218 protein-coding genes, 5 pseudogenes, 1 riboswitch and 1 other annotated feature (1 of these 225 cut by a window edge) are annotated in these 230686 nt (G+C 31.5%); of the genes and pseudogenes, 165 read left to right on the plus strand and 58 right to left on the minus strand.

Going from position 1 to position 230686, the window contains the following annotated elements; translation table 11 throughout:
- The 3 genes from RCG18_RS14360 to RCG18_RS14370 all read left to right on the plus strand — a co-directional run.
- Positions 1 to 677, plus strand: the 3' portion of a protein-coding gene (locus tag RCG18_RS14360) for a response regulator transcription factor (protein ID WP_308036734.1). Its footprint begins 4 nt before the window's first position; the window shows 677 of its 681 coding nt (coding positions 5–681); the start codon falls outside the window, past its left edge; the stop codon is at positions 675 to 677.
- A 227-nt stretch (positions 678 to 904) separates the two neighbouring features.
- A complete protein-coding gene (locus RCG18_RS14365; protein ID WP_308036735.1) occupies positions 905 to 1885 on the plus strand; it encodes an alpha/beta hydrolase in 981 nt (326 codons plus the stop codon).
- A gap of 165 nt (positions 1886 to 2050) precedes the next feature.
- Positions 2051 to 3178 carry a HAMP domain-containing sensor histidine kinase gene (locus RCG18_RS14370; protein WP_308036736.1) on the plus strand — a complete coding sequence of 376 codons (1128 nt, stop codon included), beginning with the start codon at positions 2051 to 2053 and terminating at the stop codon, positions 3176 to 3178.
- 202 nt (positions 3179 to 3380) lie between these two features.
- Here RCG18_RS14370 and cooS read toward each other — a convergent pair.
- Positions 3381 to 5272, minus strand: a pseudogene (gene cooS, locus RCG18_RS14375) (anaerobic carbon-monoxide dehydrogenase catalytic subunit).
- 519 nt (positions 5273 to 5791) lie between these two features.
- On the opposite strand from cooS, the gene RCG18_RS14380 reads away from it, so the two are divergent.
- From RCG18_RS14380 to RCG18_RS14415, 8 genes are all read left to right on the plus strand, one after another.
- The gene (locus tag RCG18_RS14380; RefSeq protein WP_308036737.1) at positions 5792 to 7186 is read left to right on the plus strand and encodes a peptidoglycan binding domain-containing protein; all 1395 of its coding nucleotides are present in this window, start codon (positions 5792 to 5794) and stop codon (positions 7184 to 7186) included.
- A gap of 187 nt (positions 7187 to 7373) precedes the next feature.
- Entirely contained in the window at positions 7374 to 8297 is a 924-nt protein-coding gene (locus RCG18_RS14385; protein ID WP_308036738.1) for a GyrI-like domain-containing protein, read from the plus strand.
- Between the two features lie 213 nt (positions 8298 to 8510).
- A complete protein-coding gene (locus RCG18_RS14390; protein ID WP_308036739.1) occupies positions 8511 to 10796 on the plus strand; it encodes an excinuclease ABC subunit UvrA in 2286 nt (761 codons plus the stop codon).
- A 60-nt stretch (positions 10797 to 10856) separates the two neighbouring features.
- Positions 10857 to 11819 (plus strand): serine hydrolase, encoded by a 963-nt coding sequence (locus RCG18_RS14395; protein WP_308036740.1) that lies wholly within the window; start codon positions 10857 to 10859, stop codon positions 11817 to 11819.
- A gap of 212 nt (positions 11820 to 12031) precedes the next feature.
- Complete coding sequence (locus RCG18_RS14400; RefSeq protein ID WP_308036741.1) at positions 12032 to 12922, plus strand: LysR family transcriptional regulator; 891 nt, start codon at positions 12032 to 12034, stop codon at positions 12920 to 12922.
- A gap of 2 nt (positions 12923 to 12924) precedes the next feature.
- The gene (locus RCG18_RS14405; RefSeq protein ID WP_308036742.1) at positions 12925 to 13092 is read left to right on the plus strand and encodes a hypothetical protein; all 168 of its coding nucleotides are present in this window, start codon (positions 12925 to 12927) and stop codon (positions 13090 to 13092) included.
- Positions 13073 to 13315: a cupin domain-containing protein gene (locus tag RCG18_RS14410; protein ID WP_308036743.1), complete on the plus strand. Its 243-nt coding sequence runs from the start codon at positions 13073 to 13075 to the stop codon at positions 13313 to 13315. The genes RCG18_RS14405 and RCG18_RS14410 overlap by 20 nt, the downstream gene beginning before the upstream one ends.
- A 112-nt stretch (positions 13316 to 13427) precedes the next feature.
- On the plus strand, positions 13428 to 14063 hold the full coding sequence (locus RCG18_RS14415; RefSeq protein WP_308036744.1) for an MBL fold metallo-hydrolase: 636 nt from the start codon (positions 13428 to 13430) through the stop codon (positions 14061 to 14063).
- Between the two features lie 55 nt (positions 14064 to 14118).
- Here RCG18_RS14415 and RCG18_RS14420 read toward each other — a convergent pair whose 3' ends face one another.
- Positions 14119 to 15522, minus strand: coding sequence for a PLP-dependent aminotransferase family protein (locus RCG18_RS14420; RefSeq protein WP_308036745.1), 1404 nt, complete (start codon positions 15520 to 15522; stop codon positions 14119 to 14121).
- A gap of 337 nt (positions 15523 to 15859) precedes the next feature.
- Here RCG18_RS14420 and RCG18_RS14425 point away from each other — a divergent pair, with 337 nt between their 5' ends.
- The 4 genes from RCG18_RS14425 to RCG18_RS14440 all read left to right on the plus strand — a co-directional run bounded on the left by RCG18_RS14425 (position 15860) and on the right by RCG18_RS14440 (position 19705).
- Complete coding sequence (locus tag RCG18_RS14425) at positions 15860 to 16363, plus strand: LysR family transcriptional regulator (RefSeq protein ID WP_308036746.1); 504 nt, start codon at positions 15860 to 15862, stop codon at positions 16361 to 16363.
- 17 nt (positions 16364 to 16380) lie between these two features.
- Positions 16381 to 16734, plus strand: coding sequence for a LysR substrate-binding domain-containing protein (locus tag RCG18_RS14430; protein ID WP_308036747.1), 354 nt, complete (start codon positions 16381 to 16383; stop codon positions 16732 to 16734).
- Positions 16735 to 17005: 271 nt separating this feature from the next.
- Entirely contained in the window at positions 17006 to 19456 is a 2451-nt protein-coding gene (locus tag RCG18_RS14435; RefSeq protein WP_308036748.1) for a heavy metal translocating P-type ATPase, read from the plus strand.
- 33 nt (positions 19457 to 19489) lie between these two features.
- On the plus strand, positions 19490 to 19705 hold the full coding sequence (locus tag RCG18_RS14440; protein ID WP_308036749.1) for a heavy metal-associated domain-containing protein: 216 nt from the start codon (positions 19490 to 19492) through the stop codon (positions 19703 to 19705).
- A 123-nt stretch (positions 19706 to 19828) separates the two neighbouring features.
- Here RCG18_RS14440 and RCG18_RS14445 read toward each other — a convergent pair whose 3' ends face one another.
- Positions 19829 to 21523, minus strand: coding sequence for a methyl-accepting chemotaxis protein (locus RCG18_RS14445; RefSeq protein ID WP_308036750.1), 1695 nt, complete (start codon positions 21521 to 21523; stop codon positions 19829 to 19831).
- A gap of 395 nt (positions 21524 to 21918) precedes the next feature.
- On the opposite strand from RCG18_RS14445, the gene RCG18_RS14450 reads away from it, so the two are divergent.
- On the plus strand, positions 21919 to 22524 hold the full coding sequence (locus RCG18_RS14450; RefSeq protein ID WP_308036751.1) for a DsbA family oxidoreductase: 606 nt from the start codon (positions 21919 to 21921) through the stop codon (positions 22522 to 22524).
- 18 nt (positions 22525 to 22542) lie between these two features.
- On the opposite strand, the gene RCG18_RS14455 is transcribed toward RCG18_RS14450, so the two are convergent.
- Positions 22543 to 23016, minus strand: coding sequence for a hypothetical protein (locus RCG18_RS14455; protein ID WP_308036752.1), 474 nt, complete (start codon positions 23014 to 23016; stop codon positions 22543 to 22545).
- Positions 23017 to 23036: 20 nt separating this feature from the next.
- A complete protein-coding gene (locus RCG18_RS14460) occupies positions 23037 to 23879 on the minus strand; it encodes a PLP-dependent aminotransferase family protein (protein WP_308036753.1) in 843 nt (280 codons plus the stop codon).
- 202 nt (positions 23880 to 24081) lie between these two features.
- Between RCG18_RS14460 and RCG18_RS14465 the strand changes: the two genes are divergently transcribed.
- From RCG18_RS14465 to RCG18_RS14480, 4 genes are all read left to right on the plus strand, one after another.
- Entirely contained in the window at positions 24082 to 25308 is a 1227-nt protein-coding gene (locus RCG18_RS14465) for a U32 family peptidase (RefSeq protein ID WP_308036754.1), read from the plus strand.
- Positions 25309 to 25623: 315 nt separating this feature from the next.
- Positions 25624 to 26526, plus strand: coding sequence for a carbon-nitrogen hydrolase family protein (locus tag RCG18_RS14470; protein ID WP_374118900.1), 903 nt, complete (start codon positions 25624 to 25626; stop codon positions 26524 to 26526).
- Between the two features lie 451 nt (positions 26527 to 26977).
- On the plus strand, positions 26978 to 27469 hold the full coding sequence (locus RCG18_RS14475; protein WP_308036755.1) for a C-GCAxxG-C-C family protein: 492 nt from the start codon (positions 26978 to 26980) through the stop codon (positions 27467 to 27469).
- Positions 27470 to 27522: 53 nt separating this feature from the next.
- On the plus strand, positions 27523 to 28977 hold the full coding sequence (locus RCG18_RS14480; protein ID WP_308036756.1) for a hypothetical protein: 1455 nt from the start codon (positions 27523 to 27525) through the stop codon (positions 28975 to 28977).
- A 496-nt stretch (positions 28978 to 29473) separates the two neighbouring features.
- On the opposite strand, the gene RCG18_RS14485 is transcribed toward RCG18_RS14480, so the two are convergent.
- The gene (locus RCG18_RS14485; RefSeq protein WP_308036757.1) at positions 29474 to 30397 is read right to left on the minus strand and encodes an alpha/beta hydrolase; all 924 of its coding nucleotides are present in this window, start codon (positions 30395 to 30397) and stop codon (positions 29474 to 29476) included.
- Between the two features lie 53 nt (positions 30398 to 30450).
- A complete protein-coding gene (locus RCG18_RS14490; RefSeq protein ID WP_308036758.1) occupies positions 30451 to 30657 on the minus strand; it encodes a hypothetical protein in 207 nt (68 codons plus the stop codon).
- Between the two features lie 150 nt (positions 30658 to 30807).
- Here RCG18_RS14490 and RCG18_RS14495 point away from each other — a divergent pair, with 150 nt between their 5' ends.
- On the plus strand, positions 30808 to 31401 hold the full coding sequence (locus RCG18_RS14495) for a TetR/AcrR family transcriptional regulator (RefSeq protein ID WP_308036759.1): 594 nt from the start codon (positions 30808 to 30810) through the stop codon (positions 31399 to 31401).
- 113 nt (positions 31402 to 31514) lie between these two features.
- Here the strand turns inward: RCG18_RS14495 and mscL are convergent, their stop codons facing one another.
- Complete coding sequence (gene mscL / locus RCG18_RS14500) at positions 31515 to 31913, minus strand: large-conductance mechanosensitive channel protein MscL (protein WP_308036760.1); 399 nt, start codon at positions 31911 to 31913, stop codon at positions 31515 to 31517.
- Between the two features lie 363 nt (positions 31914 to 32276).
- Between mscL and RCG18_RS14505 the strand changes: the two genes are divergently transcribed.
- The 5 genes from RCG18_RS14505 (at position 32277) to RCG18_RS14525 (ending at position 36711) form a co-directional block, all read left to right on the plus strand.
- Positions 32277 to 33128, plus strand: a complete 852-nt coding sequence (locus RCG18_RS14505; RefSeq protein WP_308036761.1) for a polysaccharide deacetylase family protein — start codon at positions 32277 to 32279, stop codon at positions 33126 to 33128.
- A 107-nt stretch (positions 33129 to 33235) separates the two neighbouring features.
- The gene (locus RCG18_RS14510; RefSeq protein ID WP_374118902.1) at positions 33236 to 33682 is read left to right on the plus strand and encodes a MarR family winged helix-turn-helix transcriptional regulator; all 447 of its coding nucleotides are present in this window, start codon (positions 33236 to 33238) and stop codon (positions 33680 to 33682) included.
- A gap of 145 nt (positions 33683 to 33827) precedes the next feature.
- Entirely contained in the window at positions 33828 to 34040 is a 213-nt protein-coding gene (locus RCG18_RS14515) for a zinc ribbon domain-containing protein (protein WP_308036763.1), read from the plus strand.
- A 154-nt stretch (positions 34041 to 34194) separates the two neighbouring features.
- Positions 34195 to 34427 (plus strand) — a binding site (T-box leader).
- Positions 34428 to 34615: 188 nt separating this feature from the next.
- Complete coding sequence (thrS, locus tag RCG18_RS14520) at positions 34616 to 36382, plus strand: threonine--tRNA ligase (protein WP_308036764.1); 1767 nt, start codon at positions 34616 to 34618, stop codon at positions 36380 to 36382.
- A gap of 65 nt (positions 36383 to 36447) precedes the next feature.
- Positions 36448 to 36711 (plus strand): hypothetical protein, encoded by a 264-nt coding sequence (locus RCG18_RS14525; RefSeq protein WP_308036765.1) that lies wholly within the window; start codon positions 36448 to 36450, stop codon positions 36709 to 36711.
- Positions 36712 to 36723: 12 nt separating this feature from the next.
- On the opposite strand, the gene RCG18_RS14530 is transcribed toward RCG18_RS14525, so the two are convergent.
- Positions 36724 to 37347, minus strand: a complete 624-nt coding sequence (locus RCG18_RS14530; protein WP_308036766.1) for a GyrI-like domain-containing protein — start codon at positions 37345 to 37347, stop codon at positions 36724 to 36726.
- 78 nt (positions 37348 to 37425) lie between these two features.
- On the opposite strand from RCG18_RS14530, the pseudogene RCG18_RS29075 reads away from it, so the two are divergent.
- A pseudogene (locus RCG18_RS29075) lies at positions 37426 to 37620 on the plus strand (ferritin-like domain-containing protein); the annotation flags it as partial.
- Here RCG18_RS29075 and RCG18_RS14535 read toward each other — a convergent pair.
- Positions 37620 to 38306 (minus strand): winged helix-turn-helix domain-containing protein, encoded by a 687-nt coding sequence (locus tag RCG18_RS14535; RefSeq protein ID WP_308036767.1) that lies wholly within the window; start codon positions 38304 to 38306, stop codon positions 37620 to 37622. The pseudogene RCG18_RS29075 and the gene RCG18_RS14535 overlap by 1 nt on opposite strands.
- Positions 38307 to 38434: 128 nt before the next feature.
- Between RCG18_RS14535 and RCG18_RS14540 the strand changes: the two genes are divergently transcribed.
- The 24 genes from RCG18_RS14540 to RCG18_RS14655 all read left to right on the plus strand — a co-directional run bounded on the left by RCG18_RS14540 (position 38435) and on the right by RCG18_RS14655 (position 61785).
- Complete coding sequence (locus RCG18_RS14540) at positions 38435 to 39274, plus strand: isocitrate lyase/phosphoenolpyruvate mutase family protein (RefSeq protein ID WP_308036768.1); 840 nt, start codon at positions 38435 to 38437, stop codon at positions 39272 to 39274.
- Positions 39275 to 39499: 225 nt separating this feature from the next.
- Positions 39500 to 39628, plus strand: coding sequence for a hypothetical protein (locus RCG18_RS14545; protein WP_308036769.1), 129 nt, complete (start codon positions 39500 to 39502; stop codon positions 39626 to 39628).
- 371 nt (positions 39629 to 39999) lie between these two features.
- Entirely contained in the window at positions 40000 to 40629 is a 630-nt protein-coding gene (locus tag RCG18_RS14550; protein WP_308036770.1) for a DUF1847 domain-containing protein, read from the plus strand.
- 375 nt (positions 40630 to 41004) lie between these two features.
- Entirely contained in the window at positions 41005 to 41784 is a 780-nt protein-coding gene (locus RCG18_RS14555; protein ID WP_308036771.1) for an NAD(P)H-dependent oxidoreductase, read from the plus strand.
- Positions 41785 to 42125: 341 nt separating this feature from the next.
- Positions 42126 to 42914 (plus strand): GNAT family N-acetyltransferase, encoded by a 789-nt coding sequence (locus tag RCG18_RS14560; protein WP_308036772.1) that lies wholly within the window; start codon positions 42126 to 42128, stop codon positions 42912 to 42914.
- 109 nt (positions 42915 to 43023) lie between these two features.
- Entirely contained in the window at positions 43024 to 43260 is a 237-nt protein-coding gene (locus tag RCG18_RS14565) for a DUF2164 domain-containing protein (protein ID WP_308036773.1), read from the plus strand.
- 82 nt (positions 43261 to 43342) lie between these two features.
- On the plus strand, positions 43343 to 43807 hold the full coding sequence (locus RCG18_RS14570; protein ID WP_308036774.1) for a GyrI-like domain-containing protein: 465 nt from the start codon (positions 43343 to 43345) through the stop codon (positions 43805 to 43807).
- A gap of 269 nt (positions 43808 to 44076) precedes the next feature.
- Positions 44077 to 44682, plus strand: a complete 606-nt coding sequence (locus RCG18_RS14575; protein ID WP_308036775.1) for a dienelactone hydrolase family protein — start codon at positions 44077 to 44079, stop codon at positions 44680 to 44682.
- A 332-nt stretch (positions 44683 to 45014) separates the two neighbouring features.
- On the plus strand, positions 45015 to 45512 hold the full coding sequence (locus RCG18_RS14580; RefSeq protein WP_308036776.1) for a DUF3796 domain-containing protein: 498 nt from the start codon (positions 45015 to 45017) through the stop codon (positions 45510 to 45512).
- Positions 45513 to 45514: 2 nt separating this feature from the next.
- Positions 45515 to 45715 carry a helix-turn-helix transcriptional regulator gene (locus RCG18_RS14585; RefSeq protein ID WP_308036777.1) on the plus strand — a complete coding sequence of 67 codons (201 nt, stop codon included), beginning with the start codon at positions 45515 to 45517 and terminating at the stop codon, positions 45713 to 45715.
- 519 nt (positions 45716 to 46234) lie between these two features.
- Positions 46235 to 46924: a CAP domain-containing protein gene (locus RCG18_RS14590; RefSeq protein ID WP_308036778.1), complete on the plus strand. Its 690-nt coding sequence runs from the start codon at positions 46235 to 46237 to the stop codon at positions 46922 to 46924.
- Between the two features lie 262 nt (positions 46925 to 47186).
- Positions 47187 to 47555 carry a hypothetical protein gene (locus RCG18_RS14595; protein ID WP_308036779.1) on the plus strand — a complete coding sequence of 123 codons (369 nt, stop codon included), beginning with the start codon at positions 47187 to 47189 and terminating at the stop codon, positions 47553 to 47555.
- A 291-nt stretch (positions 47556 to 47846) separates the two neighbouring features.
- Positions 47847 to 48659, plus strand: coding sequence for an alpha/beta hydrolase (locus tag RCG18_RS14600; RefSeq protein ID WP_308036780.1), 813 nt, complete (start codon positions 47847 to 47849; stop codon positions 48657 to 48659).
- A 404-nt stretch (positions 48660 to 49063) separates the two neighbouring features.
- Positions 49064 to 51349: a cell wall-binding repeat-containing protein gene (locus tag RCG18_RS14605; protein ID WP_308036781.1), complete on the plus strand. Its 2286-nt coding sequence runs from the start codon at positions 49064 to 49066 to the stop codon at positions 51347 to 51349.
- A 374-nt stretch (positions 51350 to 51723) separates the two neighbouring features.
- A complete protein-coding gene (locus RCG18_RS14610; RefSeq protein ID WP_308036782.1) occupies positions 51724 to 51993 on the plus strand; it encodes a 50S ribosomal protein L7/L12 in 270 nt (89 codons plus the stop codon).
- A 134-nt stretch (positions 51994 to 52127) separates the two neighbouring features.
- On the plus strand, positions 52128 to 52481 hold the full coding sequence (locus RCG18_RS14615; protein ID WP_308036783.1) for an acylphosphatase: 354 nt from the start codon (positions 52128 to 52130) through the stop codon (positions 52479 to 52481).
- 81 nt (positions 52482 to 52562) lie between these two features.
- Entirely contained in the window at positions 52563 to 53090 is a 528-nt protein-coding gene (locus RCG18_RS14620) for a GNAT family N-acetyltransferase (RefSeq protein WP_308036784.1), read from the plus strand.
- Positions 53091 to 53493: 403 nt separating this feature from the next.
- Complete coding sequence (locus RCG18_RS14625; RefSeq protein ID WP_308036785.1) at positions 53494 to 55191, plus strand: cell wall-binding repeat-containing protein; 1698 nt, start codon at positions 53494 to 53496, stop codon at positions 55189 to 55191.
- A 357-nt stretch (positions 55192 to 55548) separates the two neighbouring features.
- Positions 55549 to 58311 (plus strand): cell wall-binding repeat-containing protein, encoded by a 2763-nt coding sequence (locus RCG18_RS14630; RefSeq protein ID WP_308036786.1) that lies wholly within the window; start codon positions 55549 to 55551, stop codon positions 58309 to 58311.
- A 285-nt stretch (positions 58312 to 58596) separates the two neighbouring features.
- The gene (locus RCG18_RS14635; RefSeq protein WP_308036787.1) at positions 58597 to 59409 is read left to right on the plus strand and encodes an alpha/beta hydrolase; all 813 of its coding nucleotides are present in this window, start codon (positions 58597 to 58599) and stop codon (positions 59407 to 59409) included.
- A 213-nt stretch (positions 59410 to 59622) separates the two neighbouring features.
- Positions 59623 to 60141: a GNAT family protein gene (locus RCG18_RS14640; protein WP_308036788.1), complete on the plus strand. Its 519-nt coding sequence runs from the start codon at positions 59623 to 59625 to the stop codon at positions 60139 to 60141.
- A 162-nt stretch (positions 60142 to 60303) separates the two neighbouring features.
- Positions 60304 to 60621 carry a MazG nucleotide pyrophosphohydrolase domain-containing protein gene (locus RCG18_RS14645; protein ID WP_308036789.1) on the plus strand — a complete coding sequence of 106 codons (318 nt, stop codon included), beginning with the start codon at positions 60304 to 60306 and terminating at the stop codon, positions 60619 to 60621.
- 24 nt (positions 60622 to 60645) lie between these two features.
- The gene (locus RCG18_RS14650) at positions 60646 to 61347 is read left to right on the plus strand and encodes a DUF6198 family protein (RefSeq protein WP_308036790.1); all 702 of its coding nucleotides are present in this window, start codon (positions 60646 to 60648) and stop codon (positions 61345 to 61347) included.
- Between the two features lie 162 nt (positions 61348 to 61509).
- Positions 61510 to 61785 carry a YciI family protein gene (locus tag RCG18_RS14655; protein WP_308036791.1) on the plus strand — a complete coding sequence of 92 codons (276 nt, stop codon included), beginning with the start codon at positions 61510 to 61512 and terminating at the stop codon, positions 61783 to 61785.
- A 136-nt stretch (positions 61786 to 61921) separates the two neighbouring features.
- Here RCG18_RS14655 and RCG18_RS14660 read toward each other — a convergent pair whose 3' ends face one another.
- Positions 61922 to 63238: an amidase domain-containing protein gene (locus RCG18_RS14660; protein ID WP_308036792.1), complete on the minus strand. Its 1317-nt coding sequence runs from the start codon at positions 63236 to 63238 to the stop codon at positions 61922 to 61924.
- Positions 63239 to 63604: 366 nt separating this feature from the next.
- Here RCG18_RS14660 and RCG18_RS14665 point away from each other — a divergent pair, with 366 nt between their 5' ends.
- The 4 genes from RCG18_RS14665 to RCG18_RS14680 all read left to right on the plus strand — a co-directional run bounded on the left by RCG18_RS14665 (position 63605) and on the right by RCG18_RS14680 (position 70950).
- Positions 63605 to 65578 (plus strand): cell wall-binding repeat-containing protein, encoded by a 1974-nt coding sequence (locus tag RCG18_RS14665; RefSeq protein WP_308036793.1) that lies wholly within the window; start codon positions 63605 to 63607, stop codon positions 65576 to 65578.
- A 402-nt stretch (positions 65579 to 65980) separates the two neighbouring features.
- Positions 65981 to 69382 carry a cell wall-binding repeat-containing protein gene (locus tag RCG18_RS14670; RefSeq protein WP_308036794.1) on the plus strand — a complete coding sequence of 1134 codons (3402 nt, stop codon included), beginning with the start codon at positions 65981 to 65983 and terminating at the stop codon, positions 69380 to 69382.
- Positions 69383 to 69759: 377 nt separating this feature from the next.
- Entirely contained in the window at positions 69760 to 70053 is a 294-nt protein-coding gene (locus tag RCG18_RS14675) for a hypothetical protein (protein ID WP_308036795.1), read from the plus strand.
- A gap of 357 nt (positions 70054 to 70410) precedes the next feature.
- On the plus strand, positions 70411 to 70950 hold the full coding sequence (locus RCG18_RS14680; RefSeq protein ID WP_308036796.1) for a nitroreductase family protein: 540 nt from the start codon (positions 70411 to 70413) through the stop codon (positions 70948 to 70950).
- 188 nt (positions 70951 to 71138) lie between these two features.
- Here the strand turns inward: RCG18_RS14680 and RCG18_RS14685 are convergent, their stop codons facing one another.
- The 5 genes from RCG18_RS14685 to RCG18_RS14705 form a co-directional block, all read right to left on the minus strand.
- Positions 71139 to 71531: a hypothetical protein gene (locus RCG18_RS14685; RefSeq protein WP_308036797.1), complete on the minus strand. Its 393-nt coding sequence runs from the start codon at positions 71529 to 71531 to the stop codon at positions 71139 to 71141.
- Positions 71532 to 71727: 196 nt separating this feature from the next.
- Positions 71728 to 72090 (minus strand): YmaF family protein, encoded by a 363-nt coding sequence (locus tag RCG18_RS14690; RefSeq protein WP_308036798.1) that lies wholly within the window; start codon positions 72088 to 72090, stop codon positions 71728 to 71730.
- A 124-nt stretch (positions 72091 to 72214) separates the two neighbouring features.
- Positions 72215 to 73192: an RNA methyltransferase gene (locus tag RCG18_RS14695; RefSeq protein ID WP_308036799.1), complete on the minus strand. Its 978-nt coding sequence runs from the start codon at positions 73190 to 73192 to the stop codon at positions 72215 to 72217.
- A 155-nt stretch (positions 73193 to 73347) separates the two neighbouring features.
- The gene (locus RCG18_RS14700; RefSeq protein ID WP_308036800.1) at positions 73348 to 73935 is read right to left on the minus strand and encodes a hypothetical protein; all 588 of its coding nucleotides are present in this window, start codon (positions 73933 to 73935) and stop codon (positions 73348 to 73350) included.
- 59 nt (positions 73936 to 73994) lie between these two features.
- Positions 73995 to 75011, minus strand: a complete 1017-nt coding sequence (locus RCG18_RS14705) for a methyl-accepting chemotaxis protein (protein WP_308036801.1) — start codon at positions 75009 to 75011, stop codon at positions 73995 to 73997.
- Between the two features lie 253 nt (positions 75012 to 75264).
- Between RCG18_RS14705 and RCG18_RS14710 the strand changes: the two genes are divergently transcribed.
- Complete coding sequence (locus tag RCG18_RS14710; RefSeq protein ID WP_308036802.1) at positions 75265 to 75618, plus strand: helix-turn-helix transcriptional regulator; 354 nt, start codon at positions 75265 to 75267, stop codon at positions 75616 to 75618.
- A gap of 378 nt (positions 75619 to 75996) precedes the next feature.
- Positions 75997 to 76581 (plus strand): ATP-dependent Clp endopeptidase proteolytic subunit ClpP, encoded by a 585-nt coding sequence (clpP, locus tag RCG18_RS14715; protein WP_308036803.1) that lies wholly within the window; start codon positions 75997 to 75999, stop codon positions 76579 to 76581.
- 312 nt (positions 76582 to 76893) lie between these two features.
- On the opposite strand, the gene RCG18_RS14720 is transcribed toward clpP, so the two are convergent.
- Positions 76894 to 77400, minus strand: coding sequence for a GNAT family N-acetyltransferase (locus RCG18_RS14720; protein WP_308036804.1), 507 nt, complete (start codon positions 77398 to 77400; stop codon positions 76894 to 76896).
- Positions 77401 to 77679: 279 nt separating this feature from the next.
- On the opposite strand from RCG18_RS14720, the gene RCG18_RS14725 reads away from it, so the two are divergent.
- From RCG18_RS14725 to RCG18_RS14740, 4 genes are all read left to right on the plus strand, one after another.
- Positions 77680 to 77904, plus strand: coding sequence for a DUF1659 domain-containing protein (locus tag RCG18_RS14725; protein ID WP_308036805.1), 225 nt, complete (start codon positions 77680 to 77682; stop codon positions 77902 to 77904).
- Between the two features lie 12 nt (positions 77905 to 77916).
- Complete coding sequence (locus RCG18_RS14730; RefSeq protein ID WP_308036806.1) at positions 77917 to 78135, plus strand: DUF2922 domain-containing protein; 219 nt, start codon at positions 77917 to 77919, stop codon at positions 78133 to 78135.
- Between the two features lie 313 nt (positions 78136 to 78448).
- Positions 78449 to 78571, plus strand: coding sequence for a YvrJ family protein (locus tag RCG18_RS14735; RefSeq protein WP_308036807.1), 123 nt, complete (start codon positions 78449 to 78451; stop codon positions 78569 to 78571).
- A gap of 123 nt (positions 78572 to 78694) precedes the next feature.
- Entirely contained in the window at positions 78695 to 79306 is a 612-nt protein-coding gene (locus RCG18_RS14740) for a YitT family protein (RefSeq protein WP_308036808.1), read from the plus strand.
- Between the two features lie 935 nt (positions 79307 to 80241).
- Here the strand turns inward: RCG18_RS14740 and RCG18_RS14745 are convergent.
- Positions 80242 to 81156, minus strand: coding sequence for a LysR family transcriptional regulator (locus RCG18_RS14745; protein ID WP_308036809.1), 915 nt, complete (start codon positions 81154 to 81156; stop codon positions 80242 to 80244).
- A 313-nt stretch (positions 81157 to 81469) separates the two neighbouring features.
- Between RCG18_RS14745 and RCG18_RS14750 the strand changes: the two genes are divergently transcribed.
- The 4 genes from RCG18_RS14750 to pyk all read left to right on the plus strand — a co-directional run bounded on the left by RCG18_RS14750 (position 81470) and on the right by pyk (position 86800).
- The gene (locus RCG18_RS14750; protein WP_308036810.1) at positions 81470 to 82939 is read left to right on the plus strand and encodes a DASS family sodium-coupled anion symporter; all 1470 of its coding nucleotides are present in this window, start codon (positions 81470 to 81472) and stop codon (positions 82937 to 82939) included.
- 13 nt (positions 82940 to 82952) lie between these two features.
- Positions 82953 to 83705 carry a hypothetical protein gene (locus tag RCG18_RS14755; protein WP_308036811.1) on the plus strand — a complete coding sequence of 251 codons (753 nt, stop codon included), beginning with the start codon at positions 82953 to 82955 and terminating at the stop codon, positions 83703 to 83705.
- Between the two features lie 11 nt (positions 83706 to 83716).
- Positions 83717 to 84970 carry a 2,3-bisphosphoglycerate-independent phosphoglycerate mutase gene (gene apgM, locus RCG18_RS14760; protein ID WP_308036812.1) on the plus strand — a complete coding sequence of 418 codons (1254 nt, stop codon included), beginning with the start codon at positions 83717 to 83719 and terminating at the stop codon, positions 84968 to 84970.
- Positions 84971 to 85045: 75 nt separating this feature from the next.
- On the plus strand, positions 85046 to 86800 hold the full coding sequence (gene pyk, locus RCG18_RS14765) for a pyruvate kinase (protein WP_308036813.1): 1755 nt from the start codon (positions 85046 to 85048) through the stop codon (positions 86798 to 86800).
- A 62-nt stretch (positions 86801 to 86862) separates the two neighbouring features.
- On the opposite strand, the gene RCG18_RS14770 is transcribed toward pyk, so the two are convergent.
- The gene (locus tag RCG18_RS14770) at positions 86863 to 87765 is read right to left on the minus strand and encodes a LysR family transcriptional regulator (RefSeq protein WP_308036814.1); all 903 of its coding nucleotides are present in this window, start codon (positions 87763 to 87765) and stop codon (positions 86863 to 86865) included.
- Positions 87766 to 88161: 396 nt separating this feature from the next.
- On the opposite strand from RCG18_RS14770, the pseudogene RCG18_RS14775 reads away from it, so the two are divergent.
- A pseudogene (locus tag RCG18_RS14775) lies at positions 88162 to 89081 on the plus strand (pyridoxal-phosphate dependent enzyme).
- A gap of 29 nt (positions 89082 to 89110) precedes the next feature.
- Positions 89111 to 89647 carry a cysteine hydrolase family protein gene (locus tag RCG18_RS14780; protein ID WP_308036815.1) on the plus strand — a complete coding sequence of 179 codons (537 nt, stop codon included), beginning with the start codon at positions 89111 to 89113 and terminating at the stop codon, positions 89645 to 89647.
- Positions 89648 to 89698: 51 nt separating this feature from the next.
- Here RCG18_RS14780 and RCG18_RS14785 read toward each other — a convergent pair whose 3' ends face one another.
- The gene (locus RCG18_RS14785) at positions 89699 to 90148 is read right to left on the minus strand and encodes a VOC family protein (protein ID WP_308036816.1); all 450 of its coding nucleotides are present in this window, start codon (positions 90146 to 90148) and stop codon (positions 89699 to 89701) included.
- Positions 90149 to 90271: 123 nt separating this feature from the next.
- On the opposite strand from RCG18_RS14785, the gene RCG18_RS14790 reads away from it, so the two are divergent.
- From RCG18_RS14790 to RCG18_RS14855, 15 genes are all read left to right on the plus strand, one after another.
- A complete protein-coding gene (locus RCG18_RS14790; protein WP_308036817.1) occupies positions 90272 to 91210 on the plus strand; it encodes a YafY family protein in 939 nt (312 codons plus the stop codon).
- A 503-nt stretch (positions 91211 to 91713) separates the two neighbouring features.
- Complete coding sequence (locus RCG18_RS14795) at positions 91714 to 92385, plus strand: hypothetical protein (protein ID WP_308036818.1); 672 nt, start codon at positions 91714 to 91716, stop codon at positions 92383 to 92385.
- Between the two features lie 55 nt (positions 92386 to 92440).
- Entirely contained in the window at positions 92441 to 93001 is a 561-nt protein-coding gene (locus RCG18_RS14800) for a sigma-70 family RNA polymerase sigma factor (protein ID WP_308042036.1), read from the plus strand.
- On the plus strand, positions 92988 to 93599 hold the full coding sequence (locus RCG18_RS14805; RefSeq protein WP_308036819.1) for a hypothetical protein: 612 nt from the start codon (positions 92988 to 92990) through the stop codon (positions 93597 to 93599). Before RCG18_RS14800 ends, RCG18_RS14805 begins: the two co-directional genes overlap by 14 nt.
- Positions 93590 to 93865 (plus strand): DnaD domain protein, encoded by a 276-nt coding sequence (locus RCG18_RS29080; protein ID WP_374119143.1) that lies wholly within the window; start codon positions 93590 to 93592, stop codon positions 93863 to 93865. The genes RCG18_RS14805 and RCG18_RS29080 overlap by 10 nt, the downstream gene beginning before the upstream one ends.
- 18 nt (positions 93866 to 93883) lie before the next feature.
- Positions 93884 to 95173, plus strand: coding sequence for a replicative DNA helicase (gene dnaB, locus RCG18_RS14810; protein WP_308036820.1), 1290 nt, complete (start codon positions 93884 to 93886; stop codon positions 95171 to 95173).
- Positions 95174 to 95617: 444 nt separating this feature from the next.
- Positions 95618 to 98701 carry a hypothetical protein gene (locus RCG18_RS14815; RefSeq protein WP_308036821.1) on the plus strand — a complete coding sequence of 1028 codons (3084 nt, stop codon included), beginning with the start codon at positions 95618 to 95620 and terminating at the stop codon, positions 98699 to 98701.
- A 101-nt stretch (positions 98702 to 98802) separates the two neighbouring features.
- Entirely contained in the window at positions 98803 to 98991 is a 189-nt protein-coding gene (locus tag RCG18_RS14820) for a hypothetical protein (RefSeq protein ID WP_308036822.1), read from the plus strand.
- A gap of 468 nt (positions 98992 to 99459) precedes the next feature.
- Positions 99460 to 99591, plus strand: coding sequence for a hypothetical protein (locus RCG18_RS14825; protein ID WP_308036823.1), 132 nt, complete (start codon positions 99460 to 99462; stop codon positions 99589 to 99591).
- Positions 99592 to 100073: 482 nt separating this feature from the next.
- Positions 100074 to 100226 (plus strand): hypothetical protein, encoded by a 153-nt coding sequence (locus RCG18_RS14830; protein ID WP_308036824.1) that lies wholly within the window; start codon positions 100074 to 100076, stop codon positions 100224 to 100226.
- A gap of 626 nt (positions 100227 to 100852) precedes the next feature.
- Positions 100853 to 102310: a class I SAM-dependent DNA methyltransferase gene (locus RCG18_RS14835; protein WP_308036825.1), complete on the plus strand. Its 1458-nt coding sequence runs from the start codon at positions 100853 to 100855 to the stop codon at positions 102308 to 102310.
- Between the two features lie 15 nt (positions 102311 to 102325).
- Complete coding sequence (locus RCG18_RS14840) at positions 102326 to 103489, plus strand: restriction endonuclease subunit S (RefSeq protein ID WP_308036826.1); 1164 nt, start codon at positions 102326 to 102328, stop codon at positions 103487 to 103489.
- An 11-nt stretch (positions 103490 to 103500) separates the two neighbouring features.
- Positions 103501 to 104229 carry a hypothetical protein gene (locus RCG18_RS14845; RefSeq protein ID WP_374118904.1) on the plus strand — a complete coding sequence of 243 codons (729 nt, stop codon included), beginning with the start codon at positions 103501 to 103503 and terminating at the stop codon, positions 104227 to 104229.
- A 145-nt stretch (positions 104230 to 104374) separates the two neighbouring features.
- Entirely contained in the window at positions 104375 to 107722 is a 3348-nt protein-coding gene (locus RCG18_RS14850) for a DEAD/DEAH box helicase family protein (protein ID WP_308042037.1), read from the plus strand.
- Between the two features lie 216 nt (positions 107723 to 107938).
- Positions 107939 to 108412 carry an NERD domain-containing protein gene (locus RCG18_RS14855; RefSeq protein WP_308036827.1) on the plus strand — a complete coding sequence of 158 codons (474 nt, stop codon included), beginning with the start codon at positions 107939 to 107941 and terminating at the stop codon, positions 108410 to 108412.
- A 56-nt stretch (positions 108413 to 108468) separates the two neighbouring features.
- Here the strand turns inward: RCG18_RS14855 and RCG18_RS14860 are convergent, their stop codons facing one another.
- Positions 108469 to 108891: a pyridoxamine 5'-phosphate oxidase family protein gene (locus RCG18_RS14860; protein ID WP_308036828.1), complete on the minus strand. Its 423-nt coding sequence runs from the start codon at positions 108889 to 108891 to the stop codon at positions 108469 to 108471.
- Positions 108892 to 108998: 107 nt separating this feature from the next.
- Between RCG18_RS14860 and RCG18_RS14865 the strand changes: the two genes are divergently transcribed.
- The 9 genes from RCG18_RS14865 to RCG18_RS14905 all read left to right on the plus strand — a co-directional run bounded on the left by RCG18_RS14865 (position 108999) and on the right by RCG18_RS14905 (position 122209).
- On the plus strand, positions 108999 to 109943 hold the full coding sequence (locus RCG18_RS14865; RefSeq protein ID WP_308036829.1) for a YafY family protein: 945 nt from the start codon (positions 108999 to 109001) through the stop codon (positions 109941 to 109943).
- A gap of 385 nt (positions 109944 to 110328) precedes the next feature.
- On the plus strand, positions 110329 to 113046 hold the full coding sequence (locus tag RCG18_RS14870) for a penicillin-binding transpeptidase domain-containing protein (protein WP_308036830.1): 2718 nt from the start codon (positions 110329 to 110331) through the stop codon (positions 113044 to 113046).
- 170 nt (positions 113047 to 113216) lie between these two features.
- The gene (locus RCG18_RS14875; RefSeq protein WP_308036831.1) at positions 113217 to 115241 is read left to right on the plus strand and encodes a penicillin-binding transpeptidase domain-containing protein; all 2025 of its coding nucleotides are present in this window, start codon (positions 113217 to 113219) and stop codon (positions 115239 to 115241) included.
- A 239-nt stretch (positions 115242 to 115480) separates the two neighbouring features.
- Positions 115481 to 115855 carry a BlaI/MecI/CopY family transcriptional regulator gene (locus RCG18_RS14880; protein ID WP_014519946.1) on the plus strand — a complete coding sequence of 125 codons (375 nt, stop codon included), beginning with the start codon at positions 115481 to 115483 and terminating at the stop codon, positions 115853 to 115855.
- 10 nt (positions 115856 to 115865) lie between these two features.
- Positions 115866 to 117677 carry a BlaR1 family beta-lactam sensor/signal transducer gene (locus RCG18_RS14885; RefSeq protein WP_308036832.1) on the plus strand — a complete coding sequence of 604 codons (1812 nt, stop codon included), beginning with the start codon at positions 115866 to 115868 and terminating at the stop codon, positions 117675 to 117677.
- A gap of 551 nt (positions 117678 to 118228) precedes the next feature.
- Positions 118229 to 119197: a GntR family transcriptional regulator gene (locus RCG18_RS14890; RefSeq protein WP_308036833.1), complete on the plus strand. Its 969-nt coding sequence runs from the start codon at positions 118229 to 118231 to the stop codon at positions 119195 to 119197.
- 27 nt (positions 119198 to 119224) lie between these two features.
- Positions 119225 to 119923 carry an epoxyqueuosine reductase gene (locus tag RCG18_RS14895; RefSeq protein ID WP_308036834.1) on the plus strand — a complete coding sequence of 233 codons (699 nt, stop codon included), beginning with the start codon at positions 119225 to 119227 and terminating at the stop codon, positions 119921 to 119923.
- A gap of 72 nt (positions 119924 to 119995) precedes the next feature.
- Positions 119996 to 121054 carry an NlpC/P60 family protein gene (locus tag RCG18_RS14900; RefSeq protein ID WP_308036835.1) on the plus strand — a complete coding sequence of 353 codons (1059 nt, stop codon included), beginning with the start codon at positions 119996 to 119998 and terminating at the stop codon, positions 121052 to 121054.
- A 417-nt stretch (positions 121055 to 121471) separates the two neighbouring features.
- Positions 121472 to 122209: a YwqG family protein gene (locus RCG18_RS14905; protein ID WP_308036836.1), complete on the plus strand. Its 738-nt coding sequence runs from the start codon at positions 121472 to 121474 to the stop codon at positions 122207 to 122209.
- Positions 122210 to 122445: 236 nt separating this feature from the next.
- On the opposite strand, the gene RCG18_RS14910 is transcribed toward RCG18_RS14905, so the two are convergent.
- Entirely contained in the window at positions 122446 to 122790 is a 345-nt protein-coding gene (locus RCG18_RS14910) for a hypothetical protein (protein ID WP_308036837.1), read from the minus strand.
- Positions 122764 to 122851: riboswitch (cyclic di-GMP riboswitch) on the minus strand. It overlaps the preceding gene by 27 nt.
- 70 nt (positions 122852 to 122921) lie before the next feature.
- Complete coding sequence (locus RCG18_RS14915) at positions 122922 to 124361, minus strand: aldehyde dehydrogenase family protein (protein WP_308036838.1); 1440 nt, start codon at positions 124359 to 124361, stop codon at positions 122922 to 122924.
- 246 nt (positions 124362 to 124607) lie between these two features.
- Here RCG18_RS14915 and RCG18_RS14920 point away from each other — a divergent pair, with 246 nt between their 5' ends.
- Positions 124608 to 124997: a MerR family transcriptional regulator gene (locus RCG18_RS14920; RefSeq protein WP_308036839.1), complete on the plus strand. Its 390-nt coding sequence runs from the start codon at positions 124608 to 124610 to the stop codon at positions 124995 to 124997.
- A gap of 253 nt (positions 124998 to 125250) precedes the next feature.
- On the opposite strand, the gene RCG18_RS14925 is transcribed toward RCG18_RS14920, so the two are convergent.
- Entirely contained in the window at positions 125251 to 126015 is a 765-nt protein-coding gene (locus RCG18_RS14925) for a DeoR/GlpR family DNA-binding transcription regulator (protein ID WP_308036840.1), read from the minus strand.
- Positions 126016 to 126284: 269 nt separating this feature from the next.
- Here RCG18_RS14925 and RCG18_RS14930 point away from each other — a divergent pair, with 269 nt between their 5' ends.
- The 9 genes from RCG18_RS14930 to RCG18_RS14970 all read left to right on the plus strand — a co-directional run bounded on the left by RCG18_RS14930 (position 126285) and on the right by RCG18_RS14970 (position 136245).
- The gene (locus RCG18_RS14930; protein WP_308036841.1) at positions 126285 to 127037 is read left to right on the plus strand and encodes an ABC transporter ATP-binding protein; all 753 of its coding nucleotides are present in this window, start codon (positions 126285 to 126287) and stop codon (positions 127035 to 127037) included.
- Complete coding sequence (locus RCG18_RS14935; RefSeq protein ID WP_308036842.1) at positions 127030 to 128655, plus strand: ABC transporter permease subunit; 1626 nt, start codon at positions 127030 to 127032, stop codon at positions 128653 to 128655. Before RCG18_RS14930 ends, RCG18_RS14935 begins: the two co-directional genes overlap by 8 nt.
- A 48-nt stretch (positions 128656 to 128703) precedes the next feature.
- Entirely contained in the window at positions 128704 to 129690 is a 987-nt protein-coding gene (locus RCG18_RS14940; protein ID WP_308036843.1) for an extracellular solute-binding protein, read from the plus strand.
- A gap of 40 nt (positions 129691 to 129730) precedes the next feature.
- Positions 129731 to 130828 carry a 2-aminoethylphosphonate--pyruvate transaminase gene (gene phnW / locus RCG18_RS14945; RefSeq protein ID WP_308036844.1) on the plus strand — a complete coding sequence of 366 codons (1098 nt, stop codon included), beginning with the start codon at positions 129731 to 129733 and terminating at the stop codon, positions 130826 to 130828.
- Complete coding sequence (gene phnX / locus RCG18_RS14950; protein ID WP_308036845.1) at positions 130821 to 131636, plus strand: phosphonoacetaldehyde hydrolase; 816 nt, start codon at positions 130821 to 130823, stop codon at positions 131634 to 131636. Before phnW ends, phnX begins: the two co-directional genes overlap by 8 nt.
- Positions 131637 to 132271: 635 nt before the next feature.
- A complete protein-coding gene (locus RCG18_RS14955; protein WP_308036846.1) occupies positions 132272 to 132901 on the plus strand; it encodes a TetR/AcrR family transcriptional regulator in 630 nt (209 codons plus the stop codon).
- Between the two features lie 71 nt (positions 132902 to 132972).
- Positions 132973 to 134028, plus strand: coding sequence for a ribosome small subunit-dependent GTPase A (rsgA, locus tag RCG18_RS14960; RefSeq protein WP_308036847.1), 1056 nt, complete (start codon positions 132973 to 132975; stop codon positions 134026 to 134028).
- Between the two features lie 12 nt (positions 134029 to 134040).
- On the plus strand, positions 134041 to 134757 hold the full coding sequence (locus tag RCG18_RS14965; protein ID WP_308036848.1) for a methyltransferase domain-containing protein: 717 nt from the start codon (positions 134041 to 134043) through the stop codon (positions 134755 to 134757).
- 585 nt (positions 134758 to 135342) lie between these two features.
- Positions 135343 to 136245, plus strand: coding sequence for a radical SAM protein (locus RCG18_RS14970; protein ID WP_308036849.1), 903 nt, complete (start codon positions 135343 to 135345; stop codon positions 136243 to 136245).
- A 218-nt stretch (positions 136246 to 136463) separates the two neighbouring features.
- Here the strand turns inward: RCG18_RS14970 and RCG18_RS14975 are convergent, their stop codons facing one another.
- A complete protein-coding gene (locus RCG18_RS14975; RefSeq protein ID WP_308036850.1) occupies positions 136464 to 136886 on the minus strand; it encodes a MerR family transcriptional regulator in 423 nt (140 codons plus the stop codon).
- 67 nt (positions 136887 to 136953) lie between these two features.
- Between RCG18_RS14975 and RCG18_RS14980 the strand changes: the two genes are divergently transcribed.
- The 9 genes and pseudogenes from RCG18_RS14980 to RCG18_RS15020 all read left to right on the plus strand — a co-directional run bounded on the left by RCG18_RS14980 (position 136954) and on the right by RCG18_RS15020 (position 143563).
- Entirely contained in the window at positions 136954 to 137085 is a 132-nt protein-coding gene (locus RCG18_RS14980) for a hypothetical protein (protein WP_308036851.1), read from the plus strand.
- The gene (locus RCG18_RS14985) at positions 137082 to 137288 is read left to right on the plus strand and encodes an NAD(P)H-dependent oxidoreductase (RefSeq protein WP_308042038.1); all 207 of its coding nucleotides are present in this window, start codon (positions 137082 to 137084) and stop codon (positions 137286 to 137288) included. The genes RCG18_RS14980 and RCG18_RS14985 overlap by 4 nt, the downstream gene beginning before the upstream one ends.
- 2 nt (positions 137289 to 137290) lie before the next feature.
- A complete protein-coding gene (locus RCG18_RS14990; RefSeq protein WP_308036852.1) occupies positions 137291 to 138136 on the plus strand; it encodes an aldo/keto reductase in 846 nt (281 codons plus the stop codon).
- Between the two features lie 354 nt (positions 138137 to 138490).
- Positions 138491 to 139452: pseudogene (locus tag RCG18_RS14995) on the plus strand (helix-turn-helix transcriptional regulator).
- A 147-nt stretch (positions 139453 to 139599) separates the two neighbouring features.
- The gene (locus tag RCG18_RS15000; RefSeq protein ID WP_308036853.1) at positions 139600 to 140124 is read left to right on the plus strand and encodes a VOC family protein; all 525 of its coding nucleotides are present in this window, start codon (positions 139600 to 139602) and stop codon (positions 140122 to 140124) included.
- 38 nt (positions 140125 to 140162) lie between these two features.
- Positions 140163 to 140579: a RidA family protein gene (locus RCG18_RS15005; RefSeq protein ID WP_308036854.1), complete on the plus strand. Its 417-nt coding sequence runs from the start codon at positions 140163 to 140165 to the stop codon at positions 140577 to 140579.
- 443 nt (positions 140580 to 141022) lie between these two features.
- A complete protein-coding gene (locus RCG18_RS15010; RefSeq protein WP_308036855.1) occupies positions 141023 to 142081 on the plus strand; it encodes a trifunctional transcriptional activator/DNA repair protein Ada/methylated-DNA--[protein]-cysteine S-methyltransferase in 1059 nt (352 codons plus the stop codon).
- A 63-nt stretch (positions 142082 to 142144) separates the two neighbouring features.
- Positions 142145 to 142981: a MerR family transcriptional regulator gene (locus RCG18_RS15015; RefSeq protein WP_308036856.1), complete on the plus strand. Its 837-nt coding sequence runs from the start codon at positions 142145 to 142147 to the stop codon at positions 142979 to 142981.
- A 105-nt stretch (positions 142982 to 143086) separates the two neighbouring features.
- The gene (locus RCG18_RS15020) at positions 143087 to 143563 is read left to right on the plus strand and encodes an SAM-dependent methyltransferase (protein WP_308036857.1); all 477 of its coding nucleotides are present in this window, start codon (positions 143087 to 143089) and stop codon (positions 143561 to 143563) included.
- 115 nt (positions 143564 to 143678) lie between these two features.
- Here the strand turns inward: RCG18_RS15020 and RCG18_RS15025 are convergent, their stop codons facing one another.
- Positions 143679 to 144302, minus strand: coding sequence for a TetR/AcrR family transcriptional regulator (locus RCG18_RS15025; RefSeq protein WP_308036858.1), 624 nt, complete (start codon positions 144300 to 144302; stop codon positions 143679 to 143681).
- Between the two features lie 266 nt (positions 144303 to 144568).
- On the opposite strand from RCG18_RS15025, the gene RCG18_RS15030 reads away from it, so the two are divergent.
- The 3 genes from RCG18_RS15030 to RCG18_RS15040 all read left to right on the plus strand — a co-directional run bounded on the left by RCG18_RS15030 (position 144569) and on the right by RCG18_RS15040 (position 150932).
- Positions 144569 to 148873 carry an acyl-CoA dehydratase activase-related protein gene (locus RCG18_RS15030; protein WP_308036859.1) on the plus strand — a complete coding sequence of 1435 codons (4305 nt, stop codon included), beginning with the start codon at positions 144569 to 144571 and terminating at the stop codon, positions 148871 to 148873.
- 151 nt (positions 148874 to 149024) lie between these two features.
- Positions 149025 to 150146 carry a YibE/F family protein gene (locus RCG18_RS15035; protein WP_308036860.1) on the plus strand — a complete coding sequence of 374 codons (1122 nt, stop codon included), beginning with the start codon at positions 149025 to 149027 and terminating at the stop codon, positions 150144 to 150146.
- Positions 150147 to 150149: 3 nt separating this feature from the next.
- A complete protein-coding gene (locus RCG18_RS15040) occupies positions 150150 to 150932 on the plus strand; it encodes a YibE/F family protein (RefSeq protein WP_308036861.1) in 783 nt (260 codons plus the stop codon).
- Positions 150933 to 151068: 136 nt separating this feature from the next.
- On the opposite strand, the gene RCG18_RS15045 is transcribed toward RCG18_RS15040, so the two are convergent.
- On the minus strand, positions 151069 to 152076 hold the full coding sequence (locus tag RCG18_RS15045) for an alpha/beta hydrolase (protein ID WP_308036862.1): 1008 nt from the start codon (positions 152074 to 152076) through the stop codon (positions 151069 to 151071).
- Between the two features lie 165 nt (positions 152077 to 152241).
- Between RCG18_RS15045 and RCG18_RS15050 the strand changes: the two genes are divergently transcribed.
- Both RCG18_RS15050 and RCG18_RS15055 read left to right on the plus strand, forming a co-directional pair.
- The gene (locus tag RCG18_RS15050; RefSeq protein WP_308036863.1) at positions 152242 to 152952 is read left to right on the plus strand and encodes a response regulator transcription factor; all 711 of its coding nucleotides are present in this window, start codon (positions 152242 to 152244) and stop codon (positions 152950 to 152952) included.
- A 5-nt stretch (positions 152953 to 152957) separates the two neighbouring features.
- On the plus strand, positions 152958 to 154346 hold the full coding sequence (locus RCG18_RS15055) for an ATP-binding protein (protein WP_308036864.1): 1389 nt from the start codon (positions 152958 to 152960) through the stop codon (positions 154344 to 154346).
- A gap of 77 nt (positions 154347 to 154423) precedes the next feature.
- Here RCG18_RS15055 and RCG18_RS15060 read toward each other — a convergent pair whose 3' ends face one another.
- A complete protein-coding gene (locus tag RCG18_RS15060; protein ID WP_308036865.1) occupies positions 154424 to 156199 on the minus strand; it encodes an oleate hydratase in 1776 nt (591 codons plus the stop codon).
- A 420-nt stretch (positions 156200 to 156619) separates the two neighbouring features.
- Here RCG18_RS15060 and RCG18_RS15065 point away from each other — a divergent pair, with 420 nt between their 5' ends.
- Complete coding sequence (locus RCG18_RS15065; RefSeq protein WP_308036866.1) at positions 156620 to 157189, plus strand: Crp/Fnr family transcriptional regulator; 570 nt, start codon at positions 156620 to 156622, stop codon at positions 157187 to 157189.
- Here RCG18_RS15065 and RCG18_RS15070 read toward each other — a convergent pair.
- The gene (locus RCG18_RS15070; protein WP_308036867.1) at positions 157186 to 157908 is read right to left on the minus strand and encodes a DUF4386 domain-containing protein; all 723 of its coding nucleotides are present in this window, start codon (positions 157906 to 157908) and stop codon (positions 157186 to 157188) included. The genes RCG18_RS15065 and RCG18_RS15070 overlap by 4 nt on opposite strands.
- Positions 157909 to 158219: 311 nt before the next feature.
- On the opposite strand from RCG18_RS15070, the gene RCG18_RS15075 reads away from it, so the two are divergent.
- Positions 158220 to 158996 (plus strand): methyltransferase domain-containing protein, encoded by a 777-nt coding sequence (locus RCG18_RS15075; RefSeq protein WP_308036868.1) that lies wholly within the window; start codon positions 158220 to 158222, stop codon positions 158994 to 158996.
- Positions 158997 to 159249: 253 nt separating this feature from the next.
- The gene (locus RCG18_RS15080; protein WP_308036869.1) at positions 159250 to 159684 is read left to right on the plus strand and encodes an Lrp/AsnC family transcriptional regulator; all 435 of its coding nucleotides are present in this window, start codon (positions 159250 to 159252) and stop codon (positions 159682 to 159684) included.
- Positions 159685 to 159730: 46 nt separating this feature from the next.
- On the opposite strand, the gene RCG18_RS15085 is transcribed toward RCG18_RS15080, so the two are convergent.
- Positions 159731 to 160510, minus strand: coding sequence for an MBL fold metallo-hydrolase (locus RCG18_RS15085; protein ID WP_308036870.1), 780 nt, complete (start codon positions 160508 to 160510; stop codon positions 159731 to 159733).
- A gap of 198 nt (positions 160511 to 160708) precedes the next feature.
- Here RCG18_RS15085 and RCG18_RS15090 point away from each other — a divergent pair, with 198 nt between their 5' ends.
- On the plus strand, positions 160709 to 161260 hold the full coding sequence (locus RCG18_RS15090) for a hypothetical protein (protein ID WP_308036871.1): 552 nt from the start codon (positions 160709 to 160711) through the stop codon (positions 161258 to 161260).
- A 423-nt stretch (positions 161261 to 161683) separates the two neighbouring features.
- Here the strand turns inward: RCG18_RS15090 and RCG18_RS15095 are convergent, their stop codons facing one another.
- Complete coding sequence (locus tag RCG18_RS15095; protein ID WP_308036872.1) at positions 161684 to 163090, minus strand: PLP-dependent aminotransferase family protein; 1407 nt, start codon at positions 163088 to 163090, stop codon at positions 161684 to 161686.
- A 104-nt stretch (positions 163091 to 163194) separates the two neighbouring features.
- On the opposite strand from RCG18_RS15095, the gene RCG18_RS15100 reads away from it, so the two are divergent.
- The 7 genes from RCG18_RS15100 (at position 163195) to RCG18_RS15130 (ending at position 168553) form a co-directional block, all read left to right on the plus strand.
- Entirely contained in the window at positions 163195 to 163692 is a 498-nt protein-coding gene (locus tag RCG18_RS15100) for an HD domain-containing protein (protein ID WP_308036873.1), read from the plus strand.
- A gap of 37 nt (positions 163693 to 163729) precedes the next feature.
- A complete protein-coding gene (locus tag RCG18_RS15105; protein ID WP_308036874.1) occupies positions 163730 to 164560 on the plus strand; it encodes a pyridoxamine kinase in 831 nt (276 codons plus the stop codon).
- Positions 164547 to 164825 carry a TIGR04076 family protein gene (locus tag RCG18_RS15110; RefSeq protein ID WP_308036875.1) on the plus strand — a complete coding sequence of 93 codons (279 nt, stop codon included), beginning with the start codon at positions 164547 to 164549 and terminating at the stop codon, positions 164823 to 164825. The genes RCG18_RS15105 and RCG18_RS15110 overlap by 14 nt, the downstream gene beginning before the upstream one ends.
- 277 nt (positions 164826 to 165102) lie before the next feature.
- Positions 165103 to 165630: a PadR family transcriptional regulator gene (locus RCG18_RS15115; RefSeq protein WP_308036876.1), complete on the plus strand. Its 528-nt coding sequence runs from the start codon at positions 165103 to 165105 to the stop codon at positions 165628 to 165630.
- A 118-nt stretch (positions 165631 to 165748) separates the two neighbouring features.
- Positions 165749 to 167431, plus strand: coding sequence for an MFS transporter (locus RCG18_RS15120; protein WP_308036877.1), 1683 nt, complete (start codon positions 165749 to 165751; stop codon positions 167429 to 167431).
- A 353-nt stretch (positions 167432 to 167784) separates the two neighbouring features.
- Positions 167785 to 168234, plus strand: a complete 450-nt coding sequence (locus RCG18_RS15125; RefSeq protein ID WP_308036878.1) for an acyltransferase family protein — start codon at positions 167785 to 167787, stop codon at positions 168232 to 168234.
- 103 nt (positions 168235 to 168337) lie between these two features.
- A complete protein-coding gene (locus RCG18_RS15130) occupies positions 168338 to 168553 on the plus strand; it encodes a hypothetical protein (protein ID WP_308036879.1) in 216 nt (71 codons plus the stop codon).
- A gap of 121 nt (positions 168554 to 168674) precedes the next feature.
- Here RCG18_RS15130 and RCG18_RS15135 read toward each other — a convergent pair whose 3' ends face one another.
- Entirely contained in the window at positions 168675 to 169310 is a 636-nt protein-coding gene (locus RCG18_RS15135) for a hypothetical protein (RefSeq protein ID WP_308036880.1), read from the minus strand.
- A 381-nt stretch (positions 169311 to 169691) separates the two neighbouring features.
- On the opposite strand from RCG18_RS15135, the gene RCG18_RS15140 reads away from it, so the two are divergent.
- Complete coding sequence (locus tag RCG18_RS15140) at positions 169692 to 169892, plus strand: hypothetical protein (RefSeq protein WP_308036881.1); 201 nt, start codon at positions 169692 to 169694, stop codon at positions 169890 to 169892.
- A 795-nt stretch (positions 169893 to 170687) separates the two neighbouring features.
- On the opposite strand, the gene RCG18_RS15145 is transcribed toward RCG18_RS15140, so the two are convergent.
- Entirely contained in the window at positions 170688 to 171587 is a 900-nt protein-coding gene (locus RCG18_RS15145) for an AraC family transcriptional regulator (RefSeq protein ID WP_308036882.1), read from the minus strand.
- A gap of 159 nt (positions 171588 to 171746) precedes the next feature.
- Between RCG18_RS15145 and RCG18_RS29085 the strand changes: the two genes are divergently transcribed.
- The 3 genes from RCG18_RS29085 to RCG18_RS15155 all read left to right on the plus strand — a co-directional run bounded on the left by RCG18_RS29085 (position 171747) and on the right by RCG18_RS15155 (position 174075).
- Positions 171747 to 172061 (plus strand): YitT family protein, encoded by a 315-nt coding sequence (locus RCG18_RS29085; protein ID WP_374118908.1) that lies wholly within the window; start codon positions 171747 to 171749, stop codon positions 172059 to 172061.
- Between the two features lie 38 nt (positions 172062 to 172099).
- Entirely contained in the window at positions 172100 to 172609 is a 510-nt protein-coding gene (locus RCG18_RS29090) for a YitT family protein (protein WP_374119144.1), read from the plus strand.
- Between the two features lie 302 nt (positions 172610 to 172911).
- The gene (locus RCG18_RS15155) at positions 172912 to 174075 is read left to right on the plus strand and encodes a TipAS antibiotic-recognition domain-containing protein (RefSeq protein WP_308036883.1); all 1164 of its coding nucleotides are present in this window, start codon (positions 172912 to 172914) and stop codon (positions 174073 to 174075) included.
- Positions 174076 to 174285: 210 nt separating this feature from the next.
- Here the strand turns inward: RCG18_RS15155 and RCG18_RS15160 are convergent, their stop codons facing one another.
- On the minus strand, positions 174286 to 174825 hold the full coding sequence (locus tag RCG18_RS15160; protein ID WP_308042039.1) for a GGDEF domain-containing protein: 540 nt from the start codon (positions 174823 to 174825) through the stop codon (positions 174286 to 174288).
- Between RCG18_RS15160 and RCG18_RS15165 the strand changes: the two genes are divergently transcribed.
- From RCG18_RS15165 to RCG18_RS15190, 6 genes are all read left to right on the plus strand, one after another.
- Entirely contained in the window at positions 174806 to 174946 is a 141-nt protein-coding gene (locus RCG18_RS15165) for a hypothetical protein (RefSeq protein WP_308042132.1), read from the plus strand. The two genes, RCG18_RS15160 and RCG18_RS15165, sit on opposite strands and share 20 nt — an antisense overlap.
- Positions 174947 to 175793: 847 nt before the next feature.
- A complete protein-coding gene (locus tag RCG18_RS15170; protein ID WP_308036884.1) occupies positions 175794 to 176456 on the plus strand; it encodes a TetR/AcrR family transcriptional regulator in 663 nt (220 codons plus the stop codon).
- Between the two features lie 15 nt (positions 176457 to 176471).
- Complete coding sequence (locus tag RCG18_RS15175) at positions 176472 to 177452, plus strand: EFR1 family ferrodoxin (protein ID WP_308036885.1); 981 nt, start codon at positions 176472 to 176474, stop codon at positions 177450 to 177452.
- A gap of 414 nt (positions 177453 to 177866) precedes the next feature.
- A complete protein-coding gene (locus RCG18_RS15180; protein WP_308036886.1) occupies positions 177867 to 178310 on the plus strand; it encodes a helix-turn-helix domain-containing protein in 444 nt (147 codons plus the stop codon).
- 20 nt (positions 178311 to 178330) lie between these two features.
- Positions 178331 to 178762, plus strand: a complete 432-nt coding sequence (locus tag RCG18_RS15185; RefSeq protein ID WP_308036887.1) for an EamA family transporter — start codon at positions 178331 to 178333, stop codon at positions 178760 to 178762.
- A 183-nt stretch (positions 178763 to 178945) separates the two neighbouring features.
- On the plus strand, positions 178946 to 179293 hold the full coding sequence (locus RCG18_RS15190; RefSeq protein WP_308036889.1) for a DUF6483 family protein: 348 nt from the start codon (positions 178946 to 178948) through the stop codon (positions 179291 to 179293).
- A gap of 190 nt (positions 179294 to 179483) precedes the next feature.
- Here RCG18_RS15190 and RCG18_RS15195 read toward each other — a convergent pair whose 3' ends face one another.
- Entirely contained in the window at positions 179484 to 179906 is a 423-nt protein-coding gene (locus RCG18_RS15195; protein ID WP_308036890.1) for a hypothetical protein, read from the minus strand.
- Between the two features lie 90 nt (positions 179907 to 179996).
- Positions 179997 to 180305 carry a cupin domain-containing protein gene (locus tag RCG18_RS15200; protein ID WP_308036891.1) on the minus strand — a complete coding sequence of 103 codons (309 nt, stop codon included), beginning with the start codon at positions 180303 to 180305 and terminating at the stop codon, positions 179997 to 179999.
- A 224-nt stretch (positions 180306 to 180529) separates the two neighbouring features.
- On the opposite strand from RCG18_RS15200, the gene RCG18_RS15205 reads away from it, so the two are divergent.
- The 8 genes from RCG18_RS15205 to RCG18_RS15240 all read left to right on the plus strand — a co-directional run bounded on the left by RCG18_RS15205 (position 180530) and on the right by RCG18_RS15240 (position 185571).
- On the plus strand, positions 180530 to 180865 hold the full coding sequence (locus tag RCG18_RS15205; RefSeq protein WP_308036892.1) for a helix-turn-helix domain-containing protein: 336 nt from the start codon (positions 180530 to 180532) through the stop codon (positions 180863 to 180865).
- 201 nt (positions 180866 to 181066) lie between these two features.
- Positions 181067 to 181606 carry a histidine phosphatase family protein gene (locus RCG18_RS15210; RefSeq protein ID WP_308036893.1) on the plus strand — a complete coding sequence of 180 codons (540 nt, stop codon included), beginning with the start codon at positions 181067 to 181069 and terminating at the stop codon, positions 181604 to 181606.
- 249 nt (positions 181607 to 181855) lie between these two features.
- Positions 181856 to 182410, plus strand: a complete 555-nt coding sequence (locus RCG18_RS15215; protein WP_308036894.1) for an XRE family transcriptional regulator — start codon at positions 181856 to 181858, stop codon at positions 182408 to 182410.
- 84 nt (positions 182411 to 182494) lie between these two features.
- On the plus strand, positions 182495 to 182905 hold the full coding sequence (locus RCG18_RS15220) for a hypothetical protein (RefSeq protein ID WP_308036895.1): 411 nt from the start codon (positions 182495 to 182497) through the stop codon (positions 182903 to 182905).
- Positions 182889 to 183140, plus strand: a complete 252-nt coding sequence (locus RCG18_RS15225; protein ID WP_308036896.1) for a hypothetical protein — start codon at positions 182889 to 182891, stop codon at positions 183138 to 183140. Before RCG18_RS15220 ends, RCG18_RS15225 begins: the two co-directional genes overlap by 17 nt.
- 247 nt (positions 183141 to 183387) lie before the next feature.
- A complete protein-coding gene (locus tag RCG18_RS15230; protein ID WP_308036897.1) occupies positions 183388 to 184005 on the plus strand; it encodes a cyclic nucleotide-binding domain-containing protein in 618 nt (205 codons plus the stop codon).
- Positions 184006 to 184165: 160 nt separating this feature from the next.
- Positions 184166 to 184801 carry a chloramphenicol acetyltransferase gene (locus RCG18_RS15235; protein ID WP_308036898.1) on the plus strand — a complete coding sequence of 212 codons (636 nt, stop codon included), beginning with the start codon at positions 184166 to 184168 and terminating at the stop codon, positions 184799 to 184801.
- Positions 184802 to 184992: 191 nt separating this feature from the next.
- Positions 184993 to 185571: a GrpB family protein gene (locus RCG18_RS15240; RefSeq protein WP_308036899.1), complete on the plus strand. Its 579-nt coding sequence runs from the start codon at positions 184993 to 184995 to the stop codon at positions 185569 to 185571.
- A 118-nt stretch (positions 185572 to 185689) separates the two neighbouring features.
- On the opposite strand, the gene pssA is transcribed toward RCG18_RS15240, so the two are convergent.
- A complete protein-coding gene (gene pssA / locus RCG18_RS15245; RefSeq protein WP_308036900.1) occupies positions 185690 to 186211 on the minus strand; it encodes a CDP-diacylglycerol--serine O-phosphatidyltransferase in 522 nt (173 codons plus the stop codon).
- 23 nt (positions 186212 to 186234) lie between these two features.
- Complete coding sequence (locus RCG18_RS15250; RefSeq protein WP_308036901.1) at positions 186235 to 186945, minus strand: TVP38/TMEM64 family protein; 711 nt, start codon at positions 186943 to 186945, stop codon at positions 186235 to 186237.
- Positions 186946 to 187108: 163 nt separating this feature from the next.
- On the opposite strand from RCG18_RS15250, the gene RCG18_RS15255 reads away from it, so the two are divergent.
- The 4 genes from RCG18_RS15255 (at position 187109) to RCG18_RS15270 (ending at position 192716) form a co-directional block, all read left to right on the plus strand.
- A complete protein-coding gene (locus tag RCG18_RS15255; RefSeq protein ID WP_308042040.1) occupies positions 187109 to 187798 on the plus strand; it encodes a response regulator transcription factor in 690 nt (229 codons plus the stop codon).
- 13 nt (positions 187799 to 187811) lie between these two features.
- On the plus strand, positions 187812 to 189113 hold the full coding sequence (locus RCG18_RS15260; protein WP_308036902.1) for a HAMP domain-containing sensor histidine kinase: 1302 nt from the start codon (positions 187812 to 187814) through the stop codon (positions 189111 to 189113).
- Positions 189114 to 189411: 298 nt separating this feature from the next.
- On the plus strand, positions 189412 to 190086 hold the full coding sequence (locus RCG18_RS15265; protein ID WP_308036903.1) for a class I SAM-dependent methyltransferase: 675 nt from the start codon (positions 189412 to 189414) through the stop codon (positions 190084 to 190086).
- A gap of 296 nt (positions 190087 to 190382) precedes the next feature.
- A complete protein-coding gene (locus tag RCG18_RS15270) occupies positions 190383 to 192716 on the plus strand; it encodes a cell wall-binding repeat-containing protein (RefSeq protein ID WP_308036904.1) in 2334 nt (777 codons plus the stop codon).
- Positions 192717 to 193181: 465 nt separating this feature from the next.
- Here the strand turns inward: RCG18_RS15270 and RCG18_RS15275 are convergent, their stop codons facing one another.
- From RCG18_RS15275 to RCG18_RS15300, 6 genes are all read right to left on the minus strand, one after another.
- Positions 193182 to 194135, minus strand: a complete 954-nt coding sequence (locus tag RCG18_RS15275) for a hypothetical protein (protein ID WP_308036905.1) — start codon at positions 194133 to 194135, stop codon at positions 193182 to 193184.
- A 109-nt stretch (positions 194136 to 194244) separates the two neighbouring features.
- Entirely contained in the window at positions 194245 to 195429 is a 1185-nt protein-coding gene (locus RCG18_RS15280) for a CapA family protein (protein ID WP_308036906.1), read from the minus strand.
- Positions 195430 to 195542: 113 nt separating this feature from the next.
- Positions 195543 to 196592, minus strand: coding sequence for a hypothetical protein (locus RCG18_RS15285; RefSeq protein ID WP_308036907.1), 1050 nt, complete (start codon positions 196590 to 196592; stop codon positions 195543 to 195545).
- Positions 196593 to 196679: 87 nt separating this feature from the next.
- The gene (locus RCG18_RS15290; RefSeq protein ID WP_308036908.1) at positions 196680 to 198137 is read right to left on the minus strand and encodes a HAMP domain-containing sensor histidine kinase; all 1458 of its coding nucleotides are present in this window, start codon (positions 198135 to 198137) and stop codon (positions 196680 to 196682) included.
- Positions 198127 to 198822 (minus strand): response regulator transcription factor, encoded by a 696-nt coding sequence (locus RCG18_RS15295; RefSeq protein WP_308036909.1) that lies wholly within the window; start codon positions 198820 to 198822, stop codon positions 198127 to 198129. The genes RCG18_RS15290 and RCG18_RS15295 overlap by 11 nt, the downstream gene beginning before the upstream one ends.
- A gap of 343 nt (positions 198823 to 199165) precedes the next feature.
- Positions 199166 to 200584 carry a PLP-dependent aminotransferase family protein gene (locus tag RCG18_RS15300; RefSeq protein WP_308036910.1) on the minus strand — a complete coding sequence of 473 codons (1419 nt, stop codon included), beginning with the start codon at positions 200582 to 200584 and terminating at the stop codon, positions 199166 to 199168.
- 257 nt (positions 200585 to 200841) lie between these two features.
- On the opposite strand from RCG18_RS15300, the gene RCG18_RS15305 reads away from it, so the two are divergent.
- Positions 200842 to 201822 carry an NADPH:quinone reductase gene (locus tag RCG18_RS15305; protein WP_308036911.1) on the plus strand — a complete coding sequence of 327 codons (981 nt, stop codon included), beginning with the start codon at positions 200842 to 200844 and terminating at the stop codon, positions 201820 to 201822.
- Between the two features lie 170 nt (positions 201823 to 201992).
- Here the strand turns inward: RCG18_RS15305 and RCG18_RS15310 are convergent, their stop codons facing one another.
- Entirely contained in the window at positions 201993 to 203018 is a 1026-nt protein-coding gene (locus RCG18_RS15310; protein WP_308036912.1) for a branched-chain amino acid aminotransferase, read from the minus strand.
- A gap of 349 nt (positions 203019 to 203367) precedes the next feature.
- Between RCG18_RS15310 and RCG18_RS15315 the strand changes: the two genes are divergently transcribed.
- Positions 203368 to 204141, plus strand: a complete 774-nt coding sequence (locus RCG18_RS15315; RefSeq protein ID WP_308036913.1) for a PhzF family phenazine biosynthesis protein — start codon at positions 203368 to 203370, stop codon at positions 204139 to 204141.
- 88 nt (positions 204142 to 204229) lie between these two features.
- Here RCG18_RS15315 and RCG18_RS15320 read toward each other — a convergent pair whose 3' ends face one another.
- Complete coding sequence (locus RCG18_RS15320) at positions 204230 to 204361, minus strand: hypothetical protein (RefSeq protein WP_308036914.1); 132 nt, start codon at positions 204359 to 204361, stop codon at positions 204230 to 204232.
- 30 nt (positions 204362 to 204391) lie between these two features.
- A complete protein-coding gene (locus RCG18_RS15325; RefSeq protein WP_308036915.1) occupies positions 204392 to 204814 on the minus strand; it encodes a pyridoxamine 5'-phosphate oxidase family protein in 423 nt (140 codons plus the stop codon).
- A gap of 136 nt (positions 204815 to 204950) precedes the next feature.
- Between RCG18_RS15325 and RCG18_RS15330 the strand changes: the two genes are divergently transcribed.
- Positions 204951 to 205892, plus strand: a complete 942-nt coding sequence (locus RCG18_RS15330; protein ID WP_308036916.1) for a YafY family protein — start codon at positions 204951 to 204953, stop codon at positions 205890 to 205892.
- A 49-nt stretch (positions 205893 to 205941) separates the two neighbouring features.
- Here the strand turns inward: RCG18_RS15330 and RCG18_RS15335 are convergent, their stop codons facing one another.
- A complete protein-coding gene (locus RCG18_RS15335; protein WP_308036917.1) occupies positions 205942 to 206718 on the minus strand; it encodes a DNA/RNA nuclease SfsA in 777 nt (258 codons plus the stop codon).
- Between the two features lie 298 nt (positions 206719 to 207016).
- Here RCG18_RS15335 and msrA point away from each other — a divergent pair, with 298 nt between their 5' ends.
- The 3 genes and pseudogenes from msrA to RCG18_RS15350 all read left to right on the plus strand — a co-directional run bounded on the left by msrA (position 207017) and on the right by RCG18_RS15350 (position 208754).
- Positions 207017 to 207493: a peptide-methionine (S)-S-oxide reductase MsrA gene (gene msrA, locus RCG18_RS15340; protein ID WP_308036918.1), complete on the plus strand. Its 477-nt coding sequence runs from the start codon at positions 207017 to 207019 to the stop codon at positions 207491 to 207493.
- Between the two features lie 65 nt (positions 207494 to 207558).
- Positions 207559 to 207959: pseudogene (locus tag RCG18_RS15345) on the plus strand (Rrf2 family transcriptional regulator).
- Between the two features lie 165 nt (positions 207960 to 208124).
- A complete protein-coding gene (locus RCG18_RS15350; protein ID WP_308036919.1) occupies positions 208125 to 208754 on the plus strand; it encodes a class I SAM-dependent methyltransferase in 630 nt (209 codons plus the stop codon).
- A 148-nt stretch (positions 208755 to 208902) separates the two neighbouring features.
- On the opposite strand, the gene RCG18_RS15355 is transcribed toward RCG18_RS15350, so the two are convergent.
- Together RCG18_RS15355 and RCG18_RS15360 are read right to left on the minus strand one after the other, a co-directional pair.
- On the minus strand, positions 208903 to 209562 hold the full coding sequence (locus RCG18_RS15355; protein ID WP_308036920.1) for a FusB/FusC family EF-G-binding protein: 660 nt from the start codon (positions 209560 to 209562) through the stop codon (positions 208903 to 208905).
- 251 nt (positions 209563 to 209813) lie between these two features.
- The gene (locus RCG18_RS15360; protein ID WP_308036921.1) at positions 209814 to 210119 is read right to left on the minus strand and encodes a CD3324 family protein; all 306 of its coding nucleotides are present in this window, start codon (positions 210117 to 210119) and stop codon (positions 209814 to 209816) included.
- A gap of 409 nt (positions 210120 to 210528) precedes the next feature.
- On the opposite strand from RCG18_RS15360, the gene RCG18_RS15365 reads away from it, so the two are divergent.
- From RCG18_RS15365 to RCG18_RS15390, 6 genes are all read left to right on the plus strand, one after another.
- Complete coding sequence (locus RCG18_RS15365) at positions 210529 to 212427, plus strand: diguanylate cyclase (RefSeq protein ID WP_308036922.1); 1899 nt, start codon at positions 210529 to 210531, stop codon at positions 212425 to 212427.
- 93 nt (positions 212428 to 212520) lie between these two features.
- On the plus strand, positions 212521 to 212985 hold the full coding sequence (gene greA / locus RCG18_RS15370) for a transcription elongation factor GreA (protein WP_308036923.1): 465 nt from the start codon (positions 212521 to 212523) through the stop codon (positions 212983 to 212985).
- 369 nt (positions 212986 to 213354) lie between these two features.
- Complete coding sequence (locus tag RCG18_RS15375; protein WP_308042041.1) at positions 213355 to 214302, plus strand: ABC transporter permease; 948 nt, start codon at positions 213355 to 213357, stop codon at positions 214300 to 214302.
- Complete coding sequence (locus RCG18_RS15380) at positions 214299 to 215249, plus strand: iron chelate uptake ABC transporter family permease subunit (RefSeq protein WP_308036924.1); 951 nt, start codon at positions 214299 to 214301, stop codon at positions 215247 to 215249. The genes RCG18_RS15375 and RCG18_RS15380 overlap by 4 nt, the downstream gene beginning before the upstream one ends.
- The gene (locus RCG18_RS15385; protein ID WP_308036925.1) at positions 215246 to 216004 is read left to right on the plus strand and encodes an ATP-binding cassette domain-containing protein; all 759 of its coding nucleotides are present in this window, start codon (positions 215246 to 215248) and stop codon (positions 216002 to 216004) included. The genes RCG18_RS15380 and RCG18_RS15385 overlap by 4 nt, the downstream gene beginning before the upstream one ends.
- A 21-nt stretch (positions 216005 to 216025) precedes the next feature.
- On the plus strand, positions 216026 to 216982 hold the full coding sequence (locus tag RCG18_RS15390; RefSeq protein WP_308036926.1) for a siderophore ABC transporter substrate-binding protein: 957 nt from the start codon (positions 216026 to 216028) through the stop codon (positions 216980 to 216982).
- 124 nt (positions 216983 to 217106) lie between these two features.
- On the opposite strand, the gene RCG18_RS15395 is transcribed toward RCG18_RS15390, so the two are convergent.
- From RCG18_RS15395 to RCG18_RS15415, 5 genes are read right to left on the minus strand one after another with little or no spacing between them, the layout of a single operon-like run.
- On the minus strand, positions 217107 to 217298 hold the full coding sequence (locus tag RCG18_RS15395) for a hypothetical protein (protein WP_308036927.1): 192 nt from the start codon (positions 217296 to 217298) through the stop codon (positions 217107 to 217109).
- A 44-nt stretch (positions 217299 to 217342) separates the two neighbouring features.
- A complete protein-coding gene (locus tag RCG18_RS15400; RefSeq protein WP_308036928.1) occupies positions 217343 to 218236 on the minus strand; it encodes a glycosyltransferase in 894 nt (297 codons plus the stop codon).
- Between the two features lie 6 nt (positions 218237 to 218242).
- Positions 218243 to 218635, minus strand: coding sequence for a hypothetical protein (locus RCG18_RS15405; protein WP_308036929.1), 393 nt, complete (start codon positions 218633 to 218635; stop codon positions 218243 to 218245).
- Positions 218636 to 218638: 3 nt separating this feature from the next.
- Entirely contained in the window at positions 218639 to 219805 is a 1167-nt protein-coding gene (gene pseC / locus RCG18_RS15410) for a UDP-4-amino-4,6-dideoxy-N-acetyl-beta-L-altrosamine transaminase (protein WP_308036930.1), read from the minus strand.
- A gap of 14 nt (positions 219806 to 219819) precedes the next feature.
- The gene (locus RCG18_RS15415; RefSeq protein ID WP_308036931.1) at positions 219820 to 220788 is read right to left on the minus strand and encodes an ATP-grasp domain-containing protein; all 969 of its coding nucleotides are present in this window, start codon (positions 220786 to 220788) and stop codon (positions 219820 to 219822) included.
- A 222-nt stretch (positions 220789 to 221010) separates the two neighbouring features.
- On the opposite strand from RCG18_RS15415, the gene RCG18_RS15420 reads away from it, so the two are divergent.
- Complete coding sequence (locus RCG18_RS15420; protein ID WP_308036932.1) at positions 221011 to 221283, plus strand: PIG-L family deacetylase; 273 nt, start codon at positions 221011 to 221013, stop codon at positions 221281 to 221283.
- Positions 221280 to 221693, plus strand: coding sequence for a hypothetical protein (locus RCG18_RS15425; RefSeq protein ID WP_308036933.1), 414 nt, complete (start codon positions 221280 to 221282; stop codon positions 221691 to 221693). Before RCG18_RS15420 ends, RCG18_RS15425 begins: the two co-directional genes overlap by 4 nt.
- Before the next feature lie 283 nt (positions 221694 to 221976).
- Here RCG18_RS15425 and RCG18_RS15430 read toward each other — a convergent pair whose 3' ends face one another.
- From RCG18_RS15430 to RCG18_RS15440, 3 genes are read right to left on the minus strand one after another with little or no spacing between them, the layout of a single operon-like run.
- Positions 221977 to 223371 carry a metallophosphoesterase gene (locus RCG18_RS15430; RefSeq protein WP_308036934.1) on the minus strand — a complete coding sequence of 465 codons (1395 nt, stop codon included), beginning with the start codon at positions 223369 to 223371 and terminating at the stop codon, positions 221977 to 221979.
- A 5-nt stretch (positions 223372 to 223376) separates the two neighbouring features.
- Positions 223377 to 224324, minus strand: a complete 948-nt coding sequence (locus tag RCG18_RS15435) for a GDP-mannose 4,6-dehydratase (protein ID WP_308036935.1) — start codon at positions 224322 to 224324, stop codon at positions 223377 to 223379.
- 12 nt (positions 224325 to 224336) lie between these two features.
- The gene (locus RCG18_RS15440) at positions 224337 to 225347 is read right to left on the minus strand and encodes an SDR family NAD(P)-dependent oxidoreductase (RefSeq protein ID WP_308036936.1); all 1011 of its coding nucleotides are present in this window, start codon (positions 225345 to 225347) and stop codon (positions 224337 to 224339) included.
- A gap of 148 nt (positions 225348 to 225495) precedes the next feature.
- On the opposite strand from RCG18_RS15440, the gene RCG18_RS15445 reads away from it, so the two are divergent.
- The 3 genes from RCG18_RS15445 to RCG18_RS15455 all read left to right on the plus strand — a co-directional run bounded on the left by RCG18_RS15445 (position 225496) and on the right by RCG18_RS15455 (position 230597).
- Entirely contained in the window at positions 225496 to 226848 is a 1353-nt protein-coding gene (locus RCG18_RS15445) for a glycosyltransferase (protein WP_308036937.1), read from the plus strand.
- Positions 226849 to 226860: 12 nt separating this feature from the next.
- A complete protein-coding gene (locus tag RCG18_RS15450; protein ID WP_308036938.1) occupies positions 226861 to 228780 on the plus strand; it encodes a glycosyltransferase in 1920 nt (639 codons plus the stop codon).
- A gap of 197 nt (positions 228781 to 228977) precedes the next feature.
- A complete protein-coding gene (locus tag RCG18_RS15455) occupies positions 228978 to 230597 on the plus strand; it encodes a vanadium-dependent haloperoxidase (RefSeq protein ID WP_308036939.1) in 1620 nt (539 codons plus the stop codon).
- The last annotated feature ends 89 nt before the right edge of the window (positions 230598 to 230686 follow it).

The following is a 230686-nucleotide window of genomic DNA, read 5'->3' on the forward strand; positions in this document are numbered from 1 at the left end:
ATAAATTACTGATTGTAGAAGATGAAATTGATATTAGAAATTTAATAGAAGAAACTATGAAGAAAAGGGGATACGTGACTTTTACAGCTGGAGATGGCTATGAGGCATTAAAAATATTAAAGGATAAAGAAGTAGATATTATTGTTTCTGATATTATGATGCCACATTTAGATGGTCTAAATCTAGTCCGAGAAATAAGAAAGACAAGTAGTATTCCTGTTATTTTCTTATCAGCAAGAGATGATGATGTGGACAAGATATGGGGGCTTGGCATAGGTGCAGATGATTATGTAGTGAAACCTGTTAATATAAATGAACTAGCAGCAAGAATTGAGGCACAGCTTAGAAGAAATAAGGTATACGATGCAACATCAAGTAGCTCACCTGCAATACTTTCCATAGGGTGTTTTGAAATGGACGAAGAAAAGTGTCAGTTAAAGATGAATGGCAAAGAAGTAAAACTTTTGGCAAAGGAGTTTAAATTAATGGCTTATTTCTTAAAGAATCCTGATAAAGTGTTTACGAAAAAGCAACTTTACAAAGAAGTTTGGAATGATGAATACTGTTTCGATGATAACACGATTACAGTTACCATTAGTAGGCTTAGGAGTAAAATCGAAAACGGAGACAAAAAATATATCCATACTATAAGAGGACTTGGATATAAATTTGCTTAATTTAAAAATAAATTTAATGTTCATGTAAGGTTTGTTTAATTTGTATGAAAACAACATTTGATAAGATAGCATTATCAAATGTTGTTTTTTTAGTGCAGAATTTTGCATGAATAAAAAGTTAAAAGTAATAATTTAGCTACAATAAAAAGGAGGAAAAGAAAAAATTAAAAGTGTAAAAAATTAAAAAATAGCATGATTTTCAATAGAGGAGTTAAAGGAGAAACAAAATGAAAAAAATTTTATTAAAAATAAGTAAAATAATTATTTGTATTCTAGTGTTGATAGTATTAGCTATTCTTATAGGTTTTATATTGCAAAATACATATTATAAAAAGCAATTTAGTATGATAAAGCCTTATGGTGAAATGGTTCAGGTAGACAATAAGAAAATGCATGTTTACTCAATGGGAAACGGTAAGGAAACAATTGTCATCTTACCTGGTTGGAGTGATCCGTTACCGTCAGCAGATTTTGGCCCTCTCACGAGAAAATTAAGTGGAAAATATAGAGTTGTAACAGTAGATTACTTTGGAGTTGGATTTAGCGATAAAACAGATAAACCACGTACTTGCGAAAATTATATGAACGAAATTAGAACTGCACTTAATGAGGCAGGAATTAAACCACCTTACATATTAATGCCACACTCAATATCCGGAATTTACAGTGAATATTATGCAACAAAACATCCTGAAGAGGTTAAGGGGTTAATTTTACTAGATTCAACTATAACAGAACTTAATGAGCAAACATCTGAAGATGAAAAAGAACCTTACAAGTTTGCACAATTCGTGCAAAATATTGGATTACAGAGCTTAGAGTTTAGCTTTACTTCACAAGAAGCTTTAGAAGAAAAAGAAGGTTTTGAAATAAGTCTGAAAAATGGATATACAAAAAAAGAAATAGACGATTATAAAAAATATAAATCTTACTGTATAAATGATACAATTATTAGACAAGCTGAAGGAGCAACGGATTGTATACGCGAAGTGAAGGATTTACCAGTTCCTAATGATATACCTGTGCTGAAAATAATAGCCAAACAAACTCTTGATGGGAGTGATGACTTATCAAGGCAAAAGAAACATATAAATCGCTTAGGTAAAAATGCAAAATATGTTGTTCTAGATGGTAATCATTATATTTATTATAATCAACGAGAAGAAATTTCAAGACTTACAGATAATTTTGTTGACAACTTAAAATAGACATTGATGTAAGTATAATAACAAAGTGATAGAGTAAACTTCCAAATGTAAGCATTGGTATTTTTGTTTCGGAGTTATTGTATTATAATGGTCATATATCAAAATCTTCATTTAGGATAAGTTGATTATTTTTCATCTTTATGCAGGAGGGATAGGTGATAACATATGAAAACAGTTAAATTATCAAAAGTTTTTGCAAAAAAGTATAGTATATATTTAACTATTATTGTGTCACTACTCATTTGTTGTTTTATGTTTTTTGCTGAAATAACTACAAATATTAATATAGATAATAAAAAAGATGGGGAAAAAGTCATAAAATATAATTGGAATAGCATTGTATTTGAATTTAACAATTTGGACAGTCTTGCATTATTTATTGTGCTTTTAATTATTCTAATTGGCTTAAGTTGCTTGTTTACCTTTATTTATTCCAAGTATACAGCAAGAAAGTTGAATGAATCGCTCTCTTATTTGAAGATGATGACAGAAAAGATACGTAGAGAAGAGTATGATTTTTCTGAGTATCAGGAGAATATATCAGAATTTGCTGAAGTGAAAGAGTCATTTTTTATTATGGCAAAAAAAATTAATGAGGAAATTGAAAAAACACGAAGAAGTGAAGAAATAAGGAAAAAGCTAATATTAGACATCTCACATGACCTGAAAAATCCATTGATGAGCATTGATGGTTACATTGAACTAATGCTTGAAAATACTAAGGCTGATAATCAGGAAAAGTATTTAAAAATAATTAGTGAGAATTCAAAGCGAGCCAATAATCTTGTAATGAATTTATTTGAACTTGCTAAACTAGAATCTGCAGAATATGCAATGGAATTTAAAATAGTCGATTTTGCTGAAATAGTAAAGAATGTATTGATTGAAAGGCTTAATGAATTAGAGTGTAATGGAATAGCTACAGACTTTTTTATACCGGATGAGGAAATTTTGATTATGGGAAGTGAGAAAGAATTAAGAAGGGCAATTTCTAACATTTTGGATAATGTTATTAAATATCATAAGGAAAAATCCGTATTTAAAGTTGCATGCAAACGACAGAAAAATGTTGTATGTCTTATGTTTTCTAATGCCAGCGCAGTAAAATTGGAAAATATAAAGAAACTAATGGAACCTTTTGTTCGTTTGCAGGGGTCTGATGAATTAAATGCAGAGGGGGCAGGGCTTGGTTTATCCATTGTACAAAAGATTATAGAAGCACATAATGGAAAGATTAATTGTTGGAGTGATGAAGAGAGAGAATTTAAGATATCTATTGAACTACCTTTGTAAAGAGTTCCTAAGAGGTTAATGTCCATATGAAATTGTGACGTAATCTTCTTATATGACGAAGCGAAAAGTTATTAACATAGTTACTAATAAGTTATCCACAATAAATATAAACAAGGGATATATATAATATATCCCTCTTCTTATTTTTTCGGTATTTTTACGAAATAGATATTGATAAATTAACTATGCCTGCTTTAAAATCTTAAATATTTATTTTTTTACGTTTTGCTTCTATTCTTTCAAGCATTTGTTCAGCTGCTTTTCGTGGGTCAGTTTCTACATAGAACTTAGCGCCGTAGTCTTCTTCCATTTTATTTAATAGGTAATCTACAACAAATGGGGAACCAGTTACAGGAGGAACAACTCCGAGCCAAGCATCTATACCGCTTCCTACTACGTAAGTTCCTATAGCTACAGCTTTTTCTGACATCCACTCTGGAGCAGCACCAACTACTGGTAAGTCACTGATATCTACGCCTAAATGATTTGCCAGCTCTCCAGCAAGTTGTAAGTTACGGCTGATATCAACACAGGAACCTTGATGAAGAATTGGTGGAATACCTAACAAACTACATACAGTCTTGAGTCCAGGACCAGCTAGTTCCTTTGCTTCTGGTAATAACAAACCAGCTTTAGCTGCTGCATGAGCTGCACAACCAGTAACAATTATTATTACATCGTGAGCAATTAGATATTTCATCATTTCTATATGACATGTATCATGTGGAACTTTTGGATTATTACAACCAACAAAGGCAGCAGCACCTCTGAGGGTACCAGATAGTATAACATCTGCAAGAGGTTTAACTGTTTGCATAGGGTCTATATTTGAATTAACAACTTTGTCAAGGCCGTCTACTATAGCTTCTGTACTAAATCCAACCAGAGCTTCACATTTTTCATTAGGAATTAAAACATTATCTCTATTTCTATTTTTGTAATTTAGAACGGCTTCTCTTACTATTTCTTTTGCGGAATCATATGGCCTGTCTTCTTCAAACTCAATATATGTTGAATCTGTTATATGAGCTTTTGGTGAAGTTGTTATAAATTTAGTATGATAAGATTTTGAAAGTTTTGCAAGGGATGGCATTATGCATTGAACATCAACTATTAAAGCTTCAACTGCACCTGTTATTACGGCAAGCTCTTGTTGCATGAAGTTTCCTGCCATCTTAATACCATGTCTCATTGTTATTTCGTTTCCAGTACAACACATACCGCAAACATTTATTCCATCTGCTCCTTGAGCTTTCGCGAGAGCAATAAGTTCAGGGTCTTCAGACGCTGCAACAATTGATTCTGAAAGTGATGGTTCGTGACCATGTAATATAATATTAATTTGATTAGTTTCTAATACGCCTAAATTAGCTTCAGTTTGTACTGGTGATGGAGTTTTAAATAAAATATCACTAATTTCAGTTGCAATATAAGAACCACCCCATCCATCTGCAAGGGATGCTCTCATTGCTAGGTTAAAAAGATTTTTGCATCTCCTGAACATCCAATGTGAGTTGAGTGCATTACACTAACTATATCTTTGTCAATTGATCTTGGAGTTACACCAAGTTTGTCCCAAACTTCTCTTCTCTTTTTAGGTAAAGCTTTGGAGAAAATTAAGTTTCCATGAGGTTTACCAAACTCATTTAATGTAGCTGCAGCTATATCATGTGCCACATCATAAATATCTCTTCCTTCAGTTTCAATACTATATTTTTTAGCAACAGATTCAAGTTTCTTCTCATCTTTTATATTTATTTGTCCATCTCTTGATGCATTTTCTAGATAAAGACATAGTGATCTACCGTGATCAGAGTGAGCGGCTGAACCAGCTGCACACATTCTTGCGAAATTTCTTGCAACTATAACATCTGCTGTAGCTCCACAAATGCCTCTTTCTACTCCTTTTCCAGGAACTGGGCTTACCCTGCAAGGGCCCATAGCACAGTTTCTACAGCATACGCCTGCTGAACCAAAACCGCATGGTGTCTTCATAGCATCTTTTCTATCCCAGGCAGTTTCTACACCATCTCTTTTTGCTTTTTCAAGAAGTTGATCCTGAGCTGCTTGTATTAATAATCCTCTGTCTTCCATTAATAAAACACCCTCCTTGTTTTATAATCTGCAATGGTTTACAACATTGATTATAATTTTTCTATCTATGCTAGACTTAACCTTAGCTTAAAATTGTTTGCCTACTAAAGTTAAAAAATTAACATAATAGGGGTAAAGACAACAACTCTTTAACCAAGGATAAAATAAATTATAAATTAGGGTTTTAGGTTTTAGGGTCAAATAATGAACTTTTTTCAAAATTCACTTATGTTCTTTCGATATTGTAGTAAGAAGGTCATATCAAAAATTGATTTTATTTTACCTATGATTATAAGAATGCTGGAGTTCCCCCTAATACATTACAATTAAATTATACGATAGATATTTTAATTTGATAAACAACTTAAATTTAGGCTCATACAACTAAAAGTTATTATGAGAATCAAGTATATATAGATATATTCTAATTACAAAAAAAATTTAAAAGAATTGTCTTAAGAATCAACATTACCACATAGAATGAAATGTATGATTTATTTATAGCGATATATGAAGGGGATGGACATCACGGAAAAAGAAAAAAATAAACGCAGTAAAGTTATAATAGGAATTATAATTTCTATTTGTGCTGTACTTATTGTATATTTTAGTATGGCAGCATATTTCATGAATCATTTTTATTTTGGTTCTGAAATTAACTGTGTTAATGTTTCAGGTAAAACTGTAGAGGAAGTAAAAGCACAAATGGCAGCTGAGCTGCAGGACTATACTTTGAACCTAAAAGAGCGGGGTGGCAAAAGCGAACAAATTAGAGGCAATGATATTGGGATAAAGTATAATTCAGGAGGAGAGTACAAGAATTTTAAAGATAGGCAGAATCCTTTTAATTGGGTGTCAGCAGCTTTTAATTCAAAAGATTCTAAGATGACAGATGAACTTTCATATGATACAAAACTATTAAAAGAAAGAGTGGATAAACTTTCTTGTTTTCAGACTAACAATATAGTAGAACCTAAAAATCCTAGTTTTAAATATACAGATAAAGGCTATATAATTGCAAAGGAAGTAAGTGGAAACAAGGTTAATAAAGATATTTTATATGATCATGTGGCCAAGGCAATACTTAAAGAGGAAACTACATTAGAACTGGAATCAATTAATTGCTATGCCAAGCCAAAATATACTTCGGAATCCCCAAAAGTTATCGAGACTAAAAATATTCTTAACAAATATATATCTTCAAAGATTACCTATGCTTTTGCAGATCGCAAAGAAACTATAGATAATTCTATAATAAATAAATGGCTTAAGGTTAATGAAAATCTTGAAATTACCTTCGATGATAAAGAAATGGAAAATTATATGAATGCATTTTTCGATACCTACAATACTGTTGGCAAAAGGAGAAATTTTGTTACATCTTCAAGAGGTACAATAAGTATTGGCAGTGGTGATTATGGATGGTTAATCAATGCTGATAAAGAAATTAAAGATTTAGGTGAATCCATTAAAAAAGGAGAAACAATAACAAAAGAACCGACATACATCCAAAAGGCCGTATCTCGTGGTAATAATGATATTGGAAACACCTATGTGGAAATAGACATGACAAATCAACATTTATGGTTTTATAAAAATGGCTCACTAATAGTACAAGGAGATGTTGTTACAGGTAATGTAAGCAGCAATCATTCAACACCTAAAGGTATTTATAGTTTAAAATATAAACAAAGGAATACGGTATTAAGAGGCCCGGGGTACAATTCTCCGGTTGATTTTTGGATGCCTTTTAATGGAGGAATCGGAATTCATGATGCAAGCTGGAGAGGTGAATTTGGAGGTAATATTTACAGAACAAGTGGGTCTCATGGTTGTATAAATTCACCATACTATTTAGCAAAAGCCATATTTAATAATATTGAAGAGGGAACTCCAGTTGTTTGTTATTATTAGATTCAAATTTAAGGATATGGAAGATTAGATAAGAAAAATTTACAGAGAACATATATGGATTTGTGTAAATCAAACCTGTGTATGTTCTCTACTTTTTTAGAATTATGCAATACAATTTTAGTATATGATACAATGAAATACACAATAAGATTTTATTTTGTAATTTACAAAATAAGGAGGAAATTTCATGACAAATTCTCAAAGTAAAAAGGAGTATTTACGTCGTATTTATAAAGTACAAGATTATATAGAAACTCATTTGTATGATTCACTTACTCTTGAAGAACTTGCAGCTGTTGCAGGTTTTTCAAAGTTTCATTTTCACAGAATTTTTAAGGGAATAGTGCAAGAACCTTTATTACAATACGTAAATCGTTTGAAGCTGGAGAGAGCGATTTTCTTACTTATTCATCGTCCAGATCTGACAGTTACTGATATTGCTTATCACTTTGGTTTTGCTGATTCAGCAGTTTTCTCTCGAACATTTAAAAATCATTATAAAGTAAGTCCAACATATTATAGAAATCAATATAGCAAGAATCGCAAAGACCCTTATAAAATTTCTCAATATAATGGAGATGTATCTAAAATTGAAGGCAAGAGTAAGGGCACGTTGGTTCAAGGAAATGTTGAAATATTAATGGTTGATGACATAAAGGTTGCTTATCTTAGACACATTGGTACGTATAAAGATTTAGCAATTACTTTTACAGAACTTTTGGAGAAGTTGTTTAAATATGCAAAAGATCAAAATTTTACCACATTCGAAAAAACAAAAATATTAACCGTTTATCACGATAATCCTGAATTTGCAAAAGAAGACCAATTACGTACTAGTCTTTGTATGACAATTCCAAATAAGGTTGTTGTGGAGGAAAACAGTGATATTGGTAGTATGATGATACCTTCCGGGAAATATGCTGTAGGTCATTTTGATATTTTTCAAAACGAATATAGTGAAGCTTGGGATTTTATGTACGGCGAATGGTTGTCAAACAGTGGTTATAAGCCGAGTGGTTCCTTTGTTTTTGAAGTCTACAATAATGACCCAAATACTCATCCTCAAAATAAGCATTTGGTTGATATCTACTTACCTATCGAACCTCTGTAATAACCTAATCAAACTTACCTCTACTATTGCTTTCAAAAGATTAAAGTACCCAAATTTTATAGTTCGATACAGATAATAAAATGAGGTGAATTTATGAAAGAAATAAAAATCCAAGGAGCACGAGTTCATAATCTGAAAAATATAGATATATCTATCCCAAAGAATAAGCTTGTAGTTGCAACAGGTGTCAGTGGATCAGGTAAATCCAGTCTTGTGTTCGACATCATATTCGAAGAAGGACGTAAACAATACCTGCAATCCTTAGGTATACTTTCTGGCATTGACAATGAAAATAAATTCGATAACATTCAAGGGTTAGGCCCTGCCATAGCGGTTAAGCAAAATATTATCCGCCAAAGTAATCCTCGTTCAACGGTTGGTTCAAAAACCAGTATTATTAATATGCTTGCATTACTCTATGCAGGCGAAGGGCAAATAATCTGTTCCTCCTGCGGCACACCGGTGGATGATAATCTTACCTGTAAAACTTGCGGAAATGTAGAAGAACGTTTGGAACCAAGTTGTTTTTCATATAACTCTTCAAGTGGAATGTGCATGAAGTGCTCTGGACGTGGAGCATATTTTAAAATTAATATAGAAAAACTGATTCCGGACAATCATACAACTCTAGAACAGGTTTTTAATATGGTGAAAGTTACTCCCGGTTACATGAAACTATTACAGAAAAAATTTAAAGAGTACTTTTCAATGCCATTTTCGCAATTACCGGAAGAAGTGAAAAACGAAGTAGTCTATGGTCATTATGAAAATGGAAAACGAAGCTATTCTTTGACTAGAATCTTTCAAGGCCGTTACGAGAAGGGCGAAGATTTAAATGGTATTTACACTATAACTACTTGCTCTGATTGCCATGGATTCCGGGTTGGAGAAGAAGCACGCAGAGTACTTTTAAATGGTAAGCATATTGGTGAGCTTGGGAAAATGACTATTTCAGAAACCCATGAGTTCCTTGAAGTTTTATTAGAACAAGCTATACTAACGCAATTTGGGAAAAACTTGCTTAAAGATATACTAGTTAAGACGAAGCATTTAATAAGATCCCGCTTAGGTCATCTAACCTTATACAGGGAAATGTCAACTTTGAGCGGCGGAGAAATCCAAAGGCTTTTTCTAAATGCCCATCTAGATTCGAAGATGGACTCGTTAATCTACGTGCTTGATGAACCAACAGCAGGATTACATGAATCTGAAAAGGTTGATATTTTAAAATCTATCAATGAATTAAAAGAATTAGGTAACACAGTTATTGTGGTAGAGCATGACAAAAACACCATCAAGATGGCAGAACACGTTATTGATATTGGACCGAAAGCTGGTACCTGTGGTGGACAGATAATGTATCAGGGGAATTTAGAAGGCCTGCTTCAATCCAATGAATCAATAACCGGTAAGTATCTTTCAGGAAAGCTTACCATGCCTATCAGAACAACTCAGCAAAATATTAGATATGCTGAAGAAAGACCAAGTATTACTATTCGTAATGCAAATACAAATAACCTTAAAGATGTGACTGTAGCATTCCCCTTAGGAGCTATGATAGGAATAGCCGGCAAGTCAGGAAGCGGGAAAAGTTCGCTTATATCAAATACTCTCTTACCTCTTCTTAAAAGCTATTTTCATAATCAATGGGATAATGAAGAAAAGGAAGCAGATTGTGAAAATGAGTTTATAATTGAAGAAGCCGCTGCAGGAAGACTAGAAGGTATGGAGCAAATTTCTGGATACGCAGAAATATCACAAGTTCCTATTGGTAGAAATATGAACTCAAATCCTGCTTCTTATATAGGTATCTGGGATAAAATACGCCTGTTGTTTGCCTGTCAATTAGAAGCAATCGAACAAAAATTCACTGCCGGTCATTTTTCATTTAATTCAAAAGGAGCTTGCTCTAAATGTGGTGGAAGTGGTTATGAAAAAATTTGGTTAGCAAGTAATTTAAGCATAGACAAAACATGCAGTGAGTGTCATGGGAAAAGATTTAATGATGAGGCTCTCTCTATTAAATATAAGAATAAAAATATCCATGATATTCTTGAAATGAGTGTGTCTGAAGCTGTAGGTTTTTTCGAAGATAATATAAGTATAGTGTCAACCTTGAAAGTTCTAGAGCAAATTGGCATGGGTTATATAAAACTAGGTCAGCCTACCCCTACTTTAAGTGGTGGTGAATCTCAAAGGATTAAACTTGCCAAAGAGATTGGCAGAAGACGAAAAGGTAATATTCTTTATGTGCTGGATGAACCGACCACAGGTCTTAGTCCATATGATACTGCCAAACTTATTCAATTATTGGATGAACTTATAGCAAACGGAAATTCTGTCATTGTCGTTGAACATAATACAGAAGTTCTAAAGACCTGTGATTGGATTATTGAACTTGGTCCAGAGGGAGGCTCAGAAGGAGGCTATATCCTTGCGGAAGGTTCTACTCAAACACTAAAAGAAAGCTCAAAATCTATAACAGGGAGGTATCTATAAATGGAAAGAAACTACTGGCCAACTTTAGAATGGCAATATGCAGACTTTTCAGCCGTAGGAATGGACCGGTCAAAGCTTTCAGAGCTTGAACCTATTATAATGTCGCAATATAAAAATATAAATGGGATGGTTGTTGTAAGGAAAGGAAACATCGTCTTTGAAAGATACTATAATGATTATGGCCCTAACGATACCTTCCATGTAGCATCTGTGACAAAAAGTATTATATCTGCTCTGATTGGCATTGCAATAGACAAAGGATATATCAAAAGTGTTGATCAGAAGGCGCTGGATTTCTTCCCTGAATATGTTTCTAATCCCGCAGATATACAGAAACGAGCAATAACCATACGTAATCTTCTCACAATGACTACGCCATATCCCTTTAAGAATTGGCAGGAACCGTTAGACAGACTGTGTAGACAACCAGACTGGGTAAAATATACCCTTGACCAATTAGGACAAAACGGAAAAATCGGCGTTTTTAAATATTCCTCAGCAGGAGCACATCTACTTTCAGCCATCATCACCCGTGCCACAGGGAAATACGCTCGTGAGTTTGCAAACGAGTACTTATTTCAACCCATTGGTATGAAAGAAATTCCGGATTATGATATGAAAGCCTTTGGATTTGAAGAGCTGTTCGGAAAAGATGTGAAAGGTTGGGTCAAAGATCCAAAGGGTAACTCCACAGGTGGATGGGGACTTACCCTAACCCCTAGAGATATGGCACGCTTTGGATTTCTATATTTGAATGATGGCCTTTGGAATGATAATCAGATAGTTTCCAAGTCATGGATTGATGAGTCCACAGCAATGAACTCCTATAAATATGGTTACCTATGGTGGTTACAGGAAGAAGAGGGAGTATTTCCATATTCAGCTATGGGTGATGGCGGTAATATTATTTGCTGCATACCAGAAAAAGATTTGGTAGTAGCAATCGCGTCTAAAATAATCACTAAACCTCGTGATAGATGGCAGCTTATTAAGAAGTATCTCCTTCCTTCTATAATAGATTAAGCATATATTATAAGCGATTCAAAAGACAACGTGCTAGAAAAATTAATTTAGTTACACTAGAATAGCCCTTAGCTGGTTTAACGCTAGGGGCTTCATCAAAAAATTAAGTTCGAGCTAGATATAAGATAGTAACTCATAGCGCTGGAAAAGAAAAATTGATATAATAAATCATAATAATATGAAAAATCTATGAGTGAAGAAGGGATAACAATATGGAATTTCGCCAACTTAACACATTCGTTACTGTAGCGGATCTAAATAGTTTTACTCGAGCGGCAGATATACTTGGATACACTCAACCAACTGTCACATCTCAGATACAGTTGTTAGAGAGTGAACTAGGAGTTCGTTTATTTGAGCGGATTAGGAAGAATATTTCCCTTACTCACGAGGGTGAAAAACTTCTTGTTTATGCAAGACAGATCGTTAATCTGTGTGAAAATGCAAAAAATACAGTGAAAGAGCATCCAGTTCCAAAAGGAATTGTGACTATAGGCGCATTGGAATCTTTATGCACAACACGGATACATAGCCTTCTCAAGGAGTTCTATTATAAGTTTCCTGGCATTGAAATTATATTAAAAACTGTCAAATCTACGGAGTATGAAGAACTTTTACTAGATAACCAGATTGATGTAGCCTTTTGCTTGGATCGTATGATAACAGTTTCCGATTTTATCGTTGACCTGGCTATACCTGAGCCTTTAGCGTTACTGGTAGAACCAAACCATCCTCTTGCAAAGCTCCCTGACGTATATCCTGAAAATATCGCTGACTATCTTCTTATTTTAGCGGAGAAAGACTGCAGCTATCGAAGAGCAATTATGAGCATACTTGGCGATTGTGGCTTGGCTCCCAATTCAATTATGGAAGTTGAAAGTATCCAAGCTATGAAACAGCTTGCAATCAACGGTTTAGGAATCATATTTCTGCCTAAAGTTACAGTTGCAGAAGAACTATCAAAAGGTCAGCTTGTTGAATTGAACTGGAGTGGTCCTTCTTTTGAATTCTTGACCCAAGTAATCTATCATGAGGACAAGTGGATGTCGCCTGCTTTACAGACTCTTTTAAATATGGCGAAGGAACTTCTTCCAATGCAATAATAATGCTAGCAGAATCAGAGATTATGGGAATCGTATTTAAAGGTCTGTCTGAGGAAAGAATAACTTTATGGAAAGAAGTAATAGAAGAAATAGCTGAAAATATAAATGCATATAACAAAGCTGGTGCAAATAATCAAAGGAGGAATATAAATGAATTTAGAAAATATTAAAGAATCAATTGTAACTAATGTATATCACATTCCTGCGGATAAGAAGGTAGCTTTGCACAAACATCCAAAACATGATGAAATTTTCTACTGCATCAAAGGTGAAGGTTTTGGTGTGTTGGAGGATAGAGAAGTGGAATTGACAATAGGTAAGGCTTTTATTGTTCCTGCGGGAGAAATGCATGCTTTACGCTCAGACAGCAATTTGTATGTTAGCTCTTTTTGATTCCTGTTGTTGAAGAATAAAACTATATGCGTTATCAATGCCTATATATTATCTGTATAAAATAATAATAAATTTTAAATTTATATTCTAATTAGCAGGAGGAGGTAAACAAATGTCAAGTATTTATGAAGATTTACATCAATTTAGTTCTTACGTACCACCTATAGATCTTACCTTTCATCAGTACCTTTTATTAGCTGATGAGTCTATATTGGTTCATACAGGCAGTGTACAGCAGGCGGAAGCTTTGGTTTCTCAGCTGAAAGATGTTCTTGCTGGTAGAACACTAAAATATATTTTTATTTCACACTTTGAATCAGATGAATGTGGAGGTCTGTCACTAATATTAAAGCATTTTCCTGAAGCCAAGCCAATCTGTTCGGAAGTTACAGCAAGACAGCTAAGTGGTTTTGGTATTACAAATGATATAATAATTAAAAGACCAGGAGAAAAACTGATTTCTAATGGCTATGAGCTTGAATTCATCAATTACCCATCTGAAATGCATCTTTGGGAAGGATTATTGCTCATGGAAAACAAGCGTAGAATATTCTTCAGCAGTGATTTAGTGTTCCGCTTTGGAAATGCACAGGGTACAGTAATAGAAGGTAATTGGCAAACAGAAATAGAGAATATTACACCGCAGCAAGTACCGGACCCTCAGCAAAGAGCGCAGCTTCAGCAGACTTTAGCGCAATTAAATCCTAAATTCGTGGCTACTGGCCATGGCTCATGTCTTAAATTTTAGCATATAATTTTAAAAACTACTGTGAGTTAGACACAGTAGTTTTTGTATTTACTTGCTATCTATTACTACCAAACCAAGCCTTATTCAAAAGTTTAACGGCTGGTTCAATTTCATCTAATGTTATTCCTCCAAAGCCCAAGACAACAGTGCTGTTCAAACTATTCTCAGGGCATTTCCAATACTTTAATGTAGGATATACTTTTACACCTGACATATAGGCTTTTTCAATTAATTCCTTTTCCGACATAGTTCCTTTTACTTGTACTAAAAGATGAAGGCCAGCATTCATACCATAAATATTAATTTTATCTCCAAATTCTTTTCTTAGATTTTCAACTAATGTATCATGTTTTTTCTTTTGCATTCTATTAGTTTTTCTAAGATAACTTTCCCAATGCCCCTCTTTCATAAAAAGCTCCAGAGTTTTTTGAATGATAAAGGGAACAGAGGATGGATAGCCATCAAACATTCTAGTAAACTTGTCTACCATATCTTCAGGAAGAATCATATATGATAAACGAAGGGTAGGAAATAGAAATTTTGAAAAGCTCCCTATATATACAACCTTATCGCTGCAAAGAGATTGAAGAGATTGCACTGGTTTTGTATTATATCTAAGATGGCAGCTATAATCATCTTCAATAATTATTGAATCATTTTTATGTGCCCACTCTATGAGCTCAAGTCTTCTAGAGATAGGCATTATAATTCCTAAAGGGTACTGGTGTGATGGAGTAACATAAACAGCTTTAGCATTTGTTGAGCTTAAATCCTTCACATTTAAACCAGAGGAATCTAAGGAAATAGGCTTTACATCAAACCCATGGTTCTCTAGCGTAAGACGGGTTATATGATGTCCTGGTTCCTCCATTGCAACTGTGGTAGTAGCACTTCTGATAAGCTGACAGAGCATGCTCAAACAATAGTGTACACCAGAGCCAATAAAAATTTGATTTGGTGTGCACTTTATACCTCGATAATATTGAAGATGTTTTAATATTTCTTCTCGAAGGGAAAGTTCTCCAAAAGTTGGACCATAGCTTGTCATTTCATTAGTAAAGTCTTTCATACATTTATTTATGAGTTTTTTCCATTGATCTATAGGCAGTTCAAATTGATTCAGTTTTCCATATTTAAAATCATATTGAATTAATGTGTCCTGATTATCAGTTACTGCAGGCTTTTCATAAAAAGTTTCTCTTGCAATATGAATAGATGAAAAATCTAAGTTTTCAACATAATACCCATTGCGGGGCTTACTAATTATATATCCTTCTGAGTATAGCTGATTATAAGCCATATCTACAGTATTTCTGCTTATACGTAAATCAGAGCATAGTTTTCGACTTGATGGAAGCTTGCTGCCGGACTTTAAGTCACCACTTAAAATTTTTTCTCTAAACTGCTGATATAACTGAATATATAGTGGAACACCAATTTTATCATTTAAAACAAACATAGACTCACTTCCTTTTGACTTGAAAACTTTCATTAATTTAGAGGATTATCTTTATATACTAATAATTTAACGTACTATTTTGGATTATGTCAAATAAATATTTAAATTTTTAGTAGTTGGCCTCGTTGTTTTTGTAAAATCTGGCACTTTTATATATAAGAGGAGTATTTTACAATAAAATTATGTTAAAATTTTAATTATTTACTAATATTATTATATTTATTATTTCATAGTGTGGAAAAACATATAGGCTTAAGGGCTAAGAATTTAAGACAAGCAAATTCTTTAAGAATTCCACAAGCGTTGTAAAAGGTATATAAAAAGGTGGGTGTAATAATTGGACATCAAACAATTAAAGTATTTTTTACAGGTTTGCAAACATAAAAGTTTTTCAAAGGCTGCTAAAGAAATTTATATTACCCAGCAGGGGTTAAGTAAAGCAATTAGCAATTTGGAAGAGGAGCTTCAGTATCCTTTATTTTATAATACGACTAAGGGAATTAGAATAACAAAATACGGAGAATATTTACAAAGGCAATCGGAGCATATTGTGCAGGAGTTTGATTTAATTTTAGAGGGGCTCAATAAAATGGCTAATATAAATGAGGGAACTTTAAGGGCGTGTTTTTCCTTTGGGGTTCTCAATGCACTGTCACCGGATATTATTCCAGGTTTTTGTGAAGCTTATCCCAATATTGAATTAATTGTAAAAACCTACCCAGATTCAATTTGTGAAGAAGTTGTCATGAATGAAAATGTAGATTTAGCACTTTCAATTGGTCCTATTAACAAAAAAACTTTCATTCTACTATTATCAAAACGCAGTACCCTTGTATTCTAGTAAATGAAGAAAATCCTTTGTCAGAAAAGACATCAGTTGACTTTAATGATTTGAAAGATGAAAAGTTAATTATTCTTAATGAAAAATTTCATTTTTATCATAACTTCCTTAGCAAGTGTAAAGAGTCAGGGTTTGAACCAAACATAGTTTTTACTACCTCAGAAGTTATTACCGTACACAAGCTAAGTCATCTTAATAAAGGCACAGGGGTTAGCGTGGACTTTATAACTAATGATATTAGTTATCCAAATGTCTACTCAATTCCTTTCAAAGATCCTTCTTTTGTGTGGGAGATTTGTTTAATAACTAAAAAGAATAGATTTGTATCTAATCTAGTAAAATTATTTACAAATTATGTTCTAAATCATTAAATTTTAAAATTTTTCATTGAAATAAAATTTAAAAAGAGTTATAATTTAACCACACCCCCAGGGAGGGGGTGTGGAATTGCTTGAAGATTGATATGCAATTAAAAAGTATAGCTATAAACCATTATTGAGTTTTTTATCAAAATAATCCAATAATGATTCATAAAAAAGTACTACCCCTGGGGTGTGGGGTGGAAACTAAATATAAAATTATAAGGAGAGGATAGAGTTATGTTCAAAATTATTAATAAACTAAATAAAGGGGGAAGAGGTAATGACAAGTAAAGTCCTAAAAATAGAAGGAATGACCTGTGCAGCTTGTGCTAAGGCTGTAGAAAGGGCATCTAAAAAACTAGAAGGCGTTGCAGATGCTAACGTAAATTTTGCAACAGAGAAATTGAGTGTAAGCTTTGATGAATCAAAAGTTAATGTTCAGGATATACAAGCGGCAATAGAAAAAGCAGGATATAAGGCTTTAATGGAAGCTGCAAATAGAACCTTAAAAATAGAGGGGATGACCTGTGCATCCTGCACTAAGGCTGTTGAAAGGGCATCAAGAAAACTAGAGGGTGTTTTAGAGGCAGATGTAAATTTTGCTACAGAAAAACTAAATGTAAGCTTTGAGCCTTCTAAAGTGAAGTTGTCAGATATAAAAAAGGCAATCGAAAAGGCAGGATATAAAGCACTAGAAGAAGAGACTACTGTAGATACAGATAAGGAAAAGAAAGAAAAAGAAATAAAAGCATTATGGAATAGATTTTTAGTATCTGCTATATTCGCAGTTCCACTGCTTATAATAGCTATGGGACCAATGATTGGTGAGAAATTAGGATATATGCCGCCTCCAGCTATTGATCCAATGCATCATCCTCAAGTATTTTCTATAATACAATTACTTTTAGTATTACCTATAGTGGTTGCTGGAGGAAAGTATTTTACTGTAGGTTTTAAAGCATTATTTAAAAGAAGTCCAAATATGGATTCTCTTATAGCTATAGGTGCATCTGCTGCATTTCTATATAGTGTTTTTGCAGTATATCAAATACTTATAGGTAATTTAAATTATCACCTATATTTTGAATCAGCAGGTACAATACTTGCCCTTATTACCTTAGGTAAATATTTAGAGTCTGTTGCTAAGGGAAAAACCTCAGAAGCTATAAAGAAACTTATGGGACTTGCACCAAAGACTGCAACAGTAATTAGAAAAGATAAAGAACTAGAAATACCTATAGATGAAGTTGAAGTTGGAGACATAATTGTAGTAAAACCTGGTGAAAAAATACCTGTAGATGGAGAGGTAACAGAAGGAATTACCGCAGTAGATGAATCCATGCTTACAGGTGAAAGTATACCTGTAGAAAAAAGTGCCGGAGACAAAGTTATTGGAGCAAGCATAAATAAAAATGGTTCTATCAGATATAAAGCTACTAGAGTTGGTAAGGATACAGCATTGGCTCAAATTATTAGACTAGTGGAGGATGCTCAAGGATCTAAGGCTCCAATTGCAAAATTAGCAGATGTTATATCAGGATATTTTGTACCGGTAGTAATAAGCTTAGCTACAATTGCTGCTTTAGCTTGGTATCTATACGGCGAAACTGGAGTATTTTCACTTACAATATTTATATCAGTATTAGTTATTGCTTGTCCTTGTGCTTTAGGGTTAGCAACACCAACTGCTATTATGGTAGGTACCGGAAAAGGTGCTGAGTACGGTGTGCTTATAAAAAGTGGTACTGCACTAGAAACAGCACATAGAATTCAAACTATAGTATTTGATAAAACTGGAACTATAACTGAAGGAAAGCCTAAGGTTACAGATATAATTACAACTGAAGACACAGATGAAAGCTACTTACTTCAATTGGCAGCCTCAGCGGAAAAAGGATCAGAACATCCATTAGGAGAAGCAATAGTTAAAGAGGCTGAAAATAGAGAAGTTGAACTGAAAAAACTTGAGTTATTTAAGGCTATACCAGGACATGGAATAGAAGTTACTATAGATGGTAATAGAATTTTACTTGGAAATAAAAAGCTTATGGATGAAAGTAATGTTTCATTAGAAAACTTAGAGAAGAAATCACAGATTCTAGCTGGAGAAGGCAAAACTCCTATGTATATAGCAGTTGAAGGAAAACTCATCGGTATAATTGCCGTAGCAGATACAGTTAAAGAACACAGCAAGAGAGCTATAGAGAAGCTTCATTCTATGGGAATTGAAGTGGCAATGATAACTGGAGACAACAAGAAAACCGTAGAAGCAATAGCAAAGCAGGTTGGAATAGATAGAATACTTGCAGAGGTTTTACCGCAGGATAAGGCAAAGGAAGTTAAGAAGCTTCAGAGTGAAAACAAAAAAGTTGCTATGGTTGGAGACGGTATAAATGATGCACCAGCATTAGCGCAAGCTGATATAGGTATAGCTATAGGATCTGGTACAGATGTAGCAATGGAATCTGCAGATATAGTTTTAATGAGAAGTGACCTAATGGACGTAGTTACAGCTATAGATTTGAGCAAGAAAACTATAAAAAATATAAAACAAAATCTATTCTGGGCTTTTGGTTATAACACCTTAGGAATCCCAGTAGCTATGGGAATATTGCATATATTTGGAGGACCACTTTTGAATCCAATGATAGCAGCTTTAGCCATGAGTTTAAGTTCAGTATCAGTGTTAACAAATGCTCTAAGATTGAAAGGCTTTAAGCCATCAATATAAACAGACATTTGTATAATGAAAGGAGAAATAATTATGAAAAAAAGAATGGTGATTGAAGGAATGAAGTGTGGGAATTGTGTTAAACACGTAAAAACGGATTTAGAAGAACTTAGAGGAGTAACTAGTGTAGTTGTTGATTTAGAGTCTAAAACTGCAGTAATTGAAGCTAATAGTGATATTCAAGACAGCGATATAAAACTTGCTATTAAAGATGCACGTTATGAAATTATTAGCATAGAAGAAGCTTAAAATTCATATTTTTAAAATTTAAAATTACAACCTGATTTTTAATATAGGATTCCTAGCTAGAAAGTTAACTTTCGTCCTAGAAACCCTATATAAAGGTCAGGTTGTAATTTTTATTTGACTTGTCTATATTTTAAAATATCCTACCATGCCATTTAAATTTTCTGTCATAGAAGACAATTCTTCAGAAGTAGAAGAAATTTCATCTAGTACTGCTATTTGAGATTCTACGCTAGCATTTATTTCCTGAGATGCAGAGCTAACATTATGAGCATTTGTAACAATACTGTTCATCGTTTTAGATATTTTTTCAGTTGATACTGCTTGATTAGAAGCTTGATTAGTTATTAAATTTATTCTTTCTACTAACATATTTAAATTTCTTATAACAAGATTAATATGATCAGCAGCTTCTTTAGAAACAGTACTTCCTTCTTTAACTTTAGATTCAGTTATATTTATATTATTTACAGCAATTTCTGTTTTATTTCGTACTTCTAAAATCATACTTTCAATTTTACTAGCAGCAGAAGCGCTTTCTTCAGCTAGTTTTTTAACTTGTTCAGCTACAACAGAGAAGCCTTTCCCCTGTTCACCTGCCCGAGCAGCTTCAATGGCTGCGTTTAAAGCTAGCATATTAGTTTGGCTTGATATATTTGTAATTAATGATGTAATGTCTTCAATTCTTTTAGACAATACATCCAATTCATTAATAGAAAACTTTACTTCCCCGGTCGCTTTTTCAATATCAATCATTGAGTGTACAGCTATGTCTACAGAGTTTTTTCCTTTTTCTGCGTATTGTTTTAAAGTAAATGAGTCGGTTTTTGCTTCATTAGTAAGCAGAGACACTTCATTGGAACTTTCAGATATATTTTGAATGCTTGTATCTATTTCTTCCACAGAAAAAACAATATCTTGTATGTTTTGGGAAATCTCTGAGATTTTTTGCCCTATTTCGTTAATTACTTTATTTGTATCTTCTATAGAAGCAGACAATTGTTCACTGCCAGAGGTAACCTCTGTGGAGGTAGATTTAATTTGTGAGACTATATCTTTTAACTTTTCACCGGTATCATTCAAAGAATTTATTAATATGCCTAATTCGTCTTTCAATTTTAAATTCATATTATTTTTTAAGTTACCTTTAGCTAATTCTCTAGCAAATTCTACACTTTTATTTAATGGATTTATAATTGAAGATGACATTCTAATTGCTGCGGTTAAACTAATAATAGAAGTTATTATTATAAATCCTATGACTAATTCAACAGCCTTATTATAAATCTGTATGCTTTCTTCATAGCTATTTTTGGCTTCAGATAATTTATCTTTTACTATTTCATCTATAATTTTTTCGATGTTTTGAAAATTTGCATCAGCTTCTTTAGATAAAGTAAGGGCCTCTATGTTATTTCCACTAATACTTTTATTTATTATATTTATCTCAAGTTTTTCAACTTCCTTTACTTTAGCTATTAATTCATCAATTTTTTGTGTGTCACTTTTATGGACTATCTTTTTAAATTTATTTAAATTCTCTATGATACCCTTAGAATAAAGTTCTTCTACGTGCATTGAGTGCTCTTTTTTTTCTTCTAAAGTAGAGGCTAATAGCACATTTTTCTCTGCATTTTCAACTCTAACTACATAATATTCAACTTCTTTTATATAATTAATGCCATTTAACTGATCTGAGTATATGTGTTCTACATTACTGTTTATTTCTTTCATTTCATAGAGTCCTGTAATACCAAGTGTTACAAGTAAAATTAAAATAAGGCTAAAGCCTAAAAATAGTCTTTTTCTGATACTGTTCATTAATAATCTCCCCTTCAAAATTTTATATTTATCAACTATACCAAATAGTTATGAAGGAAATATGTTGATTCAATTAATTAGAAAGAGAAGTTTCTTAATCTAAAGGATGTAAAGTTAATTATTTAGAATATAATTTTTACAGCAAATGATATCAAGACAGTTGACAATTAGTAGAATTGTAACTATAATGGTTACAAAGAGATAATACAAAAAATTGAATTCTAACATATTCAATTTTTTTTACCACAGTTGTAACTTATATAGTTACAACTGTAAAAGAGGATAGTACTTGAACAAATACAGATAATATATATGCTCAAGGTTATTACCATATTTAATAAGTAATGTAGTTATTTAAATTTAGATAGTATTTATAGTAAGGAGATGAATTTATAATGTCATTAAAAATTAAAGTATATTCAGATTATGTCTGCCCATTTTGTTTTTTAGCTAAAGTTCCTTTTGAGGAAGCAATAAAGGGAAAGGATGTTGAAGTGGAATGGATGCCTTTTGAATTACGCCCAAGTCCTGCACCTAAGATAGATCCAATAAACGATCCCTCTAAGCTGCAGTCATGGGATAGGTTTATAAATCCAACTAGTAAAAGCTTAGGAGTTAATATGAAGTTACCTAATGTTTCACCACATCCATATACAGATTTAGCTTTTGAAGGACTTCACTTTGCTAAGGAACAGGGTAAGGAAAAAGAATACAATGATAGAGTGTTTAAAGCATTCTTTCAAGAAGAACAGGATATTGGAAATATTGATGTACTAACTAAAATTGCTGCAGAGATTGGATTAGATGAAGGTGAATTTAAAGAATCTCTAGTAACAAGAAAGTACAAGGAAGCTCAGCAAAAAGCTCTTCAGCATGCATACAACGAGGCAGAGATTACCTCTGTTCCAACCTTTATAATAGGTGACAAACGACTAGAGGGTTTTAATAGCAAAGAAATATTTGAGAAGGTTATTAATGATGAATATAATAAAGGGGTATAGTTTACCCCTTTATAAAAATTAGGTTAGATATTTTTGTATAGTATTAAGGACTACAGGAATACCTTTTTTTATTTTATCTTCATTCACTTTACTAATACTTATTCTAAAATAATTATCACTCTTATAGTCGTTCAAAAAACACATATTTGTATTTAATAATTCTATATTTTTATTTTGTAATGAAGTAATTATTTTATCATATTGTACAGGACCATCTACATATATACAAGAGAAGTATCCAGAGTTAGGAATATTCCATTTTATCTTAGGATACTGAAGGGATGATACAGTGTTTTTTAAACAAGTCAATCTATCACAATATAATTTACTCATCTTTTTTCTATGAATATCAAACATGCCGCTTTTTAAATAGATTTCTAGAGCACCTTGAGATAAAATTGGACTATTCATATCTGTCCATTTTTTATAACCTAGGAAAGTATCCATCAGCAGCTTAGGCAATATGAGAGTTGCAACTCTTAAACCAGGCATAAGAATTTTTGAATAACTTTTTAAGTAAATAACATTTCCATAAGTATCATAAGCAAAAGGGGATCATTTTTTTTATCTGTTTCTAAATCTGCAACAATATCATCTTCTACAATATATACATTATATTTTGCAGCCATTTTGACAATTGACTCTTTCTCCTGTTTATTATAAGAGTTCCCAGTGGGATTATGAAATCTAGGAATAGTGTAAAAAAACTTAATGTTTCCATACTTAAACATATGCTCTAGTTCCTCTAGATTTATACCATTAATTCCTCTTTCAATTCCTAATGCAGAAACATTATTTAGCTCTAAAGATTTTATCATTCCATAATAAGTAGGTTGCTCAACAAGAATGTTAGACTTACCATTTGGAAAAGGCATAATTGACAAGATGTTTAATGCTTGTTGAGAACTGGAAGTTATAACAATGTTATCTGGGCTTGTGAATATTTGATATTGCTGCAAATGTTTTGCTAATGCTCTTGTTAATGAATTTAACCCTCGAGGATCTGAATAATTAAAGAGAGTTTCTTTATACAATTCTATTGATTTATTCAGACAATGCTGGAAATCTTTATAAGGAAAAGTTTCAACATCTGGAACTCCTGATGAAAAGTCAATAATGGCATTTTCAAAGGAATTATTATTATTGAAATCTTCTAACAGATAGTACCCACTCTTTGGTGATGAATAAATAATATGATCTTTTTCAAGTTTATCGTAAGCCTTTAAAACTGTACCTACACTGCAATTAAATTGTTGAGATAGTGATCTTACAGAAGGCAATCTTTTTTGATATTTAAAATTTCCAATTAAAGCTTCATTTTTAACATAGTCTACAATTTTCTCATATTTTAACAATTTAAGTTACTCCCTTACTTTTGTGCTAGCACAGAATATGATTTTATTTCTTGATATCTAAATTATACTATAATAATATAAGTTTAAAAGAGAATAGAAAGATAATAATAGAAGAGATAATTTAATCATGAAATAAGACAAGTCAAAGTGATGATTATAATATTAGATATTGTTTTATTTAAAGAAGAGGAGAGAGCAATTTATGAATAAACCAGAACTTTTAGCTCCGGCAGGAAACCTAGAAAAGCTTAAGGCAGCTATAAACTTTGGAGCTGATGCTGTTTACCTTGGAGGTAGCAAATTAAATCTAAGAACATTTGCGGATAATTTTACTTCCGAGGAATTAAAAGAGGGAATTGAATTTGCACATTCTAGAGGTAAAAAGGTTCATATAACAGTAAACATATTTCCTCATAATGAGGATTTAGTAGGATTAGAAGACTATCTTAGGGAGTTATATGATATTGGTGCTGATGCCATACTAGTTGCTGATCCAGGAATTATTATGACCGCAAAAGAAATAGTACCAGAGCTTGAAATACACTTAAGTACTCAAGCAAATACTGTAAATTATAAATCTGCTTTATTCTGGCACAATATTGGCGTTAAGAGAGTAGTTATGGCAAGAGAAATGAGTATGAAAGATTTTAAGAGGCTCAGAGAAAAACTTCCTAAAACTTGCGATATAGAAGCATTTGTTCACGGATCAATGTGTATGGCATACTCAGGCAGATGTATGCTTTCAAATTATCTAACAGGTAGAGATTCAAATAGAGGGGCTTGCGCACAGCCATGTAGATATAAATGTCATCTAGTGGAAGAAAAGAGGCCAGGAGAATATCATGAAATTACTGAAGATAGTAATGGAGCTTATATACTGAATTCAAAGGATTTGTGTATGATAGAACATATTCCTGAGCTTATAGATGCAGGAATCAATTCTCTTAAAATTGAAGGAAGAATGAAAAGTACCTTTTATGTTGCGTCGGTAGTAAAAGCCTATAGAGAAGCTATTGATAAATACATAGAAGATCCAGAGAGTTATAGCTTTGAGTCTAAATGGATGGACTATCTTCTAAAGCCTAGTCACAGACATTATACTACAGGTTTTTATTTTGATGAAGAGATCAAGCAGCATTATGAAAGCTCAGCATATATTCGGGACTATGATATTGTAGGCATTGTAAAGAGCTATGATAAGGAATCTCACATTGCAACTATAGAACAAAGAAATAAAGTTTACAATGGAGATGCCGTTGAAGTTTTAGCTCCAAAGGGAGATAACAAGATTATAAGGCTTCAAGATATGAAAAAAGAAAATGGCCAAGCTATAGATAGCGCACCTTCTGCACAAATGATTTTTACGATTCAGTGTCAGGAAGAATTGAAGGCTGATGATATGCTTATTAAGAGCAAAAAAGATAAATAATGAAAAGATTATTATAGATATCCAACTTAAATGCTTGACTTATCTACCGGGCTATGTTTCCAAGCTTCAGTCTGTTAAAAACTTTTAGTCAGTCTAAAGCTTGTGTTTTAGACGACCTAAGAACCTTCGAGAAACTCGCTATGCTCAGACAACTCGAAGGTGCTAAGGTTGTCTTAAAACCCTTCACTAAGACTGGCACAAAGTTTTTAAATCTACCTTCAGCTTTGGAAACATATCTCTATATATAAGTTGAATGATGAAGTTGGATATCTATATATACCAATCTACTATATTTTTGAAATGGAGATGATAATTGTGAAGATTGCTTTAGCGCAAATGAAAATAAGTGAAAATGTAAATGAAAATTTTGAAAAAACCTTACAGCTAATTGAAGTTGCTGCGAAAAATGGAGCGCAGTTGATTTGCTTTCCAGAGTTACAATTAAGTCCATTTTTCCCGCAGTATGAGGGAGTAGATGTATCAAATTATACACTTTCAATTGATGATGAAAAAATAAAAAAAATTCAAGAAAAATGCAAAGAATTCAATATAGTAGCAGTTCCAAATATATATTTGAAAGAAAATAACAAATATTATGATACCTCATTGCTTATTAATGCAGATGGCAAAATAATGGGAGGGTCAAAAATGGTTCATATTATGAGATGTCATCAATTTTATGAGCAAGATTATTACTCTCCATCTGATACTGGATTTAGGGTATATGATACTCCCCTTGGAAGAATAGGTATAATAGTATGCTTTGATAGACATATAGCGGAAAGTTTCAGGTTATGTGCTTTGCAAGGAGCAGAGCTTATAATAATTCCTACTGCAAATGTTAAAGATGAACCATTAGAAAAGTTTGAGTGGGAGCTCAGGATTCCTGCTATGCAAAATAACATTTTTGTAGCAATGTGTAATAGAGTTGGCAAAGAAGGAGAAATGGATTTTGCAGGGGAATCAATAGTAGTTGATCCAAATGGAGATGTAGTTGTGAAAGCTGATGACAAGGAGCAAATAGTCTATGCTGATATTGATTTAAGTATGGTATATAAATATAGAGAACAAAGGCCTTATATAAGTTTAAGAAGGCCTCAAGTTTACTCTAAAATTTGTGAAAATAATACACATGTTTTTAAATATCCTAAGGAAACAGAAAGAAACAGCAACGATGAATTGTGGAATAACCTAGAAAAATTGTTTGTTAGTGATTAATGTTAACTGGTATTTAAAAATGTCATCTTTCTGATTCATACTTTCGATTTTTCATGTATAGTAGACATATCTTTGTTTATCCTATGTCTACCACCCCTGGAACGGCTTCTAAGCTTCAGATGGCAACTGAAGCTTAGAAGCCTGTTTGTATATAGAAAATAATTATAAATGCAGCTGGTTGTATAACAAAATATTATAGACTTACAATAATCCCTATAAAATCTAAAATCAGATAATCGATGGTATAAGCTTAGAGCTAAGATTTATAAGGGGATATGAAAGGTTTAAAGAAATAGTTGTATTGTCAAAACCTCCTTTTCTAAAGAGCTGGCCTCATCACTGTTAACAAATCTGGCACTGTTTAATATATAGTTTGGTATCTATAATAGGACTGTGTTAACACCGAGAATAGGAATATTTTTAGATTAATTAAGATCTGGAGGTAAGGCAAATGAAGAGAGAAGTTATTATTAAAGAAATTACAAAAGAAGAACTTTTAGATAAAGTTCAAGATAATGCAGAAGAACTTTTTAGAAGTGGTACATTTTTCTGTAGTGAATCGGTGGTACAAACAATTAACGATTTATTAGGCCAACCATTCGATGAAAACGTTGTTAAATTAGCAAGTGGATTTCCTATAGGTATGGGTAAATCCGGTTGTTTATGTGGTGCAGTTTCAGGTGGGCAAATGGCTCTTGGTATGGTGTATGGCAGAGTTAAAGGTGAAGCTATGAATGAAAAAATGTTTGAAAAAGCTAAAAAACTTCATGACTATATCAAAAATGAATACAAATCAACATGCTGTAGAGTAATCACAAAGGAATGGGCTGGAGATAATTTTCAAAGCGAAGGAAGAAAGCAACACTGTATAACAATCACTGGGAAAGTTGCAAGATGGATTGCGAATGAACTTATTGAAGATGGACAAATCCAAGTGAAATAATTAAATGGATTAGGAATAAGGGCATTAATATCAAAGTATGAAGGAGGAGTAAAATGAATTATTCAGATAAGAGTAAACTTGAGTTTTTTGGCGGAGAAAAAATCTCCTTTTTACCTACTGTGATTTATATAGGGATAGCTATGTTTTTAGCATTTAGTTATGATTTTCTATCAATGAAATCTGTTATAGTAGGTGGTACGGCTGGCATTCTTGTAGGATTTTTACTTGCAAAAGACAAAGAAAAATACTGGGAAGTCATTATTTCTGGAATTATGCAACCGGGAAATGCTAAATTGCTATTTACTTTTGTATTTATGGGATGTTTTACAAAACTACTATCTTATGGTCAGATAGGGCAAGGATTTGTGTGGATTAGTCAGACTTTAAATTTGAATGGTGGTGCAGTTGTTTTATTTATATTTCTAGCTTCCATGGTCATTTCTATGGGGTGTGGAACACCTATTACGGCAATTTATGCTATTGTACCTATTCTTTATCCTCCAGGAATTATTTTAGGTGCAAGTCCAGCTGTTCTATTGGGAGCTATTATCAGTGGAATTTTTTTAGGCGATAATTTATCACCTAGTTCTCAAATAACTGCGACAGCAGCAAGTATGCAAACAAATAGCGTTACGGGAATTTCAGCGGATCCTATTGCTGTTTTAGCAGATAGGTTAAAATATGTTGTATTTGCAGGCTTAATTGCAGCAATTTTATTTTATATGAAGATTAATGGTGCAGAAGCAGTACAAAGTAATATTTCGATTGGGAAACTATCTAATCCAAAGGGATTGTTGATGTTAATTCCATTAGGGATTTTGTTGTTAGTATGTGTCAAGACAAAAAATTTACTTAAAGGAATAACATTTGGAATTTTATCAGGCCTTGTGATTGGATATGTAAGCGGATTGTTTGGACTAACTGGTATTATTAATGTTCAAAAAGGAAATGTCAGTGGAATTTTATTTGAAGGTGTATATAGCATGGTAGATGTGGTTATCGGCATGATGATGTTATTTAGCATGATTCAAATTATGGTCAGAGGAGAGGGAATTCAGAAAGTTAGTAATTGGATAACAAAGTTTAAATTTGTACAAAGTCCTATAGGGGCAGAATTGGTTATTGGAGTTAGTTGTATAATATCGAACATTTTGTTATCTAGCATACCATTACCTGCTATTTTATTAATCAGTTCTTTTATCAATAACTTAGGACATAGGGCCAATTTACATCCTTCCAGAAGATCCTATTTCTTAGTGGGAATGATGCATAATTTGAGCGTAGTTATACCGTTTAGTAGTGTTTTTGTGATGAGTGCTATGACTATGGCTCAAGGATTAAACCAACAATATAAATTTACTAACGTAAAAATAAGTGGTTTTGATATTTTTTCTAATAGCTATTATCTTTTAGCCATGACATTAATTGGACTTCTATGGATATTTGTTGGTCTAGGAAGAAAATATCAATCAGACAATAAAGAAACTTCATCCGAACAAGCTGTGTAATAATATTTGAAAACTAAGGACTGTTACATATATTTTTATAAGATACTTTAGATTTCTTTTTATTGAAGATAGTGTTTCTAAGGATTCCAAGACAAATAAAGCTATATAAGAAATTTAACTTATACCAAGGAATATGTTGCCAAACTTCGTCCTGTTAAAAAACTAGTTTTGGCAACATATTACTGCGTATAAAAATATCTACATAGATATAAACAGGATTCTTGGCTTCAGGTGGAGGTTAAATGCCTAAATGGCATTTAACGGGCAGACTTGCCCAGTGGTCGCAGACAAACTCCATCTGAAGCTTAGAAGCCGTTATCCAGGGTCGTACCGCCACTTATCCCCAACTTTAAGAAAAGCAGAGAGCCCAAATCTTAAGTAGATATCCCAAATCTATGATTTGGTGATAGTCACTTACACAGAGTGCTGATTGGGTGCGAATCGCTTTCACAGAGTGCGTTTGGGGGGTAGTGGCGGTAGACATCGGATAAATTGCTTATACGGAAACTTTGTAGTTTGCGCTTGTAGTTTGCTGAATCCAATTTGTAATTACATCTATTGAGAGTTGAATGTTTCCTATATGACAATGATTTTGAGCCATTTCATTTCTTGTAAATAAACGAGTTGTAAGAGAGTTTACATTTGTAAGGGTTTGGTTCTGTTCAAAAAATTGGCACAAAGGTATATAATGGTCTTCCTGGGCAGCCATCAAAAGAACGTCTTGAGTAATAAGCTTTGATATTTCAGCGGTTTTATATGACATCATATTTTTAATAAATTCATAGGGAGTATTACTGCAAGTTATATGCATTCCCTGGAGAATTGCCCATTTTAACATCAAGTTTTTTGTCATAAGATTTTCAAATATTGAATTTATTTCAAAAGAAGATTCGTTTAGCATAAGTGTATTAAATAGTTCTCTGTGAGCTTGGTCAATCTGGCTTAAAATAACTTGATAAAAATCAGCACAAATATCATCGGAAATAACACGCTTTACACGTTTTTCATAAGCAGCTGCACGTAGAGATAGATAGCCACCTAGGGATAATCCAATCAAGGTAACATCATCAAGATGAAAATAATCTAATATGGCTTTTACTGGTCTTTCCCATTGATAAGTTAGTGGTATATTATAATCTTCAAGGGTTGATCCTTGTCCAGGACCATCAAAACAAATAACATCATATCCATAGTTATTAAAAACAAGTGCCATTCTAAATAACTCTTCAATATAGCTATCGAACCCGCCAAAGATAACAAGTGTTCCCAAGGGGTTTTTAACAGATAGATGATAAGAAGATAAATATCCATTCTCATAAGGAACTTTATGGTGACAATCTTCATTTATATTATAATATTCTTTAATTAAAGAAATAAATTTATTTCGAGTGATTGATTTTAAAGGATTATCTTTTAACATATAAAATTCTGCCCCTCTAAAGTAATAGGCTGCTTTTAAATTTTCCTTAGACTCTATAGCTTTTGACCTAATTTAAGAAATTTATCCATATATTCATCGTAATTATTAATATATGGAGAAACTTCTCTCATTTCATAAAGCATAGAAGTGTCATTGCTCCAACTATATAGACGATTCATTTGAAAATTTATACTTGAATCCTTGTGTAAATCATCATAGAAGCCAATTGGAAAGTTGTATTTTGTTTTATTGTTTAACATAGTATCAGCTACCTTTCTCTGTATGATATATTGTAGTATAATGTTTTCTAAACAGGGAAACAATAACTGATTTTTCACATTTTGTTGGTTAAACATCAAATTTTATTATTATGTTGATTATTATTGCAATAATATACGAAGGAGTTAATCATGTCTAAATCCATGGATTTGAGAGTTGTTAAAACTCGTAGACTTATAAAAGATTCATTTATTGAACTAATCGAGGAAAAAGGTTTTGATAATATAACTATAAATAATATATCAGAGAGAGCTCAGATCAATAGGTCAACATTTTATCTTCATTATGTAGATAAATATGAATTACTTAACAAAACTATTGATGATGCTTTGGAGAAGCTATTTTCTTTAGTTGCACCAGAAACTCATATACGGGAAAATAAATTAGAGTATAATAGTTTTAAGGAAAATATTGAGACAATTTTAGAGACGATTGCAGAAGATGGTTGTTTTTATAAAACTATGTTAGGGAAGAATGGAATTATAAATTTTCGTCAAAAGATGGAGAGTATATTGCAACAAAAGCTTGGACAGAGTTTTCAGATTCAAACATTGATTCCGAAGGAACTATTTCTTCAATTAATTTCATCCTTATATATGGGAGCTATAATCTGGTGGTTAAATAATGATATGTCATATTCATCTAACTTTATGGCAGAACAACTGGTAAAAATGATGACATTAGAACCGATAAAAATTGCAGGTTTGATTTCAATAGAAGATTGACATGCAAATTTTTTTGATCTTTTTCAAGGTGTAAAGATAATGTAATCTGATTAACATTATCTTTACACCTAATATGTTCCAATTTTTAGGGTTTATCTTTTAAAATACAGTTTTTATTTTTTTAACAAATCTCTAATTTCTTCAAGTAATAAAACTTCTGGTGATGGCTTTGAGGTCTCTTCTTTAGCAACTTCCTCTTTCTTTTCTCTTTTGAGTTTATTTATTAATTTTACAAATAAGAAAATAGAAAAGGCAATAATTAAGAAATCAATAGTGCTTTGAATAAAATTTCCGTAATTAAGAGTAACTGCTGGTACACTACCATGAGCTTCCTTAATTGTGAATTTTAAATATGTAAAGTTAACTCCACCAGTTAAAGCACCTACGAGCGGCATAATAATGTCACTAACCAAAGAAGTAACTATTTTTCCAAAAGCACCACCTATAACAACACCAACAGCTAAATCTAGTACATTGCCCTTTATGGCAAATTCTTTAAATTCTTTTAACATGTTTTATCTTTAGTGAGAGGATATATAATAAGATTAAGCTCTCACTAAAACTCACTCCCTTTCTTTTTATATTCTTCACTATATATAATACGTTAAGTTAGCAATATTTTTGATGGTTCGCAGAATAAGAAGATTTTGTGTTATTTACTTTTTTATTTTTAGTTTTCCCAACTCTTTTTTACATATTAAATATATACTTTCATAATAACCTAAGCTCCTATGTTTAAGTAAGTACTTATAAAATAAAAATCTTACTAATAGCATTGAATATATTATTTTTATTTTGGAAAAATAAATTTGTGTTTAAATTTCAACTGTTAACTCCACTAAAGCTAACAGTTACTAAGAAATGAGATGTTGATTATGAAACTATTCAAAAAAAACATAGTAATGATAATTATACTTGTTTCTGGTATACTCCTTACTTGGCAAGTGCTAAGTAAAAATAAAAGAATGCATGAAACTGCCCTTAAAGATAAATATCGGGTCAATGAATATAAATTACCACAAAAAGTAAACAAGGACATTCCGGATTTAAAAGGAGGGCCAGAATCTTCAACTAGGAGTACTGAACATAATCCCGCATCTACACGGGTTTTTTATTCTTCATCTAATCGAAGCATAAAACAAGTAGCATTAACATTTGATGATGGACCAGATATATACTATACACCTCAAATTCTTGAAATTTTAAAGAAATATAATGTAAAAGCTACATTTTTCATTGTTGGATTGCGTGCACAAGCTCATCCAGAGATGGTCCGTCGTATAGTTAGTGAAGGACATTCAATTGGAAATCATACTTGGGATCATCCTAATTTACCCAAATTGCCTACGGACAAAGTTAGAGAAGAAGTACAAAAGACTGAACAGTTGCTTTATAGTATTACAGGGTTCAATACTGCAATGTTTCGTCCACCATATGGTTCAGCAAATGCACAGGTAATTGACGAAGTTACATCATTGGGATACAAAATAATAGATTGGTCTGTAGATACAAGAGACTGGGCTAAAACTCCTACACCTCAAATAATGAATTATGTTAGTAAGGAAGTATATCCAGGTGGAATAATACTACAACATTGTGCTGGTGGCAAAAGTGAAGATTTATCTAATACTGTTAAGGCGCTTCCACAGATAATAAGCTCACTTAGAAGCCAAGGTTATAGTTTTGTTATGGTTCAGGACTTACTTGATATATCTGCCTCAAAATAGTAAAAACCAATCTATTCCTTTAGACAAAATAGTTGAACCTTCAACAAAACTAGTATATAATGAGTGAAGTTGAAAATTCAATTAGTTTTCAAGGAGGTAAGATATATTTGAAACTAAATAGTTATATTTTAAGAGAAATAGGAGCTCTTGCTCGATGTGTACAATCAATAAATGATATAAAACTTAAAGAAGTGAAACTGCAAAAAGGACAAATGATTTTTGTAACTAGAATATGTGAAAATCCAGGAATTAATCATATAGATTTATCAAATATTTTAAAAGTTGATAAAACCACTACTACTAAGGCTGTACAAAAACTAATTGAGGCAGGATATATAGATAAAGTAAGAGATGAAGAAGATAAGAGAATGTGGAGACTTCATCCTAGGCAGAAAGCTTTAGATGTATATCCAATGCTTGTAGAAGTAGAAAATAAAAACATTGAAAGCTGCTTTAGTGACTTTAGTGAAGAAGAGAAAGAGATAGTATATAAATTAGTAAAAAGAATGGCTGAGAATATTGAGGATGATTGGAAAGAAATAAAAAGTTTTTAAAATAAAAATTATGCACTTCATTTCAATCTTATACTTAAAACATAACCTCTTAAAAAATAGATATACTTTCTTCTTAATTTTTGTGTTATGTGATATAATTACCATTAATTGCTTAGAATTATCTATAGGTTAGAGGAGGTTCAAAATGGAAAGAAAACAGTATATCTGTCCAAAGTGTGGCAACAGGGAATATGAAGCAGACCAATTTCAGGCAACGGGAGGAAACTTTGCAAAGATATTTGATGTGCAGAATAAGAAATTTACTACTATCAGTTGCAGAAGATGTGGGTATACAGAATTGTACAAAGCAGAGTCTTCAGCTGGATGGAATGTTTTAGATTTTCTTATAGGTAACTAGATTATTAGGATGCATTATATTAATAGATATTATTTTTATTTTATGAGACAATAAAGAATTTTTGTGTATAGACAATAGAAAAGATGAGGAAAAAGCTATTGACTATTAGAAAAGTATAATGTAATATAAAAGCATATTTGTAAATTTTATATATTTTATTGCTGAGATAAGGAAGAGTAAGATAGACCCAGTTAAAAGAGAGGAAGTGTCATCGGCTGAAAGCACTTCTAAATATGGATAGCTGAAAACCACCTTTGAGCTATGTGCTGAACTAGAGTAGGCATTATCGTTGATTACGTTATAATCATTTCGAGTGACATTTTGAAATTTATTATTTCAAGATGTAATTAGGGTGGAACCACAGGTAATTTAACTCTTGTCCCTTTGAGGACAGGAGTTTTTTATATTTTTAGGAGGAATAGAAAATGAGAAGAATGTTGTTTGTAACAAGCTCTTTAACATACAACGACAATTTAATATACTTCTCTAATTGTTCAGGACACGTCACCTGTAATTAGTTATGACGTTTTTGAACAATTAGAGAAGTAAAATGTATTGTTAGGGAGGAATATAATATGTTTAATAACATTGAAAATATGAAAGTATTCTGGCACTCTTCTTCTCATGTTTTAGCCCAAGCGATTAAAAGACTATATCCTGAAGCCAAATTGGCTATAGGCCCTTCTATTGATAATGGCTATTATTATGACATAGATTTAGAATTGCCAATAACTCTTGATATGCTGCAAAATTTAGAGTTAGAGATGAAGAAAATTATAAAAGAGAACTATAAAATAGAAAAATTTATTTTATCTAAAAATGAAGCAATAAAACTAATGGAGGAAAGAGACGAACCATACAAAATTGAGCTTATAAAAGATATTCCTTCACATGAAGATATATCTTTCTATAAACAGGGTGAATTTATAGATTTATGTTCAGGACCTCATTTAAACAGCACTGGGGAAATTAAAGTTATAAAGCTTTTATCGATAGCAGGTGCATATTGGAGAGGAAATGAAAAAAATAAAATGCTTCAAAGAATTTATGGTATTTCTTTTGAAAAGGAAGAGGAGTTACAAGAATATCTTGATAAAGTAAAGGAAGCAAAAAATAGAGATCATAGAAAATTAGGTAAAGAACTTGATTTATTTAGTGTAGATGATTATGTTGGACCTGGGCTAGTATTATGGCATCCTAAACTGTCTGTAGTTAGAGAAGAGATAGAAATGTACTGGAGAAAAGAGCATAGAAAAAGAGGATATCAATATGTATATACACCTCAGGTAGGGCTAAGCAATCTATGGGAAACTTCAGGGCACTTAGATCATTTTGCAGATGGTATGTATCCACCAATGGCAATGAGTCTTAAAGACTCAGAAGAAAATGTTTCTTACTATGTGAAACCAATGAGCTGTCCATTTCACGTTAGAATTTATAAATCAAGAAAGAGAAGTTATCGAGAGCTTCCAATGAGGCTTTGTGAGCTTGGAACTGTCTATCGTTATGAAAAATCTGGTGCACTTCATGGTATGCTTAGAGTAAGAGGATTTACTCAAGATGATGCTCATGTAATCTGTAGAGAAGATCAATTTGTGAATGAAGTAAACCAAATAATTGACTTTGCCTTAGAAATGAATAAAGTTATGGGCTTTGATAAGTTAAATGTTTATTTTTCAGTGAGAGATCCTGAAAATAAAGAAAAGTTTATTGATAATGAAAAAGTATGGGTACTTGCAGAAACTACACTTGAAAATATATTAAAGGAAAGAAATATTGAATATAAAAAGGATATTGGTGGAGCAAAATTTTATGGACCAGCAATTGACATGAAGGCTGTAGATGCTATGGGAAGAGAATGGCAGGGAACAACAATACAGCTTGATATGAATCTACCAAGTAAATTCCAAATGGCTTATATTGGTGAAGATGGACAAGAACACGTTCCAATTATGCTTCATAGGACATTATTAGGCTCAATGGAAAGATTTGTAGGAACATTAATTGAACATTATGCAGGTGCTTTTCCACTTTGGTTATCACCTGTTCAAGTTAAAATACTCACAGTAAATGAGGAATGCATTGAAAGAGCAGAAGAACTTGAAAAAGAACTTCATAGTCAAGGCATAAGAGTAGAATTAGACTCCTCAGCTGAGAGAATAGGTTATAAAATAAGATCTAGTCAGCTAGAAAAAGTGCCTTACATGATTGTAATAGGTAAAAAAGAAGTAGAAAGTGGAATGATATCTGTTCGTTCAAGAAAGAACGGAGATTTAGGTGTAATTAATCCTAAATTATTTATCCATAAAATTCTAGAAGAGATAGAAACAAAAGAAAGATAGAATAATATTATTTATAATCAAAAGAGACAACAAGTAGAAATTCTTGTTGTCTTTTGATTATAAATATGGAGGTGGTTATCATCAACATTGAAGATAGAAAATCATCAAGTTATATTATAGGAATTTTTCTACCAGTATTAATAGTAATGCTAGTTATTTTATATGAAGTTATATTTGACTGTTTTAATAAATACACTACTATAATAACGAACACATTTATCTTTTTCATGTGGATTAATATAGGAGTTAGAGAAATTGCTATTAATAAAAATAAAATAGGATATTATATTCTCTCAACTTTTTTAGCAATTATGATGATTCTATATTAAATAATACACTTACTATTTATGACAAACTATATATCTTAGAACTGTTTTTAATTTAGGCTTCGCAGTCTTTCTTGTATCTGAAATATAAATCTCTCTGTGTCTTAGAGTTGTTATTTGAAGATTATTTTCTTTTATAAATTTTTTCATCTGTTCAAAACTTTTTGGTTCATCATCATATGAGCCTATATGCATCATTTGAACAGATAATCCATCTTCCATTGTTTCAAAAGTTACATCATCTAATAAAGGATGATTTTTTTTCTTCCTAACATTTTCAAAGGCTTTATGAGCTACTTCTTGTGTTACAAAATCAGGTTGTCTAATCATTATAGTATATAGCAATTCGTTTTTATTTAATGTATCAGATTGTTTACCGGTTTCCGTTAAGTCCCATATACCTTCAAGTGGATAGACAGTATACTCATAGTAACCATCTGGAGTATAGCCTTGTTTTGGCATCATTCTAACGGCATAGGCTAAAGAATATAAAACACCTATTTTTTCGGAGAATTCTTCACCATTTGGGTTTCCTTTTCCACTTATCATAAAAAAATTTTGTTTTGGTACTGTTATTAATTCAGGCTTCTCTTTCGGTAAATATAAATTCTTCTCCTGCCTTTTCCATTCGAATTTCAAAATATCCCTTCTCTCTATTAAGTTTATAAACAAAATGTATCATACTAAATATGACATCATATTGTCGTATTATATAATATTTATATAAATAATTCATATGGACAGCCGCAAGGAATTGCGATACTTAATATAAATAAATTAAGGGAGATATTAATAGCTGAAATTGATGCGATAAATGGTTATGCTAACCATATTGCAAATTCAAACATGGAAGACATTAATGCAGCCTGGAAAAGTATCATGGGAGATGAAAAAAAACACTATGGTTGTATTCAAAAATCTATATCCCACTTTTTAGATAGTTGTTCTTTACCTTTAATTGTTAACTTAATAGCTCTACTATTTTCAGTACGCTCTATCCATTGATTATTAAAAAATATATTCATTAGAGCTTTTCCTACACTACCAGCTACGTGATGTTTTCTCTCACTCCAATCTAAACACATTCTGCAGTAGCATCTTTTTTCTTTCTTTAATAACTCAATGCTTACTCCATTGGACTCAAAAAAATTTTCCCCTTCTATACTTAAGTTCCAACCAGCCTCTGATTTTACAATATAATTTTTTTCAAGTAACCAATCAGTAATTTGTACTCCTATTTTTCCAGCTAAATGATCATAGCAAACCCTACCTGAATATAACATCTGATTTTCAATACTTTGATTTAATGACCTTGAAGGTTTTAAAGGAGAAATTTGAAGCCAACTCTCAAGCATTTGAGCCAACTCTTTATTACTTATTTGATAATAATGAAATCGTCCATGTTTTTCCATAAATATCCATTGTAATTCAGTAAGCTTTGCTAAATGATAAGAAGCAGTATGAGATTTAATTCCAGCAATTCTAGCTAACTCATTAACAGTGTGAAATTCACCATCCATCATCACCATAAGAATGGTAGAGCGTGATTTATCAGCTAAAATTTCAGCTAATTGCGATATTTGTGGAGTTCCAGTCATATATATATCCTCCTGATAATTTCATATATCGATGAGCATTGATGTATCTATAGTATATAATAAATTATGCAAATTGTACAAAGAATGAGTTTATAGATAATAAAAATACTTATGGAATGAGGTGAAATATGGATATTACAAAGCAATTATACTTAGCAAAACAATTTCAAGAAATTCACCATCGGAATAAAATGTTTATTCTTCCTAATGCGTGGGATGTTGGTAGTGCAGTTATATATGAAAAATTTAATTTTCCAGCAGTTGGAACAACAAGTGCTGGATTCGCTTATAGTTTAGGTTATTCTGATGGAGAAAAAATTGACTTTGAACATATTGTTCAAATAGTAAAGCAAATAACTCAAAGGATATCTATTCCTGTGAGTGTAGACATTGAATTAGGTTATGCTGACACAATTGATGGAATAGTGGAAAATGTAACTAAGATTATTGAAGCTGGAGCAGTTGGAATCAACATTGAAGATGGCTATTCCAACCAAACTCCTTATCTAGAAGATTTGGATATTCAAATAAAAAAAATCCAGGCTATATCTAAGCTTAAAGAGAAATTGGGAATTCCTTTTGTTATTAATGCCAGAACTTGCGTGTTTTTTATTAAAGCAGGAAAAGAGGAAGAAAGGTTATCTATTGCTATTGAAAGAGGCAATGCTTTTCATAAATCAGGTGCTGATTGTATTTTTATACCTGGTGCAATTGAAGAATATAATATTTCAAAATTAATAGAAAATATTCCTGCACCTATTAATATTCTTGCTACACCTATGACAAATAATTTAGAAAACTTAGAACGATTAGGAGTTAGACGATTAAGCCTTGGCTCTGCTCCGATTAGAGCCGCTTATTCAAATCTAATAGAAACAGTAAAGCAGATACAGGATGAAAACAAAATTTCAAAATTACTGGATCACGATTTTTCTTACGAAATAGCTAATAAGATATTTGCACGTTAATTATATAAATATAACTCAAGTACATAAATACTGTTTATATTAATAAAATTAAAAACATGGAGGGGATGAGAAGATGTTAAAGCAGTGGAAGGTTTGAATACTACTTTTTAATGAAGTTGAGGTATTGGATTTTGTAGGTCCATTTGAGGTTTTTTCACTTACTACATATACAGAATCTAACTTAAAGTTCAGCGCAATGTTAAGTTCGTAGATGAAACCTCAATTATGACATTAGGTGGTATATCTGCTGGAATTAATATGTCATTTCATATTATTAAAAAACTTTTAGAAGAAGAAATAGCTAATGCTACAGCTAAAAGGATGGAGTATGACATTGATATTCAAAGCATCTAATCAATGATAATTATTAGCAATGCTCTTGCCTGTAGTCATAATTAAAAAACGAATAATTTACTGAAGCACCGCATTATTCGATTTTTAATTATGCGGTGTTTTTCTGCCGAAATACAAAAACTATGCGCAATATCAAGAGCAGAAATTCTCCTTTGTTTTATCACTTATTAGATTAATGATTAATATGAAAATAAAGCGACATAACTTTTGAAAATGAAAATATGAAAAATGTTCTTTGAAAATTGAATAATGCGGTGTTAATAAGTAAAAATAACTATGTGAAATTATGTAAATATGATATAGTTATCATTAGTTAACTGAAAATGGTAATTTGTGATGACATATTTTTAACATTAATGGGAGGGTTAAATATGTATACTTGTGCTATGTGTAGTGAAAATTATTGTAAAAAAGGAGAACTTGAAAAATTACCCCGTAATTGTCCATGCAGTGAAAAAGAAGAACAAGAAAAAATAAAGAAATTATATAATGAAGAGCAAAATTATAAATTAGCATATAACTCAGCATTAGTTGAAGCAGAAGGATACTGTAAAAACACAAGACTTGAAGAGATAATGGATTTTGCAAATAAGTGTAATTTTAAAAAGTTAGGAGTAGCTTTCTGTGTAGGTTTAAATAAAGAAGCAAAAATATTATGTTCAATATTAAAAAATAATGGGTTTGAGGTTAATTCAGTTGCATGTAAAAATGGAAGCATACCTAAAGAATTTTTAAATATTAAAGATAGTGAAAAAGTAAGCCCAGGTACTTACGAGCCAATGTGTAATCCTATAGGACAAGCAATATTTTTAAATGAATCTAAAACAGAACTTAATATAATTTTAGGTTTATGCGTAGGGCATGATACTTTATTTATAAAGTATTCCAATGCACCTATAACTGTTTTTGCAGTAAAGGATAGAGTTTTAGGTCATAATCCATTAGCTGTAATTTATCAAGCAGAAGCGTACTATAAAAATAAATTATTTCCACAAAAATAATAAGTCGTATTCACCTCAAAACTTGATACTCAAACAGATGTATATAATAAAAATTTCGAAATATTCTCATTTGAGGTAACAATCGAAAAATGAACAATTTATAAATACACCGCATTATTCAAAATTGAATTCTGTGGTGTTTTTTCTCCTCAATTCAAAAATTAGCTGCATGAGTTGAAAATAAAGCGACATAACTTTTGAAAATAGGAATACGAACAATGTTCTTTGAAAATTGAATAATGCGATGTTAAAAAGAAATATTCATATTTGTTACAAAAGTGGTAATACATGTTGAGATGGCGTGATATAATTAACATTAGTTAAGTCAAAATAGTAAAATTTAATGAAAAGAATTTGTATTTAGAGAGGTCAAAAATGAAAAAGGTTACCATTTTTATCGGGAGTCCGGGAAAGCAGTCAACTTATCAAGCTGTTGAAGAATTTGTCACAAACTTCAAGGCACACGTGGAGATTAATTTTGAGTATGTTTTTTTAAATGACTATAACCTTGGAAATTGCAAAGGTTGTAAGTTATGCTTTAACAAAGGAGAGGAATACTGTCCGTTGAAAGATGATCGAGATTTACTAATTGAGAAAATAAACAATTCAGATGGAATAATTTTTGCCACCCCTAATTACGCATTTAATGTAACGGCGATTATGAAGAACTTTTTAGATCGGTTATCCTTTATTTTCCACCGTCCACGTTTTTTTAGTAAGGCCTTCATGGCTATTGTTTTTCAAGGAATATACGGAGGAGCTGCTATTGTAAAATATCTAGAAACCATAGGAGAGAACTTGGGATTTCACGTGGCAAAAGGATGTTGTTTGACGGCATTAGAGCCTAGAACAGCAATTGAACAGAAAAAAATAACGCAAGAACTCAATAAGGCCTCCGTAAGATTTTACAAGGAACTTATGCGTACCACGCCACTAACTCCTTCTTTTTTCAAGCTGATGATATTTCGAATGAGCCGTACAAATATAAGTATAATTCTGGATGAAAAATTCCGAGATTATCGCTATTTTAAAGAAAAAGGTTGGTTTGAGTCTGATTATTATTATGATGTTTCATTAGGGATCATTAAAAAGCTGACAGGTCGATTCTTTGATTTTTTAGGAAAACAGGTGGCTACGCATAAACTTCGAACTTAGCAAATTGCCATAAGGCTTTAAGAAAGGAAGCATATAAAAGATTTATGTGAGGATCTTTTTTTAGTAAGTAATATAATTTATGTTACGACTTCTCCTTATTTAATGACCAAACTATAAAAAACGAATAATTTGTTTAACATCGTATTATTCAGAAACGAATTTTACAGTGTTTTTACGTCACACTTCAAATACTATGCGTAATATCAAGAGCAGAAATGCTCTTTTGTTTTTATGTTATAATTTTTATAATGGGTAAGTCAAAAAGATAATGTAATATGACATATTGTTGTCACATTCATAATGGTATTATTAAGTCATGATTAATGAAAGGAGTTGCCAACATGAATGACTCAAGAGAAATTATAACTTTAAATAAAGAAAACATTGATACTGAACATATTTGCTGCGCTATATCAGATAAAAAATGTACTGAAGGATATCTGAAGAAAAAGGAATGGCTGAAACAACAGATTTCAAAGGGATATGTGTTCAAGAAATTTAATGTTAAACATAAAGTCTTTATTGAATACTGCCCATCTGATATAGCTTGGTTACCTATTACTGCACCAAACTATATGGTGATAAATTGTTTTTGGGTTGCAGGACAATATGCCGGAAAGGGATATGGAAAAAGGCTTTTAGAGAACTGCATGAAAGACTCTGCAGATAAGGATGGAATTGTAGTTCTTACAAGTAGTAAAAAGAAATCATATATTTCAGATAAGAAGTTCTTCATAAGGCAAGGCTTTGAAGTTTGTGATACAGCTCCTCCATATTTTGAGTTATTAGTTTATAAAAATAATCCTAATGCCATAAGCCCTACCTTTAATCAATCTGCTAAAGAAAATGTCTGCAGCAATAAAAATGGCTTAACAGTATATTATTCAAACTGTTGTCCTTTTACCGAATATTACACTAATACAGTGTTAAGAGAATTGGCAAGCAGAGAAGGCATACCATTAGAGATCATTAAGATTGATAATAAAGAACAGGTGAATGATCTGCCATCAGCTTTTAGTATTTATAGTGTGTTTTATAAGGGTAAATTTATTACTCATGAGATTTTAAATGAAACAAAATTCAATAAAGTCATAGATGGTATAAAGAATGGTGTATACGATAAAAAGTAGAAATATAATTTTCAAATATATGGTATAATTGTTTTAGAGTGTTTAGTTCATACTTGTAATTTATTGTAGCTTAAATATGAAGAAAGATAATTTTAGATGGAGGTACGGTATGATGGATAAAAGTAAAATCAAGTTAACTAAAGAGAAAAAGGAAGAAATGGTTTCTGCAATAAAGAACTATTTTCTAAATGAAAGAGAAGAAGAAATAGGTGATTTGGCCTCAAATTTGATGCTAAACTTTATTATTGAAGAATTAGCACCAGAATTTTATAATCAAGGGGTTTATGATTCTTACAAATATATGAATGACAGAAGCGAGGATTTATTGTCTATTCAAATATATTAACTTGTATAGCCTTTACAATTATAATATAACATTCTTGCTAGGTATAAAAATAAAAATTTAAAAAAGTAAGGAGAAGTGTTTTATGGAACCAAAAATTATAGTTGATAAAGAATTTAAAATTATTGGCTTAAAAAAGTTGATTAAACCAGGAAGTGAAGCAATACCTGATTTGTGGAGTAATTTTTTTTCAAGGAGATGTGAGATAAAAAATGAAGCAAAACCGGATATTGCTCTTGGTTTAAGTGAGTGCCTGAGTATTAAGGCTGATAGTGAGTTTAATTATTGTGCTTGTGTAGAGGTAACTGACTTTAATGGTATTCCAAAAGGAATGATAGCTAAAACAATTTCTCCTTCAAAGTATGCGGTGTTTACTCATAAGGGACCAATGACCGAACGAAATAAGACACTTAACTACATATATGTCACCTGGTTACCAGGCTCAGGGTATGAGTTGGCTGAAACTGATATAATAGAATTGTATGATTCAAGGTCAATTGACATTTCAAGTCCTAATTGTGAGTTTGATATTTATATTCCTCTTAAATAGGATATAATTTCGTTAAATTTTTCGAAAGCCTAGACGTAGACTTATGCGTTTTGGCTTTTTTATTTTTTATATAGAAACTGAAGAAAATAAGCAATTTATAAAAGTATTCTGTTATTGAAAATTGAATTCTATGCTATGATTACCAGTAATCGATATGAAGTAATAAAAAATTAACTATAGATATCTAACTTAAGTATTTGACTTATCTACCGGGATATGTAAGTTAATTATCAAGGTTATTTATCTATAATCACTTTGAGGAGGATTATATGAAAATTATAAATAATTCTGATTCTGTAATAATAGTATTACATGAAATATACGGAATTAATCAACATATACAGAGAGTTTGTGAGAGGTTTTCTATGGACGGATATGATATTATTTGTCCAAACCTAATTAATCTGATCCAACCTTTTAATTACGATTTGCAGGAAGAAGCTTATCAATATTTTATGAATAATATTGGGTTTGAATCAGCAGTTGATCAAGTAAAACAGCTGATTATACAAGTAAAAAAGCAATATAAATACATATATTTATTAGGCTATAGCATAGGTGCAACAATTGCATGGTTATGTAGCGATGAAGAAAATATGTGCAGTGGTATCATGGGATATTATGGTTCACGAATTAGAGACTACATGAATATCACTCCCAAATGTCCAGTTTTACTGATTTTCCCCACTGAAGAAAATTCATTTAATGTACAAGAATTAGTTGATTCCTTAAAAAAACGGAATATTAATGTTCATATATTAGGCGGAAAACATGGATTTAGTGATCCATTTTCTAAGAACTATCGTGGGCAGTCATCCCAAAAATCAGAAAGGTTAATAGATAACTTTTTAAAGAAGATAAATCATAGTTGCTAAATATAGGGGTGCTACTGAGCAATATGAAAAAATTATGAAATAACTTTAAATATAAAAACAAGAACAATGTTCTTTGCTACGAGAATAGATCTAAGGTCTATTTTAATTGACAACTGTGAAGCAACTCATGGAACGTTGAAAACTGAATATTATGGTATCAGAAAATAAAAAAATTTTCATGTTAAATGAAAAGAAATATGAGAGTATACAAATTTACCTTGTAAAAATATCCAGTGATTTCATTTGTTATAATTATTTACAAAACTAACCTAATGTGATATATTTATAACATAAAGTGATAATTATATCACATGTATAGGAGGATTGTTTTAATGGAAAACAAATTGGGATATTTAGGTTTCTTGGGGACTATCGGCATTTTAGGGCTATTGATTCATAATTTTTTCTGTAGTTTATTTTTAGTATTTTTCTTTTTCTTTATCTATGCTAAAGGAATGAAAAACAAATTGGGATATTTAGGACTCTTGGGCACTATCGGCATTTTAGGGATATTGATCCATAGTTTTTTCTGTAGTGTATTTTTGGTGTTTTTCTTTTTCCTTACCTATGCAAAAGTAATTCCAGATGAATTATTTAAGGAAAATGTTAAAAAGTCAGCACTAAATGCTTTCACAGTAAACATGATGATTAATGCTGTTATTATGGTAGTATGTTTTAGCATCACTAACTTTTATCAATTCTCTACACCAAACAGTAGCATGTTGATGTTTAGCGTTGTTGCTTTTGTTTTAAACTTTATAATTAGTATATTAACATTTGTTTTTACTCTAATGATTTATGGTCATAAAGAAAAGGCCGGATTGGAATAGATATGGAACTTAAAACAAAAATAAAAGAATATCGTGCAAAATTTAATATAAAACAAGAAGAGTTGGCAAGCTTTGTAGGAGTAAGGCGTGAAACTATTGGGAAATTAGAAAATGGTAAATATAATCCATCTTTAAAATTGGCAATGGATATAGCAAAGGTATTTCATACAACAGTTGAGGAATTATTTGAATTTCATGATTGATTGCAAGTTATGAGCATTATTATTAAAAGATATGTGTCACCTCAATTTATTTACTAGTCAGCTTAGGTTATTTAACCATTTTTAAAATAACTCTATCAGATAAAAACGCTAATGTTAAATATTTCAGAAATAGATAATAAAAATGAAGCTGTTTCAAAATAGAAAGTAATTTCTATGGCGAGATAGCCTTTTTATTTTTATACACTTTTTTACTAAACTAAATGATTATTAAACTTATATAGTTTTGAAAATTTTACTTTAGATATATTAAAACAAGAATAATTAATTTGATTTATGTGGGAATATGAAACTATGTTACCATAATTTTCTGAAATTTTTTTCAAATGTTTTTAGTTCATTTACAAAATAGAGGCATTATGTTCATATTTATTATTTATACTCTAAAATAAGTTTTTTAAATATAGTAAAAAACTGAACAAGAAATTATACTAAGTTTTTTTCTCAAAGGACTTTAATATAATTTCTTGATAAACAAAAAATTTTAGGAGGTTTTACTTTATGAATAAAAGTGTTAAATCAATAATTGCAACACTAATTATCGCAGGAAGTATAACAACTACTATACCTACTATGGCAAAAGCAGCTGAAACTAATTGTACTGCTTCAGCAACTCAACAAATTTGGTTGAAAGACATTTTAAATAAATATCCTCAATTTAAAAACTGGACAGTTGTTACTTCAGAAAAGCAAACTACAACTACTACTAATTCGTCAACAGCTACCCAACCTACAACTAGCACAAAGCCAAATACTACACCTACGCAATCAACACAAAATAATGGACAAGCTTCAACTATAAGTGAGGAAGCAAGTGAAGTAATCAGGTTAGTTAATGTAGAGAGAAGCAAAAATGGACTAGCTCCACTTAAGGCTAATGCCGAATTATCTAAAGTAGCAACAGTCAAAGCTCAAGATATGATTGATAAAAACTATTTCAGCCATACTTCACCTACTTATGGTTCACCTTTTGATATGATGAAAAAATTTGGTATTAACTATACAGCAGCAGGTGAAAATATTGCATACGGTCAGAAAACTCCTGCTGAAGTAATGAATGGATGGATGAATTCTTCAGGTCATAGAGCAAACATATTAAATTCTAACTATACAGAAATTGGAGTTGGAGTTGCTAAAGATAAAAACGGAACTCCATATTGGGTTCAGATGTTTATAACTCCTGTTAAATAACTACACTTAATACTATTAATGGTTTAAATATAGAATTAGATAATATTTAAAAAGGTGCTGTTTCAAAAGCCAAAATCTATGAAAAATTTATATTAAGACTTGTGATAATTGATGTAAAAATAGGGCTTAACACTGAAATCAATTCTGTTTTCGGTGTTAAATCCCTTATTTTGTAAGTAACTAAAAAATATTTTGTTCACACTTGTAAGATTTTATGAACTAATAACAACTTAAATAGAAATGCAGTAGGAGTGAAAATGTTATGGAATTGAAAGATACAATTAAGCAGGAAATCATAAATATTTATAAATTATTTGTATTTAAAGGCTATGAAACATTAAAAAGAAGATATTTATCTGATGGCAGGGAAATTGAAGATTTTATTAGATCCCTCCATGAATACTGGGAGTTTTGGGAAGAAGAAGGTACAGTAACTATGCCCCCGATAGACGAATTTAATAATATTGAAATTATAGAACTTGATACACCCAGAAGTGCTTTAAGGGAGTTTTGTGTAACTTTTGATTTTTGGATAAATGACGGAAAGAGTGATTTAACTCTTGAATGTGATATAGAGTATTATAATCAAAACGATATGAGAGTCTATTTATATGATTTACATGTAATGTAATTTGGAGTATTTGGAGAATACTTATGTTATTCTAATAAGTTTACACTATTTTTTATTTAACGCAACAACTGGATAAACAATTTGCTAGAACACCGTATTATTCAAACTGAATTTTAGGGTGTTTTTACTTCGTAATATGAAAAAATGCGGTTTAACTATTATGAATGAAAACACGAATAACGTTCTTTGAAAGCCGAATAATGCGGTATTAAAAATCAGATATGCGATTCATTTATTTGTTTCTAAGAGAATAAGTTAATAATGAAGGAATTTTATTAATGGAGGTATTGTGTGGGATACTATATTATGGTAGAAGCAAATGTAAAAATTTATGTAGAGGATCTTAATCCAGAGGGAAAGAAAACTATCTTATTTATACACGGTTGGCCTGCAAATCATAAGTTATTCGAATATCAATTTGATCAGCTTCCACAAATGGGATATCGATGTATTGGAGTAGATATCAGAGGATTCGGCAATTCAGATAAGCCTTGGAGGGGGTACTCCTACGATCGGTTGGCAGACGATATTCGATGTGTAGTTGAAACACTTAGATTGCATGATTTTACACTCGCTGGTCACTCTGTAGGGGGAGCGATTGCCATTCGATACATGGCTCGTCATAAGGGATATGGAGTATCCAAACTTGCTCTTTTTGCCGCTGCCGCTCCTAGTTTTACCAAACGACCTGGTTTCCCTTATGGTCTTACTAAAGAAGAGGTAACTAAAATAATTCAAGATACGTATAACGATCGTCCTAAAATGCTACAGGGATTTGGAGATATGTTTTTCTTTCAGTACTTAACAGGACCTTTCTCAGATTGGTTCTTCCAATTGGGATTACAGGCAGCAGGTTGGTCCACAGCGAAGCTTGCCACTTCGCTTAGAGACGAAAACTTGTTTTCTGATCTTGGGGAAATAGAGGTTCCTACTCTAATCCTTCATGGTATTCATGACAAAGTTTGCCCATTTCCATTAGCTGTTGCTCAAAAAGAAGGAATTAAAAACTCCAAGCTTGTGCCGTTTGAAAGCAGCGGTCACGGATTGTTCTATGAACAGCGAGATAAATTTAACAAAGAATTAATGAACTTTATTGAAGAATAAAGTTTTTGTAACGTAGAACGTCTTAATAAAAATATTCAAAGCTAATAATTTATTTAAGTACCATATTATTCAAAATGAATTCTACGGTATTTTTTGTGTCGCAATACAAAAACTTTGCGTAAGATCAAGAACAGAAATGCTCTTTTTATTTTACATTTTATTAGATTAATACTTAATATGAAAATATTATGACGTAAATATTGAAAATGAAAATATGAATAATGTTTTTTGAAAACTGAGCAATACGGTATTTAAAAGCGAAATGTTTAATGTTTTGTTGTATTATATTAGTACATATATATTAAATGTACATAATTACATTTTAGTGGAAATATAGAAAAATTATAATAAAATTAACATAAATTTATATTTATGGTAAAATGTTTATGGAAAGAGGTGTTACTATGATTAGAAAAAGGTTTAAATTATCATTTATTTTTACAGTATTAGCTTTACTGTTATTTTCATCAGTTACAGTTTTTGCTTCAAGTAGTAATCAAACTATCAAACGATTGTCAGGAGCTGATAGATATGCAACTTCTGCAGCAGTTGCCTTAAGTGGATGGACTCAATCAAACTTTGCAATTCTGGCTAGTGGAGAAAATTTTCCAGATGCTATAAGTGCTGCGCCACTAGCTAAGAAATATGATGCACCAATACTTTTAAGTGAAGCTAATTCTATACCTGCAGAAACATTAAATGCAATTCAGCAGTTAAAAGTAAAGAACATTATTATTATTGGAGGTACAGGAAGTATTTCAGCAGCAGTTGAAAAACAGCTGGCTTCTTCAGGAATAGCAGTAACAAGAATATTTGGACAAGATCGTTACGAAACATGTATAAAGATAGCTGAACAGCTGGACAATGTTACTGAAATTGCAGTTGTTACAGGTGAAAGCTTTCCTGATGCTTTATCAATATCACCTATAGCTGTAAAAAGGAACATGCCTATTATATTAGTTAGTCATAATGAAATTCCTAGTGTGGTAAAAGACTATATTAACAGTCACAAATTGACTACAACCTATGTTATTGGCTCAGGAACATCATTAAATAATGCAGTGCTCAAAGGATTGTCTAATATAGAATTAGTAACAGGAGCTGACAAATATCAAATAAACTTAAATATTATTGATAAATTCAAGAGCGATTTAAATCTAGGTACAGTATATGTAGCTTCAGGTGAAGGTTTTGCAGATGCTTTAAGTGGTTCTATTTTAGCTGGGAAAAACTCTAGCCCATTACTTTTAGTGGAGAATGATCCAAGCTTTGAGAAAAAGTATTTTATTAATAATTCTATTAATGTATCAAACATTAATGTATTAGGTGGTGTAGGAGTGGTTTCGGATAATATTATTACTGAAATTCTTGGGACATCGACAACCACTATACCTTCAACGAGTCCAACTACAACCACCACAATACCTTCATCGAAACCAACTTCAACAATAGATAGAATTGAGTTTGTTTCAACTAAGTTAACTAAAACTGGCACCAACACAGCAACATTCCAATACAGGGTATTAGATAAAAATGGTGTAGACATTACTAAAAAAGTTTCAGCATCAGATATATATGCAACTGCAGCTGCAACTTCATCAATAAAATTAGACCCATCAACAGGAATAGGTACAATAACATTTGATAATCCTTCTGATGCTGATAAGCAAGTTGGTGTTTCATTAATTGATAAGGCAACTGGTAAATTTGTAAATTTGAATTTACAATATTCAGAACCAGATCCAGTTAATGTAATGGGTTTTTTACCAGTAGCTGAAATTGATTTTCCTTCCACAACCTTTACGAAGACTGATGCAAATACAGCTACTTTCAGATACAAAATATTAGATAAAAAAGGTATGGACATTACAAAAACAGTTCCAGCTTCGGATTTATTTGCAACTTCATGGATAGGTTCATCAGGTGGCCAAGTAAGCTTAAATCCTCAAACAGGAACGGGAACTATAACATACAATTTTTCTGATAATGATAAAATAATTACAGTATCGATAACATGCAATAATGGGATAGTAGGAATGGGAGCGTTATCTTCAGCTGATTCAGGAATAGGAAGCAATACAAAAGTTAATAAAATTCAGTTTGTATCAACTAACTTAACTCAGACTGGAAAGAATACAGCAACATTTGAATACAGCTTGTTAGATCAAAATGGTATTGATATTACTAAGTTAGTTCCAGCATCAGAATTAAATGCGGTTGGATCTATAAGTTCATCAATAACATTAAATCAATTCGCAGGAGTAGGTACCATAACGTTCAATACTTCTTCTGACACTAATAAAACAATTATTGTTACATTAAAAGATAACGTAACTGGTATAGCCGGAACAATAGAGTATCCTGTAATTAATCTTGGAAGTGAAAGCCCAAAAGTTAGTAAAATTGTACTTACTACAGAATATGTAATAATATATAAGGACAAAAATCAACAATTTGGAGCAGCAACATATAGAGTAGATGATCAATATGGAATGGATATTACAAATTCACAACTTACTAATAATATAAAATTCACATGTGATGTTGGCACCGTCCGCCCATCAGCTGGTGTGATTACTATAACACCTAATTCTGGCGTTGATTTAACAATGCTTAAGTCAGTGTCAATAACAGCAACTGATCCAATTAGTGGAATTTCAACAAGTAAAACGTTACCTGTTAAGTGGTAGTGACGTATTCAAACAAATTAATTATATTAGTATTACAGTAAAGTTATTAATATTAGCATTAAAGACAAATATTTTACTAAAATACCGTATTATTCAAGATAGCGGATTTTACGGTATTTTTGCGTCGTTATTCAAAAATATAATGTATTTATCGTAAATTTGTAATAGATATACTTTCTAAATGTAATGCGACGTAACTATTGGATTTGAAAATACGAACTAAGCTCCTTGAAAATTGAATAATGCGTTGTTAAATGATGAAATCCTATCTTTTTACTATGAGGAATGTAATGAATTTAATTGAATTATATGGTATAATTACCAACAGTTAATTCATAATCATAGAATTATGCGAAATTGAAAGGAGTTAAATTATGAATTATATAACTATTTGTGGATTTGTAGGAGTATGGTTATTACTATGGATAGTAATTAGCATTAGTCAGATACGAGCTGATATAACACGAATAAATATAAATGTAAATAAAATTGCTGAACAAGTTGGAGTGCCTGATACAATAACTGACGAATTAAAAAGCCTTCTTTTAGAAGGTAAAAAAGTTGAAGCAATAAAAAAATATAGAATTGCTACTGGAGTCGGATTGATAGAAGCCAAAGAATATATTGATTCTTTACAAAAATGATCATTTGAAATTAAGTTAATATGATATAATTACCATAAGTTAAGTCAAAATAATAATAATTAGTAGAGATGAGGATGCAATATAAGGTGTTTTAAACAATAGGATGTCAATCTGCAAAAGGAGTACGCTGAAGAATGAACGTTTTCAAGAAATTAAGAGACTGTTATGTAATTAGCCATGCAAACCATATTAAGTTTCCTAAATTTAATTCAAGCAGTATAACCAGGAAGAGAGTTACTTTTTCTGGAAGAGTACAAAAAGTAGGATTTCGATTGGAGATATATTGTATTGCTGAAAGAATGAAATTAACAGGATGGGTGAAAAACTTAGAAGATGGAAGTGTAGAAGCGGAATTACAAGGAGAAGAATTGCAAATTTATTTTCTAGTCAATTGCATGCAAGCATTGAAACGGGCATCTGTAAAGAAAATGATTATGATTGATGTTCCTATTAGTGAGGGTGAGGAAAGCTTTAAGATAGTAAGATAAAGTTCATATAGTTTAAGCGATTTATTTCAAAAAGTCACGAGTTCCAAGCTGAAATTTTTAATGGATAGGGGAATTTAATGTATGAGTAATATGAAAGATTTATTTTTAATTGAGCCTAATAAAAAATATCAAAAGAGTTTTGAAAATTATGCTCTAACATATAGAAAAATAAATGATGAACATTATTTTAATAAATATAAAAAAGCATTGGAAAATTTCCAAGAGTATTTAAACGACGTGCACAATTATTCCAAGGGAAATGACTTACCTCAAGGAACGGTTATAACTTCAACATTCTGGTTAATTAATAAAAAAGAAGTTGTAGGAGTAGTGAGAATTAGACACCAGGAGGTAGAATGTGCTGGTCATATAGGCTATGATATATCACCAGATTGTAGAAATAGAGGTTATGGTTTTCAGATTTTAAAATTGGCATTGGAAAAGGCTATAAAGATAGGAATAGAAGAAGTAATATTAACTTGTAATATAGACAATATAGCCTCAAAGAAAATTATAGAAAAGAACAACAGTAAATTATTAGGAACTATTTTTGATGAAGAGGAAAATGAATATCTGTACAAATATAGTATCACATTAACAACTAACTAACTTTCTTTCACTGAAAATTCTTATGTTTTCTATAAAACTATTAAAATATATAAATATTATGATATAATTTATTTGAGATTCATACGGAAACATTAGAGAAAAGATTAGCTTCGTATACAGAGATAGATAGTATATAAACTTTATTTATATTAATTCATATCATTCTTAATCTAATGTTGCAACTAAAAAAACAAATAATTTTTCAGAACACTGTATTATTCAAAATGAATTTTACGGTGTTTTTATTTAATGAAGTTAGTAAAATATTTTTTAATCTGTGATGCAGATAATAGTATTATATATATTCACTCTTCTGTTAATACAATTTATCGTAAAACTTGAATAAATTTTACAAGAGGTGTAATATTGTAGTAAATGATAAATTTGCAAAGGAAGGATTAAAATGTCAAAAAAGTTTAAATTAGCACTATGCCTTGCTACGCTTATATTGATGATGCTTCTTTCCACAACTGTATTTGCATCTTCAACTACAAGATTATTTGGACAAGATAGGTATGAAACATCTTCTAAAATTGCATTAAATGGATGGGCTCATTCAGATTATGCTATTTTAGCTTCAGGAGAAGATTATCCAGACGCTTTAAGTGCTACTCCCTTAGCTGGGAAATATAAAGCACCAATATTATTAACACAAAAGAATACAATTCCTGCATCAACCTTAAGTACAATTCAACAGCTAGAAGTGAAAAATATAATTATAATAGGCGGCGTAGCTGTTATTTCTTCTAGTGTGGAAAATCAGTTAACTTCAAGTGGTATTAGGGTTACTAGATTGGCAGGAAAAGATAGATATGATACCAATATAAAGGTAGTAGAGCAGCTCGGCAGTGTAAGCCAAATAGTAGTGGTAACAGGAGAAGATTTTGCAGATGCACTCTCCATCGCTCCTATTGCTGTAAAAAATAATATGCCTATTATATTAGTACCAAATGATTCCATACCAGAAAAAGTTAAAAATTATATAAGTACTCAAAATATTAGCAGAACTTATGTAATAGGTAAAGGCAATTCAATTTTAGATGAAACTGGACTCCCATATGTAACTAAAATAAATGGAAGTAATAAATATCAAAGGAATCTAGCCTGTATTAGCTACTTTAAAAAGGGTTTAGATTTTGGCACAATCTATCTTGCTTCTGGTGAAAATTTTGCAGATGGCCTTTCTGGTTCTATTCTAGCAGGTACTAATGGCAATCCATTATTTTTGGTTGGAAGTGATGTTACAAATGAAAAGAATTTATTGCAGTTAGTTGCCCCAAATGCAAATATAAAAATATTTGGTGGAACTGGAGTTGTACCTAATAGCACTGTAGATAATTTTGATAGTACAGAAAACACAACCACTTCCGGTGCTATAAATACAACTACATCCAGCGCTATAGATACAACTACATCCGCCGCCATAGGGGTATCTACAGATCTACAAACTCCTACAAGACTTTCTGTCGTTGAAGTTACCAATAATTCAATTAGTATACAATGGACCCAAACAGCTGAAGAAGATTATTATATATATTATAGTACCGACAATGTAAATTTTAAAGCTGTTCGTGATGATAATGGGAACAAAATTAAATTTCCATGGAGGCCTTATTGTTCACTAAAGCTTATGAAAATTCCAGATAATACTACTGTGTATTTTAAGATTGCAGCGGTTAAGAATGGTATCCAATCCCAATTTAGTAATATAGTGAAAGCCTCAACTCAAAATTTAGTACAAAGAAAAGTTGATCGTTGGCAACAGGTGGGTTCAATTGAAATAACTTCTACTCAAATAAAGTGTAGTAACGATGGGAGAGTCGGATATTTAACTTATACAGTAACAGATATTAATGGATATGATATCACAAATTCCAATGTTCAGTTGGACGTCAGAAGTTCAATTGGAAGTGCCAGTTACAATAATGGAATAATTACCATCATATTTCCAGATGATGTTGAGTTTAAAACAATTCCTTCTGTAAAAGTAGAAATATACGGATTTAGAGATCTAGACCATGGAGTCACAGCCTACGGTGCTGCTACATTGTCTACTGCAGCACAGGATTATATCGTAAGTTTTTCTCCAATTAACCCATAAATGATTAAAGAGCCTTGAATGACTCATTTGGCTATATTTTAGGGAGTATAAAATGCAATAATTTCGATAAAAGATTACATTCATAATGTTCTTATTTACTAACTTAACTATAAAAATCAAATAATCTACTGGAACACCGCAATATTCATGTTCGAATTTTGGGGTGTTCTTTAGTTATTTTTTGAAAACTGATCAATGCAGTATTTAAAAGCAAAATGTTTAATATGTTATTGTATTATATTAGTATGTATATATCAAATATACATAATTGTATATCGATAGAAATTTAGAATAATAATAATAAAATTAACATAAGTTTAGATTTATGGTAAAATGTTCATGGAAAGAGGTGTTACTATGATTGAAAAAAAAGCAAAACTATCATTTATTCTAGCGATATTAATTTTATTTCTAGGATTCTCTCCGAATGCCTTTGCGGCACAGGGTGGCCCTATTCCCGAGTCCATTCAAATTAATGGTGATCGTTTAAAAATGACTGGTTCAAACACGGGAACATTTCATTATCAAATATCAGATATACAGGGTAAAGACATAACCAGTAAAATCCCAGCTTCTGATATAAGTGTAGATGCAATTGTGGATCGGAATCCTGCAGATGGAAGTGGCGAAAGGGCTAAAGTGAGCTTAGATCCATCAACAGGAACATGTACATTGACATATGATTTTTCTAACTCTAAACGCGTTGAAGTTACTTTTATGTATAGTAAATTGTACGTAAGTGGCGCTGCTTATAGAGCTGTAGGAAATAGTGGGACCTTCTATATTGGTGAGAAACAGGACCCATATATGAATGAAATTTATCAAATTAATTTTACTTCAGATTATTTGACAAAGACCGGAGCAAACACAGCCACTTTTCGCTACAAGTTATCTAATGGATTTCAAGAGATTACTAAAAATATTCCAGCTTCTCAGCTATCTGCATTTACATCTATAGATTCAAAAGTAGTTTTAGATCCATCAACAGGGACAGGCACTATAACATTTAATTCTCCTGATACCGATAAGCCAATTAAACTTACATTAACAGATAAAGCAAAAGGAACAACTAGAGTATTAAATACATTAGGCTTAACACAAAACCCAGTTAGAAAAGTAGCAGCATCGGAAATTTGCAGAATGAATTTTCTTTCAAGTGATCTAATAAAAACTGGTAAAGATACAGCTACATTCAATTATAAAATATTAGATCATTATTATAATAATATTACAAGCAAAATTTCAGTAACTGATATTGACGCAACTGCATTGGTAGGTTCATCAAAAGCCCAAATAAGCTTGAATCCATCAACAGGCACAGGTACAGTAACCTATAATTTTTCTAATATTGATGCCAAAGCTATGATTAGATTAATACACAAAACAGGTGTTGAAGCATCTGGAGTATTAAATATAGTAAATTCTGAATCTGAAAATAATAAGGATGACAATAGCAATAATTTAGAAGTAGCTAGAATTGTTTTGACTCCTGCTAATACTCCTGATGAAACTCCTACTGGAATGATGAGTGCAGAATTAGCTTACCAAATATTAAACAAGTATGGTAAAGATATTACATTAGATATTCCAGTTTCTCAAATAGCCTTAAGTTCATCTATAAACTCACAGCTGTCTTTCACACCGAAAGAAAGGATATGTGGGTTAATTTATAAAGTTAACGGCACTGATAGAACAATCATTGTTTCATTATCGGACAAGTTAACTGGAGTAAAAGCAGCTTTAAATATAGGAGATTCGCCGACGGCTAAAGATACTTCAACACCGTCAACGACAAGTTCTTCAATAACTAATACAAATACGCCAAATACAAATACTTCGACAGGAAGTGCTATAACTATCAAAAGGTTGTGTGGAGCTGACAGATATGCAACTTCTGCGGCAGTTGCATTAAGTGGATGGACTCAATCAGATTATGCAATTTTGGCTAGTGGAGAAAATTTCCCTGATGCTATAAGTGCTGCACCACTGGCTAAGAAATATAATGCACCAATACTTCTAACTGGGGCCGATTCTATACCTGAGGAAACTTTAAATGCAATTCAGCAGTTAAAAGTTAAGAATATTATTATTGTTGGAGGTACAGGAAGTGTTTCGTCAAAAGTTGAGCAAAAGTTGACTTCTTCTGGCTTAGTGGTAACAAGAATATTTGGGCAAGATCGTTATGAAACCTGTATAAAAATAGCTGAACAGTTAGACAATGTAACTGAAATTGCAGTTGTTACAGGTGAAAGCTTTCCTGATGCTTTATCAATATCACCTATAGCTGTAAAAAGAAATATGCCTATTATATTAGTTAGTCATAATGAAATTCCAAGTGTGGTAAAAGACTATATTAACAGTCACAAATTGACTACAACCTATGTTATTGGCTCAGGAACATCATTAAATAATGCAGTGCTCAAGGGACTGTCTAATATAGAATTAGTAACAGGAAATGACGAATATCAAGTAAATCTAAATATTATAGATAAATTCAAGAGCGACCTAAATCTAGGTACAATATATGTAGCTTCAGGTGAAGGTTTTGCAGATGCTTTAAGTGGTTCTATTTTAGCGGGCAAAAATTCTAATCCATTACTTTTAGTTGGAAATGATCCAAGCATTGAAAAAAATTATTTTGCTAATAATTCTATTAATATATCCAATATTAATGTATTAGGTGGTATAGGAGCAGTTCCAGATGAAGTTATTAATGCCTTTATTAAAACATCAACAACTACGACTCCTTCATCGATTTCAACTCCTTCATCTACGCCATCTACTCCAACAACAGATAAAGATGTAAGTCAAAGTCCAAGAGTCAATAAAATAAAGATAATGTCAAAAAATCTAGGTGTACCTAGTTCTCACTCAGATGAAAATGGATATGCAACATTTAAAGTATATGATCAAAATGGGAATGATGTTACACTTTCACCACTTGCTAAAAATATAAAGTTTTCATGTGACGTTGGTACAGTTTCAATAACGAATGATCTAATTACAGTAGTACCTAATAAGGGTGTTGACTTAGCGACATTAAAGTCAGTGTCAATAACAGGTACTGATCCAACCACAGGAGTTTCAACAAGTGCTACATTAACGGTTTGGTCATACTAACAAATTAGTTATTAGTATTGTGATAAAATTTCATACATCGTAGCTTTAATGATATTGACATTAAGAAAAACATTTTATTAAAATACCGTATTATTCAGATGAATTTTACGGTATTTTTACGTTCAAGCAGTATAACCAGAAAAAAAGTTACTTTTTCTGGAAGAGTACAAAAAGTAGGATTTCGCTTGGAAATACATTGTATTTAAGAGTCGGCTCAATTATTCACAAATTATTGCTCTAGTGAATAACCTATTAATATAGCTATTTAATTGTTGGAGGTTGTCAATGGGTTACTATATTAAAGTAGAACCTAATGTAAAAATTTATGTAGAGGATCTTAATCCTGAGGGCAATAAGACAATCTTGTTTCTACACGGTTGGCCTGGAAGCCATAAGCTATTTGAATATCAATTTGATCAGCTCCCGAAGATGGGATATAGGTGCGTCGGAATAGATACAAGAGGATTCGGTAATTCAGATAAGCCTTGGACTGGCTACGGCTACGATAGATTGTCAGATGATGTTAGGTGTGTGGTTGAAGCACTCAAATTACATGACTTTACACTTGCAGGACATTCAACTGGAGGAGCTATGGCTATTCGATACATGGCCCGCCATAAAGGTCATGGAGTATCTAAACTTGCTCTTATTGATGCAGCAGCTCCTAGTCTTATCAAGCGTCCCAATTTCCCATATGGTTTAGAAAAAGAAGATGTAATCAAAATTATTAACGGAACATATACTGATCGTCCTAAAATGCTGAGAGATTTCGCCGACACATTTTTCTTTCAGTATATAACTGAATCATTCTCAGATTGGTTCTTTCAATTGGGATTACAGGCAGCCGGCTGGGCAACTGCGGCCATTGCAAATACTTGGATAAATGAAGTACTGTTTTTTGATCTAGAAACAATAAATGTTCCAACTTTAATTATTCATGGTATTCATGATAAGGTTGTTCCATTTGAGCTCGGTGAAATACAAAACAAAATGATTAAACATTCAAAACTTGTACCATTTAAATACAGCGGTCATGCGTCCTTCTATGACCAGCGTGATAAATTTAACAAGGAACTGGTGAAATTTATTGAAGAGTAAAGTTTTTGCAATGTAGAGTGTCTTAATAAAAATATTAAAAACGAATAATTAATTTAAATACCGTATTATTCAGAAGAAGCGAATTTTACGGTGTTTTTATGCTGCAATTTACAAAATGCCAATCTCCTTTATTTTTACTGGTAAAAATTATATAATTAAATTGGTAGTCTAATACCAGATTAATAGATTTTTATGGCAAAAAGGGGGAGGAACATGAAGCATATTGAAGAAAAATCTGATCTTATAAATATAAGGAATACTAAAGAAGATGATTTGGATTTTGTAATCGCTTCGGAAGGAGAACCTGGCAATGCACAATATGTTGATCAATGGACGAAGGAACAGCATAGAAATGCATTAAGTCAGGATGATATTTTACATTTAATTGTTGAAGAGAAAACTACCAATAAACCTGTTGGATATTTAATTATAGCAGGACTTACAAACCCACATAGGAATATTGAATTTAAGAGAGTTGTGATATCGGACAAAGGTAAGGGTTTTGGAAGGGAAACTTTAAAATTAGTTAAAAAAATAGCTTTTGAGCAGTTGAATGCACATAGACTATGGCTTGATGTTAGATATAAAAATCATGGAGCACAAAACCTTTATAAATCTGAAGGGTTTATTGAAGAAGGTACCTTAAGAGAATGTATTTTATATAATGGAAACTATGAATCAATAATTATAATGTCAGTTCTAAAAAATGAGTATACTAGTAAGCTTAATTAATAATTTTATATATTGCAAGTCAGCCAAAGCCTGCATCTCTAATAGATACAGGCTCTCATTCTATGATAGAATTCCTTTATTTGTATTGGTAAAAATTATATGATTAAATTATTAATTAACGACAAACTGGTGATATACTGAATTTCAGGATGGGGGATGAAAATGGATTTATCAGACATTCAAGATATAGTAAATAAATTCACTAAAGATAGGAACATGAATTCAAATGTTAATGTTAGAATGATTGATTTAACATCAGAAGTAGGAGAACTATCAAAGGAGGTTTTAAAAGGAACTAACTATGGCAGTAAACAATTTGAGAAAACCACAGAATGGAACAGTGAAATTGGAGATGTGTTATTCTCTCTTATTTGTATAGCAAATGAAACTGACACTAATTTGGAAGATTGCCTAAACTTTGTTCTTGATAAATATGAAAAAAGGTTTGTCAGTAAAGGGGATTTAGGCTCTGAAAGATAACTTTACAATTTATTAGGAGGAATTTTGAATGGAGAGAATAGTGTTCGAAAAATGAGAAATATGAAAACAACCAAAGAGTATATAAAACGTTATTTATTATTAATTGTTGGTTTGTTCATCATAGCCATCGGAATTGCTTTGTCAACAAAAGCTAGATTAGGTACAACCCCTATTTTAAGTGTACCATTAGTGCTAAGTCTAGGTCTACCATGGTCCATGGGTAAAATCACTATTGCCATGCATGTGGTTTTTGTTGCTTTGCAAATCATAATTTTACGACGAGAGTATGAGCTTTTTCAATTATTGCAACTTGTTGTAGCATTTCTTTTTGGATATTTTACAGATTTTACATTGTATCTTCTATCTGGACTGCAAATTCATAGTTACCTTGTACAGTGGCTTCTTTGTATTGTTAGCATATTTGTAGTTGCATTAGGTGTATTTTTGGAAGTAAAAGCTAATGTTGTAATGCTGGCTGGTGAAGGCTTAGTGAAAGCTATTGCTCAAAAGACAAATGAGGATTTCGGAAAAATAAAAATGTACTTTGATAGTGCATTGGTTATTGTTAGTGTCATTGTATCCTTATATATGTTTCATAAATTAAATGGTGTCCGTGAAGGTACAATTGCATCATCACTATTAGTTGGAAATGCTGTAAGCTATTATAATAAAAAGTTGAACTTCGTAGGACAATGGTTGCAGGAGAAAAAAACAGAAAATGAATAACTAATACATGATTCGTGACATTCGTTGTATAATACACATTAATAATTCAAAGGAGTGATTAAAGTGAATATAATAGAAACAAAAAGATTGATACTTAAAGAGTATTCCTTTAATATTGCCAATGATGAAGTTTGTTTTTATCTTAGTTAGGAGGGAAAATAAATGACATATGTTTATTTAATGAACAATCAGAAGCCGATAAATTCTGATATAATTAAGAGCCATGTAGAATACTTAAAAGAGTTAAAGGCACAGGGCAAACTTGTGCTTTGCGGGCCATTTACAGATTATCCTGGAGGAATAGTTATAATCTCTGCAGAAAGTATTATAGAAGCAGCGAAAATTGCAGAATCCGACCCCTTTATTGCATCAGGTTGCAAAACTTTTGAAATTAGAACGCTTGAATTGGCAAATGAAGAGAATAATTATCTGCTTTGACAAGAATAGTACAATGTCCTATATATAGCAAATCAAAATAGTAAGAGAGGGCGACATAACTTAGGAAAATGCTCCTTAGCTTATGCCGACCCTTTCTAATGTTGTTTAAAACAGATAATATATTGAAAGGAATAGCTTAACCGTTTATGTGTATAAGAAAAAATCTTATTTTAGCGTCACCCCACCCTAAGTCCCAAGGTACATGATATCTATCTGTAGTATGAGAATTCACAAGTGGATATCCATGAGAATCAAAGCCTGTTATTACTGCAAAGTGGTCTATGTTTCCCCTGCCTTTTTCATAAGCAATCACGTCTCCAAGCTGCAATTTTCCAACTGCTCCATTAGGGAGTTTTTCTGAAGATTTAGTCAATTCCTTAAATGTACCAACACTAATTACACTTCCTCTTCCACTGTGTACTAAGAAATTCTTCAACCCATCAGCATTAGCCCAAGCGTTACTACTAGGTACCCAACCACCACCAATGCGCATACCTCCACCTTCTTTATCTCCTAATACTTGGGATACATAATTGGTACAATCTCCACCTATACCATTGTAATCATTATATTTCTTGTTATATTTAAAATTATTACTACTTCCCCAAGCAGCTCCACAGTATTTATCAGCATAAGCAACAGCCTTTTCTCTATCATAAATAGGTTTCCTATAAATTACTTCTTGATAACTTTTATTTATGTTATGAATAGGAGTTAACATTCTTGGAAGTTTAGCAACACTGTCAGAATAGCCACGTAAGGCATCTTCAAAGCAGTCAGTGTACCAGTCATTGAAAATAACCCACTTCTCATTTCTTTTAACTAGGCTTGTAGTATGTCTTATTCCAACTCCAAAAGAATTAACAGGAGGATTCTCCTCGTTATTATAAACATAATCAAACTTATAGGATTCTTCTAAAGCTAATTTTACTATATTACCTTTAGGATAAATTTTCTTTACTCTCACTGTGGATTCTATTTTATTAAAAGTTATATTTCTTTCCTTTGACCAATCCTTAAGATATTTTATACGTTTAACCTCATGCTCTAATGCCCATTTACCATATTTTTGTGAAGTATCAAAAAGTGTTTTTAAAGATGATACATCACCGGAGGCAAGAGCTGCTGATCTCTCATTATATATTCTTTCAACTTCAGATTTTAATTCATTCTCGTCGATTTTCTCAATTATGTTTTGTTTTTTGGGATCTGTTTTGTTTTGATTTACATTATTTGGTGGAGTATTGTTTTGGTCTGGCTTTTTCTCTTCTGTATTTTTCTGTTGTGGTACATTTTCATTCGGCTCAACTTGTTTCAGATCCTTAGCTGAAACTTTTGAAAAATTTCTTATCTCCCTTTTAGTAATACTTCTAAGTTTGCTAGAACAGCCAAAGATGAAGCTAACAACTATCAATAAAGTAAAAAAGATTACATAATTGCGCTTTTTGGTCATATCAACTCATCACACTCCTCATATATAAATTCCCTAGTTATACTTGGAATTATACAATGTATAATTAGGATAATTATTAGTATTGAGCGTTTATCAGATAAGAGTGTAGAACTAATTTACAATTATATAAATGAAAGCAATGCAAAATTGCAAATTCGGAACATTTTCATTGAAGGTTCTTTTTCTTCAGTTGGTCCTTTTGAAATAGAACTGGATTCATCAACAATTAAATAATTTTTGAATCATTATATTAATATAACTATATTAAATATATACAGTTATGTATAAATGGAATTTAAGGATAATAATTAAAATATTAACATAAATATATTGTTGTGGTAATATATAACTGAAAGAGGTGTTACCATGAAAGAAAAAAAATTTAAACTATCATTTATTTTTACGGTATTAGCTTTATTATTATTTTCTTCAATTACAGTTTTTGCAGCACAGAGTACTCCAAGTGTCAAGAGGTTGTCAGGAGCTGACAGATATGCAACTTCTGCAGCAGTTGCCTTAAATGGATGGACTCAATCAAACTATGCAATTCTGGCTAGCGGAGAAAATTTTCCGGATGCTATAAGTGCTGCGCCACTAGCTAAGAAATATGATGCACCAATACTTTTAAGTGAAGCTAATTCTATACCTACAGAAACATTAAATGCAATTCAGCAGTTAAAAGTAAAGAACATTATTATTGTTGGAGGTACAGGAAGTATTTCAGCAGCAGTTGAAAAACAGCTGGCTTCTTCAGGAATAGCAGTAACAAGAATATTTGGACAAGATCGTTACGAAACATGTATAAAGATAGCTGAACAACTGGACAATGTTACTGAAATTGCAGTTGTTACAGGTGAAAGCTTTCCTGATGCTTTATCAATATCACCTATAGCTGTAAAAAGAAATATGCCTATTATATTAGTTAGTCATAATGAAATTCCAAGCGTTGTAAAAGACTATATTAACAGTCACAAATTGACTACAACCTATGTTATTGGATCAGGAACATCATTAAATAATGCAGTGCTCAAGGGATTGTCTAATATAGAATTAGTAACAGGAAATGACAAATATCAAGTAAATCTAAATATTATAGATAAATTCAAGAGCGATCTAAATCTAGGTACAGTATATGTAGCTTCAGGTGAAGGTTTTGCAGATGCTCTAAGTGGTTCTATTTTAGCAGGCAAAAATTCTAATCCATTACTTTTGATTGGAAATGATCCAAGCATTGAAAAAAATTATTTTGCTAATAATTCTATTAATATATCAAATATTAATGTATTAGGTGGTATAGGAGTAGTTCCAGATGAAATTATTAATAAGTTTACAGGAGCATCAGCAACTACGACTTCTTCATCAATTTCAACTCCTCCATCAACTTCAAAAATGGATAAAATTGAGTTTGTTTCAACTAATTTAACAAAGACTGGAGCGAACACAGCGACATTCCAATACAGAGTTTTAGATAAAAATGGTGTTGATATTACTAAAACAGTTCCAGCTTCAGAGATAGGTGCAGTTGCCTCTCCAAGTTCATCAATAATCTTAGATCCGTTAACAGGAAAAGGTACCATAACATTCAACTCTCCTTCTGATAACGGTAACCAAGTTATTGTTACATTAATTGATAAAGTAACTGGTAAATTAGTAAGTTTAAATAATAAATATTCAGAACCACAACCAACTAATAATATTGGATCTACATCAGTAGCTAAAATTGAATTTATTTCAACTGTTTTAACAAAGACTGGGATGAATACGACTACTTTCCAATACAGATTGTTAGATAAAAATGGTGTTGATATTACTAAAGCGATTCCGGCTTCAGAGATAAATGCAGTTGCATCTGTAAGTTCATCAATAGTTTTAGATCCATTAACAGGAAAAGGTACCATAACATTCAACAATGCTTCTAGTACTGGTGACGTAGTTATTATTACATTGGTGGATAATATAAATGGCATAGTTGGCACTATTAAATATCCTTCACTTAATCCTGGAACACCAGGTGTAAGCGAAAGTCAAAGGATCAGTAGAATTATGATAACTTCAACCAAATTAGGTGTTGCTGGTCCTAAATTAGATGGAAGTCCAGGAAATGGATATGCGATATTTGAAGCATACGACCAAAATGAAAATGTTATTACAAACACACCGCTTGCTAAAAATATAAAATTTACATGTGATGCTGGTACAGTTATAGTATCACAAGATCTAATTACAGTAGTACCTAATAAGGGTGTTGACTTAGCGACATTAAAGTCAGTGGTAATAACAGCTGCTGATCCGAATACTGGAGTTTCAATAAGTGCAACATTAATTATTGATCCCAAATAGGTAAATTAATAAAAAGTAATATGATATATAATTAGCAAAAACTTTAATGATATTTAGCACTAAGAACAAACAATTTATTCAAATGCCGTATTATTCAGATGAATTTTACGGTATTTTTACGCTGTAATACAAAAATATAATGCATTTATCGCAAATTTATATATAGATATATTTTCTAAATATATTATGACGTAGGTATTGAAAATGAAAATATGAATAATGTTTTTTGAAAACTGAGTAATGCTATATTTAAAATCAAAATGTTTAATGTGTTACTGTATTATATTAGTACATGTACATTAAATATACATAGTTATACATTAATAGAAATATAGGATAATAATAAAATAATTAACATAAGTTTAGAGTTATGGTAAAATGTTGATGGAAAGAGGTGTTATCATGATTGAAAAAAAAGCAAAACTATCATTTATTCTAGCGATATTAATTTTATTTCTAGGATTCTCTCCGAATGCCTTCGCGGCACAGGGTGGCCCTATTCCCGAGTCCATTCAAATTAATGATAATCATTTAAAAATGACTGGTTCAAACACGGGAACATTTCATTATAAAATATTAGATACACATGGTATAGACATAACCAGTAAAATTCCAGCTTCTGATATAAGTGTAGATGCAATTGTGGATCGAAATTATGAGGATGGAAGTGGTGGAAGGGCTAAAGTGAGCTTAGATCCATCAACAGGAACATGTACATTGACATATGATTTTTCTAACTCTAAATACGTTGAAGTTAATCTTATGTATAGTAAATTGTACGTAAGTGGCGCGGCTAATAGCACTGTGGGAAATAGTCAAACCTTATATATTGGTGAGAGCCAGGACCCATATGAGAATAAAATTTATGAAATTAATTTTCTTTCAGATTACTTAACAAAGACCGGAGCAAACACAGCCACTTTTTGCTACAAGTTATCTAATGGACTTAAAGAGATCACTAAAAATATTCCAGCTTCTCAGCTATCTGCATTTACATCTGTAGATTCAAAAGTAGTTTTAGATCCATCAACAGGGACAGGCACTATAACATTTAATTCTACTGATACTGATAAGCCAATTAAACTTACATTGACAGATAAAGTAACAGGAATAGCTGCAATATTAAATACATCGGGATTAACTAAAAACCCAGTTGGAAAGATGGCTGCATCGAAAGTTTTACAAATGAATTTTCTTTCAAGTAATCTAATAAAAACTGGGACAGATACAGCCACATTCAATTATCAAATATTAGATCATAATCATTTAAATATTACTAAGGAAATCCCAGCAACTGATATTGAGGCAGTTGCAATGATAGGTTCATCAAAATCCAAAGTGAGTTTAGATCCATCAACAGGAAAAGGTACAGTAACCTACAATTTTTCTGATGCCGATAACAAAGCTATGATTAGCTTAATACACAAAACAGGCGTTGAAGCATCTGGAGTATTAAATATAGTAAATTCTGAATCTGAAAATAATAAGAGCAACAATAGTAATGATTTAGAAATAGCTCAAATTTCTTTTATTCCTACTGATATTTTAAAGGGGGGATCGTGGTTATCGTGGTCAGAATTACAATATAAAATATTAAATAAATATGGTAAAGATATTACACGAGAAATTCCGTCTTCCCAAATAAATGTAAGTTCATCAATAAATTCACTGATAACTTTAGTACCAAAAGAAACGACATGTAGATTAAAATATAACTTTAGCGACACTGATAGAACAATCATTGTTTCATTATCGGACAAGTTAACTGGAGTAAAAGCAGCTTTAAATATAGGAGATTCACCAACGGCTAAAGATACTTCAATAGATGATACAAAAACACCAACAACTACAGGTACTTCAATAAGTGGTACGAATACATCAACAGGAAGCGCCATAACTATCAAACGATTGTCAGGAGCTGACAGATATGCAACTTCTGCAGCAGTTGCCTTAAGTGGGTGGACTCAATCGAATTACGCAATTCTGGCTAGCGGAGAAAATTTTCCGGATGCTATAAGTGCTGCGCCACTAGCTAAGAAATATGATGCACCAATACTTTTAAGTGAAGCTAATTCTATACCTGCAGAAACATTAAATGCAATTCAGCAGTTAAAAGTTAAGAATATTATTATTGTTGGAGGCACAGGCAGTGTTTCGTCAGCAGTTGAAAAACAGCTGGCTTCTTCAGGAATAGCAGTAACAAGAATATTTGGACAAGATCGTTACGAAACATGTATAAAGATAGCTGAACAGCTGGACAATGTTACTGAAATTGCAGTTGTTACAGGTGAAAGCTTTCCTGATGCTTTATCAATATCACCTATAGCTGTAAAAAGAAATATGCCTATTATATTAGTTAGTCATAATGAAATTCCAAGTGTGGTAAAAGACTATATTAACAGTCACAAATTGACTACAACCTATGTTATTGGCTCAGGAACATCATTAAATAATGCAGTGCTCAAGGGACTGTCTAATATAGAATTAATAACAGGAAATGACAAATATCAAGTAAATCTAAATATTATAGATAAATTCAAGAGCGATCTAAATCTAGGTACAGTATATATAGCTTCAGGTGAAGGTTTTGCAGATGCTCTAAGTGGTTCTATTTTAGCAGGCAAAAATTCTAATCCATTACTTTTGATTGGAAATGATCCAAGCATTGAAAAAAATTATTTTGCTAATAATTCTATTAATATATCCAATATTAATGTATTAGGTGGCATAGGAGTAGTTCCAGATGAAATTATTAATAAGTTTGCAGGAACATCAGCAACTACGACTCCTTCATCAAATTCAACTCCTCCAGCAACCTCAAAAATGGATAAAATTGAGTTTATTTCAACTAATTTAACAAAGACTGGAGCGAACACAGCGACATTCCAATACAGAGTTTTAGATAAAAATGGTGTTGATATTACTAAAACAGTTCCAGCTTCAGAGATAGGTGCAGTTGCGTCTGCAAGTTCATCAATAATCTTAGATCCGTTAACAGGAAAAGGTACCATAACATTCAACTCTCCTTCTGATAACGGTAACCAAGTTATTGTTACATTAATTGATAAAGTAACTGGTAAATTAGTAAGTTTAAATAATAAATATTCAGAACCACAACCAACTAATAATATTGGATCTACATCAGTAGCTAAAATTGAATTTATTTCAACTGTTTTAACAAAGACTGGAACGAACACAGCGACATTCCAATACAGAGTTTTAGATAAAAATGGTGTTGATATTACTAAAGCGATTCCAGCTTCAGAGATAAATGCAGTTGCATCTGTAAGTTCATCAATAGTTTTAAATCCATTAACAGGAACAGGTACCATAACATTCAACAATGCTTCTAGTACTGGTGGCGTAGTTATTATTACGTTGGTGGATAATATAAATGGCATAGTTGGCACTATTAAGTATCCTTCACTTAATCCTGGAACATCAGGTGTAAGCGAAAATCCAAGAATCAGTAAAATTATGATAAATTCAACATTAGTGATCTCACCTAACAAACAAGATGGAAGTTCAGGTAAACAAGATGGAAGTCTAGGTGATGGATATGCAACGTGTACAGTATTAGATCAAAATGGAGGAGATATTACAGGATCACACCTTGCTAATAATATAAAATATGCATGTGATGCTGGTACAGTTACAGTAGATAGTGGATTGCTTTCAGTAACACCAAATAAAGGTGTTGATTTTACGACTCTTAAGTCAGTGGTAATAACAGCTTATGATCCGAATACTGGAATTTCAACAAGTGCTACATTAACTATTGATTCCAAATATGTTAATAAGTAAATAATAAAAAATAATATCATATATAATTAGCAAAAACTTTAATGATATTTAGAACTAAGAACAAATAATTTATTCAAATGCCGTATTATTCAGATGAATTTTACGGTATTTTTACGTCGTAATTTAAATATCCTAGGATAAGTCCTAATGTAGAACTTGTTATTTCTAATGAAAGTAAATGTGTTCAATTAAGTAAAGAGAAGTCAGTAGAGTTGTTTAAAATAATCGCAGGCAAGAAATTGGATGACACAGTGTTTATGAATACTCTATTTAACATAAATGGTTTAATATAACACTGGGATATGATATAATTCTTCTATGGTGTAAGCTAGAATAGTAAAATAAAAGAAATATTAATGGGAATGCGGGTGAGGAGAATGGAAATTAAACCACAGACAGTTATTAAGATGAAAGTAATTAAAAAAAATGGATATTGTCCTGTATTTAATGAGGGAGACGAAATAATCATAAAAAAGCATTGCTTAGATGTTTTAGAGAACAAATTGCAGAAATATTGCTATGCAACGCTAAGTGATATTTATCCGAAATATTCAAAACTTAGAAAAATGCCGATTGGAAGTAAAGATATTTTCAAGTGTAGGGATAATGGAATTATTGAAATTGAACTTGAAAGATATGAAGATGAGTTATATGATTTTGAAAGAAAATAATATATAAAAACGAATATTTATTTATAATGCCGTATTATTCAAAACTGAACTGCCAACTGTCTACTTAACAAGGGACAGTTCAGAAATGAGTTTTACGGTATCTTTACGTCGCAATACAGAAAGAATATCTATTTATTTAGAGTATGTGATATTTAAACATTATGAAAATAATGTGACGTAACTATTAAAATTGAAAAAATGAACGAGGCCTTTGAAAATTGAATAATACGGTGTTAAAAAATAGAATTACTTTAAATTTATTAGAAGAACAATCATCCTTTAACATTCAGATTATGATATAATTACCATTAATAAAGTCAAAATAATAAAATAAGATTAACTAATGGAGGAGTATAAATGGAGAAGGGAAAGATGAATTCAGCAATGCCATGTATATTAAATCGTAGAAGTGTCCGAGCATATACTTCAGAAGAAGTGAGTAAAGATGCTATCATGCAAATGTTAACTGCAGCTAATTGGGCTCCATCTGGTAATAATATGCAACCATGGAGATTCTCCGTAGTAATGAATAATAAGGAACTAATAAAAAAAGTAGCGTCTCTTACTGTATACCATAATTGGGTAGAGACTGCCCCTTGCTTGATAGCAGTTTTTCTAGATACTAAAGTTCTAGACGATAAGGTTCCAAGTATTTACTTGAAACATGCTCAATCAATTGGAGCTGCAATACAAAATATGCTACTTGCTGCTCATGGACTAGGGCTAGGTACTTGTTGGATTGGAGAAATATTAAAAAATGAAGATAAAGGACGAGAATTATTGGGAGTTTCAGATGAATTACAGCTAATGGCCGTTATATCTGTTGGATACTCAAGTAGAAGTAATCTAAAATCTAATAGAAGAGACATTTCTGAAAATATTATAAGTTGGTTATAAAGTTAAGCATTTACTCTTTTTTTAAGTGAAATATGGATATCTATTTTGAAAAAGCAATATGTGTAAAAATTTGTGGAAAGTGCATATTAGTCTGCCCTTGGACACAGAGATATTTAAAGTCAAAAGTAAATAAATGATTTATGTACATATGAGGCTAATAAGCCCCATAAACACTATAAAACTAAGCGTTATGATCTTGCTCTGCCTAGTAAAAAACCTACAGATGCAAATAGAAGATTGCGAATTTCAACTATAGATGATCCATCTTGATTTAAACCTAGCCAGTGAACTGCAATAGATATTAATAGGCAAATAATTGCCACGGAGCATGCGACTATAGTTTGAAGATTTTTATTACTAATATTCGAATTTTCTGTAGTTTGGGCACCAAAAATAAAGCCGAATATATTAGACATAACTGAGCGTATAGCTATATCAGTTGGACTATTTTGGTTATTAGAATTAAAGAAAATGGTTAAAATTGTTTCGATAAGGGCTATAAAACCTATAAGAATTAGTGATTTAACTGCCATGGTAGTTGAGCTAACATATTCTTTAACGCATCGATAATATTCTTTCATAAATACCCCCACCTTTTTTGATATATGTTATGAAAAAGTATTACAAGTGTTAACAATGAATAAATTTAGAAAAGAATTCACAATGGACACGAATACGCAATTTAATTATTGGGGCTTAGCAAAAGATGACGAGTTAGAAATGGCTGGATTCAAAGTAACAATTATAAGGTCGTCAGTTATGACGACCTCTAATATATTAACCAATAGGATTATCAATCAGTGTAGCAAAAATGAATTGGTGAACATGACCATCATTGAGAGTGGTTACTCCAGAAACAAAGTGTACATGTCTACCACCATCTACAGGTATAGCTGGTCCTGTTGTAGCCCCAACTTCATGGTGATGATCTTCAAAAAAATCTGAGTTCCCTAGAAGCTGGTGAACATGATTATTACCCTGTGGTATAACTTCGCTAGTAACTCCAGCGAAACGATGGTTGTGTGGTACGTTATCTTCAAAAGCGATTTGTGTGCTACCTAGATATTCGTGCACATGAGATTGAGATTCCTCATAATAGTTACAATTTGAATTTTGATACTTATTCATTTGTTGTCCCATATCAAAGCCTCCTTTTAAACTGACAAGGTTAACTTGTCCTAGTACAAGATATGGGAAATCAATCAAAGAGTTACCATAAAAATATTTGTCTATATATTTTCAGTGCACAAGATTCTCTTAAAAGCTACTCACATATAGCTATATATCTTTTGAACTTACCTTTAGAAATATGGCATTTATCAACAATATTAAAGCCAGAAGATAGAATATACTTATCCATATTTTCAAAAGTAATAATAACCATCTTATCGGATATTCTGCGAGCAGTTTTCATAATATCTACTTGCTCTTTAAGTGTGGTAGCAGAAAATAGACCATAAGGAAGATCTATAATTGATACCTGGAACTTTTCCTCTATATCATGCATATTACCATTGGCAATTACGTCCTTGTAGTCGAAATATTTAAGATTAGTCTTTGCATTTTCAGCAATTAAAGAATTTAGTTCAAAGCCTTTAATATTAATGCCTAGTGAAAGAGCCTCCATAACAACTGTTCCAATGCCGCAGCAGGGATCTACTACTGTACACTTTAAATCGTTACATACAGCAATATTTACTATTGCCCTTGCAGCTCTTGAAGTAATTGCATTTGAGTACGAATAAGGCTTTCGATTATGAATTATCCATTCCGGTTCATTTCTTTTATATTCACCTAATATCCATTTTTCATTAACTTTTGTTACACCTAAAAGCAGCTCTGGGTTTTTCAATTCAGCTTCACCATTTATGTTTTGTCCAATTTCATATTCAATTTTACGACGTTCTTTATGGCTTAAGGTTTCATCACCATAATTTATATAAGAAACTTTAAATTTTTCAAGAGAAACTTTATCTATGACAAGCTGATTAATTATATCATCTAGACTGTTACCAGTATACATTATAGAAATACATTGTTTTATAAAGGGACTTCTAGATGGATCAATATAATGATAGGAGAAGAAGTGTTTTTGTTTTGGAACCTTGTTAAAAAGGCACTTCATTTCCATTTTACATAAAGATTCCTCATCTGCAGCAAAATTGATTACATAAAAATGTGGTTTGATTTTGTCATTAATATTTACTTTTGGTTTAATACCTTCAGGTATCAATTCTAACATAAGCACACCCTCTTTTTCTGGGTTCAGAAAATAAAAAGCATATTAAGCAATAATCATAAATATCACTTAATATGCTTAATCTATTACTAAACAATTATTTATAATATTATAAGTTCAATTTAATATAGAATAGTTATAAAGTCAATAAAAGAACATTAATTTTCTATACAAATATCTGCCATAATTACTCCAATTATGCTTCCACTTGAATTTTTGAAAGGTTGAGAAATTGTAATGCAATAATTAAAAGTTGTATTAGAAATATAAGGTTCAGTATGATATTCTTTTCCCTCCAAAGCTATTTTAAAATAAGGTCTGTAAGTAAAATCATTACCTATATTAGTGTCAACACTTGCAGATATCATTATGCCTTCTCTATTAATAATTGATACTAGTTCAAATTGTGGATATATTTTAGCTTTTTCTCTAAAGAAGTTTGAAGCATTTTCAATACTTATATTTTGTCTATTTATATCTTGAGTCAAATCTTTAAGTATTTTTAATCCTTCATTTATTAAAACTTTTTCTTTTTCACCAACACTAATATTTTTAATAAAGGAGTTTAATGTTTTATCAATATCGTCAGCTGTAGTATTCATTTTTTCAACAAGTCTGTTCATTTCCTGCATTGAACCAAGCTGTTCTTCACAAGAAGCGGAAACTTCCTCGGTAAATGCTCCAGCTTCCTGTGTTGAGCAAGCTATTTCTTCAACTAATTTAGTTACAGTGGAGGTTATTTCCATAGAGTTTACTGACAGTTCATTAATTTGCTTTATTGCATCAAAGGTAGATTGTGTTGATTCTACAATTTTAGAAAAAGATTTTTTGATTCATCTGCAAATTTTATATCTTTTTCTATTTCTTTTACCTGGTTGTTTGTTTCTGATGTAATATTTTCAATTGTTGATGTAATATTTTCGATTAATTTTTTTATTTCGCCAGCGGAGTCAGAAGATTGTTCTGCAAGCTTTCTAACTTCATCGGCTACAACTGAGAAGCCTTTTCCCTGTTCACCTGCACGAGCTGCTTCAATTGCTGCATTAAGAGCAAGTAAGTTAGTTCTCTCACTAATTTCAGTTACAACATTAGTAATGTTCTTGATTTTATCTGCTTCTATTTGAAGTTGATAAACGTTTTCAGCAAGTTTAGTTGTCATATCGCCGGTATTTTTTATGTTACCGATTAAACTGCCGAAAAGTTCGCCGTTTGCTTTTACAATTTCTATCATTTCACCTGCAACAACTTTAGTTTTCTCTGCTTGGTCCATAATTATATTGTTATTTTCAGCCATTTTTTTTACATTCTCGTCTGATAAAACAGCAGCATGTGATTGCTGATTTGTTCCTTCTGCAATGGATTGAACTGAATTTGCTATTTCATTTGAAGCTTTCTCTGTGCTTTCTGAGTTGTCCTTAATTGTTAGTGCAAGGCCTCTATTTTTGTCAGATACCTCACCAACTTCGCACAATACTCTTTTGGTATTATTTATAACTTTGTTAATATCTACAGCGATTGCCTTTAAAACTCCTTCCTCCTGGACTCTAATTGAAAGTTGTCCATCTGCTATATGTGCAAGTTTTTCTTTAAATACATCAATATTCGTGAACATACTATTGACATATATCGATAGGATTATCACTGCTAAAATAGTGCAAGCTATGGCAGTTCCTACAATAGCTAATATAATGCTTGGACTAAACATTCCATTATTAGCAGTACTCTTTAGCAGCAAGCTTAGTACATAAGAAAGAGCCGTACCTGATACTAATAATACGACAAAGAGCATAGTTGCAAGTGATAATATTATTTTGTTTTTCATTAGTGTTTTCACCCCTTATATTAATGTAATGCTTTAGTGATATGCTAGCTTATTAAGTTTAGTACTCCTTAACTTTTTTTGATATAGTAGCACAAAACATATCTATAATATAACATAAATTAGGAAAAAAATTAACTAATTTAGTAAATTTTTATAAAAATATCTATATATAGATGAGCAAAAAAAGACAGGATTTACATGAAAAGCTAAGATATAATATAGAAAAAAGACTAAATGAGGTAGGTATACTAAAATGAATTATGATGCTTGTATTAAGAAATCTATTGAATACATCGAACATAATCTAGATAAAAAAATAGAGCTTAAAGAACTTGCAGATAAGGTATTTCTATCGAAGTACTATTTTCACAAGGTTTTTCATGCCATAGTTGGCGAGCCTGTAGCTGAATATATAAGAAAGAGAAGACTTATGGAAGCGGCTAATGAACTGCTCTGCACAGAGAATAAAATTGTGGATATAGCATTAAAGTATCAATTTAGCTCTCAGGAAGCTTTTACAAAGGCTTTTAAGAAACTTTATGGAATGCCTCCAAGACAATTTAGAAGAAACAGAATGAATGTGACTCAGCCTTCCATGGCTGCCTAATATAGGGCTATTTGACCGAAAGTTAACTTATACCTCGGGCTATGTTTCCAAGATTCAGTACGTTAAAAACTTTTAGTCAGTCTAAAGCTTGTGTTTTAGACGACCTAAGAACTTAGATAAACTCGCTATGCTCAAACACTATCTAAGGTTCTAAGGTTGTCTTAAAACCCTTCACTAAGACTGACACAAAATTTTTAAATCTACCTTCATTCTTGGAAACATATCCCTTTATATAAGTTAACTTTCTAGTTAGTTTCCCTATATAGGAAAGCGTGATAAAGTTCACTTTATACATTAAAATTAGGGAAATAAAAAGTTTAAAGTGTTGGTATTTAGAGACTTATAAAATGTAAAATAAAACTTTAGGGAGTGATTTAAATGAGTTATGTACCGGTAGTTGTTGAACAATCAAATTTAGGAGAACGTTCCTACGATATCTATTCAAGATTACTTAAGGATAGAATAATTATGTTAAATGGTGAAGTGACTAATGAGAGTGCAAGTGTTATTGTGGCACAGATGCTTTTTCTTGAATCGATAAGTCCTGATATGGATATTAGTTTTTATATAAACAGTCCAGGAGGGTCTATTACTGCAGGAATGGCAATATATGATACAATGCAATATATAAAGCCGGATGTATCCACAATATGTGTGGGCATGGCTGCAAGCATGGGTTCATTTTTGCTGGCTGCAGGTGCTGCTGGAAAGAGATATGCTCTTCCAAATAGCGAAATTTTAATACATCAGCCATCAGTTTATGGAGGTTTCCAAGGGCAGGCTACAGATATAAAGATTCATACGGAGTGGCTTCTTAGAACTAAGCGCAAGTTGAATAAAATATATAGTGAAAGAACAGGTCAGCCAATTGAAAAAATAGAAAGAGATATGGAAAGAGATTTTTACATGTCTGCAGATGAAGCTAAGAACTACGGAATAATAGACAAAGTTCTTTCAAAATAGGTCATGTTAGTTGATTTTTATAATGGCTATATTTTAGAATAGCATTGATAATGTAGAAAATAACTAAGAAAGCCATTTGGCTTCCTTAGTTATTATTTTAAAAATGATATGTATTAATTTATCCGATGACTTACCCGCTCTAATACTTCCATCGCATTCTGTGAAAGCGATTCACACAAAATCAGAGATTTTGGTTCTCTGATTTTCTTCAAGTGGGAGTAAAGAGCGGCTATGTCCCTGGATAACGACTTCTAAGCTTCAGATGGAGTTAAAACTCCACCTGAAGCCAAGAATTCTGTTTATAGAATTATCTTATCTAAATTTAAGAATATACTTATCTTCTTGTTTGGTAGAACAAACTAACTTAAAGTTACAATTATTTAGTACCTTATGAGAGCCAATATTTGTTTTGAGAACTTTGGCAACTATACCTTTAGAATCTTGAAATTCATAAGCCCATTTCAGTAATGTTTCTAAAGCCTCAGTCATAAGTCTTTTTTTTCTGTAGTTAGGTGAAATACTGTATCCAACTTCTGAATAACCATTTTCATCCGGTATTCCTTTAAATCCAACAAAACCTATTCCTTTTCCATTATCCTTATCAATAATCAACCAGTAGGTATACCAGTCATGAGTATCTTCACAAACCTTTTGCATTTTCTCTACTTTCTTTGATATTGCTAATTTAACAAAGTCAAATATTGCTTCTAATTCAATAGGTGTCTCAATATTGTCAAGTTCATTATTATTAATATGTAATAGTTCGTTGAAGGATAAAGGCTTTAAAAATAATCTTTCTGACTGCAATATTTTTTCCACTACAATACCTCCATTTTGTAAACTTATGTACTGCGCAGTAAATTATAAGTCTGCACTAAATTATAGAATATATAGGTTATATTATAACATTAATAACTTCATGTTTGCCATAATAGGACATTCAGACTTATATATATGCTTTAATAATAGTAGGTTTACAAGGATATATCAATTTTCGCATTGTTTTAAAACAAGGCCTAAAATAATAAGTTTATTTGTAAAAACTCTTCCTACACCTACGGTAACTGTATATATATTAGGTGAAGGGAGATGGTAAATATGGCTGCAACATCAACAAAATTGCAGACTACACTAGTACTAAAATATAAGGACGGTGTAGATGAAAAAGGAAAAGAATTAATCAAAAACCAGAGGTTTTCAAAGGTGAAGACTACAGCCTCCGAGCAAGATGTCTATGATGTAGCTTTGGAGATTCAAAAGCTTCTAGGTAAAACGCTGGATGAAGTTATAAGAGAAGACCAAAGTTCAATAATGAATGCGTAAGGGGGAAGGTAGATGAGTAAAACATTAGTTATGAATTTTTTAAATGAGGAAGGTAAGAAAACTGCAGTAAGGGTTAGCAATGTAAAGGAGGACATAACAGCTGTAGAGGTAAGCGCTGCTATGGATGTAATAATTGCTAAAAACATATTTGCATCTACAGGAGGAGATCTGAAGTTTAAGGATTCAGCAGAGCTTACAGATAAAAATTCCACTGAATTATCTGTGAAATAGACTTATAGGGTTTCTAGGCCGAAAGTTAACTTATACGCCGGGCTATGTTTCCAAGCTTCAGCACGTTAAAAACTTTTAGCCAGTCTAAAGTTTGTGTTTCAAGATAACCTAAGAACTTTCGAGAACTCGCTGTGCTCAAACAACTCTAAAGTTCTAAGGTTTTCTCAAAACCCTTTACTAAGACTGGCACAAAGTCTTTAAATCTACTTCATCTTTGGAAACATATCCCTTTGTGTAAGTCAATTTTCTAGTTTATATTCCTATAAATACTTGTATTGAGAAGGTGAGAACACTGAGTAATGATTTATTGAATATGATAGGAAATGTTGGCTTTCCTATAGCTGTGTCTGTGTATTTGCTTGTGAGGCTAGAGGCAAAGCTTGAAGTGTTGACGGTCAGCATAAACAACCTATCTAATGCTATAAAGAATTCTTAAAAATACATGTGGGACATTGTTCCTGCATGCATTTTTTATATACAGATATCTATATATAACTTTAAGTGTAAAGTATGATAGAATGGTGATAGATGAAATAACTTATAAGGAAGGTAATATGTTGTGAGAGACATAGTTAAAATAATTTTAGGCAATATATTAATAACATTTTCTTATGCTTTTTTTACTGTGCCAAGAGAGATAATAAATGGAGGGGTAACAAGTTCTGCTTTAATAGTACACTCTTTAATAGGAACAAATGTGACAACAGTAGCTAATATACTTACAATTGTACTAACAGTTAGTTGTCTTATATTCTTAGGGAAAGAATATTTTATTAAAACTATATTTAGCAGCATATGTTATATGTTATTTTTTTATTTATTTTATTCATTTAAGTTAGCAATTAATATAAATATAGTATTAGCAATAATTATTTCGGCTGTTTTAGTGGCGATAGGATATTATTTATGTGTATCTTCAAATGCTTCTACAGCAGGCTTTGATGTTATAGCTTTGATACTTAATAAGAAAAACCCTAAAATAAATATAGCTTCAGCATTGAGAGTTATAAATATAATAGTATTAATTTTTGGATTCTTAGCATTCGGATACGAATCAATAATTAAGGGACTAGTTTTTACTATCCTATACTCAGGTATATTAAAATTATTATTTAATAAGGGATTTAAGTTTTTATCAAATTCACTTTCATGGAAAAAGGCACCACGTTAGAAAAAAATTACAAATAAGAATTTTCAGACAATATGTTGAATTTTGAAAAAATAAGTGTTATAATATATTCAAGAAGAAAGTTAAAACTTCTTCTAGTAGATTCTAACTCATTAAAGAAGTAGTGAATCAGGTATTTAGTAAGTTTTTCAGTGAATTGTTTAAAATGTCTGTCTGTCTGTCGGAGTCTGAGTCTGAGTGTTTGGCTAAGGTATATCTCTATAGTATGAGGCTTACAGTGGTAGCAGTGTATAGTAAGTTTGATTTAACTTATGGTACAAGCGCCTAAAAAGTGTTAATGTGTAGAATATAGTTAGTGCAAATAAACGGTATGTCTGTATTAAGATTGTTAAAGTTAAGTAGTTGATATTAAAAAGGTTTAGAATCTTTAACATGTGTCATTTAGCCGGGAAGTTTAAGAAGAATAGGTGATAGAAATTCAAATAGGACCAAATAATTTTTCTGATGAGTTAGGATCTGCTTAACCACTAATTAGTGTCATTTAACTAATTGGTGGTTTTTGCTTTTAGTAAAAAGATATGAACATAAATTATATAAAAAATCTTAATTATGGATATAATAAAAAAGCCCTCCAATTTAATACTATTTAATACTATAAAAAGTGCATGCAAGAAATGGTCGCGTATGCACTTTTTTATAGTCATATTTTAGAACAGAGTTCATACCATAATATCTTTAGGAGAGACATTTAGACTTTTCTTAATTACATTTTAAGAATATGAAGGAATTAAATAAATGTTTCATAAGATAATGCATATTCTCTCAAGATTATTTTGATTAAGTTTATTTAATCTAACTGCAAAATCCACAAAAACATCTTCATCATCATCTACTGCTTGTCTTATATTTACCTTCATAAACCTACCTCCAGTTTAAATTGTTTCATTGTAGATACTATAAAGTTCAATGTTGAGCTATTATTTTACAAGGTCTTTATTTTTAAAAGTTATAAACTCTTTTGCAAATTTTAAAAACAGTTCAGCAGAAAGCGATAATTTTTCATCTTTGCGTTTTATATAGTATATGTGACGCATTAGCGTAATTTCATCAACTATCTCAACTTTACTGAGCAACCCTAGTTTAAGTTCTTGTTTTACAGCACTTTCTGATATTACTGATATCCCTAAATTGCTATATATGCTTTGTTTTATTGCTTCAATACTTCCAACTACGCATATATTATTTGAAACAAACTTAAAATTACCTGCTTTCTCTAAATAAGACACTAATGAAGTATTTGGGTTGGATATTAGAAAAAATTCATTTTTTATTTCATGGATAAAAATTCTTTTTTTCGTGGCCCATGGATGTTCGTTATTTACAACCACAACCAGCGGATCTTCTAGTATAGGTTCGCATAATATGTCATTGGTGTCAGAAAAATATGGTTGTGAAATTATTCCAATGGGGTAGCTTTTATTTAACACGCCATTAATTACATTTTTAGTATATTGTACATGATTAACTATTGTAATATAAGGATATTTTTGTCTAAATAAGAACATTATGTTTGGCAATATGTATGTTCCAGGTGTGTTAGATGATGCAATAGATATTTCAGATTCCTCCATTAACTTTGCTTGCAGTAGATGTTCTTTTGCATTTATAAAAGTATTCGATATTTGTTGAGCATAAGGTAAAAAAAGGTGACCTGCTTTAGTTAGCTCGGCTTTTTTAGATTTGCGACTGAATAAATTGCAGTCAAGATATCTCTCTAACCGCTGAATTCTCATTGAAACTGCAGCTTGTGTACAGAACATCTCTTCTGATGTCTTTGTAAAACTGCTGTTTTTTGCTATAAGTAAAAAGGTTTGAAGGGTTTCTAAATCCATTTTTCCTCCTCCTTGTTAGATTATCAATATTCTAAAGTACAATAATATCAACTTTATATATAAATATTTTTTATTATATTATAAAGCATTTTTGATGAAAAATGTATAAATAAATGCTATTATAGCAGTTTTTTCAAGTGGATCTATAAATAAAATTTATGATTATGAGGTTTTTTTATAAAAATAAATTAAATTTATTTTTATCATAATTAAATGTAATTGGATAATTTGCAGTTTGTTAAGTATTATTAAACTATCAAATAGTTAACTTTTGAGAGAATTTTAGATCTTAGTAAAAAGGAGATATAAATATATGAGCACAACTGTGAAAGTTAAAAAGAATAAAAGCCCATTTGATATACAAATGTCTTATTTTGGGCTGCCAATTGCATTGATTGTCCTAGCTCTTATCTGGACTATGGAAACACCACTAGGTATGACTTATACTGGCAAAATGGCTATGGGTATTTTCACGTTCGCATTAATACTTTGGGTTTCTAATGGTATTCCAAACTATGTAACATCACTTTTAGTTTTGGTCCTTCTACCAGTTACAGGAGCATGGACACAATCGGAGGTTCTTGGAGTATTTGGGTATGAGGTTATATGGTTAATGATTGCAGCCTTTGTAATCGCTTCCGGTATGGAAAAAAGTGGACTTGCCAAAAGGCTTGCGTTGTTTCTTATTCTTAAGTTAGGCAAAAGTACTAACTCAGTACTTGTTGTACTTATGCTTACTAACTTTTTAATTTCTTTTGTTGTTCCTTCTACCACTGCAAGAGCGGCTATGCTATTACCAATTGTTATGATAATTATTGAAATGTTTGAGGTAAATAGTGAAAACAAGAGCGATAGAAATTTCGGTAAATTACTGGCTCTTCAAGGAATCCAGGCTAATAACTTTTCTACTGCTGCCGTTGTAACAGCAACGTCGTCACAGATCCTTGCTATCAGCTTCATTAAGGATCTTACAGGAACGAATATTTCATGGATGCAATGGTTTATCGCAGCTGCACCAATTACCGCACTTACATTAGTTGCTTCATTCTTTGTTGGTAAACTAATGTTTAAGACTAATAATAAAGCGGCTTCTAAAGAAAAGATAACTGCTCTTGAAAAAGAATATAAAGATCTAGGTAAAATGAATGCTATCGAAATTAAGGCGCTTATTATATTTGGTATTACAATACTACTTTGGTCTATCGATAGTTTGCAGGTTCAATTGTTTGGATTTCAGCTTAGCCTTGTTATAGTTGCTATTGTTTCTGCTATTCTTTTCTTTTTGCCTCATATAGGTATATTGGAATGGAAGGAAGCTAAAATATCTTGGAATCTATTGGTATTTAGCTGTGGCGCTTACGCTGGTGGATTAGCTCTTGATTCTTCAGGTGTTGCATCCTGGGCACTCAATAGAATATTTGGAAGTCTTAAAGTTGAAAGTTTGAGCTTCTTCGCCCTTTATGCAATAGTTATATTCATAGCTAGTTTTTCACATATGGTATTCACAAGTAAAACTGTTAGAACTATAATACTTATTCCAGCGATTATAGCAATTGCCAAGGCTGCAGGCGTTAATCCAGTAGCTCTTGCTCTACCAGCTTCATTTATGATCTCCGATTGTGTTACATTACCACCTCATAGCAAAGTTAACCTTATATACTACAGCACAGGTAATTTTACAGTTCTTGAGCAACTGAGCTATGGAATAGTAGTTCTTCTTGCAAAATGGGGAATCATGCTAATTGCATCATTCACATGGTTCAAAATTGTAGGAATAGTGTAAGGAGGTAAAGGATATGAAAAAATTATTAACTATATTGCTTGGTTTTATAATAAGTCTTTCATTCTCAGTAGTAGCTTATGCAAGTAACACAGGGCAATTGGATTACGTCAAGGATGTTGTTGTTCCAAATAAAGAGAATAGTGTTATCACTACTACAATTAAGGGCACTACAGATAGTAAAGGGGTTTTGATTATCCCTTGTTATAAAAATGCACAAATTACAAATATCAATGTAAAAATCGGTAAACTCATAGGCGAATTTAAAAAAGAAAAAAACGGAAGCCTTGAATACTATATTGCAAATTTTAAGGGAAGTGGAGACAAAGTTGAGCTTGTTATTACTCAAACTCAAAAGAAAACCTATGAAATTAGTCCATCAAAACAAAAAGATACCTTTCCAGGTAATGTTAAGATGGTTACTTATAAAATGATAAATAATACTCCAATTGAAATAAAGAAATATGTTTTAGAGATGGGTATTCCTAAAGAGTATGAACTTTTTAATATAGTAGGATATGATCCAGAGGAAGCTTATAGTATATTCTCAAAAGATGGTATTAAGTATGGAGCTTTTGAATTTGGAAAACTATCAGCAGGTAAAGATATTAAATTTTCCATTAATATTTATAAAACAGGGCGTTTTTTCCCTTTGATACTTTGGGGAACAGTTATATTAATTTCTGCATTCTTTATGTATAAAAATAAAGATATGCTAAGACAAGCTAAAGAAATAACTGAACAGAAAAAGATTATGAATTGTAGATAGGAGCTTGAAAGATGAGAAAAAAGCAGGGACTACTTATTATACTAGATGGTTTAGGAGATCGCCCTAACCAAAAATTAAATAATATGACTCCATTAGAGAATGCCAAAACTCCAAATTTAGATTTTATTGCTTCTCAAGGCATGTGTGGAAATGTCTATCCAATATCTCCAGGCATAAGAGTAGGTACTGATGTTGGACACCTACATATATTTGGATACGATAGCAATAAGGTATACTCTGGAAGAGGACCACTTGAAGCCTTTAGTGCGGGAATGGATTTGATGCCAGGGGATGTTGCCTTCAGGGGTAATTTTGCAACTATTGATGATAATTATGCCGTTATTGATAGACGTGCTGGTAGAATTCGTGAAGGAGCGAAAGAACTAGCATCTGCCATCAACGGTTTAGTACTATCCGATGGTACACAAGTATTTGTTAAGGAGCTTACTGAGCATAGAGTTGCAATTGTTTTTAGAGGTAAGGAGTTAAGTGATAAAATATTCTGCACTGATCCAGGTACTGCAGAAGAAGGAGAGAGGCTCATTCTTCCAAGTCCATTAGATGGCAGCAGTGCAGCAGAAAAAACAGCAAAAAACCTATGGGAATTTACAAATCGTTCTTATGAGATTTTAAAGGATCACCCTATAAATAAACAGCGCCATGCGGCCGGCTTAAATATAGCTAATGCTATAATAACTAGAGGTGCAGGCCAAAAAAAATATATACCATCTATTAAGGAACTTTATAATATAAAAGCTGCTTGTGTAGCAGGAGATAAAACTGTTGGAGGTATCGCCGAACTTGTAGGGATTGACTACTTTAGCGATGAGAGTTTTACTGGAAGTTTTGATACTAATTTAATAGGTAAGGCTGATATGGCTATTAAGCTTTTAAATGAAAAGAACTATGATTGGGTTATTATGCATGTTAAAGCCACAGATTTGGGTGGACATGATAATCTTCCAATTGCAAAAAAAGATATGATTGAAAAAGTAGATAGTGTTATTGGAACTATTCTGAAGAGAATTGACCTCAATAAATGTTATATAACTTTCACAGCTGATCACTCTACACCTTGTGAAGCAAGAGATCACACTGGTGATGGAGTACCGACAATTATTGCTGGTGGCGACGTTCGAAAAGATAATGTTTGTTCTGCTGGCGAAGCTCAGTTCATGTCCGGTAGTCTAAACGGTCTTACTGCAAATGGTATTTTTATGCTGCAGATGGATTTATTAGGCTTTACTAATAAGGTAGGTTCATAATTCAGTATACAGTAAACCCTCTGAAATCTCAGAGGGTTCACTTATTATGAATACATTTAAAAAGGAGAATAAACTATGCAAAAGACTAAGATGATTTTTACAATTGGGCCTGCTAGTGATAGTGAAGAGGTATTATCAAAGTTAATTGAAGCAGGAATGAGTTGCTCAAGACACAATTTTTCTCATGGCGACCATGCAGAACATGGAGAAAGAATAAACTTAGTAAAAAAGCTAAGAGAAAAGTACAATAAACCAGTAGGTATAATTCTTGATACTAAGGGTCCTGAAATAAGAACAGGATACTTTCCAGAAAAAGTAGAATTAGTTGAAGGAACAAAATTCACTATAGTTTGTGGAGAAGATGTAGAAGGAGACGCTACAAAATGTAATTTAAGTTATCGCGAACTGTATAAAGATGTTGTACCAGGCAACATGATACTGATGGCAGATGGTTTAATTGGACTTGAGGTACAAGAAGTAGAAGGAACAAATATTCACTGTATAGTAAAAAACAGCGGAATGATAAGCACTAAAAAGAATGCTAATGTACCTAATGTAAAAACAAACTTACCTTCCTTTACAGAAAAAGATGTTGATGATCTAAGATTTGGTTGTGAAATAGGAGTAGATTATATAGCAGCATCATTTATAAGAAAGACTTCAGACGTTTTAGCTGTAAGAAAACTGTTAGAACAATTTGGAGGACATGATATACAAATAATCTCTAAGATAGAAAATCAAGAAGGCGTTGACAACATTGATGAGATAATCAAGTTTTCAGATGGAATAATGGTTGCAAGAGGAGATATGGGATCAGAGATTCCAATAGAGAGAGTTCCATTAATTCAAAAGATGATAATTGAAAAGTGTAATAAAGCAGGCAAATTTGTTGTAACAGCTACACAAATGCTAGATTCGATGGAAAGAAACCCAAGACCAACAAGAGCAGAAGCTTCTGATGTAGCTAATGCTATTTTAGACGGCACTGATGCTGTAATGTTAAGTGGAGAATCAGCAAATGGAAAGTGGCCTGTAGAGGCTGCTCAAACAATGGCAAGAATAGCTATGGAAGCTGAATCAAGAATAAATTATGAAGAATTGCTGACTAAAAAGAGAGAGGCTCATATTTATAATGTAGCTAATGCTATAAGCCTAGCTACCTGTGCAACAGCATCAGGATTAAATGCTTCAGCAATTATTACAGCTACTCAAAGCGGACATACTGCTAAAGTTGTATCTAAATACAGACCAGCGTGTCCGATAATTGCAGTAACTCCAAGCGATAAAGTTGCTAGAAAGCTAGCATTAAACTGGGGTGTGTTTCCGATACTTGCAGAAAAGGTTAGCTCAACAGACGCGCTAATAGAAAAATCTGTTGAGATTTCATTGCAAACTGGATATGTTAAGAAAGGTGATTTAGTAGTAATAGCAGCAGGAATACCTGTAAGTTATTCAGGAACTACTAATATGCTTAAAGTCCATATAGTTGGAGACATATTAGTTCAAGGTAGAGGTGCAGGTAACAAGCCAGGATATGGTACTGCTAGAATAGTTAAGAGTGCTAAAGAAGCAGATGAAACTCTAGAAAAAGGCGATATTTTGGTTGTAAGAAGCTTAGATAGAGAATATCTGTCAGTATTAGATAGAGTTAGTGGAGTTATAGCAGAAGAGGGTGGATTAACATCTCATTTGGCTATAGAATGTATTACAAGTGAAGTTCCTCTTATCTGTGGGGCTGGTGGAGCTACTGAAATATTAAAAACAGGAGCATTCGTAACAATGGATGTTACAAGAGGAATTGTTTATAATGGAAGAGCGAATATAATATAAAAAAATCGTTTATTGACATTTTAACCCAGAAGCGTTGAATCGCCTTGCTTCTGGGCTTCTTATTATTGTTTTGCTTGAGATGAGTAACGTGAAAAAGATGAAGGCATAAAGTCTGCTAGCCATTGACCTACTGCGGATGAATTAATTCGCTGCCTGTTTACTAACATATAGCTTTCTATACTTGGTGGAGTGCTTTCGAGAAGATTTACATCTACTAGAGAACCTTCTTCTATAAACTTCCTGGCAGCTGATTCTATCATAAAGCTAAAGCCAATTCCTTCTTTTAGAAATTTAATGATGCTGCTGCTAATATTGATATCCAGTGGATATACATAGTTTTTCGGGAAAATTGAGTAGAACCATTCCTGAAATGGGGCAGTCATAATTGCAGAGCACAATAAAGGTAGATTTCTAAGCTCGTCGTTTGTGATACCGCATGCAGTGGCACTATTCTGTGAACCAGTAACCAATATGATTTTGTCGCTATAGAAGGGCTCACATATGAATTTAGGAGATTTGATGTCCCAATATGTAAATGCAATATCTACCTGATCCTCATGAAGCATTTGTATCAGTTCTTCACTATGTTCAATAGTAACTTTTACTGAAATTTTTTTATTTTGCTGCATATATTTAAGAATCATGTCCTGCACATGACAATCGTAAATAGAGTGTACAGCACCAATATTAAGTGTATCTTTGAATAATTCCAGAGCTTTAAGCCTAAAAATAGCAGATTCTTGTATGCTTAGCAACTGTTTAGCGTAGGGAAGAAAAGCTTCTCCCGCATTTGTCAGTTCCACATTCTTATTTGTTCGGATAAACAGGGTTTCTCCTATATTATATTCAAGACTTTTTATCCTGCTGGTGATGGTAGACTGAACCACATGAAGCTGGTCAGCTGTTTTAGTAAAGTTTTTCAGTTTAGCTAAGTAAATAAAGGTTATTAAAAGATCATAGTCCATACATCAAATCACCTCTTATCTATAATTAATATTTTCGATAGTTGCTATTCAATATATTCGTTATACAAATAGAAAAACCTCTTTTATAATCGAAGATGTAAATAACTCGATAAAACTATTATAAAGGAAAGAGGACTATTTATGTATAAGATGAATGAAAAAATTGAATTAATGTATTGTATTAAATGTGGAGAAAAATATCCGGCAGGAGATTATTTTTTAGGATGTCCCAAATGCCTAGAAAAAGGGGAAAATGCCGCTATTTCATTTCAGTATAAGGAAACAAGCTTCAAGAATTCTAGCATAAAAGGTATGCAGAAATATGGAAGTATACTTCCTTATGAAACATTTCCAACCTTGGGTGAAGGTGATACACCAGTGGTGAAGCTTGAGAAGATGGCAAAACTCTTGGGAGTTAAAGAAATATTTATAAAAAATGAGTTCCAAAACCCTACCGGTTCTCATAAAGACAGAATGAGTCCACTGATAGTGGCACGAGCACTTGAATTGGGCAAAAAGGTATAGTAGCTGCCTCAAGTGGAAATGCAGGTATTTCCATAGCAGCCTATGCTGCAACTGCAGGTCTGGATTGTAAAATCATATCATTACCAAATGTGAATATGGCCTATAAGACTGCTATTGAAGCAACAGGCGCAGAGATGATAATAGTTGATGAAGCTGATGATATAGCTGCAAATGGTAGATGGGGTTATATGAGGAAAATGGTTGAAGAATATGATTGGTACCCGGCAACAAATTATATTTTACCAGCAGTAGGAAGCAATTGCTTTGGAGTACAAGGATATAAGACCATAGATTATGAAATATATGAAGAATTTGGAGACAATCTACCTGAATATATATTTGTGCCTGTATCCAGAGGGGACCTCCTTTGGGGAATATTTGAGGGCTTTAAGGAATTGCTGAAGCTTGGATATATTGATGTCTTACCAAAGTTAGTTTGTGTGGAGCCCTTTAAAAGACTTTCCAAAGTGTTGGAAGGGGAAGACTATAGAAAAGAATTTCCTGGCGAATATTCTTTAACCGGTTCCATCGGAGGGAGTACCGTAACTTACCAATCCTATGTAGCTGTAAGGGACTCCGGTGGTTTTGCAATTGAGGTTCCTCAAGGTAATGTAATTGATGATGTCAGACAAATGGCTCATTTGGGACTATATCTTGAATCATCGTCCGCAACCATATTCAGTGCTTTAAAGACGGCAGTAGAAAAAAGGATACTGGATAAGAATTGTAGAATTCTTCTCATAGGAACATCCAGTGGATTTAAAAATAATCCTGAGATGTTTCAGAAATAGAAAGTAATAAAATTAGGAGGGAACAAACTATGAGTAATATTGTTTTGATGGTTGTAGATGTGCAAAATGCACTGATTAAGAAACATCCTTATAATGAACAGAAAGTTATTGAAAATATTAAAAAGCTTATTTTAACTGCAAGAGGTAATAATAAAGAAGTTCTATATGTACGCCATGATGATGGAAAGGGTACCGAACTTGAGCAGGGTACAGATGGCTGGCAGATTTACAATGATATAGCACCTAATAGCAGTGAATTTATCGTTGAAAAAGAGTATAATAGTGCTTTTCATAAAACTGGATTAAGAGAGTATTTAGAAAGTAAAGAGATAGATACCGTTATACTTGTAGGACTTCAAACAGAATATTGTATTGATGCTACTTTAAAAAGTGCCTTTGATTATGGATATAAAATAATTATTCCAAAAGAAACAAACACAACTTTCGATAACGAGTATCTATCTGGTGAGAAACTTTATGAATTTTATAATTATAAAATTTGGAATAAACGTTTTGCTAATGTTCTTTCAATGGACGATGCAATAAAAATTTTGCTAGACAATTAATAAATTTGCAATAAAGAATGTAAGATGGCTTACCTCAAGGAGTGTAAGCCTTTATTTCAATCTATTATCAAACATTAGTTGAATTTGAATACCAAAAGGGTCTTTAATAATTCCGTATGCTTTACTAAATATATTACTAGATAATGGAACAATGATTCTAACCCTGTTATCTGTAATTAAGCTATTATAAAAATGTTCAATTTCCTCTAAGTCAGCACTTTGAATACATAATGATGTGTTATTACCAACTTTATATTTTTCATTAGTATCCATTGTATTTTCAGCAATCATTACTTTAGTTTTTCCAATTGATAATACAGAGTGAGAGATATAATTTTTATTTTCATCAGTAATCTGAATTGTGCTATCTCTTTTTGCCATATCTTCGTATCTAACGAGTAACAATTCCTCTGCATTGAAATGCTTTTTATAGAAATTTATAGCTTCTTGTGCCTTTCCATTCATTGAAAGAAAAATAGCAATTTCTAGTGTTGTACTCATAGTATCAATCTCCTTTTTTATAGTAATTTTTAGGAATATATTTTATAAAATTGATATATTCCTTTAGATTTATTATAATATATAAAGGTATCAAAATATGACACCTTTTAAAAGGGGGATAGTATGAAAAAATCAGAAAGATTAAATGACATGATACGATACTTAAATGGTCGAGAGTTCTTTAATTTGGGTGATTTAATGGATAAATATAATATTTCAAAAAGTACAGCTTTGCGTGATATTAGTTCATTAGAACAATTAGGTATGCCTATTTTTTCAGAGCATGGTAGACATGGAAGATATGGTATCTTAAAAAATAGGTTATTATCACCTATTATTTTTACTCTTGATGAAGTGTATGCTTTATATTTTGCAATGTTGACGCTAGAGTCTTATCAATCTACGCCATTTCATTTAAGTGTTAATAAACTAAATGAAAAATTTGAAAACTGTCTTTCTAAAGAACAAATAAAACAAATTCATCAGATGAAAAAAGTTTTACAATTTGAAGCGTATCAGCATAATAATGTTAGTCAGTTTTTAGATAAAATTTTACAAAGCATTCTTAATGAAGTTAGTTGTAAGATTCAATACTTAAAAAATAACAAACAAGTAAGTTATCATATTCAGTTTTTTAAAATTTCTGCTAAATTTGGACAGTGGTATGCTACTGGAATAGAGTTGAATACAAATAAACGTAAAGTTTTCAGATGTGATAGAATAACTTTGTTAGAATTTCATAATGATAAAGTACAATTTTCGGTTGAAGAACTCATCAACCGTTCTTTAGAATTTTATCAATCTGAAAAAAATATTGAGTTTGAAGTGGAAATTTTAGAACAAGCAAAGGATATTTTTTATAAAGAGCATTATCCATCAATGAAAATAGAAAGTGGAACTAAAACACTTATAAAGGGGTTCTATAATTTAGGTGAAGAAGAATTTATTGCAAATTATTTTATTAGATATGGTAGTTCTATCACGTCAGTAAAACCTGAATCGCTAAAATACCTTATTAAAGAAAAAATAGAGAATTTATTAAATCATTATCAAAAATTATAAATCAGCCTGCAGATCACAATACTGTGAAGCATGCTGATTTCTTTATATTTAATAAGTATTTTTATCATAAGGATTAACTCATAGAAGTTAATCCTTATTTTATTGCATTTTTAGCTTCATTTATAACTTTAGTAGCAAATGAAGCTAATATAAATACTTACATAAAATAATGCAATATTTCCTCCTATTATATTAATTCTAAAGACTGTATATCCTTCTTTAACAGAACCTAATTAAAAAAATAATAAGACATAATTCTATTTTTTATATAGGCGACATTTGATGAAAAAAGTGTTTTTATATATAATATAGTCTTTAATCTCTGTAATAAATAACCAAAATAATTATTATAAGTAAAATAATAAGGATATTTAGGATAATATGGCGTAACAAAAAAGAAAGATTACATTCAAAAATTGTCCGTGTTTTAGGGGGTAAATCGTCTTTATATTATATAAGGGAAAATTAACAATACATAATAAATTTGCAGGAGGAAGGAATTTATGACATTAAAAAAGTTAAATGATGAAAAAATGGAAAGCATAGTAGATGGTGCTAAGAAAAGAGATAAGTCGAAAGTACAAATAATAGTTGATAACTTTCAAAGATTAATAAAGAGCAATTATGATGGAGTTATTAATGAAAATGTTAACATCGAATGGGAGGATTATATGCAAGAATGTAATATGAAGATTATAGAATGCATCTATATTTCTAAAAGGGAAAATTATGGACAGTTATGCAGTTTAATTGAAAAAAGTATAAAAAACAAAACTGTTGATTTTAGTAAGAAGAGCAAACGTTTTGATAATTTAAATATTCTCTATGGAAGCAACATTGATCTTTATAACCTAAAAAATATAAATGAAAGATGCGAATTTGAAGGTACTTTAATAAGTAATATAACACTGTCTGAAAGCTACAATATTTTAATTAAGGACAAGCTAAGTAAAGAAGAAAACAGAGTATTTCGCCATGTTATCCGTGGAAAAAGCCTTGAAGACTATTCTAAGGAAAAAGGCGTGAAATTAGAAAGTGTAAAGAGAACCTTTAGAAGAGCACTGAATAAGATTAAAAAAATAAAGGAATTGAAGCAATTTCACTGTATATCGCTGCTTATTTTCGCAATTATTCAAGATATAGGAAGCTTTATAGATATATTTATAAATCTATAGAATTAAAAATATAGGGGGTTTTATTATTAAAAATGAAAGCTTAGTAGATAAGATTATTTTAGCTAAATCTGGGGACAAAAAAGCTATGGAAGAAATAATAAAAAAATTTACTCCTTTTGTTATAAAAACTGCTAGAAGCACTTATATAAAAGGACTAGAACTTGAAGATTTAATACAAATTGGACAAGTATCTATAATTAAAGCTGTAAATATGTATGACATTGACAGAGAAAGCAGTTTCACAAGCTACGTATTCAATGCAATAAAAATAAATTTTTATAACCTGATAAGATGCAATGTAAAAAGAGTAAGTGACTGCAGCACTAATAGCTTGAATAAAGATGGCTTTGAAATTATTGATAGTATAGCTGGCGATGAAAATGTTGAGGAGGATATGGTTAAAAAAGAGGAAAAGCTCTTACTAGGTAGAGCTTTAAATAAGCTTTCAGAAAAGGAAAAAGAGGTAATTTATTGGTTTTATTTTGAAAACAGAACTTTGAATGATTACGCAAATTTTAAAGGCATATGCTATAGAGCAGCAATAGGTAGAAAGAAGAAGGCACTTATAAAACTTAGAAGATATTTAGAGGAGATGAATTATCATGGCAGTTTATAGATATGTTAGAACAAGCTTTTGGCAGGATGATTTTGTATCAGAGCTTACACCAGAGGAAAAGTATTTTTACATATATCTTATGACAAATTTGAAAACTACTCAATGTGGAATATTTAAGTTAGTCAAAAAAATTGTTGAGGCAGAAATAGGCTACAGCAGAGAAACTATAGAAAAGCTTTTAAAAAGATTTGTAGGATACGGCAAAATTTTATACTGCGAAGAAACTAAGGAGGTTATGATTTTAAATTGGATGAAATATAACTTCAGCAGCAGCAAAAATACAATAGCATGTATAAACAAAGAACTTAGAGAGGTTGAGAATAAAGAGTTTATAAATATACTGTATAAAATATGTGTTGATAGAGCTTATGATGTGGAAAACATTTTTAAGGATATTAAAGTTGATAAAGACTATGATGTAGAAAAGACTTCTGAAGACATTGAAGCTGAGGAAGATGACGAAATTTTAAGCCCCTATGAAGGGGCTTCCAAGGACCTAGGGGGAAAAGAAACAAAAAAGAAAAAGAAACAAAAAAATCTCCTTCTAAAAAACAAAAAGCAAAAAATAAAGAAGAGGGGAGAAAGAGAATTTTACTAGAGTTTAATAAAAATATTCATCAGGCAACTAAATGTGATAGAGAAAAAATACGGCTTTGGAGCAATGAGCTTGAGGAAGGAGTTATAATTGCTGCTATCAATGAGGCTGTTAAGTATAATGCAAGGCATATTGGGTACATTGAAACTGTTATTAAAAACTGGACAGATCAGGGAATAACCACAGTGGAGAAGCTTAATAAAAGCAAGGATAAAGAGGATAGTTATGATAATATGTGCAATGCAGCAGCATATCAATACGTAGACTAAAATTGGAGGAGATTTATTATGGGAATAGAGAAAATTTATAACCTAGCTGCCGAGAGGAATGTACTTGGCTCTATACTTTTAAAAAATGATAGCATCTGTGAAGTTATAAACATGCTGGAGCCTGAGGATTTCTATAGCTCAAAGCATAATATAATATTTAAAAACCTAAAGGAACTGTATGAAAACAACATACCTGCAGATATTGTAACCCTTTGTGATAAGCTTGGAGAAAGCCTCAAGGAAGTGGGGGGAATAACTTATATAACTGAGCTTATAAATACCAGTATAACGGCGTCTAATATAAAAAAACATGGAGAAATAATTAAAGAAAAATCTAATTACAGGGAGATTCTAAAAATATTTAATACATCCTTGGACAAGCTCGGAAAGGGAAAAGAATCTCCAGAGGATGTAGTATACTATGCTCAGAATTCTCTTTTAAATTTAAATTCAGCTGAAATAAAAGAAAGTGAAGATATGGGAGAAATCATGCAGGATTTCATGGACACTCTTCAAAGCAGATGTGAGAAAGGTGGAGAACTTCAGGGAATAAAATGTGGATATAAGTCAATAGATAGAATGCTTGGAGGCTTGCAAAAAGAGGATTTAATAATACTTGCTGCCAGGCCATCTATGGGTAAGACAACTATGGCAGTTAACATGATTTTAAATTCTGTCTTCAAGGGAGGAGCCAAGGTTGCCTTTTTCAATCTTGAAATGGGAAAGACTCAGATTATAGACAGAACTATAGCCACTCACACTGGAATACCAATTGAAAATATAAAAAATGCCTCACTAAGCGACGAACAATGGGTAAATGTAACTAAAGCAGCCTCTACCCTTGCAGCATCAAGCATTAAAGTCTATGATAAGACCTTTAAACTAGGAGCTATAAAAAGTGAGTGTAGAAAAATCAAGATTAAAGAAGGCTTGGATATAGTGGTAATAGACCATCTTCAGCTCATAGACAGCGGTGAAAAGAATGAAAATAGAACCCAAGAGATTTCAAAAATTACAAGAAAGCTAAAGCTTATGGCAAAAGAGCTTGATATAACCTTGATTCTCCTATCACAGCTTTCAAGAACTCCAGAGGGCAGGAGTGATCACAGACCTATGCTTTCTGACTTGAGAGAGTCAGGAAGTATAGAGCAGGATGCAGATGTGATTATGTTTCTGTATAGAGATGAGTACTATCATAGGGATAGTGAGAGTAAGGGGATTATTGAGTGCATTGTGGCGAAGAATAGGAACGGAGAGGTTGGAACTGCTAGGTTAAAGTGGAGGCCGGAGATACAGAGGATTTGGTAGGCATTGAACTTAGCGGTAAAGCCCACATTACGAAGTGAAACGAAATAATGTGGGTTTTGTAAAATAGGTTGATAGCAAAGAATTATTAACTGTCGAATGAAGTAGCTGTAGCAATAGTTTTAATGACTTATATAGACTATTTATACAAGTTTTACCCATGAAAATAAAGGGAAATGGCATTGTTTGTAGAATGTATAGTATGGATGGCAGAAATTGGTGTAGTGTGTGGAGTGAATACGAAAGATAAAGAGGATGTTATTGAAATGAGAAGATGATTAGGTAGCACTACACTTTAGTGATATTAAATGTATCTGATGTTGACTAGAGATATTTAACATCACACTCAGTGAAAGCTTACTATATAGTAGCTGATGACTATAATGTTAGATGGGGTAAATAGAATAAATATAGGTTAAATTAAAATAAAAATATAGGAGTGAGGAAATGTATTCAGCGGATAAGATTGATATAGGTATAAAAGAATATTCATTAGAAGAGCACTTGGAGATTAAATGTAAAAATAATGAGAAATATAAACATTTATATGCTGCCTGGACAACTGATAAGGATATATATACAAATTCGTTATCAGCGGTTCCAGTAAACTTTCCACATTATAGTAAGCACGAAGCAAGTCATTCTTTAAGCATAGTCAATAAAATTGAAATGGTATTGGGTAAAGAAAGAATTAAAAGCTTAAGTCCAACAGATACATTTTTAATACTAGAAAGCGCATTCTCACATGATTTGGGAATGATCGTTACAGAAAATTTGCTAAGAAATGAATGGAAAAAGCCAAGTTTTAAACGTTTTTTAAAGAGACTTTCAACTGATGGTTTGGATGAAGACATAATAAAAGCAGCAGCATATTTATTAGAAATTCAAGAAAAAAATTTTGAATTTGATGAAAAAAATAAGGATTGGCCTATTGAAGTTAGGGATTATGTAATCTTAATTACTGCTGAATATTTTAGAAAGAAGCATGGACTAAGAAGTGAAATGTGGTTGAAACAATCGGAGGAAATTGCAGCTTGTATAAATGGTAATAAGTTTATTCCGGAAAGAATAATGAATATAGTTGGAAAAATAGCAACAGCTCATGGAAGTGATTTTGATCATGTGTTAAATAACTTAGAACATACCCAAAATGGTATAGGAGTTGATGAAATACATCCAAGATTTATCGCGTGTTTAATAAGACTAGGAGACTTGTTAGATTTGGATAATGGTAGGTTTAGTGAGGTCTTTGAGAAAACATCACCATTACCCAAAAGTTCTCAAATACATAAAGAAAAACATAGGTCGATTACTCATTTTTTAGTTTCTCCAGAACGAATTGAGGTATCAGCAGTGTGTGAAAGTGATGCTGTATATAGAGAAACAAGACTTTGGTTTGATTGGCTTAGTGATGAACTAAAGAATTTAAGCAGCAAATGGAGTGATATTGTACCAATAGGTTTTAAGGGGGGGCCACCAAGTTTAGGAGATATTAAACTAAGTATAAAAGGAGCAGAGAATATAACTGAACAGCTTAATTTACGATTCAATATTGATCCAGTAAGAGCTTTTGAATTAATTGAAGGTAATGGAATATATAGAGATGAGTTAGTTTTTATAAGAGAGCTGTTACAAAATGCAATGGACGCTACGAAAATTAAAATATGGAAAGATATTAAAAGTAAAAAGTATGATGATATATGGGGGCTAATAGATAGTGATTTTAAAGACAAAGTATTGAGCGAATATGATTTTAGCTTTCCAAGACAATTGCCCCAAAAATTAAAGGGATTTTATCCAATAAAAATTAATATGGATTATGAAGAAGCTAAGGATGCCATAGGCGAAAATATATATATTTTCACTATTGAAGATAAAGGGTGTGGGATAAGTTTAAAAGATCTTAAAAGGATGGAGAATGTTGGTGGAAGTTGGGAACAAGATGATGAATTACAAGATTTCATAGAGACAATGCCAGGATGGTTACAACCAACAGGTAGCTTTGGAATTGGAATGCATGCTGTCTTTTTAATAACCGATGAGATTAAAATTGAGACAAAATCAGATAAAGAAGATGGTTATAACATAAGTTTTATTTCAAGAAGAAAAAATGGGTATATAACAGTAAAGAAAGATAATAGCATTGCTAATACAGGGACTAAGGTTACTGTGAGAATAAAGGAGTCTAAACTTAAAACAATAATGCAAAATAGATATATTAGGGTTGCGTATGATTACTTTGATCCTAATTGCAAGGAAAAAAGAATTATACAAATGTTAAGGAAGAGCATAAAAGAAATAATTAAAAATATTACAACTTTAAATATAAGTTTAAATTTATCATATGAAAAAACAGAGACTAAAAAAGAGACTATTAAAAATATAATAACATATGGACCATTTAGAGGATCTGATAACTTAATATATACTATATATTTAGATAAATATATAACAGAGGATGAATCAATAAAAAAATGGAATATTGAAATACAAGATAAAGCTTATGAAATTATAGTAAATTTGATAGTTAATGATAATAAGGTAGATAAGAATACTTATAGAACTTGTCGCGAGGCACGATTTAAAGAAATTAATTGTGATTATGCATTGGATATTGAACACGAGGAATTATTTGATATAGGAATAGACATAAAAAAAGGAAAAGCTAAAGAGGTGTTAGAAGTATCAAGGGATGCGTTAAAGAAAAATATATGTAAGAAATACGAAAACCGACTTAATAAAATCATCATTCCGGAAGCATTAAGATATTTATATAATGAGTTAGCATTAAATATTAGCACAGACTTAGAATATGTTCATAAAAACATAGAAGAAGATGTTACGACTAGTTCACAATTACTAAAACTAAGATTAGCATTTAATTACTTCTTGAACGAAGAAAACTATATGAAAGAATGGGGGAAGGATATAAAAGTTGGTTATAACTCAGAATATACTTTTGGTGACCTTCAAGAAAGTAAATATATAATTGGAGTTAATGAGTGTGATATTGACAGTAATACAAAAGAAATAGTCGATAAACTTAAATCATATATAGGAGAAGATAAGTGTATATATATACTTGATTTTTATACAATAATGAGAAGATATGCAGGGTGTGAATTTGGGGTAATAAAGAGAGTTCCTGTAAAGCATAATTCAACAGTTTATAGAACGGTCAGGCTGAGGAAAAGAAAACAAAAAATATCAGCGTTCTATATAAATTGTTTAAAAGACGAAGAGGAAGCCAAAGAAAAATTAAAGATACTATTTGATGCAGAATATAGTACCAGAAAGTTGCTGAATTCTATTGGTTATTTTAAGGAGGAAAATAAGGCTGAGATACTATATAAAGAAATTGTGATTAGTGGAGATACAGAAGATTTATATAATTATGGAATAAATCAAAGTGAGTATTTTATTTTTTCGCCTTTCAAAGAGAATTGTGACCACTTAATAAGATTATTTAATTATGATATAGATAAAGTAATAGAACTTCTAAAAAAGAACATAACTTTGACGAACTGGTAAAATATGTTTCGAAAAACGCTATATATAAATTAGATAATGAAAATTGTAAAAAAAGTGTTATTAAAACTTATAGAGAATTAATACAAGATTATTTAGAATTGTTGAAAAAGGAAGATGAAAAACAACAACAAGAAATATGCTTAAAAGAAATAACTAATGGTATAAAGCCAAATCCAATTGAAGAAGAAAGAAAACACGAATTAAAGCAAGAGTCATGTAATCCAGAGGTTGCGGTAGGAGATTCAAATGGAATTAAAGAGGTAGATGAACTTAATACAGAGAAAAATTAAGATAAGGAAAGCATATAATATGAGTATTCTGTTGATAAAGGTTCCTTGATATTTAAATACAAGATTGATTATTGATACTCTAACATTTTGTGTCTCAGAGGTATTATCATAATTTTCTCAACGGGAGCACAGATGCCTGTAAAGTTGTTTAAAACTAAAGCCTTTAGGTTTCAGTAACATGCTCAGGTGAAATAGAAATTCTGATGAAATTAGAGAACAATTAAATGACATGATTGAAAGCTTGTTATAGAGCGATAATAAGAATTAAGCTAAATTTAAAATTATTTTACTAATATAACTTTGATATTTAAACTTCTTATTATCTATATAATTATGAAGTTTAAATATCATAATTAAAAAATTTTTCTCATTCAAAGTTATTATACTTAAAGTAATTCTTAGGTATATAAAAAAGACATAAGGCAAGTTTAATATATATAATATTTTAAGTTGAAGGAACTAAATAATATGGACGAAAGCAAATATTTAATATTATTAAATGGTGAAGACAAAACAAAAGATGTTTTATCATATAAAACAAATGGATTAATGGTTGATATAGAAGTTTTAGATTATATCCTTACAGCATTAAAAATGTAACTATTAAAGAAAATCCTACAATTATTGATATAACAAATAAAGTTGTATACTATGAAGATATACCTATTTATAATATTAAACAAATGATGAATTTTAGTGGAAAAATAAAAATTATATTTAATAAATCTAAGAGCCAAATATACGATTTTGATTCAATAAGAATTGAGAGCAACTGTATAACTACGGATATCGCTAAAAATATACTAAGATATTGATCAGAAGTTTCTAAATACACTAATACTGACGATGAGTCAGAAGCTTTTTTGAAAAAAGAATATGATAAGCTTAACTTTGTGAGTCCTGAAAGCGTGTTAGGCTGTTATGTAAATAAAGACTCCTTAAAAAGCTCACTACCTTACACAAAAAATATCATATTTCCTTTCATAGCAATCTCAGACGCAAGCTCCTTCGGGGAATTGCCATGGGGGCATTAACAAATTGTTATAATTTGTTTTGCTATTAACACAAATGTCAGTAGCGGGTTGCAAGAGTTTGTTGCGGAAGCTCAAGCTTTATTAAATAATAAACTGGGGTTACCATCTGACTTTGCTGTTTGTGATTTTGGACTTATTTTTGAAACTAAAGGTGAAAATTTGATAGAGAGATGTATGTATTCAGATAAAATATTTAGATGAAATATGGGCTACTGATAACATTATAAGTGAATTAGAGCCTTTGAATTGGTTTAAAATATATATTAATACAGACGATATATGATAGCAAGAGAGATAAGGATATGTATAGTTACAAATGAACTCGTAAAATGGATACTAAATGAAACTGAATACATTCTTAATTCTTATGGTGGTATTTAAAGAATTTTAGAAGATAACCTTTCTTTTGTCCTGAATGAGAAAAGTATAAATAGTAAGATCAAAATTTTAATTTAAGTAATCGATAAAGTAGTGTGATAATAATTGGGATAAAGGTGAGAAATACTAGCAAGGTGTACCCAAGGTTCGACAAGTCCTTAGGTGTCATTAATAAATTGTAACAATTTATTCTGCTAATATTTCTGCATCACAGTATTAAAAAAATACACTAACATATGGGGAACTGTAGCAAGGCTAGAAAGGAAACATGGATAGAAGCATTGATTATCTAGCTTTAGGAAATGATGGAAATAGTATATATTTATTAATACAGAGTTAGGAAACAAGCAAAATGGAGATTATCATAGAAAAGTAGGAAAATAAGGATTATAATATAATTGCATTAGTATAGGCTGATGCAATTATTTTTTTATTTTGGAGGACAACTAATGATTACAGGAGAACTAAGGAGTAAAGTAGATAAAATATGGGAAACCTTTTGGACTGGTGGGATAACTAACCCATTAGAAGTTATAGAACAGTTTACATATCTTTTATTCATAAAAGGATTAGATGATAAAGAAACAACAAAGCAAAATGAGGCAGTATTTCTAGGTATAGAATTTGAAGGAATGTTTCCAAGTGATAAACAGCATTTAAGATGGAGTAAGTTTAAAGATTTTGAAGCTAGTGAAATGTATAGAATAATGCAAGAAGAGGTTTTTCCATTTATAAAGAATCTTCATGGAAAAGATGACTCAGCCTATGCAAAATATATGGAAGATGCCATATTTAAAATACCAACAGCATTAATGCTTTCAAAAATAGTTGATGGTATAAACAATATAGATATGGAAGGAAAGGATACAAAGGGAGACCTTTATGAATACTTACTTTCAAAAGTTGCTACAGCAGGTACAAATGGACAGTTTAGAACGCCAAGACACATAATTGGTATGATGGTTAAATTAATGAAACCAACGTCTGAAGATATTATAGTAGACCCAGCAGCAGGCTCAGCAGGATTCTTAGTATCTGCCCAACAGTATTTACGTGATAACCATGGTGATTTGTTCCTCGTACAGGGGTTAAAGGAACATTTTAATAACAATATGTTCTATGGTTTTGATATGGATAGAACTATGCTTAGAATTGGTGCTATGAACATGATGCTTCATGGTGTTGATAATCCAAACATTGAATACAAAGATTCACTTTCAGAGGCAAATACAGATAAAGATAAGTTCACCTTAGTATTAGCCAATCCCCCTTTTAAGGGAAGCTTAGATTATGAAGCAGTGTCAGCAGACCTTTTGAAAGTAACCAAAACAAAAAAAACAGAGCTGCTATTTTTAGCACTATTTTTAAGAGTTTTAAAAAATGGAGGGCGTTGTGCTTCAATAGTTCCAGATGGAGTTTTATTTGGCTCAACTGGTGGACATAAATCTATAAGAAAAGAAATTGTAGATAATCATAAATTGGAAGCTATTATATCTATGCCAAGTGGTGTGTTTAAGCCATATGCAGGAGTATCAACTGCTATAATGGTATTTACTAAAACAGGCAGCGGTGGAACTGATAAAGTTTGGTTCTATGATATGAAATCAGATGGGTATAGCCTAGATGATAAGAGAAATCCAATTGAGGATAATGATATAAATGATATTATTGAAAGATTTAATAGTTTAGATAAAGAAATTGAAAGAAAGAGAACAGAGCAGTCTTTCTTTGTAGATGTAGAAGAAATAAGAAATAATGATTATGATCTTTCTATTAATAAGTATAAGGAAATAGAATATGAGGAAGTTAAATATGATGCTCCTGGTGTTATTTTAGATAGAGTTAAGACATTAGAGAAAGAAATAATACAAGGATTAGAAGAATTAGAAAGAATGATAGAAGTATAGGAGGTTATTTTAAAAATGAATTTAATTAAGTTAGGTGAAATATATAAAATAACCTCAGGAGGTACTCCTAGCAGAGGTAACTCTGATTTTTATAGTGATGGTAGCATACCATGGATAAAAACAGGTGATTTAAAGCAGAAATATATTGAAAAAGCTTCTGAGCATATTACTGAACTTGCAGTGGAAAAATCTTCAGCAAAGCTTTTCCCATCAGGCACTGTTCTAATTGCAATGTATGGAGCAACTATTGGAGCAACTTCAATTTTAAATATAGAGGCGACAACTAATCAAGCTTGTGCAGCATTTTTGCCTAACAATAGAGTACTACCTGAATACTTATATTATTTTTTTAGAGCTAATAAGACAAAAATAGTGAGTATGGGAGTTGGAGGAGCTCAACCCAATATTTCAGCAACAATATTAAAGGAAGTAAAATTTCCTTTGAAGGATTTAGGTACACAAAAGAAAATTATAAATCTTCTAGCCAAAGCCCAAGAATTAATAGATAAAAGAAAAGCTCAAATAGAAGCTTTAGATGAATTAATAAAAAGTGTTTTTTATGATATGTTTGGAGACTTAAAAATTAATAATAAAGGGTGGAAAATTAGCAGGCTGATAGATATTTGTAATAAGATTACTGACGGTACACATGATACTCCTGTGAGAGTATCTAAAGGTGTCAAATTTATTACTGGGAAAAATATAAGACCATTCAAATTAGATTTATCTGATTTAGAGTTTGTTACTCAAGAAATTCATGAAGAAATTTATAAAAGGTGCAATCCTCAATATGGAGATATTCTATATACTAATATAGGATCAGGAGTAGGCAGTGCGATTTTTAATCCTTTAGACGAGGAGTTTAGTATGAAGAATGTAGCTCTCTTAAAAGTTGATAAGGAAAAGGTAGATTCTAAGTATTTAGAATATGAATTAAATTATTTAAAAGATTATATTATAGATAAAAATTGTAGAGGAGGAGCACAAACATTTTTAACACTAAAAGCTATTAGTAATGTTGAATTACCTATACCTAATATATTTATGCAAAATAGGTTTGTAGAAATAGTTATAAGAATAGAAAAACAAAAATACCTACTACAACAAAGCCTAACAGAGCTAGAAAACAATTTTAACTCCCTGATGCAAAAAGCCTTTAAAGGAGAACTATTTAACTAGGCGGTGAAAAAATGAAAGCAGCAAATTACGAAGATTTAATCATGAAACGGGCCATGGACTTATTTGCAGAAGAAGGTTTAAAATTCTTTGGCATAGACAAAAAAGTTAAGGAACTAGGACCTACAGAATTAGTAGTCTTAGAAACCAAAAACATGTTTATGGATTACACCTTTCTAATGGAAGATGATGCTTTTATCCATTTTGAATTTCAGACAACCAACAAAGGAAGTAATGATTTAAGAAGATTTAGAGCCTATGAAGCATTGCTAAGTCATCAAACAGGTAAAGATGTAATAACTTATGTAGTTTATTCCGGTGACATAAGAAACTTTTCAAGCAATTTAAAAACAGGAATAAATGAGTTTAGAGTAAATGCAATATCAATGGGTGATAAAGATGGAGATAAGATATATAATAGTATTGTAGAGAAAATAAAATCAGGGGAAGTTATAACTAAACAAGATATAATTTCTCTGAGTTTCACACCTATAATGGGTGGAGCTTTATCTAAAACGGATAAAATACTTAATGCAATAAGAATTGTTAAAGATATAGATAAAGAATATAGATATGATGTAGAGTCAATATTATATGCCTTTGCAAATAAGTTTTTAGAGGGAAAAGATCTAGAAAAAGTAAAGGAGGAGATAAAAATGACGGAACTTGGGAAAAGTCTTATAGAAGAAGGTAAAAGGGAAGGTATTAAAGAGGGGAAAGAAGAAGGAAAAAGAGAAAGCTAAAGAAATAGCTAGGGAACTTTTAGATATACTTTCAATAGAGATGATTGCTAAGAAAACTGGATTAACTATTGAAGAGGTTAAAAAGTTAAAGGAAGAGGCGGATAAATAACTAATAAATACTTAAGATATTTTTAGGGGGAGAGACATATTGGGGAACTTTAGCTTTCTAAAAGAAAAAGAGATTTTTAAAAATTTTACTTCAGCTTGCTTAGAAGCGGAAAAAAGCATATTAGTAAGTCCTGCTACTTGTGCAATACTTACAAGAAGAGCTTTAGAACTATCTGTAAAATGGCTGTACAGCTTTGATGAAGATTTAAAATTGCCTTATCAAGATAATCTATCAAGCTTAATTCATAATAATAGTTTTCTTATGCTTATAGATACAAAAATGTTAAAGCTGCTTAAATACATCGTATCACTTGGAAACGTATCTGTTCATACTAATTCTAATATTAAGCGTGAAGAGGCTATATTGGCTCTTCATAACCTTTATCAGTTTATTTCATGGATTGATTATTGTTATGCTGATGAATATACAGCAGGAGATTTTGATGAAGGTATTCTGTTACAGGGTGAAGAAAAAAGAACTAGACCAGAGGAGCTTAAGGACCTTTATGAAAAGCTAAGCTCAAAGGATAAAAAGCTTGAAGAAATAATAAAGCAAAATGAAGAGCTTAGAAAGCAGCTTACAGAAAAGAGAAAAGCTAATACTGAAAACTATGATTTCAATATAGATGAAATCAGTGAGTTTGAAACAAGAAAGAGATATATAGATGTAGAACTTAAACTTGCAGGATGGAATTTTGACAAAGATATAGGTGAAGAAGTTGAAGTCAATGGTATGCCAAATAATGCAGGTGTAGGTTATGTTGATTACGTATTATACGGAGCTAATGGGAAGCCAATAGCTGTTGTAGAAGCTAAAAGAAGTAGTAAAGATCCAAAGGTAGGTCAGCAGCAGGCAAGGCTGTATGCAGATTGCTTGGAAAAGCAATTTAATCAAAGACCTATAATATTCTTTACTAATGGATTTGAAACCTATTTATGGGATGACTTTAATGGTTATTCAGAAAGAAGAGTTTATGGCTTCTTTAAAAAGGAAGAACTTCAATTATTAATAGATAGAAGAACTAGCAGAAAGCCTTTTAATAATCTGCAAATAAAGGATAGTATATCAAACAGATACTATCAAAAAGAAGCAATAGTTTCTGTATGTGAAGCTTTAGAAAAAAATCAGAGAAAAATGCTTTTAGTAAAAGCCACAGGTACGGGGAAAACAAGAACGGCAATATCAATAGTGGACGTACTAACAAGACATAATTGGGTTAAAAATATATTATTTTTAGCTGATAGAAAAGCCTTGGTGAAGCAAGCTAAAAGTAACTTTTCAAAGCTTTTGCCAGACTTAGCTTTATGTAATCTATTAGATAATAGAGATAATCCTGAAGAATCCAGAATGATATTTTCAACTTATCCAACTATGATGAATGCCATAGATGAAACAAAATCTAAGGATGGAAAGAGATTATTTACGACCGGACATTTTGATCTAATAATTGTAGATGAATCTCATAGAAGTATATACAAAAAGTTTAAAGCTATATTTGATTATTTTGATGCTTATCTTTTAGGACTTACGGCAACTCCAAAGGATGAGATTGATAAGAATACCTATAGTGTATTTGACTTAGAAAGTGGAGCACCAACCTATGCTTATGAATTGGAAAAGGCAGTAGAAGATGGTTATCTTGTAAGCTATGAGGCTTTGGAATATGAATCCAAACTAATGAAGGATGGTATAAAATATGATGATTTATCTGACGAAGATAAAGAAGCATACGAGGATACCTTTGATGATGATGAAAATATAGGAGACGAGATTTCAAGCTCTGCTATTAATGAATGGTTATTTAATGACAATACTATTGACTTAGTTTTAAATAAATTAATGGAGAATGGGCTAAAAATTGAAGGTGGGGATAAGCTAGGTAAGACAATAATTTTTGCAAAAAGCAATAAACATGCAAAGGCTATTGTTGATAGGTTCAATAAACTACATCCTGAGCTTGGAAGCAATTTCTGTAAGGAGATTGACTACTCTATTAATTATGTTGACAGCTTAATAGATGATTTTTCAGATAAAAAGAAAATGCTTCAAATAGCAGTATCAGTAGATATGTTAGACACAGGAATAGACATACCAGAAATATTAAATTTGGTTTTCTTTAAAAAGGTGAGATCTAAATCTAAGTTCTGGCAGATGATAGGTAGAGGCACAAGACTTTGTCCTGACCTTCTAGGTATAGGAATAGATAAAGAAAAATCCCTAGTTTTTGATTTCTGTAATAACTTTGATTTCTTTAGAGTAAATCCAAAGGGCTTTGATGGTGCTGTTTCTCAAAGTCTCACAGAAAAGATATTTAATTTAAAGCTAGATATAATAAAGGAACTTCAGGATCTTAAGTATCAAGATGATGAATACAAAAGCTTTAGAGACACTTTAGTAGAACAAGCAATTTTAAGCATAAATTCACTAAATGAGGATAACTTTAGAGTAAGAATGGAGCTTAAATTTGTACTTAAATATAAACAATCTAATGAGTGGACTGCTCTTGGTGCTGTAAGTGTAAATGAAATTAAAGAGCACATTTCCTCTTTAATAATGCCTTTAAATGAAGACGAATTTGCAAAAAGATTTGATGTAACAATGTATACAATACAGCTTGCAAAACTTCAAAACAGCAGTGCAAATAAGCCTATTAAGAGTGTAATCCAAACAGCAGAAGAGCTTTCAAAGCTTGGAACAATTCCAGAGGTACAAGCTCAAAAGTATATTATAGAAAAGGTTAAAACCGATGAGTTCTGGGAATCAGCAGACATATTTGAGCTAGATTCTGTGAGAGAAGCTTTAAGAGAATTATTGAAATATCTCCAAAAAGAAACTCAAAAGATATATACCACAAACTTTGAGGATTTGATTATTAGAGAAGATAAAGGTGGAGCTTTCTATAATGCCAACGATCTTAAAAATTATAGAAAAAAGGTTGAGTTCTATCTTAAGGAGCATAAGGACGAACTAGCTATTTTCAAACTTAGAAATAACAAAAAACTCACAAAGCAGGATTTGAAAGCATTAGAGGATCTAATGTGGAAAGAGCTAGGCTCTCAATCAGATTACGAAAAAGAATTTGGTGAGATGCCAGTTAACAAACTAGTTAGAAAAATAGTAGGATTAGATAGACAAGCAGCCAATGAAGCTTTCTCTGAGTTTTTAAATAATGAAACCTTAAATACAAAGCAGATACACTTTGTAAAATTAATTGTCGATTATGTAGTAGTTAACGGATTTATAGAGGATAACAGAATACTTACAGAAGATCCATTTAGAAGTGTTGGTACAATTACGGAGTTATTCAAAGACAACATGAATGAGGCAAGAAAGATTATGGGTGTTGTATCTAATATTAAAATAAATGCTGAGGAAATAGGATAAATTTATAGATAATGAAACAGGCTATCATCTCGATAAGCCTGTTAATTTTATGCCTAAAACTGTGAAAACAAAAAAGGTATCTGGATTGTTTATGATATCGTTGATTTTAGCAACGGAATTTGTTATATCGGTGTTATCAGAAAGGTCTATAGGTAAGGTGATTTTTTTATGTTTCATCCATAATTTAGAGGAAACTTAGTTTTTTTGTAGAAATATATGATTGCAGAAATAAAAGGGAAGATAAGCAGTACCGGTTCAAATCTTAATGATAGATTAGAAGATGATTTAACAGGAAATGTTTTTGGTAACTTGAGATACATGTCATTTAATCACGGTTTAAAACAAATTCTTATTCAAGGTATATATCCTAGGAGTCTATCAAAGATTATTGAGAATATTGATGAAGATGAATGGAGCGAACTTATCGAATTTTGGCCTTATGATAAAGAAGGAGAGATCGATGTTTTAATAAAGTTTGAAAATACTATTATTGGCATTGAAGTAAAGTATCTTAGTGGCATTTCATCCGATGATGATGTAAGTAATTCTTCAGACTTGAAGGGTGGATTTACAATAGAAGATAATATTAAGAGCATAAACCAACTTTCACGTGAATCAAGAATTGTTTCACGAATAGGCAATGATAAAAACAAGATGCTACTATTCTATCGTAGTTTCATTATTTATTGAAATATCTACTCGTCTTAATTAAGCATAAGATGAGTAGATATTTTATATTGGAACTCTTATTTATTTAGTATAATAGTATCAACATTTTCAAAATCTAATGTTACTACAGCAGTATGAAATTCAATTTCAAAAAGTACTAAGTATTGTCCCATCTGTTCCACGTTATACTTATATTCAGGAATTTTTCTTATAAACTCATCAGCAACATCAAAAAGGGTGCGGGAGCTTTTTTTAACAATTCCATTTGCCTTAACATGTTCATTACCATGATGAGGAATTGTAGTAAAAGCAATATTAGGATTAGTTTCAAACTCTTTTACCTTATTATTATCCCCAAAAGTAGTAAAGAACAAAATGTTTGTATTGCTGTCAAAATAAAAATTTACTATCCTGACATTTGGACAGTTATCTAGACTTGTTGCTAACGCAACTTCATTCTGTGTATTCATTATTCGCATAAAATCATTTTTAGTTATCATGACTATTTCTCCTTTTCTTTTTTTTATAATCATAGTATACTTTAAAAAGGTGTCAAATACTGATACTATTTATTTAAAATTATATTTTATTAGTAAAGGAATTGGTTATGAATAAATCAGAAAGATTAAATGATATGATGCTATTTCTAAATGACAAAAATTCATTTAACTTAAAGGATTTAATGGATAAGTATTCTATCTCAAAAAGTACAGCCATTAGGGATGTACGGGCATTAGAATCAATCGGTATGCCAATATACTCTCAATCAGGTAGAAATGGGTATTATGGCATTCTTCAAAATCGATTGCTTTCACCCATAGTATTTACTGTCGATGAAGTATTTGCCATATATTTTTCAATGCTGACTTTAGGAGCATATGAAACAACCCCTTTTCATTTAAGTATAGAGAAATTGAAGAATAAATTTGAAAATTGCTTATCAACCGAAAAGGTGGAAATGCTACATAGGATAGAAAAAATATTTAGTTTAGGTGTTATTCAACATAATAATCATAGCTATTTTTTAAAAGACATTTTACAATTTGCTATGGAAGAAAGAGTTTGTGAAATTAAATATAGTAAAAAAGGTATTGAGAATAGATACATCATACAAATTTTTGATATTTCTTCGGTATATGGTCAATGGTATGCTGCTGGATATAATTTTGAGACGGATAGTACACAAGTATTTCGATGTGATAAAGTGTTAGATGTTAAGGAAAGTACAAAGTATAAAGCAAAACCGTTTGTCGAATTTGTGAAGTCTGCTGATATGCTATATAAAGCTCCTAATGCAACCGACTTTGAAATTGAAATATCAAAAAAGGGAGTGGATTTATTTTATAAAGAACACTATCCTTCAATGAAACTTTACTTTGAGGAGGGAAAAAATTTTATTCGAGGTTTCTATAATAAAGGCGAAGAAGAATTTATTGCAACGTATTTAATTGGTTATGGTCAGAATATATTATTCATACAGCCAATTAAATTAAAAAAGCTCATAATAAAAAAAATGGATATTTTAAGAAAACATCTATTATCAAGATATTGATGTACAAACAAAATAGATATGATTCGTAGTCTACAAATTCCAATTTGTCTGATTGAACAAAACTAGTATAATATGTATCATTATGAAAAGAAAGTTATTGTAATTTTGTTATGATAACTTTCTTCGATTTTTTGTGGTGGGTATCAGGTTATTCTGTTTTCCCACTGCAACAGGGTAAGTTTTTATAAATAAACCCAAAAATAAAGTTGACACTTGAAGATTACATCTGTAATATATAAAATGTATTACAGATGTAATCTTTTCTTAATATTTGGCATAATAATGCAAAGTGAGGTGGAAAAGTAGGAAGCTAAGCACGATATGATTAGTTATGAAAGCAAGGATGAAATTTCTAACATGGAAATTTTAGAGGAATGGTGATTTAATGAAGATTAACGAAGATAAAAGTAGATTTACTAGGTATACTGCATTAGTAGTAATTATGGTTTTAATATTTACAGCTATTACCTCAAGACTATTTTTTCTTCAAATAGTTAAAGGAGAGGAATTAGAGGAAAAAGCCAATAATAGATCAGTTAGAGAGATTTTAGATGCGGCTCCTAGAGGAAATATATTAGATAAAAATGGATGTCAATTAGCTGTAAATACTCAAAGTTATGTTTTAATATATAATCCAACAGATGAAAGTAACAAAGTTATTTTTCAAACATTAGAAAAAGTTTTTAAAATATTGAATGAAAATAATGAAACAATAAAAGATGATTTTGAGCTTAAAATAAACCCTTTTAAATTTGAGTTTAATGTTAGTGATGAGGAGACGAGAAAATTCTTAGAAATTAGATTTAAAAGAGATAGAGGATTTAATGAGAACATAGAAAAAAAATTATATAAAGGCAAAAAAGATGAACTTACAAAAGAAGAAAATGATAAAGTTAACGAAGAGTTGTTAAAGATAACTCCGCAGGAAACTTTTGAAAGGTTAATAAAAAAATATAAAATAGATACAAGTAAATATGACTTGGAAAATCAAAGAAAATTAATGATAGTACTTGATACTATGAAAATGCAGAGTTTTTCTGGATATAAAGCTATTACTATATCTAATATAAAGAAAAATACAGTATTTAATTTTCTTCAAATGTTAAATGATCTTCCAGGAATAGACGTAAATACACAACCTATAAGAACTTATCCAAATGGAGAATTAGCATCAGGAGTTTTAGGATATATAGCTAAAATAGGTACAGATCAAGATAAGTATGTAGAAAAGGGATATGATCCAACAACTGATTATGTAGGTGCATCAGGTATAGAGGCTGCATTTGAAGATAGATTAAAAGGTTCCAAGGGTGGAAGAATAGTTAAATTAAATAAACAAGGGAGAATTATAGAAGAACTTGGAAGAAGGGAACCTTATCCAGGTCAAACTATACAGCTTACTATAGATAAAAATGTACAAGCAGCGGCGGAGAAATCTCTAGATGATAAAATGAAAGAGTTAAGAGCTAATCCTTTTGGTCAGTTTAGATCAAATACATCAAATGCAACAAGAGGTGCGGCTGTGGTTTTGGATGTAAGAACAGGGGCAGTATTAGCATTAGCCAGCAGACCAGGATTTGATCCAAACTGGTTCACAGAAATCGGAGGACTTAAATCAGATTTATATAAACAATACTTTGCTCCGGACTTAGGTGAGTTTGGAAAGAATTATGTAACTTCTCGTAGTTTAACTGGTTATTATCCGGGAAAAAGTGCAGATGAAGTAGTTGATATATTATTTCCACTAGATAAGAGCATAAAAAACAATACCACAATAAGAAAAGATTTATATGATATATATCCAAAGCCTTTTTATAATTATGCTACACAGTCAGTAGTTCCACCAGGGTCTACTTTTAAACCTATGACAGCTATTGCAGGTCTTGAAAGTGGAGTAATAACACCAGGATTTGGGGTTATGGATAATGGAACTTTTGATAAAGGTGGCGGAAAAATTACAACTTTTATACTTGATGGTCCAAATGGATATGTAGAGTTAAACAAAGCTATACAAGTTTCAAGTAATCCTTATTTCATGACAATAGGAAAGTTTTTAAGAAACACTTATGGTGATGATAGTTTAGCTAAATATGCATGGAAATTTGGGTTAGGAGTTGATCCTAATTCAAAAGCGAAACCTTTTACAGGTATAGAAATACCTGAAAGGTTTGGACAAGTATATAACTCTGCTTCAGCTAAAAGTATTACAGCTAGTACTTACTTGTGGAATACTATGGAAATTTTAAAAAGTGGAACAGATGATAGAGGAAACAAATTTACTTCAATAGATTTATATGATAACAGTAAGGATTCAGATAAAGTAACGGGATTGAAAGCTGATATAAAAAGAGCTATACAAGAAGCTATAAAGGAAGGAAGCTCAAAATTTGATAAATCATATTTTGATAAAAAACTTTCAGATTTAGTAGAAGCAGATTCTCAATACAGTGGAAAAGGCATTAATACAAAAGAAATTGCTAAGATAAGAGATACAATTTATTATATTGCAGTATCTGATGCTAACAGTCAATTAAGGGGCGGATTTAATATGTATGATGCTTGCATAGGTCAAGGTATGGCCCAATTTACTCCATTGCAAATAGCAAATTATATTGCTACTTTAGTTAACGGAGGAACAAGATATAAGGTTCATTTAGTAGACAAGTTTTTAGATCCTAATGGAAAAGTAATAGAACAAGTTAAACCAGAGGTTATAGAAAATACAAATATTAAACCTGAAAATTTAGAAGCAGTAAGAGCTGGAATGGCAGCCGTTAATGAAAAAGGTACGGCTGCAGGTGCTTTCAGTAATTTCCCTATACAAACTGGTGGTAAGACTGGTACAGCCAGCTTAGGTAACCAAGAGGAAATTGGAAGAACGGACTTTGCAGAATATGTAGGTTATGCTCCTTTAGACAATCCAGAAATAGCAGTATGTGTTATGATATTTGATGGAGGGCAAGGTTATCAGGCAGCCTATGTAGCTAGAGATATTTACTCTGCTTACTTTAATATAGGAAATGCCAATAAAGCAACAGAAAACAAAACAACTGAAAATAATGCAAATTCGCAGGAACCTGGAAATGATGCTAAGGGTAATTAATAAAAATATAAGTAAAAACAAAAAAAATAGAGTTGACACATAAAGATTACAGTTGTAATATATATAATGTATTACAACTGTAATCTTTTCTTTGATATTTGGCAGAATAACAGTACAAAGTGGGGTGCGAAAGGAAATCTTAATTAAGTGTCAATAGGGAGGATATCTTTATGAAAAAGAAACTTACATATGGTGTTATAATCTGTAGCATGATATTGATTATAGGTTTTGGATTAATCAAATATTTTTATACAAGCTCTGGTGATGAAAAAAAATCCTTAAATATATATATAAGCTTGTTAAATGAAAAAAAGTATGAAGCTATGTACGATATGATTAGTAATGAAAGCAAGAATAAGATTTCTAAAGCAGATTTTATAGCTAGAAATAAAAACATCTATGATGGAATTGAAGCTAATAATTTTAAGATTACTATTAATAGTGTAAAGAAGCATGGAAAAGAATCTATAGTTAATTTAGATATGAGTATGAACACATTAGCAGGAAAATTGAATTTCCCCAATTCTATAAGTGTGATAAAAGAAGGAAATAAAAAAGATTATAGAATAGTTTGGAGCTCTAAAGTTATATTTCCTAATCTTGAGGATGATAACAAAATCAGAGTAAGCAAGTTTAAAGCTAAAAGAGGCAATATATTAGATAGAAATGGTGGTCCTTTAGCTGTAGATGGTAAGGTATCAGAAGTAGGGGTTGTTCCTAAGAAATTAGGTGATAAAAAAGATGATTCCCTGCAAGGGATGTCAAATCTCTTAGAGATTTCTATGGACGATATAAATAAAAAACTTAGTGCATCATATGTAAAAGATGATATGTTTATTCCATTAAAAGTCATAGCTAAGGATGATAAGAGGACAGAAGCTCTTTTAAAAATTCCAGGTGTTATGATAAATGATAAAGATGCAAGGGTATACCCATTAGGAGAAGCGGCAGCCCATTTAACTGGGTATGCTCAACTTATAAATGGTGAAGAGCTAGAAAAATATAAAAATGATGGATATTCTAAAGATAGTATAATAGGCAAATCGGGATTAGAAAAAATCTACGAGAAAAAACTTAGAGGGCTAGATGGCGGCGAAATATATATAGTAGACAAATCGGGGAGTAGAAAGAATACTTTACTAAAAAAGGAAGTTCAAAATGGAACTGATGTAAAGCTAACTATTGATAATAGTATTCAAAGCTTATCATATGATCAGTTAAAAGAGGATGCTGCTACATCTGTTGCTATGAATTCAAAGACTGGAGAGGTTTTAGCACTTGTTAGTACTCCTGCTTATGATCCTAATGATTTTGTTATGGGAATGTCTAATGACAAATGGAAAGGCTTAAATGAAGACAGCAAAAAGCCCCTTTATAATAGATTCCAAAGTAACAGCACCCCAGGTTCAGTGTTTAAAGCAATAACAGCAGCTATAGGCTTAGATAATAAGACTATAGATCCAAATGAAAATAAAAATATAAGTGGTCTTAAATGGCAGAAAGATGCTAGTTGGGGTGGATATTTTGTTACAAGAGTAAAGGATTATGGCGGGAATTCAAATTTACTAAATGCCATGATATACTCTGATAACATATATTTTGCTAAGGCAGCTTTAGATATTGGAAAAGATGTGTTTTCTGATAAGCTAAAAGGGTTAGGACTTGGCGAAACCATTCCATTTGAGTATGGTATGTCAAAATCACAGTTTGCTGTAAACAATGATATAAAAACAGAGATACAATTAGCTGACAGTGGCTATGGACAAGGAGAGATGTTATTGAATCCTCTTCATTTAGCATCTATGTATACTATGTTTGTTAATGAAGGGAATATGATAAATCCATATCTTGAATATAAAGCTACACCTGAAACTAAGGTATGGAAGTCTAAGATTATATCTAAAGAATCAGCCGACATAGTATTAAGGGACATGATTCAAGTAGTTGAGAATCCTGGTGGTACAGGACATCAAGCTTATATTAATGGTTTAAGTATAGCTGGTAAAACTGGAACAGCAGAAATAAAGCTTACTCAACAAGATACTCAAGGTAGAGAACTTGGATGGTTTGCGGCTATGACAACAAATCATGAGAGTAATTTATTGGTAGTAGCAATGGTTGAGGATGTTAAACTGAGAGGTGGAAGTCATTATGTGGTTCCTAAGGTTAGAAAAGTCCTTGAAATGTTAAAATAGTTGATATGAAGTTACATGCAATGCTGATGATAAGTTCGCTTACTGTTCTACTTCTAAATCTTTAATAAGACACTAATCCATTTGATGGAGTATATTTTCATCAAGTGGATTTTTGCACCCATCTAAGCATTTCTATATTAGACGCATTCAAAAAATAATTAGCAGTATCTTTGTCTATTATTTTTAAAAAATATAGATTATAATTTATTAGAGAATAATTCTAGACAGGAGGAGAATGTATGGGAGACATACCTAAAATTTCTGAAACTGAGTGGAAAGTTATGAAAATAATATGGTCTAATCCATATATAACAGCTAATGAAGTAATTGATATATTAGATGATTATGTTGAATGGAAACCTAAAACCGTAAAAACTCTATTAAATAGACTTTTAAATAAAGGAGCCATACATTTCGAAAAGGAAGGTAGAGAATATAAATATTATCCACTAGTAAGTGAAGATGAATGTATAAAAGAAGAAAATAAATCATTTTTAGATAGGGTTTATAATGGTGCATTTAAAACTATGATAGCTAATTTTATAGAAGAGCAAAATTTGACTAAGGAAGATATAGACGATTTAAAAAAATTATTAGAAAAGAATAATAAGTAGGGAATATCTTATGAAAGCTTATAATTTTTTATCATACATGTCTTATTCTACTATTTCCATAACTTTAGTTATTATTGCTTTACTATTAATTAGAGGAATATTTGGTAAATGGATGAGTGCTAAACATAAATATTATTTGTGGCTTATATTAATAATCAAACTAATTGTCCCATTTACGCCTAATTGGAATGGGTATAATTTTAATTTTATTAATTGGTTCTCAAAAAGTTTAGTTACTAACTCTAATACTGTTATAGATAAAGTAGGAAATAACTATAGCTCAATATCATTAATAGATAATACTAAGGATTATGCTATGTCAGTAAATATTTCAAACATATATTTCTTCATTTTTGTATTATGGCTCTTGATTTGTGCTATAATCCTTGGCTTTATTCTTGTAAATAGCTTTAGATTTAAAACTAGAATAATTAAAAGCGGTTGTAAACCTGATAACAAACTAAAAATAATAATAGAAACCTGTAGAAAACAATTAAAAATGAAAAATAATAAGTTTAATAGTTTAATAATTAAAGGTGGTTATGGAGCTTTTGTAGTTGGAACATTAAAACCATACGTGATTATTTCGCAGGATATATGTGATAAATTCAATAATGAAGAAATCAAATATGTATTACTTCATGAGATAGTTCACATAAAGAGAAAAGATATTATGATTAAGTTTATTATGATAATATTTTGCTGTATATATTGGTTTAATCCTTTTATTTGGATAGCTAGAGCTATTATGATGAATGATATGGAATTGTCCTGTGATGAGAAGGTTTTGAGCAACTTAAACAAGAATGAAATACAAGGTTATGGCAAAACAATTATTAAGGTGTTAGAAAGATTTTCTTTAAATAGACATAAAGGTATTATGCTAAATATCAATGGATCAAAGAAAAATGTAAGAAATAGAATAAAAAATATAGCGGTATTTTCTAAAGAAACTATAAGACGTAAGTTTTTTGTGTTTTTATTACTAGTAATTACCTTATTGCTAACAATAACATTTATAGGTGTAAGAACTCCCTTTGCAAATGATAAGTTTAAAAATCTTAATTCAAATGTTACGTATAGAGATTTTTCTAAAGATTTTAATGGAGATAAGGGGACTTTTGTGTTATTTAATGAACAGAGTAATCAATATACCATATTCAATAAAGATGGAAGCGAAAAGAGAGTTTCACCTTGTTCAACATACAAGATTGTAATTGCATTGATGGGACTGGATAAGGGGGTAATCAGTAAAACTGATAATAATATTAGCTGGGATGGTAAAAATTATCCAGTCACAGAGTGGAATAAAGATCAGACTTTAGAATCTGCTATGAAGTACTCAGTTACTTGGTACTTTGACAAAATAGATAACAGAATAAGTAGAAAAACTCTACAGGAATATGTAGATTCATTAAGCTATGGAAACGAAAATATTCGGACTCTAGATGGCCAGTATTGGAATCAATCGTCATTAAAAATTTCAGCTATAGAACAGGTTCAGTTTTTGAAAAAGCTTTGGAACTATGATGTGAAGTTTAAAAAAGAAGATGTGGATTTTGTTAAGAATTCTATAAAACTCATGGAAGAAGATAATATGGTTTTATATGGTAAGACTGGATCAGGAAGTGAGAACAATAGAGATGTTAACGGTTGGTTTGTAGGTGTCTTAGAAAAAGGAAATAATAAATATTACTTTGCTACAAATATTGAAGGTACTGACCATATTGATGGGAAAAAAGCTAAAAGCATAGCATTGGCTATTTTAAAAGAGAATAACCTTATAAATCAAGTAGAAAAACCTCAGGAAATAATTTTCTGAGGTTTTTCCTCTTACAGAACCGTGCATGTGGGCTTTGCACACGGATAGTGGTAAATTTATATTATTTATTGATAATATGGACAGTTAAACATGATACTCTCCTGCACAATTAATATATATTATAATATTAAACTTCATAGAGCTAGGTAAATAAAGGAGTCTTCTTCTGAGAAATAATTCAGCTACCCATTAGGCTAAGTGTGTCCTGAAAGAACGACTGTGCAAAGGAAAGAATAGCCTCACAGTCGGATGTGCTTTATAAGAGATGGAGGTGGGCCCTCCAGAACCGGCATAATTAGTACATAAAATTTGTATTTAACTACTCAACTATAAAAATCAAATAATTTACTAGAACACTGTATTATTTACGTTGGAATTTTGCGGTGTTTTTACATTATTTATTAAAAAATAATATTGACAATGCTTAAAATTTCCATTATTATATACATAGCTTAATAGCTTAATAGCTTAATAGCTTAATAGTTTAATATTAAGCTCCATGATTAAAAATATTAATTATGGATAAGTAAAAAGTAGAAAGGTGTGTCCAAATGAAATTTAGTATTAATAAAAAAGTAGATTTTCCTATATATCAACAGTTAAAAGAACAAATAAAATACTTTTTATTAAGTGGCGCCTTACAAGCTGGTGAAAAAGTTCCTTCGCCAATACAATTAGAGAAACTTATAAAAATAAATCGTAATACAGTAATCTCAGCTTATAAAGAATTAGAAAAGGAGGGGCTATTGGTGAGTAAAAGCGGACAAGGTACATATGTTTCTGACAATATTAATGTCTATAATGTTAAAAAACATAATCAAGAACTATTAACACTTGCGCAAGAGACTATAGAAAAAACAAAACAATTAGGGTTTAAACCAGATGATTTATTTACAGTAATTTTTAATTATACTGTTTTAGGGCTGAATGATTCAAAGAGAATATGTTTAAAAGCCTTGTTGATAGAAAGTGCTGTTCAAGATTTAGAGTATTTTAGAGATGTTTTAATAAAAGAACTTAATATTGATGTTGATATCTGTCTTTTGTCAGAACTTCAAGATAGTATAGATTCAGAGATAGTAAGAAATTGTGATTTTGTTATAACAGGTTTTAATCATGTTGAGGATGTTAAAGCAACTATGGAGCCTTTAGGTAAAGAAGTTATTGGCCTTATGGCAACACCACGTATTCATGCTTTTATGCGTATTGCTCAATTAAATCCTGGTACAAAAGTTGGTATTGTCTGTGCAACTGCACATGGAGCTTTAAACATGAAAAAAGCGATTGAGAATGCAGGTGTTCAGAATGTTACAATTAGTACTTGTGGAGCAGAAAATAAAAAACAATTGTTAGAGATGCTTCAAAAAGTTGATGCTGTCATAACCTCACGGGTAGCTTTCGACACTGTGAAAGCTTTACTTCCTTCAGGAGTACAGCTTTTAGAGTTCTTCTCAGAACTAGATAGAAATGGCTTACAAATGTTAAAACAATACATTAATAATAAAGTAGCTTCAAAGTAAAATGAATATCAAATGAAGGTGTAAACTATGATTAATTCTAATAAAATAAAAAACCTTTTATATGATTTAGGAGCAGATCTATGCGGTATAGCGCCTATTGAAAGATTTAAAAATGCTCCAGATGGATTTCATCCAAAAGATATTTTTTCTGAGTGTAAGTCAGTAGTAGTTTTTGCCAAAAGAGCACCATCAGCAAGCATGCTTAGTGGCAATAGGGTAGTATATACACATGTTACTACTTCCATTCTCAAGGAACTGGATAGAATATGCGTCAATGCCTGTTGTTGTTTGGACAAGCTTAATGTAGGTGCAGTTATGATACCAGCAGATAACCTATATGAATATTGGGATAATGAGAAAAAGCAAGGAAAGGGTATATTATCCTTAACACATGCTGGAGAATTAGCTGGTATTGGAGTTATGGGTAAAAACACTCTTCTAGTAAATAAAGATTTAGGAAATATGATGTACTTAGGAGCTCTACTTATAGATAAAGTTGTAGACTATGATCCAATGATAACAGAAAAATATTGTTATGATAAATGCAAAATATGTATTGAAAATTGTCCTAAAAAGGCACTTAATAGTATAACAGTTGATCAGGCATTATGCAGAAGCCATGTAGCTGTACAATCAGCTAAAGGAGACTGGTTATATAATTGTAGTAAATGCAGAACTTTGTGTCCTAATGTATTAGGACACAAAAAATATAACTTCATTTCTTAAACACTGATTCTATATATGCTTAAAATTAAAATAAAAAAATATAAAATGTTTTTAACTAAGGAGGTTAAAGTATTGAATAAAAGAAATCTATCTGTTGTTATTGCCTTAACGCTATCAGTAATAGTGAATGGAAATGTTTTAGCTTCACCATCAAGCACTAATTCACAAATATCTGAAATTCAACAACAAAAACAAGATTTAGAGACAAAAGTAGAAAAGTTAGACGAGCAAATTAATAAAGTGATGACAGGAATAAACGATAACAAAAAAAATATTGAAAAAACTAATAAAGACATAAAAGATACTCAAGCTCAATTGGACAAGGCTGAACGAAATATAAAAGGTCAGCAAGATCTTTTTAGTAAAAGAGTAAGAGCTATGTACATAAATGGAGTAGATAGTTACTTAAGTGTGGTATTACAATCAAATAATTTAAGTGATTTTGTGACAAGAGTTGATACAATAAAGAAGATTGTTGGATTTGACCAGAAAATAATAGATGATTTAAAAGTAAAGAAGGATGCTATAGCGCAGCAAAAGCAAACTTTGGATGATAAAAACAAAAAATTATTAGCATTAAAATCAGATAATGAAAAAAAATTGGTCAAACTTAATAGTGATAAGGTAGATTCAACTAAGTTAGCTAAGGACTTAGAAAATAGGGAAAGTATATTAGCAGCAAAGGATACTTCTACTGCAAGAATAGTGGCTTCTGCAGCAGGACAAGTTCAAAAGATTAGAGCAGAGGCACCAAGACTTTCAAGAGGTTCTTCAGGAGCACCTGCATCGTCAAATTCAATTGTTGCATATGCATCAACTTTTCAAGGAGTACCTTATGTGTATGGAGGAAATGGTCCAAGCTCCTTTGATTGTGCTGGTTTTACTTGCTATGTTTTTGCACATTTTGGAATAAGTTTACCAAGAGTAGCTTCAGATCAACAAAATGTTGGAACTTATGTATCAAGAGATCAACTTCAGCCAGGAGATTTAGTTTTCTTTGGATCACCAGCTCATCATGTTGGAATATATGTAGGTGATGGATGTATGATTCATGCGCCACACACTGGAGATGTAGTTAAGATTTCTCCATTGCATTCTGATTTTAGTGGTGGAAGAAGAGTATTGCAATAGAAATTAATCTTCTCTTTATCATTTAATCTATAAAATTTAGTTTTTTAATCTCGCATTATTTTCAAATTGCAATGTAACCTATGTATGAGGAATTAAACTAAGAAAGCCTAGTACAACTTTTCATTATTCATATTAGACTAATAATGGGAAGTTGAACTAAAGAATATGTTCTTCATATAGGGTGGAAATGAGGCCTGCCTCCACCAGTTAAATCTACAACAAGCTAAAAGTCTTACTCTATGCGGCTTTTGTTATACATGTAGGATACTATCTTGTTGTGTAATGCATGGTGCTTTATTGAGTTGGCATGGATGCATAGAATTTAATGATTGCTAATCTGATATAAAGAACAAATTTAAGAAAATAACAATCTTCATTCTAAAGTACAATCAAACTAAGAAATTTTAGGAGGTTATCATGAATATTGACAAATTTTTAGAGACAGTAATACAGTCAGATATTTCAAAACATAAGGGATTTCTCACACAAGTTATACGTCCGGCAATTGATATTTTGAAAGATGAAAATAGCCAACCATATTTGGGATGTAGTCGCTTTGGAGGTGCACCTGATTTGCCAGCAGGCACTGAGTGGCCTACATATAATATGAAACCATACCGTTTTATTGGTCAAATCAATTTTTCAGAAATTACAAGTACAGAAACGGGTCTTCCCAAAAGTGGACTTCTCAGCCTTTTCGTTGTAGATGATTCTGAAGGAGAGTGTTATTTGGAAACTTGGGATGAAGGATATATTCACGCAATATTTACTCCAGAGACTACAAATCTAGAGACTATTGTGCCACCTAATTCTATTGTTGGTAAGGCAACTGTTATTGAGTTTTCCCCAACGATTGACATTCCGTATGATGAATACCAAGTGAAGAACTGGCCTTTCGATGAAGAAGAAAATGACATTTACAGCGAAATACGCGAATCTTTACATAAAAGTTCTGACTACCTTCTAGGGTACCCATCACATTGTACACTAGCTTATGATCCAACACCTGGAACAGAATGGATTTCACTGTTGACAATTAGTTCAGACGACAACCTTGAATGGTGTTGGCATGACGGTGATAAATTGATGGTATTTATCCAACGTGAACACCTTAAGAATTTGGACTTCAGCTCGCTTAAGGCTGATGCAGGTTAAAAAAGCCAATTTCTATAAATGAAGATTTCCAGGATATTGTTCTATAATTTACATTTGAGAGAGTTATATTCTTCAAAGATAAATGTAGCTTTATAAAAAAGTTTAACCGTTTTGAAAAAAGTTTAATTATTTATAAAAAAGTTGAATCGAAAATATTTATTAGGAATATACTACGTTTTGAGAATGTAGTGTGAAAAGTATTAAATAAATATAGGAATGTAAGAAACTGCACATTCTCATCTAAGGTGAGAGTGTGCAGTTTTTTTTATTCTACAATCTTCCTGACTGTGTCCCTCAATTACCATAAAAGTCAGGAGCTCCAAGTCATCTTGTGAGAGCTTTTTTAGTTTAGCGACCAATACTGGATCAACAATTGATTCAATCCACGCAAATCTCCCTGTCAGCTTATCATCATTAAACTCGGTCACCAGGGCTGGAAACCTGTTGATAATTGATGACTGTTCCGTATTATTTTCAATACCCTCTTGCGGATAGGTCTGTGTATGGTTTTCATAAATACTCACATCTGTAAATGATGCTACCTTTTCATGATTTCCGGCAGCCAGGCTATCATAGCACAAAAGTGCCTTAGACCCTATGGCTTTGCGTCTCCACCTTTAGGTGGATTTGCCCCTGGATTTTATTATGTGATGGATTATATCTATCCCTTCTATAATAGAGAAACAATTTCCAGAGTGTAGTTACGTAATGCTTAATCAGAAATCATTATGGTTTTAGGCTCAAGATATTCTTCGAGGCCATATATGCCACCCTCTCGGCCGATTCCAGATTGCTTAAAGCCACCATAGGGGGCTTTCATTTCGAGAATAACATCATTAATGAAAACTGTTCCAGCAACAAGCTGAGAAGCAATTTGGTTCGCTTTTTCTATGTTAGAGGAACTTATATATGCCCCTAAGCCATACTCTGTATCGTTTGCAATTTCTATCGCTTCTTCCTCTGTTCTATACGTTAAAATAGATAGCACGGGTCCAAATATTTCTTCTCTAGCAATCGTCATATCTCTGGTTACATTTGCAAAAACTGTTGGTTTTACAAAATAACCTTTCTCTAAACCTTTTGGGTGTCCTTCCCCACCAATTACTAAATCAGCACCTTCCTCTATACCAATTTTGATATATCGCTGAACTCGTCTGTATTGATTTTCATTCATCATTGGACCAATGAAGGTGTCCTTTTCCCATGGATAGCCTACCTTAGTATTCTCGACAGCCACTTTAATGAGTTCTTTCACTTCATCAAGCCTATGCTCTGGTATCAGCAACCTGCTGCCGGCAATACACATTTGCCCATGATTTCCAAAACAACTCGTAACTGCACGAGGAATCGCTTTTGTTAAGTCAGCATCATCGAGAATGATATTTGCTGATTTGCCTCCCAATTCCAGAACTACTCTTTTCATTGTATCAACAGCACTATGCTGTATAGCCTTTGCGGTATTTACAGAGCCTGTAAACGAGATCATTGCAATATCCGGATTACGGGATAATTCAGCGCCAACTGAAGTTCCCAACCCATATACAATATTAACTACGCCGGCAGGCAGTCCGGCATCATGGAAGCATTCAGCCAATATTTGAGTCTGAATGGATGAGAATTCACTGGCCTTCACAACTATCGTGCAGCCTGCCGATATGGCTGCAGCAACTTTTATAGCTATCTGAGAATTGTTTGCGTTCCAGGGCGTAATCGCAGCAATGACACCCAAAGGTTCAAGAACAACCTTTGCTTTCCCAATATACTTAGTAAATTCAAAAGCCTCCATTGCTTCTTTTGCTAAAAGGAAACTATCAGCTGAGATCTGAGTTCTAAAGTCTGAAGCCTTGGCTGTAGCACCATATTCCTCCATACATGCCTGGTTTAAATCAGCAGCCCTTGATAGGATTGCATCATGTATCCTTTTTAGCATTTGACCCCGTTGTCCAATTGAAGTCTTTGAGAAGGTCTTAAATGCTTCTTTCGCGGCTGCAATCGCTTTTCTGGTATCTATTTCATTTCCCAATACCACCTGTCCAATTAGTTCTTCTGTTGATGGATTGATAATATCCATTCTCTCTGTTCCATCAGGCTTTACAAATTCTCCATTGATGTATACCTTGTCAATAAGTTTCATTTTTTCGTTCCTGTTCATCGATTTACCTCCAATGCGATATTTATAATTCTTTGCTTCATAAATCACTTTACCCTATTCAAGTAACTTGAAGTCAAGCGTTATTGAAAATAAGTTTGTAAAATGAAAATAAGTTTTCTAAATAAAATTTTTTATAGAACCTACCCATTCAACTCTACTAACCATGATGTGTTATTCTTCCACTGATGTGCTATAATAGCTTTATACATTCAAGTAACTTGAATCAAGAGGTTATAGGAGAGAAGTATGGAAGAATTTATTTATGGAACCGAACCGAAATACACAATTAAGGAAGTATCAAAAATAACTAACCTACCCAAACCAACAATCCGTTATTACGAAGATATCGGTTTGCTTCAAGATATAGCGCGGGATAGGAATAACATCCGCCTGTTTTCTGATGATCAAATCATGAGATTGCGAATGATCCAATGTATGAGAAGCACAGGAATGGGAATTGACATGATTCGCCATTATATCGGTCTCTCAAATGAAGATAAAATTGAACTGAAGGAGAAGTACTCCATTGTCTTAAACCAAGAAGAAATACTCTTAGAAAAAAAACGTGAGATTGAAGCACAGTTGGCTCTTATTGAGCACAAAAAAGCAAACTATGAAAAAAAGTTGCAGCTTTAAAATAAAGATTGAAATATTAAAACAAAGTTTGAAATTTTATAAAAAAGTTTGATTTTTTATAAAGTTTGATCAAAATAAGATGGTTTTTACTTTAATTTTTATCTAAAATGATCTGAACCCAGTATTATACCGTTAAAAAAGATCAAACTTTTTTATAAAAACATATATTTGCTTTCTCCAAGTTAAGCCATTTATAGCTAATATTTTGATCAATCTTTTTTATAAACCAACAATAAAATAATTAGCTGAAGACTTAATCTTCAGCTAATATAATCTTAGTTTTTATTTTTTTAAAACTATTTAACATACTCTTGTCTAAATAAGAGTCCGTAATAATATAGTCAATTTTGTTAAGAGGGACTATATTTATTGATACATTTCTCCCAAACTTGCTGCTATCAGCAGCTACAAATACTTCTTTTGATCTTTCAACAATAGCTTTCCGAGTAACAGCTTCTTCCATATTGAAATCAGAAACTCCATTTTCTATAGTGATGCCTCCAGCACCAATGAAACTCTTTAATATATTCAACTGTGCAAAGTTGAATATATAATCATAGGTAACTATAGAACGTTCAGTATGTCTTATTTTTCCACCTATTATAATAATTTCGAAATCACTATTCATTAATTCATTTACCACCGGAATAGAGTTGGTAATAATTGTTAGATTTTTTTTATTTGTAATATGTTTTGCAATGTGATAGGTAGTAGAGCCACTATCAATAAAAATAAAATCTCCATCTTCTATGAATTCACTGCATTTTTTACCGATAGATTCCTTTTGTAATAGTTTGCTGGTCATTCTAGTTTCCATGGTAGGTTCACTAAGGGTTAAGTTTTTAATCTTTGCCCCTCCATAAACCTTTTGTATTTTATTCTGATTTTCTAAAATGGCTAAATCTCTTCTTACAGTTTCCACAGACACGTTAAATTTCTCTACAAATTCAGTAATAGTAACTACATCTTTTGTTGATAACAAGTCTAAAAATCTTTTTTGTCTTTCGCTTGGAAGCATCAAATCACCCTATCAAAATTAATATTTTTTAGATTAATACATAAAGAATTTATCATAAAACATGACAAAATTCAAGGAAATATTAAAGAATATACAAGGAATTGGTAAGGTTTTATAAAGAAGTTTGTCATAATATTATCATAATATTGTAAACATATATTAATAATTTACACAGACTTAACCTTTTTATAATACAGTTTAACATAAGGGAGTGTATACTTAAGGTGCATTAAAGAAAGGCTTTTAAATTTTATCGGAGGTGAATAATTTTGCTGGAATTAATAAATATAAAAAAGCAGTTTGATGGAAAAGCAGTACTAGATGGAATAAATCTACAAATACAAAGGGGTGAAATTGTTTCTATGCTAGGTCCAAGTGGAAGTGGGAAAACTACACTTCTTAATATAATACTTGGTTTAATTCCAATGGATAGTGGCTCAATTATTTTTGAGGGCGTGGATATAAGCAATGTGTCAATGAAGGATCGAGGCTTTAATATAGTTTTTCAAGACTATGCACTTTTTCCTAATCTTAATGCTTACAAAAATATAGTATATGGACTAAAAAATAAACCAGATTTAGTAAGCACAGTAGAACTGGAGACATTAATAGATTTTTTAGAATTAAGACCTCATTTATCAAAAAAAATATATCAGTTATCCGGTGGACAAAAGCAGAGAGTTGCTCTAGCACGTACTTTGGCTACAAAACCTAAAATACTTCTTTTAGATGAACCTTTAAGTGCTCTTGATGGAGTTATAAAGGAAACAATCAAAGATAGAATTAAAGCTATTACGAGAGAGTACAACCTTACAACTATTATAGTAACTCACGATCCAGAGGAAGCCTTAACTATGTCAGATAAGGTATTGATTATTGATAAAGGCAATATTTCGCAGTTTGGTACACCTAAAGAAGTAATAAATAAGCCTAAAAACAATTTTGTAGAAGAGTTTATATTACGTCAGTTAAAGATAAAAAGAGATAATATTTATAACTTATTTGGAGAGTGCTATGTATGATAAAAAATTAGAAATAAAAATTATATATATAACAATTGCATTATTTTTTATAACCTTTCTCCTTGCTCCACTTTCTATATTATTCCTTAATTCTTTTAAAAGTGGAGAAGGAATTGGATTAAAGAATTATATTTTAGTAATTTGTGATAGAGATATTTTAACTTCCATAGTAAATAGTATAAAGGTTTCAGGCAGCACTGCCATTATAACTACAATTATGGCCTTTATTTTAGCCTATGTGCTAAATTGTACGAAAATATTTAAAGCTATAAAAGACATAATAAAAGTTGGAATTTCGATTCCTATGCTTTTACCTACAATAACCTATGGTTTTGCAATTATATATTCCTTTGGCAAGCAGGGCTTATTGACTAAGTTTTTTGGCAGAGAAATAGTTCAAATTTATGGATTCAATGGTTTGATAATAGGATATGTAATTTATACTTTACCTCCTGCCTTTCTTATTATAAATAACTCCTTTGAATACATAGATAAAAAATTTATTATTGTTTCGAAGCTCATGGGAGATGGAGCTATTAGGAGCCTTATTAATACCATATTAAGGCCTTTAGTAGGTACTTTAGGAGGAGCCTTTGTCCTATCCTTTATTCTAAGCTTCACAGATTTTGGTATACCCGCATCTGTAGGAGGAACCTATAGTGTAGTTGCAACCTATCTTTATGAAGTTATGCTAGGATCTATTCCAAATTTTAATAGCGGTTCAGTAATAGCTATACTTATGCTTACCCCTGCAATATTTGGAGTTTTATTTTTAAACTACCTTGAAAGATTTAATTTTCACTATGATAAATCCACCAAAACAGAACTAATCAAAAATCCATTTCGCGATATATGCCTTGGGGGCATTTCAATTTCAATTGTAATAGGGATTATATCAATATTTTTAATAATGTTTATATCACCTTTTGTAAAAAACTTTCCTTATGATATGTCATTTACCACACAATTTTTTAGAGATACCTTACTTTCAGGAAGTATTTTAGATGTATATGAAAACTCTTTAATGGTGGCAGTTATTTCATCATTAATTGGTACTTTGATTTCTTATGGAGCAGCAATAATAAATGTTAGAACAAAAATTAATAAAAAAGCAAAGGTAAGTATAGATATTTTTTCTATGATAACCAATACTGTTCCAGGAATGGTGCTAGGACTATCTTACTTAATGCTCTTTAATGAAAGTGATTTAAAGGGAACTTTTACTATAATAGTAGTTTGTAATATAGTACATTTTTTTACTACACCATATATTATGGCTAAAAATTCTTTTTCAAAAATGAATCCTGCATGGGAAACCACAGGAGAACTTTTAGGAGATACATGGATTAAGACAGTAGTTAGGGTAATTGTTCCAAGTTCAATATCCACCATAGTGGAAATGTTTAGTTATTATTTTATAAATTCTATGGTTACAATTAGTGCAATTATATTTCTCGTTACTGCTAGGACTTCTGTTGTAACTAGTAAGATAAAGGAACTTCAGCACTATGGAGATTTTAATGAAATATTTGTTCTATCAATACTTATCTTCATAACAAATATCATTATGAAAATTTGTTGTGATTTTGCAAATAAAAAATTATCGATCCACCAATAAATGTGGAAGATAAAATAAATATTTTATAAAAAGGGAGAGAAATTTTTTATGAAAAAAGTATTTAAAACCATTGCAGTTTGTTTCATGGCATTTTCTATGTTGCTTGGCTTAGTAGGATGCGGCAATAAATCTGCTCAGAAGGTTGTTATCTATACAAATGCAGACGATGAGGCTGTAAAAGCTATGAAAGATAGCCTTAATAGTGCAGGTTATGATGGAAAGTATGTAGTACAATCCTTAGGAACTTCTGAGCTTGGCGGAAAGCTTATGGCTGAAGGTGACAAAATTGAGGCAAATTTAATAACTATGAGTTCTTATTTTATAGACAGCGCTCAGCAAAAATATAATATGTTTGAAAACTTAAATTTTGAAACTAAGGCTTTAGAAAAATATCCACCTTACTACACTCCAATACTAGCAAATACAGGTGCAATATTTGTAAATACAAAGGTTTTAAAGGAAAAGGGGTTGCCTATGCCAAAGTCTGTAAAGGACTTAACTAAAGATGAATATAAGGGTTTAGTTTCAATTCCTAATATAATGAATTCTTCAACTGCATGGCTTCTGATTCAATCAGTTATAAGCCAATATGGAGAAGAGGAAGGCAAGGCTGTATTACATAAACTTATTCAAAATTGTGGTCCACATATTGAAACTTCAGGTTCAGGTCCATTAAAGAAAGTAAGAGCTGGAGAAGTAGCAGTAGGTTTTGGACTTCGTCACCAAGCAGTAGCGGATAAAATGGCAGGAAAACCAATAGATTATGTTGATCCATTAGAAGGTAATTATTCACTTACAGAGTCTGTGGCAGTTGTAAAAAAGAAAGATACAGCTACAACAAAGCTTGTTATGGAAATGGCAAAGGTTATAGCAACTAAAGCAAGACCAGAACTTATTAAGACATACCCAGTACCACTATATGAAGGAGAAACAGTAACAGAAGTAAACAAGCCTACAAATGTTAAAAAATTCAACCAACCTTTAACAGTAGAGCTTCTTCAAAAGCATCAAGAGTTTTTCAAGTCTGCAAAGTAAATAACTTGATTAAGTAATAATAAAAGAGAGGAATAAATTTATGAATAACTATAAGCTTTTAACGCCAGGACCTTTGACAACTACAAGCACAGTAAAGGAGGAAATGTTGTCTGATCGTTGTACTTGGGATGACGATTATAAAAGAATAACACAAAAGATTAGAACGGAGCTTCTACAGCTAGCAGGAGCATCACCAGAATTATATACTACAGTGTTAATGCAGGGCAGTGGAAGCTTTGGAGTGGAGTCTGTAATAACTACGGCTATTGGTAAAGAAGATAAATGTCTAATAATTACTAATGGGGCTTATGGAGAGAGAATAGTAACTATGGCTAAATACATAGGCATTAATTATGATACCTATAGTGTAGAGTATAATAGTTTACCAGAAGTAAAAGAGATAAGGAATATTCTTAAAAGGGACAAGGATATAACACATATAGCTATGGTTCATTGCGAAACTACTACCGGCATATTGAATCCAATTGAAGAAGTATCTAAGGTAGCTAAGGAATATGGCAAAACCTTAATAATTGATGCCATGAGTAGCTTTGGTGGCATGCCAATAAAGGTTCAAGATTTAGGAATAGATTATTTAATAAGTAGTGCTAATAAGTGTATTCAAGGAGTTCCAGGTTTCAGTTTCGTAATTGCTAATATTGAAAAACTTTCAAAATGCAAAGGGAACTCTAGAAGCTTATGTTTAGACTTATATGATCAATGGAAAGGTATGGACAAAGAGGGAAAGTGGAGATATACTTCGCCAACTCATGTGGTGGCAGCTTTTTCAAAGGCAATTGATGAATTGCTAGAAGAGGGTGGAGTTGAAGCTAGATATATTCGTTATAAAGAAAATAATTCTCTTCTTAGAAAGAGTCTAAAAGAGGTTGGTATTAGTTCATATATAGAAGAAAGAATTCAATCTCCTATTATAACAACTTTCCTTTTCCCAAACAGTGAGTTCAATTTTGACAGCTTTTATAGATATGTTAAGGAAAGAGGCTTTGTAATATATCCAGGTAAATTAACAGATGTAGATACCTTTAGAATTGGTAATATTGGAGAGATATATAAAGAAGATATAAAAAAGCTATTTACTATAATTAAGGAATATATGGAAGGAGATAAAAATGAATAAAATAGAAGGAGTAATACTTGATTGGGCAGGAACTGCTATTGATTTTGGATGTTTTGCACCGGTAAATGTGTTTATTGAAATATTTAGAGCTGCAGGTATAGAAGTTACTATGGAGGAAGCAAGAGCCCCTATGGGAATGCTTAAAAGAGATCATATAAAAGCAATGCTTCAAATGCCAAGAATTAAAACTCTGTGGGCGGAGAAATATGACAGAGCTTTTGATGAAAAAGATGTAGATCTATTATATTCAAGTTTTGAGCCGTTGCTGCTGTCTTCTCTTTCAAAATATACAGAACCACTGCCAGAAGTTATAAATACAGTTAGAGAGTTGAAAGAAAAGGGATTAAAAATTGGTTCTACAACAGGCTACACAGATTGTATGATGGATATAGTGGTAAAAGGGGCAAAAGAAAAGGGATATGAACCAGATTTTTGGATAACTCCGGATTCTACTAATTCTTATGGTAGGCCCTATCCATATATGATATTTAGAAACATAGAAGCTTTAAAACTTTCAGCTCCTTGGAAGGTGGTAAAAGTTGGAGATACAGCAGCGGATATAAAAGAAGGAATAAATGCTGGAGTATGGTCTGTAGGAGTAGTGATTGGAAGTTCACAAATGGGACTGAGTTATGAGGATTTTGCTAATCTTTCAGAGATGGAAAAAAATGAGGCTATTGAAAATACCCAGAAAAGTTTTTTAGATATTGGTGCGGATTTCACCATAAAGACAATGAAAGAACTTCCCCAGTTGATTGAAAGAATTAATGATTTGATTTCAGGGGGTAAAAGGCCAAATGCTAAGTAGAATTGAGTTAAACCCTAACATAAGATGTATCTAAATAAAGCATTTAATAAAATCATATTTTTATCTTTTAAAGTTGAATCTTAACAATAGTTATGAATTAAAGGATGCAAGAAAGAATTTAATTCAAATTTTAGAAATATACAGAGAAAATTTTCAGAAAGAAAAATATAAGGAATATTTATAGTATTTTTTAGACATGTTTCCTGCTACAGGACATGTGGAGAGTATTGTGTTGATACAACGGGCAGATATGTAGAAATCCTTTGTTTTAAGCACTTTTTCGAGCATATCGTCTTTACGGGAGAGGGAGAAAAAATCAGGAAATAAAGTGATTAAAAATTATATCAAGGTTTCTGTGGTGGTTGATATAGAGTGTGGAGACGCAAGAAAATAGAAAATGAGATTTTAAGGGGTACTGTGAAATAGTACTCCTTTTTTTCTTATAATTATTTCACCCTATTACATTTTACTGTTCATCTTTTTCTTGTCATATGAGTACATAGTTCATATATATGATGTAAATAAATCATATCGTTCTCGGCACCTTTCTCTTTTGTTTGAAACTCTTGACAAGTAAACGACCGTTTACTATAATATCAGTAAACGACCGTTCACTTTATAGGGAGGATATTTGGATGACTGATACAAAAGAAAATATTTTATTAACTGCACTCCGTTTGTTTGCGCGAGACGGCTATGAAGCAGTTTCTGTTAGTGCCATAGCCGGAAATCTTGGCATGACAAAAGGTGCTTTATATAAGCACTATAAGAATAAGCGGGATATATTTGATAGTATTGTGGAGCGTATGTATCAAATGGATTATGAGCGTGCAAAAAAATATGAGGTTCCAGAAGAGACATTTGAAAAAATGCCGCTGTCGTATCGTAATACTTCTATGGATAAAATCAAAGTTTTCGTTGAGGCACAATTCAATTTTTGGACGGAGGATGAATTTGCTTGTAATTTCCGCAAAATGCTGACATTAGAGCAATACAGAAATCCTGAAATGGCTGACCTGTATCAAAAGTGTCTAGTAGGCGGCCCCGTCAGCTACATGGAGGATTTATTCCGCGAAATGATAGAACAAGGTATCTGGAACGAAAGCAATCCGAAGCAACTTGCACTTGAGTTCTATGCACCGCTTTATCTGTTAATAAACATGTCAGATGCGTCGTCCAATAGAAAGAAAATTTCCAATCTTTTAACAGCGCACATCGAACGATTTGTAAAGAAAAATGCTGCTGAACGATCACAAAAGGAGTGAATTCAATGTAAGAAATTTGAAAATTATAGTTAGTAAGCAGCTTAACTTATAGAAATAAAGGAGAACCGGAAATGAATCAAATTAACATGACTGCATTTGGTTTTTTCGACCATTTTGCAGCGTTGATAACAGAATGTCCCGAACTTACTGTTGGACGAATATTGTCACAGGAAAAAGGGTTTTATCGTGTGATAAGTAAAAGTGGAGAGCAGCTTGCGGAAACATCTGGCAAATTCTGCTATGAAGCTAGGACTGTTTCAGACTTCCCTGCTGTTGGTGATTTTGTAATGCTAAACGACCATGAAAGTAAAGGTCACGCTATCATTCATCATGTGCTGCCAAGAAGAAGCGTGTTCATTCGTAAAGCAGCCGGAACTGTATATAAGGAACAGGTCGTTGCCGCTAATATAGATACGGCATTTCTCTGCATGTCTCTTAATAATGATTTTAACCTGCGACGCTTGGAACGTTACTTGTCTATCTGTTGGGAAAGTGGAGCTATGCCAGTGGTAGTACTGACAAAGGCAGATTTATGTGGGAATATTGTCGAAAGGATATCGGCTGTAGAAGCTGTTGCTATGGGTACTGACATTCTTGTAACTTCTTCGATAGAGCAAGACGGCTACGAACAGATTTTGCACTATATCAAAGAGGGGCAGACCGTTGCACTGATTGGTTCGTCTGGTGTAGGAAAATCTACGCTTATCAATTGTCTGATTGGAGAAAACCGAATTAATACAAACGGCTTGCGAAATGATGACAAAGGTCGGCATACCACCACAAAACGCGAACTGTTTTTATTGCCAAACGGCGGTTTGGTAATCGACACGCCTGGTATGCGTGAGCTTGGTATGTGGGACATAGATGAAGGTTTTGATAAAACTTTTTCTGATGTAGGAGAATTATCTGCTAAATGCCGCTTTAAGAATTGCAGTCATACGTCCGAACCGGATTGCGCAGTCCTTGCAGCCCTTGAAAGTGGTGTCCTATCAGCAGAGCGATGGCAGTCGTATCAAAAACTAAAAGCCGAAAATGCCTATGCCGACGATGCTCAAAGCTACCTTGCGGCAAAGAATCAAAAGTTTAAGAATATTGCAAAAATCAACAAATCAAATCGTAAAAAATAAGGAGTAATCACAATGGAGTATATTATAAGTAAAAAATACAACTCACCCGTATTACAGGCAAAAATCATGGGGCCTAATCCCATTAAATTGCAGGAAGAACTGCTGATAGACAATAAAATTCCTTCCAGAGGTCGCATCTGCGACTTGGGAAGCGGTCAAGGACTTACAAGCATTGTGCTTGCAAAGGAATATGGGTTCACCGTCTACGCTGCTGATTTGTGGAGCGACCCGGATGAAAACCGTAAGTTTTTTGATGAAATGGGGTTAACTCAAGAACAGATTATCCCGGTCAAGGCTGATGCTACTGACTTACCTTTCGATAAAGAGTTTTTCGACGGAGTGGTCAGCACAGATTCCTATAACTATTTCGGACGCGACCCGGAATATTTAGATACAAAGCTATTACCTTTTGTCAAAAGTGGCGGGTATATTTATATCACTGTTCCCGGCATGAAAAAGGATTGCCACAATGACTTGCCGAAAGAATTGCTTCTCTCATGGACGTCAGAACAGCTTAACTATATGCATGATGTCACTTACTGGACAGAAATGGTAAGCCAAAGCCGAGATGCTGAAGTCATTTCCGTATCCGAGATGGAAAGTAATGCCGAAGTTTGGGCGGATTGGCTGAAACAGGAGAATGAGTACGCTGTCAGTGACCGTAAGGCAATGGAAGCAGGCGGTGGAGAATATCTAAACTTTATCGCCATCGTTTTACGAAAAAAATAATAGAGCCATACGCTAAGACGCAGAGCTGATAACCATGAGTGAATTTTTACAGAGAAGCAGGAACAAAATGAGGTTCAATCTTTGCATCCCCATAGTAGTTCCGACACACGTTGAGAGTATAATAATGATGACGTATTGTGGTTAAAAGGAAAAATAGGACGGTCTAATCACAAGATGTTGTGACTTTTGGGCAAAAAATGAGTAAAAAACGGGGTCAAAAAACGCATTTTTTGGCCCTATTTTTTAGGGGTTTTTACAGATGACATTCGATATTTTTGAAGATGACACCCTAAAAATTTAAATTGCACAGATGAAAATCCAAAGGCATCAGGATGAATAAGTCCTGATGTCATTACTTTTATAAAAAACAATTGTAGATAAGAAGTTAATGAAAATTTAATATGTTTTGCTATTTTTACTATTGACCTTCAGTTAGGTGTAGGGTCTAAACTTAGTGTATAACAAAATAATTAGTGGCTGCAAACTCCATTAAGGCAATTGAATTTCCTTTACGGAGCAAAGCCATAAAGTTTGTACTTTTATGACTATATAGCAGCGTATTATCAATTATGAGGAGAGATGAAAATGAAATATACTAACCCTGTTTATCGTCCACCATTTGAAGCAAATTCATTATTATTACAAGTTACAGTAGGATGTAGCCATAATCAATGTAGCTTTTGTACAATGTATAAGGATGTTCCTTTTCAGACTGAATCAATGGAACAAATCGAAAAAGATCTGTTAGAAGCAAGAAAAGCTTATCGTAAAGTAAGTCGTATATTTTTAGTTAATGCTGATCCTTTCGTCCTGAGTGCAAATAAATTAAAATTAATAGCAATTAAAATCAATGAAATCTTACCTGAAGTTGAAACGATATCTATGTATGCTTCAATAAAAAACATAATCAATAAAACCGATGAAGAACTAAAGGAATTAAGAGCTTTAAAGATTAATGAGCTTAATATCGGTCTAGAATCTGCTATGCCAGAAGTAGTTGAGCATTTCAATAAGGGCTTTACTACTGATGAAGCAAAAGTACAATTAAATCGCTTAACAAATGCGGGCATAGACTTTAGTGTTAATATTATAATCGGAGCAGCCGGAAGCGAAAAAAGTTATGACAATGCAATAGCAAATAGCAAATTTCTAAATGAAATTAAGCCTTATCTCATATTTATCGCTACTTTACACATTGATGGTGGCAGTCCTCTTGAAGAAGAATTAAAAAATGGTATTTTTAAAGAAAATACCTTGCGCCAAAATATCGAAGAAGAAATTCTGATGCTAAGTGGACTTGAATTAAATGATACCTATTTCTATGGCCGTCATGTATCTAATATAATTCCGGTTTATGGAATGCTACCAGAAAAGAAAGAGGAAATGCTTACTGTTTTAAAAAACGGTTTAAACTCGATTAAGGCCGAATACCTAGATGCTCACCTAAAAAAAGGCACCGAAGGAAATATTACTTTCTTTAATAAATAAAAAAATCTACGCCTTGATGCTCACTCCGAACATCAAGGCGTTTTTTTATTTCCACTATAACCAAACAGGAGAGGATGATCACCATGTACGAGATTCTAATCCACGATATGGCCGATGGCAGCAATGGCAACCTCACATACCTCGGCAAAGGCATCAATAAATCGCCACCGGATTGATGTCCTGGCAATAATGTGCAGTCATATCTGTTAAAGTTAAACCTAAAATTCTGAATCATCATCCGTATATTCGCAACAGGTTGGAATTGGTGAGTCCGTATCATAGGCCTGGCAGGCATCATGGTAATAATCGAGCTTTCGGTCAATCAAACGAAGATGTTTTTTTAAATCTTCGATTTGCTTTAAAACATCTTCTTTATGTTTTACTAACATATCGTTACGGGCATGAAGGGTAAGATTACCTTCATTCTGCCAGTCTGTGAATTGCTTTATTTTCTTAATAGGCATTCCAGTATTCTTAAGACAGCATATAAGTGAGAGCATTTCCATATCATCTCTTGTAAAAATACGGTTGCCTGATTTATCCCTTTTAACATTAGAGAGCAGTCCCTCACGGTCATAGTATCTTAATGTATATATTGTTAAATTCATTTTTTTAGCGGCTTGTGCTATGGTATAGTTCACGTTTATCACCTCAAATAGTTTTTTATATATTATATAACTTACACTTAACTCTAAGTCAAGGATGATTATGCAAATTGTTAAGTGTAAGGTTATACTTGCTGTATCGGAGGGAAAGGAGTATGAATTTATGAATATGAAAAAAATTTTTGCAGATACTATTGACTTACAGTTAAGTGTAGGGTCTATACTTGCCTTATAGGAGAAAAGGGTAATACAAGTCAGGCACTCAAGGTTATGGCAGATGAGCTGGAACAGCAGGGTATAGAAGTTGAAATCATTCAAATTGGTCAGCTAAATATTCATGGGTGCATTCGCTGTGGATACTGTTGTACTTCCGAGGAAAATCACTATGCTTTCAAAGATGACATTGTCAAAGAGAAGTTATTTCAGAAAGGAAAATAATTATGAAAAAAAATTTTTACACATTAAGCAACAACTATAAGATTCCTAATATAGGATTCGGTACATTCCGCACGCCTAGTGGAGAGGAAACAGAGCAGTCTGTATTAAATGCAATCAAGGCAGGATATAGGCATATTGACTGCGCTGCCGCTTATGGAAATGAAAAAAGTGTTGGTGAAGCTATACGCAAATCCGGTGTGGCACGTGAAGAATTATTTGTAACAAGTAAGCTGTGGAATGATGACAAAGGATATGAAAAGACATTAGCTGCTTTTAATCGAACTTTAGAGGATTTACAGCTTGATTATCTGGATTTATACCTTATCCACTGGCCTATTGCAAAAGCATCCAAGAATAACTGGCAGGAAGCAAACAGCGAGAGCTGGAGAGCATTCGAGGAACTTTATAACCAAGGTAAAATCAAAGCAATCGGAGTTAGTAATTTTCTTCCGCACCATTTAGAGCCATTGCTCACAACCGCTAAGATTCAACCGATGGTGAATCAAATTGAATTCCATCCTGGCATGTTACAGGAGGAAACTGTAGCGTTTTGTAAGCAACGCAATATTTTGGTGGAGGCATGGGCTCCATTTTCAAACGGACAGATTTTGAAGCATCCGGTATTAAAGGAAATTGCGGATCAATACAAAAAATCCGTAGCTCAGCTTAGTCTGCGCTGGATTATTCAAAAGGGAATTGTTCCATTGCCAAAGTCTGTTACACCGGAGAGAATTAAAAATAATCTTGAGGTATTTGACTTTGAAATCAGTGCACAAGATGTTGAGAAGATTGACAGACTAACCGATTGTGGAAGTTCAGGGCTTCATCCGGATAAAGTAGATTTCTAAGGTTATCTGATATCTATCACTGTTAAGAAAATTATTCCTTATACCGTTGAATAAATGAATATGAAGAATATGAATAGAGTGCATTTCTTGAACAAGGGATTGCACTCTATTCATGTTTATATGAAATAAAATTTAATTAGTTTTTGAATAAACAAGTTATGAAAACTTTTTATTAACATTCCATTTGACATAATTAATTTTAGCTACTAGAGTATATATTAGAGAAACATATAAAAAATTGAATTATACCGAAATGTCGGAGGAATAAAATTTGTTATCTCAGTCAGATGAAATTGCTGACTGAAGATCACAGAGTAGTTGCATTGGAAGAAAAGTAGGAGAGGAGGGCGTCCTATGGCAAAAAATGATAATATGCTGGCAATTCTTTGGATGTTGAATTCAGGAGCAAAAATAACTGCTAAGCAAATTGCGGAAAAATTAGAGATAAATATACGAACCGTTTACCGTTATATTGATTCGCTCTGTGCAAGCGGAGTACCGATTTTATCAGATGCAGGACAGAACGGTGGATATAGATTGCTGAACAATTTTATCCAAGCACCTTTGTTTTTTGATGTTGAAGAACAAAAAGCGCTTCTTCATGCCGCTGTATTTGCCAAAGAAGCAGGATACCCTTTTAGTGAGTCATTAAGTAATGCAACTCAAAAATTAAAAATGTATTCAAACCGGGAACAAGAAAGTATTCTCAATCGCCATTTAACTGGTTTCGAAGTGATAAACCGTAATATTGCCCCTTCTGTTAAGACGACATTGGAAGAACTGGAGCGGGCTGTAGCAAACGAATATTCTGTAGAAATTGAATACCGCACAAGCCATGAAGAACAACCCCGGCTAAGAGTGATTGATCCTTATGGACTACTTTATTGGAACAATAAATGGTATACTGTAGGATTTTGCCATCTTAGGAATCAAATCAGAAGCTTTCGGGCTGAACGGATTTTACAGATAAAAGGGACACAAATGATATTTAAAAGACCTGAAGCCTTTTCTGCCAGGAAATTTTTTTGCAGAATCTTTTACCTGATCCAACAGGTAAGGATGGAGTGATTTCATTAATTATCAGTGGCAGATCAGAAGCTTTGGACGATTTGTGCATTCATTGGTTTTTAGGTCATCATCTGAAAGAGAGGACGTCAAATCAAGCAGTTTTTTTACTTGACGAAAGAGCAATTCATGCATATGTACCTTATTTTCTTCTATCTTATGGAAAGGCCATTCAAGTAATCGAACCGCAGAGTTTGAAGAAAAAACTTGTTGCTATTGCATCGGAGCTAATGGAATATTATCAGATTTAACAGCTTTACTGACAGCAGTTGTCAGTAAAGCTGTTTTATAATAATGAAAAGCATTGATCCAAATAAATGATTGATTACGCTTGATGAATTCGATCCAATGAACACATGCTTAATAATATTTTGGCATAATTTAAAGGAGGTACCAAAATGGCTGATTGCAAAAAATATACAGGAGTAACAGGTAAATATACAAAGAATGGAATACCCAACGGCTTTACAGCTATAACACCATTTATAGTAGTGAAGAATCCTTCTGAAGCAATAGAGTTCTATAAGACAGTTTTTAATGCAAGGGTTAAGGATATTACTGAATTTTTTGATGGAAATGGTAATAAGATAGTTGTTCATGCGGAATTAGATTTTGGCAATGGATTTTTGCAGCTGGGAGCAGAGAATCCGTCATACAAATTGGTCTTGCCGCCAACTGAGGATAATGCATGTTATTCTTTGGCAATTTACGTTGCAGATGTTGATCAGGTGTTTGAAAATGCAGTGGCAAGGGGAGCAAAAGTCAGGGAAAAGATTGTTAACTTTGTTTCAGGTGATCGATTCGGGAGCATTTTGGATCCTTTTGGGGTAAGATGGTCCATTATGACCAGGATTGAGGATTTATCAGAAGAAGAAAGCACCTGTAGAGTAAGAGAATGGGCGGATAGCTTTAAAAGCACATAAAAATAAAAGGATAGATTTGATTGAAGGGAGCAAAAATTATGAGTGAATTTAAAATTGAGCATAAAAACCCGGAGGGGTTATTCGTATCAAAAGCATTTAGTCAAGCGATTACCGTAAGCGGAAAGGCAAAAACAATTTATATAGGCGGACAAAATGCTACTAATTCAAAAGGTGAGCTGATTGGAGCCGGTGATTTGGAATTGCAGACAAAGCAAGCGCTTAATAATATCGCGACTATTTTAGCTTCTGAAAATGCAAGTTTTGCCAATCTGGTTAAACTTAATATCTATTTACTCAGTGGATGCGATCCGCGAATTGGTTACAAAGCATTCCAAGAAGTGGCTGGTTTATTAGAGAATCCACCTTTAGTCACCGTTCTATTTGTCTCGGAATTTGCGCGTCCAGCTTGCCTTCTTGAAATAGACGGAATTGCCGTTATTGAGGATAAGGACTAAAGTTGTATCTTAATATTCTATGAGTATAAATGGGATATGCCTTATTTGGTGTATTCCATTTTTTATGCTGTTTGGCTTCTTGTGTCTACAGTATTATATTAGCAACATTAATTAAAAAATAGATGTTCATTTTTCGTATGCATAAAATTATGGATAACTTTATAATAATTTTATCAACTATGAAAGGGGTCATAATATGACAATAAATGAAAAAATAAAATTATTTCGAAGCCTACATAAAAAAATAAGCCTGTAGTATTATTAAATATTTGGAGTGTAGAAAGTGCTAGAATTAGCTTTGGTCCATCTCTATACTTTTTATATAATGAAAGTGATGAAAATAATATTGAAAAATTTTATGATATAGTGTTAAATAATTTAAACAGTTATTATGAAAATAATCAAATAGAACTTTTAAAGCATAGGAAAAAGAGGTATCTTAAATGATTACTGATGAAAATACAAAGAAAATATACTATAAGGCCTTGATAGAAAGAAATTCAGAATATGATGGTATTTTTTTCGCAGGAATTAAATCCACAGGAGTGTTTTGTCATGCGACTTGCCCTGCAAGAAAGCCCAAATATGAAAATTGCGATTTCTACGAAACAGCAGAAGAAGCTTTATTATCTGGACTTCGACCTTGTAAGAGATGTAAACCTTTGTCATATCCTCAAGAGTTATCACCTATTGTTCAGCAAATGGTAAATCTTGTTGAAGAAAATCCAGAAAAAAGATGGAATGATTCAGACTTTGCTGAACTTGGAATCCATGCAGCCACAGCTAGAAGACAGTTTAAGAAGAAATACGGAATGACATTTGTACAATATGCAAGAGCAAGACGAATGGGAATCGCTATGAAAGCAATAAAAAGTGGTGAAAAAGTAATTAATACACAAATAGATTCAGGTTATGATTCTTCTAGTGGTTTTTATGACGCATTTTCTAAGATTATGGGAAGGCCACCTATCAAATCCAAAGAGATAAAAATACTTTATGCAAATTGGATGGACACAATTTTAGGACCAATGTTGAGCATTGTTGATGAAGAGTTTTTATATTTACTTGAATTTGTAGATCGCCGTGGACTGGAAAGAGAAATTGAGCGGTTGCGTAACAGATTAAATGCTTCTATAATTCCAGGAGAAACTCAAATATCAAAACAGATACAATATGAACTAAATGAATATTTTTCAAAAAAACTAAAAAAATTTAAAACACCTATTATGTTTTTTGGCTCTGATTTTCAGAAAAAAGTTTGGAATTTATTAATGGAAATAGATATAGGAGAAACATCTTCCTATAAAGAGCTAGCAATCAAAATGGGAGCGCCCTCAGCAATGCGTGCAATTGGAAATGCAAATGGAGCAAATCAACTGTCAATTATAGTTCCTTGTCATAGAGTGATTCAATCAGATGGTACGCTGGGAGGTTATGGTGGTGGTTTAGAAAGAAAGAAATGGTTAATCAATCATGAGCGTAAATATAACAATGAATCATAATAAGTTAGAATAAAAATATAACTCAGTTTTAGGTCTAAATACAAAAAGAGGGGCTGTGCTAAAGTGTTTAAAATAGGGGAGTTTTCAAAACTAACGCAGGTTTCTATACGAATGTTGAGATACTATGATGAAACAGGTCTTTTAAAACCTGCTCAAATTGATCAATTCACCGGTTATCGATTATACTCTGTTGAGCAAATACATGCTTTACATAAGATAATTTTTTTGCGGGATACAGGCTTTAATGTTTCAGAAATTGCAGTAGCCTTAAGCAATTGGGACAATACTTTTATAACAAATCAGCTTAAAAACAAACGTCAGGAAATAGAATCAATAATAAATAGGGAACAAGAAAGACTTGCTAAAATTGATATTGCGATCAATGACATTATGGAAGAAAAAATATCAATGCATTACAACGTTTCTCTTAAAAGCATACCTAGTTATCAGGTACTTTCACTACGAAAAATTATTCCTAACTACTTTAGTGAAGGTATGCTGTGGGAGGAATTGTTCAACTTTATAAAGGAAGAAAATATTGATATACCGAAAAACAGCAGCGATTTCGCAATCTATCATGATGTGGAATACAAGGATGCTGATGTAGATGTTGAAGTTTGTGTTGTTGTGAATCATATGGGTGAAAGCAAAAAAGGCTTTACTTTTCGTGAAACAGAGAGAGTGGAGACAATGGCTTGTGCTATGGTATACGGACCCTTTGAAAATATTGGACCAGCATATGAGACCTTTGCACATTGGCTGATGCAGCATAACCAATATAAAATGACAGGTCAAAACAGACAGATATGTCATAGAGGTCCGTGGAATGAGAAGGAACCGGTCAAGTATCTAACGGAAATTCAAATTCCTGTAGAAAAACAAGTATATAGCATTGTTTGATATAACCAGCAGAAATTTTTCTGTTGGTTATATTTTTATATATTGACTCTCACATGGTGATAGGGTTTACAGTAAGGTTGAAGAATAAAAAATGGAGGTTTTAGTATGAAAGAATTATTAGTAAACCCAATAGGAAAAATCAAAATATGTGAGGAGGGAATGTTCATAGAACTGAATAAAAGTTATATTCCTGCATTAAAAGGATTAGATGGCTTTAGCCATGTAGATGTTATTTGGTGGTTTGATGGCTGCGACAATAAGGAGTCTAGAAGCGTATTAGAAGCTTCCTCGCCTTATAAAAAAGGTCCGTCCACTTTGGGGATATTTGCTACTCGATCACCCTTTAGACCGAACCCAATAGCTCTGACTGTTGCACAAACCATCTATATTGATCACGAAAATGGTAGGATTCAACTTGCCTATATTGATGCAAATGATGGTACTCCAGTCATTGATTTAAAACCATATACACCAAGTCTTGACAGAGTGGAAACTCCTCAGGTTCCAGAATGGTGCAGTCATTGGCCTAAGAGCTTAGAAAAATCTGGGGAATTTAATTGGGAAGAGGAGTTTAATTTTTAATCAGTGGCACAGGAATAATATTTTTACAACAAATCAAGGTTTATAAGAATAAGAACTTTAGCAATTAGATAAGGTTCTTATTCTTATTTTTAGATGCTCATTAAAAAAAATTTAGTTACCTTCTATCAGTGTTGTTTTTTAATCCAGCTGCCCGAAAAGGACCAAGTAATGACATTTTAGATAATGTTAAGGCCATTTCTTTCGGAGATTTATTCATACCGCTTTCAAGCCACTGCTGAACTACGCCTAAGTGTGCCGAAATAAGGTAGGATATAAAATATTCCTCTGGAATCAACATGTTTTCTTTATTAAATGTTTTAACCAGCTTCATTTCAAATAAATTGATTTCTGTGAATTTCTTAAGTTTTCTAAGAAATAAAGGGTCACCTTTGGGGCCTAAAATAGCTTTCATGAAATTTGCATTTTCTTTAAAATACTCAAAAAGTTTTATTATAAAAGGTATAGGCTCATTTACAACATCTATGTTCATCATATTTATGTAATCAATACCTTTTGTCTGCTCTTGAATTTCCTGCATTATTTCATCTTCAACTTTTTCTAACAAGTCGTATTTATCAGTATAATGAAGATAAAAAGTACCTCTATTTATATCCGCTCTTGTAGTCAGGTCAGTAATAGAGATGTTGTTAAGTCCCTTTTCTTCAATTAGCTCTGATAAAGCTTTTCTTATCATTTTTTTTGTTCGAATAGCTCTTCTATCATTTTCCGACTTTAACATAGTTACACTTCCTTAGTTCTCACTGTATTTTTAGGATATTAATGAACAATTTATTCTATTCTGTTCAGTAGTTGACACACTAAAGAATATTGTTTATTGTGTAAAATCCTATAAATATTATAATATACATATAGATCATTAATCAACATAGTGTTTATTAAATAACCTATATTTTAATAGAGTGGGTATTTATTTTGTAATAAAGGATGGACAATAAAATAACATAACTTGCCATTACCATGCTGGTGGCACTTTAGGAGGTTTGTATGAGTTTATTTCATGTTGGTATCGATGTTGGATCCACTACAGTAAAGGTTGTAGTTTTTAATAGTTATAAAAAGTTGGTATATAGCAAATATGAGAGGCATTATGCAGATATTAAGAAAAAACTTCAGGAAATACTCCAGGATACATATGAAATTCTAAAGGATGCTCATTTAACAGTGATGATTACTGGTTCCGGCGGAATGAATATTGCAAATAGTATAGGAGTTTCTTTTATACAAGAGGTTGTTGCCTCTACAAAAGCAATAAAGACTTATTATCCTGAGACTGATGTGGCAATTGAGCTTGGGGGTGAGGATGCAAAGATTATTTACTTTAAAGATGGTGTAGAACAGAGGATGAATGGTACCTGTGCAGGTGGGACAGGATCCTTTATAGATCAAATGGCTTCACTGCTGAAGGTAGATGCTGCACAGTTAAATGAGTTGGCTAAAAATTATAACACGATTTATCCAATAGCAGCAAGATGCGGAGTTTTTGCAAAGACAGATGTTCAGCCTCTTTTAAATGAGGGTGCAGCAAAGGAAGATATTGCTGTATCTGTATTTCAAGCTATTGTCATTCAAACTATAAGTGGACTGGCCTGTGGAAGGCCTATTAAAGGTAATGTTGCCTTTTTAGGAGGGCCATTGTTTTTCCTTTCAGAGCTTAGAGAAAGATTTATTGATGTATTGAAATTAGAAGATCATCAAGTGATTTTTCCGGAAAGCTCACAGCTTTATGTGGCTGTAGGAGCTGCCTTATCTTCTATAGAGGAAGAGCCAATACCATTTAATTATTTAATAAGCAATCTTGAGAAATTTGGGAATGAAACTGCAGCTGAGACAAATAGATTAGCCCCACTTTTTTTAAGTGGAAAAGAATATGAAGAATTTAAGCAAAGACATCAGAGAAATTTAGTAAAAAGAAGAGAACTAAAGGATTTTATGGGAGAGTGTTTTTTAGGCATAGATGCAGGCTCTACTACTACAAAAGCAGCATTAATAGACAGTGATGGTACACTTCTTTATACGTATTATGGAAATAATGAAGGAAGCCCACTTAAGTCTACCATTAAAATACTTAAGGAACTATATAGTGTTTTGCCCCCAGAGGCTAAAATCGCAAATTCAACTGTCACAGGATATGGAGAAGGATTGTTAAAGGCAGCACTAAATGTGGACATTGGTGAAATAGAAACTGTAGCCCATTATAAAGCTGCGGATTTCTTCTGTCCTGGAGTAGATTTTATATTGGATATAGGTGGACAGGATATGAAATGTTTGAGAATAAAGGATGGAGTCATTGAAAGCATACTTTTAAATGAAGCTTGTTCTGCCGGATGCGGTTCCTTTTTAGATACCTTTGCAACTTCGCTTAGTATGAGCATAGGAGACTTTGCTTCAAAAGCTTTAGAGTCAGAAAAACCCGTAGACCTTGGTTCAAGATGTACTGTTTTTATGAACTCAAGGGTTAAACAGGCGCAAAAGGAAGGAGCAACGGTAGCTGATATTTCTGCAGGATTGTCATATTCAGTAATAAAAAATGCCTTATTTAAAGTAATTAAAGTGAGAAATCCCAAAGAATTAGGAGAGAAAATAGTTGTTCAAGGAGGTACCTTTTATAATGATTCAGTGCTTAGAAGCTTTGAAATGCTGTCTGAAAGGGAAGCCATAAGACCGGATATTGCAGGGATAATGGGATCCTTTGGAGCAGCACTAATTGCAAGAGAAAGATATGAAGAGGGACATATAACAAGCTTGCTTAATAAAAATCAGTTAGATGAATTTGAAATTAAAACCAATATTGCAAGGTGCGGACTATGCTCTAATAACTGTTTGTTAACCATAAATAAGTTTGGAAATGGCGAAAGATTTGTATCGGGTAACAGATGTGAAAGAGGAGCTGGTAGACAAAAGACACACAACTCACTTCCAAATCTGTTTGATTATAAATATAAAAGACTTTTTGAATATGAACCTTTGCCAAGTTTAGAAGCAAAAAGAGGTACTGTTGGTATCCCAAGGGTTTTAAATATATATGAAAATTATCCTTTTTGGTTTACTTTATTTACGAATCTAGGCTTTAGAGTAGAACTATCAGACAGATCATCAAGCAAGCTTTATGAAAAAGGAATTGAAACCATACCTTCAGAGTCCGTTTGCTACCCAGGCAAGATGGTTCATGGTCATATTATGAACCTTATAGAAAAGGGGATAGATTTTATTTTTTATCCTAGTATTACTCATGAACAGCTGGAACAAAAGGAAGCAGACAATCACTTTAATTGTCCAATAGTTGTCTCCTATCCTGAGGTTATTAAAAACAATATAGATATTTTAAGAGAAAAAAATATATTATATATGAAGCCTTTCCTGCCTTATGATAATAAAAGAAGAATGATAAAGAGATTATACGAAGAATTAGAAGTGTTTAATATCAGTGAGAATGAACTAAGAGAAAGCGTAGAGAAAGCCTATAGGGAACAAGAGAAATTTAAAAAAGATATTCAGAAATCCGGAGAGGATACCCTTAAGGTTATGAGAGAAAAAAGCCTTAAGGGAATAGTACTTGCCGGAAGGCCCTATCATATAGATCCCCAGATAAATCACGGTATACCGGAGATGATAAATTCACTTGGTATAGCAGTATTAACAGAAGACTCTGTAGCACATTTAGGTGAAATTGAAAGACCACTAAGGGTAGTAGATCAATGGGCATATCATTCTCGGCTTTATGCTGCAGCTAGCTTTGTAGCAACACAAAAGGACTTGGAGCTGGTGCAATTGAACTCCTTTGGATGTGGATTAGATGCTGTTACAACAGACCAGGTACAGGAAATACTAAATGGAAATTCAAAGGTTTATACCACACTTAAAATAGATGAAGGGAATAATTTAGGAGCAGCTAGAATAAGACTTCGTTCTTTAAAGGCTACAATCTTAGAAAGAGAAAAAAATAATGTAGAGCTTAAGAGGATAGATAATAAATATAAGAAAGTTCAGTTTACAAAGGAGATGAAAAAAAACCATACTATTTTAGTACCAGAAATGTCTCCAATACATTTTCGATTTTTACAGGAAGCATTTAGACTATCAGGTTACAATATGGTAGTTCTGCCTTCAGTAGATAATAAAGCTACAGAAGTAGGACTAAAGTATGTAAATAATGATGCATGCTACCCGGCCATAATTGTTATTGGCCAGCTTATAGAAGCTTTAAAGTCAGGCAAATATGATTTGAATAATACATCAGTTATGATAGCACAAACTGGTGGAGGTTGTAGAGCTACTAATTATATAGGCTTTTTAAGAAAAGCATTGAAGGATGCCGGCTTTGAAAATATCCCTGTAATATCATTAAATGCTAATGGCATGGAGAAAAATCCAGGCTTTAAGCTTTCACTGAGTCTGTTAAACAGGGGCTTAATGGCATTGATTTATGGTGACTTACTAATGAATGTGCTGTATAGAGTCAGACCTTACGAAAAGATTAAAGGCTCTGCTAATAATCTGTATGAAAAGTGGGCTAAAATATGTAAAGACTCCTTGAAGCATGCTCGCAAAAAGATTTTTAAAGAAAATATCAGAGCTATGGTAAAAGAGTTTGAGAAATTTGAAATAACTGACCAGGTTAAACCAAAGGTGGGATTGGTAGGAGAGATACTGGTAAAATTCCACCCAACAGCTAATAATAATGTTGTAAGCATAGTTGAGGCTGAAGGTGCAGAAGCAGTGATGCCAGGACTTACAGACTTTTTATTATACTGTGCTTCTGATGCGAATTATAAATACAAATATTTATCAGGAAGTAAATTATCTCAGGTTTTAGGAGTAGCAGCCATTAATGTCATTGAGTTTTATAGAAAGACTTATAAGGATGCTTTAAAAAACAGCAAGAGATTCCATGCTCCAAAATCAATAAAAGAGATAGCAGAAGGAGCCTCATCAGTTGTGTCTTTAGGCCATCAGACCGGAGAAGGGTGGTTCTTGACCGGAGAGATGGTAGAGCTTATTGAGAGCGGAGTTAAAAACATTATCTGCATGCAGCCCTTCGCCTGTCTGCCAAATCATATTACGGGAAAAGGCATGATGAAGGAATTAAAAAGGGTTTATCCTGGAACTAACATAGTAGCTGTAGACTACGATCCAGGTGCAAGTGAAGTAAATCAGTTAAACAGAATAAAACTTATGATTTCAACGGCTTTTGAAAATATAGATGATTTAAATATATATCAAAACTACCCTGAACACAAAATGATTTCTGAATTTATTAATAACTCAACTTTAGCAGCACAAGAAACATAGCTTTTCCTTGACTTAAAGCAGAGAAAAAAACAACAGTTTGTTGAAGTTACAAAATAGATTAGAGTTCTGCTTTCCAATACTTTACAAGTTTATTTTAAAGTGCTATTCTTGTCATAAAATATTACTTAAGACACTTAGGGAGATAGTATAAATGCAGAATTTTAAATTAAGACTTAGTAAGAAGTTTTTGATAATGTTAGCCTTTATTATAATCATTTTTTCAGTAAGCTATCTTTTTTTATCAAAGAATGAGGGCTTTTATGACAAGACCATAGCAAAAATAATATCTGTTGATGCAAAGTATTCTACTGCACATGGTATAAATGGTGAAACTGAACAGATAAAAAATCAGAAAATCAAAGCAGTTATTATGAATGGTTCTCATAAAGGTCAAGAAATAGAGTTGCAAAATAAAGCTTCATTTTCACAAATAAATGATTTAGATCTTAAGGCAAATGATGAGGTTTTTGTAACGCTTAAAGAAGATGCTAATAAGAATATTATATCCTCCCAAATAAATGATTTTAAAAGAGATAAATATATTGGCTATACTATAATGCTATTTGCAGTATTAATCCTATTAATTGATGGATATAAGGGATTTAGGTCTCTATGTAGTGTAGCCATTAATATATGTATTTTTTTAGTATTGGTTCAGTTGTTTTTATATGGATTTAATTTTACAATAGGGTCAATAGTTGCAAGTATTTTATTCATTGTTTTATCAATTACAATAGTTTGTGGAAGAAATAAAAAAGCTTTTTCTGCCATTGTTAGTACAATAATATGTACTTTAATTGCTATGCTAATATCCTTATTAGTAATTAAGTTAAATAATTGGAATGGCATTCATTTTGAAGAGATGGAGTTTTTAACACATGCTCCAGAGAATATATTTCTTGTGGAAATACTTATAGGTACTCTAGGAGGCATAATGGATATCTCCATCTCTATAGCTTCATTTGTAAAAGAGAGATATGATATAAAGCCAAACATTGAAACAAAGGAACTTATTAAATCAGGGTTTGAACTAGGAAAAGATATCATGGGTACCATGGCAAATACGTTATTATTCGCTTATATTAGTGGGAGTATACCTATTATTTTGCTGCTCTTTAGAAACAATTATCCTATTTCCTATATCGTCAATATTAATATGTCACTGGAATTTATAAGGGCTATTACGGGAAGCATAGGAGTAGTTTTAAGCATTCCTATTTCTATCTATATTTCAGTGTTCCTTATAAGAAACAATAAGATTGGAGAAATTTAAGAAATGAATACATCTTTGATTTTGTTAATTATTCTCTTTGTTTTAATGATGATTATCGGTGGCAAACGAGGAATAAAGTCCTTTTTTACATTAGTTTTTAATTTTTTAATTTTATTTATAATGCTAATCACAATAAGTTCAGGCTTTGAACCAATAAAAGTCACTATAATTTTTTCTGTATTAATTACTATAATTACTTTATTTTATGTAAATGGGGTAAACGCAAAAACTGTTTCATCTTTAGTATCCGTAACTATAGTAATATTATTGACTTTACTTATGACCTATAAAATAGGAACTAATGCAAAAATTCAGGGATTTGGTAAGGAACAAGCGGAGACCATTGCATTTGTTTCAGTTTATGTACAGCTTAATTTTACTAAAGTATTACTGTGCGAAGTTTTAATTGGACTATTAGGAGCTATAATTGATGTTTCTATATCCATATCCTCTTCTCTGTATGAAATACATAAAAGTAATTCTACTATAACGAAACAAAACTTATTCCTCTATGGTATGAATATAGGAAAAGATATCTTAGGAACTATGACAAATACTTTACTATTCGCATATATAGGTGGATTTATGACGTTAATAATTTATTTTAACGAGCTGCATTATTCTTTTTTGAACATAGTAAATGCAAAGGTATTTTGTTCAGAGGTTTTCCAATCCTTATGCGGCGGAATAGGAATAATACTAATAATTCCAGTAACCTCATTTATAACATCTGAAATACTATCCTCAAGACATTTACTAAAACTAAACTATATCAAAAAAAGTTAAATGGAGTATAATGGATATCGGATAATATGATACTTGTTATCCGATATGCTCTGAAAAAAAGCTAAAATAAATGTTTTAGGGGCAATTGCCCCTTTTTTATGTGTTTTATGTTTTCGACTGTAGATATATACACATTTTACGGATTACTGATACTTCGCAAAAAAGCTTTACTTTCCTTTGCAATGTCATCTGGAGAATATAAGTATATAGAATGTCTACCAGGTACAGAAATTACTTTGCCTTTTTCAAATTTTGATACATAGTTACTGTAATAATTATATCTTTCTTTTAAGAAAGTAGATTTTTGATTTCTTTCTTCTTCTATTAAAGGCACAGGAAGAAAAATACAAATAGGAGTTTTTGTTGGCAATTTTAGTGCAAGAGATTTCTTTGAATTTTTTTCTATAGCATTAAGCTCATTAACTATATCACTTGATTGCAGCTTCTTGTATGTCAATGCTTTATACAACTCCTTATCATCTTTAGATAGGAGATTAGAATCTAAAACAACCTCTTGTAGAGCCATAGATGGAAATAACCTATGTAACCCGAACTTTGTAAAGAATGATTGAGCATTTAATACAAATAAAGTAGATTTATTTAAACTATGTTCTAAATATGCTTCAGGGTAACCTATATCAAGACCAATAATAGCTTTAACTTCCTCCGGATATTTCTGAGCCCAATAGGTAGCTTCTATTCCAGAAATGGAATGAGGAAATAAAACATAAGGAGGTTTTTCACCTGCTAAGGCCAAAGTCTTTCTTGTTTCTTCAAGAACAGTGTCAATATCTCTAGAGTCATTTGAATTTTCGCTAAAGCCATAGCCTGCTCTATCTACTACTGCAATTCTATATTCACTAGACATATTTTTATATAAGGGTTTCAACTCTACTATAGGAGCAACGTTACCTGAGCCAGCCATAAATACACAGGTTAAATCACCTTTTCCTTCAGCATATACGTGAAATTTTTTACCTTTTACCTCTACAATTTTACCAGGAGGAACTAAAAGATTGGCTTCTTTCTTTAGCTGTATTTGATTGTTAATGTAACATACAGAAAGAAAAACTATAAATGCAGCAAGTATACTGAGCATACCAATTTTAGTGTATTTCAACACCTTACTAAATGTTTTTTTCATTGAATTCACCTTCTCTACTAAATTTTTAAGTTGATCTTAGTTTATCAGCTGCACATTAAGTAAACTTGTAGGCTACCTTAAAACTACCTTAAATTTATAAAAAGGTAATTTATAATTTTTAAATATGCTATAATGAAAAATATGTAAATTGAGTAGGTGGAGATTATGTTTTTAATGAAAGATAAAAAGATATTATTAGTAGATGATGAACCTCAATTATTAAAAATGGTTGAAACTATCTTTAGAAAGGATGGATTTTCTAACATATATACTGCATCCTCCTGCAGAGAAGCAATGGAGAAATTAATTAATCACAAGCCTGATATTGCAGTGCTAGATGTAATGCTTCCTGATGGAGATGGTTTTTCCTTAATTAATGAATTTAAGAGGCATTATGAAATTCCGGTATTATTTCTTACAGCAAGGGGAGAAGCGGAAGATAGATTATTAGGTTTAGGACTTGGTGCTGATGATTATATAGTAAAGCCATTCTTACCAAGAGAGCTTACTTTAAGACTGAATGCAATTTTAAAAAGAACATATGCAAGTAGTGCAAGACCAACACAGCCAATTATACACCTTGATTGCTGCACAATTGACTTAGGTAAAGCAGAAGTAATAAAAAATAATGAGAAATTCTATTTAACGGCAAAGGAACATACTATTTTAGCTGTGTTGTATGAAAATGTAAATAAAATTGTTACCATTGATACCCTTTGTCAGCGGGCCTGGCAGGAGGATTCTTATGGCTATGAAAATACCTTGATGGTTCATATAAGGCACATACGAGAAAAGATAGAAGAGAATCCATCAAATCCTAAGTCTCTTGTAACAGTTAAGGGCCTTGGATATACTTTACTAATAAAAAGCAGGTAATCAGTATGAAGAATAATGGATTTAAATTTATTTTAGGGTATATAAGTACAATTGTATGTATTACATTAATAGTAGTTATATTGAATTATCTAGGTTTTATTTACTTTGTACGCAATAGCCCATATATCAAAGAGCCTACTAAAACTGTAAAAAACATAGCACAAGAATTAAGAGAAAATAATAATCAGTTATCATCAAAGACCATAGAAATGATCAAAAATAATGGTATGTGGGTACAGCTTGTTAATGAGAGCGGTGAAGTTATTTATAATTGCAATAAACCAGAAAATATAAACAATCATTATAGCATTAAAGATATTGCAATATTATCTAAAAGTTATTTAAAGGATTATCCTGTTTTTCTATGGGAAAGTAAAGAAAACTTGGTTATATTGGGGTATCCAAAAAGCTCTATACAAAAATATAATTTAGTTATACCGTCAAACACTAAGAATGCTGAACCAACTATCTATATATACATAATTTCTCTTAATATAGTAATTTTAATTATGTTATCAATAGGTCTAATTAGAGTACTAAATAAACCGTTAAATAGATTGATAAAAGGAATTTTTTCTCTAAAAGAAGAAAAGAAAACAGGCTTAAAAGAAAAGGGTATATACAAAGATTTAGCTAAAAGTATAAATGAAACATCTGAGCTCATTATAGATAAAAATAATAAAATTAAGCTTCGTAATAATGCTATTGAAAATTGGATAACTGCAGTTTCTCACGACGTTAGAACACCTTTATCTATGATTTTAGGATATTCTGCGATGATTGAAGAAGATGATACTTTACCAGAAGAGGTTCGTTCAGAAGCGAAAATCATAACTGAAAATTCTCTAAGATTAAGGGAGCTAATTGCAAACTTAAACCTTGCAACTTCCTTACAATACAATATGCAGCCATTGACTTTATCTACTGTTAGGCTTAGCAATATTGCAAGGGAAGCAATGGTGAGTTGTATCAATAGCGGAATTCTTCAAAATTACAGCACGGATATAATTATAGAAGATGAGAATGTAACTGTAATGGTAGATAAAAGTCTTATTTTGAGAGCTGTAATCAATATAATAACGAATAGTGCTAAGCACAATAAAGAGGGGTGTAGTATAACAGTAAATGTTCCTAAGGCAGCTGCTGATAGTATGTATGCTTCTATAGTAGTTTCTGATGATGGTTCTGGTATTTCACAAGAGCAGATAGATAAAATCAATAAAGATGATTATTTTTATACTCAAGTAAATCAAAAGCATGGATTAGGACTGATTATTGTTAGAAGTATTATAGATGCTCATCATGGGAAATTTATTATTGAAAATAGAAAAGATAAGGGAGTAGCTGTAACTTTAAGAATTCCGGTAAAAGGCAGTGTTGTTGAAAAAATATAAATATTAGTATAAATATTTATTTAAAAGTTAATAAAAAAGAGAACCAACGAGATACTTCCGTTGTTCTCTTTTTCATCTTAAATGAGCTTGTATCTTTCTAGAAGTTCTTCAATAATAGTTCCGGAAATCTTTTTAAGTGCTCTCTTTTCCACCAAATTCGCAATAAAAGGAAGTTTGATATCTGTCAGCTTTTTACCATCCAGCATCTTCGAGGTAGCGTCAAACAATACCCTTACATCATAACAGGAGGCGAATACTTCTGGAACCCCACGGTCAACATCAAGTAGTGTGTAAACTGCTTCCATTGCTGTCCTAACCGAATATTCAGTTGTAAATACTGTATCACGAACAGTATCAGCAAACTGTCCGATAAATGCAAAGTTAACGCAGCCATCTGGAATAACCTTCGGGCGATCTCCTTTGCTTCTCGGCATAAAAAAGGCGGTAATGTAGGGCATCATGCACGGAATACAGTGAGCACCGGTTTTCGCCATCTCAGGAATTTCGGCTTCGGGTACCCCCATATGGTAGAGCCATTCCTCTACGATTTCCGTCCCAGTGCATTCCTTCATCGGTTTCTTGATAAAATCTCCAGGGACATCTGTATAAAGCCCGTAAATCCAACCCACAAGCTGATTCTTGGGCTGTTCTTTAAAGTGAGGCTGACGGTTAAATGTATAACTCATGAGCCAACTGGAATCCTTCACGGTAATGATCCCACCCGTGACAACCTTGCTAGAAAATGGGTCACGTTTACACATTTTCTCAATATATTTCGGAATTCTGCTGTCTAATGTGGTGACGGTAGCGGATTCCCAGTTAGTTGCCTTTATATTGGTACAAAATTTTTCTGGATGCCCAAACGCTGAGTCCTGTTTTGCGATATTTTTCCAAAGATGCCAGCAGCCGCCCTCGCCTGGATTAGTATCCATCACTGGCACGTGATCATCGTCGCCGAACGTGGAATTTTCCGTACAACTTCCATTTGTGACAAATACCAGATCATCTTCAGTCAAATCAATAGCTTTTTCCTTGCCGTCATGTGTGCAGATAATCTCTTTTGCCACTTTTTTGCTACCCTTAATGTCAAAGATAACGTTGGTGACCTGTGTGTTATACTGGAAGTTTACATTATGTGCTTCTAGATATTTCATCATCGGCAGGATCAGCGATTCATATTGATTATATTTGGTGAATTTAAGTGCCGAGAAATCAGGTAATCCACCGATGTGATGGATAAATCGCTGAATATACAGCTTCATCTCAAGGGCACTGTGCCATTTTTCAAAGGCGAACATCGTCTGCCAGTAGAGCCAGAAATTCGAAGAATAGAATTCATTATCAAAAACATCATCAATTGTCTTGTCGTATAAATTTTCATCCTTTGTCATAAACAGTTTTATGATTTCTAGCGAAGCTTTTTCCGAAAGTGTGAATTTTTTGTCGGTATGCGCATCCTCTCCACGGTTCACGGAAGCACGCATAAGTGAGTAGTTAGGATCATGCTTATTAAGCCAATAGAATTCATCAAGCACCGATACACCCTCAGTTTCAATAGAAGGAATTGAACGGAATAAATCCCATAAGCATTCAAAGTGATTCTCCATCTCTCGTCCGCCGCGGATAATAAACCCTTTTTGTGTATCTTTGATACCATCACAGGCTCCGCCAGAAATACCCGTTTCCTCAAGGATGTGAATATGATCCCCTTTCATCTGTCCGTCCCTAATGAGAAAACAAGCTGCTGCCAACGAAGCAAGTCCGCTTCCGACAAGATAAGCTGATTTCTTATCAACATCCTTTGGCTTTTCTGGACGAGCAAATGCTTCATAATTACCGTTTGAATAGTACATAGCTGAAACCTCCAAAAATTATTTTATGGTTATAGTATAAACAACTTTTAAACCAATAATTCTCACTACTCCTACAACATCTTTTTTACCAATTAACCAGAATGTTGAAGTTATAATCTCTACTTTCTGAATAAGTATTCAATTTTTTAGTGGCAGTATAGATGCCGAAAGTTGTATTTTAAAATTGCTATTTACTCTTAATGAAGAATATAAAAGAAATCTCTTAATATCAATGATTATGATATAATGGAAGAAAAGTTAATGGAGAAATCTAAAATCAAAGTATACCAGATAAAATCGTGGATATTATAAAGAAAGCAAAAGATGTTATGAAGCAATTTTTAAATGTATGAAACAAGTTTTTTACAATCGAATAATAAAAAGGATGGGATAAAGATGAATCATCATTTGCTGCGATTTATGGAAAAAAAGACTTCTCTCAGTAGAGATAAAATCCTGGAAATTATGAAGGATATGGTTGTTGAGACTTATAGTAAGGGGACTATACTTCTCCGACAAGGAGAAGTTTCAGATAAGTGTTATTCTGTACTGGCTGGCTGTGTAAGACAATACTCAGTTAGAGAGGATGGTAAAGAAGTAACTATTAATTTTTTCACAGAGGAACAGGCTGTTGTCGTGTTTAGAAGCTACAAACAAAAAATACCTAGCGACTATTTTTTGGTCTGTGTAGAGGATTCAACACTGCTTGTTGGTGATCAGGAGTCTGAAGAAAGAATGTATAAGAAATTCCCGGAACTGGAGAAAATAACAAGGACAATTATTGAACATAATTTCGGTGAGGAGCAAGATGAAAGGGCAAGGTTCATGAGAGCTGTTCCAGAGGACCGTTATCGAATGTTGCTTGAAAAAAGACCTGAGCTTATAAATCGTGTTCCACAACATCAATTGGCAAGCTATCTTGGGATCACTCCAGAATCCTTAAGTAGAATCAAAAAAGAGTATCCCAAGATCGCTGATTGTGAAAATTAGTTTCCTATTTTTAGTACCTTTCCGCCTTTTACCATAATCCATATGCCCAAGCCTAATTCTCCAAGTATCATTGGTAGAGTTAATATATTTTCAAAAATTCGAGTAGCATTCTCATATTGTGGTAAGAACAGATGTATTATGTTAATAAACACGTAACCAAAAGAAGCAATGAGCAAAAGAATTCCCAGTATTTTTGGGATGAAGCCTGATTTCATTACCAAACAACCAATGATGAACAGGTGAACTCCAAAAATAATTAATCCGAAAGACCACATTTTCTGAAACGCAATAACAAACAGCATCAACAAAGATTTCAACTGGTCAGTTTGATTGGGTAGTAATTGGTGATCTCCACCCAGTAAAATGCTTATAAATACTAAATTTAGAATAGCTATTCCAAGGATAGCACAGTAAGCCAAGCGAAACCATGCACCAAGCAAGGACAGGCTGCTGTCAATTTGCTTAAGAAAGATATATAGTGCCCATGAAATCACAATATCGCAAATAAGAATAATGAGCCAACTGAAAATTCCTGCTTGAAATAGTGAAATTGATTTTTTTATATTGTTCATTGTGGCAGTTGTGTCGCCATTTATGATTAGTCTGGTGTTAACAACTCCAACTGCAAACATTGCGCATATTGTCATAGTGAGCATTGCGATTCCAGTTATTAATGCTGCTTTGCGCAGTGATGTTTTTTCTGTTTCAAAGACTAACATTTTATTTCCCTCCCCTTTTATATGAGACGATTATATCATTGTAGTACTATTAAATCCTTGATTTAAATCAAGAGTAGCGTGTTAGTATGTATATCTTTTGCAGATCTTCAAGGCAATGCTTTTAACGGTCTCATCATTTCATTATTTATAAAGAAAATTTATATTTTAACTGAAATATAGTATAATATTTGATAGAATGTAAAGGGAGCGTAGTGGGGAAAATGTTAAGCTACCCAAAAATAATTTGAAGTGTACAAAGAACAATTTTTGTATTCAATAATTTATAAATAACAGATGAGGAAAATAAAAAGATGACAATGGAATTGGAAAAATACTACAATAAATTTTGTGAGGACAAAAGATTAACGAGAAAATATGGACAAGTTGAATATATCACTTCCATGAAGTATATTCATGAGTATCTAGAAAATAATGAGAACGCAAAAATCTTAGATGTTGGTGCAGGGACAGGCAGATACTCTGTACAATTGGCAAGTGAAGGATATGATGTTACTGCAATTGAACTTGTGAAGCACAATCTAGGTATTTTAAAGTCAAAAGGAAGTACAGTAAAAGCAATGCAGGGAACAGCATTAGATTTATCAAGATTTTCAGAAAATACTTTTGACATGACGTTGGTGTTTGGACCAATGTATCATTTATATAAATTTGAGGATAAAGTAAAAGCGCTGCAAGAGGCAAAAAGAGTAACGAAAGTTGGAGGTGTTATCTTAGTAGCATATTGTATGAATGAATATAGTGTATTAACCTATGGTTTTAAGGAAAATAATATTCGTACATCTATTGATAATGGGAAACTTACTGATGATTTTCATGTTATATCGGAACCAAAAGATTTATATGATTATGTAAGGATTGAAGATATTAATAAGTTAAATGAGGAAGTAAGTCTGCAAAGGATAAAAATAATTGCAGCAGATGGACATGCTAATTATATGCGATCTGTTTTGAATGCTATGGATGAAGATACATTTCAGCATTTTCTTAATTATCATTTTTCTACCTGTGAAAGACCAGACTTGCTCGGAGCAAGCGCACATACATTAGACATTTTGAGAAAGAAATAAGGTAATTATAAGGTGTATTTTGAAAATGGAAATATAGAATATATGGGAAAAGTGGCAGTTACTAATAGCAACTATCACTTTTTTGAATACTTTTCCAAAATAACTTATTCCATTAAAACCTGCGTCAAAAGCAATGATAGAAAAGGATAACACAATGGAATCCAGTAAGGTTTTAGAGTATTTAGGAATTTCAAAACAAAGGTTTTTGGATATGAATAGACAGTGGAATTGAATAATGAAAGGAATTGAAAAAATGTTAGATAACACGGATAAGTGCATTTTAGAGGAACTGTCAAAGAACAGCCGTATCACTATGAAAGAGTTGGGAGAAAAGGTGCATTTGACAGGACAGGCGGCTGCATCCAGAGTTGCCAAATTAGAGGATAACGGCATTATTGAGGGGTATACTATTAAAGTTAATCAAGCGAAAATGGGGTATCCTGTTCACGTAACGGTAAATATCTATACAAAAAGTGAGTATCATCAACCTTATCTTTCATTTATAAGCTCACAGGAAGAATATATAATCCATAACTATAAAATCAGCGGAGATGGCTGTTATCTTCTCGAATGCAAATTTCAGTCTAACGAGCAGTTAGATAAATTCTTAGTAGACTTAAATCAGTATGCAAATTATAAATTAACTGTTATTATTAACGAAACAACCAAAAGCAGGCAATTCCCATAGTGAGGAAATGCCTGCTTTTTTATTTGTTTCTAAAATTCTTGTTACTTTAAAATGCGTATGATTCTCCATCAGCCGGTATTAATACGTTAGAAGAAATTACATTTTCATCGATAAATTGTTTTAACGCTTTTCTTGTCACCCTTGCGTGGTTAACAGCTTCCATATGGCTAGCAATAATTGTTGCTTGAGGAGCAGCTTTATATACCTCATAAACATCATTTATATTCATGATTATATGCCCACCTGTTATGAACTGAGCACCACCAGCGTTTAAAATAATTATGTCTGGATTATTGTTGTCTATTGCTTTTTTGACATCGTCGTACCAAATGGTATCTCCTGCTAAGTATACTGTTTTTTCATTTGGATTACTGAAGATAACCCCGCAAGCTTCGCTTGTAGCGTTAAAGCGTTTATAATAGTTCATAACTTCTTCATCTGGTACATGTATACAATTTGTTTTTATTAATTTGATATCTCCAAACAATATACCGTTATTTTTTAAAACATCAACATCCTTAAAACCAAAGCTTTTTAAAGCTTCCGCTTCTTCTTCATTCTGTGCAAACATTTTTGTGCCTTTTGGTATTACCTTGATAGCAACTTCATCAAAATGATCAGGATGAATATGTGTGACAATTACAGCGTCTACATCTTTTATAACTTCATCAATAGGCATCGGCAAATCGACCATTGGATTACTTTCCTGATTTTCTGCTGGGATAGGAGGAAAAGCTCCTTTGTCTGCTAACCATGGATCAATTAAAAATTTTTTTCCAGCATATGTTATGGTTATAGTTGCATTTCTTATTTGTTGAAAATTCATATTAACAGCTCCTGTATCCTTTATCTGTATACAGTTTATAATATAGACGATGACATTTACATAGATAGAATCAAGTCTTTTTGTAGTTTAACTTGAATAATGAAAGTAATTAATTTTACAACCAAGAAGGGATATTGATTAGGTAATGGTAAATCCTAATATTATGTGTTTTAAATATAGTATATAGGAGGAAAGACAGTGAGAAATAGAAAATCAATTATTATTATTTTATTGGTGGTTGGTATTTTTATAACAATATTTTTATTTTTACATAATGATAATAAGCATTATGTTTTTAGTTCAAAGGCAACATATTTAAAGGTAGCAGAAAGACTTACCTATAAGGATTACTATAACAATAGATATAAATTTTCAATAAAATATCCAGATAATCTTATAAAAGGTGAGGAATCAACAAATGGAGATGGGATCACTCTTACCAATGAAAATGGAAATGTAAAGCTTATTGTGTTTGGAAGCAATAATATATTTGACACCACTGCAAAATCAGCTTATGAAGATACGCTGAAGGAAATTAAAAATGTTGCATATAAAAAACAATCAGAGAACTGGTACGTTATCTCCTGGGTCAAAAACAATAAAATTATATATAAAAAGGAAGTAGTAGGAGATGGCAGCATAAATACTCTTATATTTGAATATCCCTTAACAGAGAAAAAGTTATATGATGAATTTTTGCAGAATCTCGATAGTTATTTTAAAACTCCTGGAATTGGCGAAGCACATTAGCAAAATAAATTGTCTCCAATATTTGTTTACTTGTAAGATATCTCAGCACAATTAATGTATTTTTACCATTGAAAGTAATAATAATATGTTTCCTGCTTGGAGCAAAGGTCAAATTGAATTCAAGAACTGGTCAAGTGATAGTCAACAAACAATTGTAAGAGGTTCAAAACATTATATACATTTATATTCTCTAGAAATAATAAATAAATCAATAATAGACCTAATGGGATATAAAATGTTTAAATTAGTTTAATGTGGCTATAATCTAATATGTGAGTATATTTTGATTCCCCTAAAATATAGGGCTGGTAGCATAGCTACCAGTCTTTTTGTCGTGTAATACTTTATGTCTCTTGTAATAAATTGTATAATTTAACTATTAGCAAATGCAGATTAGTATCAAAATCAATTTAAGAGTTACAACTAAATAAACCATGCCTTTTTCAATATCTTAATACCTTCTTCAATCTGCATTTCGGTTAAACCACCAAAGCCAAGTAAAATCATGGGGAATTCACTGGATATACATTCAGCATAATGGATTGAAGTTGGATAGATTTTTATTTTCATCTTACGAGCAGATTGAATTAATTCTTCCTCTGTCATTCCATTTTTAACTTTCAATAAAATGTGTAGTCCTGATTTTTCCCCAATGATTTCAACTTTTTCTTTCATATATTTATCAATCGCGGAAAGCAGCACTGCATGCTTCTTACGATATAATGTCCTCATTTTATTTATGTGGCTTGACAAATGTCCTTCTTTCATAAATCTATGGAGTGTATTCTGATGAAGCCTAGATACGGTCTGCTTATATATTTTAAAATGTTCTTGATATTTCTCAACCAATTTTGAGGGTAAAACTAAATAACTGATTCTAATTGAAGGAATTAAAGATTTTGAAAATGTACCCATATAAATAACATTTCCATTGTTATCTAATCCTTGCAAAGAAGGAACTGGCTTTCCCTTATATCTAAATTCACTATCATAATCATCTTCGATTATATAACCATCTTTTTCTTCACACCATTTCAATAACTCTAATCTTCGAGAAACTGGCATAATCATTCCATAAGGAAATTGATGAGAAGGTGTAACATAGACAACTCTAGCAGAACTTTTCCTTAAATCTTCTATACAAATACCATCTTCATCTATTGAAACAGGATGGACACCTATTCCTTGGTCTTTAAAAACATTTTTTACTCCATTGTACCCAGGGTTTTCAATTGCATATGTATATTCTTTACCTAATAGCATACCTAATAGCATCATTAGATATTGTGTGCCTGCTCCAATGACAATTTGTTCTGGAACGCATCTCACACTTCTTGATTGGAAAAGATATTTAGATATCTCCTTACGTAGAAATTCCTCTCCTTGAGGGTCGCCTATTAATAAGAGATCGCTTTGATCCGAATACAAACATTTGCCTGTTAATTTTCTCCATATATTGTATGGGAAATTGTTTAAATCAACATTTCTTGAACAAAAGTCAATTAAGTATTCAAAGTTATCCTTCAGTATTATATTTTCATCAGGTTTATCAATAAGTGGTAGATTACATAATAAGTTATCTTCTAGTTTTTTTACAAATATACCTATACGAGGTCTACTTTCTACATATCCTTCTGCACATAATTGTTCATAAGCAGTTTGAATAGTATTTTGACTAATTCCTAGATATCTTGCTAATTTTCTTTTTGATGGCAATTTTGTTTCTGGTTCGATTGTCCCAATTTGTATTTCCTTTTTGATATATTCATATAATTGAACATAAAGTGGAGTGTTTTTTGAGTAATCCCAAATAGGCATAATTTCAATCATTTTTTATATCCTCCAACAACTGATACCATAAAATATGTTAAAACTGATGCTTTTTATTATACCAGATTAAAACTATAATTAGAAGAAAAGGCAGGAGAATTAATATGAATAAGATAAGTAATTTAATTTTAGAAATGATTAATTTTGACGCAGGTAAGCCAAAGTTAATTCAACATTTTATAAAGGTCCATGAGTTTGCAAAGCTGATTGGCAACATGGAGAACATTCCATCTGATAAGATGGAAATTTTAGAAGTGGCAGCCATTGTTCATGATATAGGGATTAAAGTTTGTAAGGAGAAGTACGGTAAATGTAATGATAAACTTTTGGAACAGGAAGGACCTATTTATGCAAAGGAATTATTAAATAGACTTGAATTTAAGCAAGAGGTAATTGAGAGGGTAAGCTACTTGGTGGCTTATCACCATAATTATTCAAATATTGATGGGATTGATTATCAGATTTTAGTAGAGGCTGATCTTCTTGTGAATTTATATGAAAATCAAAATAACAAAGAGTATATACAAAATACACATGACAAAGTTTTTAAAACTGAATCAGGACGAAAACTTTGCAGTCAAATGTTTATGAAAGAAGATTAAACAGAAATGTCAAATAAAATCAGGAAGGTGAAGAGGCGTGAAAAATCAGGTGCTTTTAATTAATGATTTAGCTGGATATGGGAAAGTGGCTTTGTCTGCTATGTTTCCAGTGTTGGCTCAGGCTGGATTGGATATTTTTAATCTTCCTACTGCTTTGGTTTCGAATACGCTTGATTATGGAAAATTTGAAATTCTTGAAACCACAGAGTATATGAAAAAGACATTAGCAGTTTGGAAAGAATTAAGATTTTCTTTTGATGCAATTTGTACTGGATTTATTACATCTGAAGAGCAGACAAAATTAATTCATGAGTATTCTCAAGCACAGAAAGCGAAAGGCACGTGGATATTTGTTGATCCTATAATGGGGGATGATGGGAAACTTTATAATGGTATTTCACAACAACACGTTTCTTATATGAGAGAATTGTGTGCTGTGGCAGATGTTATAGTTCCAAATTTTACAGAAGCTGCTTTATTAGCAGAAATGTATCAGGAAAGAACCAATATCAGCAGGGAAGAAGGAAGAAAATTGATAGAAAAGCTGAGAATGCTTGGCTCAGAATCTGTTATTGTAACCAGTGCCAGAGTTGATGGCAAAGATATGGTGATAGGGTATGACGGAAAAAAAGAGATATATTTTGAAATTCCATTTGAATATGTTCCGGTACGTTTTCCGGGAACCGGAGATATTTTTTCAGCAATCCTAATAAGCAGGGTGTTGACAGGGGCACAACTTAAAGATGCAGTTAAAATTGCCATGAATGTGGTGAGAAAACTGATTCTTTTAAATCAGAAAAACTCTGACAAATATAAAGGAATTCTAATTGAGAAAAATCTGGAGGTGTTGAATTTTGAAGAGACCTAAAATAAAAATTACTTTGATTGAGCAAAAAGGAAGAATGGGATGTCATAGAGGACACAAAATTGGAGATTGTTTTGATTTTGACAATGACAGGGGAAAGCTATGTCCAATGGTTATGCATACAGGTTTTCCATATATTGATATTTTACGATATGGGGGACAGATTCCAGGGCAGCCTAAAGGAACAGCAGTGTTTTGTTGCCCCGATGTAGATACAATCAATGTCTTTAAAATTGAAATAGATGAGGAAGAAAGGGAGTGTTTTTGAGTAATCCCAAATAGGCATAAATCTTCCCATTATTCATAACCTTATGAGAGTATTAGAATTAGGAAGACTGAACCGTACCATAAATAAATGAGTTTTATTGACTTAGCTGTATTTTATACATAAATATGGGTTTATACAATACAATAGTTATGAAACATAAAATTCAAAAATTATAATTGTAACTTTCAGTTTAAAATAATTTTATCCAATTCTATATTGACAAATATATCATATACTACTATACTTTACAGTAGTATAATAAATGGTGGTGATTAAATTGTCTTCAATAAATTTAATAATACTTGGTTATTTGAAGGACCAAGAGAAAAGTGCCTATGAAATGGTTAAAGAATTTGAGGTATGGAATCTTACTAAGTGGCTAAAAATCAGTAATCCGTCAATTTATAAAAATATAATTAAATTATGCGATAATGGATATTTAAATTCAAGAACTGTTAAAGAAGGTGAAATGCCCGAAAAAACATTATATTCACTAAACGAAAAAGGAAATGCATATTTCAATGAACTGATGGAAGAAAGCTCAAAACATATAGGGTATCTTTATTTAGACTTTAATGCATTTTTAGTTAATATAGAGAAGTTGTCAAAAGAGAAGAGAAAAGAATACCTTGAAAACTTCAAAAACAAGGCAGAAGAGCGTAGAGCATTTGTAGAATTAATTCATAATCAAGAAAAACAGAACAATAAAAAATCTGGTTCTGAAGTTCTCATATTAGATTTATATAATGAATTTTATAACGTTTTACAAAAATGGTCTGAAAAAGTTTTTGATTATTATAATTAATAATTTAATGTCTGTAATAAATCTTTATATTGCAAGACATTTTTTTTACCCAACTACTATACTTTATAGTAGTTTATTATACACTAATATGTTTTATATTATTTAGGAGGTTTATCTTATGAACAAAAAATATCAAATCATTTCTTTTGTAGCTATTATTTTAGGATTTTTTATGGCATTATTAGATACAACTGTAGTAAATATCACTTTGCCTAAAATGACCGAATACTTTAATACTACTATGGATCATATTTCTTGGGTAGTAAATGCCTATAATCTAGCTTCTGCAGTTATTCTAATAACTGCTTCCAGATTGGCAGATCAATTTGGCAGAAAAAAACTGTTTATTGCAGGAGTATTTTTATTTACTATATCTTCACTGCTATGTGGTATTGCAAATTCCCTTCAAGTACTTATATTATTTAGAACACTTCAAGGGCTATCCGCAGCTTTTGTTGTGACTGTTGCAATGCCTCTTTCTGCTGAAATATTCCCACCAGGGAAGAGAAGAACTATTATGGCACTTTGGGGAGCTTTTGCAGGTCTTGCTGCTGCAAGTGGACCATCGATTGGTGGTATAATAACTCAATTTTTTAATTGGAGATATATTTTCTTTATTAATGTACCTATAGGTTGTATTTGTATACTACTAACTATGAAATTCATAAAGGAATCTTATGACCCAACTGCAAGTAAAAGTATAGACTTTGGGGGAATTATAACAATCTCTATTGCTATGTCTTGCTTAACTTTCGCATTAATGAAGGCTAATGAAAAGGGCTGGACTTCAAGCTTTATTCTTTCCTTCTTTGCGGTTTCTGCTATAGCCCTTATACTATTTGTTATTATTGAACTAAAAGTTAAGGAGCCCATGCTTCCACTTAGTTTATTTAAATCTGTACCATTTACAAACGGCTCGATTACTCTATTCTTACTTGGACTTGGTATGATGTCTGGTACCTATTTGCTATCTTTTTTCCTAATTCAGGTTAAAGGATTAAATCAACTGTCAGCAGGACTTATTATTTCAACTATGTCCTTAACTTCAATGCTTTTTTCAATATTAGCTGCTATTTTGACAAAAAAATTAGGCAGCAGATTAACTAGTGCATTGGGTATTCTTTTACTTTGTGCCTCTTGCTACTTAAATAGTTCTCTTACTCAAAATTCTTCAAATATAGATATTATTTTAAGATTAATTGTTGCTGGTTCTGGTACGGGCTTAAGTATGGCAACACTAATAGGTTCTACAATGGCTAACGTTCCTGTAGATAAAATAGGAATAGCTTCTGGAATAAATAACATGACAAGAACACTTGGAACTGTACTTGGAGTTGCCTTATTTTTAACTATATTTACATCAAATATGACTACCCAGATGTTTGATGCTAAAGACTCTGCTGTGCAAATAATACAGAATGACACTGTATTTGATGACAAAACCAAGCTGCAGATGATTTCTTCTATCAAAGCAGGTAGTGATAAACGCGTTAGTCTTTCAGAAATATTAAACACAATTGATAAAGAAGAAACTGCTGTGCTAGCCGCTTCTCCAGCGATGGATGAAAATAAAATCAAAGAAAGTTTTGAAGTTCAAAAGAAAGAAATAAAAAAAATAGTACCTAATATCCAAGATACCTTTTTGACCTATACTGTTAAAGCTTTTAGTTTTACATTTAAAATGAGTTCTGTAATTCTTTTACCAGGTATACTTTTTGCATTATTCAGTGATAAAAAGAGAAATCCTGATATAAAAAATAAGCAGTTTGTTAAAAACACAAATAATGCTTCAGCAAGCTAAATTGAGTAGGAGCTGAATAATTATTTTATTCAGCTACCTCTAACACCACTGTGCATACCGTTCAATACACAGCGGTTCAATAAGAATTAATTTACTTGTTTATATCTTTTATAGATACTTGTATATCCAATCTTTTCAAGATAGAAATTTGTAAGAGTTGTTGCTAATATAGGGCTATTCGACAATAGCTCTATATTAGCAAATTCCCAAGCTCTATATTCGTTGATTCCAAGTTTCTAAGGTTATCATGCTTGGTTTTAATCCTTTTCCATTGTTTCCAAAAACACATTCTTAATCTTCGCCTTAACCTATTATAATAAAAGAAAAGGTGGTATGGATATAATGCAATATTCATGTTTCCTCAGGTAGGAATTAATGAATCAATGCTTTTTGTATCATTAGGTACATTAATAAATAAATATAAGTTAAATGAAAAGATAAGAAATTCAAGTCTACTCAGTATAATCTTTATAATAATACTATTAGTTGAAACATTTATATTAAATAAAAATGGTATTGCTAAAGATGATAATATGTATTTATCACCTATAATTGCAGCTCCACTGATATTTATTTGGGCAATTAACTATAATAAAAATATTAGAGCAAAAATTTCTAAAGCCTGTAGAGAATACAGTGTTGGACTATATTGTTCTCATCAAATAATAATGCTTGGGCTTGGGATATTTATGCCTATACTTTTTGCAAATACAGTGATTAGATTTATCATCACTTTATGCTTTTCTAATTTAATTATCACAATAGTAAGAAAAGCTAAGTTAAAGAAAATTCTTTTAAGGTAAACTGAGAGAGTAGGGGATTAAACAATTTTCTTTATAATTGGTGGATTTATGCAAAAAAAGCTGAAAAAGTAGGTAAATTAGATTTTGAAAATAAAAAGTGATTTTGAGTTTACTAAAAAAAGCGGTAAAAGAAGATCCACATCGTAAAGAGTGGTATATGAGCCAAAACTCAGAATATGCAAACTATGTATTATCGGGAAAAGAAGATTCAGAAAAAACATTAGAAAATTTAGGGCGAGATAAAATTAAAAACATATGGCGTAATGTAATAGGCATATCCTTACTTATAGTGTTTTTGGGGGGAGCTTTTATATTCTAAGAAGACCATAGATAAAATCATAAGAGTAAGGCTTTTAGAGAGGGAAAGCTAAGATTAAAGAGATAGCTGGTGTAAGACATAACTTAATTGATGATGAAGGTAATTAATGAAATAAGCTTTACTAATTTTTTGGAGGTATATTTTTCAATTTTATTGAAGTAATAACTTTTGTATTTTTATCAAACTGAATACGAAGTTCTTGTCCATATTTACCGATACCACTAGCAGAATATGTGATCCATCCCATTTCTTTCATAGAGTCAAATGTTGGAGCACCATAGGCCTTAAGTATATCTTCGTATGTTGATGACAAAGTAATACCTTTTGGTAATACTACAGTATTTTGATATGAATCACCTTTTTTCTCTATTTCAATGGCGCCTATCATGGCATCATCAAACTTCACTGTAGATCCACTTGTATTATAAATTGTTACATCAATACGACTGTCTTCACTTTTACTTCCATCATCCATATGAATTAAGTCTACATAATAACCATTTTCTAAAGGATTTCCTTTATCTTTATAGTCATTAAACTTCCATCCATTAGCCACTAAGGTTTGTGTTTTAATGGGTAGAGAGTATTTTATTCCGTTTAAAGTAATATCACCAGATAGAGGTTCAGTCTTCATTTGATCAGTATATGTTTTAATATCTTGTTCTGTAAGTTTCTTAACTTTTTTAGCTTCGCCGCAGGCAGTTAATGTAAATAAGCATAGGCATAGGCTTAAACATAAAATAATTACTTTTTTCATAAGTTTATCCTTTCGTTTTTGAAAATCTATTTTTGTAAAATGACATTCAAGCAGTTCAAATGATTTTACTACCTGCTTATCAATATAAAGAAGGTCAAATTCATCATAGAGATGGATTATCCTTGAAATTTTGTTATATGTCCAACTATCTCTTTAATTTTACATTACTTAATATAACATTTCATTCTTCATCATCTTTGCTGCCATATCTACAGGTTATTTGACCCTATAGCATTATACCATAATTTTCATCAAAGTAAAATAAATGGGAATATTGTAACCTTAGACATGAATATGAGACATTAGTTTTTGATAGTTATCAAAATAAGTTGAATTATTCTACATGTTTCTATATAATTTTACAATATATGAAAATTGTATATGAATTATAAATATTATCGATGGGATGATATGATGGAAAGTTATTTTTTAGGACTTTTATATTGGGCAAATGATTTTCTTACATTTCAAAATAGAAGTGGATGGTATAAACATAGCGAAAAAAATGAAGATAGTATTTATAATATTCCATGGGATACTGTACTTTCATCCGAAGATGCTATTTCACCAAGAACTAGATAGAGCAATTTTAAAGGATAAGCCTTATAAATAAAATTTACTAAAATCTTCCTTTCTATTTAGTATAATTCGTAAACCGACACTTCTGTTAATCATGTTGATATCATTAATAACAACTTCACCTATTATTTTATTAGATTCTTTTGAGAAAATTAGAAAATCAATCCTACTTGTATCACTAGATATGTTCTCTAAATATCTTTCTATATCTGACTTGCTAAATAATTGCAAAGGAAATAATAAGAGTAATTAATAAATAGTATATTTTAAAAGTTGCTATTTTATAAAATGAAGTAAATTGATCTAATTGGCTGAGTATATTTATTGATACTCAGCTTTTTTTATAAGATAAAATATTATATATACTTGAATAATAGGTTTATACATGTAAAAAACCTCACTTGCAATTGTTATGGAGAATCGTACCACAAGTAAATGGCAGAGTTAGTAATACATTGACATTACAAGGGTAAAGGTATATATAAACATGTAAGAGATTTAAGAATTTAATAATCTTATGAAATGGATATAATGATGGAAGAAATAATATTAATATAGTTAAAAGGGTAGGAGGATGGACAATATGGATGATAACATATTACGCACCGTACCGAGTTTATATCTTGCTAATTATTTAAATGATTTTGAGGATCTTTTAGCTAAGTACGATATAGTAAAGAAGATTTATAAGAAGGGTTAAGTTTTAACTCAATAAGGAGCGATCAATGAAATCGCATATTATGTGTAAGCTCTGATGTATATATTATAAAAAAATATATATCCAAGAAGGTACTTAGGCTATTTTACACTATGTTTATTTCTATATTCAGAAGGTGTACAATTCATATATTTTTTAAATGCTTTTCCAAAATAACTTATTCCATTAAAACCTGCATCAAAAGCAATGATAGAAATAGATTCTTTACTTTTCAAAAGTAGTTCTGATGCCTTTAAAGTTCTATATTCCATTAAATATTCAAAAGGTGTTACTCTTAAAATCCTCTTAAAACTACGACAGCATTCACTTTTACTTATATTTGCTGCCATTGCAATATTATTTAATGGAATATTCTCTGCATAATGTTCGTGTATATACTGTAATGCTAATTTTACACGTTCTTCATCGTGGGAAACTGCTGATACAGAATCTTTAATTTCTTCTTTCATCTCTCTAATTATATTTAACCAAAGAATACCTAGGTAATTTTTTATTTCTAGTTCATATCCATAGGGTTTTTCATTCCACAAGGAAAAGACTTTTATATATTCTAATATGATTTTCTGCCACTGAACATCGGGCTTTAAACAGATAAATTTTAAATCACTGCTTTCAAGGATTGGATTCAAATATTTTTTTTCAATAAGTGAATGCTTATTACCGCCAATTAAGGTTGGGTCTAGGTCAATGGAAAACATCAGACAATTATTATTCTTATATGGCTTAATTTGATGAAGTACATTTGAATTCACCATAATTCCTTCTCCAGCTTCTAAGGTAATTTCTTGATTTTCAATGAAAAAAGTTATCTTATCATAAAGACAATAGGAAAATTGTAGTTCTTTATGCCAATGCCACTTGATATATCCATCTTCAAACAGATTAAATTTATTCGTATAAATTGTTATTGGAAAATCATAAGAACCATGTTTTATTGTCTCCTGTAAATTTTCATCTACTACTATTTTTAATGTTTTCATTTTTATCATCTCGCTAATATAGTTTTAACTTTTGACAATATATTAATTGTTATATATTGAAAATAATAATAAAATTATTACAGATTTATTTAAATAAATCAATATATTTGCAATGAATTTGTAACTTGTTCAAAATAATTGCAAAGAAAAGGAGTATATATGTTAAAAAAATATGCAACATTTTTAAAAAATATAGCACTGATTTTGATAGGAAACACTATTTATGCTTTGGCAGTTACTATGTTTATTATTCCAAATGGATTTATTACTGGAGGATCTACAGGATTATCGTTAGTATTTTATCATCAGCTAGGTATTCCTATTACAGTCTTTGTTTCAGTTTTCAATATACTTATGTTTATTCTAGGAGCATTAATACTTGGTAGAACTTTTGCATTAACTACACTAATTAGTACTTTCTACTATCCATTTATTTTTAGTATTTTTCAGAAAATCTCTTTTTGCAGCATATGACTTCTGATAATCTACTTTCTGCAATTTATGCTGGAATAATGATTGGAATTAGCATCGGAATGGTAATTAAAGCCGGTGCATCTACTGGAGGTATGGATGTACCACCACTAATATTAAATAAAAAGTTTGGTTTTCCTGTTTCTGTAGTAATGTATGGATTTGATTTTACTATTTTGTTGGCACAAATGCTTTTTGCTAATAAAGAGCAAGTACTGTATGGGATTTTATTGGTGATGATCTATACTGTTGTGCTAGATAAAGTATTACTACTTGGACGGTCTTGTACTCAAGTAAAAATCATAAGTGAAAAGTATAATGAAATTAACCAAATGATTATTCAATATATAGATAGGAGCTCTACATTATTGCATGCTGAAACAGGATATTGTCGCAATGAAAATCCAGTTGTACTAACTGTAGTTTCAAATCGTGAATTGCCTAAGTTAAATAATCTTATTCTTTCTATTGACCCAAAAGCTTTTATGATTATTAATCGAGTTAATGAAGTTAAAGGCAATGGCTTTACTACAGGTAAAATATATAAATAGATATTAATATTGATAATAGTGAATTTTACATATAGTGCTTTGCCTCCATCAATAAAACACACGAATACATAATGACCGTATTGGAGGAATCCAATACAATTTTTAATTTCATTATGCTTAGGATTATGAAAGGAGAACTAAATCCAGAGAGAGGAGGTTCTCCTTTTTATGTAAAGTGTTGACTCTAACACCACGTCATAGTGTAATATAAAAATATAGCTTGAATAGATTAACAAAAACTCATAGCCGGCTGAGTATTAGATAATATTGATAGCTGTAAAATCAAACTTTGAGGTGTAGCAATGAGAACAGTAAAACAAGTTTCGGATTTGACAGGAATAAGTGTGCGCACACTACATTATTACGATGAAATAGGATTGTTAAAACCAAGTGAAATTACAGAGGCAGGGTACAGGCTTTATGACGATGAAGCCCTTAAAACCTTGCAGCAAATTTTATTTTTTAAGGAACTTGATATACCTTTAAAAGATGTTAAAGAGATAATGTTGAGTCCATATTTTGATAAAATGCAAGCATTAAAAAATCAGAAAAAGCTGCTTATTTTAAAAAGAAAAAGATTGAATGGTTTAATAGAGCTTATAAATAAAACCTTAAAAGGAGAAAGTATGATGAATTTTAAAGAATTTGATATGAGTGAATATTTTAATGTATTGGAAGAGGTTAAAAAAGAACATGAGGATCTTATAATTAAAAGTTGGGGTAGTATAGATAAATATAATGAATTTATTGAAAAGTGTAAATCTAAGGAAGATGAAATTGCTAAAAGCGCTATAAAGCAGTATGGAAGTATTGAGAAATATGCTAAAGCTATAAAGAAAAATTTTAATAGTGATATATTTACTAGAGAAGAAAAATTTGATGAGTTTAAAAAAGATTGCTTGGAAGACAAACATCCTAAATTAAAAGAACTATATAAAAAGCTTGTATCTGACTTAAGTAAAGATCCTTCTTCAAAGGAGATTCAAGAGATTGCTGAAGAAATAACAAATATAGCTAAAAAAGATTATGAAATTTTTAAAATTGATAATGGAGATGATTATTGGTACTCTATGGTACAAATTTATTTACTTTGGCCTGAATGGATAAAAGCAGTTGATAATAAATATGGAAATGGTGCGTCTAAATTTATCGGAAAAGCTTTAAAAAATTATTTGAGAGATAAGCAGCCTAAAATAAATACATTATATGAAAAGCTTACATCTGACTTAAGTAAGGATTCTTCTTCCAAAGAGATTCAACAAATTGTTGAGGAAATTGCAGATATAACTAAAAAGAGTCATGAATCTTTAAAAGTGGATGTGGGAGATAACTATTGGGGATATATGGCTAATTCTTATTTATCAAACTCTGTGTATATAAAAGTAATGGATAAGCAATATGGAAATGGTGCATCTAAATTTATCGGAGAAGCCCTAAAATTTTATTCTGAAAATAGTAAGTCGTGAATTAAAAACTATGAAGGATTTGACATACAGAACAAAAGTTACAAGTATTAACTTAGATATTCAATTTAGAATACTTGCTTATGTTTGGAAAACAAGCGAATGGATTATGACCTTCCAAGAGATCCAATCTCTTTCTCACCACCAATAAAAAAGGTATCAGTGCTTTTGCTGAAACCTTTTTTATGAGAAAAAATGAACTATAATCAACTTTTATTTACTTACACAGTTTCGACCTTTTTTCTTAGCTCTATACAGGGCTTTGTCAGCTCCTTTCATTACATCGTTAGAATACTTATATTTACTGTTTTTCTCACATACTCCCATGCTTATAGTAACAAATAATTGGCTTGAATTTCCACCTTTTGATTTTGATCTTTGAGCTTTTGATGATTTTCTGGTGTATCCTGATTTGGATACTTGTTCACGTAAGTTTTCCAAATGTGGTATTACGTCATTTATAGATTTACCTGGAAACAAAATTGTAAATTCTTCCCCACCATAACGAAAGGCTTTCCCACCACCTGAGACCTGCACTAAATTAGAAGCTACCAATTTTAAAACATCATCTCCAATATCATGTCCGTATGTATCATTGAATTTTTTGAAAAAATCAATATCTATCATCGCAATAACATATTTATTTCCTAGTTTCATCAAGTCCTCCCTAAGGGCGCGGCGGGAGGGGATTCCCGTAAGTTCATCAAGATATGCCATGGAGTAGGAGTCCTCAATGATGATGATAATTAACATTAAACCGGAGGCACTTAGAAATATAGAAAAAGATATTTTATCATTAATGAAAAAGAGGGCTGTAAAAACAGAAATAATAACACCAACTAATCGTACTTCAAAGACACTATTTTTCACATAGGCTTTTATCATAAAAAATATCAGCGTTAAAAAGAATATTAGCAAAGCTGTTTGATTCATAATAGTTTTCTCTAAAGGGAGGTTTATGAATTTATAATTCAATACCTTTTGTATTGACGAATTATTGGATACAGCAATTTTATATATAACAAACAGCTCGATTAGTATAAGGGAAATACGTATTTTTCCCCATAAAGAGAATATGCCTCTTTCCTTTAAGTGCGAGAAAGTAACGATATTAAGAGGTATAAGCAAGCACATCACTGGATAAAGGACCTGAGAATAAGTTATGATGTTTATTGACAATTTTGAATAATAGTTTAAAAACAATTGAAATAGGGTAAGCAGTAGAATTATCAGGAAAACCCTCCCTCGATTAAATCGAATGCTTAAGGTGATGCCTAACCCAAATATAACATATGAAGAATACTTAATAACAAGTACAACAGGAGGTGTGAATGAAGGGATTTTTTTGATCAAAAAATAACACCCCAAAAGAATAAAAATATAAGTAATATGTGAGAAGACTGTTTTAAAAGTAATTTTCACTTAAGTTGGACCTCCTTTAATTATGCGCATATATTATACTTATATGTAGTTTAAGAAGCTAATTTGTCGATAAAGGCTATATAATAAATTTCGGCTATTCAAATAGAATCTTTAATTTTGGAAATTATAGAAGAATGATGTTAATTAAATAAAATTTATATTTGTAATAAGATATAAAAAAGAATGTGGCAGAGTTTTTAAGTATTTCCGCATTGTTTTTTTATTACAAATATTGTATAATTATTTTAATATGACTGGTCAAAATAAAATAATCACTAAGGTAAATTAGGAGGGAACGCATGCCTAAAGTAGGGATGGAACCAATAAGAAGAAGTCAAATTATTAACTCAACATTAGAGTGTATCTGTATTGAGGGCATTGAAAAAATGTCATTAGATATGGTGGCAAAGGAGGCTAAATGTTCTAAAGGAGTTATAAGCTATTATTATAAAAGTAAGGATAATCTAATTCTAGAATCCTTTAGGGCATTTTTAAATTACTATAAGATAAAGATTGACAGTGAAATAAGGAAGAATATGACACCTTATGAAATGCTGAGGGTAGTACAAGAAAATGCGCTTCCGAAATATTATAATATGGATAAGGAACCTGAGCCCAAATTAAATGTTTCAGAATTTGATGGAGTGAAATTAATGAATATCCCACCGGCAAAGAAGGCTAAGTTGTTTGTAAATTTCTTTTCAAGAGCAATGATAGATACAAATTTGCAAGAGGCTTTACAGGAAGTGTATAAGGAAGATCATAGTGGAATTTCATCAATTATTTCCCATGGGACTAAGGCTGAAATTTTTAAAGAAACAGATATAAATAAATCTGCTTATGCAATAATGGCATTGTATATAGGTATAAGCATGTTGAGGGTAGTTGGTTTTAAACCGGAGCAGATTAATGATGATATCGATGTGTTTTGGAATGTAATGAATAGTATGTTTGTTAAATAATGCAAGGGGGGATTAATGATGTGTAAATATCTCATCCATTATTTTTCAGGTACGGGAAATACCTATCATATGGTTAAAACAATAGAAAGGGAATTAAGTAATAGAGGAAATGAAGTGGATTTATTAAATATTGAGAAATACAAGGATATAAAATTAGTTAACTATAACTTGCACATATTCTGCTTCCCGGTTTATGGCTTTGGGACTCCTTCAATTATGCTAAGATATATTTCAAGTCTTAAAGCTGAAGTGGGATGTAATGCAGCTATTGTGTGCACTTCTGCAGGAGCCGAAGGACAATCCTTAAATCATTGCAAGTACTTGTTGAATAAGAAGGGGTTTAAGGTGTTTCTTACAGATATGGTGGTTTATACTTACAATTGGACTCAAATCTTAAATCCGCAAAGTAAGGAAATAGAGGAACGGGTATTTAAAGATGCAGAGGCTAATGTAATAGAGATAACAAAAAAAATAATTAATAATGAAACTTACATTAAGAAAACAAATATTATAATTCTAATATTGTCATGGCTTATTTTTAGCATATTTCATAATTTAGGACGAAGAATTTTAGGTAAAACATTTATAGCAGATGATACTTGCATCAGCTGTGGCAAGTGCAAAGATATCTGTCCTGCAAAAGTAATATATATGTATAACGGAAAACCAAGGTGGAAGAGTAATTGTGAAAGCTGTCAAAGATGTATTAATATATGTCCAAAAACATCGATTCAATTGTCAATAATAAAGTTAGCTATTTTTGTGACTTTAGAATTAGTACCAATTTTAGTAATAGTGGATATAAATAATTATATATATTATTTACCAATAATAGTAAATATGATTCTGTATTGTATAATGTTTGTGGCAAATACTATTATAGCAAATATCTTAATTTCTATAATGGAAAAGGTAGGTTTATTTAAAAAAATATTTAATATTAGCTACACTAAAAAATATAGAAGGAATATAGCAAAAGGTTTTAATATTAAATGAAAAAAATTAACTTAACGTAAATATATTTTTTAGATATACAGTATTAAAGGTAAATGGACAATATGTATAAAAAAAGACATATAACTATAGTAAGCATTATTTTAGCAATAGGTATCATATTAGCCTTTATTGAACATTTTGTACAGCAGGTTAAATACATGATAAAGTATTAAAATACAAGAAATTTAGTGATAATTCATCGGGAGATACTTTTTGTATCTCCTTTTAATTTTTCTAAGCCCTTCTTCCGTTCTTTGGTTTATTGAATCACTTAAAAATTGTTTTATTCTAACTATAGAATTTAATATTAATTACAGCTAAATATACGTCATATACAGTTAATTGCATACTATATTCATTCACACATTGTATTTAAAAATATTTTTTGCTATAATATAGATGAGGTGAGAATATATGGATAGTAGTATATTAAATGTTGAACAAGCAGTAGAGTTTTTAGGTGTAAGTGAAAAAACACTAATAAAATTACTTAGAGAAGAACATATACCGGCCAGAAAGATAGGTAGAGAATGGAGATTTAGTAAAGAGGCTTTAATAAGATGGTTGTCTTCTGGTGATTCATGCAATTATATTAATAAAGCTGAAATCTATCAGATTTCTGTGGATGAATCTGGTACATCTGAACAACTATTAGACAATATTTGCTCACATTTATCAAGCTTAAAAAGTGATAATAATATCAAACTTATTTTGAAAAAGCTTGACAAGGATGTAAGTATTCCTAAAGATGCGAGTTTAAGGATGAGTTATAAACAACAAAGAGACATTGAAAAGCTTGAATTTAAGATATACTGGCCTCAGAGAGAAGAGTATAAAATTGATATCAATCAAAAATAGATTTTTAGGGGAGATGTTCTATGAATAATATGTGGCTTGTTTATGCACTGTTGTCAGCTGTATGCGCTTCCTTAGTTGCCATATTTGGGAAAGTAGGTCTACAATCAATAGATGCTAATACAGCTACTGCTATAAGATCAGTTGTAATGGCTGTCTTTTTAGTCATTGTAGTAGCAACCCAAGGGAGCCTAAGTAAGATACCTGAAATAATTTCAAACAAAAAGGCCATCTCATCTATATTTTTAAGTGGAATCGCAGGTGCGCTTTCCTGGTTATTTTATTTTCTAGCATTAAAATTCGGAACGGTTCCAAAGGTTGCGCCAATTGATAAGTTAAGTGTAGTTATAGCTGCTATACTGGCTGCAGCTTTTTTGGGAGAAAAGATGAGCATGATGAATTGCACAGGTATTGGATTGATTGCTATCGGTGCAATTATAGTAGCATTAAGCTGATATTATTTCCAATACTTTGAGCTATTCCATATATATTAAGAACTCATTATGAAGCTACAGTATGAGTTAATGACATTTGAACATAAAACTTGTATATTATAGACAAAGCATATTTATTTTATTGTAAATGTATGTAATAATAATGTATAAATAATAAATATTGTCAAGTAAAAGGAGGGGCTTATGAATATCGAAAAACTTATCGAAGCAATGGGAGAAGGAGTTGGAAAACTTGTTTTTCATAAAAAAGATGGGTGTAGTAAGAAGATTAGTATTGAACAAATGAGTCCTACAGATATATTCAAAGTAGTTTTCAATAGATTATTTAATGAAAAAAAGTACAATGAAGCAGAAAATTTAATTTTTGATGAATTAAAAGAGAATTATTCACCTGAAATATATGAGGTTGCACTTGAATTTTATAATTCATTACTTGATAAGAGTGATGAAGAGCTAAATAAAAGCAATTTTCCAAGAGAAGAAATTTATCAAGGATTAAATTCTATACAAAAGCTTAAAGATAAAGAATAGTTCAACTTACCACATATATTGTAAAATACAAAACTTAGGGAAGAAATATAAACCAATTGCCCTAGTAAAGATTAAAAAACAGGACTTACCGTAACTAAAGTAAGTCCCTGTTATATCTTTCAATAATAATGCAAGTGAATATAATAAAAAAATAATTAATGCTGATATTGAACAAACTCCCATAAGCTAATTATTTCTTATTCATTAAGATTAAACCTATAATACTTACGCAAATTCCTAAGCCATTTGTAAAAGTTATTTTAGTATTATAAACAAAAATACCAAATACAATTAACAAGATTGTCGAAATTATGCTAACATAAATAGGAGCAATGGCTATATTCCATCCACTTCTATAGACATATAAATATCCTATTTCTAATCCAAATGCAGATAACCCTAATACATAGCTTGCCCAATTTAGCTGTTTTAAAGAATTTGAAATGCCTAAATTTGTTGGAAATGAAATTAATGCCAATACAGAGAATATTATTGCGGTAATATATGTGATTATCATGGATATAAACGGATTTATTGATTGATTAATAGATTTTTGGCTGATATTATATAATGCAGTTGATAAAATTGTGATTATCATGGATATATAGTACATATAATACATCCTTTCTTATATATTTTGACATGGTAATCATTAGAATAAAAGCCCCTGATTCTTTTATTCTAATGATTATAGATATTACAGTTATTTTACAATAGTGTTTTTTACTTGTAGAATAACTAATTTTTTATCTCCATTGTTTGTAAATCCGTGGCTTTCTTCATTTGGAGATAGGATTACATCATTCTCTTTAATTGAAATATCTTTGCCATCTATAGTTATTATTCCTTCACCACTAACTACATAGAATATTTCATCTAAATTTGAATGTTTATGAGGAGTCATTGTTTCGCCTGGTTCATAGAATAAAATACCTGAGTCCATTGTACCTTCTGTAAATAGTGCTTTCCTTTTGGTTTTTTCTGTAATAGCGTTAATATTTAATATTTCCATAATTATGCATCTCCTTAATTTATAATACTTATTGAAATGAATTGTTAAAGTTACTATTTATGGTAAGACTACATTTTATTCTTTCATAAAAAATTTCCTCCTATGTTTTTCTGATTTACAATATTATAATATAATCGTTATTAACTTTTTACAAGAAGGCACTATTTCGTAATGCCCTAACTAAACAGTTAGTATCAATTTATATATGATGGGAGAGAATGCAGATGACATGTAGTAAGTTATGTCCAATTGAAGAGACTGTTAAACTTATTGGTCACAAGTGGAAAGTTCTTATTTTAAGAAATTTACATGACAATGGAACACAAAGATTTAATGAACTTGAGAATGGAATTAATGGGATAAGTCAAAAAATGTTAACACAGCAGCTTCGACAAATGGAAGCTGATGGATTGATTATTAGAAAAGTATATCCTGAAGTTCCGCCTAAGGTTGAATATTCTCTTTCAGAACTAGGAAGGAGTTTAAAACCAGTATTAGATTCCATGAATATTTGGGGGGGAAATTATATTAAAGCTAATAAACATCTTTATAAGGATTAATGGAGAAATATTATCGTAACTCTTACCCTAATAATACAGGTAAGAGTATTTTATTTTTTGGTAGGTAATGAAATGATAGAAATAGCATTTAAAAAAGAATTGGATAAGGCAAAATCAATCTTGTGAATTATAGGTTACAATTCTGGCGAATATCATATAATGTTAGTAATCTCAAAAAATTCATGTGGAGGGAGAAATTAATTGAACAGATCGTTACTGGATTTACTTAAAAAGGGCGGGTATATACTATATGCTAGGCATGGAGAAGCAACAGTAGGAGTAGATCAACCTAATTTAAATTTTTGGAACTGTTTTACCCAAAGAAATCTTTCTGAATTGGGTAGAAGACAAGCGGTTTACTATGGACAAATTCTTCGTAATTTACAAATTCCTATTAGTTATCCCATTATAGCTAGCCCTTTTTGTAGAACTATAGAAACGGCACAATTGGCTTTTGGAAGTGCAAATGTTCAAATAGATCCATTTTGGTTTGAAATTTATAGGTTGGATGAAAACTTGTCAAGTGCAGAACAAAAAAGAATATTAGACTCTCTTAATTCAAAATTAGAAATCAAACCGCCTCAAGGAAGTAATAAGATTATTATTGCTCACAGTTTTCCAAAAGGGATTGGGTTGGGTCAAATCCCTAACATGGGAACAGTTATTGTTAAGCCGCTGGGACAGGGACATGGTTATGAAATCATTGATAAGTTATCCTTATCAGATCTAGCGAAGTTGTAAGAAAATGAATTGTAAGCCATTTAAGTTTTTATATTAATTGACAAATGAGCCATAAGATACTTAAAAAAATATCTTATGGCTATACTTATTTTACATAAATAATATTTACCTTTGTTATTTCTGCACTATTCTTTAGACTAGATTGCATTTGTAATTTTTTGTTAGCATACTATAGCAAATATGTAATAACTTGTGTATAATATATTATACATATATTCAATATAACACACGATATTTGGAGGAAATTATATGAAAGATTTCAACTCAATAATAGGTAAAAATCTAAATAATATAAGAAAACAAAAAAATTTAAGTCTTGATAAAGTTGCTGAACTTACTGGAGTAAGCAAAGCAATGTTAGCTCAAATAGAAAAAGGCAGCTCAAATCCAACTGTATCTACTCTATGGAAAATAGCTACGGGGCTAAATGTATCCTTTTCTTATTTTATGGAAGAAGATAATATGGGAATTGTTCATGTTTGTCACAATGATATTAAGCCTATAATAGAAAGCGATGAGAAAATGAGAGTGTTTCCTCTTTTTCCCTATGATAATACTAGAAAATTTGAAGTATTTACTATTGAATTGGAGGCAGGGTGCAATCATCAATCTTTGCCACACAATGAAGGTATTGAAGAGTATATTATCGTTACAAGAGGACAGATGGAAGTGGAAATAGGAGCTTCAACATATAGGTTATCGTATGGAGATGCGTTAAGATATTTTGCAAACGAAACCCATTGTTATAGAAATAAAACAAATGAGACAGTGAGTTTTCAACATATAATATATTATTTAAAATAGAATATGTTACCTCACAATCTTTATAAGTGTAAAGGAATTGTAAGTTTATGTGAATTAAAATACACATAGAAAAGAGGTTATATAATGAGTGTTAAGAAAATATTTTGGGAAAACCCTTATTTAACTGAACTTAAAGCAAAGGTAACGAGTGTAAATAACGATGTTATTACTCTTGATCAAACAATAGCCTTTGCCTTTTCAGGAGGTCAGCAGTCTGATTCAGGGACTATAGGAGGGTATCAAATCATAGAAGCTAAGAAGAAAGGAAAAGAAATTTTCTATACTATTGAGCAAAATCATAACTTAATATCTAATCAAGATGTCATGGTTACAATTGATTGGGAAAAAAGGTATAGATTGATGAAATTACATTTCGCAGCAGAAATTATCTTGGAATTAGTATACCAAAACTTCAATCATCCCGAAAAAATTGGAGCAAATATAACTGTTGATAAGGCAAGAGTAGACTTCTTCTGGAATGGAAGAATTTCCTGAAATATTCCCAGAGCTTCTCAATAAAGCAAATAACATAATAAACTCAAACTCGCATATAATAAGTGATTTTGATGACGAAGAAAATGAAAAGAGATATTGGTATATAGAAGGATTTGCAAAGGTTCCTTGTGGAGGAACGCATTTAAAGAAAACAGGAGAAATCGGTTCAATATCTTTAAAAAGAAACAATTTGGGTAGCGGTAAAGAAAGAATTGAGATATACATACAATCCTAATAACCCACTTTTAGTTGCTTCGCAATATTCTTATATTATAAAATTGATAAGTCCTACACTCTTGATCAAAAGAATGTAGGACTATTTATTGCTATAATAAAATTCCAATGTGAAATAGAGGATACTTATGTAGATATAGTTTATACAGTTATAAAATAATTATATAAAAGAGGACAGCTGTCCTTTTTTTATTTTAATAGATTATTTATACTAAAAATGTGCTTTTTATAGAATGGTGGCGATAAATATGAAAAAAACTTTTGACAGGAAAATAATTATGTCATTTATACGGAAATATAATTTAGAAAAAGTACTTAAGGAAAATATTATTGAGCAGATGGAACTTATTAGTTTTAGCAAGGGAGAAGTTGTATGTAGTAATGACAGTGAATTAAGATATATGTTCTTCCTTGTTGAAGGTAAAATTAAAACATATACTCTTCATGATAATGGCAAGTCTATTCTGCTAGGATTTAGTTATCCATTAAGTGTATTGGGTGATGTTGAATTATTTACGGACTATAATGTTATATGTAATGTGGAATCTATAGATAAATCAACATTTATAGCAATAAAAATGGAGAAATTAAGAACATATGCTTATGAGGATGCAATTTTTCTCAAGTTTATTATAGAAAATTTAAGTAGTAAATTATATAGTACAACTAGTGCAACGTCAATAAATCTTTTATATTCTTTTGAAACTAGGCTGGCAAGTTATTTATTGTCAATGAGTAATTATAATGATAATTTATCAGATTACATAGAAATTAAAATTCCGAAATTAACTGAAATAGCACCGTTGCTCGGAACAAGCTATAGACATCTTAATAGAACAGTAAAGAGTTTATTAATAAGGATATAATACAGAAGAGAAAGTCTATGGTTATCATTAAAAACCTTGAAAAGTTAAAGGAATTATCGCAAGGAAATATTTATGAACATTAGTTTTAGTTAAGAAGTGTCGTAAATGTAATTTATTGTGCAATATAAATATTAAAATTATAATGGAGAGTGATATACTAATGAAGTTTATAAATATAGAAAATTGGAAGAGAAAAGACCACTACAATTATTTTAAGCAACTTGATTACCCGCATTTTAATATTTGTGGAAATCTTGATATTACAAATTTTTATAAGCATATTAAAGAAAATGAACTGCCATTTTTTATATCTGTTCTATATGCTTCCACAAAGACAGCAAATAACATAAAAGAATTTAGATTTAGGATAAGAGAAGATAATGTAATTGAGCATGAAACTGTAAATCCTTCTTTTACTGTAATAACTGAAGGGGAGGTATTTAGTTTTTGCACATCAAACTTTATAGAGAAATTTAAGGATTTTAAAAATAATACGTTAAAGGAAATTGAAATGGTAAAAAATAATATAAGCATAGAAGATGAACCAGGGCGTGACGACTTGTTGTATATTACCAGTATTCCTTGGGTTTCATTTACTAACATCACTCACCCAATCCAGATGAATCCTGTTGATAGCATACCAAGAATATCATGGGGTAAATACTTTGAAGAAGGTGATAAAATTAAGTTACCAATATCTGTACAGGCACATCATGCTTTGGTTGACGGAATACATGTTGGACAGTTCTTTAATGGCTTCCAAGAAATTTTAGATAATCCTATGAAGTATCTATAAACAGAATTCTTGGCTTCAGGTGGAGTTTTGATTCCCCCAAAATATAGAGGCTGGTAGTATGACTACCAGTCTTTTTGTTTATGTAATACTTTATGTTTCTTGTAATAAATTGTATAATTTAACTATTAAAAAATGCAGATTAGTATCAAAATGCGAAATAAAGAAATTTATATTTTATTTAGGGGGTTACTATGGGAAAAGTATTGTCTGAAATGTCATTAGAAGAGTTATGGGAACTATTCCCTATAATTTTAAAAGAACATAATCCTGCTTATAAAGAATGGTACTTAAGTGAAAAAGGTGGAATAGTTAATGCTATAGGTGAAAATAACATAAAGCAAATTAATCATATTGGAAGTAGTGCTATAGAGGGGTTGATTGCAAAACCAACTGTAGATATTTTGTTAGAAATTAATTGTAACTGTGATATAGAACAAATAAAGTATAAATTAAGTAATGCGGGTTGGACATTAATGTCATATGAAAATAAGCCAGACTTAAAAATGTCATTTAATAAGGGATATACTCCAAATGGTTTTGCTGAAAAAGTCTTTCATCTCCATGTACGATTTAGTGGAGATTGGAATGAATTATATTTTAGAGATTATCTGTTAATCCATAAAGAAGTAGCTGAAGAATACGGAAAACTAAAGCAAGAATTAAAAGAGCAATACAAACATAATAGAGATGGATATACTACAGCTAAAACCGAATTCATTATGAAATATACAAAAATAGCAAGAAAAGAGTTTGGTAATAGATATTTATAAGGATTAAGAGCATAACATTTAGTTATTACACAAAGGAACTACATATCCAAAAAAACCATGCTAATTCTCTTATTTAGCATGGTTTTTTATTGATTAAATCTTAATGAAAAATATAACCTTATACTTTTTTTAGCTTAAATTTTGAAACCATAAGATAAGTAAAAATTACTACTAAAATAGTTGATAAAAGTGTAGAAATAGCATTGCCAGGTGTAACTAATGAAAATAATGCAATAATAGAACCTGCAACTGTTATAGGAACCCCAGTAAAGACACCATCAAATTCACTTAAGTTGTATTTTGCTAATCTGTAACAACCACTCATAATGTATGATAATGAAATGCAAGTACCAATTATACCTATATAACTTGGACTAAAAAAATAGTACTTAACAAATATTAAAAGAGCTGGTGCAACTCCAAATGAAACCAAATCTGCTAAGGAATCTAATTCTTTTCCGAGATTACTAGATACATTTAAAAGCCTGGCAATTTTACCATCATATCTATCTATGAGAGCTGCTATAATTATTAACATAGCGGCACAAAAGTAATTTTGATTAAAAGTTTCAAGTGTTGAGAGAACTCCTAATGATAGATTAGTAAGTGTAAGTAAATTAGGTATAGACATTTTTAACATATAATCACTCCCTATTAATTTAATTAGTTAACTTTGTAAGAATCTTGATCATTTTTATCATATGAAAATTTATTTATAAGTTTATCTTTATAAAGCATCCCTAAAATGAACGATATTAGAGCTATTAAGGATATTATTATTGTTGATGCATAATTGCCATAATGAAGATTGGAACCAATGCTTACAGATGCTAAAAGCCATGGAAATCTACTAATAATTAAAATTCCAAAAAACCTTAATGGCTTTATAGGCGTTAATCCTGCAACATATATCAAAAAATCCTTCGGTAATCCAGGTACTAAGAAAATAATAAATAAAATGATAGAAAATTTTTTGCTATCCATAATATCCATCATCCATTTAGAATTTTTTCTCTTTAAAAGCTTTTCTATAAAAGAGCCACCTATAAGCCTAGTAAAATAAAAAGCTATGATGGCTCCCAGTAGCATTCCTAATGTTGTATAAATTAAGCCTAAGGTCACACCATAAATATACCCACCAGCAACCTGGATTACTTCTCCAGGAATTGGAGCAATCACTGTTTGTAGTATTTGAAAAAAAATGAATACAATAGATCCTAAACTCCCTAGAGAAACTATATAACTTCTAAATTTATCTAAAGACATAGTCAATTCAAGGATATACGGTAAATATTTTAGTGCTAATAGAACTGTAAAAACACCCACTATAATTAGCAATATTTTACAAATTAAAAATTTTCTAGATTTAGTCATAACTGCTTAATCCTTTCTTTTATTTTCAATTAATAGTCTATTAAAGATATCTTAAGATTTACCTATAGCAAATCTTAATAATTCTTAAGACATCTAAATAATATAGATTTTAAATATATTGCATTATATACTAATAGTGAATGGAGGTAAGTAAATGAATACTATGAAGAATATTTTGATCGCAGATGATAACGAAGAGATAAGAGAAATAGTTCGTGTTTTATTGGAGAGTGAGGGCTACAATGTAATAGAGGCTGCAGATGGCGAGGATGCTGTAATCAAAGTTGATGAAAATATAGATTTGATCATACTTGATATAATGATGCCTATCAAGTCTGGGTTTAAAGCGTGTGTAGAAATTCGTGAGAAAACAAGTGCTCCTAGATCATTTCTTACTGCCAAAACCCAGGATTCAGATAAATGTATGGGATTTTCCTCCGGATGTGATGATTACCTATTAAAGCCATTTTCATATACAGAATTAGTTTCAAGAGTTAAAGCATTGCTTAGAAGGTATTATGTATACAAAGGAAAAGATAAGGTTGAACCAACCAAGTTTATTAATATAGATGAATTAACAATAAACATAATTTCAAATGAAGTATTAATAGATGAGAAAGAAGTTATACTTACGGAAACTGAGTATAAGATATTGTTGTTAATGGCGCAGAATAAAAAGAAAATATTTTCAGCACAAAATTTATATGAAAGTGTTTGGAAAGAACCTTATTTTTATTCTTGTAACAATACTATTATGGTGCATATAAGAAACTTAAGAAGAAAATTGGAAAAAGATCCGCAAAATCCTAAGTATATAAAAACAGTGTGGGGAAAGGGGTATAGGATTGAATAAGAACTCTTTATACATGAAACTAGAAATTAAACTAATTCTATCCCTAATACTTTCATTTGCTATATCTGTTGGCATATTCTTTTTATTAGTAACAATAGGAGGAAATATGCTGGATAACCATTTTAATAAAAACTCTTTTTTAAGCAAGCAAAAAGATAAAGCTATATCAGATTTTAGAAGTTATGTATTGGATAACAATTTGAAAATAAATGATCATGATAAAATAACACAATGGGTTCATAAAGAGAAGTACGTAAACCTTTATATTTACAAGGACAAGCAGTTAATTTATAATTCCGAGAAAGACAATTCAACTAGTGATTATGGGAAATATGGGGAGAATCCATTTCTTGCAAGTGTGTCACTTTATGATATTAAATTTGCTGACACAGATGCAAAAATGCATATGGAATGCTTTTTGAGTACAAGTATTATTATATTGCAACCTTTTTTGTATGGCAATCTCCTTTTTTGTTTTATAGCAATTATGGTGTTTTTAATAAAGAGGAAAACAACGTATATTGGAATGCTTGAGAATGAAATAAAAATATTAGAAGGTGGCAACTTAACTCATGAAATTACTATTAAGGGAAATGATGAACTTTCTTCTTTGGCTCGAGATATTAATGAAATGAGAAAATCATTTATTGAAAGATTAGAAAGTGAAGATAAAGCAAGGCTTGCGAACAGCGAACTGATTACAGCAATGTCACATGATTTAAGGACTCCTCTCACAGCACTGGTAGGATATTTAGATATTATAGAATACAAAAAATATAAGACAGATGAAAATTTGAGACAGTATATTCGTAGCAGTAGAGAAAAAGCATATCAGATTAAATATCTTTCTGACAAATTATTTGAATACTTTATAGTCTTTAATACTAATGATGATGATTTGGAAGTAGAAACCTTTGATGGAAATGAACTTTTGGAACAGCTACTTGGAGAACAAACCTTCATATTAGAAGACAATGGATTTACTTATCAAACTGATTTTTGTAATACACCTTTTCTTATAAAAGTAAATTTAATTTCCATACGTCGAGTTTTTGATAATATTTTTTCTAATATCATTAAGTATGCAGACAAATCTAAGCCAGTTAAAGTTAAATACTATATAGAAGACCAGTTATTATTTATTGATTTTGAAAACCAAATAAATAATAATTTAAAAACAGTAAGTAGCACAGAAATCGGTCTGAAAACATGTGAAAAAATCATAGAAAAACATAAGGGGAAAATCGTTATCAAAAAAACAGAAGATATCTTCTCTGTCCAGATTAGCTTAGCTATAAAGCTGAAGAATCACTAAGTAAAATTAATCTCGCTCTAAAAGATTTAGATATCCCGTATTATTCAAAGCTAAATTCCGCGGTGTTTTTTGTGTCGCATTCTAAAGACTATGTGTAAGATCAAGAGCAGAAATGCTCTTTTTGTTTTTATCTTATCATTTATCAGATTAATATTTAATCTATTCATTCTACAGAAAGAACATATGGATATTTTCAATGGATGAAATAATTTTATAATATGGTATAATTATCCTTGAATTAAGTGGAAATTGTATAATATAGAAACATATAAATTAATTTTAACTAGGAGGTGGGATTATGTGTAATTATTACAGACAGAACTTAAACTCTACGAAACTTTTTCAAGTTTACCAGACAAAGTATCCAAGAATTAAGCGTTATTTGGATAAAGAAATCGATTTTGTGTGCCAGAATTTGCATGGCAACGAGAAAGTGCTCGAGGTTGGAGCCGGATACGGACGTATCATCAAGAAATTGGCCCCTTTCTCAGCCAGTGTTGTAGGAATTGATATCTCAGAGTCAACAGTTGATCTTGGCAAGGATTATATAAAAGAATGCCCGAACTGTAACATTCAAGTGATGGATGCCTACAACCTTGTGTTTGGTGAAGAATTTGATGTCGTATTGTGCTTGCAAAACGGTTTATCAGCGATGAAAGGACAGCCCATACATCTGATTAAACAATGTATGAAGGTACTGACTCCTGGGGGAAAAGCCTATTTCAGTACATATAGTCCAAAATTTTGGAAACATCGGCTGACCTGGTTCCATGAGCAGGAGAATAATGGTTTACTTGGAGAAATCGATTTGGAAAAAACGAAGGGTGGCACAATTGTATGCAAGGACGGATTTGTTGCTATCACTTTTTCAGAAGATACACTTAAAAAGCTAGGAGAGGAGTCAGGGTGCCATTATCGCATTGAGGAAGTAGACGAGTCAAGTCTCTTTCTTATCCTTGAAAAGACAGAATAATATCTGCCAAAATACTCCCATTTGTAGCAATAGATTTCTCTTATTTAACGCAACAACTGAAAAAACGAACAATTTACAAAAAAACGTGTTATTCAAACTAAATTTTAGGGTGTTTTTACGTCGCATTTTGAAATTTATACGACACAACTAATGAGATTGATAATATGAATAATGTGGTGAAAAAATAGTAAGAAATATATAAAACATTTACGCCATGTTCCATTATATGTTAAAATATGAGTTGTAAATAATTATAATTTGCAACAACAATTTCAATGTATATAAGGGGAATATTTATGAACAAAAGAGGAATTTTTATGAAAACTGCATTAGTTGCATTAACTATTTCAGTTATAGCTACAACTCATGTAAATGCGGCATCAAATCAAAGTAAGAGGTTATGGGGGAAGGACAGATATGAAACAAGCTCAGCAATTTCAAAAGAAGGTTGGACAGGCACTTCTGATTATGCTGTGATAGTTAATGGGGAAAACTTTCCAGATGCTTTAGGTGCAGCAACTTTAGCAAAAAAATATAATGCTCCAATACTTCTTACTAAAAGTGATTCTTTAGATACGAATTCTTTTAATGAATTAAAAAGATTAAGTGTTAAAAAGGTGCTTATCATAGGTGGAAGCGGTTCAGTAAATCCACTTGTTGAAAAGTCAATACAAGACATGGAAATAGAGACTTTAAGATATCAAGGCCAAGATAGAGATGCAACGTCTGTAGAAGTTGCCCAAACTATAGGTACGGCGAATGGAATAATAGTAGCTATTGACGGTGATTTTACAGATGCGTTGTCGGTAGCACCAATAGCAGCTAAATTGCAGATGCCTATAATATTAGTTAAAAAGGATGTTATGCTGGATTCAGTTAAAAGTTTTATCAGCAACGGCAATATACAAAAAACTTATATATTAGGAGGAAATGATATAATTAGTGATGCAGTAGCAAGTCAATTTCCTAATATAGAAAGAATAAGCGGAAATGATAAATATGAAAGAAACATAAATATCATAAAGGCATTTTCGGATAAGGTTGACTTTAGTAATATTTGCTTTGCGTATTCAGAGAAGTTTCCAGATGCATTAAGCGGATCTGCTTATGCTGCAATTAAGGGTAATCCAATAATTCTTGTTGGAGGAAACATGAATGGAAACACAGGGAGTTTCATTAAAAATAAAATAAAACAAGATACAAATATAACAGCATTTGGTGGTACAGCAGGAGTGACTGATAATGATATAAAAGCACTTACTGGAACTGCTAATAATGGTGATTTAGCAACATTGTTAAGCAATGCAAATGATTATTTTATAAATAGTGATTTTGAAAAGCTAATTGATGTGACTACTAAGATTATTTCATTAGATCCTTCAAATTCAAAGGCCTACGCTTATAGGGCCTATGCTTATAGTGAAATAGGCCAAATCCAAAAAGGAATAGATGACTGCACTAAGGCAATAAAAACGAATCCAAATGATAATTTGGCTTATGCAATTAGAGGTTGTTTATATGAACATATTTCACAGTTTGATAAATCAAAAGAAGATTATAACAAAGCCATTATTCTTAGTGGAGATTCAATTGAGTTTTATTGGGCAAGGGGAAATGCATATATAGGATTAAAAAAATATGATGAAGCTAAAGCTGAGTTAAATAAAGTAATAACTTTGAATCCTAAATTGGCAATGATATATAATGATTTGGCAGTTGTTACCAGAAAAAGTGGTGATACGAATGGAGCTCTTTCTCTATATAAAAAGGCAATTGAGATAAATCCAAATTTATCAGATGCATATTTAGGAATAGGTGATATCTATACAGCTAAAAAAGATTATCAAACTGCAATAAGCTACTATAATAAATTTATTGAATTAAATAATAATTATTATATTGGTTATTTTTGTAGGGGAACTGCATATTATTACGCTAATCAAAATGATGAGGCTATTGCAGATTTAGAGAAATCGATAAAGTTAAATCCTAATAATGCAAAACCCCATTATATGCTAGGAAATGTGTATCATTACGCTTATCCAGAATTTGAAAAAGCAAAAGAGGAATATGGTCTAGCTATTTCTTTAGATCCTACTAACTATATTTATTATAGAAGGAGAGGAGAGTGCTATTCTTACAGATATGATACAGTTAATAAAATAAAAGCAATTGAAGATTTTAGTAAAGCAATTGAATTAAATCCTAAGGATATAAAATCACATGAAGATAGAGGTAATACATATTTTTATAATAAAGAATATGATAAAGCTATAGTGGATTTTACAGAAGTATTATTATTTAATTCAAATGATGAACGTATGTATCAAATAAGAGGAGCATCTTATTACAAAGTAAAAGAATACAACAAAGCAATTGACGATTATAGCAAAGCTATTAGTATTAATAACCGGGTATATTACTATTATTCTGAAAGAGGTCTTGTATATACTGCTTTAGGACAATATGATAATGCAATAGATGATTTTAATAAAGCAATACAGCTGGACCCTGATTATTACTATGCTTACATAGATAGAGCTGAATGCTATAAAGCACTAAATCAACTGGATAAGGCTAAAGCAGATCAAGCAAAAGCTGAAGAGCTGAAAAAGAAATACTCTTATTAGAGTTTTGGGAATATGTATATATTATTAATATATAACGTCAAATAAAAAGACAAATAATCATTTTAAACACCGTATTATTCAGAATTGAATTTGCGGTGTTTTTAGTTCGCATTTCAAAAACTATGTGAATATATCATAATTTTGAGATACAGTCTTGTAAGGATACAGTGGTGATTTAAATCATTTGAAAGTAGAGAAACAAACTATCTTTTAGTCGTTTCCCTATTTTGAATAAAAAAGACCAACATTCTAACAAGCATAATAATCAAACCTAATAATTCAAAAATACCAGAAACTGTTTTAAGATTAGGTTTAGCAAAAAAATTGTAAACAACAGAATTAGGCTTAAGAATAAAGAATCTAAAATATAGTATTTATAATGAAGACTACAGTGTCATAGAAAGGTTTTTAGATAAAAATTCATCAGATCAATTGGATAGTTGAAAAGATGCGAATGAATTTCTTCTATTTAAAATCATTTTTCATAATATATACAGAGATAGTTTTTTGCGTTTTCGGATCATAACTTACATTTAAAAACATTCCGTTATATTTAAAGTTGCAATATGCTGAACTAGTATCTTCTCTCTCTGGTTTTCCAAATACTTTTTTGAAATTGTTTATAGTATCGCCGATTTTTACTCCATTATAGTTAACATCGCTTTTTTCAATATATATTTGGTTTACTATTATACCATTGTTATAGTCAAACCAAACCCTAATACCATTTTTTTTAAACTCCAGTCCGCTTTCATCAACAGAAACTGGTTGTTCATTTAAGGTACTAATTAGTTTCTCTTTACTCATACCGATCAGCCTGAAATATTTTTCAAAACTGTTTGTACCATTATTAGAATTACTAACAACATTCTTAGACTTTGAAGTATCTGTTATTGTATTAGTCTTAGTAGTAGAAGCTTTTTTATCTTGTACATTTCCACTCCCTTGAGATTTTGTAACTTTTATAGTTTCAAGCAGTTTAGTATTAGACCCTCCTACCCAGCTTTTTTTATTGTCGAGAATTCTATAAATAAATTCTCCCGTTTCTGTTGACTGTATAACATTTTTATCTCCAGATTTATAAAATAAAGTAATCGTGAATTGAGGATTGCTCTCTTGGCTATCGTTGTGTACTGTAACCTTTGTGTTTAATATAGTATCATAAACTTTCTTAATAAACTCTCTATCTTTCTCGATACCATATGTATTATTAGAATTATTATAATTTATTTGTATACTACTTACTTCACTAAAATCATTTGTTATAATATTTTCAGAACTATTTTTAGTAGTATCTTGACTTTGAGCTGCTGGTTGACTTGAAGGTGTAACAGTAAGTGCCTCATTTTTTTTGCTACCACAGCCTACTAATCCTGTAATGCATATAATTGATAAAAGAATACTAATATATTTTTTCATTAATAATCACTCCTCATAATTAGAAATATTGTGAAACTTATCATAAAACATATAAAATCATAAATAGGGATGTATGTTAGTCCTATTATATATACTTTTTGACTAATGGTTAGTTAAATGAATCTGTTACGTTGCTCCCCAAGTTAGTAGATATATTATTAATTTTTTTTAATAATCTTTCTTTGTCATTTCCACTTAGAGGGGTTGGACAATAATTGTTAGTGTATTTTACCGAAGAAATACTAAAAGGAATAACTCTTATATCATATTTTACAAGCTTGTTATCATTAAAAGAAAATTTAGTTTGAAGTACAAAAGTATCTTTATCAGAAGGATTAGAGTTTCCTCCAAAACAAAAGTTACCTAGACTATAGCATATAATTTTATCCTTATATCTTTCCAGCCCCTGAATTACATGTGGATGATGCCCAATTATCAAATCCGCTCCTTGATCAATAGCATAATGAGCAATGCTTTTCTGAGTGGAGTTTGGATAATAACTTCCTTCTTCTCCCCAATGGAAATTAATTACCACAATACAACCTTGACCTTTCAACTCTTTTATATCTTGTTTTAATTTATCCATAAACTTATCATTATTGCTCCAACCTTGATAACCTAAAAATCCAAACCTAACTCCTTTTACTTCTTTTATCCATTTACTATCTTCTCCAAAATAGTTAACATTGTATTGCTTAAGTGTTCCTATAGTATCATTAAAACCTTTATCTAAAAAATCATGAATATGATTATTGGATATATTTACACCTTCAATAGATCCAAGATTTAAAGCTTTTGCAAACTCAGGTGGCGCTTTAAATGTAAAAGTTTTATCAGCTCTAGCTTTAGCGTTGGTAAAAGTAGTTTCTAGATTTACAATGGTTATGTCATCCTTCTCAAAAATTGGAACAGCATTTTTAAATAGATAAGAATAATCATTATTATTTTTTCTAACCGTAGTAAGAAGAGAGGTGTTCACATCAAATCTTGGATCAGTTCCAATAGTGCAATCTCCAGCACTGCTTAATAGAACTTCTACATTTGAACTAGTTTTTTGAGAGCCTTCGCTATTCTTAGAACTTTCAATACTTATCTTTTTTATTTCTTGCGCCTTAGACTTAGAAGCATTTAATTTTATATTTTTTTCTATAAAGTTAATAACTTTAACTGCAGAAAAGAATACTATCAGAATGGAAGATAAACATAATATAATTGCAAAAATTCTTTTCTTAAATCTTTTTTTACCATTTTTTCTCATATCGCACCTCATATATTTTACAATTGTCTCTTTCATTAAAATACTCTTCAAAAATCTTACTAGTTATAAAATTTCTGAAGAGCATTTATTGTATGATTATTTTAAAGTAATGACATTAGTTATGAACATCCTTTTATTGTCTTCTGTTACTACACGAGAAAGTAACATTTTTTGCTAGATGGGCTCCATTTAATAGAATCAGAAATATCCTGCATATCTGGTGATAGCTGAGTAATCTTTTTTGTTTCAACATCAGACACAAATAGACCATTCTTGCCACGTTCTCCAGAAGTCACTGTATAAGCAATATTCTTTTGATTAGGAGACCAGCTAGTACCAAAGATTTGTATTCCTTCAGCTAAGCTTGCTTTTTCATTCCCGTCCAAATCTGTAATAAGCAATGTCATTTTTGTTTCACCTGTTCTTTTCACCATAGCAAATTGCGTATTATCTGGAGAAGGAATAAGCCATAGTACATTTTCTTTTAATGTTTTTGTTTGTTTTGTACTCAAATCATACACAAACATTTTTCCATCAATAGTATAATACACTTTACTTCCAACCTTTGATACATTACTAACATTTTTCGCCTTTGTATCTACAATTTCAGTTGCTTTACCATTTACATCAGTTAAATATATTTTACCTTCCATAGTACGATAAATCACATGTTCGTTGTCTGCCCAGGTTCCTTCAAAGCTAAATATGTTGTTTTCATCCGTAACCTTGATACTTTTATTACCACCGGGAGTTGTAACAAATCCTGTAGCTGCTAAGTCTATATTTTGCACTCTGTTATAAAAAATATATTTCTTGTCTTGTGAAAACTGAGCGTTTCCATGATTAAAGGCTTCTCCACAAAGTAATTTTTCACTTTTATCCTTTAAATCATATAGATAAATATTCTGATTATATGTCTTTGTGCTGTCATCTAATTCAGAACTTTTCCCAAGATTAATATTATCTTTAACAATTAATATCTTATCTTCATTTAGCCAATCCATGCTTCTTATATTTTCATAACGATCTATCTTTTCTAGAGCAATTGTATTATAAAGTTCTTTATTTGAACTTGATATAACCTTTATTTGCTTTTTACTATTTGTTTCACTTGCATTTGCTTGTCGAAGTGTACATCCTGCAGAACTAGCAATACACACTACACTTATTGCTATTAAAATCAATTTCTTTCTGAACACAATTTATTCCCTCCTCTTTCATTTGATTATATAATATAAAATATTTATTTCTAAAATATTTACGTTTGTTTCTAAAATGTAAACTTTTCATACACTAAGAGGAAATAAAATTAAAAAAGTAGTTCCTTTTTCTTCTTTATCCATTATATTAATAGTTCCATGCTGCTTTTCTACTAAATCCTTTACGAGAGATAAACCCAGCCCTGTGCCCCCAGATTGCCTGGACCGATCTTTATTTACAGTATAAAAAGGTTCAAATACTTTTTCTCTCATTTCTTTTGGAATACCAATTCCAGTATCCTTTATTTCAATGCCCACCTTGTCATTTTCTATATAACTTTTTACAAAGATTTTTCCGTTAGACTCATTGTATTTAATAGCATTATCAAGAAGATTAGTAATCACTTGGGTGAAACCTTCTCTATCAGCCAAAATGTTAGCACTCTGTAAATCAGTATATAAGTCTAGTCCAAACTTTTCTGCTTTTCCTTTCATACGCTCACATATATCCTTTAATATATCCTTTACCTCAATTCTTTCTGAGTTAAATTCAAAATCAAACTTCTCTAAAGAGGCTAGATGTAAGGTTTTTTCTACCATATCACATAAACGCTGAGTTTCTTTGCCTATATTCACTTTTGCATCATTGATAAACCCAGGATCATCTGAATACTTTTCTATTAAATCTACATAAGCTTTAATTACTGTAAGAGGCGTTTTAAATTCATGAGTTATGTTACCTATAAAATGCTTTTGCTGTTTTTCAAGAAGTTTTAATTTTTCCACAGCTAATTTAAGCTTTTCCTGTTCAATTTTCATATTGGTAATGTTTTTTTCAATTTGATTACTCATATAATAAATACCTTCACTTAATTCACCAAGTTCATCTTTTCTTTTCAGGGTAATAATTGAATTGTATTGTCCTAATCTAATTTTGTCTGATGATTTTTTTAATTTTAAAATTCCATCTGCTAATCGGTTAAAATAAAAGTATCCTATAATAAAACTCAAAACGAATATAATAGTTCCTATATTATAAAAAAGTCTTTTGATATTGTTATAAAAATCAATACTATCTTTCAAAGAATAATTAAACCGTACAACTCCTATTTGTTTATCTTCAATATAAAGAGGAGACAAGTAACAAAGAGAACTTTCTACAATTTCATAAGCAGTTTTACCTTTTAATGCATATTTCAGTGTGTCCTTTGCATCTGATATATTTGCTAGTGGTACAGAATTACCTATTTCTTTTCCCTCAGTATCATATAAAATTACATGCATACCACTTGTAATTGACAACTGCCTCGAAAGTTCCTGACCATTCTTATGTAAAAACTCCTTCACTTCTAGAGAATTCTCTGTAAGATAACTTTGTCTTAAATATAAATTTGCAATTTTACTCTGCTGATCTAGAAAATCTTCATAATGCTTTTGCTGATTATTTTTAATTCCTCGCAATACCAATATACTTAAGATGCTCACTGTTAATAGTAGAAGTATAGCTAAAAACATACTTGATTTTAATTTAATACTAACCCTCATAGAAATCACCAATAGCTTTATATCCTACTCCATGAACTGTTTGAATTATAGTTTCATAAGGTGTTCCTAGTTTTTGTCTAAGTCTTCGAATGTGAATATCTACCGTACGTGTACCTCCAATATACTCCATCCCCCATACCAAATCTAATAATTCATCTCTGCTGTATACTCTTTCAGTATGTGAAATTAAAAGCGCTAACAAATCAAACTCTTTTGGGGTTAAATCCAAAAGCTGATCATGAAGAAATACTTTTCTATGTTCCAAAATCATCTTTAGTTCTTTAATTTCTAATTTTTGTGTTTGATGTTCACTTGAATTTTTCTGAAGTCTTCTAAAGAGGGAGTTTACCCTTGCACCTAACTCACGTATATCAAAAGGCTTTGTAATATAATCGTCTGCTCCTAACTGCAATCCTAGCACCTTATCAACAATATCATTCTTTGCTGTAAGCAAGATTATTCCTAATTCTCCTTTGTTATATAACTGCTTACATACTTCAAAACCATTCATTTTAGGCATCATTACATCTAAAATTATCACATTAGGCTGAAAAGTATTAATTTTTTTTAATGCTTCTTCTCCATCATAAGCGACCTCAACAGTATAACCTTCTCTTCTAAAATCATATGCAATTACATCAGCAATACTTCTTTCATCATCAACTACTAATATTTTTTTATCCATGCTTTCACCTACTTCTTATATGATATAAATTAGTTAATTCAAATTGATTTTATTTAAACTTAGTTACTAAATAAAATTTTATCACTTATGAGATATAAACTTAAGATATAAATTTATAACTATTTTAATTTTATTAGTAAGCATTGGAATTTCCAAAGCGTGATTTATTATATTTATAGCAGCAGAGAAAAGACTTCAGGAAATAAACTTAACCAAAGAAAATCAATAATTTTTATTATTGTTACATCACAATATTCTTATATTGTAAAACTAACAAGTCCTACACTCTTGTTTAAAAGAATGTAGGACTATTTATTGCTACAATAGTAACCTGAGCCGTTTTTTATATTATTAGCGGACTTATATTTTTTTCATCATTTGATTCAGATAAGATATTTTTTAATATGCATAATCCTTTTTCTAATTCACTAGAATCAGCAGATGAGGAAAGTGATACACGTAAAAATTGTTGTCCCTCATAATTTCCAACTAAAAAGCGATCGGAATGATAAATATGAATTCCCTGTGCTAAAGCGTTTTTCTCAAATTGATTTGCATTAAACTTTTGCTTTAATGGAAGCCAATGAAAAAAGCTTACAGGATTTTCATTTGGGTTTTCTACTTTAAAATACTTTTTATAAATTTGATTCCGCTCTTTTGAAATTGATATTTTATCTTCAACTATTTTGTCTGCCATTCCAGTATTGATCATTTCAGCGATAACCTCTGCGTTTAGTGCAGAAGTTTTTATATTTATGCTATATATTCCCCGGGTTATATTTGCGGAATATTTTTCAGGATATACTATAAAGGATACCCGTATTCCCGAACATAAAGATTTTGAAATGCTGCTGATATAAATGGACTGTTCAGGTACAAAAGAAGTAATAGGAAGATAACTTTGTGGGGCAAGAAAATAATAAATGTCATCTTCTATTAAGATAAGATTATTCTTTTTTATAACTTCTGCGAGTTCCTGTCTGCGCTCCATATTCATCAAAATCCCTGTAGGGTTATCACAAGAAGGCATAAGATATACACCTTGTATGTTATTTAGTTTGCATTGAGCATCCAATTCCTCCGGTTTCATTCCTAAAAGGTCTCCCTTTATTGGAACTAATTGAATGTTTAGCATATTTGCCAGTCCAATAAAATTAGGATAGGTGTACATATCAACTGCAATTTTATCTCCTGAGCGAAAAAGAGAAATTAAGGTGACTGCAAGGGAGTTTTGAGCACCAGACGTAATCGCAATATTTTCAATATTTGCATCTATATTATATTTTTGCAACCATTTTTTAGCAGAGAGCTTATGATATGGAGTACCTAACGGGTGACCATAGTCTAATAACTTTTCTAAATATCCTTTTGATAAGATATTTTTTACTGTCTCTGCTACAATAGAGTTGGTTTGGTCAAAAGGTTTTATAAGGCCCATTTCTATGTAGCTATTCTCTGTTCTGCTATCTGTTATTGAGATTGCTGCACCTGCATTTGGTGAAACAAAAGTTCCTTTTCCTGTTGTAGCATAAATTAATCCTTTTAATTCACATATTTTAAATGCCCTTGTTATAGTGCTAAGATTAATATCCAAATAATCCGCCAGCTCTCGTTGAGGTGGCAATTTTGTGTTTGGGGCAAGATAGCCATTTATAATATCATATTCTAATAAATTCGCAATTGAAAGATATAGTGGTGTTGTAAGTTGGGTTTTATCAGGTTTCCATGTCATTGGATAACCATCAAAAGAATTTACTGGCATATAGACCTCCTAATGTTTCTCTAGAGTTTGTAAAGATTATTAATTCTTGCGTTTCCTAAAATTGTATTACATACAATTATAGCATTGAGTTCATACAATTACAATGATATAATTTGCTTAATATATATATTATATGTAAATGTGATAAACAATATGTAATCTCAAATATATACTAAACTTGCCTTTAAATAAAAATTTTATGAAAATGAGAAAATATTTAAAGAAAATATTAATTATTAAGGTAGGAGGAAATATAGATGAAAACTATTCAAATATCAAAGTTTGGTGAACCTGAAGTCTTGAAATGCGTAGAAGTCGATGAACCTATCCCATCTGTAAATGAAGTTCGTGTAAGATTATTTGCTGCAGGTGTCAATCCTAATGAAACCTATATTCGTACTGGCACGTATTCTTTTTATATTCCTAAGTTGCCGTACATACCTGGGTTTGATGGAGCTGGAGTTGTAGATTCAATAGGCGATGGGGTAGAGCACCTCAAAATAGGAGACCGCGTTTTTGTAGCTGCATTGCTTGCAAAGCGGAATACTGGAACATATGCACAGAAGGTAGTTTGTGATGCGAATGCTGTCCATAGATTACCTGAGTCAATATCATATCAGGAAGGCGCATCCCTCGGAATTCCAGCATTAACTGCTTATCGAGCACTGTTTCAGAGAGCAAAGATCAAAGCTGGCGAGACTGTTTTGATTCACGGTGCAAGCGGTGGTGTTGGTTTGTTGGCAGTACAAATGGCTAAAGGAATCGGAGCAATGGTAATTGGAACAGCAAGTACAGAAGAGGGAAAGTCTTTGGTGAAAGCTTCAGGAGCAACACATGTACTCGACCACATAACTGAAGATTCCATAAGTAAAATAACTTCCATAACAAAAGATAAAGGGCCAGATGTTATTATCGAGTTTTTGGCAAATGTGAACTTAGAGAATGATCTAAAGATGATTGCACCATATGGTCGTATCGTTGTGGTTGGCAACCGAGGGAGTATCGAAATCAATCCGAGATTGTCAATGATCAAAGAATGTGATGTTTTAGGTATGGCTCTTTGGAATGCGCAGCCCGATGAGTATAATGAGAGTTTATATGCTATTAAGGCCTTCCTAGAATCTGGTATTTTGCAACCAGAAGTCGGGCATGAGTTACCCTTAGAGGATGCTGCGAAAGCACATGAACAGATAATAAATAAAAAAGCACATGGGAAGATGATACTTTCTATTGATTAAACAGTAGAATAATAGAGCAGGCTTTAAGTAGTCTGCTTATTTTTAAATACAGGAAATACTTTGATTATAAAATAATCAAGCCATCCTTTACTGATGCTTTCGCTAAAAAATGCAAAAATGTCAGCAAAGAATGGCTTAAATATAAAAACAAGAATTCTGTTTATAAACCGTTATTTAACTTCTACTACCCATCCTTCTGGAGCCTGTACATCTCCGAATTGGATTCCATAAAGGGTATCATAAAGTTTTTTAGTTACAGGGCCTACTTCTGTTTCACTGTGGAATACATGTAAAGTTTCTTTATATTCTATTCCGCCAATTGGAGTTATTACTGCAGCAGTTCCGCAGGCACCAGCTTCCTTAAACTCATCTAGGTTATCAACTAAAACATCTCTTTCTTCAACTTCCATATTTAAATATTCTTTTGCAATATATAATAAAGAGTACTTAGTTATACTTGGAAGAATTGATGGAGATTTTGGAGTAACAAATTTGTTATCCTTTGTTATTCCAAAGAAGTTAGCTGCTCCAACTTCTTCTATCTTAGTATGAGTAGCAGGATCAAGGTATATACAGTCAGCAAATCCTTTTTTCACTGCTAATTCATGTGGATAAAGACTTCCAGCATAGTTACCTCCAACTTTTGCTGCACCTGTTCCATATGGAGCGGCTCTGTCATATTCAGCTATAGTGAAGTTTACAGGATTCATACCGCCTTTAAAATAAGGACCTACAGGTATACAGAATACGCAGAATATATATTCTGGAGCAGGTTTAACACCAACGTTATCTCCAACACCGATTACAAAAGGTCTAAGATAAAGAGTTGCTCCAGTGCCATAAGGTGGAACATAATGTTCATTTGCCTTAACAACTTTGACACAAGCATCTACAAACTTTTCTACTGGAACTTCTGGCATTAAGATACGTCTGCAGCTGTCCTGCATACGTTTTCCATTGCTATCTGGTCTAAAAAGTTGAATTTTACCATCTTTTGTACGATAAGCCTTTAGGCCTTCAAAACACTGTTGACCATAATGAAGAGCAGTGGAAGCTTCACTTATACTAAGCATGTTATCTTCAACTAATTGTCCGTCGTCCCATTTTCCATCTTTCCATTTTGAAATATAACGGAAATCTGTTTTGATATAATTAAATCCTAAGCTGTTCCAATCGATATTTACTTCTTTAGCCATTAAAAGCACCTCCAAATAAAATTTGTTTTATTATAATGACAAGTTTACCTTTTATTGTATGGAACACAATATAGTAATTATATTATATCATCATAAATGTATGGCTTCAATTGTGTAATTGTATTACATACAATTATGATGTTGAAACCATATAATTACGATGATATAATTTGTTTAACATATGTATTGTATGTAAAATCTTGCTTTGTGGAATTTAATGTGGTATATGCAAAGTATTTTGTTGAAAACCTAGCCAGAACTTGTATTGCAGTAAAAAGAACTTTCCATTGGCATCCCGTGTGAGGTTGAAGCAGTTGTTTATTCTAGGAAGATAAAGGAGGAAATTAAAATGAGACAATATGTAGTAGATGCTTTTTCAGACAAAGTATTTGGAGGAAACCCTGCAGCAGTATGTGTCATGGATGAGTGGCCTTCTGATGAGATCATGATAAAGATAACAATGGAAAACAATCTGTCAGAGACAGCTTTTGCCGTAAAAGAAGGATTAGATTATAAACTAAGGTGGTTTACTCCTGGTGGTGAGATTAATTTATGTGGACATGCAACTCTTGCAACGGCATACATTATTACTAAGTTTATTGAACCTAAAGCAACAGAAATTCGTTTCCAGACACTCAGTGGGTTGTTAACAGTTATAAAAAAAGGTGAGCTTTTTGAAATGGACTTTCCGTCTTACGAATTAAAAAAAGTAGACGTAACAGAGGCAATGGTAGAAGCCATTGGAGTCAGACCCTTAGAAGCATATATGGGAAGGGACTTACTTTGTATTCTTGGATCTGAAGAAGAAGTTAGAAATTTAAATCCAAATCAAGAAAAGATAAATGCACTAGATGGACTGCTTTTACAGGTCACAGCTCAGGGGAAAGAATTTGACTGTGTATCCAGATCATTTGCACCTAAATGTAATATACCAGAAGATCCTGTATGTGGTTCAGGACATTGCCACATCATTCCATTCTGGGCTAACAGGTTAGGAAAGAACGATTTGGTTGCATATCAAGCTTCGTCAAGAGGCGGCACATTATATTGTGAGTATCAGGGGGAGAGAGTAAAACTCAGTGGTAATGCAGCTTTATACTCCACTGCAGACATTAATTTTTAATAAAAAATTTGGTGGTTAGGATTACTTTGGGCAATTACTATTGTATCTATGCATATCTAATTTTAGATATGCATAGATACAATCAGCATCAATATTCTATAATTTTTTCATTATAGTCTTGTTGTAGTTTAATACATGGTCCATGACCAGTAGCAATAAACTTAGGATTAAGTTCCATTAGATTCTTTATCATTTCTTCCCTTAGTTGATCATTTGGCACTCGATCAGCCCAACTAGCATCTATATTGCATTATAAAGTTATCTTACCGATATTATTGTGATCTACTGTAACAGTAGCTTCATTAAAATGAATTTCATAAACCTCCAACATAGATCCTGCATTTGCAACCATATCTGCGAAGCCCGGAAATTTTTTTATAATTCCATCCTTTATATCATCTACTGTTAAAGCACTTTTTTGAACTGTAGCATTTGTAACTCTTACAACTCCACCATGTCCATTTGGAATTGTTGTAAATGCTATCTTATTGTTTTGTGAAAATTCCATTGTTTTTGATGATTGCTTAAAAGTTGAGAAATAAACAACACATTTGTTTTGAATATCATGACAAAAATTTACAATTCTTACATTTGGAGCATTGTCCACTGAAGTTGCTAGCACAAATGTCACAGAGTTTTCCATTACCTTCTCAAATTCTTTTAAAAAATTCATTTTCATTCTCCTTTTGTAAATTTATTTGGCTCTTTATAGCCATTGATTAATACATTTTTATTATACATATATAACCTTGACAACTATATGTCATGGTTATATGGTATAATAAAAATAAAAAATTTAGGTGCTGAGAATGAAAATAGATAGACTGATATCCATTATTATGTTACTGCTTCAACATAAAAAAATAAGTGCTACTAAGCTTGCAGAAATGTTTGAAGTAACACCTCGAACAATATATAGAGATGTAGAAGCAATAAGCCTGGCAGGTATTCCAATTGTTGCTTATCCTGGAGTTAACGGTGGCATTAGCATTATGGAAGAGTACAAAATAGAAAAAAAACTTTTTACTATTTCAGATATTTCAACATTATTAATAGGACTTGGAAGTATTCATTCAACCATGTCCAGTGAAGAAATCCTTAATGCTATGGCAAAATTGAAAGGTCTAGTTCCAGCAGAGCAAATCAAAGATATTGAATTAAAATCAAATCAAATTACTATTGACCATACTCCTTGGTTTGGAAGTAAGAACTTAAAGCTAAATGTTGAAGAAATTAAAACTGCTATTAATGAGAATAAATTTATATCCTTTAAATATTCTAACCGAACTGGTGAAAAGAGCCAAAGAAAAATCGAGCCTTATAGATTAGTGTTGAAGAATTCAAACTGGTATGTACAGGGATATTGCACTACTAGAAAGGATTTTCGCATTTTTAGACTATCCCGTATTTCATTGATTAAACTCCTTAAAGAGACATTTCTTCCTAGAGATTTTGATTATGAATCACAAGACTTATCCTTTAGGACAGGGGAAAAGATCACTAAAGCTAAACTTCTTGTTGATGAATCACTACGAGACACCATGATAGAATTTTGCGGAGAAGATAATATTGAGAACTGCGGAAACAATAAATTTATAGCTTACTTTCCATTTGCAGATGATGATTATTGGTATAGTACGATAATTCATTTCGGCGATAAGTGTGAATGCCTAGAACCAGAAAATGTCCGATTAGAAATTACTCGAAGAATAAAAAACTTATTAAATATTTATCAAAAAAATACCTCCTAAAGCAGAGTTTTTAATTCTCTGATCCAGGGGGTATATTTTGTTTTATCCTTCAGCTTTTTAATGCAGCTCCACCATTCACAAAGTCGTTTGTTGTCTCAAAATAATTCACTAAGTTTACTTCTGTAGGTGTAATTTTAAAGTTAACCTGCCATATTTCAATTCCACGTTTTATACAAGATTGTACTTCATCCTTAATATAGTTGCTATGTTTATTCCTGTTAGGAACCTTATATCCTGGGTTTTCATAAATAAAACAGTTTAACAATATAGCTCTCTCATTTTGTTCTAAGCTTCCTGCCAGTTCATTAACATGTTTAATAAATCGTTCAAAGGAATTAAATTCACTTACTTTCTTTGTGGTAATATGATCTTTTAGTTCAACCTGTAAATTCTGAAGAGGTGTCTTAACCTCAATGAATGTATTACCAACAAGGAAGTCAAGCTTTGAATTGCCAAGATGCTGCTCCCTTTTGACAGCATCACCGTTTTTTACCATAGAAGAAAACTGTCCAGTTCTCAAAAAATGTTCAACATATCTATTTGCTGCATTTTGATTAATTCCAATCCAAGACTTATTATTTTCAGATGGCAAATCAAGAGAAATTGCCTCAACCGTATAAAGAGTTTTTCTTGTAGTGCCTTTACTTTTGGAAAGCAGGCAAGGAATATTTGAGAATACAATGTTACCTATACGTCCTGTAGTAGGACAATGACAATCGTACAGTACACCATTAATTTCAACTTCCATGATAAATCTGTTCCTTCTCTTGCAAATGACTCCATCTATAAGAGGCGTTTCAAAAATAAATGCGTTGCTTTCGCTCATTATAATATATCCTCCTAAGCAATAAGTTTCTTCATCTGTTCTATAACATGCGAATCAAATTTTGACGATGCAGGTTCTAATCCGAAAACCAAGATTATAGCTATTATCAATATAACACATAATTGTTGACAGCTATATGTCAACAATTAAAATCTAATTTAAAGAGGATTATAATTAAAATAAATCTCTCAACCAGAATCTATATAATCACTACGGGGAATAATATATTTTTACTATATAAAGCTTTTAAAATGATATAATATATTAATAAATTATAGTTATATAGGAGGGATTTATAATGAAAAAAATAGTTTTAGCAGGTGGATGCTTTTGGGGTGTAGAGGAATACATATCAAGAATTAAAGGCGTTATAGAAACAAAAGTTGGATATGCTAATGGAGCTAAAGAAAATCCCAGTTATGAAGAAGTGTGCAGTAAAAGCACGGGTCATGCAGAAGCTTGTTATATAACATATGATGAAGATTTAATAAGTTTAGATCAGCTATTAGCTAAGTTTTGGGAAATAATAGATCCTACTGTTATAAACAGGCAAGGTAATGATATAGGTCATCAATATAGAACAGGCATATTCTATACTGATAAAAATGATTTACTTATAATTTTAAAAAGCAAAGATGAGGAACAGAAAAAGTATTCTAAAGAAATAGTAACTGAAATAGAACCTCTTTCTTGTTTCTATGAGGCAGAGGAATATCATCAAAAATATCTTAAGAAAAATCCAGGTGGATACTGTCATATAAAGTTAGAATATTGACATGGATACAGGAATAGTGATATTATAGACCCATAAAGTCTTTAAGTGGAGGTGAAGCATTTAGCATGAAGTATTCAAAAGCTACAAACTATGCTCTTCATACTGTGCTCTTTCTTGCAGCATCAACGCCAAGTAAACCTGTTGGTGTTCAAAAGTTAGCAGAATTACAAAAAGTATCGCCTACGTATTTATCTAAAATATTGACTAAGTTAGTTAAGGATGGAATAATTGATTCTTCTTCTGGCGCTAATGGAGGATATTCGTTTAATCGAAATTGGAAAGATGTTTCGTTATTGGATGTCATTCATGCGATAGAAGGTAAATCTTCCTTTTTGAATGTTATTTAACTCATGATTCAAAATGTTTAATAAGAGAAGCAATAGTTTCTGCTGAAAAGAAAATGGAAGAAGAGTTAAAAAATCAAAAAATATTAGAAATGGCTAAAAAGATATCTGTGGATTTTTAATCCACCTTTATTTTTAAGAAAATAACGGATATAAGGAGTCTTTAAAGTCTTTTATATATGGTTTAGAAAATACAAAGTATGCAGAAAATAAAATGCTTTTGGAAACATAGCATTAATTTTATCCGTTGTCGGATAATTAAAATAAAACATAAAGGAGAGATATATATGGCAGAATTTTGGGAATCAAGTTTTATAGAAAAACAAATGATGTGGGGATTAGAACCTGCAGACTCCGCAATTTTGGCAAAGGACTTTTTTCTTGAGGAAAAGGTTAAGGACATATTAATTCCTGGTATTGGGTATGGCAGAAATGCAAAGATTTTTTTAGACAACGGAATTAATGTAACAGGTATTGAGATATCAAAAACAGCCATTGATTTGGCAAGACAAAACGGGCTTAATATTGATATCTATCATGGTTCAGTGACTGACATGCCTTTTGATAACAAGCTTTATGACGGTATATTTTGCTATGCACTTATTCATTTATTGAATGATCTTGAAAGGGAAAAATTAATTAAAGATTGCTATAGTCAGCTAAAGCCAAACGGATATATGATTTTTACAACTGTTTCAAAAAAGGCTCCAATGTTTGGAAAGGGCAAACAGCTGAGTAAAGATCGATTCGAGATAATGGAAGGAGTAAAATTGTTCTTTTATGATTCTGATTCAGTAAAACGAGAATTTGGAAAATATGGGTTAATAGAATTTTCAGAAATTGACGAGCCGAGTAAGAATAGAGAAAATAAGCCACCATTGAAATTTATAGTTGTAAAATGCAAAAAAGAACTATAAAGATAATTGTATAAAGAATTAAAAATAGTTAATTGTTAGCGGATAACAGCCTAAAACATAATAAAAGATGTTTTAGGCTGAAAATCTTAATTATAATTTATTTCTTGATTTTTTACTTGTGGAGATGGGCTGGATATGCGTGTAACTATCATTTTATATTGTTAACATCCTTTAAAATTTTCTCAAGCTTTTCGATTGCTACAATTCGTTTATTACAATTTTCGCTATTTAAACATATATCAAAGCCTATTGACCTATAAGCACCTTCAGCAGTATTAGCTGTTTTACAGATAGGTGAAACAAACGCTACTTCATTTTCTCCGCCTACATGATTGCAAAGCACACACCTACGAGCGTTATTGGAAACATGATTTGTAATTCTACAGGCCATACCTATAAGTTTATCATTCATATTGTAAGTTACAAATAATTTTCCAGTAGATTTATCAATCCAACCTAAATATACATTCTTTGAACCCTGTGCATTTAGACTTGGTAATTTAAGTTTCTTTTCCTTTTTAAACAATCTACTAATTTGTGCATTTGTAATGTTTGGCATTCCATATACATATTCATTCAACTCAGCCAAATACTTATCAATGTGAGATGAATCAGTTATTTTACTAATATCAAGTAGTTCTTTTTCTTCCTCGGATAAATTTGTGAAAACATTTAATATTTTCTCTTGTATATATGCTTCAGCAGATTGAATAATATTAAGGTCTACACAACCTCTGAAAGCATTATTTAAATCATTTAAACACTTTCTTATATAATTATATTCATGCTTTTTTATAAAAGCTTTCATAAAATCAAGCACCTCTTTTCTAACATGTATTATTCATATAAATATGACATTACTTCCAGTTTCATTTTACCATCAGCCCAATAACAAAAAGATGATTATTATTACTCCAATTGAAAGTAACAATAATCATCCTAATTTAAAACGTAATACATATTCACAATCATTTTATTTTTGAACCTTGTTTTAAATTAGATATGATAACTTTCATTGGATTTCCACAATGAAATCATAACATGGTTTAAAATAAGCATTCAATCTAATAAATAATTCTGTAATGATTGTGAGAATATACGTTTCTGTTGACCTATTATTCTTCTTATACTCTTTTCTGACAGGTAATACTCCTGAGTTAGTTCATTAATAGTAGCTCCATCAATGTACTTTTTATAAATCTCATTATTTCTCACCTTAAGACTATTCTTTATACCACTCTTTTCTCCCCAGGCCTTATGATTTTCATTTTTTCTGGGTACATAAAGATATTTTCCATCTACATATTCTTGAATTATTTTAACAATTTCCTCTGGTAACACATCTTGTGCCTTTGCATATTTCATTTCCTTACTCCTCCACTTTTATGAAAGTATCAAAGCAAAGAATACAAAAAGACTATGTGTTGCAGAGCCTAAAACATGTACGCATTACAGCTAACCTAACAGCTTAGGCTCCAAACAAAGCATAGCTGACTTTGTTGTAGTCTTTGCAAGGAGCAAGCTGATTTATAGCTGAATGTATCACAGACCTTCATAAAAACACCCCCAATACGTCACACCTATTATATCATAATTAATGTAAAATTAAATATATAATGAAGACAATATGTATTGAAAAGGAGAAGTTTGTTTTTAAAGATTAGATTTATTTATAGTTATTCTAATAAATGCTATAATATAGTGCATAAAAGCTATTTACTGTTTATAATGTAGTGTAAATACTGAAAGCTTTGAGGGTGGTAATGTGAAAGCGATGAAGTTAAATTTAAAAAACAGGAACCTTTCTTTAATAAATGAAATACTTTTTAAAGTTTTTTACATATCTATAGGTATTGTTTCGATTATAGCTTTTATTTCTTATATAAGTGTCTATGAAAATGAGAAGAATAAAAGATTAGAAGAACTAAGTTCTTATGTCTCAGAAAGAGTTAGAGTCGATAGTGAGATTTTTAAACTAGCTGAAGACAATTTAAAGATTTTTGAAAAGGAATTTATGAAGCTTTATAATTCTGATGTAAAAGTAACAGAAGATGAATTTTGGTCCTATTATTTTGTTGACAGCCAAGGTGCTACAAGGATGAAGAAAGAATATTTTGATGGTGTTTATACTAAAGATGGCAATTATATTTATGGAATGTCTAGTTTTATAGGTAATAATCAAAAGGTAGATGATGCTGATTTCCAAAGAAGACTTGTACTTTCTATTAAAGTATTATCTAAATTAGGTCCTGCATGGACTAATCGTTTTCCTAATGTGAGTGTTGCCTTTCCGGAAAATGCAGGTATTCTTTTCTATCCAGGAGAACCTTGGGGCTTAAAGGCGAGAGCGGATCTTCATATGAATGAGCTGGGGGTTATAAAGTCTGTAAATAAAAAACATAATCCAGATAGAAAATCTGTTTGGTCTGGGCTTTATTATGATGAAACAGCACAAAAGTGGACAATAACCTATATGGATCCCGTAGATTTTGGAGATAAGCATCTTATAACTCCAGGACATGATATATATTTATCTGATTTAGTAGAACGTTTAGCTGAAAAGAGTGATGATGGTACCTATAATTTTATTATGAGAAAAGATGGATATTTAATAGCCCATCCTAATAATCCTGGGGAAAAAGAAAAATGGATAGGAGAACTATCCATGGATAAGATAAATATTCCCTTAGTAAAAGAAGCCTATGGATTAATTCAGAAAAATGTAGGACAAGATTACAGTAAAGTTAAAATTATTGAAAGCAAAGTTTATGATAGCTATTTTGCAGTAGGTGAGATGAAAGGGCCAGAATGGTATTTAATAAGAGTTTTGCCTATGAAAAATATTAGAAATGTTGCTCATTTAGCTGCTATAAAAGCTTTTATTGAAGGTATGGCTATTCTTTTTACTATTCTTTTTATAGTTTATTATGTTATGAAATACCAAGGTGAAAGGCATTTAAGGAAGTTGCGACACGCTGCAGAAGCTGTTAGTAGGGGAGAATATGAGAAGGTGGCTGAAGGGGAAATTAAGCTTCCTATGGAACTAAAAAATGAAATTGGGTTACTATCTAGAAGTTTTTATGATATGGCCATAAATATAAAGAATTTTAAAGAAGATCTTGAAGGTATTGTGGAAGAGCGAACTAAAGCACTAGAAAAGGCAAATAATGACTTAATGAAGTTAAGTTTGCTAGATGGTCTTACAGGTATTCATAATAGAAGAGCATTTGATAAAAGCATTAATGACGTTTTTTTAGAGGCTAAAAGGGAATTAGGAACTTTTTCGGCTATGATGTTAGATATTGATTTCTTTAAAAGCTACAATGATAGATATGGACATGCTGAGGGCGATGAGATTATTAAAAAGGTTGCCAATACTTTTAAAGATAATATAAGAAAAGAGGATCGTGTTTTTAGGTATGGAGGAGAAGAGTTTATAGTAATTTTTAATAATTTAGAGATTACTATAGCAAAAGAAGTAGGAGAGGGAATTATAAAAGCTATACAAAATCTCAATATACCTCATGAAGAAAGCCCTTATGGAGTTATAACTGTTAGTGCAGGAATTGCAGAATATAACAATGCCTTTAATAGTCCAGAAGAAATAATAAAAGCTGCAGATAAAAAACTTTATATGGCTAAAGGGAAAGGGCGTAATTGTATAGAGATTTGATAAGAATAAAAACTATTAAATAAAGCAATTTTCATTTTTTTCTATATACTGTATAATATTAACGTAATATATCTCAAGGAGGGTTATCCTTATATGAATAATATACTAACAGAAGAGAATATGAATAAATTAAAAGAGGAATTAGAATACAGAATGACCGTAAAAAGAGCTGAAATAGCAAAGGAAAAATTAGTAGCTGCTGCACATGGCGATAGATCGGAAAATGCAGAATATAAAGAAGCTTGCGCAAACTATAGAGAAAATGATAATAGAATTCAATATTTATTAAGTATGATTTCAACTGCAACTGTAGTAGATGATAAAAGCCTAGATAAATCATTACTTGGGGTTAACAGTAAGTTTAGAATTAAATTTATAGAGGATGAATATGAAGAAATTATGTCATTAGTAACTACTATAGATGCAGACCCAGAAAATATGCTTATAAGTGTAGAATCAGATTTAGGAAAAGCATTAATAGGTAAAAAAGTCGGAGATATAGTTGAAGTTAATGCTCCAAGTGAAAAATATACAGTAGAAATATTAAAGATATTATAAGAGTCTATAAGTTTTATTGAAGAGTTTGCTAGTGAGGGGTCAACAAGGTTCGACTTCACTATGAAAGGGAGTATTTCAAAACTAAGTAATTAGTTGAGAAATACTCCCTTTTGTACAATTTAATTACGAAAATATAATTTATTTAAAGCCTCTCCAATATGCATTTCAGCAGAATAATTATACATTGTAAAAATAACCCTCCATTTAAAAAAGTCTAAATATATTTAAAAAAAGCAAATATATTTAAGTTACAAATTAAATTTAATGATAATATAACATGAGAAAGATAATCAATATCAATTAAATGAAGTTATTAAACTAAGCAGGAGGGATTTAGTGGTAAATAACAAAATTCTAAAAAAAGGAGATATAAAGATAAGATATTTATTAATAAGTTTGCTTATTTTGTCGTTTATATCGATATTTATTGGAACTAAAGATATAAAATTTATTGACATATTAAATTTTGAAAAAGATAAATTAGAAATACTCATTCTAAGTAGAATACCAAGATTGATAAGTATTTTAGCGGCTGGGACAAGTATTGCTGTAAGCGGTCTTATAATGCAGCAAATAAGTCGTAATAGTTTTGTGTCGCCAACTACAGGTGCCACTGAAGATAGTGCAAAACTTGGAATATTAGTATCAATTTTATTATTTCCTTCAGCTAGCTATCTTAACAAAATGATAATATGTTTTATATTTTCACTAGCTGGTACTTTTCTATTTATGCACATTTTAAGGAGAATTAAATTTAAGAATAACATATTTGTTCCTCTTGTTGGAATGATGCTGGGAGCAATAATAGAATCTGTAACAACTTTCTTTGCGTATAAATATGATGTAATTCAAAATATAGAATCTTGGACACAAGGAAATTTTTCAATGATTATAAAAGATCGATATGAACTAGTTTACTTAAGCATTCCACTTATGATAATAGCTTATTTATTTGCAAATAAGTTTACTATTTCAGGGCTTGGCAAAGAGTTTTCTAAAAATCTAGGATTAGATTATGAAAAGGTAGTGAATATCGGAGTTATAATAGTTGCGCTTATGTCTTCAATAATGATTATTATTGTTGGTAAAATACCCTTTTTAGGGCTTATAATTCCTAATATTATTAGAATATATAAAGGAGATAATTTGAAAGAAAATTTTGTTGCTACAGCTTTATTTGGTGCAGTGTTCCTTCTTTTCTGTGACATTTTTGGAAGACTTATAATCTATCCATATGAAATTCCAATAGGACTTATGGTTGGAGTTATAGGAAGTGGAATATTCTTATATCTACTTTTCAGGAGGAAGTTGGCATGAAGATAAAGCGAAATTTAACATTAATGTTCATAGTATCAGTAATACTTATGTTTCTTTTTATATGTATTGGTATGAATAGTGACAATTGGCAGTATGTTCTTGAAAAAAGAGGGATCAAACTCATAGCGGTTGTAATAACAAGTGGAGCTATAGCCTTTTCATCTATGATATTTCAAAGTATAACAAATAATAGAATATTAACTCCAAGCGTAATGGGATTAGACTCTTTATATATATTTATACAGACTCTCATAGTTTTTATATTATCAAGCAATAAAAATGGATTTTTCACAAATAATATGAATTTTGTGCTCTCAGTTGGAAGTATGGTTATATTTTCTGTGCTTCTATTTAAAATAATGCTTGAAAAAGAAAAAGGGAATATTTATTTTCTTTTACTGGTTGGCCTAATATTGGGAACCTTATTTCGTAGTGGAGCTTCTTTTATGCAAATGATAATAAATCCTAATGAATTTTCAATTGTTCAAGGTAAGATGTTTGCAAGCTTCAATAATGTAAATAATGATGTACTGTTAATTTCTATAGTAATAATTTTGTTGGTAATGATTTACATGTATGATTACATTGATATTTTAGATGTTTTGTCACTCGGTAGAGATCATGCTATAAATCTTGGATTGTCATATGAAAAGATAGTTAAAGTCTTACTTATAATAACATCAATTCTAGTATCAGTATCAACAGCGTTAATTGGACCAATAACTTTTTTGGGCTTATTAGTAGTAAATATAACACATGAGTTTTTAAAAACTTATAAGCATAGATATCTAATACCAGCTTCTATTTTGATTAGCATAATCGCTTTGGTTGGTGGCCAATTAATAATAGAAAGGGTACTGAATCTCTCAACACCGATCTCTGTAGTGATTAATTTAGTTGGAGGTATATATTTTATATCTCTGTTATTAAAGGGGAATAAGACATGATTGAATTAAAAAATATAGTAAAAAAATATAATGGAAAGAATGTTGTTGATAATGTTTCTATAACTATACCAGAAGGAAAAGTTACATCACTTATAGGTCCAAATGGTGCGGGTAAGAGTACCTTACTATCAATAATGAGCAGGATAATAAGTAGAGATAGCGGTGAAGTTATAATAGATAAGATTAAATTAGAGTCATGGAATAATAAAGATTTAGCTAAAAAGATATCAGTATTGAAGCAATCTAATTCTATTAACATGAGATTAACAATAAAAGAAATAGTTAGTTTTGGAAGATTCCCTTATTGCCAGGGAAATCTAACTGAAGAAGATTTAGAATATGTTGATAATGCAATAGAATATATGAAACTTACAGAGATTAAAAATAAGTACATGGATGAGCTTAGTGGAGGACAAAGACAAAGAGCGCTTATTGCAATGATAATAGCTCAAAATACAGATTACATATTATTGGACGAGCCATTAAACAATTTAGATATGAAGCATTCTGTAGAAATAATGAAAATTTTAAGAACTTTGACAAAAGAGCTTAATAAAACAGTTGTTATTGTAATACATGATATAAATTTTGCATCTTGTTATTCGGATTATATTCTAGCGCTTAAAGATGGTAAGCTTGCTAAGTCTGGAAAAACGGATGAAATAATAAGAAAAGATGTATTAGAAGAAATATATGATATGAATTTCACTATTCAAGAAGTAGAAAATGATAAAATTTGTATTTATTTTAAATAATGAAGAGAAGGAGACAAATCAATGAAGAGAAACAAAAAAATTATTTTATCAATATCAATTATATTAATAGCTATAATAGTAGGCTTTGGTTATAGTAAATTTAATGCAGCAAAGAATCAATCAAAGACTGAAGTAGGAGAAAATATAACTATAAAACATGAATTAGGAGAAGTGAATATTAAGAAAAATCCTAAAAAAATTGTTGTATTTGATTATGGAATAGTAGATTCAATAGATAAAATGGGAATTGACATAACAGCACTTCCGAAATCTAATATACCTAATTATCTAAAAAAATTCAAAGATGAAAAATATATAGATGCAGGAACCTTATTTGAACCTAATTTTGAAAAAATACAAGAATTGAAGCCAGATTTAATAGTTATATCACCAAGGCAAGCTTCAGTATATAATAAATTGAATGAAATAGCGCCAACTGTATATCTAAATATAGTACCAACAGATTACGTTAATTCTTTTAAAAGCAATATGGAGACTTTAGGGAAAATATTTAATAAAGAAGATTTTGTGAAAGAAGAATTAGCTAAAATAGATACGTCAATTAAGTTGTTAAATAAAAAAGTAACACAAAAAAATCAAAAAGCTCTTATTATGATGGCCAATGAAGGAAATTTAAGTGCTTTTGGTGATAATTCAAGATTTGGAATTATACATACAAATTTTGGTTTTCCAAAAGTGGATGAAAACATAAAAGAATCTCAACATGGAATGAATATTTCTTATGAGTATTTAGCTGAAAAAAGTCCTGATTATTTATTTGTTATAGATAGATCAGCTGTTACAGGAAAAGGAGATAGTGCTCAAAAGACTTTAGATAACGATATTGTTAAAGGAACTTCTGCTTATAAAAATAATAGGATTATATACCTTGATCCACAAATATGGTATGTATCTTCTGGAGGATTTGTAGGAACTAATGCTATGATCGATGAAATTATGAAGGCAATAGAAAAATAATTGATTAATCCCAAAAGCAGAATTTGCACAGAATTCTATTAATAAAGTATATGGTAGTACAAAAATTCGTACTACCATTCTTACTTGTAGGGTATGGACGCATTACCCAGCTACATGAAATATTTCATAAATTAGTTGGTATATCTATAATGATATCTACTTCAATTAAACTGCTATCCCCTTCAGATATTATTAATTCATTATTATTAATTTCTTCAATTTCTGTCCCCTTTAATTTATATATATTTTTTATAACAGCTTCTATAGGAGCATTATAATTTAAAATATCAGTAGATGTATTTGTTAAATTTTTCAATACTTCACCTCCAAATATATGCTAGTCATCTTCCTTCAGATGCCTTAGAAGGGTATATTAAATTTATTGAAGAACCAATCATCATCATGTAGACGGCGCTTAAAATAATCTATGCGTTGATCATAAGTATCGCTTGCAGTTATTTTATTTAAAATAGTTTCAAAGTTAGAATAATCATGCAGGGGCTTCATTAATTTACGGATTCTATTTTCATTAAAATGGCTAAAGGCCATACGTAATTTATTATAATGAAATTCAGTTAAGTCAACATTATATGGTTGTATTTTTCTAAATTTATGACCAATTTTAACAGCAGGATGTACAAAAATTTTATATCCAAAAAGCCAAAGCTTTACTGATAGTTCTACATCTTCAAAGCCCCAACTATGGAAGCCATGATCAAATCCTCCTACAGCGTCAAAGACCTCTTTTCTTATAGCCATACATCCACCTGGAGCTAGTGGAACTTCTTTAATATTCATCGGCTTTTTCAACCAATATGTTTCAAACTTTTCATTCAAGGTTTGACCATAGCCTACAGGACTATCTGGAGAAAAATGACCAATGCCTGGGCATGCTATACTTACATCTTTATTACTAAAAGCTTCTAATAGTGTGTTAAGCCAGTTTAGTTGCATAGTAATATGGGCATCGCAAAAGACTAATATTTTTGCAAGTGGCGCAAAGCTTGCACCTAGATTCCTTGATGCTGATGCTCCTATGCCCTTTGTTTTAACTAGCGCTACATTTGAGTATCTGTTAGAAGGATTTTTCAAAAACTCACAGCAATTATCATTAGAGCCATCGTCAATAATAAATATATTTGATATGTTTTTCGCTTCAGTTTTAAATAAAAACTCCAAGGTTTGTTTAATATAAATACCTTCATTTTTACATGGAATAATAATAGCTACTTCATATTTTTTTATATTATCCATAGTAATCTAATCTTCAAAATCACAATTTTCAGGTTCATGGGTACTTTTGATAGTTTCTGTTGAAGATTTTTTTGTTAAACAATCGAGATATAATATCTTCAATATAAGTTTATCTCCAGGATATACAGGTCCTAAAAGAAATTGCCCGTTTTCATCTGTTATAGCGTTACCAATGGGTTCTAAATCAGAGGTTGTTTCAGGGTCATCAGTGGCACGCTTTAATTTGAAAAACTTAACTACAGAGCAAGGGGCAGGTTTTCCATCAGGAAAACGGACTGTTCCAAGTATTACTCTTCTATAATCACGTTGTAAGAAAAAATCCATATCTAATTGATCAACACTTGATTTTTCATCACCGTCTGGAACATCGATAACAAAACGATTTATTTGATAATCCATACCTTACACTTCCTTTATACTTTTTATAACATAATTAACATCTTCATTTGACATACCAGGATAAAGTGGAATTGTGATTATATCCTCATATAATTTTTCTGCAATTGGACAAAGTCCTTTTGAATATCCTAGAGATTGATAATAGGGATGATAGTAAACTGGAATATAATGAACATTTACTCCAACGTTTAAATCTGAAAGTTTATTAAATATCTCTTCTCTACTTTTTCCTATAGCTGAAAGATTAAATTTTAAAATATATATATGATAGGAAGATTTCATATGTGCAGTTTGATAAGGAATAGTAATTTTATTTTTAAAAGTGCTTTCTGAGAAGGCTTTATCATATAGAGCAGCTATTTCACGTCTTCTTTTAATAAAGCTATCCAGCTTATTTAGTTGTGAAATTCCTAAGGCAGCTTGTAAGTCACTTAAACGATAATTGTAGCCTAAAAGCTGCTGCTCATAATACCATTTGTCATGAGATTTATCCGTAAGAAGTTCTGGAGAACGGGTAATACCGTGAGTTCTAAATAGAGTGAGCTTTTCATAGAGCTTAGGATCATTTGTACAAATCATTCCTCCTTCAGCTGTTGTAATGTGTTTTACAGGATGAAAGGAAAAGGTAGTCATATGTGCTATGCCTCCAGTCTTATGCCAGGTTCCCTTTGAATCCATTATCTCAGCACCAAGACTGTGGGATGCATCTTCAATAAAAATTAAATTATGTCTTTGAGCTAAATCTTTAATCTTAAATAGTTCTGCTGGTTGACCTGTAAAATCCACTGCTATAATTGCTTTAGTCTTATTTGTAATCTTTTTTTCTATTTCTAAAGGGTCTATATTATAGGTATGCGGATCAATATCAGCGAATACAGGTTTTCCTCCAAGGTAAAGGATACTATTGGAAGTAGCAGCAAAGGTCATAGGTGTAGTAATAACCTCGTCATCAGCACTAATATTAGCGGCATAACAGGCAGCATGTAGAGCAGCAGTTCCAGTTCCTATACAAACAGCATATTTACATCCTACATAATCTGCTACTTTTTTTTCAAATTCATGAATTTTTGGTCCAGTGGTTAGAAAATCACTTTTTAATACTTCTACTACTGCTTGAATATCTTCTTCATCAATATATTGACGTCCATAGGGTATATAAGGATGCTTCATTATCTTCACCTTCTTTAATAAAACTTATAATATTCTGTTATATATCGGTAAGCTTCACCGGTTCTTATAATAGGTGTAGCAATAGATTTCTTAAGAACAATATTTTCAAAAGCATATATAACATCATTAAATCCAAATTGTGCTCTCATAAAGGCAGTACTAGAGTATCTGGGATTAATCTCAAAAATAAAGGGCTTAGAACCATTCTGTTTCCGCAGTTGAATGTTAATAGAACCAGTTATATTTAGTTTTTCTGCAACATTTTTGCATAGTTCTTCTATTTCTTTATCAAAGATTACCTTTACTTCACTGCTCATTCCATCTTTTATAGTCCTTTCAAGGGTAATCACATATATTTCATTGCTAAAAGAATCTTTATACACTCCGTTAGTATACTCAGTTCCAGGAATATACTCTTGAAGCATGAAGCTGCTGTCTAGATTAGTAATATTCTCAAATTCTTTACGGTTTTGAATTATGTGAAGATGTTTTGAGCCACAATCAGAAGTTTTTTTTAATACAAAGGGACATTTAAAACCTTTTAATAGGCCCTCTTTTGGTGTTGATTCATTATATAAAACTGAGTATGGGTAGGGGAGTTTGATACTTTTTAGAAATTCCATTGTTTTATATTTATCGCGACAAATGTTGATTACCTGCAGTGGAGGAATGGCAATACGAGAACGTATTTCATCATCTAGTTCATTAAAATGATCACAGATATATAAAAGCTCTTGTTCACTACAAACATAAATCAGGTCAATTGAATTATGAAGAGAGAACTTATTTATTAATTCTGTAAATAATAAACTTTCAGCTTTAGGGATAATATGAAAACTATCACAAAATAGAGGGTGCGGCACATAATTTCTACAGTCTGTTCCCCAAATTTTTATATTATAGTTTGCATTACGTAAGGCTTTGCAGACTGCTTGCCCTAAATCACCTCCAATAGAGGTAACTAAAACATTATACTGTGTCATAATAAATCCTTCCTTTATGATGTGTAAAAGACCTAAAGGTAAGTTACACCCAAAATTAGTTACAAATAATACAACTGAAGTTATATTACTTCTAACAATATAGTATATGTAACTTAATAAATTTAGTATGCATACACTGATGTTATAACTTACCAAAAATTATGAAAATTACTTTGTACTATATATTTTGTTGTGCTATATAGAATTACAGGGGGAATTGTAATGGAAAAAATTTTAGTAATAGCAGCACATCCAGATGATGAAATTTTGGGATGCGGTGGGACAATCAGAAGGCTTGTTAAAGAAGGAAATGAAGTGTATTCACTAGTTTTATCTGATGGCACTACCTCAAGGCATGACAATATGAATACTGAAGTAATGGAAGAAATTAAGATAAGACTTCAGGATAGTTTATCAGCAAATAAACTTATAGGGTATAAAGAAACTTTCTTTGTCAGTTTACTGATAACAGCTTTGACAAAGAAGGTTTCTTGAATATTGTAAAATTAGTTGAAAAGTATGTTTCTCAAATTAAGCCTTCTATTATATTCACACATCATCATGGAGATTTGAATATTGACCATCGCATAACCTTTGAAGCGGTTCAAACAGCTACAAGGCCTATGGCGGAATGCTCAGTAAAAGAAATATATTGTTTTGAAACCTTGTCTGCTACGGAATGGAATTTTCTAAACAAAGATAAATTTACACCTAATTATTTCGTAAATATTGAAAATACACTAAAGGACAAACTCGAAGCAATGAAATGTTATAAATCAGAGTTACGAGAATACCCGCATCCTCGCTCCCTAGAAGGATTAGAGGTGGCTGCTAAAAGATGGGGCACAGTTGCCGGATGTAGTTACGCAGAAGCGTTTGAATTAATAAGGAAGGTAGTTATCTAACAAATTGCAGTATATAAGGCATCTTCAAAAAAATAACTAGTCAATCTGCTAGTCTATTTTGCGCCATACTGCGTCGGCAGAACCCTTAGATAGGGGTTAACTATCTGCGGAACCTTTCTCCTTGCCTGACACAAAATATCCGTCGCATCTTTGACTTGTTATTTTCCTTCAGATGCCTAATAAGAAAATATTTAAGATATTTTTAGACACGGAAGAATACAATTATTAATTGACCTCTTCCGTGTTTTCTACATATTCAGTATTCTACTTTAGGGATGATCTGTTAACTCTTATCCCCAAGAAGTTGAAAATCAAAACTTATATCAGAACTAGAAGGGCTTACTTGATGAATTTCTACAGCTATTACGTTATCTCCATTTTTAAGAAAACTTGTATCAATTATAGTTTTTTCAAAAGAAACCTCATCAACTCCATTTAAAGCTTTGACGGCTAAAGTGTTGTATTCAATTATACCGGAAGGCATATTAGTTCTATATACCTCCCGGCCATTTAGATACACAACAGCTCCATCATCCCTTTGAATTCGAAGCACTAAACTTTTATATATTGATGTATCACGAACAGTAAAATGTTTTCTAAAATAGGTTGTTATATATTTTCGGTAAACATTGGGTCCATAACTTATAACTGTAGCCTCACCTCCATCTCCATAACCTAGTTCAGCAAGTCCAGAAGGCCATGAAGAATCGTCAAAATCAATCTCTCTCCAGGAAGTTCCCAGGTCAGAACCCTTATCGAAATACCTCCATGATGCACCCATAGGAATTAACATATCTGTTATAGCATTAGAAGCAGGACCTTCAGTCGGAGGATATATAGAACAACTATCAATAAGGGTATTTTCTTTATCGTATACTTGCAGGGAAACTCCACTATTATTTATGTCTAAAATACAATAATGATATACCGCAAGGGGACCAACAATAGCATTTTTTATATTAGTAATGTGTGCATTTAATGAAGAACCTGCACCGCCGGTAGTTATTTGATAAATGGAATTTTGTATTGGCAGACCATTAGTATCAAAAGATTTATCTATAAGACGGCGGCAGTAATTGTGTTCATGGCCTACAAATACCGCTGTTACATTATAATGATCAAGAATAGACCATAAAGCATTACGATCATCTGGACTCCCATCTAGACTTTCTCCGTAGTGATGTCCGGTAGGAAAAGCAGGGACATGGAAAAACACAAAATTATATTTTTTATTACTGTTCTCTAATGTATTCTTTAACCAGACACGTTGTTTTGCGTCAACGGCATAGCCGCACTTTGAACCTCTTCGATTTGAGTTTAAAACGATAAAGCGAGCACTTTCATAATCAAAGTAGTATACAGTTCGTTGATACCCTTGTAACTGTTCATTGGGAAGGTAAGAAAATGCATTACTGAAAGCAGTTTCATTATTTTCATGACTCCCGAGTACTGTATAGAACATAGTAACAGAATAATATTCCTCAATTAATTTCTTCCAGTCTTCTAATTGCTCACTTACGTTAGCTCCACCATATACCATATCTCCTGCAAAAATTATAAATTTCGGCTGCGGTGACAATCCCTTAATACGGGAGAGTAGGGTACGGAGCAATTGTGTATTTACTGCTACAGCATGTCTACTGCTGTCTGCTAGTATTACAATACGAAAAGACTCCATATATGTCACCTCCAATAAGCATTGTGTTTTAAAAACTCTTCTGTTTGTGATATACCGTGGGTCAGAGATATTTTAGGTTTCCACCCAAGAAGCTTCTGACTATATCGTGCATCGCACAATAGCTTCTGTATTTCACTTTGGGGGTGAATGTGAGTTACGTATTTAATATTTCCTTTTCCGTCAGCGATTAGTTTTGCTAATTCCGTAATTGAGATGTCAGCACCACTACCTGCGTTTATCACTTCACCCTCTGTCTTTTCAGAATAACCGGCCTCTACTACAAAATCAGCACAATCTGTAACATATAAAAAGTCTCTTGTTTGGCTGCCATCGCCATATATAGATAGTGTTTCATTCATAAGTTTTTTATTAATAAAGATTGAAATTACCCCACCTTCACTATTTTGTTTCTGATATGGTCCGTAGGTGTTAAATGGTCGAAGAATAGTTACAGGAAGACCATAAGCATAGTAATAGGATAAGGCCAACTGTTCCCCAGCCAATTTAGCAGCTGCATAAGGAGAAGCTGGACATGTAGGGTGACTTTCAGAAATGCCTTCTTTATTTAAAGCTTTACTGTATACCATGCAAGTGCTCATATACACAAACTTTGTCTTATTTAGTTTGCATTGCTCAAGAACATTGAAGGTTCCTATTACATCATTTTCAAAGGTGTTTTTTGGGTCATCAATACTATCTTGAACATTAATTGAAGCCGCAAGGTGATAACATATATTAAATTTATTAGTAAAAAGGCTTTCAAGAAGATGGTTGTCCGTAATGCTTCCTGCTATGAAGGTAATATTAGGATAAATAAGTTGTAAATCTTTTAAATTATTCATTGAACTATTTGAAAGGTTATCTAGTATCCATATCCTATGATTATCCTCCGCAAGTCGTTTTACTACCCATCTTCCAATAAATCCTGCGCCACCTGTTACAAGTATATTCACAATATCACCCCCTTATATTAATTTATTCTTAATAAGAAAATCTAAAAGTTGTTCTTTTGTAAGATTAAGGCTAGTGTTTGAAGATATTTCTCCGAATACTGATTTGCCTTTTGTCAAATCAAAGGTATTTTGTTTATCTAAGCAAATGGTAGGAAGTATAGAGTAATAGTCATCAAACTCAAAAGATCTTTCTGCTTCATGAGTTGTAATAAGTTCCTCAAAGAGTTTTTCAGAAGCCAGTTTCGTTGTTATCTTTATTTCAATGTCTTTTGGATTTTTTGAATATATAGGAGCTAAATATTCGATTAACATTTCAGCAAGATCAACTATGCGAATGCTTGGCATTTTTTTTATTAAGATTTCTCCTCCAGTGGCTATTTCACTACTTTTTATTAAAAGGTCAACTGCATCATCAATTGTGCATATAAACCGGGTCATATCTGGATGAGTAACTGTCACATAGTTTTGTTTTTTTATTTGATTTTTAAATAAATCAAGAACACAGCCTCTAGAACCAAAAACATTTCCGAAACGTACCGTTGTAAAGATTGTTGAATTTTCTGTGAAAAAATTTGCATGAGATATAAGCCTTTCACTGTAGAGTTTTCCAACACCCATTACAGTAGTGGGATTGGCAGCTTTATCACTGCTGGTAAATATGACTTTTTCCACATTATTTAAGGTAGCACTTTTGATAATATTTTGAGTACCAATAACATTTGTAATAAAGGCTTCATGTGGATTATTTTCGCAAATGCCAACAATTTTCATAGCAGCAGTATGAAAAACTATATCTATCCCTCTTAAAGCTGAGTTTATACTATCATAATTTCTTATATCACCAATTATAAAACTAACCTTTGGATTTTGTTTAAAATAATAAAGCTCTGCTTCTTGTTTTTGTTCATCTCGGCTAAATATATAAATATGATTTATATCATATTTTAATAATCTATTTAATAATGCTTTTCCAATGGTACCAGTACCACCAGTAATTAAAATTTTTTTATTACTAAGCCACATTTCACATCCCTCTCTTATTAGTTAGTAATATATTATATGAAGTTAGAACTATTAGTGATAATGTTTTAAATTATTTCGTAATTATACACACTATATAAGCGCGTCCATATATTATCATTAGAGGGAGTTGTAGAAGGAGGAAGTTGAGATGACGCAATTGTCCGATAGAAAGCCTGGACTTGTAAGTATTGTAATTGCTACTTATAATTATGGCCATTTTATAATAGATGCTCTTAATGGAATTGAAAAACAAACATACCCCGACATAGAGCTTATTATTATGGATGATGCTTCAGAGGATAATACAGAGGAACTTGTAAATTCGTGGTATAAAAAATGTGAATATAAATTTTCAAATTTTATTTATTTAAAACTTCCAAGAAATTGTGGAGCCGGTTGGGCCTACAATATTGGATTTCAAATTTCATCTGGAGAATATCTTGTAATACATGATGCAGATGATGTTAGCTATCCAGAAAAAATTAAGAAGCAGGTGCAAGTATTAGAGGAACATCCGGATACTGCTATGGTAGGCACAGGTTTTAGAACTTTTAAAAATAATACTTTCGAAAGTAAGGCTGGAAGTGGCTGGCTAAGCTTTAATTCAGCTCATATAGAGAAAAATTATAAAAAGCATTTGAGACATTGCGTTGCTTATGGTACATTAATGTTTCGTGCTGCCATGTTGGAAGAGATCATTGGATGCTTTAAAGCTATTCCCGTTGGTAATGATATGTTTTTTGTAAATAATATAGTAAATCATGATTTTATCATTGAAAATATAAAAGAGGAATTGCATTATGTAAGAAAGCATACAGGATCTATGAGCAGTCAAATACGTCATAAGCAAGATATAAATGTGCTCAAGAAGAGAAAAGTTGTTGATGATCTTGTTAGTATAGTACTACCAGTTAAAAACAGTGAATCAACTATTTACGATACATTAAAGAGTATAGGTGCACAGACTTACCCAAATATTGAAATTATCATAATAGATGATTGTTCCAATGACAACTCAGAAGAAATAATTAATAATTGGTATAAAAGGTATAGAAATCACTCAAATAATAACTGTATTCAAGATTTATTATATTTTAAACCGCCAAAAGAGGCCTGTTCCCCTTGGACATATAATATTGGAGCATATCTATCCAGGGGAGAATATATAGCATTTCATCATGATAAAGGCTTAAGTCACCCAGAAAGAATACAAAAACAAGTAGATTTTTTAAAGAATAACTTCATGTACAGTGCAGTAGGTACAAATTTTAAACCAGGAGGAACGATGATACGATATGATGATAAGATTGAAGACTCGTACATTACCGAATGTTTTAACTGCGTAAATATAAATACTCTCATGGTAAGATATGAACAAATTCATAAAACAGCTGGTTTCAATAACTTAATGCAGGGTGCATGGGATTTTGAATTCATATATAGACTCTTAAATAATGGATATAAGGTACAAAATCTCAGAGATGTTTTGTACTTCCAATAAGGGGGGGAGTTTATGGGATCGTTAATTAGTATAATAATGCCCGTGTATAATTGTGAAGAATTCATGGAAGAAAGTATTAGAAGTATTCGCGAACAGACATATACAAATTGGGAATTAATAATTGTAAATGATGCTTCAGAGGATAGTACAGTAGAAAAAATATCTAAAATACAAGATGAAAGGATTCATTTAATTAACTTAAAAGAGCACCAAGGAATTGCATCAGCCTTTGCAGAAGGCTATAAGCTTGCAAAAGGAGATTTTATAATAAGACATGATGGGGATGATATAAGTTTACCTACTCGTCTAGAAATTCAACAGAGTTATTTGAAAGCTAATCCGAAGATTGGGATGGTCTCATGTCTTATATCTTGTTTTACGAGAGATCAATCCTTACGTAAAGATTGTATTTTTGTTGAGAGAATTCAAAACTATTATAAAGGTAATGAAGAAATTCAAAAATCAATTATAGCAGGTTTTTTACCACTCATATTTCCAACTTTAATGATTCGTAAAGAACTTATGGATAAGGTGAATTATAATAGTGAAACTCCTCTTTTTGATGATCAAACAGAATTATTATTAGAACTTATAAAGTTAAGTCCTGTAGAAAAGGTAAATACTATTCTTTATTCCTATAGAAGGCACAAAGACGCTTATCATGTTGTAAATCAAAAGGAATATTCTAAATATACATCTAAACTACTTAAAGATCCTTCTGTTAAGAATTCTTTTCAATTTAAGGAATTTTATAAGGATTTGAATTTTGATGTACAAAGAGAAATTCGACTGAATGAGAACAGTGAGCTAAGGGTATTAATGCTTGTAGATGCATTGAATATTGGAGGAACAGAGACCCACGTTATTAATATTGCTAAAAAATTAATGGATATGGGAATTTATGTGGTCGTAGCAACTTCTGGTGGTCCTATGGAAGTAATAATGAAGTCCTACGGAATAAAAGTTATTAAAATTCCTACTTATGGTGATTATATATCGAACAAGAAAAAATTTGGGATGATAAAAATACTAAAAACTATTATTGATGAGGAAAAAATAAATATTATTCACTGCCATTTATTTGCAAGCATGCAGCTTGCCAGCGAGCTTTATAGAATGTATAAGATACCATATGTAGTTACTATTCACGGATTATTTTATCCTAATAATATTTTTTATTCTACATGTATTCAAGCCTCCAAGGTAATTGCAGTAAGTAAGCCTGTTAAAGAAATGCTGTATAATAAACTTGGAGACAAAATTGGAGATAAAATTGTTATAATTCCTAATGGAGTTAGTAGAGATTTGGATAATAATTCCTATAGGGATATAGATATACGAGATGAACTTAATATACCCAAAAGCTCAGGGATACTATGCTATTGCAGCAGATTAGATTGGAACAAGACCAATGTAGCCCGTGTATTATTGTTTAGTTTCACACAGCTTTTAGAAGACTATTCTAATCTACACGTTATTATTGTAGGGGACGGCCCTGGAAGAGAAAGCTTAGAAAAAGAAGCACAAGTAATCAATGAAATGGCGGAAAGAGATGTTGTTCATATGATAGGAGCAAAAGTGGATGTAATACCATATTATCTCCAAAGCAGTATTATAATTGGAACAGCCAGAGTTGCATTAGAAGGGATGATGTGTAGAAAACCTGTAATTGCTATAGGTAATCAAGGATATACTGGAATTGTAACTGAAAGTAGAAAAGATATTCAATGGGATATGTATTTTGGTGATCATGATGCTCTTGAAAAACCCAATGTAGCAAATTTAGTAAAAGATATCAGATATCTTTTAAAAAGAAAAGATAGAGTCTCAAAAGTCGGTAGATGGGGAAGAAGCTGGTGTGAAAAAATGTTTGACATCGATAATTGTGTAAAGGAAATTGTGAAAATTTATACAAGTGCTTTAGATAAATAAATTAAGTTAATTATAGAATATATTAAAGCTCGGTTAAGGCCGAGCTTTTAATAATATTATATAACATTTGAGATTAAGAATAGGAATTTAGTCACTCCATATATCTCGATACATATAATATACTGAAAAATTGATATAGATAGTATATTTAAATTTGAATATAGTAAAGTTCTAATTAAATAGTAGGAGTGATTAAGGTGGAAGAAAAGCAAGATAAAAAGAGAGAAACGAATGAAGGCGAAGATAAAGTTTGTATTAATAAGTCCGCATGTCCTAAATATAATACAATAATGGATCAGTGCGAGATTGGACCTTTGACGCCTGAACAGAGGCGAATTGAGGCCTTTGAAAAGCGAATTCAGTCTGCTTTATTTCAGAAGAATTTGATTCTTCAAGGTCAAAGATGCAATGGCGATGAAATTTTATATGTAAATAAGATTGGAAATTATACAAAGGCTTTGCCTCATAATTTGTTAGGAGAAGTAAATTTAGAGGCCTACAACATTTGGATAAGCATATTAACCACTGGAAATCCAGAAAAATTTGAGCTGTTACCACTAGGAGGGACTACAAAATTCTCTAACCCTCAAGCCTCCTATGCGTATGAGATGGTGGGACCTGATTCTCATCATCTCACTATGGCACCGGCTCCGAGCTTTTCCAGTGCCTTAGAAGCAAGCGAAATGGCTGAGGATTATTGGATGGCTTTAATTCGTGATGTTCCTTTTGTAGATTATGACATCAACCCTATAACTAGGGCTGCAGCTGAGGATTTATCAGAGTTTTCGGATTTTGATGGTCCTAAATGCAAATGTAAAGTCACCACGAGAACACTCTTCCGTAGTAATGTACCTGGCGCTTTGGAAGGACCATATGTTTCGCAGTTCCTCTTGAAGGATATTCCCTTTGGGGCAAAAACTATAGCACAGAGCTACATTGTACCTGTGGAAAAAATCGATTATATGACTTCATATAATGAATGGCTTAATATACAGAATGGACAGGCGCCTTCTTCAATATTAAAACTTGACCCAATACCTCGATATATTAGTAATGGCAGAGCCCTCGGCGGATATGTCCATGAAGACAGCAGCATTCAGGCGTCACAAACGGCTTGTTCGATACTACTAAGCTTTGGGCAGGGAGCTCTGTCTTTGAGTAATCCCTATTTATTCTCAAAGACCCAGCAGGGATTTGCTACCTTTGGTAGTGCACATGTTTTGGATTTTGCGACTCGTGCAGCTAGGATGGCTCTTGAAGCAGCCTGGTTTCAAAAGTTTTTGGTGCATCGAAGAGTAAGGCCCGAAGAGTTTGGAGGATGCGTACAAAATCTTAAGACATGTGTCGCAAGGTATCCGATTAATCCAGAATTATTAAATTCAAATGTATTAGAGATAGTATTCAAAAAATATGGAACCTACCTTCTGCCTATGGCTTATCCTGAAGGATGCCCAACTCACCCGGCATATCCTGCAGGTCATGCAGCTTACATTGGAGCAGGGGTAACTATTCTAAAAGCATTTTTCAATGAGAATTATATTATTCCAAATCCAGTAGTAGCTAGCACCGATGGGCTTAAGTTACAACCATATCTTGGGGGTAATCTAAAAGTAGGGGGAGAATTAAATAAGCTTGCTGCCAATATCGCTCTTGCACGAGATTTTGCAGGTGTTCACTGGCGTTCAGACAGTTTAGAGGGCATGAAACTTGGAGAAGCTGTGGCAATAGGATTACTTCAGGACTATAGAAATACCTATAATGAAGAATTTCATGGTTTTTCCTTCACAAAATTTGATGGTACAAGGGTAATAATTTAATAAGAGGTCTGCTTGAAAATGAATTTTAAATCAGTTTCAAGCAGATCTTCTATAATTTTTTGATTAATGAGGATAGTATTTTTAAAAAT

The sequence above is a fragment of the Clostridium sp. OS1-26 genome (genome assembly GCF_030915445.1).
In the GTDB taxonomy this organism is placed as follows: domain Bacteria; phylum Bacillota; class Clostridia; order Clostridiales; family Clostridiaceae; genus Clostridium_AM.

Coding starts and splice junctions, on each gene's coding strand:
- RCG18_RS14405 (WP_308036742.1), top strand. CDS start 12,925: ATGCTAGCAGAATCAGAGATTATGGGAATCGTATTTAAAGGTCTGTCT.
- RCG18_RS15060 (WP_308036865.1), bottom strand. CDS start 156,199: ATGTACTATTCAAACGGTAATTATGAAGCATTTGCTCGTCCAGAAAAG.
- RCG18_RS14475 (WP_308036755.1), top strand. CDS start 26,978: ATGAAGAGAGAAGTTATTATTAAAGAAATTACAAAAGAAGAACTTTTA.
- RCG18_RS14395 (WP_308036740.1), top strand. CDS start 10,857: ATGGACCGGTCAAAGCTTTCAGAGCTTGAACCTATTATAATGTCGCAA.
- RCG18_RS15355 (WP_308036920.1), bottom strand. CDS start 209,562: ATGAAAGCTTTTATAAAAAAGCATGAATATAATTATATAAGAAAGTGT.
- RCG18_RS14745 (WP_308036809.1), bottom strand. CDS start 81,156: ATGGATTTAGAAACCCTTCAAACCTTTTTACTTATAGCAAAAAACAGC.
- RCG18_RS14805 (WP_308036819.1), top strand. CDS start 92,988: ATGGCAGTTTATAGATATGTTAGAACAAGCTTTTGGCAGGATGATTTT.
- RCG18_RS14880 (WP_014519946.1), top strand. CDS start 115,481: ATGGGAGACATACCTAAAATTTCTGAAACTGAGTGGAAAGTTATGAAA.
- RCG18_RS14495 (WP_308036759.1), top strand. CDS start 30,808: ATGTCTAAATCCATGGATTTGAGAGTTGTTAAAACTCGTAGACTTATA.
- RCG18_RS14380 (WP_308036737.1), top strand. CDS start 5,792: ATGGACATCACGGAAAAAGAAAAAAATAAACGCAGTAAAGTTATAATA.
- RCG18_RS15145 (WP_308036882.1), bottom strand. CDS start 171,587: ATGAAAACATTAAAAATAGTAGTAGATGAAAATTTACAGGAGACAATA.
- RCG18_RS15005 (WP_308036854.1), top strand. CDS start 140,163: ATGAGTGAATTTAAAATTGAGCATAAAAACCCGGAGGGGTTATTCGTA.
- RCG18_RS14615 (WP_308036783.1), top strand. CDS start 52,128: ATGAACGTTTTCAAGAAATTAAGAGACTGTTATGTAATTAGCCATGCA.
- RCG18_RS14875 (WP_308036831.1), top strand. CDS start 113,217: ATGAAAAAGAAACTTACATATGGTGTTATAATCTGTAGCATGATATTG.
- RCG18_RS15325 (WP_308036915.1), bottom strand. CDS start 204,814: ATGAATTTTTTAAAAGAATTTGAGAAGGTAATGGAAAACTCTGTGACA.
- RCG18_RS15030 (WP_308036859.1), top strand. CDS start 144,569: ATGAGTTTATTTCATGTTGGTATCGATGTTGGATCCACTACAGTAAAG.
- phnW (WP_308036844.1), top strand. CDS start 129,731: ATGAATAACTATAAGCTTTTAACGCCAGGACCTTTGACAACTACAAGC.
- RCG18_RS14725 (WP_308036805.1), top strand. CDS start 77,680: ATGGCTGCAACATCAACAAAATTGCAGACTACACTAGTACTAAAATAT.
- RCG18_RS14420 (WP_308036745.1), bottom strand. CDS start 15,522: ATGTTTGTTTTAAATGATAAAATTGGTGTTCCACTATATATTCAGTTA.
- RCG18_RS14865 (WP_308036829.1), top strand. CDS start 108,999: ATGAATAAATCAGAAAGATTAAATGATATGATGCTATTTCTAAATGAC.
- RCG18_RS15445 (WP_308036937.1), top strand. CDS start 225,496: ATGACGCAATTGTCCGATAGAAAGCCTGGACTTGTAAGTATTGTAATT.
- RCG18_RS14450 (WP_308036751.1), top strand. CDS start 21,919: ATGTCATTAAAAATTAAAGTATATTCAGATTATGTCTGCCCATTTTGT.
- RCG18_RS14490 (WP_308036758.1), bottom strand. CDS start 30,657: ATGTTAAACAATAAAACAAAATACAACTTTCCAATTGGCTTCTATGAT.
- RCG18_RS14860 (WP_308036828.1), bottom strand. CDS start 108,891: ATGATAACTAAAAATGATTTTATGCGAATAATGAATACACAGAATGAA.
- RCG18_RS15390 (WP_308036926.1), top strand. CDS start 216,026: ATGAAGAGAAACAAAAAAATTATTTTATCAATATCAATTATATTAATA.
- RCG18_RS15170 (WP_308036884.1), top strand. CDS start 175,794: ATGCCTAAAGTAGGGATGGAACCAATAAGAAGAAGTCAAATTATTAAC.
- RCG18_RS15280 (WP_308036906.1), bottom strand. CDS start 195,429: ATGAAAGAGACAATTGTAAAATATATGAGGTGCGATATGAGAAAAAAT.
- RCG18_RS14440 (WP_308036749.1), top strand. CDS start 19,490: ATGAAAAAAAGAATGGTGATTGAAGGAATGAAGTGTGGGAATTGTGTT.
- RCG18_RS14570 (WP_308036774.1), top strand. CDS start 43,343: ATGGAACCAAAAATTATAGTTGATAAAGAATTTAAAATTATTGGCTTA.
- RCG18_RS15125 (WP_308036878.1), top strand. CDS start 167,785: ATGTTTCCTCAGGTAGGAATTAATGAATCAATGCTTTTTGTATCATTA.
- RCG18_RS29085 (WP_374118908.1), top strand. CDS start 171,747: ATGTTAAAAAAATATGCAACATTTTTAAAAAATATAGCACTGATTTTG.
- RCG18_RS14915 (WP_308036838.1), bottom strand. CDS start 124,361: ATGAACAGGAACGAAAAAATGAAACTTATTGACAAGGTATACATCAAT.
- RCG18_RS15270 (WP_308036904.1), top strand. CDS start 190,383: ATGAACAAAAGAGGAATTTTTATGAAAACTGCATTAGTTGCATTAACT.
- RCG18_RS14515 (WP_308036763.1), top strand. CDS start 33,828: ATGGAAAGAAAACAGTATATCTGTCCAAAGTGTGGCAACAGGGAATAT.
- RCG18_RS14680 (WP_308036796.1), top strand. CDS start 70,411: ATGGAGAAGGGAAAGATGAATTCAGCAATGCCATGTATATTAAATCGT.
- RCG18_RS15405 (WP_308036929.1), bottom strand. CDS start 218,635: ATGGATTATCAAATAAATCGTTTTGTTATCGATGTTCCAGACGGTGAT.
- RCG18_RS15175 (WP_308036885.1), top strand. CDS start 176,472: ATGATGTGTAAATATCTCATCCATTATTTTTCAGGTACGGGAAATACC.
- RCG18_RS14640 (WP_308036788.1), top strand. CDS start 59,623: ATGAAGCATATTGAAGAAAAATCTGATCTTATAAATATAAGGAATACT.
- RCG18_RS14890 (WP_308036833.1), top strand. CDS start 118,229: ATGAAATTTAGTATTAATAAAAAAGTAGATTTTCCTATATATCAACAG.
- pyk (WP_308036813.1), top strand. CDS start 85,046: ATGCAAAAGACTAAGATGATTTTTACAATTGGGCCTGCTAGTGATAGT.
- RCG18_RS14480 (WP_308036756.1), top strand. CDS start 27,523: ATGAATTATTCAGATAAGAGTAAACTTGAGTTTTTTGGCGGAGAAAAA.
- RCG18_RS14770 (WP_308036814.1), bottom strand. CDS start 87,765: ATGGACTATGATCTTTTAATAACCTTTATTTACTTAGCTAAACTGAAA.
- RCG18_RS14700 (WP_308036800.1), bottom strand. CDS start 73,935: ATGGAAATAACCTCCACTGTAACTAAATTAGTTGAAGAAATAGCTTGC.
- RCG18_RS15275 (WP_308036905.1), bottom strand. CDS start 194,135: ATGAAAAAATATATTAGTATTCTTTTATCAATTATATGCATTACAGGA.
- RCG18_RS15240 (WP_308036899.1), top strand. CDS start 184,993: ATGGGAAAAGTATTGTCTGAAATGTCATTAGAAGAGTTATGGGAACTA.
- RCG18_RS15235 (WP_308036898.1), top strand. CDS start 184,166: ATGAAGTTTATAAATATAGAAAATTGGAAGAGAAAAGACCACTACAAT.
- RCG18_RS15440 (WP_308036936.1), bottom strand. CDS start 225,347: ATGTGGCTTAGTAATAAAAAAATTTTAATTACTGGTGGTACTGGTACC.
- RCG18_RS14705 (WP_308036801.1), bottom strand. CDS start 75,011: ATGAAAAACAAAATAATATTATCACTTGCAACTATGCTCTTTGTCGTA.
- RCG18_RS14955 (WP_308036846.1), top strand. CDS start 132,272: ATGACTGATACAAAAGAAAATATTTTATTAACTGCACTCCGTTTGTTT.
- RCG18_RS14690 (WP_308036798.1), bottom strand. CDS start 72,090: ATGGGACAACAAATGAATAAGTATCAAAATTCAAATTGTAACTATTAT.
- RCG18_RS15300 (WP_308036910.1), bottom strand. CDS start 200,584: ATGCCAGTAAATTCTTTTGATGGTTATCCAATGACATGGAAACCTGAT.
- RCG18_RS15035 (WP_308036860.1), top strand. CDS start 149,025: ATGCAGAATTTTAAATTAAGACTTAGTAAGAAGTTTTTGATAATGTTA.
- RCG18_RS14370 (WP_308036736.1), top strand. CDS start 2,051: ATGAAAACAGTTAAATTATCAAAAGTTTTTGCAAAAAAGTATAGTATA.
- RCG18_RS14935 (WP_308036842.1), top strand. CDS start 127,030: ATGTATGATAAAAAATTAGAAATAAAAATTATATATATAACAATTGCA.
- clpP (WP_308036803.1), top strand. CDS start 75,997: ATGAGTTATGTACCGGTAGTTGTTGAACAATCAAATTTAGGAGAACGT.
- RCG18_RS15025 (WP_308036858.1), bottom strand. CDS start 144,302: ATGTTAAAGTCGGAAAATGATAGAAGAGCTATTCGAACAAAAAAAATG.
- RCG18_RS14665 (WP_308036793.1), top strand. CDS start 63,605: ATGAAAGAAAAAAAATTTAAACTATCATTTATTTTTACGGTATTAGCT.
- RCG18_RS14920 (WP_308036839.1), top strand. CDS start 124,608: ATGGAAGAATTTATTTATGGAACCGAACCGAAATACACAATTAAGGAA.
- RCG18_RS15350 (WP_308036919.1), top strand. CDS start 208,125: ATGGCAGAATTTTGGGAATCAAGTTTTATAGAAAAACAAATGATGTGG.
- apgM (WP_308036812.1), top strand. CDS start 83,717: ATGAGAAAAAAGCAGGGACTACTTATTATACTAGATGGTTTAGGAGAT.
- RCG18_RS14635 (WP_308036787.1), top strand. CDS start 58,597: ATGGGTTACTATATTAAAGTAGAACCTAATGTAAAAATTTATGTAGAG.
- RCG18_RS14585 (WP_308036777.1), top strand. CDS start 45,515: ATGGAACTTAAAACAAAAATAAAAGAATATCGTGCAAAATTTAATATA.
- RCG18_RS15225 (WP_308036896.1), top strand. CDS start 182,889: ATGGAAGAATTTCCTGAAATATTCCCAGAGCTTCTCAATAAAGCAAAT.
- RCG18_RS15010 (WP_308036855.1), top strand. CDS start 141,023: ATGATTACTGATGAAAATACAAAGAAAATATACTATAAGGCCTTGATA.
- RCG18_RS14695 (WP_308036799.1), bottom strand. CDS start 73,192: ATGTTAGAATTGATACCTGAAGGTATTAAACCAAAAGTAAATATTAAT.
- RCG18_RS14905 (WP_308036836.1), top strand. CDS start 121,472: ATGAATATTGACAAATTTTTAGAGACAGTAATACAGTCAGATATTTCA.
- RCG18_RS14605 (WP_308036781.1), top strand. CDS start 49,064: ATGATTAGAAAAAGGTTTAAATTATCATTTATTTTTACAGTATTAGCT.
- RCG18_RS14630 (WP_308036786.1), top strand. CDS start 55,549: ATGATTGAAAAAAAAGCAAAACTATCATTTATTCTAGCGATATTAATT.
- RCG18_RS14445 (WP_308036750.1), bottom strand. CDS start 21,523: ATGAACAGTATCAGAAAAAGACTATTTTTAGGCTTTAGCCTTATTTTA.
- RCG18_RS14990 (WP_308036852.1), top strand. CDS start 137,291: ATGAAAAAAAATTTTTACACATTAAGCAACAACTATAAGATTCCTAAT.
- RCG18_RS14710 (WP_308036802.1), top strand. CDS start 75,265: ATGAATTATGATGCTTGTATTAAGAAATCTATTGAATACATCGAACAT.
- RCG18_RS14620 (WP_308036784.1), top strand. CDS start 52,563: ATGAGTAATATGAAAGATTTATTTTTAATTGAGCCTAATAAAAAATAT.
- RCG18_RS15140 (WP_308036881.1), top strand. CDS start 169,692: ATGAATTATAAATATTATCGATGGGATGATATGATGGAAAGTTATTTT.
- rsgA (WP_308036847.1), top strand. CDS start 132,973: ATGAATCAAATTAACATGACTGCATTTGGTTTTTTCGACCATTTTGCA.
- RCG18_RS14940 (WP_308036843.1), top strand. CDS start 128,704: ATGAAAAAAGTATTTAAAACCATTGCAGTTTGTTTCATGGCATTTTCT.
- RCG18_RS14575 (WP_308036775.1), top strand. CDS start 44,077: ATGAAAATTATAAATAATTCTGATTCTGTAATAATAGTATTACATGAA.
- RCG18_RS14825 (WP_308036823.1), top strand. CDS start 99,460: ATGGACGAAAGCAAATATTTAATATTATTAAATGGTGAAGACAAAACA.
- RCG18_RS14415 (WP_308036744.1), top strand. CDS start 13,428: ATGTCAAGTATTTATGAAGATTTACATCAATTTAGTTCTTACGTACCA.
- RCG18_RS15120 (WP_308036877.1), top strand. CDS start 165,749: ATGAACAAAAAATATCAAATCATTTCTTTTGTAGCTATTATTTTAGGA.
- RCG18_RS14970 (WP_308036849.1), top strand. CDS start 135,343: ATGAAATATACTAACCCTGTTTATCGTCCACCATTTGAAGCAAATTCA.
- RCG18_RS14815 (WP_308036821.1), top strand. CDS start 95,618: ATGTATTCAGCGGATAAGATTGATATAGGTATAAAAGAATATTCATTA.
- RCG18_RS15420 (WP_308036932.1), top strand. CDS start 221,011: ATGGAAAAAATTTTAGTAATAGCAGCACATCCAGATGATGAAATTTTG.
- RCG18_RS15045 (WP_308036862.1), bottom strand. CDS start 152,076: ATGAAAAAAACATTTAGTAAGGTGTTGAAATACACTAAAATTGGTATG.
- pssA (WP_308036900.1), bottom strand. CDS start 186,211: ATGTTAAAAATGTCTATACCTAATTTACTTACACTTACTAATCTATCA.
- msrA (WP_308036918.1), top strand. CDS start 207,017: ATGAAAAAAATAGTTTTAGCAGGTGGATGCTTTTGGGGTGTAGAGGAA.
- RCG18_RS15315 (WP_308036913.1), top strand. CDS start 203,368: ATGAGACAATATGTAGTAGATGCTTTTTCAGACAAAGTATTTGGAGGA.
- RCG18_RS14535 (WP_308036767.1), bottom strand. CDS start 38,306: ATGACTGGAACTCCACAAATATCGCAATTAGCTGAAATTTTAGCTGAT.
- RCG18_RS14965 (WP_308036848.1), top strand. CDS start 134,041: ATGGAGTATATTATAAGTAAAAAATACAACTCACCCGTATTACAGGCA.
- RCG18_RS14895 (WP_308036834.1), top strand. CDS start 119,225: ATGATTAATTCTAATAAAATAAAAAACCTTTTATATGATTTAGGAGCA.
- RCG18_RS14790 (WP_308036817.1), top strand. CDS start 90,272: ATGAAAAAATCAGAAAGATTAAATGACATGATACGATACTTAAATGGT.
- pseC (WP_308036930.1), bottom strand. CDS start 219,805: ATGAAGCATCCTTATATACCCTATGGACGTCAATATATTGATGAAGAA.
- RCG18_RS14685 (WP_308036797.1), bottom strand. CDS start 71,531: ATGAAAGAATATTATCGATGCGTTAAAGAATATGTTAGCTCAACTACC.
- RCG18_RS14555 (WP_308036771.1), top strand. CDS start 41,005: ATGAAAAAGGTTACCATTTTTATCGGGAGTCCGGGAAAGCAGTCAACT.
- RCG18_RS15250 (WP_308036901.1), bottom strand. CDS start 186,945: ATGACTAAATCTAGAAAATTTTTAATTTGTAAAATATTGCTAATTATA.
- RCG18_RS15380 (WP_308036924.1), top strand. CDS start 214,299: ATGAAGATAAAGCGAAATTTAACATTAATGTTCATAGTATCAGTAATA.
- RCG18_RS14780 (WP_308036815.1), top strand. CDS start 89,111: ATGAGTAATATTGTTTTGATGGTTGTAGATGTGCAAAATGCACTGATT.
- RCG18_RS15220 (WP_308036895.1), top strand. CDS start 182,495: ATGAGTGTTAAGAAAATATTTTGGGAAAACCCTTATTTAACTGAACTT.
- RCG18_RS15400 (WP_308036928.1), bottom strand. CDS start 218,236: ATGGATAATATAAAAAAATATGAAGTAGCTATTATTATTCCATGTAAA.
- RCG18_RS14560 (WP_308036772.1), top strand. CDS start 42,126: ATGAATGACTCAAGAGAAATTATAACTTTAAATAAAGAAAACATTGAT.
- RCG18_RS14670 (WP_308036794.1), top strand. CDS start 65,981: ATGATTGAAAAAAAAGCAAAACTATCATTTATTCTAGCGATATTAATT.
- RCG18_RS15040 (WP_308036861.1), top strand. CDS start 150,150: ATGAATACATCTTTGATTTTGTTAATTATTCTCTTTGTTTTAATGATG.
- RCG18_RS14885 (WP_308036832.1), top strand. CDS start 115,866: ATGAAAGCTTATAATTTTTTATCATACATGTCTTATTCTACTATTTCC.
- dnaB (WP_308036820.1), top strand. CDS start 93,884: ATGGGAATAGAGAAAATTTATAACCTAGCTGCCGAGAGGAATGTACTT.
- RCG18_RS14795 (WP_308036818.1), top strand. CDS start 91,714: ATGACATTAAAAAAGTTAAATGATGAAAAAATGGAAAGCATAGTAGAT.
- RCG18_RS15255 (WP_308042040.1), top strand. CDS start 187,109: ATGAAGAATATTTTGATCGCAGATGATAACGAAGAGATAAGAGAAATA.
- RCG18_RS15415 (WP_308036931.1), bottom strand. CDS start 220,788: ATGACACAGTATAATGTTTTAGTTACCTCTATTGGAGGTGATTTAGGG.
- RCG18_RS14545 (WP_308036769.1), top strand. CDS start 39,500: ATGACATTAGGTGGTATATCTGCTGGAATTAATATGTCATTTCATATT.
- RCG18_RS14385 (WP_308036738.1), top strand. CDS start 7,374: ATGACAAATTCTCAAAGTAAAAAGGAGTATTTACGTCGTATTTATAAA.
- RCG18_RS15205 (WP_308036892.1), top strand. CDS start 180,530: ATGACATGTAGTAAGTTATGTCCAATTGAAGAGACTGTTAAACTTATT.
- RCG18_RS14835 (WP_308036825.1), top strand. CDS start 100,853: ATGATTACAGGAGAACTAAGGAGTAAAGTAGATAAAATATGGGAAACC.
- RCG18_RS14505 (WP_308036761.1), top strand. CDS start 32,277: ATGAAACTATTCAAAAAAAACATAGTAATGATAATTATACTTGTTTCT.
- RCG18_RS15330 (WP_308036916.1), top strand. CDS start 204,951: ATGAAAATAGATAGACTGATATCCATTATTATGTTACTGCTTCAACAT.
- RCG18_RS14550 (WP_308036770.1), top strand. CDS start 40,000: ATGTATACTTGTGCTATGTGTAGTGAAAATTATTGTAAAAAAGGAGAA.
- RCG18_RS15100 (WP_308036873.1), top strand. CDS start 163,195: ATGAATAAGATAAGTAATTTAATTTTAGAAATGATTAATTTTGACGCA.
- RCG18_RS14465 (WP_308036754.1), top strand. CDS start 24,082: ATGAATAAACCAGAACTTTTAGCTCCGGCAGGAAACCTAGAAAAGCTT.
- RCG18_RS15335 (WP_308036917.1), bottom strand. CDS start 206,718: ATGAGCGAAAGCAACGCATTTATTTTTGAAACGCCTCTTATAGATGGA.
- RCG18_RS15360 (WP_308036921.1), bottom strand. CDS start 210,119: ATGAAATATGCAAAGGCACAAGATGTGTTACCAGAGGAAATTGTTAAA.
- RCG18_RS15290 (WP_308036908.1), bottom strand. CDS start 198,137: ATGAGGGTTAGTATTAAATTAAAATCAAGTATGTTTTTAGCTATACTT.
- RCG18_RS15310 (WP_308036912.1), bottom strand. CDS start 203,018: ATGGCTAAAGAAGTAAATATCGATTGGAACAGCTTAGGATTTAATTAT.
- RCG18_RS14980 (WP_308036851.1), top strand. CDS start 136,954: ATGCAAATTGTTAAGTGTAAGGTTATACTTGCTGTATCGGAGGGAAAG.
- RCG18_RS15305 (WP_308036911.1), top strand. CDS start 200,842: ATGAAAACTATTCAAATATCAAAGTTTGGTGAACCTGAAGTCTTGAAA.
- RCG18_RS15055 (WP_308036864.1), top strand. CDS start 152,958: ATGAAGAATAATGGATTTAAATTTATTTTAGGGTATATAAGTACAATT.
- RCG18_RS15195 (WP_308036890.1), bottom strand. CDS start 179,906: ATGTACTATATATCCATGATAATCACAATTTTATCAACTGCATTATAT.
- RCG18_RS14435 (WP_308036748.1), top strand. CDS start 17,006: ATGACAAGTAAAGTCCTAAAAATAGAAGGAATGACCTGTGCAGCTTGT.
- RCG18_RS15200 (WP_308036891.1), bottom strand. CDS start 180,305: ATGGAAATATTAAATATTAACGCTATTACAGAAAAAACCAAAAGGAAA.
- RCG18_RS14400 (WP_308036741.1), top strand. CDS start 12,032: ATGGAATTTCGCCAACTTAACACATTCGTTACTGTAGCGGATCTAAAT.
- RCG18_RS14655 (WP_308036791.1), top strand. CDS start 61,510: ATGACATATGTTTATTTAATGAACAATCAGAAGCCGATAAATTCTGAT.
- RCG18_RS15190 (WP_308036889.1), top strand. CDS start 178,946: ATGAATATCGAAAAACTTATCGAAGCAATGGGAGAAGGAGTTGGAAAA.
- RCG18_RS14580 (WP_308036776.1), top strand. CDS start 45,015: ATGGAAAACAAATTGGGATATTTAGGTTTCTTGGGGACTATCGGCATT.
- RCG18_RS14485 (WP_308036757.1), bottom strand. CDS start 30,397: ATGTTAAAAGATAATCCTTTAAAATCAATCACTCGAAATAAATTTATT.
- RCG18_RS14840 (WP_308036826.1), top strand. CDS start 102,326: ATGAATTTAATTAAGTTAGGTGAAATATATAAAATAACCTCAGGAGGT.
- RCG18_RS15050 (WP_308036863.1), top strand. CDS start 152,242: ATGTTTTTAATGAAAGATAAAAAGATATTATTAGTAGATGATGAACCT.
- RCG18_RS15230 (WP_308036897.1), top strand. CDS start 183,388: ATGAAAAAAACTTTTGACAGGAAAATAATTATGTCATTTATACGGAAA.
- RCG18_RS14595 (WP_308036779.1), top strand. CDS start 47,187: ATGGAATTGAAAGATACAATTAAGCAGGAAATCATAAATATTTATAAA.
- RCG18_RS14925 (WP_308036840.1), bottom strand. CDS start 126,015: ATGCTTCCAAGCGAAAGACAAAAAAGATTTTTAGACTTGTTATCAACA.
- RCG18_RS29090 (WP_374119144.1), top strand. CDS start 172,100: ATGATTGGAATTAGCATCGGAATGGTAATTAAAGCCGGTGCATCTACT.
- RCG18_RS15365 (WP_308036922.1), top strand. CDS start 210,529: ATGAAGTTAAATTTAAAAAACAGGAACCTTTCTTTAATAAATGAAATA.
- RCG18_RS14845 (WP_374118904.1), top strand. CDS start 103,501: ATGAAAGCAGCAAATTACGAAGATTTAATCATGAAACGGGCCATGGAC.
- RCG18_RS15065 (WP_308036866.1), top strand. CDS start 156,620: ATGGAAAAAAAGACTTCTCTCAGTAGAGATAAAATCCTGGAAATTATG.
- mscL (WP_308036760.1), bottom strand. CDS start 31,913: ATGTTAAAAGAATTTAAAGAATTTGCCATAAAGGGCAATGTACTAGAT.
- RCG18_RS15020 (WP_308036857.1), top strand. CDS start 143,087: ATGAAAGAATTATTAGTAAACCCAATAGGAAAAATCAAAATATGTGAG.
- RCG18_RS15160 (WP_308042039.1), bottom strand. CDS start 174,825: ATGTTAATTATCATCATCATTGAGGACTCCTACTCCATGGCATATCTT.
- RCG18_RS15070 (WP_308036867.1), bottom strand. CDS start 157,908: ATGTTAGTCTTTGAAACAGAAAAAACATCACTGCGCAAAGCAGCATTA.
- RCG18_RS14610 (WP_308036782.1), top strand. CDS start 51,724: ATGAATTATATAACTATTTGTGGATTTGTAGGAGTATGGTTATTACTA.
- RCG18_RS15180 (WP_308036886.1), top strand. CDS start 177,867: ATGGATAGTAGTATATTAAATGTTGAACAAGCAGTAGAGTTTTTAGGT.
- RCG18_RS15295 (WP_308036909.1), bottom strand. CDS start 198,822: ATGGATAAAAAAATATTAGTAGTTGATGATGAAAGAAGTATTGCTGAT.
- greA (WP_308036923.1), top strand. CDS start 212,521: ATGAATAATATACTAACAGAAGAGAATATGAATAAATTAAAAGAGGAA.
- RCG18_RS14870 (WP_308036830.1), top strand. CDS start 110,329: ATGAAGATTAACGAAGATAAAAGTAGATTTACTAGGTATACTGCATTA.
- RCG18_RS15095 (WP_308036872.1), bottom strand. CDS start 163,090: ATGATTGAAATTATGCCTATTTGGGATTACTCAAAAAACACTCCACTT.
- RCG18_RS15430 (WP_308036934.1), bottom strand. CDS start 223,371: ATGGAGTCTTTTCGTATTGTAATACTAGCAGACAGCAGTAGACATGCT.
- RCG18_RS15085 (WP_308036870.1), bottom strand. CDS start 160,510: ATGAATTTTCAACAAATAAGAAATGCAACTATAACCATAACATATGCT.
- thrS (WP_308036764.1), top strand. CDS start 34,616: ATGTTTAATAACATTGAAAATATGAAAGTATTCTGGCACTCTTCTTCT.
- RCG18_RS14455 (WP_308036752.1), bottom strand. CDS start 23,016: ATGCCTGGTTTAAGAGTTGCAACTCTCATATTGCCTAAGCTGCTGATG.
- RCG18_RS15080 (WP_308036869.1), top strand. CDS start 159,250: ATGTTAGATAACACGGATAAGTGCATTTTAGAGGAACTGTCAAAGAAC.
- RCG18_RS14645 (WP_308036789.1), top strand. CDS start 60,304: ATGGATTTATCAGACATTCAAGATATAGTAAATAAATTCACTAAAGAT.
- RCG18_RS14785 (WP_308036816.1), bottom strand. CDS start 90,148: ATGAGTACAACACTAGAAATTGCTATTTTTCTTTCAATGAATGGAAAG.
- RCG18_RS15075 (WP_308036868.1), top strand. CDS start 158,220: ATGACAATGGAATTGGAAAAATACTACAATAAATTTTGTGAGGACAAA.
- RCG18_RS14410 (WP_308036743.1), top strand. CDS start 13,073: ATGAATTTAGAAAATATTAAAGAATCAATTGTAACTAATGTATATCAC.
- RCG18_RS15155 (WP_308036883.1), top strand. CDS start 172,912: ATGAGAACAGTAAAACAAGTTTCGGATTTGACAGGAATAAGTGTGCGC.
- RCG18_RS15450 (WP_308036938.1), top strand. CDS start 226,861: ATGGGATCGTTAATTAGTATAATAATGCCCGTGTATAATTGTGAAGAA.
- RCG18_RS14730 (WP_308036806.1), top strand. CDS start 77,917: ATGAGTAAAACATTAGTTATGAATTTTTTAAATGAGGAAGGTAAGAAA.
- phnX (WP_308036845.1), top strand. CDS start 130,821: ATGAATAAAATAGAAGGAGTAATACTTGATTGGGCAGGAACTGCTATT.
- RCG18_RS15385 (WP_308036925.1), top strand. CDS start 215,246: ATGATTGAATTAAAAAATATAGTAAAAAAATATAATGGAAAGAATGTT.
- RCG18_RS15215 (WP_308036894.1), top strand. CDS start 181,856: ATGAAAGATTTCAACTCAATAATAGGTAAAAATCTAAATAATATAAGA.
- RCG18_RS14855 (WP_308036827.1), top strand. CDS start 107,939: ATGATTGCAGAAATAAAAGGGAAGATAAGCAGTACCGGTTCAAATCTT.
- RCG18_RS15000 (WP_308036853.1), top strand. CDS start 139,600: ATGGCTGATTGCAAAAAATATACAGGAGTAACAGGTAAATATACAAAG.
- RCG18_RS14365 (WP_308036735.1), top strand. CDS start 905: ATGAAAAAAATTTTATTAAAAATAAGTAAAATAATTATTTGTATTCTA.
- RCG18_RS15165 (WP_308042132.1), top strand. CDS start 174,806: ATGATGATGATAATTAACATTAAACCGGAGGCACTTAGAAATATAGAA.
- RCG18_RS14565 (WP_308036773.1), top strand. CDS start 43,024: ATGATGGATAAAAGTAAAATCAAGTTAACTAAAGAGAAAAAGGAAGAA.
- RCG18_RS15135 (WP_308036880.1), bottom strand. CDS start 169,310: ATGAAAAAAGTAATTATTTTATGTTTAAGCCTATGCCTATGCTTATTT.
- RCG18_RS14590 (WP_308036778.1), top strand. CDS start 46,235: ATGAATAAAAGTGTTAAATCAATAATTGCAACACTAATTATCGCAGGA.
- RCG18_RS14755 (WP_308036811.1), top strand. CDS start 82,953: ATGAAAAAATTATTAACTATATTGCTTGGTTTTATAATAAGTCTTTCA.
- RCG18_RS14625 (WP_308036785.1), top strand. CDS start 53,494: ATGTCAAAAAAGTTTAAATTAGCACTATGCCTTGCTACGCTTATATTG.
- RCG18_RS15260 (WP_308036902.1), top strand. CDS start 187,812: ATGAAACTAGAAATTAAACTAATTCTATCCCTAATACTTTCATTTGCT.
- RCG18_RS14540 (WP_308036768.1), top strand. CDS start 38,435: ATGGATATTACAAAGCAATTATACTTAGCAAAACAATTTCAAGAAATT.
- RCG18_RS14735 (WP_308036807.1), top strand. CDS start 78,449: ATGATAGGAAATGTTGGCTTTCCTATAGCTGTGTCTGTGTATTTGCTT.
- RCG18_RS14660 (WP_308036792.1), bottom strand. CDS start 63,238: ATGACCAAAAAGCGCAATTATGTAATCTTTTTTACTTTATTGATAGTT.
- RCG18_RS14750 (WP_308036810.1), top strand. CDS start 81,470: ATGAGCACAACTGTGAAAGTTAAAAAGAATAAAAGCCCATTTGATATA.
- RCG18_RS14525 (WP_308036765.1), top strand. CDS start 36,448: ATGGAGGTGGTTATCATCAACATTGAAGATAGAAAATCATCAAGTTAT.
- RCG18_RS14675 (WP_308036795.1), top strand. CDS start 69,760: ATGGAAATTAAACCACAGACAGTTATTAAGATGAAAGTAATTAAAAAA.
- RCG18_RS15185 (WP_308036887.1), top strand. CDS start 178,331: ATGAATAATATGTGGCTTGTTTATGCACTGTTGTCAGCTGTATGCGCT.
- RCG18_RS15265 (WP_308036903.1), top strand. CDS start 189,412: ATGTGTAATTATTACAGACAGAACTTAAACTCTACGAAACTTTTTCAA.